Source organism: Mesobacillus sp. MER 48 (genome assembly GCF_023714225.1).
Lineage (GTDB): Bacteria > Bacillota > Bacilli > Bacillales > Cytobacillaceae > Mesobacillus > Mesobacillus oceanisediminis_A.
In genome coordinates this window covers 345,439-576,124 of record NZ_JAMAUR010000002.1, presented here as the reverse complement: position 1 = coordinate 576,124, position 230,686 = coordinate 345,439, and the positions used below count along the sequence as shown (strand labels likewise).

The 230,686-nt window shown below is 44.0% G+C and carries 224 protein-coding genes and 1 other annotated feature (1 of these 225 cut by a window edge); of the genes, 14 read left to right on the top strand and 210 right to left on the bottom strand.

Annotation, left to right across the window (positions count from 1 at the left end; all coding sequences use genetic code 11):
• The 118 genes from M3593_RS09080 to M3593_RS08495 all read right to left on the bottom strand — a co-directional run.
• Positions 1–422: the 5' portion of a TIGR00282 family metallophosphoesterase gene (locus M3593_RS09080; RefSeq protein ID WP_251541942.1), read on the bottom strand. The gene continues 376 nt to the left of window position 1, outside the view; only the first 422 of its 798 coding nucleotides appear in the window; its start codon is at positions 420–422; the stop codon falls past the left edge of the window.
• A gap of 112 nt (positions 423–534) precedes the next feature.
• Complete coding sequence (gene rny, locus M3593_RS09075; RefSeq protein WP_251542348.1) at positions 535–2,097, bottom strand: ribonuclease Y; 1,563 nt, start codon at positions 2,095–2,097, stop codon at positions 535–537.
• A 295-nt stretch (positions 2,098–2,392) separates the two neighbouring features.
• A complete protein-coding gene (gene recA, locus M3593_RS09070; protein ID WP_353056081.1) occupies positions 2,393–3,433 on the bottom strand; it encodes a recombinase RecA in 1,041 nt (346 codons plus the stop codon).
• Between the two features lie 283 nt (positions 3,434–3,716).
• Positions 3,717–4,964, bottom strand: coding sequence for a competence/damage-inducible protein A (locus M3593_RS09065; RefSeq protein WP_251541944.1), 1,248 nt, complete (start codon positions 4,962–4,964; stop codon positions 3,717–3,719).
• 23 nt (positions 4,965–4,987) lie between these two features.
• The gene (gene pgsA / locus M3593_RS09060; protein ID WP_144474939.1) at positions 4,988–5,566 is read right to left on the bottom strand and encodes a CDP-diacylglycerol--glycerol-3-phosphate 3-phosphatidyltransferase; all 579 of its coding nucleotides are present in this window, start codon (positions 5,564–5,566) and stop codon (positions 4,988–4,990) included.
• 223 nt (positions 5,567–5,789) lie between these two features.
• Positions 5,790–6,671 (bottom strand): helix-turn-helix domain-containing protein, encoded by an 882-nt coding sequence (locus M3593_RS09055; RefSeq protein WP_144474938.1) that lies wholly within the window; start codon positions 6,669–6,671, stop codon positions 5,790–5,792.
• A gap of 20 nt (positions 6,672–6,691) precedes the next feature.
• On the bottom strand, positions 6,692–7,483 hold the full coding sequence (locus M3593_RS09050) for a DUF3388 domain-containing protein (protein ID WP_144475010.1): 792 nt from the start codon (positions 7,481–7,483) through the stop codon (positions 6,692–6,694).
• A gap of 194 nt (positions 7,484–7,677) precedes the next feature.
• Positions 7,678–7,935, bottom strand: coding sequence for a DUF3243 domain-containing protein (locus M3593_RS09045; protein WP_251541946.1), 258 nt, complete (start codon positions 7,933–7,935; stop codon positions 7,678–7,680).
• 101 nt (positions 7,936–8,036) lie between these two features.
• The gene (gene ymfI / locus M3593_RS09040; RefSeq protein ID WP_251541948.1) at positions 8,037–8,759 is read right to left on the bottom strand and encodes an elongation factor P 5-aminopentanone reductase; all 723 of its coding nucleotides are present in this window, start codon (positions 8,757–8,759) and stop codon (positions 8,037–8,039) included.
• 71 nt (positions 8,760–8,830) lie between these two features.
• Complete coding sequence (yfmH, locus tag M3593_RS09035; protein WP_251541950.1) at positions 8,831–10,123, bottom strand: EF-P 5-aminopentanol modification-associated protein YfmH; 1,293 nt, start codon at positions 10,121–10,123, stop codon at positions 8,831–8,833.
• A complete protein-coding gene (gene yfmF, locus M3593_RS09030) occupies positions 10,123–11,400 on the bottom strand; it encodes an EF-P 5-aminopentanol modification-associated protein YfmF (RefSeq protein WP_251541952.1) in 1,278 nt (425 codons plus the stop codon). Before yfmF ends, yfmH begins: the two co-directional genes overlap by 1 nt.
• Before the next feature lie 230 nt (positions 11,401–11,630).
• The gene (locus tag M3593_RS09025; RefSeq protein ID WP_144474933.1) at positions 11,631–12,716 is read right to left on the bottom strand and encodes a GGDEF domain-containing protein; all 1,086 of its coding nucleotides are present in this window, start codon (positions 12,714–12,716) and stop codon (positions 11,631–11,633) included.
• Between the two features lie 186 nt (positions 12,717–12,902).
• Positions 12,903–13,856 carry an ABC transporter permease gene (locus tag M3593_RS09020; RefSeq protein WP_144474932.1) on the bottom strand — a complete coding sequence of 318 codons (954 nt, stop codon included), beginning with the start codon at positions 13,854–13,856 and terminating at the stop codon, positions 12,903–12,905.
• A gap of 1 nt (position 13,857) precedes the next feature.
• Positions 13,858–14,937 (bottom strand): ABC transporter permease, encoded by a 1,080-nt coding sequence (locus M3593_RS09015; protein ID WP_144474931.1) that lies wholly within the window; start codon positions 14,935–14,937, stop codon positions 13,858–13,860.
• A complete protein-coding gene (locus M3593_RS09010) occupies positions 14,934–16,457 on the bottom strand; it encodes an ABC transporter ATP-binding protein (protein WP_251541954.1) in 1,524 nt (507 codons plus the stop codon). The genes M3593_RS09015 and M3593_RS09010 overlap by 4 nt, the downstream gene beginning before the upstream one ends.
• Before the next feature lie 192 nt (positions 16,458–16,649).
• Positions 16,650–17,747, bottom strand: coding sequence for a BMP family lipoprotein (locus tag M3593_RS09005; protein ID WP_251541956.1), 1,098 nt, complete (start codon positions 17,745–17,747; stop codon positions 16,650–16,652).
• A gap of 88 nt (positions 17,748–17,835) precedes the next feature.
• The gene (locus M3593_RS09000) at positions 17,836–18,561 is read right to left on the bottom strand and encodes a GntR family transcriptional regulator (protein WP_144474929.1); all 726 of its coding nucleotides are present in this window, start codon (positions 18,559–18,561) and stop codon (positions 17,836–17,838) included.
• A 309-nt stretch (positions 18,562–18,870) separates the two neighbouring features.
• Positions 18,871–21,207 carry a DNA translocase FtsK gene (locus tag M3593_RS08995; protein WP_144474928.1) on the bottom strand — a complete coding sequence of 779 codons (2,337 nt, stop codon included), beginning with the start codon at positions 21,205–21,207 and terminating at the stop codon, positions 18,871–18,873.
• 182 nt (positions 21,208–21,389) lie between these two features.
• Positions 21,390–21,602 (bottom strand): YlzJ-like family protein, encoded by a 213-nt coding sequence (locus M3593_RS08990; protein WP_144474927.1) that lies wholly within the window; start codon positions 21,600–21,602, stop codon positions 21,390–21,392.
• Positions 21,599–22,360, bottom strand: coding sequence for a ClpP family protease (locus M3593_RS08985; protein WP_395883494.1), 762 nt, complete (start codon positions 22,358–22,360; stop codon positions 21,599–21,601). Before M3593_RS08985 ends, M3593_RS08990 begins: the two co-directional genes overlap by 4 nt.
• 458 nt (positions 22,361–22,818) lie before the next feature.
• Positions 22,819–24,489, bottom strand: a complete 1,671-nt coding sequence (locus M3593_RS08980) for a ribonuclease J (RefSeq protein ID WP_283905079.1) — start codon at positions 24,487–24,489, stop codon at positions 22,819–22,821.
• A gap of 195 nt (positions 24,490–24,684) precedes the next feature.
• The gene (dapA, locus tag M3593_RS08975) at positions 24,685–25,551 is read right to left on the bottom strand and encodes a 4-hydroxy-tetrahydrodipicolinate synthase (protein ID WP_251541958.1); all 867 of its coding nucleotides are present in this window, start codon (positions 25,549–25,551) and stop codon (positions 24,685–24,687) included.
• 53 nt (positions 25,552–25,604) lie between these two features.
• The gene (gene dapG / locus M3593_RS08970) at positions 25,605–26,849 is read right to left on the bottom strand and encodes an aspartate kinase (protein WP_144474923.1); all 1,245 of its coding nucleotides are present in this window, start codon (positions 26,847–26,849) and stop codon (positions 25,605–25,607) included.
• Between the two features lie 39 nt (positions 26,850–26,888).
• Entirely contained in the window at positions 26,889–27,938 is a 1,050-nt protein-coding gene (gene asd, locus M3593_RS08965) for an aspartate-semialdehyde dehydrogenase (protein ID WP_144474922.1), read from the bottom strand.
• 377 nt (positions 27,939–28,315) lie between these two features.
• Positions 28,316–28,912 (bottom strand): dipicolinate synthase subunit B, encoded by a 597-nt coding sequence (gene dpaB / locus M3593_RS08960; RefSeq protein ID WP_144474921.1) that lies wholly within the window; start codon positions 28,910–28,912, stop codon positions 28,316–28,318.
• Positions 28,909–29,811, bottom strand: a complete 903-nt coding sequence (dpaA, locus tag M3593_RS08955; protein ID WP_251541966.1) for a dipicolinic acid synthetase subunit A — start codon at positions 29,809–29,811, stop codon at positions 28,909–28,911. The genes dpaB and dpaA overlap by 4 nt, the downstream gene beginning before the upstream one ends.
• A gap of 191 nt (positions 29,812–30,002) precedes the next feature.
• Positions 30,003–30,245, bottom strand: a complete 243-nt coding sequence (locus tag M3593_RS08950) for a YlmC/YmxH family sporulation protein (RefSeq protein ID WP_144474919.1) — start codon at positions 30,243–30,245, stop codon at positions 30,003–30,005.
• A 108-nt stretch (positions 30,246–30,353) separates the two neighbouring features.
• Positions 30,354–31,586 (bottom strand): M16 family metallopeptidase, encoded by a 1,233-nt coding sequence (locus M3593_RS08945; protein WP_144474918.1) that lies wholly within the window; start codon positions 31,584–31,586, stop codon positions 30,354–30,356.
• Between the two features lie 86 nt (positions 31,587–31,672).
• Positions 31,673–32,638: a polysaccharide deacetylase family protein gene (locus M3593_RS08940; protein ID WP_144475007.1), complete on the bottom strand. Its 966-nt coding sequence runs from the start codon at positions 32,636–32,638 to the stop codon at positions 31,673–31,675.
• Positions 32,639–32,806: 168 nt separating this feature from the next.
• Positions 32,807–34,924, bottom strand: coding sequence for a polyribonucleotide nucleotidyltransferase (gene pnp, locus M3593_RS08935; RefSeq protein ID WP_144474917.1), 2,118 nt, complete (start codon positions 34,922–34,924; stop codon positions 32,807–32,809).
• Positions 34,925–35,218: 294 nt separating this feature from the next.
• Positions 35,219–35,488 carry a 30S ribosomal protein S15 gene (rpsO, locus tag M3593_RS08930; RefSeq protein ID WP_144474916.1) on the bottom strand — a complete coding sequence of 90 codons (270 nt, stop codon included), beginning with the start codon at positions 35,486–35,488 and terminating at the stop codon, positions 35,219–35,221.
• A gap of 124 nt (positions 35,489–35,612) precedes the next feature.
• The gene (ribF, locus tag M3593_RS08925) at positions 35,613–36,566 is read right to left on the bottom strand and encodes a bifunctional riboflavin kinase/FAD synthetase (protein WP_483308914.1); all 954 of its coding nucleotides are present in this window, start codon (positions 36,564–36,566) and stop codon (positions 35,613–35,615) included.
• Positions 36,567–36,656: 90 nt separating this feature from the next.
• Entirely contained in the window at positions 36,657–37,574 is a 918-nt protein-coding gene (gene truB / locus M3593_RS08920; protein ID WP_251541967.1) for a tRNA pseudouridine(55) synthase TruB, read from the bottom strand.
• Positions 37,575–37,762: 188 nt separating this feature from the next.
• Positions 37,763–38,143 carry a 30S ribosome-binding factor RbfA gene (gene rbfA / locus M3593_RS08915; RefSeq protein WP_251541969.1) on the bottom strand — a complete coding sequence of 127 codons (381 nt, stop codon included), beginning with the start codon at positions 38,141–38,143 and terminating at the stop codon, positions 37,763–37,765.
• Between the two features lie 18 nt (positions 38,144–38,161).
• Positions 38,162–38,443, bottom strand: a complete 282-nt coding sequence (locus M3593_RS08910) for a DUF503 domain-containing protein (protein ID WP_251541971.1) — start codon at positions 38,441–38,443, stop codon at positions 38,162–38,164.
• On the bottom strand, positions 38,443–40,761 hold the full coding sequence (infB, locus tag M3593_RS08905; protein WP_251541973.1) for a translation initiation factor IF-2: 2,319 nt from the start codon (positions 40,759–40,761) through the stop codon (positions 38,443–38,445). The genes M3593_RS08910 and infB overlap by 1 nt, the downstream gene beginning before the upstream one ends.
• Positions 40,762–40,780: 19 nt before the next feature.
• Complete coding sequence (locus M3593_RS08900) at positions 40,781–41,083, bottom strand: YlxQ family RNA-binding protein (RefSeq protein WP_251541975.1); 303 nt, start codon at positions 41,081–41,083, stop codon at positions 40,781–40,783.
• A complete protein-coding gene (gene rnpM, locus M3593_RS08895) occupies positions 41,083–41,364 on the bottom strand; it encodes an RNase P modulator RnpM (RefSeq protein WP_214704105.1) in 282 nt (93 codons plus the stop codon). The genes M3593_RS08900 and rnpM overlap by 1 nt, the downstream gene beginning before the upstream one ends.
• Before the next feature lie 16 nt (positions 41,365–41,380).
• Positions 41,381–42,490 (bottom strand): transcription termination factor NusA, encoded by a 1,110-nt coding sequence (gene nusA / locus M3593_RS08890; RefSeq protein ID WP_251541977.1) that lies wholly within the window; start codon positions 42,488–42,490, stop codon positions 41,381–41,383.
• Between the two features lie 118 nt (positions 42,491–42,608).
• Positions 42,609–43,079 (bottom strand): ribosome maturation factor RimP, encoded by a 471-nt coding sequence (gene rimP, locus M3593_RS08885; protein ID WP_144474907.1) that lies wholly within the window; start codon positions 43,077–43,079, stop codon positions 42,609–42,611.
• A 269-nt stretch (positions 43,080–43,348) separates the two neighbouring features.
• A complete protein-coding gene (locus tag M3593_RS08880) occupies positions 43,349–47,674 on the bottom strand; it encodes a PolC-type DNA polymerase III (protein ID WP_251541979.1) in 4,326 nt (1,441 codons plus the stop codon).
• A gap of 761 nt (positions 47,675–48,435) precedes the next feature.
• Positions 48,436–50,139, bottom strand: a complete 1,704-nt coding sequence (locus M3593_RS08875) for a proline--tRNA ligase (protein WP_251541981.1) — start codon at positions 50,137–50,139, stop codon at positions 48,436–48,438.
• Between the two features lie 96 nt (positions 50,140–50,235).
• Positions 50,236–51,498 carry an RIP metalloprotease RseP gene (gene rseP / locus M3593_RS08870; RefSeq protein WP_251541990.1) on the bottom strand — a complete coding sequence of 421 codons (1,263 nt, stop codon included), beginning with the start codon at positions 51,496–51,498 and terminating at the stop codon, positions 50,236–50,238.
• A gap of 52 nt (positions 51,499–51,550) precedes the next feature.
• A complete protein-coding gene (dxr, locus tag M3593_RS08865) occupies positions 51,551–52,693 on the bottom strand; it encodes a 1-deoxy-D-xylulose-5-phosphate reductoisomerase (protein ID WP_251541991.1) in 1,143 nt (380 codons plus the stop codon).
• Positions 52,694–52,786: 93 nt separating this feature from the next.
• Positions 52,787–53,575, bottom strand: a complete 789-nt coding sequence (locus tag M3593_RS08860) for a phosphatidate cytidylyltransferase (protein WP_251541992.1) — start codon at positions 53,573–53,575, stop codon at positions 52,787–52,789.
• Positions 53,576–53,594: 19 nt separating this feature from the next.
• On the bottom strand, positions 53,595–54,371 hold the full coding sequence (locus tag M3593_RS08855; RefSeq protein WP_283905074.1) for an undecaprenyl pyrophosphate synthase: 777 nt from the start codon (positions 54,369–54,371) through the stop codon (positions 53,595–53,597).
• 520 nt (positions 54,372–54,891) lie between these two features.
• Positions 54,892–55,449, bottom strand: coding sequence for a ribosome recycling factor (frr, locus tag M3593_RS08850; RefSeq protein ID WP_251541993.1), 558 nt, complete (start codon positions 55,447–55,449; stop codon positions 54,892–54,894).
• Positions 55,449–56,174, bottom strand: coding sequence for a UMP kinase (gene pyrH / locus M3593_RS08845; protein WP_079508458.1), 726 nt, complete (start codon positions 56,172–56,174; stop codon positions 55,449–55,451). The genes frr and pyrH overlap by 1 nt, the downstream gene beginning before the upstream one ends.
• Before the next feature lie 129 nt (positions 56,175–56,303).
• Entirely contained in the window at positions 56,304–57,188 is an 885-nt protein-coding gene (gene tsf / locus M3593_RS08840) for a translation elongation factor Ts (RefSeq protein ID WP_144474899.1), read from the bottom strand.
• A gap of 148 nt (positions 57,189–57,336) precedes the next feature.
• Positions 57,337–58,047 carry a 30S ribosomal protein S2 gene (rpsB, locus tag M3593_RS08835; protein ID WP_144474898.1) on the bottom strand — a complete coding sequence of 237 codons (711 nt, stop codon included), beginning with the start codon at positions 58,045–58,047 and terminating at the stop codon, positions 57,337–57,339.
• A 143-nt stretch (positions 58,048–58,190) separates the two neighbouring features.
• The gene (locus M3593_RS08830) at positions 58,191–58,775 is read right to left on the bottom strand and encodes a hypothetical protein (protein ID WP_144474897.1); all 585 of its coding nucleotides are present in this window, start codon (positions 58,773–58,775) and stop codon (positions 58,191–58,193) included.
• A 9-nt stretch (positions 58,776–58,784) separates the two neighbouring features.
• A complete protein-coding gene (locus M3593_RS08825; RefSeq protein WP_251541994.1) occupies positions 58,785–59,099 on the bottom strand; it encodes a hypothetical protein in 315 nt (104 codons plus the stop codon).
• A 1-nt stretch (position 59,100) separates the two neighbouring features.
• On the bottom strand, positions 59,101–60,489 hold the full coding sequence (locus M3593_RS08820; RefSeq protein ID WP_251541995.1) for a flagellar assembly protein A: 1,389 nt from the start codon (positions 60,487–60,489) through the stop codon (positions 59,101–59,103).
• 13 nt (positions 60,490–60,502) lie between these two features.
• Complete coding sequence (locus M3593_RS08815; protein WP_144474895.1) at positions 60,503–61,264, bottom strand: FliA/WhiG family RNA polymerase sigma factor; 762 nt, start codon at positions 61,262–61,264, stop codon at positions 60,503–60,505.
• A gap of 48 nt (positions 61,265–61,312) precedes the next feature.
• A complete protein-coding gene (locus M3593_RS08810; RefSeq protein WP_144474894.1) occupies positions 61,313–61,810 on the bottom strand; it encodes a chemotaxis protein CheD in 498 nt (165 codons plus the stop codon).
• The gene (locus tag M3593_RS08805) at positions 61,803–62,444 is read right to left on the bottom strand and encodes a chemotaxis protein CheC (protein WP_144474893.1); all 642 of its coding nucleotides are present in this window, start codon (positions 62,442–62,444) and stop codon (positions 61,803–61,805) included. The genes M3593_RS08810 and M3593_RS08805 overlap by 8 nt, the downstream gene beginning before the upstream one ends.
• Before the next feature lie 18 nt (positions 62,445–62,462).
• Positions 62,463–62,918 carry a chemotaxis protein CheW gene (locus tag M3593_RS08800; protein ID WP_144474892.1) on the bottom strand — a complete coding sequence of 152 codons (456 nt, stop codon included), beginning with the start codon at positions 62,916–62,918 and terminating at the stop codon, positions 62,463–62,465.
• A gap of 46 nt (positions 62,919–62,964) precedes the next feature.
• Positions 62,965–65,028 carry a chemotaxis protein CheA gene (locus tag M3593_RS08795; RefSeq protein WP_251541996.1) on the bottom strand — a complete coding sequence of 688 codons (2,064 nt, stop codon included), beginning with the start codon at positions 65,026–65,028 and terminating at the stop codon, positions 62,965–62,967.
• Between the two features lie 19 nt (positions 65,029–65,047).
• Entirely contained in the window at positions 65,048–66,136 is a 1,089-nt protein-coding gene (locus M3593_RS08790) for a protein-glutamate methylesterase/protein-glutamine glutaminase (protein WP_283905066.1), read from the bottom strand.
• Positions 66,137–66,143: 7 nt separating this feature from the next.
• Entirely contained in the window at positions 66,144–67,010 is an 867-nt protein-coding gene (locus tag M3593_RS08785; protein ID WP_251541998.1) for a MinD/ParA family protein, read from the bottom strand.
• Positions 67,003–68,181, bottom strand: coding sequence for a flagellar biosynthesis GTPase FlhF (flhF, locus tag M3593_RS08780; RefSeq protein WP_144474888.1), 1,179 nt, complete (start codon positions 68,179–68,181; stop codon positions 67,003–67,005). The genes M3593_RS08785 and flhF overlap by 8 nt, the downstream gene beginning before the upstream one ends.
• Positions 68,178–70,214 (bottom strand): flagellar biosynthesis protein FlhA, encoded by a 2,037-nt coding sequence (gene flhA, locus M3593_RS08775; protein ID WP_144474887.1) that lies wholly within the window; start codon positions 70,212–70,214, stop codon positions 68,178–68,180. Before flhA ends, flhF begins: the two co-directional genes overlap by 4 nt.
• Positions 70,215–70,249: 35 nt before the next feature.
• Positions 70,250–71,335 (bottom strand): flagellar biosynthesis protein FlhB, encoded by a 1,086-nt coding sequence (gene flhB, locus M3593_RS08770; RefSeq protein WP_144474886.1) that lies wholly within the window; start codon positions 71,333–71,335, stop codon positions 70,250–70,252.
• A 1-nt stretch (position 71,336) separates the two neighbouring features.
• On the bottom strand, positions 71,337–72,113 hold the full coding sequence (gene fliR / locus M3593_RS08765; RefSeq protein WP_144474885.1) for a flagellar biosynthetic protein FliR: 777 nt from the start codon (positions 72,111–72,113) through the stop codon (positions 71,337–71,339).
• Positions 72,114–72,117: 4 nt separating this feature from the next.
• A complete protein-coding gene (gene fliQ, locus M3593_RS08760; protein ID WP_144474884.1) occupies positions 72,118–72,387 on the bottom strand; it encodes a flagellar biosynthesis protein FliQ in 270 nt (89 codons plus the stop codon).
• Positions 72,388–72,401: 14 nt separating this feature from the next.
• Positions 72,402–73,067: a flagellar type III secretion system pore protein FliP gene (fliP, locus tag M3593_RS08755; protein WP_144474883.1), complete on the bottom strand. Its 666-nt coding sequence runs from the start codon at positions 73,065–73,067 to the stop codon at positions 72,402–72,404.
• Positions 73,060–73,737, bottom strand: coding sequence for a flagellar biosynthetic protein FliO (locus M3593_RS08750; RefSeq protein ID WP_395883493.1), 678 nt, complete (start codon positions 73,735–73,737; stop codon positions 73,060–73,062). The genes fliP and M3593_RS08750 overlap by 8 nt, the downstream gene beginning before the upstream one ends.
• A 25-nt stretch (positions 73,738–73,762) precedes the next feature.
• Positions 73,763–74,125, bottom strand: a complete 363-nt coding sequence (locus tag M3593_RS08745) for a response regulator (protein ID WP_023614882.1) — start codon at positions 74,123–74,125, stop codon at positions 73,763–73,765.
• 18 nt (positions 74,126–74,143) lie between these two features.
• Positions 74,144–75,421: a flagellar motor switch phosphatase FliY gene (gene fliY, locus M3593_RS08740; protein ID WP_144475005.1), complete on the bottom strand. Its 1,278-nt coding sequence runs from the start codon at positions 75,419–75,421 to the stop codon at positions 74,144–74,146.
• Positions 75,411–76,409, bottom strand: a complete 999-nt coding sequence (gene fliM / locus M3593_RS08735; RefSeq protein ID WP_251542000.1) for a flagellar motor switch protein FliM — start codon at positions 76,407–76,409, stop codon at positions 75,411–75,413. Before fliM ends, fliY begins: the two co-directional genes overlap by 11 nt.
• Positions 76,410–76,451: 42 nt before the next feature.
• The gene (gene fliL, locus M3593_RS08730) at positions 76,452–76,880 is read right to left on the bottom strand and encodes a flagellar basal body-associated protein FliL (protein WP_144474880.1); all 429 of its coding nucleotides are present in this window, start codon (positions 76,878–76,880) and stop codon (positions 76,452–76,454) included.
• Entirely contained in the window at positions 76,870–77,091 is a 222-nt protein-coding gene (locus M3593_RS08725) for a flagellar FlbD family protein (RefSeq protein WP_144474879.1), read from the bottom strand. Before M3593_RS08725 ends, fliL begins: the two co-directional genes overlap by 11 nt.
• Before the next feature lie 54 nt (positions 77,092–77,145).
• Complete coding sequence (locus M3593_RS08720) at positions 77,146–78,360, bottom strand: flagellar hook protein FlgE (RefSeq protein ID WP_144474878.1); 1,215 nt, start codon at positions 78,358–78,360, stop codon at positions 77,146–77,148.
• An 86-nt stretch (positions 78,361–78,446) separates the two neighbouring features.
• Complete coding sequence (locus M3593_RS08715; protein ID WP_251542002.1) at positions 78,447–78,836, bottom strand: TIGR02530 family flagellar biosynthesis protein; 390 nt, start codon at positions 78,834–78,836, stop codon at positions 78,447–78,449.
• Positions 78,837–78,853: 17 nt separating this feature from the next.
• Positions 78,854–79,483, bottom strand: coding sequence for a flagellar hook assembly protein FlgD (gene flgD, locus M3593_RS08710; RefSeq protein ID WP_251542004.1), 630 nt, complete (start codon positions 79,481–79,483; stop codon positions 78,854–78,856).
• Positions 79,484–79,493: 10 nt separating this feature from the next.
• A complete protein-coding gene (locus M3593_RS08705; RefSeq protein WP_251542006.1) occupies positions 79,494–80,735 on the bottom strand; it encodes a flagellar hook-length control protein FliK in 1,242 nt (413 codons plus the stop codon).
• Between the two features lie 29 nt (positions 80,736–80,764).
• Positions 80,765–81,364 carry a MotE family protein gene (locus tag M3593_RS08700; RefSeq protein ID WP_144474874.1) on the bottom strand — a complete coding sequence of 200 codons (600 nt, stop codon included), beginning with the start codon at positions 81,362–81,364 and terminating at the stop codon, positions 80,765–80,767.
• Positions 81,365–81,368: 4 nt separating this feature from the next.
• Entirely contained in the window at positions 81,369–81,815 is a 447-nt protein-coding gene (fliJ, locus tag M3593_RS08695) for a flagellar export protein FliJ (RefSeq protein ID WP_251542008.1), read from the bottom strand.
• Between the two features lie 7 nt (positions 81,816–81,822).
• Positions 81,823–83,136 (bottom strand): flagellar protein export ATPase FliI, encoded by a 1,314-nt coding sequence (gene fliI / locus M3593_RS08690; protein WP_144474872.1) that lies wholly within the window; start codon positions 83,134–83,136, stop codon positions 81,823–81,825.
• Positions 83,136–83,900, bottom strand: coding sequence for a flagellar assembly protein FliH (gene fliH, locus M3593_RS08685; protein ID WP_251542010.1), 765 nt, complete (start codon positions 83,898–83,900; stop codon positions 83,136–83,138). Before fliH ends, fliI begins: the two co-directional genes overlap by 1 nt.
• Positions 83,893–84,906 carry a flagellar motor switch protein FliG gene (gene fliG, locus M3593_RS08680; protein ID WP_144474870.1) on the bottom strand — a complete coding sequence of 338 codons (1,014 nt, stop codon included), beginning with the start codon at positions 84,904–84,906 and terminating at the stop codon, positions 83,893–83,895. Before fliG ends, fliH begins: the two co-directional genes overlap by 8 nt.
• A 14-nt stretch (positions 84,907–84,920) precedes the next feature.
• Positions 84,921–86,516, bottom strand: coding sequence for a flagellar basal-body MS-ring/collar protein FliF (gene fliF, locus M3593_RS08675; protein WP_144474869.1), 1,596 nt, complete (start codon positions 86,514–86,516; stop codon positions 84,921–84,923).
• Positions 86,517–86,593: 77 nt separating this feature from the next.
• Entirely contained in the window at positions 86,594–86,872 is a 279-nt protein-coding gene (fliE, locus tag M3593_RS08670; protein WP_251542365.1) for a flagellar hook-basal body complex protein FliE, read from the bottom strand.
• A 45-nt stretch (positions 86,873–86,917) separates the two neighbouring features.
• Complete coding sequence (gene flgC / locus M3593_RS08665; RefSeq protein ID WP_251542012.1) at positions 86,918–87,367, bottom strand: flagellar basal body rod protein FlgC; 450 nt, start codon at positions 87,365–87,367, stop codon at positions 86,918–86,920.
• A gap of 2 nt (positions 87,368–87,369) precedes the next feature.
• Complete coding sequence (gene flgB / locus M3593_RS08660) at positions 87,370–87,765, bottom strand: flagellar basal body rod protein FlgB (RefSeq protein WP_144474867.1); 396 nt, start codon at positions 87,763–87,765, stop codon at positions 87,370–87,372.
• A gap of 747 nt (positions 87,766–88,512) precedes the next feature.
• Positions 88,513–89,292 (bottom strand): GTP-sensing pleiotropic transcriptional regulator CodY, encoded by a 780-nt coding sequence (codY, locus tag M3593_RS08655; RefSeq protein WP_144474866.1) that lies wholly within the window; start codon positions 89,290–89,292, stop codon positions 88,513–88,515.
• A gap of 128 nt (positions 89,293–89,420) precedes the next feature.
• Positions 89,421–90,848, bottom strand: a complete 1,428-nt coding sequence (gene hslU, locus M3593_RS08650) for an ATP-dependent protease ATPase subunit HslU (RefSeq protein ID WP_186326640.1) — start codon at positions 90,846–90,848, stop codon at positions 89,421–89,423.
• The gene (gene hslV / locus M3593_RS08645; RefSeq protein WP_251542014.1) at positions 90,848–91,390 is read right to left on the bottom strand and encodes an ATP-dependent protease subunit HslV; all 543 of its coding nucleotides are present in this window, start codon (positions 91,388–91,390) and stop codon (positions 90,848–90,850) included. Before hslV ends, hslU begins: the two co-directional genes overlap by 1 nt.
• A gap of 21 nt (positions 91,391–91,411) precedes the next feature.
• Positions 91,412–92,314 (bottom strand): tyrosine recombinase XerC, encoded by a 903-nt coding sequence (gene xerC / locus M3593_RS08640; protein WP_144474863.1) that lies wholly within the window; start codon positions 92,312–92,314, stop codon positions 91,412–91,414.
• Between the two features lie 60 nt (positions 92,315–92,374).
• Positions 92,375–93,682: an FADH(2)-oxidizing methylenetetrahydrofolate--tRNA-(uracil(54)-C(5))-methyltransferase TrmFO gene (trmFO, locus tag M3593_RS08635; RefSeq protein WP_144474862.1), complete on the bottom strand. Its 1,308-nt coding sequence runs from the start codon at positions 93,680–93,682 to the stop codon at positions 92,375–92,377.
• Positions 93,683–94,222: 540 nt separating this feature from the next.
• Complete coding sequence (gene topA / locus M3593_RS08630) at positions 94,223–96,298, bottom strand: type I DNA topoisomerase (RefSeq protein WP_144474861.1); 2,076 nt, start codon at positions 96,296–96,298, stop codon at positions 94,223–94,225.
• Between the two features lie 303 nt (positions 96,299–96,601).
• On the bottom strand, positions 96,602–97,459 hold the full coding sequence (gene dprA / locus M3593_RS08625; protein ID WP_251542019.1) for a DNA-processing protein DprA: 858 nt from the start codon (positions 97,457–97,459) through the stop codon (positions 96,602–96,604).
• 62 nt (positions 97,460–97,521) lie between these two features.
• Positions 97,522–98,424 (bottom strand): succinate--CoA ligase subunit alpha, encoded by a 903-nt coding sequence (gene sucD, locus M3593_RS08620; protein WP_144474859.1) that lies wholly within the window; start codon positions 98,422–98,424, stop codon positions 97,522–97,524.
• A gap of 22 nt (positions 98,425–98,446) precedes the next feature.
• Positions 98,447–99,607: an ADP-forming succinate--CoA ligase subunit beta gene (sucC, locus tag M3593_RS08615; RefSeq protein WP_144474858.1), complete on the bottom strand. Its 1,161-nt coding sequence runs from the start codon at positions 99,605–99,607 to the stop codon at positions 98,447–98,449.
• 301 nt (positions 99,608–99,908) lie between these two features.
• Positions 99,909–100,193 (bottom strand): EscU/YscU/HrcU family type III secretion system export apparatus switch protein, encoded by a 285-nt coding sequence (locus M3593_RS08610; protein ID WP_251542021.1) that lies wholly within the window; start codon positions 100,191–100,193, stop codon positions 99,909–99,911.
• Complete coding sequence (locus tag M3593_RS08605) at positions 100,190–102,046, bottom strand: hypothetical protein (protein WP_251542023.1); 1,857 nt, start codon at positions 102,044–102,046, stop codon at positions 100,190–100,192. Before M3593_RS08605 ends, M3593_RS08610 begins: the two co-directional genes overlap by 4 nt.
• 22 nt (positions 102,047–102,068) lie before the next feature.
• Positions 102,069–102,839, bottom strand: a complete 771-nt coding sequence (locus M3593_RS08600; RefSeq protein WP_251542025.1) for a ribonuclease HII — start codon at positions 102,837–102,839, stop codon at positions 102,069–102,071.
• Positions 102,840–102,917: 78 nt separating this feature from the next.
• Complete coding sequence (ylqF, locus tag M3593_RS08595) at positions 102,918–103,805, bottom strand: ribosome biogenesis GTPase YlqF (protein WP_251542030.1); 888 nt, start codon at positions 103,803–103,805, stop codon at positions 102,918–102,920.
• Between the two features lie 52 nt (positions 103,806–103,857).
• On the bottom strand, positions 103,858–104,412 hold the full coding sequence (gene lepB, locus M3593_RS08590; protein WP_144474853.1) for a signal peptidase I: 555 nt from the start codon (positions 104,410–104,412) through the stop codon (positions 103,858–103,860).
• Between the two features lie 169 nt (positions 104,413–104,581).
• Positions 104,582–104,926, bottom strand: a complete 345-nt coding sequence (gene rplS / locus M3593_RS08585; RefSeq protein ID WP_041964491.1) for a 50S ribosomal protein L19 — start codon at positions 104,924–104,926, stop codon at positions 104,582–104,584.
• Between the two features lie 130 nt (positions 104,927–105,056).
• Positions 105,057–105,797, bottom strand: a complete 741-nt coding sequence (gene trmD / locus M3593_RS08580; RefSeq protein ID WP_251542374.1) for a tRNA (guanosine(37)-N1)-methyltransferase TrmD — start codon at positions 105,795–105,797, stop codon at positions 105,057–105,059.
• Complete coding sequence (gene rimM, locus M3593_RS08575) at positions 105,797–106,315, bottom strand: ribosome maturation factor RimM (protein WP_144474852.1); 519 nt, start codon at positions 106,313–106,315, stop codon at positions 105,797–105,799. Before rimM ends, trmD begins: the two co-directional genes overlap by 1 nt.
• Positions 106,316–106,322: 7 nt before the next feature.
• On the bottom strand, positions 106,323–106,715 hold the full coding sequence (locus tag M3593_RS08570; RefSeq protein ID WP_144474851.1) for a YlqD family protein: 393 nt from the start codon (positions 106,713–106,715) through the stop codon (positions 106,323–106,325).
• A 354-nt stretch (positions 106,716–107,069) separates the two neighbouring features.
• The gene (locus tag M3593_RS08565; protein WP_023614919.1) at positions 107,070–107,300 is read right to left on the bottom strand and encodes a KH domain-containing protein; all 231 of its coding nucleotides are present in this window, start codon (positions 107,298–107,300) and stop codon (positions 107,070–107,072) included.
• 14 nt (positions 107,301–107,314) lie between these two features.
• The gene (gene rpsP, locus M3593_RS08560) at positions 107,315–107,587 is read right to left on the bottom strand and encodes a 30S ribosomal protein S16 (protein ID WP_144474850.1); all 273 of its coding nucleotides are present in this window, start codon (positions 107,585–107,587) and stop codon (positions 107,315–107,317) included.
• 109 nt (positions 107,588–107,696) lie between these two features.
• The gene (ffh, locus tag M3593_RS08555) at positions 107,697–109,049 is read right to left on the bottom strand and encodes a signal recognition particle protein (protein ID WP_251542031.1); all 1,353 of its coding nucleotides are present in this window, start codon (positions 109,047–109,049) and stop codon (positions 107,697–107,699) included.
• A 13-nt stretch (positions 109,050–109,062) separates the two neighbouring features.
• The gene (locus tag M3593_RS08550) at positions 109,063–109,392 is read right to left on the bottom strand and encodes a putative DNA-binding protein (protein ID WP_251542032.1); all 330 of its coding nucleotides are present in this window, start codon (positions 109,390–109,392) and stop codon (positions 109,063–109,065) included.
• 100 nt (positions 109,393–109,492) lie between these two features.
• Positions 109,493–110,497 (bottom strand): signal recognition particle-docking protein FtsY, encoded by a 1,005-nt coding sequence (gene ftsY / locus M3593_RS08545; RefSeq protein WP_251542035.1) that lies wholly within the window; start codon positions 110,495–110,497, stop codon positions 109,493–109,495.
• A gap of 18 nt (positions 110,498–110,515) precedes the next feature.
• On the bottom strand, positions 110,516–114,082 hold the full coding sequence (smc, locus tag M3593_RS08540; RefSeq protein ID WP_251542038.1) for a chromosome segregation protein SMC: 3,567 nt from the start codon (positions 114,080–114,082) through the stop codon (positions 110,516–110,518).
• A 189-nt stretch (positions 114,083–114,271) separates the two neighbouring features.
• A complete protein-coding gene (rnc, locus tag M3593_RS08535) occupies positions 114,272–115,039 on the bottom strand; it encodes a ribonuclease III (protein ID WP_144474845.1) in 768 nt (255 codons plus the stop codon).
• Positions 115,040–115,448: 409 nt separating this feature from the next.
• Positions 115,449–115,682, bottom strand: coding sequence for an acyl carrier protein (locus tag M3593_RS08530; RefSeq protein WP_044394334.1), 234 nt, complete (start codon positions 115,680–115,682; stop codon positions 115,449–115,451).
• Between the two features lie 105 nt (positions 115,683–115,787).
• Positions 115,788–116,531, bottom strand: a complete 744-nt coding sequence (gene fabG / locus M3593_RS08525; RefSeq protein WP_144474844.1) for a 3-oxoacyl-[acyl-carrier-protein] reductase — start codon at positions 116,529–116,531, stop codon at positions 115,788–115,790.
• Entirely contained in the window at positions 116,528–117,475 is a 948-nt protein-coding gene (gene fabD / locus M3593_RS08520) for an ACP S-malonyltransferase (RefSeq protein WP_144474843.1), read from the bottom strand. The genes fabG and fabD overlap by 4 nt, the downstream gene beginning before the upstream one ends.
• A gap of 39 nt (positions 117,476–117,514) precedes the next feature.
• Entirely contained in the window at positions 117,515–118,513 is a 999-nt protein-coding gene (gene plsX, locus M3593_RS08515; protein ID WP_144474842.1) for a phosphate acyltransferase PlsX, read from the bottom strand.
• A gap of 13 nt (positions 118,514–118,526) precedes the next feature.
• Entirely contained in the window at positions 118,527–119,096 is a 570-nt protein-coding gene (fapR, locus tag M3593_RS08510) for a transcription factor FapR (protein WP_144474841.1), read from the bottom strand.
• A gap of 300 nt (positions 119,097–119,396) precedes the next feature.
• A complete protein-coding gene (gene recG, locus M3593_RS08505) occupies positions 119,397–121,493 on the bottom strand; it encodes an ATP-dependent DNA helicase RecG (protein WP_353056080.1) in 2,097 nt (698 codons plus the stop codon).
• Between the two features lie 282 nt (positions 121,494–121,775).
• Positions 121,776–123,446, bottom strand: coding sequence for a DAK2 domain-containing protein (locus tag M3593_RS08500; RefSeq protein WP_251542040.1), 1,671 nt, complete (start codon positions 123,444–123,446; stop codon positions 121,776–121,778).
• 15 nt (positions 123,447–123,461) lie between these two features.
• Complete coding sequence (locus M3593_RS08495; protein WP_144474838.1) at positions 123,462–123,824, bottom strand: Asp23/Gls24 family envelope stress response protein; 363 nt, start codon at positions 123,822–123,824, stop codon at positions 123,462–123,464.
• A 293-nt stretch (positions 123,825–124,117) separates the two neighbouring features.
• Between M3593_RS08495 and rpmB the strand changes: the two genes are divergently transcribed.
• On the top strand, positions 124,118–124,306 hold the full coding sequence (gene rpmB, locus M3593_RS08490) for a 50S ribosomal protein L28 (protein WP_023614934.1): 189 nt from the start codon (positions 124,118–124,120) through the stop codon (positions 124,304–124,306).
• Between the two features lie 213 nt (positions 124,307–124,519).
• On the opposite strand, the gene spoVM is transcribed toward rpmB, so the two are convergent.
• The 17 genes from spoVM to M3593_RS08405 all read right to left on the bottom strand — a co-directional run bounded on the left by spoVM (position 124,520) and on the right by M3593_RS08405 (position 142,496).
• Positions 124,520–124,600, bottom strand: coding sequence for a stage V sporulation protein SpoVM (spoVM, locus tag M3593_RS08485; RefSeq protein ID WP_144475002.1), 81 nt, complete (start codon positions 124,598–124,600; stop codon positions 124,520–124,522).
• A gap of 137 nt (positions 124,601–124,737) precedes the next feature.
• Positions 124,738–125,385 carry a thiamine diphosphokinase gene (locus M3593_RS08480; RefSeq protein ID WP_251542042.1) on the bottom strand — a complete coding sequence of 216 codons (648 nt, stop codon included), beginning with the start codon at positions 125,383–125,385 and terminating at the stop codon, positions 124,738–124,740.
• A 70-nt stretch (positions 125,386–125,455) separates the two neighbouring features.
• Positions 125,456–126,100, bottom strand: coding sequence for a ribulose-phosphate 3-epimerase (gene rpe / locus M3593_RS08475; protein WP_251542051.1), 645 nt, complete (start codon positions 126,098–126,100; stop codon positions 125,456–125,458).
• 3 nt (positions 126,101–126,103) lie between these two features.
• Complete coding sequence (rsgA, locus tag M3593_RS08470; RefSeq protein WP_251542059.1) at positions 126,104–126,985, bottom strand: ribosome small subunit-dependent GTPase A; 882 nt, start codon at positions 126,983–126,985, stop codon at positions 126,104–126,106.
• 18 nt (positions 126,986–127,003) lie between these two features.
• The gene (pknB, locus tag M3593_RS08465; RefSeq protein ID WP_251542062.1) at positions 127,004–128,956 is read right to left on the bottom strand and encodes a Stk1 family PASTA domain-containing Ser/Thr kinase; all 1,953 of its coding nucleotides are present in this window, start codon (positions 128,954–128,956) and stop codon (positions 127,004–127,006) included.
• A gap of 5 nt (positions 128,957–128,961) precedes the next feature.
• Positions 128,962–129,714: a Stp1/IreP family PP2C-type Ser/Thr phosphatase gene (locus M3593_RS08460; RefSeq protein ID WP_144475001.1), complete on the bottom strand. Its 753-nt coding sequence runs from the start codon at positions 129,712–129,714 to the stop codon at positions 128,962–128,964.
• Positions 129,715–129,718: 4 nt separating this feature from the next.
• Positions 129,719–130,810: a dual-specificity RNA methyltransferase RlmN gene (rlmN, locus tag M3593_RS08455; protein WP_144474833.1), complete on the bottom strand. Its 1,092-nt coding sequence runs from the start codon at positions 130,808–130,810 to the stop codon at positions 129,719–129,721.
• A 1-nt stretch (position 130,811) separates the two neighbouring features.
• The gene (gene rsmB / locus M3593_RS08450) at positions 130,812–132,161 is read right to left on the bottom strand and encodes a 16S rRNA (cytosine(967)-C(5))-methyltransferase RsmB (protein ID WP_251542064.1); all 1,350 of its coding nucleotides are present in this window, start codon (positions 132,159–132,161) and stop codon (positions 130,812–130,814) included.
• A complete protein-coding gene (gene fmt, locus M3593_RS08445) occupies positions 132,154–133,107 on the bottom strand; it encodes a methionyl-tRNA formyltransferase (RefSeq protein ID WP_251542066.1) in 954 nt (317 codons plus the stop codon). Before fmt ends, rsmB begins: the two co-directional genes overlap by 8 nt.
• Positions 133,104–133,589, bottom strand: coding sequence for a peptide deformylase (gene def, locus M3593_RS08440; protein WP_251542068.1), 486 nt, complete (start codon positions 133,587–133,589; stop codon positions 133,104–133,106). Before def ends, fmt begins: the two co-directional genes overlap by 4 nt.
• A 284-nt stretch (positions 133,590–133,873) precedes the next feature.
• Complete coding sequence (gene priA, locus M3593_RS08435) at positions 133,874–136,288, bottom strand: primosomal protein N' (RefSeq protein WP_251542071.1); 2,415 nt, start codon at positions 136,286–136,288, stop codon at positions 133,874–133,876.
• Positions 136,285–137,496 (bottom strand): bifunctional phosphopantothenoylcysteine decarboxylase/phosphopantothenate--cysteine ligase CoaBC, encoded by a 1,212-nt coding sequence (gene coaBC / locus M3593_RS08430; protein WP_251542081.1) that lies wholly within the window; start codon positions 137,494–137,496, stop codon positions 136,285–136,287. The genes priA and coaBC overlap by 4 nt, the downstream gene beginning before the upstream one ends.
• Before the next feature lie 153 nt (positions 137,497–137,649).
• Complete coding sequence (gene rpoZ / locus M3593_RS08425) at positions 137,650–137,874, bottom strand: DNA-directed RNA polymerase subunit omega (RefSeq protein WP_079508381.1); 225 nt, start codon at positions 137,872–137,874, stop codon at positions 137,650–137,652.
• On the bottom strand, positions 137,875–138,489 hold the full coding sequence (gene gmk, locus M3593_RS08420) for a guanylate kinase (RefSeq protein WP_144474827.1): 615 nt from the start codon (positions 138,487–138,489) through the stop codon (positions 137,875–137,877).
• 9 nt (positions 138,490–138,498) lie between these two features.
• The gene (gene remA, locus M3593_RS08415; RefSeq protein ID WP_023614949.1) at positions 138,499–138,762 is read right to left on the bottom strand and encodes an extracellular matrix/biofilm regulator RemA; all 264 of its coding nucleotides are present in this window, start codon (positions 138,760–138,762) and stop codon (positions 138,499–138,501) included.
• A 56-nt stretch (positions 138,763–138,818) separates the two neighbouring features.
• Positions 138,819–139,694 (bottom strand): YicC/YloC family endoribonuclease, encoded by an 876-nt coding sequence (locus tag M3593_RS08410; protein WP_144475000.1) that lies wholly within the window; start codon positions 139,692–139,694, stop codon positions 138,819–138,821.
• Between the two features lie 111 nt (positions 139,695–139,805).
• A complete protein-coding gene (locus M3593_RS08405; protein ID WP_251542083.1) occupies positions 139,806–142,496 on the bottom strand; it encodes a calcium-translocating P-type ATPase, SERCA-type in 2,691 nt (896 codons plus the stop codon).
• Positions 142,497–142,981: 485 nt separating this feature from the next.
• Between M3593_RS08405 and M3593_RS08400 the strand changes: the two genes are divergently transcribed.
• Positions 142,982–144,691 (top strand): Rqc2 family fibronectin-binding protein, encoded by a 1,710-nt coding sequence (locus M3593_RS08400; protein WP_251542086.1) that lies wholly within the window; start codon positions 142,982–142,984, stop codon positions 144,689–144,691.
• 54 nt (positions 144,692–144,745) lie between these two features.
• On the opposite strand, the gene pyrE is transcribed toward M3593_RS08400, so the two are convergent.
• The 48 genes from pyrE to M3593_RS08160 form a co-directional block, all read right to left on the bottom strand.
• Complete coding sequence (gene pyrE / locus M3593_RS08395; protein WP_251542088.1) at positions 144,746–145,381, bottom strand: orotate phosphoribosyltransferase; 636 nt, start codon at positions 145,379–145,381, stop codon at positions 144,746–144,748.
• Positions 145,378–146,094, bottom strand: a complete 717-nt coding sequence (gene pyrF, locus M3593_RS08390) for an orotidine-5'-phosphate decarboxylase (protein WP_144474823.1) — start codon at positions 146,092–146,094, stop codon at positions 145,378–145,380. The genes pyrE and pyrF overlap by 4 nt, the downstream gene beginning before the upstream one ends.
• On the bottom strand, positions 146,066–147,007 hold the full coding sequence (locus M3593_RS08385) for a dihydroorotate dehydrogenase (protein WP_251542091.1): 942 nt from the start codon (positions 147,005–147,007) through the stop codon (positions 146,066–146,068). The genes pyrF and M3593_RS08385 overlap by 29 nt, the downstream gene beginning before the upstream one ends.
• Positions 147,004–147,771: a dihydroorotate dehydrogenase electron transfer subunit gene (locus M3593_RS08380; protein ID WP_251542092.1), complete on the bottom strand. Its 768-nt coding sequence runs from the start codon at positions 147,769–147,771 to the stop codon at positions 147,004–147,006. Before M3593_RS08380 ends, M3593_RS08385 begins: the two co-directional genes overlap by 4 nt.
• Entirely contained in the window at positions 147,768–150,980 is a 3,213-nt protein-coding gene (gene carB / locus M3593_RS08375) for a carbamoyl-phosphate synthase large subunit (protein ID WP_251542101.1), read from the bottom strand. Before carB ends, M3593_RS08380 begins: the two co-directional genes overlap by 4 nt.
• Positions 150,967–152,064 (bottom strand): carbamoyl phosphate synthase small subunit, encoded by a 1,098-nt coding sequence (locus M3593_RS08370; RefSeq protein WP_251542103.1) that lies wholly within the window; start codon positions 152,062–152,064, stop codon positions 150,967–150,969. The genes carB and M3593_RS08370 overlap by 14 nt, the downstream gene beginning before the upstream one ends.
• On the bottom strand, positions 152,061–153,344 hold the full coding sequence (locus M3593_RS08365) for a dihydroorotase (protein ID WP_251542104.1): 1,284 nt from the start codon (positions 153,342–153,344) through the stop codon (positions 152,061–152,063). The genes M3593_RS08370 and M3593_RS08365 overlap by 4 nt, the downstream gene beginning before the upstream one ends.
• Positions 153,307–154,251 (bottom strand): aspartate carbamoyltransferase catalytic subunit, encoded by a 945-nt coding sequence (locus M3593_RS08360; RefSeq protein WP_251542106.1) that lies wholly within the window; start codon positions 154,249–154,251, stop codon positions 153,307–153,309. Before M3593_RS08360 ends, M3593_RS08365 begins: the two co-directional genes overlap by 38 nt.
• 174 nt (positions 154,252–154,425) lie before the next feature.
• Complete coding sequence (locus tag M3593_RS08355; RefSeq protein ID WP_144474816.1) at positions 154,426–155,748, bottom strand: solute carrier family 23 protein; 1,323 nt, start codon at positions 155,746–155,748, stop codon at positions 154,426–154,428.
• Positions 155,749–155,896: 148 nt separating this feature from the next.
• A complete protein-coding gene (gene pyrR / locus M3593_RS08350; RefSeq protein ID WP_144474815.1) occupies positions 155,897–156,439 on the bottom strand; it encodes a bifunctional pyr operon transcriptional regulator/uracil phosphoribosyltransferase PyrR in 543 nt (180 codons plus the stop codon).
• A gap of 211 nt (positions 156,440–156,650) precedes the next feature.
• Positions 156,651–157,562 (bottom strand): RluA family pseudouridine synthase, encoded by a 912-nt coding sequence (locus M3593_RS08345; RefSeq protein ID WP_144474814.1) that lies wholly within the window; start codon positions 157,560–157,562, stop codon positions 156,651–156,653.
• The gene (lspA, locus tag M3593_RS08340) at positions 157,534–158,025 is read right to left on the bottom strand and encodes a signal peptidase II (protein ID WP_144474813.1); all 492 of its coding nucleotides are present in this window, start codon (positions 158,023–158,025) and stop codon (positions 157,534–157,536) included. Before lspA ends, M3593_RS08345 begins: the two co-directional genes overlap by 29 nt.
• A 384-nt stretch (positions 158,026–158,409) precedes the next feature.
• Entirely contained in the window at positions 158,410–158,697 is a 288-nt protein-coding gene (locus tag M3593_RS08335; RefSeq protein WP_251542108.1) for a TraR/DksA C4-type zinc finger protein, read from the bottom strand.
• Positions 158,698–158,855: 158 nt separating this feature from the next.
• On the bottom strand, positions 158,856–161,615 hold the full coding sequence (ileS, locus tag M3593_RS08330; protein ID WP_251542116.1) for an isoleucine--tRNA ligase: 2,760 nt from the start codon (positions 161,613–161,615) through the stop codon (positions 158,856–158,858).
• Positions 161,616–161,694: 79 nt separating this feature from the next.
• Positions 161,695–161,938: a binding site (T-box leader), on the bottom strand.
• A 49-nt stretch (positions 161,939–161,987) separates the two neighbouring features.
• Positions 161,988–162,509, bottom strand: coding sequence for a DivIVA domain-containing protein (locus tag M3593_RS08325; RefSeq protein ID WP_144474810.1), 522 nt, complete (start codon positions 162,507–162,509; stop codon positions 161,988–161,990).
• Between the two features lie 90 nt (positions 162,510–162,599).
• Positions 162,600–163,373, bottom strand: a complete 774-nt coding sequence (locus M3593_RS08320) for a YlmH family RNA-binding protein (protein ID WP_251542118.1) — start codon at positions 163,371–163,373, stop codon at positions 162,600–162,602.
• A 417-nt stretch (positions 163,374–163,790) separates the two neighbouring features.
• Positions 163,791–164,051 carry a YggT family protein gene (locus M3593_RS08315; RefSeq protein WP_144474808.1) on the bottom strand — a complete coding sequence of 87 codons (261 nt, stop codon included), beginning with the start codon at positions 164,049–164,051 and terminating at the stop codon, positions 163,791–163,793.
• A gap of 5 nt (positions 164,052–164,056) precedes the next feature.
• A complete protein-coding gene (locus tag M3593_RS08310; protein WP_144474807.1) occupies positions 164,057–164,497 on the bottom strand; it encodes a cell division protein SepF in 441 nt (146 codons plus the stop codon).
• 1 nt (position 164,498) lies between these two features.
• Complete coding sequence (locus M3593_RS08305; protein WP_144474806.1) at positions 164,499–165,185, bottom strand: YggS family pyridoxal phosphate-dependent enzyme; 687 nt, start codon at positions 165,183–165,185, stop codon at positions 164,499–164,501.
• Positions 165,185–166,015: a peptidoglycan editing factor PgeF gene (gene pgeF, locus M3593_RS08300; RefSeq protein WP_144474805.1), complete on the bottom strand. Its 831-nt coding sequence runs from the start codon at positions 166,013–166,015 to the stop codon at positions 165,185–165,187. Before pgeF ends, M3593_RS08305 begins: the two co-directional genes overlap by 1 nt.
• A 68-nt stretch (positions 166,016–166,083) precedes the next feature.
• Positions 166,084–166,356 carry a YlmC/YmxH family sporulation protein gene (locus tag M3593_RS08295; RefSeq protein WP_144474804.1) on the bottom strand — a complete coding sequence of 91 codons (273 nt, stop codon included), beginning with the start codon at positions 166,354–166,356 and terminating at the stop codon, positions 166,084–166,086.
• A gap of 121 nt (positions 166,357–166,477) precedes the next feature.
• Positions 166,478–167,257 carry an RNA polymerase sporulation sigma factor SigG gene (gene sigG, locus M3593_RS08290; RefSeq protein ID WP_144474803.1) on the bottom strand — a complete coding sequence of 260 codons (780 nt, stop codon included), beginning with the start codon at positions 167,255–167,257 and terminating at the stop codon, positions 166,478–166,480.
• Positions 167,258–167,424: 167 nt separating this feature from the next.
• Positions 167,425–168,144 (bottom strand): RNA polymerase sporulation sigma factor SigE, encoded by a 720-nt coding sequence (sigE, locus tag M3593_RS08285; protein WP_251542120.1) that lies wholly within the window; start codon positions 168,142–168,144, stop codon positions 167,425–167,427.
• 44 nt (positions 168,145–168,188) lie between these two features.
• Positions 168,189–169,127 (bottom strand): sigma-E processing peptidase SpoIIGA, encoded by a 939-nt coding sequence (gene spoIIGA / locus M3593_RS08280; RefSeq protein ID WP_144474801.1) that lies wholly within the window; start codon positions 169,125–169,127, stop codon positions 168,189–168,191.
• A gap of 448 nt (positions 169,128–169,575) precedes the next feature.
• Positions 169,576–170,718, bottom strand: a complete 1,143-nt coding sequence (gene ftsZ / locus M3593_RS08275; protein ID WP_144474800.1) for a cell division protein FtsZ — start codon at positions 170,716–170,718, stop codon at positions 169,576–169,578.
• A gap of 40 nt (positions 170,719–170,758) precedes the next feature.
• Entirely contained in the window at positions 170,759–172,042 is a 1,284-nt protein-coding gene (gene ftsA, locus M3593_RS08270) for a cell division protein FtsA (protein ID WP_144474799.1), read from the bottom strand.
• Positions 172,043–172,179: 137 nt separating this feature from the next.
• Positions 172,180–172,530, bottom strand: coding sequence for a small basic family protein (locus M3593_RS08265; RefSeq protein WP_144474798.1), 351 nt, complete (start codon positions 172,528–172,530; stop codon positions 172,180–172,182).
• Positions 172,530–173,264 carry a DUF881 domain-containing protein gene (locus M3593_RS08260; protein WP_144474797.1) on the bottom strand — a complete coding sequence of 245 codons (735 nt, stop codon included), beginning with the start codon at positions 173,262–173,264 and terminating at the stop codon, positions 172,530–172,532. The genes M3593_RS08265 and M3593_RS08260 overlap by 1 nt, the downstream gene beginning before the upstream one ends.
• 92 nt (positions 173,265–173,356) lie before the next feature.
• Positions 173,357–174,091: a DUF881 domain-containing protein gene (locus tag M3593_RS08255; protein WP_144474999.1), complete on the bottom strand. Its 735-nt coding sequence runs from the start codon at positions 174,089–174,091 to the stop codon at positions 173,357–173,359.
• Positions 174,039–174,830, bottom strand: a complete 792-nt coding sequence (locus M3593_RS08250) for a cell division protein FtsQ/DivIB (RefSeq protein ID WP_144474796.1) — start codon at positions 174,828–174,830, stop codon at positions 174,039–174,041. Before M3593_RS08250 ends, M3593_RS08255 begins: the two co-directional genes overlap by 53 nt.
• Positions 174,831–175,055: 225 nt before the next feature.
• Positions 175,056–175,964 carry a UDP-N-acetylmuramate dehydrogenase gene (gene murB, locus M3593_RS08245; RefSeq protein ID WP_144474795.1) on the bottom strand — a complete coding sequence of 303 codons (909 nt, stop codon included), beginning with the start codon at positions 175,962–175,964 and terminating at the stop codon, positions 175,056–175,058.
• Positions 175,965–176,028: 64 nt separating this feature from the next.
• Positions 176,029–177,123 carry an undecaprenyldiphospho-muramoylpentapeptide beta-N-acetylglucosaminyltransferase gene (gene murG / locus M3593_RS08240; protein WP_144474794.1) on the bottom strand — a complete coding sequence of 365 codons (1,095 nt, stop codon included), beginning with the start codon at positions 177,121–177,123 and terminating at the stop codon, positions 176,029–176,031.
• Between the two features lie 365 nt (positions 177,124–177,488).
• Positions 177,489–178,589 carry a stage V sporulation protein E gene (spoVE, locus tag M3593_RS08235; RefSeq protein ID WP_144474793.1) on the bottom strand — a complete coding sequence of 367 codons (1,101 nt, stop codon included), beginning with the start codon at positions 178,587–178,589 and terminating at the stop codon, positions 177,489–177,491.
• 100 nt (positions 178,590–178,689) lie between these two features.
• The gene (gene murD / locus M3593_RS08230; RefSeq protein ID WP_144474792.1) at positions 178,690–180,042 is read right to left on the bottom strand and encodes a UDP-N-acetylmuramoyl-L-alanine--D-glutamate ligase; all 1,353 of its coding nucleotides are present in this window, start codon (positions 180,040–180,042) and stop codon (positions 178,690–178,692) included.
• Complete coding sequence (gene mraY / locus M3593_RS08225) at positions 180,043–181,017, bottom strand: phospho-N-acetylmuramoyl-pentapeptide-transferase (RefSeq protein WP_144474791.1); 975 nt, start codon at positions 181,015–181,017, stop codon at positions 180,043–180,045. It lies immediately after the preceding gene.
• Positions 181,017–181,466 carry a hypothetical protein gene (locus M3593_RS08220; RefSeq protein WP_144474790.1) on the bottom strand — a complete coding sequence of 150 codons (450 nt, stop codon included), beginning with the start codon at positions 181,464–181,466 and terminating at the stop codon, positions 181,017–181,019. The genes mraY and M3593_RS08220 overlap by 1 nt, the downstream gene beginning before the upstream one ends.
• A gap of 1 nt (position 181,467) precedes the next feature.
• The gene (locus M3593_RS08215; protein ID WP_144474789.1) at positions 181,468–182,928 is read right to left on the bottom strand and encodes a UDP-N-acetylmuramoyl-L-alanyl-D-glutamate--2,6-diaminopimelate ligase; all 1,461 of its coding nucleotides are present in this window, start codon (positions 182,926–182,928) and stop codon (positions 181,468–181,470) included.
• Positions 182,929–183,224: 296 nt separating this feature from the next.
• Positions 183,225–185,138: a stage V sporulation protein D gene (locus M3593_RS08210; RefSeq protein ID WP_144474788.1), complete on the bottom strand. Its 1,914-nt coding sequence runs from the start codon at positions 185,136–185,138 to the stop codon at positions 183,225–183,227.
• A 733-nt stretch (positions 185,139–185,871) separates the two neighbouring features.
• A complete protein-coding gene (locus tag M3593_RS08205) occupies positions 185,872–188,082 on the bottom strand; it encodes a penicillin-binding protein (RefSeq protein WP_251542122.1) in 2,211 nt (736 codons plus the stop codon).
• Positions 188,082–188,453, bottom strand: coding sequence for a cell division protein FtsL (gene ftsL / locus M3593_RS08200; RefSeq protein ID WP_349654844.1), 372 nt, complete (start codon positions 188,451–188,453; stop codon positions 188,082–188,084). The genes M3593_RS08205 and ftsL overlap by 1 nt, the downstream gene beginning before the upstream one ends.
• Positions 188,454–188,484: 31 nt before the next feature.
• A complete protein-coding gene (gene rsmH, locus M3593_RS08195; RefSeq protein ID WP_144474997.1) occupies positions 188,485–189,423 on the bottom strand; it encodes a 16S rRNA (cytosine(1402)-N(4))-methyltransferase RsmH in 939 nt (312 codons plus the stop codon).
• A gap of 57 nt (positions 189,424–189,480) precedes the next feature.
• Positions 189,481–189,912 carry a division/cell wall cluster transcriptional repressor MraZ gene (gene mraZ / locus M3593_RS08190; RefSeq protein ID WP_102262102.1) on the bottom strand — a complete coding sequence of 144 codons (432 nt, stop codon included), beginning with the start codon at positions 189,910–189,912 and terminating at the stop codon, positions 189,481–189,483.
• 338 nt (positions 189,913–190,250) lie between these two features.
• Complete coding sequence (gene bshC, locus M3593_RS08185) at positions 190,251–191,885, bottom strand: bacillithiol biosynthesis cysteine-adding enzyme BshC (RefSeq protein WP_251542125.1); 1,635 nt, start codon at positions 191,883–191,885, stop codon at positions 190,251–190,253.
• A gap of 223 nt (positions 191,886–192,108) precedes the next feature.
• A complete protein-coding gene (locus tag M3593_RS08180; RefSeq protein WP_349654843.1) occupies positions 192,109–192,501 on the bottom strand; it encodes a DUF3397 domain-containing protein in 393 nt (130 codons plus the stop codon).
• On the bottom strand, positions 192,498–193,394 hold the full coding sequence (locus M3593_RS08175) for a 2-dehydropantoate 2-reductase (protein ID WP_251542126.1): 897 nt from the start codon (positions 193,392–193,394) through the stop codon (positions 192,498–192,500). The genes M3593_RS08180 and M3593_RS08175 overlap by 4 nt, the downstream gene beginning before the upstream one ends.
• 204 nt (positions 193,395–193,598) lie before the next feature.
• Entirely contained in the window at positions 193,599–195,140 is a 1,542-nt protein-coding gene (locus M3593_RS08170) for an acyl-CoA carboxylase subunit beta (protein WP_251542127.1), read from the bottom strand.
• A 170-nt stretch (positions 195,141–195,310) separates the two neighbouring features.
• Positions 195,311–195,523 carry an acetyl-CoA carboxylase biotin carboxyl carrier protein subunit gene (locus M3593_RS08165; protein ID WP_144474783.1) on the bottom strand — a complete coding sequence of 71 codons (213 nt, stop codon included), beginning with the start codon at positions 195,521–195,523 and terminating at the stop codon, positions 195,311–195,313.
• 14 nt (positions 195,524–195,537) lie between these two features.
• Entirely contained in the window at positions 195,538–196,881 is a 1,344-nt protein-coding gene (locus M3593_RS08160) for an acetyl-CoA carboxylase biotin carboxylase subunit (RefSeq protein ID WP_251542128.1), read from the bottom strand.
• 232 nt (positions 196,882–197,113) lie between these two features.
• Here M3593_RS08160 and M3593_RS08155 point away from each other — a divergent pair, with 232 nt between their 5' ends.
• Positions 197,114–197,587: an N-acetyltransferase gene (locus M3593_RS08155; protein ID WP_144474781.1), complete on the top strand. Its 474-nt coding sequence runs from the start codon at positions 197,114–197,116 to the stop codon at positions 197,585–197,587.
• A 46-nt stretch (positions 197,588–197,633) separates the two neighbouring features.
• Here the strand turns inward: M3593_RS08155 and M3593_RS08150 are convergent, their stop codons facing one another.
• The 4 genes from M3593_RS08150 to M3593_RS08135 all read right to left on the bottom strand — a co-directional run bounded on the left by M3593_RS08150 (position 197,634) and on the right by M3593_RS08135 (position 199,995).
• Entirely contained in the window at positions 197,634–198,254 is a 621-nt protein-coding gene (locus tag M3593_RS08150) for an RsfA family transcriptional regulator (protein WP_251542129.1), read from the bottom strand.
• Positions 198,255–198,332: 78 nt separating this feature from the next.
• Entirely contained in the window at positions 198,333–199,100 is a 768-nt protein-coding gene (locus M3593_RS08145) for an enoyl-CoA hydratase/isomerase family protein (RefSeq protein WP_251542130.1), read from the bottom strand.
• Between the two features lie 116 nt (positions 199,101–199,216).
• The gene (gene rpmF, locus M3593_RS08140; protein WP_023615018.1) at positions 199,217–199,390 is read right to left on the bottom strand and encodes a 50S ribosomal protein L32; all 174 of its coding nucleotides are present in this window, start codon (positions 199,388–199,390) and stop codon (positions 199,217–199,219) included.
• Between the two features lie 80 nt (positions 199,391–199,470).
• Complete coding sequence (locus M3593_RS08135) at positions 199,471–199,995, bottom strand: YceD family protein (protein WP_251542131.1); 525 nt, start codon at positions 199,993–199,995, stop codon at positions 199,471–199,473.
• 146 nt (positions 199,996–200,141) lie between these two features.
• Here M3593_RS08135 and M3593_RS08130 point away from each other — a divergent pair, with 146 nt between their 5' ends.
• Positions 200,142–201,359, top strand: coding sequence for a nucleotidyltransferase (locus M3593_RS08130; RefSeq protein ID WP_251542132.1), 1,218 nt, complete (start codon positions 200,142–200,144; stop codon positions 201,357–201,359).
• A gap of 17 nt (positions 201,360–201,376) precedes the next feature.
• Here M3593_RS08130 and M3593_RS08125 read toward each other — a convergent pair whose 3' ends face one another.
• Together M3593_RS08125 and M3593_RS08120 are read right to left on the bottom strand one after the other, a co-directional pair.
• The gene (locus tag M3593_RS08125; RefSeq protein WP_251542133.1) at positions 201,377–202,402 is read right to left on the bottom strand and encodes a SepM family pheromone-processing serine protease; all 1,026 of its coding nucleotides are present in this window, start codon (positions 202,400–202,402) and stop codon (positions 201,377–201,379) included.
• Positions 202,399–203,214: a patatin-like phospholipase family protein gene (locus tag M3593_RS08120; protein ID WP_186326639.1), complete on the bottom strand. Its 816-nt coding sequence runs from the start codon at positions 203,212–203,214 to the stop codon at positions 202,399–202,401. The genes M3593_RS08125 and M3593_RS08120 overlap by 4 nt, the downstream gene beginning before the upstream one ends.
• A 264-nt stretch (positions 203,215–203,478) precedes the next feature.
• Between M3593_RS08120 and ylbJ the strand changes: the two genes are divergently transcribed.
• Positions 203,479–204,702 (top strand): sporulation integral membrane protein YlbJ, encoded by a 1,224-nt coding sequence (gene ylbJ, locus M3593_RS08115; RefSeq protein WP_144474774.1) that lies wholly within the window; start codon positions 203,479–203,481, stop codon positions 204,700–204,702.
• 16 nt (positions 204,703–204,718) lie between these two features.
• On the opposite strand, the gene coaD is transcribed toward ylbJ, so the two are convergent.
• Together coaD and rsmD are read right to left on the bottom strand one after the other, a co-directional pair.
• Positions 204,719–205,210 (bottom strand): pantetheine-phosphate adenylyltransferase, encoded by a 492-nt coding sequence (gene coaD, locus M3593_RS08110; RefSeq protein WP_144474773.1) that lies wholly within the window; start codon positions 205,208–205,210, stop codon positions 204,719–204,721.
• A complete protein-coding gene (gene rsmD, locus M3593_RS08105) occupies positions 205,211–205,783 on the bottom strand; it encodes a 16S rRNA (guanine(966)-N(2))-methyltransferase RsmD (protein WP_144474772.1) in 573 nt (190 codons plus the stop codon).
• Positions 205,784–206,169: 386 nt separating this feature from the next.
• On the opposite strand from rsmD, the gene M3593_RS08100 reads away from it, so the two are divergent.
• Positions 206,170–206,559 carry a DUF7147 family protein gene (locus M3593_RS08100; RefSeq protein ID WP_144474771.1) on the top strand — a complete coding sequence of 130 codons (390 nt, stop codon included), beginning with the start codon at positions 206,170–206,172 and terminating at the stop codon, positions 206,557–206,559.
• A gap of 41 nt (positions 206,560–206,600) precedes the next feature.
• Here M3593_RS08100 and M3593_RS08095 read toward each other — a convergent pair whose 3' ends face one another.
• The 4 genes from M3593_RS08095 to M3593_RS08080 form a co-directional block, all read right to left on the bottom strand.
• Positions 206,601–206,876 (bottom strand): YlbG family protein, encoded by a 276-nt coding sequence (locus M3593_RS08095; protein WP_144474770.1) that lies wholly within the window; start codon positions 206,874–206,876, stop codon positions 206,601–206,603.
• 142 nt (positions 206,877–207,018) lie between these two features.
• Positions 207,019–207,486 carry a YlbF/YmcA family competence regulator gene (locus M3593_RS08090; RefSeq protein WP_144474769.1) on the bottom strand — a complete coding sequence of 156 codons (468 nt, stop codon included), beginning with the start codon at positions 207,484–207,486 and terminating at the stop codon, positions 207,019–207,021.
• 95 nt (positions 207,487–207,581) lie between these two features.
• A complete protein-coding gene (locus M3593_RS08085; protein ID WP_214703721.1) occupies positions 207,582–207,821 on the bottom strand; it encodes a YlbE-like family protein in 240 nt (79 codons plus the stop codon).
• A 15-nt stretch (positions 207,822–207,836) separates the two neighbouring features.
• Positions 207,837–208,226 (bottom strand): YlbD family protein, encoded by a 390-nt coding sequence (locus M3593_RS08080; RefSeq protein ID WP_251542135.1) that lies wholly within the window; start codon positions 208,224–208,226, stop codon positions 207,837–207,839.
• Between the two features lie 196 nt (positions 208,227–208,422).
• On the opposite strand from M3593_RS08080, the gene M3593_RS08075 reads away from it, so the two are divergent.
• Together M3593_RS08075 and M3593_RS08070 are read left to right on the top strand one after the other, a co-directional pair.
• On the top strand, positions 208,423–208,914 hold the full coding sequence (locus tag M3593_RS08075; RefSeq protein WP_251542137.1) for a PaaI family thioesterase: 492 nt from the start codon (positions 208,423–208,425) through the stop codon (positions 208,912–208,914).
• Positions 208,915–208,925: 11 nt separating this feature from the next.
• Entirely contained in the window at positions 208,926–209,282 is a 357-nt protein-coding gene (locus M3593_RS08070) for a hypothetical protein (protein WP_251542139.1), read from the top strand.
• Between the two features lie 1,067 nt (positions 209,283–210,349).
• On the opposite strand, the gene M3593_RS08065 is transcribed toward M3593_RS08070, so the two are convergent.
• Together M3593_RS08065 and M3593_RS08060 are read right to left on the bottom strand one after the other, a co-directional pair.
• Positions 210,350–211,363 (bottom strand): CAP domain-containing protein, encoded by a 1,014-nt coding sequence (locus M3593_RS08065; RefSeq protein ID WP_251542141.1) that lies wholly within the window; start codon positions 211,361–211,363, stop codon positions 210,350–210,352.
• Positions 211,364–211,716: 353 nt separating this feature from the next.
• A complete protein-coding gene (locus tag M3593_RS08060) occupies positions 211,717–212,145 on the bottom strand; it encodes a CBS domain-containing protein (protein WP_251542143.1) in 429 nt (142 codons plus the stop codon).
• 243 nt (positions 212,146–212,388) lie between these two features.
• On the opposite strand from M3593_RS08060, the gene M3593_RS08055 reads away from it, so the two are divergent.
• Positions 212,389–212,748, top strand: a complete 360-nt coding sequence (locus M3593_RS08055; protein ID WP_144474762.1) for a YugN family protein — start codon at positions 212,389–212,391, stop codon at positions 212,746–212,748.
• Between the two features lie 22 nt (positions 212,749–212,770).
• Here the strand turns inward: M3593_RS08055 and M3593_RS08050 are convergent, their stop codons facing one another.
• Complete coding sequence (locus M3593_RS08050) at positions 212,771–213,127, bottom strand: Asp23/Gls24 family envelope stress response protein (protein WP_144474761.1); 357 nt, start codon at positions 213,125–213,127, stop codon at positions 212,771–212,773.
• A 271-nt stretch (positions 213,128–213,398) separates the two neighbouring features.
• Between M3593_RS08050 and ytvI the strand changes: the two genes are divergently transcribed.
• Positions 213,399–214,457, top strand: coding sequence for a sporulation integral membrane protein YtvI (ytvI, locus tag M3593_RS08045; RefSeq protein WP_144474760.1), 1,059 nt, complete (start codon positions 213,399–213,401; stop codon positions 214,455–214,457).
• Between the two features lie 42 nt (positions 214,458–214,499).
• On the opposite strand, the gene M3593_RS08040 is transcribed toward ytvI, so the two are convergent.
• From M3593_RS08040 to cyoE, 8 genes are all read right to left on the bottom strand, one after another.
• A complete protein-coding gene (locus M3593_RS08040; RefSeq protein ID WP_144474759.1) occupies positions 214,500–215,678 on the bottom strand; it encodes a GNAT family N-acetyltransferase in 1,179 nt (392 codons plus the stop codon).
• Positions 215,679–216,211: 533 nt separating this feature from the next.
• Positions 216,212–216,676, bottom strand: coding sequence for a DUF420 domain-containing protein (locus M3593_RS08035; protein ID WP_251542145.1), 465 nt, complete (start codon positions 216,674–216,676; stop codon positions 216,212–216,214).
• 146 nt (positions 216,677–216,822) lie between these two features.
• The gene (ctaG, locus tag M3593_RS08030; protein WP_251542147.1) at positions 216,823–217,734 is read right to left on the bottom strand and encodes a cytochrome c oxidase assembly factor CtaG; all 912 of its coding nucleotides are present in this window, start codon (positions 217,732–217,734) and stop codon (positions 216,823–216,825) included.
• Positions 217,735–217,892: 158 nt separating this feature from the next.
• On the bottom strand, positions 217,893–218,228 hold the full coding sequence (gene ctaF / locus M3593_RS08025) for a cytochrome c oxidase subunit IVB (RefSeq protein ID WP_144474756.1): 336 nt from the start codon (positions 218,226–218,228) through the stop codon (positions 217,893–217,895).
• A gap of 4 nt (positions 218,229–218,232) precedes the next feature.
• A complete protein-coding gene (locus M3593_RS08020) occupies positions 218,233–218,862 on the bottom strand; it encodes a cytochrome (ubi)quinol oxidase subunit III (protein ID WP_144474755.1) in 630 nt (209 codons plus the stop codon).
• The gene (ctaD, locus tag M3593_RS08015; protein WP_144474754.1) at positions 218,862–220,733 is read right to left on the bottom strand and encodes a cytochrome c oxidase subunit I; all 1,872 of its coding nucleotides are present in this window, start codon (positions 220,731–220,733) and stop codon (positions 218,862–218,864) included. Before ctaD ends, M3593_RS08020 begins: the two co-directional genes overlap by 1 nt.
• Positions 220,734–220,764: 31 nt before the next feature.
• Positions 220,765–221,838 carry a cytochrome c oxidase subunit II gene (gene coxB, locus M3593_RS08010; RefSeq protein WP_144474753.1) on the bottom strand — a complete coding sequence of 358 codons (1,074 nt, stop codon included), beginning with the start codon at positions 221,836–221,838 and terminating at the stop codon, positions 220,765–220,767.
• Between the two features lie 100 nt (positions 221,839–221,938).
• Positions 221,939–222,865 (bottom strand): heme o synthase, encoded by a 927-nt coding sequence (gene cyoE / locus M3593_RS08005; protein WP_144474752.1) that lies wholly within the window; start codon positions 222,863–222,865, stop codon positions 221,939–221,941.
• A gap of 615 nt (positions 222,866–223,480) precedes the next feature.
• Between cyoE and M3593_RS08000 the strand changes: the two genes are divergently transcribed.
• A complete protein-coding gene (locus M3593_RS08000; protein ID WP_251542148.1) occupies positions 223,481–224,437 on the top strand; it encodes a COX15/CtaA family protein in 957 nt (318 codons plus the stop codon).
• 38 nt (positions 224,438–224,475) lie between these two features.
• On the opposite strand, the gene M3593_RS07995 is transcribed toward M3593_RS08000, so the two are convergent.
• Positions 224,476–225,684, bottom strand: coding sequence for an FtsW/RodA/SpoVE family cell cycle protein (locus tag M3593_RS07995; RefSeq protein WP_144474750.1), 1,209 nt, complete (start codon positions 225,682–225,684; stop codon positions 224,476–224,478).
• A gap of 189 nt (positions 225,685–225,873) precedes the next feature.
• Entirely contained in the window at positions 225,874–226,155 is a 282-nt protein-coding gene (locus M3593_RS07990) for an Fpa/YlaN family protein (protein ID WP_144474749.1), read from the bottom strand.
• 187 nt (positions 226,156–226,342) lie between these two features.
• Here M3593_RS07990 and M3593_RS07985 point away from each other — a divergent pair, with 187 nt between their 5' ends.
• Complete coding sequence (locus M3593_RS07985) at positions 226,343–226,843, top strand: molybdopterin-binding protein (protein WP_251542150.1); 501 nt, start codon at positions 226,343–226,345, stop codon at positions 226,841–226,843.
• Between the two features lie 90 nt (positions 226,844–226,933).
• On the opposite strand, the gene M3593_RS07980 is transcribed toward M3593_RS07985, so the two are convergent.
• Positions 226,934–228,274: a PhoH family protein gene (locus tag M3593_RS07980; RefSeq protein ID WP_144474747.1), complete on the bottom strand. Its 1,341-nt coding sequence runs from the start codon at positions 228,272–228,274 to the stop codon at positions 226,934–226,936.
• Positions 228,275–228,456: 182 nt separating this feature from the next.
• Between M3593_RS07980 and M3593_RS07975 the strand changes: the two genes are divergently transcribed.
• Positions 228,457–229,044, top strand: a complete 588-nt coding sequence (locus M3593_RS07975; protein ID WP_144474746.1) for a YhcN/YlaJ family sporulation lipoprotein — start codon at positions 228,457–228,459, stop codon at positions 229,042–229,044.
• A gap of 26 nt (positions 229,045–229,070) precedes the next feature.
• Here M3593_RS07975 and M3593_RS07970 read toward each other — a convergent pair whose 3' ends face one another.
• On the bottom strand, positions 229,071–229,526 hold the full coding sequence (locus M3593_RS07970) for a pyridoxamine 5'-phosphate oxidase family protein (protein WP_144474745.1): 456 nt from the start codon (positions 229,524–229,526) through the stop codon (positions 229,071–229,073).
• Positions 229,527–229,682: 156 nt separating this feature from the next.
• Here M3593_RS07970 and M3593_RS07965 point away from each other — a divergent pair, with 156 nt between their 5' ends.
• Positions 229,683–229,883 carry a YlaI family protein gene (locus tag M3593_RS07965; RefSeq protein WP_144474744.1) on the top strand — a complete coding sequence of 67 codons (201 nt, stop codon included), beginning with the start codon at positions 229,683–229,685 and terminating at the stop codon, positions 229,881–229,883.
• Positions 229,884–230,686: the final 803 nt, after the last annotated feature.

The window sequence follows — 230,686 nt, the reverse complement described above, 5'->3', positions numbered from 1 at the left end:
CGCTTTCTAGCTTCTTCAATCAGTTCATCGGCTTTTTTAAATGGGCAATCAATTGGCGTCAAGAATGTTCGGCCTTGCAAATTGATTATTGCCAGTTCCTCCTGATTGATTTTTAAATAAACAATCCCTTTGCCAGGAACTTCTTCTGGAAAATTAGCAGGCCGTACCAGATATTTAGCTCCATCGATGAACTCAAAAATATCACGGTTATCCCATGCGTGGTTTCCTAGAGTGACAGCCTGTGCGCCCTGCTCGAGAAACTGCCGGTAAATCTTTTCGGTAATCCCTTTACCGCTCGCTGCATTCTCACCATTTATGATCGTAACAGTCGGACGAAATTTCCCCTTCAGCTTTGGCAGGTATTCCGTAACCATATCCCTGCCTGGAGAACCTACAACATCCCCTACAAATAAAATTCTCATTAATCTTCATTCCTGCCTATAAGTTATTTATATAAAAATTGTATCATATCATCGTGATCAGAGGAAAACAGCAATGTGACCACAATATAAAAAGCGGCGCCGAAGCACCGCTTTATTTTGCGTATTCAACTGCACGTGTTTCACGGATGACTGTAACCTTGATATGTCCTGGATAATCGAGCTCTTCCTCGATTTTCTTACGGATATCACGAGCGAGGCGGTGTGCCTCCAAGTCATCGATTTGATCAGGTCGAACCATGATCCTGATTTCTCTTCCCGCTTGAATAGCGAAGGACTTCTCGACCCCTTCATAGGATTCCGAGATTTCTTCGAGTCTTTCAAGACGGCGGATATAGTTTTCAAGTGCTTCGCTGCGGGCACCTGGCCTTGCAGCTGATAATGCATCAGCAGCAGCAACTAGAACTGCGATGATCGATGTAGGCTCAGTATCACCATGGTGGGAAGCAATGCTGTTGATGACAACAGGATGTTCCTTGTACTTGGTAGCGAGCTCCACGCCAATTTCAACGTGGCTGCCTTCTACTTCATGGTCAATTGCCTTTCCGATGTCATGCAGGAGTCCTGCTCGGCGAGCCAATGTTTCATCTTCACCTAGCTCTGCAGCAAGCAATCCGGACAATTGGGCTACTTCCATTGAATGCTTAAGAACATTCTGTCCGTAGCTTGTACGATACTTCAAGCGGCCAAGAATCTTGATGAGGTCTGGATGCAGCCCGTGTACTCCCACTTCGAAGGTCGTCTGTTCACCAACCTCGCGAATATGTTCATCCACTTCACGGCGTGCCTTCTCAACCATTTCTTCGATTCGGGCCGGATGAATACGTCCATCCTGGACAAGCTTTTCCAGAGCTAATCGGGCTGTTTCACGTCTGATTGGGTCAAATCCGGATAATATTACCGCTTCCGGAGTATCATCAATTATGAGGTCTATTCCCGTCAACGTTTCCAGGGTGCGGATATTCCGTCCCTCACGTCCGATAATGCGTCCCTTCATTTCATCATTCGGAAGATTCACAACCGACACAGTCGTTTCAGCGACATGGTCAGCTGCGCATCTTTGGATGGCAAGTGAAAGTACCTCTTTCGCTTTCTTATCGGATTCTTCTTTCGCCCTGTTTTCGTTTTCCTTAATCATTAGTGCAATGTCGTGAGCAAGTTCTTGCTCAGTACGCTCCAAAATGATGGATTTAGCCTCATCACGCGTTAAGCTCGAGATGCGTTCCAGTTCAGCCTGCTGATTTCGTACCATCTCGTCCACTTTGCTTTCCATCTCTTCAATATGCTGTTGTCTTTTGGTAAGAGCGTCATCTTTTTTCTCTAAAAGATTCTCGCGTTTGTTCAACGACTCATCTTTACGATCAAGATTCTCCTCTTTTTGCAATAAACGATTTTCTTGTTTTTGCAGTTCATTTCTTCGTTCACGAATCTCACGTTCTGCTTCATTACGCAGTTTGTGATTTTCATCCTTAGCCTCCAGCAGGGCTTCCTTCTTCATTGCCTCTGCTCCACGCTTCGCATCTTCAATAATTTGTTCTGCGGCGTTTTTGGCACCTGCAATTTTTGCTTCCGCAACGGATTTACGATAAAAATAGCCAACAACTGCACCGACGAATAGGCCAAGCAAAATGGAGATGATTGAAATAATTAGATCCATCATTTTCACCTCCTCTTGCTATGAACTTGTGTTACGTTTTTTAAAGTGTCGGCATGTACATTGTTACAAGCATCAACATACAGCTCTAATGCTTTTAAACGTTTTTAATACCATGAAAATGTAAAATATACATTTTTAATTGTAAAGCTGCCAAATTTTATTGTCAAGGGTTTGTCCGATAAGGATGCCATCGATTTTAATTAATTATTCAATCAATTCTTATTTTTAGAGAGAATCGATACCAAAAAGGCCTCCTGTCATTCAGGAGACCTTGCTGGTCCTTAGTGTAAATCTATTAATCCAGTTGGAGTTCTTCCTGGTCTTCATCTGTTTCAGTTACAGTGAATTCGCCATCCAGACCGTAGTGGTCACGGATCTTTTTCTGGACTTCAAGACGGATGGACGGATTTTCTTTAAGGAAAAGCTTGGCGTTTTCCCTTCCCTGTCCAAGACGCTCACCATTATAGGAATACCAAGAACCGCTCTTATCAACGATATCAAGGTCTGACCCCATATCGATGATCTCACCCTCTTTGGATATCCCTTCGCCGTACATAATATCCACTTCAGCTGTGCGGAACGGAGGAGCAACCTTGTTCTTGACAACTTTAATCTTAGTTTTGTTACCTACCATATCATTACCCTGCTTCAATGTTTCAGCACGGCGCACTTCAAGACGGACACTTGAATAGAACTTCAAAGCACGGCCGCCTGGTGTAGTCTCTGGATTACCGAACATAACACCGACTTTTTCACGAATCTGGTTAATGAAGATCGCGATAGTCTTAGATTTGTTGATGGCACCAGAAAGTTTACGCAGTGCCTGGGACATCAATCGAGCCTGAAGACCGACGTGGGAATCACCCATCTCACCTTCAATTTCTGCCTTAGGGACAAGAGCTGCAACGGAGTCAATAACAATGATATCAATCGCGCCGCTTCGTACAAGTGCTTCCGCAATTTCCAATGCCTGCTCTCCTGTGTCCGGCTGTGACAGAAGAAGCTCATCAATGTTTACACCGAGTTTTTGTGCATATACAGGATCCAGCGCGTGTTCAGCGTCAATGAACGCTGCCTGGCCGCCATTAGCCTGCACTTCAGCAATTGCATGAAGCGCAACTGTTGTTTTACCTGAACTTTCAGGACCATAGATTTCAATTACACGTCCGCGAGGATAGCCGCCTATTCCCAACGCTACATCCAGTGCGAGGGAACCACTTGGAGAAGTAGAAATCTTAGTGTCTGTCTTCTCACCCAACTTCATAACCGAGCCTTTACCAAATTGCTTTTCAATTTGTTTTAATGCCATATCTAACGCCGCTTGACGATCACTCACTCAATCTTCCTCCTTTTATATAAAAACGAACTGCATACTGCATGTCCGCAAATCTCTTATTCAAATCCTACTATTACTATACCTTTTTCCATGCAGTTTGTCCATTAAAAAATCGAACATTTATTCGTTTTTTTTGAAGCTAGAATAATCATTAAAACTGAATTTTAAATAGCTTTTTTACTAGTTTTGAGTAGGAATATACCCTTTAAAACACGAATTCGGCAAGAAATCTGCCTATTCAGTACGCCTGGAACCACCAACAATGAAAAAACACGGAAGCAAATCACTTCCGTGTTTCTGATAATCTCTGAATTAACAGCTGGCAGCCAAACTTCACTGACCTGCTCCTGATGGCAGCTCGAGACCCGCTCAGGTTCAATTTTTCTACATGGACTGGCTTCCCCTTTACATGTACACCAATGAAAACAGTTCCTGCCGGATGCCCTTCAAGAGAGTCAGGACCTGCCACGCCGGTGAAGCTTAGGCCAATTTCCGAATTGGTGATCGATGCAATATTGACCGCAAGCTCTTCCGCACATTCTTTGCTGACAGCCCCGAAGTTCTCTATTGTAGCAGGGCTGACGTTCACCAGTCCGATTTTAGCCTCATTTGAATAGCATACAATCCCGCCCTTAAAAAGGCTGCTGGCTCCGGAAACAGAGGTCAATTCCTCCTGGAACATCCCGCCTGTAAGGCTTTCCGCTGCTGATATCGTCAAGTTCTTGCTTTTTACTAGTTTGGAAAGTTCCAATATTAGTGAGGTTTCGTCGTAACCATAGAAATACTCGCCGACTCTGTCCATGATTTCCGCTTCCACTTTATCAATTAATTCCTGGGCAGTGCCATTAGCATCATCTCTTGCTGTAAGCCTCAGGGTCACTTCCCCGTCACCTGCCAGCGGGGCAATGGTCGGATTGCTTTGCTGATCGATTAAATCCTCTATTTGTGCTTCCAATGCTGCCTCGCCTATTCCAAAAAAACGCAGGACTCTTGATTCAATCCTTGCCTGGCTGCCATTTATGCCAGTGATAGCTGCCTGGCCATATTTCAGGAACATGGGCTCCATTTCAGAAGGAGGACCCGGCAACAGCATATACTTGTGGTCAGATGTTGACAGGAACATACCCGGAGCCATGCCATTTTCGTTCTTAAGAATAACGGAACCGTCAATCACGAGAGCCTGCTTCCTGTTATTCTCGGTCATTACCCTCTTCGTTTTTTCAAAATAGAGTTCGATCGACCTCATAGCTTCCTCATCAAGCACCAATTTCTTTCCGAGCTGAGCGGCAATGGTATCTTTGGTGAGGTCATCTTTAGTTGGCCCAAGGCCGCCAGTGAAAATGATCAATTCTGCACGTTCCTGGGCAATCCTGATTGCACTTTTCAGCCTATCGGAATTATCCCCGACAACCGTGTGATAGAATACATTGATTCCCAGGTCTGCAAGCTGCCTTGACAGGAACCTGGCGTTTGTATTGACAATTTGCCCGAGAAGCAATTCAGATCCAACTGCTATGATTTCTGCATTCATATGACATCCTCCTGGCAAATCCTTTATTTAGAATTGCTGAATATTTGCTTGTTCTTGGCGAAGTAGTCCCAACCAGACCAGATTGTAAAGAACATCGCCACCCATAAGGCGATATCGGCAAACGGGATTGAGAAAGCTTCAAAGATGATATTATGCAGCAACAAAGCGGAAATCGCGACTGTTTGAGCCCACATTTTGATTTTCCCTGGCATCTTGGCAGCAACAACCTCGCCGCCTCCCGCAAGCAATAAACGAAGCCCTGTCACGGCAAACTCCCTGCTGATGATCACGATGACAATCCACGCTGGGGCATACCCAAGTTCAACAAGCACAATCAGTGCCGAGGAGACCAGAAGTTTATCCGCCAGCGGATCAAGGAATTTCCCCAGATTCGTAACGAGATTATGTTTCCGTGCAAGATACCCATCAACCCAGTCTGTAACAGAAGCGAAAATATAAATCAGCGCTCCTACTAAATGAGTGACCGGCATTGTCGTTCCAAGCAGGGCAATCTCGCCCCAGGAAAATGGAACAACCATCACGATCAAGAATAACGGAATCAATAAAATGCGTGAAACCGTAATTTTATTTGGCAAGTTCATATCCTATTCCTCCAGATGTTAATTACACAGCCATTTGGCTGACTTCTTCATTATATCCAATATGTAAAAAACGACATTAAATATGCCTGAAGCGGCAAGCACCTCAACAAGCTCCGAGAAGCGCTGGAGCTTAGCACTAATAGTATAGCCCGTATAAACAAACGTCCATACGGGCATTTTTGTTGCAGCAGCCTCTAATCGGACTGCATTTTATTACGTTACATTATTTCACAAATTTGATTGTGATCAGCTGGGTCATATCCTCTTCCGGCGAAACGGCGTACTCTAGCTTTTGGTCGTTTACGTAAATTTCCGTTTCGGTAGCCCGTCCGATATTGATGACTGCCTCTGTTTCACTGGTCATATCTTCTGTATGGCTTCCAGTTTTGTCTTTATCCAGCATACCCTGGAAGATCGATTTCCCAGCCCCATTAGAAAGGCCAACCCATGTTTGCCCAAGTGAAACAATCTTGATGGCAAATTTATCGGTATTCTTCAGTTCGTATACCGTCTTGCTGCCATTGCTAGAAGAGACTGTAAGCTCCTGTGCCGGGGTTTCAGGCTCTGCTTCTTCTTCAGCAGGTTTTTCCTCAGCAGGGGTATCAGATTCGCTTGGATCATCATCAGCGGCATCTTCCGCGCTCCCTGCAGGTTCTTCAACGATTGGCTGGTCCTTTTTGGTATTCGCAGTCTGTCCAGCGTCATCGCCAGCGTTTTTGACAATTAAATACCACACGAGAGCTATCGCGCCAATAATGAAGATGCCAATCAATATTTTTGGAAGTACATTCAGAACCTTAGAAGTTTCTGGTGAAAGACTCTTCCTCGATTGGACACGTGACAGCTGTTCTGGCAACTCTTCGTTATATGAAGATGGGATTTCGGATTTATGCTGTTCAAAAAGCTGGTCCGGATCAAGGCCCACTGCTTCGGCATATTGTTTGATGAATGCCCGAACATAGAACTTACCTGGCATCATAGAATAATTGCCTTCTTCAATGCCCAGGAGATAACGCTTTTGAATTTTCGTGATGGACTGCAGTTCGTCCAGGCTGAGACCTTTTGCTTCCCGTGCTTCCTTTAAAATAATTCCTAACTCAGACACGATAACACCTTCCAATACTGTTAAAAATCAAATCCTCCAAAATCGGAATCAGTAAACATGTGATTCTTCTGGACCATATCATATACGATTTCCTCATCGGGGTTATTTCTTAATTCGATAATATAATCAAAATCATCCAATGTATATTCTGTGTTCTGGACAAAAATATCAGGATGTTCCACAACCTTGACTGCAGGAAGGCGCATGATTTCCCTGACAAGCTGCCAGTGCTTTTCATTGGCTCTCCTTGTTGAAACAATACCATCGATGATGAATAGGTTATCAGCATTGTACTCATCCTCAATCAACTGATTGCGAATTGTCTGCTTCAATAATGTAGAGGAAACAAAAAGCCATCTTTTATTGGCACAAACACTTGATGCCACAACAGATTCTGTCTTTCCGACACGAGGCATTCCACGTATGCCAATCAGTTTATGCCCCTCCATCTTAAACAATTCTGCCATAAAGTCGACCAGCAGTCCAAGTTCATCCCTTACAAACCGGAATGTTTTTTTATCGTCCGCATCACGTTGTATGTACCTGCCATGTCTTACCGCCATCCGGTCACGCAGTTTAGGCTCCCTGATTTTAATTACCCTTATTGTATCCATAGTATTTAAAATTGACTCAAGTCTCTCAATTTGATCATCATCTTTCGCAAGGATCAATAGGCCACGTCTTCCTTCATCCACACCATTGATCGTTACAATATTGATGGACAGCATTCCAAGCAAAGAGGAAATATCACCTAGCAGTCCTGGACGGTTAATCATTATTTCATATTCCAAGTACCATTCTTTCTTCTCCATCATTCTCCTCCTCTGCTTTCAGCCAATAATTGCGACACATTTTGACATCGATTATCTAGCTACTATAATATATGATTTTCTAAGAAGATGAAAGGAAAAACAAGCCAGAAATGAAAACTGGCCTAATGCATCTGATATGGACTGTTATAAATAAAAAAAGAGAGGAATGTAAGTCCCCTCTTCATCAAACTCACCTATTTACTTCCGTTGTTTTGAACAAGCTTTACCATCATGGTAGCGATCGCATGCTGCTCGTCCGGGCTTGCTACTGACCAAAGGTCTGAAAGAACTCTTTCCTGTTCGTTCTTAGGGTCGACGTTCTTGGCAAGATAGTCGCCGATCTGGTATGCAAGATCACCCATTACTTCTTTATTCATCCCTTGATCCTGCGCCTGATGAAGACGGTCTCCCAGGAAGTCTTTCCACTGATTCCAATTTTCCAATACAGACATATTGACAACCTCCTTGTCTAAAATAGTACAAGGTTATTTTGCATTGGTTCGCGGAGAATTATTCATCAAGAAACGGGATTAGAAAATTTGTCACAAATTGTTCAGGTCAGCCAGCCGCCGTTGATTGCCACAACCTGTCCGGTAATATAGGAGGATTTCTCAGATAAAAGGAATTCCACGCCATTTGCTACTTCTTCAGGGGTCCCAAGACGGCCGGATGGGACCTCAGCAGCAATCGCTTCAAGTTCCTCGAGGGTAAATCCGTCTACCATTGGAGTCTGGATCGCTCCAGGCGCAACTGCGTTCACCCTAATTTTAGAAGGTGCCAGTTCTTTGCTTAGCGCTTTCGCAAATGCCAACTGCGCTCCCTTTACTGTTGAATACGCCACCTCATATGACGCTCCTGTCTGGCCCCATATAGATGAGACAATCACAATATTCCCATTTTGTTTTTGCCGCAATTTTGGAAGCAGCTTTTTTGTCAGAAGAAGCGGCGTTGTAACATGGATTTGAATCAAGGCTTCTGTTTCTTCTTCTTCCAAATCCTCGAGAAGGCCATATAAAGCATTGCCAGCATTATGTACGATTGCATCAATCGAAAAAATCTGGTTGGCTAATTCAAGATAACCTGTCTTCGAGGCTAAATTGGCCTTGATCGGTATATATTCTCCGCCAAATGAGCCAATCTCGCTTAAAAGCTCTCCAATTCCCTTTTCGTTCTGATTGTAATGTAAGTAAAGCGAATAACCTTCTGATGCCAGCTTGATTGAGATTGCTTTACCGATTGCTCCGCTTGCACCTGTCACCAATGCGAATCTTTTCATGTCTTTTCCCTCTCACCATTTCTAATTAAATATGCGCCGGGAAAGGCCGGCGCACACGCTTCATATGTCAGTTACTTCCCCTTTGGAACTACCTGGCAGACTGTGAATCGGTCCTCTGATATAAGCCGTTCAGCTGCCTGATTGAGATCATCCATTGTGAGACTTTCAAGCACAGGGACTACTTCGAACAAATCCATATCATTGAAAGCGTAACGCGTGAATTGATTTGCGATATATTCTGGTGAATTCACCGCTCTTAAGAAAGCCCCAATTTTTTTCTTTTTTGTCCTTTCGAGGCTTTCAGCAGTGAGTCCCTGACCCGATTTCGCTTCCTTCAGCATCGCTTCAAGCTTACTGGCCAGGACATCCGGCTCATTTGTATCTCCGCCAACCATCGCGAACCCGAAACCTTGCTCCTGTGAATAGTCATAGGAAAACGTGTCGTCAATCAACCCCGAACTATACAATTCAGTGTAGTTATCAGAGCTTTTTCCAAATAGCATATCAAGGAGCACATTAACTGAAAGTTCATTTTTCAGCATTTCGCTTCCTGATTCAGTCGGGTTGGCAGCTTTGATTCCCACAAGGCATTTTGATGTTTGGACGTTCATTTTAAGGACTTGTTTCTTTTCAGCGACTCCAGCCTGTTCTGCATCAAATTTCCGCTGGATTTCAGGCTTGTTCTTATACTCTTTCTTGCTCTGGTTATCTTTTATCTGGCCCATGATTTCATCAGGGTTGACAGGACCAACCACAAACAGCAGCATATTGCTTGGGTGGTAGAAGGTTTCATAGCATTCATACAGCATATCTTTCGTTATATGGGAAATCGATTCGATGGTACCCGCGATATCGATGCTTACTGGGTGGTTTTTATACATATTCTGTATAAGCCCGAAATACAGCCTCCAGTCAGGGTTGTCATCATACATCGTGATTTCCTGCCCGATGATTCCCTTTTCCTTTTCAACCGTCTTCTCTGTGAAATAAGGCTCTTGAACGAAGTCAATCAGTGTTTCAAGGTTTTTCTCCACATTGGAGGTACTGGAAAATAAGTAAGCAGTCCTCGTAAACGATGTGAAAGCATTCGCAGATGCACCCTGCTTGCTGAACTGCTGAAATACATCCCCATCTTCCTTTTCAAATAATTTATGCTCAAGGAAGTGGGCAATGCCATCAGGGACCTTAACGTATTCATCCTTTCCCGGAGGAAGGAAGTGATTATCGATTGAACCGTATTTCGTTGTAAATGTGGCATATGTTTTATTGAAGCCTTTTTTCGGCAGAATGTAGACATCAAGCCCATTATTCAGCTTTTCATAGTACATTTCTTCCTGAAGTTGTTCAAAAGTGATCTTCTCCATTATTTGTCCGCCTCCAATCCAGTTAAGAAGTAAACCGTGTCAAGCTGGACCTTCTTGGCTACATCGACGATTTCTTCTTTTGTGGTTTTACTCATGCCCTGAAGCCAGTCATCGAGGCTAACATTTTGATCTGATACAACATTATGATAAAGGACCTCTACCATGCCTCTTGCAGTATCCATAGTTTCAAGCATTTGGTTTTCAATCACCGCTTTTGTCTGTTCAACTTCCTGATCGGTAAAATCGCCTGCTTGCATGGCTTCCATTTGTTCACGGATTATTTTAACAGCGAGCTCAAAATTTTCGAATTCGATACCAGACATGACCATCATCAAACCCTTGTGGCTTTCAAGACGGCTGGCGACATAATAGGCAAGGCTGTTTTTTTCGCGGACATTCAAAAATAACTTGGAATGTGAGAAGCCGCCAAAGATACCATTGAACACCTGGAGTGCATAATATTCCTGATCACCATAAAGCACATTTGTCCGATAGCCGATATTCAGCTTGCCTTGTTTTACATCTTCCTGATCTTTTACTGTTTTTTCTTCTATGCTGCCAGCATGATGTGTTTCCACCTTCACAGGGACCCTATCCTCGAATTGAAGCAGTTCGTCAGCAGTGGAATGGACTTCGTCTTCGTTCACATCGCCAATAATGTACAAATCCATTTCGTCCTCTGCAAAAGCCTGCTTGTAATACTCATACAAGTTCCCCTCATTAATCTGGGGGATATCGTCTATTTCTCCATTCACATGCAATGCATACGGCTCACCTTTACACATTTCCTGTACAAGCCTGAAATTGGAGTAGCGCATTTTATCATCATAAACTGCCTGAATCCTCTGTTTAAGGGTGCGCTTTTCCTTCTCCACCGTTTCTTTGTCAAAAGCATCATTCTCGGCCAGAGGATTGACAAGGATTTCTGCGATTAATTCCATCCCCTTTTTCAACAAAGGCTCTGGGTCACTCAGGAATTTTTCATTGGCAATTTCAAGCGAGAAGCTAATGACCTGGTACTCCCCTTTTTTGGATACATCAACATAAAGATTGGCCCCATAGAGCTCATCTAAATAGGAGCGCAGCTTTGAAGTTGTCTCGTATGCTTTTGAGCTGCTCTGCAGAACGTATGGAAGCAAAGCACGTTTTGTTACGTTTTCGCTCGTCAGAGGTGTTTTCATCTTCCAGACAATTGTGTTTGTCTTGAACTTTGCTGTTTTTACGATGTGAAGCTTGTAACCCTTCATATCCTTGATTGTTTCTGAAATGACAGCCATTTAAATCCTCCTTTAATGGGAACACGATAAGTAATCTTTTTCTATCCATTCTTCACTGTTTGTAATCCTGCAAAACATCTTTACTCTATGTATACGTTGAGATGCTCATATTTAATATTCCTATAAATACACTCTAACTATACCTTTCCATAGTTGTCTAATTCAAGCAATTGCCAATTCGATTAAATTTGAACACAAAAGCTCCCCTCAAGATGGGGAGCTTTATATTTTCATTCTCTTGCTGCTGCAATTTCCGATACAGCATCAAAACGATATGTATAGCCTGTTTCAAATTTTACCTGATTCCTGCCAGCAGCCTTCGCGCTGTACAAAAGCTGATCGGTATAGCCTAATAGCTTATCAGGCAGTGACACTGTTTGTGAGGAAGCAATTCCGAAGCTCATCGTAATGGTTTTACAATCCCCGGTAAATTCCTCAGCCGCCAGGGTTGAATAAAGATCTTCAAAAAAGGCAACTTGTCTCATTTCATCCATTAAAGGCAAAAGGAACGCAAACTCTTCTCCACCGTATCGAAATGCCTGTGCGTCATGGCGGTCGGCCAGCTCCTGAAAAATCAACCCAATTCGCTTCAATATTTCATCACCGGTCAGGTGGCCAAACTGGTCATTCACCTGCTTAAAATAATCAATATCCCCCATGACAAGCATGAAATCTTCCTTATTGAGAGTAAGCATCCTCAACTGTTCCTGAAAATGCCTATGGTTGTATAAACCCGTGAGATAATCAGTGAACATCAATTCATGGAAAATTTCCTTTTGCTTGAGGTGCTTTCTTTCCCTTATGACAATAAGTGAACCAAATACACCGACAACCCAGATGAACGCGAGATTCAGGATAAACACAAAGGAAGTATAAAATTCAAAATGTCCCTGTGTAACATAAATGATGCTGTATCCAAGAGTTAAAAAGGCAGAGGACAAAATCGCCCCCTTTGTTCTCCAATAGATCGTCGCATGCATGACAAGCAAGTATGAAATCGGAAATAGCGGAGACATGGTTCCCCTGGTTAAAACGAGCAGCCAGATGAGTGCGACATAGTCGAATACAATACCTGCTTTAGTAAGCAATGAAAAATATTCATTTCCAGGAGGCAGCTTGACCAGGGCAATTTGTGCAGAGGCCATATAAATGAATCCCACTGTCAAAAGCAGCGGGAAGGTCTCTTCTGTAAAATCCAGCCTGTCAGCGAGAGGCGGATAATAAAAAACAAGAACACCAATAACAAGAAAAATCCAGCGCAAATAAGAAAATATCTTCTCTGTTTCACGGTCATCCAAATATAATGATAGCTTCATCTTATAGACCTCTTACCGCTATTTTTTTAACCAGCATTTTCCTATATTCTACCATAACGGTTTGAAAAATTCTAAATTTAATGTGTCCTTTTCTTCTATATTTTAAAGGTTATCATTTTACTCAAATGTTACTAAACGAATGAATAGAAAAGAGGCACCTCGATAAAGGCACCTCTTGGTAAAAACTTATCTTTTTCCACTGTCGAATGTTTCACCGACGGCTTTTGGAGCCTGTGAAGACTTAGAAAAGATGACCAATGCGATCAGCGTTACGACATAAGGGAAAATCTTCAGCAGAATTGGCGGGATGACAGCCAATTCTGGAATTACCTGTGATACGTTTGCAATTGTACTGGCAAAACCAAAGAAGAATGTCGCTGCCAATACGCCAAGCGGCTTCCACTGTCCAAAGATCAAGGATGCCAATGCAAGGAATCCTAGACCAGATACAGTACCTGTGAACTCACCAGCGTAAGTCACAATGATCAAAGCTCCGCCAAGACCAGCAAACGCACCGGAAATAAGGACTCCACTATAGCGTATTCTTCGCACATTAATTCCTGCTGCCTCTGCTGCCTGCGGGAATTCACCACAGGATCTTAGACGCAGACCGAATCTTGTTTTGTAAAGGATAAACGAACTAATGAAAAGAATGGCCAATACAAACCAAGTAGTCGGATATGTTTTTGTAAAGAAAAGATCTCCAATTATCGGAATATCAGACAAGAAAGGGACATTCGAAGGTGTGAATCCACTAGTGATTCGGATATTCCCGCTTCCAGTCATATTTCTTGCAAGGAAAATCGTCAAGGCAGTCGCAATCAAATTGATTGCCGTACCACTGATGATTTGATCCGCATTCAAGTTAATGCTCGCAAATGCATGCAAGATTGAAAAAAGGATGCCTGCTGCTACAGCAGCCAATAATCCCAGCCAAAGAACGAGCGTATTGTTTTCGATTACACCGCTCAGATAATGGATGGATAAAGCGCCAGAGAAAGCACCGATGATCATCAAGCCTTCAAGGGCAATATTGACAATTCCGCTTCGCTCACTAAAAAGACCGCCCAGGGCTGTAATCAGAAGAGGAATTGTAAAGACAATCGCGTAAGGAAAAATTTGTTCTATAATATGCCACATCTTAGGAATCTCCCTTCTCGACTACAGGACCACTTTTGTCTTTTCGGTTTGAGCTTCTCTTCTTGAATTTGTTCAGCAAGCGCTCAATCAGTACACTTGTCGCTGCGAAGTAGATAATGATCGCAATGATTGTATTCGCCAGTTCAGGAGGAATTTCAGTCATCGCATTCATAAAGCCTGTACCAGAATAGAGGATTCCAAATAAAACAGCTGCGAAGAATACACCAATTGGATTATTGGCACCAAGCAATGCTACTGCAATTCCATCATAACCCTGGGCTGGCAGGATTCCGATCTGGATACTGGAAGCATTACCAGTGTACAGCGCTACTCCTCCGAGTCCGGCAAGAGCACCTGAAATCAGCATAGATAAAATAATATTGCGATTTACTTTCATGCCTGCATATTCAGCTGCAAATCTATTAAAACCTACAGCCTTTAACTCATAACCTAAGGTCGTTTTATCGATAATGAACGCTATAATGATTACCGCAATGACCGCAAGGAACAATCCAAGGTTGATGTATGAACCCTGGAACATATCTGTCAGCCAAGGCGTACGCAGGGTAGCGGATTCTGCCAGCTTCTTGGATTCAGTTTCGAGGAATTCCCCTTTGAAGTATCCAGGAATCACATAATAGATCGTCCAATAAGCAATCCAGTTCATCATGATTGTCGATACAACCTCATGAACATTGAATTTTGCCTTAAGCAAACCAGGAACGAATGCCCAAAGCGCTCCGCCAAGCATCCCCACCAGAATCATGACCGCAAGAAGGACTGGTCTTGAAAAATCATATGTTAGACCAACAGCTGATGCCAATAAGCCGCCAACTAACATTTGGCCGGAAGCACCAATATTGAACAAACCAGTACGGAATGCAAAAGCAACGGACAGACCGGTAAATACAAGTGGAGTTGCCGTAGCCAAGGTATTCCCGATACGTTCAAGGTTCTTCAGGGCACCTTGAAGAAGATAGGAATAGCCTTCAATCGGGTTGCTTCCGATGAAGAGCATCAGGATTCCCCCGGCCACCAGTCCTAATAAAATCGATATTATAGATACGATGGTATGTCTCATATGCTTCTCTCCTTAGCCACGCCTGCCATCATTAGACCAACTTCATTTTCGTTCGTTTCAGCAGCGATCACTGTTCCGACCAGTTCACCGTTGTTAACGATTGCTATACGGTCAGATAGCTGCAAGATTTCATCCAGCTCAAGAGAAACAAGCAATACTGCATTCCCCTTATCACGGTGTTCTACGATTCTCTTATGGATATATTCAATAGAACCTACGTCCAGCCCGCGAGTAGGCTGTACACAAATCAGCAGTTTCGGATCCAGCTCAAGTTCCCTTCCAATGATCGCTTTTTGCTGATTGCCGCCTGATAGTGTCCTGGCGATAGAGACTGCACCTTCGCCTGATCGCACATCAAAGTTGGTCAATATGTTTTGAGCATACGTTTTCATAGCGTTTTTGTTCAATATCCCATTTTTTGAAAAAGGCTTCTTGTTATAGATTTGCAGAACCATATTTTCCTGTAACGAGTAGTCCAGAACCAGTCCGCGTTTGTGCCTGTCTTCCGGAATATGGCTCATTCCCTTTTCAAGTCGCTCGCGAACAGGCAAGCTGCTGATCTCTGTGCCATCAATCTGGATAGAGCCTGATTCCGCTTTTCTTAATCCTGTGATTGCTTCAATAAGCTCTGTTTGGCCATTGCCTTCGACCCCGGCGATCCCAACAATTTCACCAGTACGGACTTCAAGTGAAAAATCTTTAAGGCCCATTACTTTTCTATTGTTTTTCACAGATAGAGAATCTATTTTAAGTACTACCTCTCCAGGAGCACTTTCTTTCTTATCCACTTTGAATGAAACATGACGGCCAACCATCATTTCTGCAAGGCTTGCCTCACTTGCTTCAGCCACATTGACAGTGCCGATTCCCTTTCCACGGCGTATTACCGTACAGCGGTCAGCTACTGCTTTAATTTCTTTCAGTTTATGAGTGATAATGATGATAGACTTTCCTTCTTTAATAAGATTGCGCATAATCTTCATCAATTCATCAATTTCTGCTGGTGTAAGAACAGCTGTTGGTTCATCCAATATCAAGACGTCTGCTTCTCGGTAAAGCATCTTTAAAATTTCTACCCTTTGCTGCATACCTACTGAAATATCTTCAATTTTCGCGTGTGGATCCACATTCAATCCGTAATGCTTTGATAATTCTTCAATTCTTTTTGCTGCTTTGTCGATATCAAGCACCATGCCTTTAAGCGGCTCGCTGCCCAGTATGATATTTTCTGTTACGGTAAAATTCTCAACCAGTTTAAAGTGCTGGTGCACCATCCCGATTCCTAAACGGTTGGCCACATTGGGATTCGTGATGCGCACTTCTTTTCCATGCACTTTAACGACGCCTTTTTCAGGCTGATACATCCCGAATAAAACGCCCATCAAGGTTGATTTTCCTGCACCATTTTCCCCTAACAGTGCATGGATTTCCCCTTTTTTCAATGTAAGGGTGATATTATCGTTGGCTACGATACCCGGGAACTCTTTCCGGATATTTAACATTTCTACAACATAACTCATAGTAGCACTCACCTTTGTATTAGACTCTATACCTTTTTTAAATAGGGAGTCCCCTATACTGGAACAGAATTTCTGGTAAAACTTCAAAAGACTTTTGAAAGATTGAAAATATTCAAGTCCTTATTTCAAAAATTTACCGTTCAGACTTTAATAGACAAAAGAGACGGAAACAACCGTCTCTTTCACTCTATTTTACTTAAACAAGTCACCTTGTTCAGCAGAGACTTTAACCTCTTCAGACTTGATCTTTTCATATACTTCCTTAACCTTGCTTACAGTTTCATCGCTTAGGTTAGGGTTCTTGTCAGGAAGACCGATACCATCGTTCTTGGCATCGAAAGTCAGAGTTTGTCCGCCAGGGAATTTGCCATCAAGTTCAGCCTGAACCATGTCGTAAGAAACCTGGTCAAGCTTCTTCATTGCAGAAGTCAGGATAACTGACTTGTCGCCTTCGTACTTACCATCTTCGTACTGGTCAACGTCTACACCAACGATCCAAACTTTTTCGCCTGATTTAGCGCGGTCTTTCGCTTCTTTAATAGCACCTACTCCAACACCGCCAGCAGCTGTGAAGATTACATCAACGCCACGGTCATAGTACTGAGCAGCAATTTGTCCGCCAGCAGCAGCATTATCAAATGAACCTTGATAGATAACGTTTTCTTGTTTGATTACTACATTTGTTCCAAGGTTTTCGTTAGCATACTTTAGACCTTGCTGGAAGCCCCAGTTGAACTTCTGTACAGCAGGGATTTCCATACCGCCGATGAAGCCAGCTTCACCTTCTTTTAATTCAAGAGCAGCTGCTACACCAGCAAGGAAGCCTGATTCGTGCTCTGCGAAGAATACAGCGACTGTGTTATCTTTTACAACAGGGTTGTAGTCTCCATTATGTGGATTTCCGTCAAGAATGACGAACTTAGCATCTTTATATTTATCTTGGGCTTGGAAAACAGCAGTTTCGAACTTAAAGCCAGGCGTAACGATGAACTTATATCCTGCGTCGTAAAGGTTACCCATTTCTTTTAAATATTCAGCTTCAGTTGTTCCTGCAGGCTTAAGGTACTTTGTGTCGACTCCGAATTTATCTTCAGCCTTCAGGATACCTTCCCATGTTCCCTGGTTGAATGATTTGTCATCAATTGTACCAGCATCCGTAACCATACCAACTTTTAAATCTGACTTCTTGCTGTCGCCGCCTTTTTCATCGCTATCGCTGCCACAGCCAGCTAACATTGTGCCTGCTGCCAAAAGCAATGACATTACCAAACCAAATTTACGCTTTTTCAAGGTTTGTACCCCCTAGAGAATGTTTGTTGGATTTCGCAGGAATGTTCTGAAAAACCGAACAGATAGCGTTTTCATAACTCAGAAAAAATTAAACTCTCTTTCTCAGGACATGAAAACTGAACTTATCGGCTTTAAAGTAATTTACGGAATAAAGGATTGGTACGTCATTTTCATCGAAATGCATCTGCTTTAAAACAAGCAGGGCAGTTTCGGGTTCACATTCCAGGATCGGTGAAATTTTTTCATGATAGCCTATCGGCTCGATTTGTGCGACCGCATATGTAACCTTCCTGTTCGACATGACTTCAAGGAGATGAAGCAGTGATTCATCTTCATATGAAAAGTCACCAGACAGGATTTTTCCGGGGATTTTGTCCAGACAATAGACAACAGGTTCCCCATTTGCGGTCCTTACTCGTTCAATCAAAGTGATTTCATCATCCACAGAGCATGAAAAACGACGGATATCCTCTTCAGTTGGCCCGGTAGTCGTAGAGTTCAAAAAGATGGTTCCTGGCTTCATCCCGGCCTGTTCAATCATTGCGGTAACACTGTTAAGCTGCTCGATTCCTGAAGAAAACAATGGTTTAGCGTTCACGAAAGTACCTACACCATGCCGGCGGATAATCACATTTTCTTCTTCAAGAATCCGCAAGGCTTCCCTTAGTGTAGCTCTGCTTACGCCAAGCTGTTTGGCAAGATCGAATTCTGATGGGAGTTTTTCTCTTTCTTTATAAACACCCTTCTGAATATCCTGCTTCAGGTGATCGATTACTTGTAAATACAGGTGCCGGTTATCTGATTTGATCGACATGAGGCGTTCCTCCAACCTTTTTGCTCAAAGACATCAGACCTCTGATGTATAGCATTCCTACTAATCGAAAATACTATAACACTTTTTTAAGGATAAATAAATAGAGTTTCAACATTTTGTCGAAAAAAGCTAGAAAGACCAAAATTGTCAATTTTTTCGGGACAAATAACCTATATTTCTGATATAATTGTAGTTTGAAAGCGTTTTTAATAGTATGACACTATTAGGTTTTACAAGTGCTAAATCCCCAGAAACAATAATAAAAGCCGGATGCACGCATCCGACTTTTTGCCCATTCACAGTCAATTCTTATGCTTCTTCTGACTTAGCAACCAGAACATTACGTGGTTTGCTGCCTTCATATGGCCCGACAATTCCGCGAAGTTCCATCTCATCAATTAGTCTGGCAGCACGTGAATATCCAATCCTGAACCTTCTCTGGAGCATAGATACAGATGCTGTCTGCATCTCGACGACAAGGTCCACAGCATCACTGTACAAATCATCCTCGACTTCCGAGGTATTCTCTGGAACATCTTCAGGAATCATTTCTTCCTGGTATTGCGCCTTCTGTTGCCCGATCACATAATTCACAACTTCTTCTACCTCATCATCTGACAAAAATGCTCCCTGTACCCTGACAGGCTTCGATGCGCCAACCGGCAGGAACAGCATGTCTCCTCTTCCCAGCAGCTTCTCGGCGCCGCCCATATCCAGTATCGTCCTTGAGTCTGTCATTGAAGATACGGCAAATGCGATTCTTGAAGGAATGTTCGCTTTGATGACGCCGGTAATGACATCGACAGAAGGCCTTTGGGTAGCGATGATCAAATGGATTCCAGCCGCACGGGCCATCTGTGCCAGCCGTGTGATCGAATCTTCGACATCTGAGGATGCGACCATCATCAAGTCTGCCAGCTCGTCCACAATGACAACAATGAAAGGCAGAAGCGGCTGGTTGGCCTCTTCCTCATTATTGTACCGCTTGATATATTCATTATAGCCTTCTATGTTTCTTGTTCCGGTATGTGAGAAGAGTTCATAACGCCTTTCCATCTCATTGACCACTTTCTTGAGCGCCTGAGATGCCTTTTTCGCATCCGTTACCACTGGCGCCAGCAAATGAGGGACACCATTGTAGACATTCAGTTCGACCATTTTAGGGTCGATCATCATCAGTTTGACCTCATGAGGCTTGGCCCGCATCAGGATACTTGTGATGATTCCGTTTATACAGACACTCTTTCCGCTGCCTGTCGCTCCGGCAACAAGGAGATGGGGCATTTTATTCAATTCTGCCAGCACTGCTTCGCCTGTAATATCACGTCCAAGTCCAATCTGGAGCTTTGACCCTGGTTTATTATGCTGCTTTGATTCAATGACTTCCCGTAAAGAAACCATTGCCACCTCTGAGTTGGGAACTTCGATCCCGATTGCAGACTTACCTGGAATTGGCGCCTCAATCCTGATATCCTTTGCAGCCAAAGCAAGCGCTAAATCATCATTCAAGCTAACAATCCTGCTGACCTTCACTCCGACATCCGGATGGACTTCATATTTTGTAACGGCTGGCCCGAGATGGACCTGGGTAACCCTTGCTTTCACCCCAAAACTATGGAATGTTCGCTCAAGCTTAGCCGCATTTGCATGAATCATTTCATATTCGCCGCTTTGGTCGGTTTTATTCGGGAGTTTCAATAAATCAATTGGCGGCAGCTCATAAGAAGTATTCTCTACCTCTGTAAAAGTAATCGGCTGCTGCAGGTCCTCTCCATCGTCTTCGGATTTAGTTTCCGCTTTAGCTTTCTTTTCAGGCTGCTGTATTTGTGTTTCAGACGGAGTTGCATATGCCCGTTCTGCAAAGCTGGAGATGATTGGTTCTGGAGTCGGTTCCACAGGAATGTCAATTGTTTTTTCCACAGAACCCTCTTCCATGGCTGTCTGCTTACCTTCATTTTTAGCCTTTTTAGCTTCTTTGTTTTGGACTGATTTCTTTTGCTGCTGATTTTCTTTCCATTGCTTCAAGTCCTCAATGAATGAAAGCCATTGATCTCTGATGAACCCGCCCATAGGCGCAATAATCTTACTCGTAACTTCTGTAAAGGTTCTGCCTGTTACAAGAATTCCGCCAATGATAATTAAAAGAAACGCAATCAGCTGGGAGCCTGCTGCATCGAATAAATAGTAAAACAACGCAAACATCACTGCGCCGATCATTCCGCCGCCAAGGTCTGTGGTGCTTGTCTCGCCTTTCGCTTCCATGACAAATAATTCAAAGGTATTCTTGATGACACTGGGGTCTTTAAACTTCCCCCCATTGGATAAGAGCTCAAACAAGGTCACATGACTCAGCAACAAAATCGCACCGATAATCAAGTATGTACCAATCAATTTAGTGTGGAAAATGAAAGGGAGTCGTCTTTTCCACATTATAAAGATGCTGAATACGACAAGTCCAACGAGACTGAGCATGTACCATTCGCCGAAGAAAAAGCGGAAAAACATCACGATTGTTCTTCCGACAGCGCCCAGATCTGCCATCGCAATGATGGCCAATGCGAGCAAGGCTAACCCGGCAAGTTCATATTGAACGGTTGTTTTTACTGCATTCTTCTTTCTCGATTGCCGTCTTTTCTTTTTGGCCATTATATATCACCTGAATCTATATAGCTTCACTTACAGCATAAACAACAAAACGAACCTTCAAACTTCAGTAAGAAGAAAAGCAGCCCTATCCGGCTGCCCAATGCTGAGTGTATCCATATTATATCATATTTGCCAGTTGAAACGGCACTTCGTTTTAATAAGCGCATAAAAACAATACCATTCTAAGAAAGTGAAAGGGTCGACCCGGGTCTGCATATTGGGTCCATATAGTGATTCGGATCCGTACTCATGACCCTGACGATCCGGTATTCATTATTTTCTGTCCATTCAGCCATTAGCGGGATTCCGTTGTAGGAAATCATAACCTGGTTAATCGCTTCTTCCTCGCTATAAGGGAATATCTGTTCATGGGGCATCATTGTATACAGGATCATTGCACGATCACTTCTGTCTTTGGCTTATTTATATCGATCAGTTCATTGAGCTTCTTCATTGCTTGTCCGATGCCGCCGACTTCATGGATCAAGCCCATGTCCACTGCATCATGGCCAACGACATTTGTTCCAATGTCCCTGGTCAGGTTTCCTTTGGCAAACATAAGCTCTTTGAATTTTTCCTCAGGAATGTTCGAATGCTTCGTCACAAAATTAACAACTCTCTCTTGCATTTTATCCAGGTATTCAAAGGTTGCAGGAACCCCGATTACCAGACCAGTCAATCTGATTGGATGAATGGTCATCGTCGCTGTTTCAGCGATAAAAGAATAATCACAGGAAACTGCGATCGGCACACCGATTGAATGGCCTCCTCCTAACACGATCGAGACTGTCGGCTTCGAAAGGGAAGCAAGCATCTCTGAAATGGCTAGACCCGCTTCTACGTCACCGCCAACCGTGTTCAGGATGACAAGAAGGCCTTCGATATTCGGGTTCTGCTCAATAGCAACAAGCTGCGGAATAAGATGTTCATACTTTGTTGTCTTGTTATGAGGCGGCAGCTGCATATGGCCTTCAATTTGGCCTACAATCGTCAGGCAATGGATTTTCGAATCCTGGGACAGCTGCGGTACATTCGTCTGGCCAAGCTGCTGGATCTTTTCAAGAAGGCCTGATGGTTTATTTTCCTGTTCCCCCTCTGGTCCTTGTTGTCCTTCCTGGGTTTCTGCACTGTTTATATTCATTTCCTTATCCATCCTTAAATGCTCCCTTCAGGCATGATAATTTTAGTATGAACATCATCCTCAATTTCATTCCGGAAGCGGTTTTTATGAAGGATGTTTTCAAGCAAATCAATTTACCTAAAGGGCTTTTTCAGTTGAACCTATCGAAAAACAGCAAACAATAAAGAGGGTATCCCAAAAGGTATAAAATTTTGGGACACCCTCTTTATTTAGGTCGGCTTGTAAAATGGGTCCGTTGATTTCCATTCCAGGCACTTCGCTTTCCGCGGGGCTGGCGCTGAGCCCGCAGGAGTCTTCGCGCCTTCCACTTCAATCAACTCAGGTTTCAAAATTTATTTACAAATAAAATTAAAACAAGATCATTCCTCTTTAGGGATTATTTAATTGCCACCAAAAAACATGAGGAAATGAAAAAAGGCGGACTCTCAATTGATGTTATACAACTTATTGAGACACCCTCTTTTCTCTTATTATTTTACTTCCATTAAGATTGGCATGATCATAGGACGGCGTTTTGTTTTTTCAAATAAATATTGATTTAAGGAATCGCGCATTTCCTGCTTTAAGCCAGCCCAGTCGAAGGGTTCTTTTAGAAGGTTTTTTTCAACAATATCCCTTATAAGGGAGGCTGACTCTGCCATCATTTTTTCCGATTCGCGTACATATACAAACCCACGTGAAATAATTTCTGGCCCTGCAGCAATTTTCCTGTCTGCTTTATTCAGTGTCACGACAACAATTAATACACCATCCTGTGAAAGCAGTCTCCGGTCACGGAGTACGATATTCCCTACATCTCCAACACCGATTCCATCTATCAATATGTTTCCTGCCTGCACTTTTTCTGTGGCCTTTAGTTTACCGCCTGAAATCTCAATCACATCTCCACGGTCAGGTATGAAAATATTTTCTTCAGGTATGCCACATGACTGAGCTACTTTTTTATGTGCTTTCAACATTTTATATTCACCGTGTACAGGAATGAAGAATTTCGGATTCATCAAATTGATCATGAATTTTAATTCTTCCTGGCTTCCATGACTTGAAACCTGGACACTTTTCTTGCTCGCCACTACGTTCGCTCCGGCCCGGTAAAGCATATCCATTGTTTTGTAAATGAATACTTCGCTTCCCCTTAGAGGAGAGGCAGCGAACAGGACAGTGTCCCCTTCCTTGATATTCACCTGAGGATGGGCTTGCTTAGCCATTTTCTGCAGGGCTTCTATTGGCTCTCCCTGGCTGCCAGTCGTTAAAATAACTACTTCAGCATCGCCGTACTTCTTCAGGTCATCCACTGCAATGAGCAAGTCACTTTCAACTTGAAGATAGCCGAGCTCCAGAGCGATATCAAAAACCCTTTTCAGGCTTTTTCCCACCACCGCTACCTTGCGGCCATGCGAGGCTGCACTATTGAAAAGATGTTGGACCCTGTTTAAATCCGAAGCAAAACAGGCAGCAATGATGCGGCCATTTGCCTTATAAAAAACGCTCGATAGTTCCTCTATAACGGTTGTTTCAGAAGGCGTATAACCAGGTTTTTCAGCCTCTGTACTGTCCGAAAGAAGGCATAGAACCCCTTGCTCGCCAATGGCGGCCATCCTGCCGATATCCGGCTTATACATCGGTGCTGCAGCCTGGTCGAATTTATAGTCCCCTGTATGTACAATGGCCCCTTCCGATGTATGGATACAAACTCCGACAGAGTCTGGGATACTATGGTTTGTCTTGAAAAATGAAACAGAAACCACGCCAAAGTCCAGTTTGGTATCTGCCGTAATTTCATGGAATTCGACTTTGCCGACAAATTCCTGCTCACTCATTTTTTCCTTTGCCAGCGCAAGAGTAAGCTTTGTTCCATATACCGGGACATTCATTTTCCGCAGGACGTAGGTCAGCGCTCCTATATGGTCTTCATGGCCATGAGTCAGGAAAATTCCTTTTACTCTTTCACTGTTAGCACTCAAATATGAAAAGTCGGGAATGACGATGTCGATCCCCAGCATTTCATCCTCCGGAAACATCAACCCGGCATCCACCACAAAAATATCATTGTCCACTTCGGTGACATACATATTTTTGCCGATTTCCCCTACGCCACCTAGCGCAATGATTTTAATAATTTCGTTTTTCTTTTTAATCAATTCCCTGCCCCTCCTATGAGTTTTCTCCCGAACAAAATCAGTTAAAATCATTATACTTGATGGCAGAAAATCTTTACAACTTTATTCTCCGGCTCTCTATTGGCAGTGGGCATGCATATCCAGGTCATAAAAAGAAAAATACAAAACACTTATACACAATAAAATAAGGCCAGCCTTACCAGGCCGGCCCTTGTACTATTCGAATAATTTCGCTACCGCTGTTCTTTCTTGCTCTGTCAATGGAACCATCGGCAAGCGCACTGAGCCGACGTCGAGCCCTTTCAGCTGCAATGCAGTTTTAACTGGTCCAGGGCTCGGTGCGGCAAACAAACCTTGCATGACTGGAAGGAGACGCTGGTGCATTTTCGCTGCATCCTCGTTTCTTCCACTGAAGAATGCATCAACCATCGCTTGCATCTCATTGCCAATCACATGGGATGCTACAGAGACGATGCCCACCCCGCCAATAGCAAGCACAGGAAGTGTCAACCCGTCGTCACCGCTGTAAAGAAGGAAATCATCAGGTGTGCTGGCAATGATTTTCGTCATCGCGTTAAGGTCGCCGCTTGCTTCCTTGACGGCCACGATATTCGGGATTTTTGCCAGCTTGATCACCGTTTCAGGAAGAATATTGACTACAGACCTGCCCGGGATGTTATACACCATCACTGGCAATGAAGTAGCTTCAGCTGCTGCTTTGAAATGCTGGTAGAGTCCTTCCTGGTTTGGCTTGTTATAATAAGGGGCAACGATCATTATCGCGTCCACACCAATTTCTTCGGCTTTTTTCGTCAATTCGATAGTAGCATAAGTGTTGTTGCTGCCTGTACCTGCTATGACGGGAACTCTTTTGTCAACGACTTTCACGACATGCTGAAATAAAGCGATTTTTTCTTCCTTTGAAAGAGTCGGAGATTCACCTGTCGTTCCCGCGACAACCAGTGAATCTGTACCGTTCGAAATCAAATGGTTGACTAGCTGGGTCGTTTTAGCGAAATCAATGTGACCTTTATGATCAAATGGGGTCACCATTGCTGTAGATACTCTTCCGAATTGAACCATTCCTGTTCACTCCTATTCTCAAAAGCTTCCGTCTGCCAAGGCTGGAAGCCATTTTATATATCGTGTCTTTCGAACTCTATTGTTTCTTCTTCGAGCTGGAAAGCATCATGAAGTGCATTCACTGCCTTCCCCAAATCATCCTGTTTGACCAGGACCCAAATGGTTGTGTGGCTGTCAGCGGATTGGAGAATCCGGATGCCCTTCTCAGACAGTGCTGTAACGATCTTCGAGGTCACACCTGGAACACCTGCCATACCTGCCCCTACGACAGAGACCTTCGCACAATTCTTCTCTATCTGCGGTGTGTGGCCTAATCCTTCGAGGACTTTCACTGCCCGGTCTGTCATTTCATCCAGCACAGTATACACTACTCCATTAGGGGAAATATTGATGAAATCCACGCTGATGTTTTCATTGGCCATAGCCTTGAACACTTCTGATTGTAGATTGTATTGGTCCTTTTTGGCAAAAACTTTGATTTGGCTGACATTCGAAACATGGGCGATGCCTGTAACAGGACGCTCCTTGATGTCAGTTCCTTTATTTTCACGATTCAGGGTTGTAACTAATGTCCCGAGGCCATCAGAATACGTGGACCTGATCCTGATCGGTACTTTTGCCTGCATGGCAATCTCGACAGCACGAGGGTGGATGACCTTCGCGCCCTGATATGCCATATTGCACACCTCTGTATAGGTCACCACAGAAAGAGGCCGTGCGTTATCCGCAATCCTCGGATCAGCTGTCATGATTCCTTCAACATCGGTAAAGATGTCAATCCATTCAGCGTTCAAAGCCGCGCCTAATGCTGCTGCGGACGTATCACTGCCGCCTCTGCCAATCGTTGTTACGTCTCCATTTTTGGCTGCTCCCTGGAATCCTGCTACAACGACTGCATCAACATGGTCCAGTTCCCGCAGCAAACGGTCACACTTCATATCCAGGATCCTTGCGTTCGTATGCTCGCTGTTGGTCCTGAACCCTGCCTGTGCACCAGTAAGGGCAGTCGCATTGATGCCATTTTCTATCAGCATATTTGTAAAAACCACACTCGAAATCGTTTCACCGCAAGAAAGCAGCAGGTCGTGCTCGCGCTTGCTGATCCTGCTCCCATTTCCACCAATCAGGCTGAGGAGAGTGTCTGTAGCGTACGGATCACCCTTCCTGCCCATCGCAGAAACAACCACAACTGCTTTATATCCGTCAGCAACCGCATTTTTAATATGCCCTATTGCGTGACTGCGGCTTTGCTCATCACGAACAGACGTACCGCCAAATTTTTGAACGATTATTTTCATCGTAACACCTCAGAAATTCTGTCATTTAACCTAATGCAATTATTTTACAAGACCGAGTTTTACAAGACTTTCAGCAATCTGGACAGAGTTCCACGCAGCACCTTTCAGCAGGTTATCTGATACTACCCACATATGGAAGCCTTTATCGTTGTCAAGGTCCTTCCTTATTCGGCCAACGAATACATCGTTTTTTCCTACACAGAATGCAGGCATAGGATATAACTGCTGGTCCGGATTATCTTGAAGGACAACTCCTGGAGCATCTGCGAGCAATTCCTTCACTTCAGATGCGGCTACTCCGCCTTCGCCAATTTCGATGTAAACTGATTCAGAATGGCCAGTGCCGACAGGGAGCCGCACACAAGTAGCAGCAACCTGAAGCTCAGGCATATGCATGATTTTCTTGGTTTCATTGATCATTTTCATTTCTTCATACGTGAACCCATTTTCAACGAATGTGTCAATCTGCGGAATGGCATTGAAGGCAATCTGGTAGTGCTTTTCTCCAGATTTAACAGGAAGGATCTTTGGCTCATATTCTTTGCCATCCAGAATCGCCCTAGTTTGTTCCTTCATCTCTTCCACGGCTGCTGCACCTGCACCAGAAACTGCCTGGTAGGTTGAGACGATGATCTTATCAAGGCCGTATTTCTTGCGGAGCGGCTCCAGTGCCACGACCATCTGGATTGTCGAGCAGTTTGGATTAGCGATGATTCCATTATGATTGCGCAAATCTTCTTCATTAACTTCTGGTACTACCAGCGGAATATTTTCTTCCATCCTGAAGGCACTTGTGTTATCAACAACGATTGCTCCGCGCTTGACAGCCTCAGGAGCCAATTGTTTCGATACACTGCCGCCTGCGCTGAAAAGAGCTATATCCACTCCTTCAAAGCTTTCCGGTTTTGCTTCCTGAACTGTTATTTCGTTACCTTTATAATGAACCTTCGTACCAGCAGATCTTGCTGAAGAAAGCAGTAATAGTTCCGAAACTGGAAAATCCCTGTTTTCAAGCGTTTGGATCATTTGCTGCCCAACTGCTCCTGTTGCTCCAACTACTGCTACTCGGTAACCTTTTCTCTCTGACATATCTGTTTCCCCTTCCACTGCCATTATCGTTTTAATATCCGTTAAAAGCCGGTTGTTTGAACATAAGTATAACGGCGGCTTATAAGAAATGCGCAAGCGCCCAGGCCAGCCCAGAAACCCATCCTCACTCCGTACGAAAGCTTTTCGCATGGTACTTTGGGACGTTCTCCTGAGTTAAAACAGGCCAGGCGCAGATTCTGGACATTTTTTACTTGTCTTAAAAACCGCCTTGTATATTATCCTATATTTTATCATATTCAATCATTAAGGAAAGAAAGATTTTGCTTCACTGCCGGAGAAAAGCGTTTCCAGTTAGACTAGTCAGGTCGTTTATCTTGATTTCTGCTGATTTGACGGTATCCTTCCTTGGATTTTCCCTAGTTATCCTTATAACGTTCAACAAGAACTGGCTGCAATTGCTTTCCTTCCATTGCCTCCAAAACCGTTTCGGAGAGCATCTCCATTCTGGCAACCATTGAATTTGGTTTTTTTACCGGATCATCCTGGCCAAAAGGAATCATGAAAATATTTTTGGTTGCCATTAGTCTCATCAGGTTGACGCCATTGAGTCCCAAGGCATCGTTCGTGGAAATGCCGAGCACTACTGGTTTTTGGTTTCTTAAAGTCGCTTTCGCAGCCATCAAAACTGGTGAATCAGTCATGGCATTTGCAAACTTGCTCATCGAGTTTCCGGTGAGAGGCGCAATGACCATGCAATCCAGCGGGATTTTGGGCCCAAGAGGCTCTGCCTTCACAATTGAATCGATCACCTTATTGCCGGTAAGCTCCTCAATCCGCTGTACCCAGTCCTCCCCTTTTCCAAAACGTGTTTCAGTATTTTTTACGGTGAAGGTGACAACAGGCAGAACTTCTGCACCTGCATTCACTAATTTTTCAATTTCGGGAAAAACAGCATCATACGTACAATGAGAACCTGTCAATCCAAATCCGATCTTTTTTCCTTGTAAACTCATACTTCTTTCTCCTTTCGGTTAGAAAAGTCTTCCATAAGCAGCTGAGAAAGAACATTCGCCAGAATTTGCCCAGCAGTCTTTGGGGCTACGATGCCCGGCAAACCTGGCGCAAGCAAAGCCTTGATTCCCCGTTTTTCAGCATAGCGAAAATCCGTTCCACCTGGTTTCGATGCAAGGTCAATGATCAAGGTATGGGCGGGCATCCTCGAAATGACAGAAGCAGTAACAATCTGGTTAGGAATGGTATTGATGCAAATATCGCTATCAGAAACTGCCTTTCCTATGTCTGATAAAAGGAAAGGTTCTAATCCCATTTCAGTAATCCTTGCAATATGCTCGCTTTTCCGGGCACCTACCTTAACCTTTGCTCCAAGCGCATGGAAGGTTCTCGCAACACTCATACCGACCCTGCCAAGTCCCAGAACAGAAACATTGGAACCATGTATCGTAAAATCCGTGTGCTGGATTGCCATCATGATCGTTCCTTCCACTGTCGGAATCGAGTTATAAATGGCGACATCATCACGGGAGAATAGCTGTACGAGTTTGCGGTTGGCCAGGCTGGCGATCCCCGTCAAGTACGAGTTGCTGATACCAGAATAAACCTTACAGTGTTCCGGAGTCCGTTCAAGCATTTCTTTTATGATTACAACTCTTTCATTTGAGAAAATGGTTTCGACCTGACCCTCCAGGCTAGTTCCGGGAACAGGCAGGATCAAAGCATCCTGTACTGAAAAATCAACTTCATCTATCTTTTCTTTTGAGGCACCTGTGAAAGCATGGTCCAACTGCTCGAAGCCTATTAAAGAAAGCTTTGCATCAAGCTCTGTCAGCTTGCGAATAATCTCCAGCTGTCTAGCATCACCGCCGATAACCGCGATTTGCATACCTGTCAGCATGAGAACAATCACCTTCTTTTCCATTAATCCTGGATTAAAATTTCTATTCAACATGAACTACTTCAACATCATATGTATCAAACGCGGAATAGGTGAGTTTTCCATAAAAGAAAAGCACCCACAAGCGGCTGTGAACTCACTAATCTTTTAATAATCAGCAAAAAAAATAAGCCGGCATGAAAGCCCGCTTTTTACTCATCATCTGGTATATCGATGATGATCATATCTGAACCGATTTTCTTGATGTGCTTCCATGGCACCCTTACCTCCCCGGATTGCTTGCGGAGGCCAAACCATTTTAATGATGGAATGATCAATGCTTCGATTTGCCCTGTTCTTTCGTTGATTTCCAAATCTGTTTGACCAAGTACTCCTAACCTCTCTGCCCTTTTCACATCGACAATTTCTTTGCCGCCAAGTTCACTCAGTTTCATGATGGACCTCCCCGTCACTTTGTCCTTATTCTATATTTATCGTTTCGGAACCCTTTTTAGAATATAAAAAACAGCAGCTTCTTAAAGAAACTGCTGTCCTGGAATTCATTATTGTGTTGGGAGCTCGCCGCTAGGGCTGATCAGGGATACTGAATATTGGTCTGTGAATATCTTATTGGCCATGCCGTCAACACGGTCCTTTGTCACCTGATCGATTTGTTCGACGATTTCATCAAGAGAGCGATGCCTTCCAAGCAGAAGCTCATTTTTCCCATTCCTGCTCATCCGGCTGTTTGTGCTCTCAAGGCTTAACATCAAACTGCCTTTCAGTTGTTCTTTGCTGTTATTAAGTTCTTTTTCCGTAATGCCGTCTGCGCGAAGCTTATCGAGCGTCTCCTGAATGGTCTCATACAAAACATTCAGCTGATTTGAACCAGTTCCTCCATAAATTGTGACCATCCCGCTATCCCTGTATGCGGAATGATAGGAAAATACAGAGTAGGCTAGACCGCGCTGTTCCCTGACTTCCTGAAATAATCTGCTGCTCATGCTTCCGCCGAGCACATTATTCAGGACAATCAAGTTGTATACGTCAGAATGGCCGATCTGCAGCCCTTCGAATCCCAGGCAAAGGTGGGCTTGCTCAGTCTCTTTCTTGCGTGATATTTGTTTCGTATGGAATTCCGGCTTAATGTATTCCAACTCTTCCTTGCTCGCTTCGTAGGAGCCAAAGAATTGTTCAGCATTTTTAATGAATGATTCCGGGACATTCCCGGCAATTGAAATGACTACATTCTCAGGCCTATACATGTCATGCATGTATTGCTCTAATTTTTCTCCTGTAAAGGTTTGGAGCGTTTCCTCAGTACCCAGGATCGGATACCCCAGTGGATGATCACCGTAAATAGCCTGGCTTAGCAAATCATGGACGATATCATCAGGCGTATCCTCATACATTTTGATTTCTTCATTGACTACATTCTTCTCTTTATTCAATTCTTCAGAATCAAAAGTAGAATGAAAGAACATATCAGCCAATACTTCAAGGGCGTATTGGGCATGGTTATCCAATACTTTTGCATAATAGCATGTATATTCCTTGGAGGTGAAGGCATTCACCTGACCGCCGATGCTGTCAAATGATTCGGCTATTTCTCTGGCAGACCTGGTTTTGGTGCCTTTAAAAAACATATGTTCAAGGAAATGGGAGATTCCATTATTATCAGGATTTTCATTGCGGGAGCCCGTTCCAATCCAAACTCCTATGGCTACTGACCGGACTGTCGGGATTTGTTCTAGTACAATTCTTACCCCATTTTGGCATGTATATTTCTTTATCATTATATTCCTCCTCTGGAACCTGCTGCTAAAAAACTACTGCATTTACTTAGTATAGTCCATTTAACTTACTTTTTCCAAATACAATGCTATTCTTTCATATTTTTTGCCGGGAGGATGCGATTTTCACTTAACAATTCCGATACAGTTCCTATTTGCAAGCCCTTACTCTTGATTTCCGTGATCAATTGGTCCAGCGATGAAGCAGTCGCCTCGGTGGGGTGCATCAGGATCAATGCTCCGTTATGAACCTTTCCCATCACCCTGCTAATCAGCTTTTCCCGGGTGGGCTTCTGCCAATCGATCGTATCCACGCTCCACATGACTGTGCCTAAGTTATGAGCTGCTGCAATGTCTACTACTTCGTCTTTATAAGAACCGCTTGGTGGTGCAAACCATTTAGTCTTTTCACCAGTCACAGCTTCAATGACCTCATCTGTCTTCCTGATTTCCTCATTAATTTTAGGTGCTGATAGTTGTTTCATATCAGGGTGCGTGAAGGAGTGGTTGCCAATTTCATGGCCTGCATCAGAAATCATTTTCGCCATACCCGGATTATTTTTTACCCATCTTCCCTCCAGAAAGAAACTTGCGGTCACATTATGCTTTTTTAATGTGGCAAGCATACCGGAAAGATACTCATTTCCCCATGCCACATTGATGATAAAGCTGACCATAGGTTTTTCTGGATGTCCTTTGTAGACTGCTTGAGGCGGCAAGTCACTCAAATGGATTTCAGGCGGCACTTGAACAAAAACAAGCTTGTCAGGATTGAATTTGCCTGCCTTTTTCATCCTGGCGTATGATTTTTTCACATCGACTTTTAGTCCGTTATAGCCCGGAATTACCTTCCAGACTGGATCCTTTCTTGCGTCAGAGGGTTCAACCTCATAATCTTTTGCCTTCATTTCAATTTCCGCCATCAAGGAATCTTCCTGTCCTGAAACAGCCATGCTTCCCGTTTTAAGTCCTGCTACATATGTATGGGAAAATGGATTATTAACCATGGTCCAGGCTGAAATCAGCATGATAGAAACCAGCGCAATTTTTCTCATTCTCATTCTATGTGCCTCCTCTTCTGTTAGGGCATCCAAAGCTATGTATGTTCGTCTTTGATTAAAGATGGCCTTATTTTATTTTATGAAGCAGAAGGACAAGGTAGAACGAGTGTGATTTGTTCACATACATAAAAAGGCCGGGGATTTCCCGGCCTTGTTTTTATCTTATGATTGTTTTTCAGCTTTTTCGCGCTGTTCTTTCAATACTGCTTTGCGTGAAAGATTTACTCTTCCTTGTTTGTCAATTTCGGTGACCTTGACAAGGAGTTCATCGCCAAGCTTCAGGACATCTTCGACTTTTCCTACTCGCTCTTCAGCAAGTTCGGAAATATGGACCAAACCATCTTTTCCAGGGAAAATTTCCACGAAAGCACCGAACTTTTCGATACGGCGGACTTTTCCGAGGTACATTTGGCCAACTTCGACTTCACGGACGATATCTTCGATGATTTTCTTTGCTTTTTGATTCATTTCTTCATCAACGGAAGCAATGAAAACTGTACCATCTTGTTCGATATCGATTTTTACGCCGGTTTCTTCGATGATCTTATTGATTTGCTTGCCGCTTGGTCCAATGACATCACGGATCTTATCAGGATTGATAGACATTGTGATGATTTTTGGAGCGTATTTTGATAAGTTGCCGCGCGGCTCGTTGATTGTTGCCATCATTGATTCAAGGATTTGCATGCGGCCTTTTTGAGCCTGCTGCAAAGCCTCTTCAAGAATCTCACGTGACAAGCCTTCAATCTTTATATCCATTTGAAGAGCAGTAACACCCTTGGAAGTACCTGCTACCTTGAAGTCCATATCGCCAAGGTGGTCTTCCATGCCCTGGATATCAGTAAGGATTGAATAGTGCTCACCTGACTTGATTAGACCCATTGCAATACCCGCTACAGGTGCTTTAATTGGTACACCTGCATCCATCATCGCTAATGTACTTGCACAAATACTCGCTTGTGAAGTTGAGCCATTTGACTCCAATACTTCTGAAACAAGACGGATTGTATATGGGAAATCTTTTTCGTTTGGAATGATTGGTTCTAGTGCTCTTTCACCAAGTGCACCGTGCCCGATTTCACGTCGGCCAGGTCCGCGGATCGGTCCTGTTTCACCAACAGAGAATAATGGGAAATTATAATGGTGCATGAATCGTTTTTCTTCTTCGATTCCAAGGCCGTCCAGAATCTGCACATCTCCCATTGCACCAAGAGTACAAATGCTCAATGCCTGAGTTTGGCCCCTTGTGAATAATCCGGAACCGTGGGTTCTAGGAAGCATGCCTACCTCAGAAGAAAGCGGGCGAATTTCATCGACGCCACGTCCATCTGGACGGACTTTTTCCTCTGTGATCAGGCGGCGAACTTCACCTTTTACAATTTTATCAAGGATTTGTTTGACCTGCTTCAGCTTGTCGTCATCCGCTTCCTGCTCTTCATAGCGGGCGACAACAGCATTTTTCACTTCTTTGATCGCGTCTTCACGTGCATGCTTCTCCTGGACCTGGATAGCAGCAACCATGTCTTGCTCACAGATTCCGCGAACTTCAGCTTCAAGCTCTTTATCCAATTCAAAAAGTTTTATTTCTCTTTTTTCTTTACCAACCTGTGCGACGATTTCCTGTTGGAACGCAATCAAGCGCTTGATTTCATCATGTCCGAACATGATTGCTTCAAGCATCACTTCTTCAGGTACCTCTTCAGCACCTGCTTCAACCATGTTGATTGCATCCATTGTACCAGCCACTACGAGGTGCATATCACTTTTCTCGGTTTCTTCAACTGATGGATTAATCACAAATTTACCATCGATCCTTCCCACAGTAACACCAGCGATTGGTCCTCCAAATGGAATATCAGAAACTGAAAGTGCCAAAGATGACCCAAACATAGCAGCCATTTCTGATGAACAGTCTTGGTCAACACTCATGACAATGCTGATTACCTGAACATCATTTCGGAATCCATCCGGAAATAGCGGGCGGATTGGTCGGTCGATTAAACGGCTTGCAAGGATCGCTTTCTCACTAGGGCGGCCTTCTCGCTTAATGAAACCGCCAGGGATTTTCCCGACAGCATATAGTCTCTCTTCATAGTTAACAGTCAAAGGGAAGAAGTCCAGATTCTTCGGTTCTTTTGACGCAGTAGCTGTACTTAATACAGCTGTATCTCCATAACGGACAAGGACTGCACCACTTGCCTGCTTTGCAAGCTGTCCGATTTCGACTGTCAGCTTGCGTCCTGCCCAGTCAAAGGAAAAACTTTGTTTTTCTTGTACCATGCTTTTTAGCCCCTCTCTACCACTAAATACACCCTGGCTGTGCCCGGGTATTTATTTAAACATGTTTGTCATATAACCAATATACCTTAATAAACAATGATAAAACCCATAAACCTCCCTATCCAGCTTTGGATAAAAGCTAGTCCATCAACAGGTACTTTTCAAGGGAGTTACGTTAAAATGTCTTTTATGTTATATTATCTCCAAAAAACGAGCACTTCATATCAATCAAAGGTTATGTAAAGGACAAAAAATTGCCTAATAAAAAAGCGGGATAAATCCCGCTTTTACAGACTATCTACGTAGACCAAGCTTGTTGATTAACTCGCGGTAACGAGCAACATCCTTGTTACGAAGGTAAGTCAAAAGGTTACGACGCTTACCTACCATCTTTAAAAGACCGCGACGTGAGTGATGGTCCTTTTTGTGAACGCGTAAGTGATCGTTCAATGTGTTGATTTCTGCAGTAAGGACAGCGATTTGAACTTCTGGAGATCCAGTGTCACTTTCGTGAACCTTGAATTCATTGATCAGTTCATTTTTACGTGCTTTTGAGATTGCCATCCATGTTCACCTCCAATTTTATAATCCCCTGTTACCGAGCAAGCGTCGGTGACTCGACTTGCCAAGCAAAGGTTCCTTTTTGATACGTTAATAAGAATACATCTTTTTACGACAAAAAGCAAGTCTAACCCTTGTTTTTTTCAAAGTGAAGGATTGCTTCCTGTTTATCTTTTTCGATTTGGGCAACAAGCTGCTTAATCCCCTCGAATTTACGTTCACTTCTCAGTCGGAGGTGCCACTCAATAATGGCCGATTCCCCGTAAATTTCTTTGTTGAAGTTAAAGATATGGACTTCTATCGATGGTTTTGCTTTTTTCTCCAGATGGAAGGTTGGTTTATAGCCGACATTGCAGACCCCTTCATGCCATTTGCCGTCAACCTTGATTTTCACAGCATAAACACCTGTGGGCGGGAGGATGTATTCTTCATCCATCAGCACGTTCGCAGTCGGAAACCCGATTGTGCGTCCTCGCCGTTCTCCGTTGATCACGATTCCTTTTGTTGTATAGTATCTTCCAAGCAAATGTGGCATTTCATCCACTTTTCCATCTCTCAAGAAACCGCGGATCAAGGTAGAGCTTACCTTTTCATCTTCAGGAGTTGACAGTTTGGATACTACAGTGAAATCAAATTTTGACCTGGAATGGAACTGGATTGTTTCCATATTCCCCTTGCCCATCTTACCATAGGAGTAATCAAAGCCAGCCACGACGTGACGCACATTCAGCCCTATGATATATTGATCGACGAATTCCTGGGGCAATAGACCGGAGAATTCGGTCGAGAAGGTGATCACGAATAAATAATCGACTCCCATTGCTTCAATCAATCGGGCCTTTTCTTCCAATGGAGTGATATATTCTATATGTTGAATGCTTTTTCCAAGAACGACTGAAGGGTGGGGATCAAATGTCATGACTGCACTTTTGATTCCTTTTGCTTCGGCCACTTTTTTCGCTTCTCTGATTACCTGTTGGTGGCCCAGGTGAACTCCGTCAAAATAGCCTAATGCGATGGCCATTGCAGGAAAATCTTCTATTTTATACCCATGAGGATGGTTTAGCTTAATCAATTCCACGATTTAACTCACCTTTTCTGACCCAGCTGCTCTTTTAATCAGGACATTTCTTTTGATTGCTGATTATGTATCCTAATGTGGCAATACTTTTTATTGCTCATTTCTCAATACTTTGTCAGGTTTCATCATCCCATGTTTGGTTGGGTGTGCCCTGTAGATAGCGAGCGCTTTTCCGTCTTCTGTTTCTGCTACAATAGGGCCTTCAATCCCTTCAAGTTCCTGTGGAAATTGAAGCAATGCCCCATTTTTCACTTTCTCTGCTACTTTATCACTTATGCGATATTTCGGCAAATAAGAAATACCAGTTTCCAAAGGGTATAGAGCTGTTTCGAGCCTGGATTCCTCCGCCATTTCTTCAAGCTGCGCGAATGTAAAGCAATCTTCCAGGGAAAAGGAGGCCGACTGAATCCTGACAAGCGAAGACATATGTGCCGGATATCCTAATTTTTCACCAATCGTAACCGCTAAGGTCCGAATATATGTACCTTTGCCGCAAGATACCCTGAATTTAAAGCTGACCAGCTCGCCAGCATAAGAATCTCGATCATCGAGCAGTTCTATGCTATAGATCGTCACTCTCCTGGTTGGGCGCTCGACTTCGATTCCTTGCCTTGCATATTCATAAAGTTTCTTTCCATTCACTTTTACCGCCGAATACATTGGTGGAGTTTGCTCAATTTCACCCACGAGCGATTGAAGGACACTTTCTATTTCCTTTTTTGTTAGCGTTTGGTCCACTGGTTTTTCATCAACCTTTTCTCCTGAAGCATCTTCGGTAGTGGTGGTAAATCCAAGGGTTACTTCACCCTCATAGGCTTTTCCTGCATCTGTAATGTATTCTGCTATTTTTGTTGCCTTGCCGACACAGATTGGCAGAACCCCGGTAACATCCGGGTCCAGAGTCCCTGTATGGCCCACCTTCTTCGTCCTTAACAGCTTTCTGAGTTTAAACACACAATCATGTGAAGTCATTCCAGCTGGTTTAAAAAGAGGCAGAATCCCTTCCATATCCCTTCCTCCTTAAGTATTTATGTATTTTGCTCTGTTAACAAAGACTGTTGACTTCGTGCCAGGAGTAAAAACAACATTTCGACTTTAACAGAGCCATGTATTTAAAAATAAAAAATCTCGAAAAAAATGGATAGACGTTTTGTCTATCCATTTTTTTCGGTTAAGTTTCCAGACTAAATAACCTTTTAGTCAGTATCTTTATCTTGCTCTTCTTCTCCAGGCTGTTCATCTCTTTGCAGCTCATGGATTAGTGAATTGATGCGATTTCCGTAAGCCATTGTTTCATCAAACTCAAAGATCAGTTCAGGCGTCTTTCTCAGTCGGATTCGCTGGCCAATTTCTGTCCTGATGAAGCCTTTGGCTTTTGCTAATCCTTTTAGTGTATCTTCTCTCTGTTGTTCATCGCCTAAAACAGAGATATACACCTTCGCCTGCTGTAGGTCTCCGGTAACCTGGACATCCGTCACGGTCACGAAACCGACTCGCGGATCCTTGATTTTACGGCTGATGATGTCGCCCAATTCTTTTTTCATTTGTTCGCCAACACGATTTACTCTATGACCCATTTTCAATCACCTCTTTAATCAAAGCCATTCTATATCGGTGATGGTACGTTCGATCTCAGGAAAAGAATCAATCATTTTCAAGGCATTATGAAGCTCTCTCTCTGTAGCCACCTTTGATGCAGAGACAGCAGCAACCGCTATCGTTGTCCGCTGCCAGACATCGTGGTGGTCCACTTCAGAAACTGAGACATTGAACTTTTGCTTCAGCCTTGTGATAATCCGCTGCAGTACAGCTCTCTTTTCTTTTAGAGAATGAGCATCATAGATGATGCATTCACAGGCTGCTAAGCCTACTACCATTAACGTTCCACTTCTTCCATGATATATGCTTCAATTACATCGCCTTCCTTGACGTCATTGAAGTTTTTAATGGTAATACCGCACTCATAACCCTGCGCTACTTCCTTGGCATCATCTTTGAAACGTTTAAGCGCATCGACTTCCCCTTCAAAAATGACGACTCCGTCACGGATCAGACGAACGCCGCTGTCACGCGTGATCTTGCCATCAGTGACATATGAGCCAGCAATTGTTCCGATTTTTGATACTTTGAAAGTCTGGCGGACTTCAGCCTGGCCAATGACTTTTTCAGCATAAACCGGATCAAGCATGCCCTTCATCGCTGATTCGATCTCTTCGATTACCTTATAGATAATGCGGTGGAGTCGGATATCGACACTTTCAGAATCTGCAGCGCGTTTTGCGTTATTGTCCGGACGGACGTTGAAACCGATGACGATACCATTTGAAGCTGCTGCAAGGGTGATGTCAGACTCATTGATCGCACCAACACCAGTGTGAATGATTCTTACATTTACACCTTCAACCTCCAGTTTTTGCAATGCTGCTGCAAGTGCTTCAACTGAACCTTGAACGTCGGCTTTAATAATTAGATTTAGGTCTTTCATTTCCCCTTGTTTCATATGTTCAAACAATGTATCGAGACTTACGCGCGTTTTTTCGCTGCGCTGTGCCTGCAATGCCTGCTGTGAACGTGTTTCGCCAATTTGGCGTGCAGTTTTTTCATCTTCAAACACAACGAAGCGGTCACCCGCCTGTGGTACATCATTCAACCCTGTAATTTCAACAGGAGTGGACGGGCCAGCTTCTTTAACGCGACGGCCTAAGTCGTTCACCATAGCACGCACACGTCCGAATGTGTTTCCGACAACGATCGGATCCCCGATTTTCAAAGTACCATTCTGGACAAGCAATGTCGCCACAGAGCCGCGCCCTTTGTCGAGCTGAGCTTCAATCACGGTACCGATTGCATTTCTATCTGGATTTGCTTTGTATTCTTCCACTTCACCTACAAGAAGAATCATTTCAAGTAAGCTGTCGATCCCTTCACCAGTCAATGCCGAGATTGGTACAAAGATTGTATCCCCGCCCCATGCTTCCGGTACAAGACCATACTCTGTCAGTTCCTGCATTACACGGTCAGGATTTGCAGCTGGTTTATCCATCTTGTTGACGGCAACGATAATTGGTACTTCGGCCGCTTTAGCATGGTTCAATGCTTCCACTGTCTGTGGCTTGACACCGTCATCGGCAGCAACAACGAGAATCGTGATATCCGTAATTTTCGCACCGCGTGCACGCATTGTTGTGAAGGCTGCGTGACCAGGTGTGTCAAGGAATGTGATTTTCTTGCCATTATCTTCGACCTGGTAGGCACCGATATGCTGAGTGATTCCGCCAGCTTCGCCAGCAGTCACCTTAGTATTTCGGATAGAGTCCAGCAGCGTTGTTTTACCATGGTCAACGTGGCCCATGATGGTAACAACTGAAGGTCTCTCAACCAATGCTGCAGCCTCGTCCTCAGTGAAGTATACTTCAAGGTCTGTTGAATCGATCTTGATTTCCTCTTCTACTTCAACACCATAGTCAGTAGCAATCAATTCGATCGCGTCTTTATCGAGATCCTGGTTGATTGTTGCCATGACACCAAGCATAAAGAGCTTCTTGATGATTTCTGAAGGCTCACGGTTAAGCTTCTTGGCCAGTTCAGCTACTGTGAGGGATTCACTGAAGGTAATCTTTGATGGAAGCTCTTTTACCTTCTTTGGCTGTTGTTGCACCTGCTGTTGGTTCTGTCTGCCTTTATTCTGGTTCTGCTGCTGGTTCCTGTTCTTGTTGTTCTGTTTGTTCTTATTGTTTTTGTTGAACGGCTGGGAATTACCAGGCTTTTTAGCTGCTGCTGATGTTTTCACCTTTTCAGGTGTTGTCGCACGGCGCTCATCATCAGAAAACGCGCTGGCAGTCGTCTTAAGCTGCGGTTTCTGCTGTCCGTTATTGTTTCTTTGCTGGTTTTGGGCCTGATTGCGATTCTGGCCCTGGTTTGGCTTTTGGCCATGATTTGGTTTTTGTTGGCCCTGGTTGCGGTTTTGGCCCTGGTTGTCGCCCTGTGAAGCCTTTGGCTGATTTTGCTGCGGCTTCTTTGCTTCCTGATTACCATCTTTCTTTTGGTAGATCGAATCAAGCTTCTTTACAGTTTCATCTTCCATTGCAGTCATATGGTTGGAAACTTCAATATTCATTTCTTTTAATTTTATAATCACGTCTTTACTCGATAAATTATGCTTCTTTGCATATTCATAAACGCGTGTTTTACTCATATTTTCACCCCCGCTAGAATTAATCGAGCAACGTCAACAGTTTTTTTGCAAAACCCTCGTCCAACAGGGCTACTACAACACGTGCATCCTTTCCAATTGCCTGGCCAAGCTGGAACCTGTCCGGAACCACCTTGCAGGGAACGTTATAGGAATTGCACTTGTCGGTAATCTTTTTTGTAGTATTTGCGGATGCATCCGCTGAAAGCAAAATGAGTTTCGCTTTTCCGCTTCTGATTTCTTTGACGGAAAGCTCTTCCCCTGAAATAATTTTCCGCGCTCGATTGGCTAAACCAAGCAGTGACATCCATTGATTAGAGTTCATCAGGATCGTCTGCTCTCCTTTTCGATGAGGTCATTCAGCTCATCATATATTGCATCGTCCACTTGTGTTTCAAGCTGCTTGGACAATATATTTCGTTTTCTTGCTAATTCCACTGCTTCTTTTTCTTTTGAAAGATATGCACCACGGCCTGATTTCTTCCCTGTCAGGTCAACGGACACTTCTCCTTCTTTGGAGCGAACGATGCGAACTAGTTCTTTTTTCGGTCTCATTTCACCGGTTGCGACACATTTTCGCATAGGAACCTTTTTACGGCTGTTCACGATCATTCACCTCACATTAATCGATGTCTTCATTTTCATAATCATCATCAGCAGATAATAGCGGCTCATTGTCGCGTGGATAGATCCCGGACTCCCTAGCCTCAGTTTCCGCCTTGATGTCAATTTTCCATCCAGTCAGCTTAGCGGCAAGTCGCGCGTTTTGTCCGCGTTTTCCAATCGCCAGCGATAGCTGATAATCAGGAACGATTACCGTTGTTGCTTTTTCCTCTTCATTGACAATGACATCAAGTACTTTAGAAGGGCTCAATGCATTTGCAACAAATACTACTGGATCCTCAGACCATTTGACGATGTCGATTTTTTCGCCCTTAAGCTCATTAACGACAGCCTGGACCCGATTACCGCGAGGACCGACACATGATCCTACTGGGTCAACCTCTGCGTTATCAGAATGGACAGAGATCTTTGAACGATCACCTGCTTCACGTGCGACTGACTTAATTTCAACAGTGCCGTCATAGATTTCAGGTACTTCAATTTCGAAAAGTCTCTTTAACAGTCCCGGATGGGTTCTGGAAACGAAAATTTGTGGACCTTTAGTGGTTTTTTCAACCTTGGTGATAAAAACTTTGATGCGGTCATGAGGCTTGTAATGTTCGTTTGGCATCTGTTCATTCGCTGGCAGAATCGCCTCGATCTTACCCAGGCTCACATAGATGAACTTTGGATCCTGACGCTGGACGATGCCTGTCATGATATCCTCTTCACGATCGATGAATTCTGAATAGATGATACCTCTTTCAGCTTCACGGACACGCTGGGTGACAACTTGTTTGGCAGTCTGTGCGGCAATCCTGCCGAAGTCCTTCGGTGTGACTTCGAGTTCAACTACATCTTCTACTACATAGTTAGGATTGATTTTTTGTGCCTCTTCCAGTGAAATCTCCAGGCGAGGATCGAAGACTTCATCAACGACTTCCTTTCTGGCAAAAACACGCATTGAACCATTTCCCAAATTCAAGTCGATCCGGACGTTTTGGGCTTGATTAAAGTTGCGTCGGTACGCAGAAATAAGTGCTGCCTCAATTGCGTCAATTAAAACGTCCCTGGAAATCCCTTTTTCTTTTTCAAGAATTGTAAGAGCATCCAACAATTCGCTGCTCATGAGATATAAATCCCCCTTTTTTAACTACCCATCTTTTTAAGGCTTTTTTCAGAAACTATGTAACCCGATCATCCAAATTGGCCTTTAAACTAATTAACTGAAGATATTTCTGGACAGATTATGAAAAAGTGACTGCTAGCCTTGCGCCGGCAATCTTATCAAAAGGTATTTGAACTGTTTTCTTTCGGGTTTTAATCTTCATTTCCACAGTTACGGTTTCACCATTATAATCGGTCAAGATCCCCTCAAACGCCTTTTCCCCATCAATTGGTTCATACGTCTTTATAAAGACATTCTTGCCGATTGCTTTTTGATAATCCTTTTCCTTTTTCAAAGGGCGTTCTGCACCTGGTGAGGATACTTCCAAAAAGTAGTTATGCGGGATTGGATCAATGGCATCAAGCTTCTCGCTAAGGCGCTCACTGACGATGCCGCATTCCTCGATATCAATTCCGTTGTCCTTATCAATGTATACGCGCAGGAACCAGTTCTTTCCCTCTTTGACGTATTCAATGTCTACTAATTCCAAGTTATTTTCATTTAAGATGGGAGTTACTAGCTCTTCCACTGTTTCTGTTACCTTGCTCATAAAATCCCTCCTTTGACATAACATGACTTCATACTTTTTTGGTTATTATCCCACGAAAAAGTGCTTAACAAACAAGAAAGAGCGGGTTGCCCCACTCTCCTCTGCCAGAGTTATCCTTAGTATTTCCAATAAAAATATAACATAACCAGATATTTATTGCAAACAAAGGGTGTCTCAACGTTGATTTCATGCAGTTAGCCATGGTTATTGTCTAACAAAAATAGACCCCGGAAACGGAGTCTATTTTATTCATTACTAGTAAGTCAGCTTTAGAATAATGACAATTGGTTCTGGTCGGGCATTCCTTCCAGGCAGCCATGATTATCGAGATATTCCAAGATTGTCTTTGAAATCTTCCCGCGCTGCTGGAGGTCTTCTTTTGACAGGAACTCTCCCTGTTCACGCGCATTGACAATATTGATCGCAGCGTTTGTACCAAGTCCTGGAATCGCATTGAATGGCGGAATCAATTTATCATCTTCAATGATGAATTCTGACGCACTAGATTTGTACAAGTCTACTTTCGCGAATCCAAAGCCTCGTTCGCACATTTCAAGTGCCAGTTCCATGACGGTCATCAAGTTCTTCTCTTTTGTGGAAGCATCAAGCCCCTTGGCGTTGATTTCCTCGATGACTGCACGGATACTTTCAGAACCGCGGACCATAGCGTCTACATCGAAATCATCGGCCCTGACTGTGAAGTATGCTGCATAGTACATAAGCGGATGATGCACTTTGAAATACGCGATCCTGACAGCCATCAAAACGTAGGCAGCTGCGTGAGCTTTAGGGAACATGTACTTGATTTTTTTACAAGAATCAATATACCACTCAGGCACCTTGTTCTTCCGCATTTCCTCTTCCATTTCATCCGTCAGGCCTTTACCTTTACGGACGGATTCCATGATTTTAAACGCGAATGCCGGCTCTAGGCCCTGATAGATCAGGTATACCATGATATCATCACGGCAGCCGATTACCTCACTAAGATTACAGATATTATTATGGATCAATTCCTGGGCATTGCCGAGCCAAACGTCCGTTCCATGGGAAAGGCCGGAGATCTGGACAAGCTCAGAGAATGTCGTTGGCTTCGTATCTTCAAGCATCTGGCGTACAAACCGCGTACCGAATTCCGGTATCCCGAGGGAACCAGTCTTGGACATGATTTGTTCCTCTGTCACTCCCAATGATTCTGTACCGCTGAAAATCTTCATCACTTCAGGATCATCAGTCGGGATTGTCTTAGGATCGATTCCGCTTAAATCCTGAAGCATCCTGATTACCGTCGGGTCATCGTGACCGAGAATATCCAGTTTTAACAAGTTATCGTGAATTGAATGGAAATCAAAGTGGGTTGTTTTCCATTCAGAAGTGCTGCTGTCTGCCGGGAACTGGATTGGCGAAAAATCAAAAATATCCATGTAATCAGGCACAACGATGATGCCGCCTGGGTGCTGTCCGGTTGTTCGTTTGACACCCGTACACCCAGATGCAAGGCGGTCGATTTCCGCCCCCCTCAGATTAAGGTTGTTGTCACCCTGATAGCCTTTTACATAACCATAAGCCGTTTTATCAGCAACGGTACCGATTGTCCCGGCACGATAAACATAATCTTCACCGAACAGGACTTTGGTATAGTTATGGGCACGCGGCTGGTACTCACCTGAGAAGTTCAAGTCGATATCGGGAACCTTGTCTCCTTTAAATCCGAGGAAGGTTTCAAACGGAATGTCATGACCGTCTTTTTTATATTTAATTCCGCAATCAGGACAATCTTTGTCGGGAAGGTCAAAACCTGAACCGACGGACCCATCATTGAAGAACTCTGATTTTTTGCACTTAGGGCATACATAGTGCGGCGGAAGCGGATTGACCTCGGTGATTTCCGTCATCGTTGCAACGAAGGAAGATCCGACCGATCCACGCGAACCTACAAGATAGCCGTCATCCAGTGACTTTTTAACTAGTTTGTGAGAAATCAGATAGATAACAGCAAATCCATTATCTATGATACTCTTCAGTTCTTTTTCAAGGCGCGCCTCTACGATTTCCGGAAGGTCGTCCCCATAGATGCTTCGGGCCATTCCATAGCTCATGCTGCGCATTTCTTCATCGGCGCCTTCAATTTTCGGCGTGTAAAGATCGTCTTTGATTGGTTTGATGACATCGATCATGTCCGCAATCTTATTCGAATTTTCAACGACAACTTCTTTCGCTTTTTCCTCTCCCAGAAACTTAAAGGCGTCAAGCATTTCATTTGTGGTCCTGAAATGCACGTCAGGAAGCTCATGGCGGTTCAGCGGATTGGCACCACCCTGGGAATTGACCAGGATTTTGCGGTATATCTTATCATTTTCATTCAAGTAGTGCACATTTCCTGTAGCCACTACCGGCAAGTCCAGCTTCTCGCCAAGCTTGACGATATTGTTAATGATATCCTCAAGCGCTTTCTGATCCCTGACTAATTCCAGCTCCAGCAAGTGAGCATAAACCGCTTTTGGATGGACTTCAAGATAGTCATAGAACTGCGCTGCCTCTTCGACTTCTTCCGGTCCTTTTTGCATCATGCCTTCAAAAACTTCCCCTTTGTCGCATCCGGAACCAATCAGGATCCCTTCGCGATGCTTATTCAGCAAAGAACGCGGAATTCTTGGCACTCTGTAAAAGTAATCAATATGAGAAATCGAAACCAGCTTGAAGATGTTTTTCAAACCAACTTCATTTTTAGCCAACAAGGTAGCGTGGTATGGACGCGCTCTCTGGAAAGCTTTCCCCTGCCCCATATTGTCATTAAGCTGGTCATGGTATTCCAGTCCTTTTTCAGCGGCATCCTTCAGCATTTTCAACAAAAGGTACCCAGTCGCTTCAGCATCATAAATCGCACGGTGATGCTGTGTCAATTCAATATCGAACTTTTTGGCAAGGGTATTCAATCTGTGGTTCTTCATATCAGGATACAGGAAGCGGCCCAATTCCAGTGTATCTATTACCGGATTTGGAGCTTTTCCTATCCCAATCTTTTTATAGCCGACATTCAGGAAGCCCATATCGAAAGATGCGTTGTGGGCAACAAGTACACTGTCTGCTGTCCACTCATGGAACCTTTTCAGGACTTCACTAACCTCTGGTGCATTCCGGACCATATCATCTGTGATGCCGGTCAGATTGATCGTTGTGGCGGACAGCCTATGGTGTGGATTTGCGAACGATTCGAACCGGTCGATGATTTCACCGCCGCGAATTTTGACAGCCGCAAGTTCAATGATCGTATCATATACAGCTGACAAACCAGTTGTTTCGACGTCAAAAACGACATACGTATCGTCTGCCAGCACTCGATGAGCGTCATTATAGGCAATCGGCACCCCATCATCCACGAGATTGATTTCTACACCATAAAGGATTTTGATATCATTTTTCTTCCCGGCTCCATATGCCTCCGGGTAAGACTGGACGACTGCATGGTCTGTGATCGCAACGGCCTTGTGTCCCCACTTTGCTGCCTGGGCGACCAGTGCGCTAACAGGAGTCACTGCATCCATCTGGCTCATTGGACTGTGAAGGTGAAGCTCGACTCTTTTTTCGCCTTCTGGCGCAGAATCGATTCTTCCTTTAGGTTTGATTTCATTCACGTCATTTCCAATCATGACAAGATCGCGAACAAAAGTATCGTTCTGGATGCTTCCTCTTACCTTTAGCCACATCCCCTTTGATATACGCTGGTAAATAGCTGCATCTTCCTTATCACGAGAAAACATTTTTACCATGATGGAGCTGGTGTAATCGGTAATCTTGAAAGTCAGAAGCGTCCTGCCGCTGCGAAGCTCTTTTGTCTCTGCAAAGAAAACATAACCCTCGACGGCTACACGGCGCTCTTCATCAACGATGTCCTCAAGCTTGCGGAAATCAGCATCATCTTTGATTGTCAGGCCGATGGTTACTGGCCCGTCCTGAGCTGGTCCATCACCCTGAGCTTTTTCTGCTTCCTTCTTCTGCATTTCAATCATCGCCATCAATCCGCGTTCCTGGTCTTCTTTTTCCTTTGCCTTAATGAACTTTTCATATTCATCAGAAGTGCTTTCTTCACTGACGACAGTATCTATCGTCAATGGCGGAAAACCAAAACCCTGGTAGATCTCTGCAATAATGACTCCGTATTTCCTCTTAAGAGCAAGTCCTTCTGCTTCATTCCTGGCTGTTAGAATGATTTTTGTCCCCTGTACTTTTGGTACCTGTTCATTCAGGAGCTTCAACAACGGAGGTGCTATACCATCGATTTCCTTGATGCACATCTTCCAGTAATCAAGGATTTGCTGCTCGCTGATTGCCTGCTCCAGCACTCTCACCGAATACGAGATTTTAGCAATATGTGAAAAAGTCTGCTCCAGTTTTCCTGTGAAGCTGCTAAAAAGCTGACAAGGAATGATTCTTTCAAATTGGAAAAAGAAATGCCATTTTCTTGCCTGCTTTTCAATTAAAACCCTATCAATCTCAGCATTTTGAAATTGGATGACAATAGCATCTTCTGTAAGCTGCAGTTGCTGCAGCAGGAGCTGAAACCTTTCTTTTTTCCCTGACGAAAGATCACTCATGTTTATTTCTCTCCCATCTGAAAAGCTTGAATTCTATCTATCGGGCAAAAAGGCCCGTTGAAAACTGGTTTAGTTTTATTATTGAGTGTTTAATAGCAAAGGTTATTATAACATAAAATGGTTGCGCGGTTACCTGTGTTTGATATTTCCATTTCGATTCATCAATACATTCCTAACAATTAATTTCGAGTGGTTAAAATCAAGACAAAATTAATCTTTTTTCACTTATTCGAGTTGGGAACGGGGCTGTTGATTTCCGTTCCAGGCGCTTCGCTTTCCGCTGGAAGAATATGAAAAAGACCAACTGCCGTCTTTTTCATAAGCAATTCTTCCTTGGGGCTGGCGGTGAGCCTCCTCGCCGCCGTTGGCGTCTGCGGGGTCTCACCTGTCCAGCTGATCCCGCAGGACATTGATTAGCTTCCTCGAACCTGCCCACGCACGAAGAAAATGCGTTAGCATTTTCGAGGAGTCTACGCGCCTTCCACTCTAATCAACAGGGCTTCTAAACTCATTATGGTTTACCTTTTCGAAACCAGGTTCATGAGGATATTAAACCGCTTGATAAAAAGCAATACACAAACTGAAAGAACTATTCTCTTAACATGGTTGATAATTTCTTAAAACAAGTTCTAATTTCATTAATCTCTCAAAGTACAGCTATAATCGGACATATAATCTTCATACAAAGTCCTTGGATAATAAAAATATAATTATTTGCGTGTAATGAAAAAAGCGGACCCTGAAAAGGATCCGACTTCTGATTATAGTTCTTTCAAAATGTTTTTCAGTGTATCTGCCAGGTCATCTTTGTGTACTTCCTGCATTTCACCGTTTTTGCGGATTTTTACTTCGACGATTCCTTCACTGGCTTTCTTGCCGACGGTGACTCTTACTGGCAAACCAATGAGGTCCGAATCAGCGAATTTCACTCCTGGGCGTTCCTGTCGGTCATCCAGCAGGATTTCCATTCCAGATTGCTGCAGGCTGGAATACAGTTCTTCAGCCAGGTCTGCCTGGGCACTGTCCTTCATGTTCACAGCGATCAAATGGACATCGAATGGAGAAATATTCGTTGGCCATACGAGTCCATTTTCGTCATTGAATTGCTCGGCAACTGCTGCCATTGTACGGGATACCCCGATCCCATAGCAACCCATGATCATCGGTTTGGACCTTCCATTTTCATCAAGGATTTCAGCATTCATTGATTCACTATACCTTGTGCCAAGCTTGAATACATGGCCTACCTCGATTCCCTTTGCGAAAACGATCGTTCCCTGCCCATCAGGTGATGGATCTCCTTCTTTAATAAAACGAAGATCAGTAAAGGCTGCAACCTTGAAATCACGGTCAGGGTTTACATTTGTATAATGGTAATCTTCTTCATTGGCACCGCAGACACCGTTGACGATTGCTTCAACAGCATGATCTGCAAGCACCTCTACGCCATCCACTCCGATTGGTCCCAAGGAGCCGACTGAGCAGCCAAGTACTTCTTTAGTTGTATTGGTGTCTGCTAATTCAACATTAGCAGCTCCATAATAATTTTTCAGCTTGATATCATTCACTTCATGGTCGCCACGTACTAAAACAAGTACAAAGCGATCATCTACTTTGAACAGCAGTGACTTGATGCAGTCTTTTTCTTCTACATTCAGGAAGCTTGAAACTTCTTCGATTGTCTTCTTGCCTTCTGTGCGAACCTTTTCCAGCTCCTTAGCCGGCTCGCCGCTCTTTTCGTACACTGCAGTGACTGGAGCCATTTCGATGTTCGCAGCATAATCGGACGTATCAGAATAAGCAATGGTATCCTCTCCAATATCCGAAAGGACCATGAACTCGTGCGTGTCCTTTCCTCCCATTGCTCCCGAATCAGCAATGACCGCACGGAAATTCAAGCCACATCTCCGGAACACATTGGAGTATGCCTGGAAAATGCGTTCATATACCTCATCCAGACTCTCCTGTGTCGCATGGAATGAATACGCATCCTTCATGATGAATTCGCGGCCGCGAAGGAGTCCGAATCTTGGGCGCTTTTCATCGCGGAATTTCGTTTGGATCTGATAAAGTGTCAGCGGCAGGCGCTTATAAGACTTTACTTCGTCACGCACAATGCTGGTGATGACCTCTTCATGAGTTGCACCGAGGGCAAACTCACGATCATTCCTGTCCTTCAGTCTCATTAGCTCTGGTCCATAAGAATACCAGCGGCCGGATTCCTGCCAGAGTTCCGCTTGCTGAAGTGCAGGCATGAATAACTCTGCCGCACCGGCATGATTCATTTCTTCCCTGATGATTGCCTCTACTTTTTGCAGGACCTTTCGCCCTAAAGGCATGTATGTATAGATACCGCTGGCATTTTGGCGGATGAAGCCGGCTCTTAGCAATAGCTGATGGCTTTTTACATCTGCGTCTGCTGGTACTTCTCTTAAAGTAGGAATAAGCGACATACTTTGCTTCATTGATTAACACCTCATTATGATAATTTCATATCTTTTGAAAAAATCTTCCTGCCCGATGAATCCCGGGCAGGAAGTCCATTTCTATCCTTCTGTTTTTTACAGGAAAAACCTTTGAATATCGTTCCATGTGACCACTAGCATCAGAAGCATCAATAACGCGAATCCAATGAAGTGGACCATTCCTTCTTTTTGCTTGTCGATTGGTTTTCCTCTAAGCGCTTCAACTGCAAAAAAGGTCAGCCTGCCGCCATCCAAAGCTGGGAATGGAAGCAAGTTCATGATCCCAAGGTTAATGCTCAGGATCCCAGCCCATTTCATTAAATAGAAAATCCCTGACTTGGCTACAGTATCAGTGGACACATAGATTCCTACCGGGCCCGACAAGGCGTCAATCGAAAATTGGCCAGTCAGGAGTTTCCCCAGCATGGAGAAAATTTCAGTTGTCCAGAAATACGTTTCCTTGACTCCGTATGAGATCGATTTTAATGGTGATTTTTCAACAGGGCTATAAACACCAATCAAACCGATTTTTTCACCTTCTACGTCTTTCACTTCAGGCGTAACCGGCACATCCATGCTCTGTCCTTCACGGTTAATCGAGAAATCAAGCTCATTTCCAGGGTTTTTGCGGATGATTTCCACAACATCCTGCCAGCTTGAAACTTCTGAGCCTTCAATGCTGTTGACTACATCACCTTCCTGAAGACCAGCCTTAAGGGCACTGCCATCAGGAGTTAGCTTGCCCAGTACCGGTTCATTCGATGGAATCCCCTGGAACAAAGCAAGGATAATGAAAATCACCATTGCCAGGATAAAATTCATCATCGGTCCTGCGAAGATTGCCATTGTTCTTTGGCCAAGTGTTTTAGAAGCGAATTGCCTGTCAAATGGCGCAATCTGTGTTTCTACGCCGTTTTCGACAAGTACCGCTGTTTTACTGACCGGAAAGGTTGTCAGAAGGCTGTCGTCCTCCCCTTCCTCGTAACCTTTAATAAAAAGCTCGTGTTCAATATCCGCTTTTTCAACTTCGATGACTCTTGCATCAGGATACTTTTCCTTGTTCGTAAGGATGATTTTTTGAACTTCATCATTCTTATTAAAAAGCAAACCCACTCTGTGCCCTGGCTTGATTTCAATCATTTCAGGGTCTTCGCCAGCCATTCTCACAAAGCCGCCGATGGGGAGGAGACGGATCGTATAAACCGTTTCATTTTTCTTGTGCGAGAAGACTTTAGGACCGAATCCAATCGCAAATTCCCGGCAAAGGATGCCAGCCCGCTTGGCGAATATCAGATGCCCAAGTTCATGGAAGAATACGAGGGCGCCAAAAATAACAATGAAGGCTATAACTGTATTCAAATTATCTAACCACCTTTTTTAAGGATAAGAATCCACTTTGTTAGACTCACCTTTATACTAGCGAATTTACAAAGTTTCTTGTTTCTCTGTCAACCTCTTGGATAGTTTCGAGGTCTGGAGTTTCAATGATGCCATGGTGTTCCATTGCTTTCTCTATTAAGTCTTCAATTTGGAGGAAAGTGATTTTGTCCTCTAAAAAGGCGGCAACCGCGGCTTCATTTGCCGCATTCATCACTGCAGGCATCGTACCTCCTGCCCGCCCGGCATCATAAGCAAATTTCAGGCAGCGGAATCGTTCAAAATCCATATCCTTGAAATGAAGCCTTCCTATTTCGGCCAGGTTCAGCCTCTTTCCTGACACAAGCGGCAGCCTGTCTGGGTATGTAAGAGCATACTGAATCGGCACTTTCATATCTGGCGTCCCAAGCTGGGCGATGATACTGGTATCATGGAATTCAACCATCGAATGGATGATACTCTCCCTGTGGAGCAGAACCGAAATATCGTCATAAGGAAGAGAAAATAGCCAGTGTGCTTCGATTACCTCTAAACCTTTGTTCATCATTGTCGCGGAATCAATCGTTATTTTTGCTCCCATCGACCAGTTAGGGTGGTTCAAAGCATCTGATTTTGTCACACCATGCAGTTCTTCCCTTGCCTTGTCCCTGAAGCTCCCTCCAGATGCTGTAAGGATTAGACGCTCAATATTCTTTTCTTTTTCTCCCTGTAAAGCCTGGAAGATGGCGGAATGTTCACTGTCGACCGGAAGGATGGCCACGTTATGGCGTTTTGCTTCTTCCATGATGATATGGCCTGCGGTGACAAGTGTTTCTTTATTTGCAATCGCGATGGTTTTGCCTGAACGAATTGCTTCGAGTGTCGGCTTTAACCCTACACTGCCAAGTACAGCGTTAACAAGAACATCAGCCTTGCTAAAAATCGCTGTTTCTTCAAGACCAGCCAGTCCATGTACTATTTTGACCGATGGAAATTCTGGCTTTAAACGGTCAGCATCATCCTTCTCCTGTACCGAAACCAGTTCTGGCTGAAATTCATTGATGATTTTGCCGCAAAGCTCTATGTTCCGGCCAGCAGACATTGAAACAAGTTTGAATTCCTCAGGATGTTCCCTGATGACTTCAAGTGTCTGGATCCCAATCGATCCTGTCGCACCCAACAAGCTGATTCTTTTCACAATTCTTTCACTCCTAATATCTTCAACGGGGTTTTAATGTCCACCCCCGGAACGATCATGCGTTTAGGTTCTATCTTAGAATAAAAAAATCAATCACAACAGATGGATTAAGTGGATTAATGGCCAGACAAACAGCAGACTGTCAAACCTGTCTAGCATGCCGCCATGTCCAGGAAGGATGTTGCCTGAGTCCTTTACATTATAATGACGTTTCAAAGCAGACTCTACAAGATCGCCTATTTGTCCAAAAACTGATAAGAAGGCAGTCGCAGCCAATAGGATAATGGCCGATACGTCCATATCACCGAATATGCTGAACAGCAGCGCAACGACAAGCGCGGATGCTACACCGCCAAAAAAGCCCTCGGTCGTCTTGTTCGGGCTGATTTCTGGCCAAAGCTTATGTTTGCCAATTGCCCTTCCGATAAAATACGCTCCTGAATCGGTCGCCCAAATGATGAAAAGCGAATAAAATACATAAATCAGGTTTGCTTCCCGTGTTTCAATGAAGAAATAAAAACCAAGTCCAACATAAAGAGTCGACATAATCGAAAAGGCAACATCTTCAAAAGTGAAGCGATTTTTAGTGATGACAGTATATGTCAAAAACAAAAGTACTCCAAGGAAGAAAAGCTCCAATTTTGTATAATCAATCTCATTTAAAAAGCCGCTGTACTGACTGGGAATCAGGAAAATCCATAATAGGAGCAGAGATAGAATCCCCGGAACTGAGAAAAGATTTAACTGCTTCATTTTCAGCGCTTCATATAAGGCTACGGAAGCTATTAAATATACCATTGCGATGAATGGCCAGCCTCCGAAAATCACGATTGGAAGAAAAATAGCTGCTGCTATGACTGCTGTAATGATTCTTTGCTTCATTTACTTATTCACACCTTTTTTATACTCCTCCAAAACGCCGCTGACGGCCCTGGAATGCTTCTATTGCTTCAATTAAATGTTCTTCGTTAAAGTCGGGCCAAAGTACGTCAGTGAACCAGAACTCCGTATAGGCAAGCTGCCAGAGCATGAAATTGCTCAAACGGATTTCTCCGCTTGTCCTGATCAATAAATCGGGATCATTCATGTCCTTTGTCATCAAATATGAAGAGAAGGCTTCTTCGGTTAAATCATCTTCTGAAATCTTGCCATTTTTTATATCGATCATGATTTTTTTGACACCATCTAAAATTTCTGCCCTGCTACCATAATTAAGGGCAAAATTCAGAACAAGGCCTGTATTATCCTTTGTATCCTCCATCGCTTTCCCGACCGCTTTTCTTGTATGCTCTGGAAGCTTATCCATATAGCCAATCATTTCGACACGGACATTTTCTTCAATCAATTCAGGAAGGAAGGTACCCAGGAACTCTTCTGGCAGCTTCATCAGGAAATCAACTTCCATTTTCGGCCTTTTCCAGTTTTCTGTAGAGAAAGCATATACAGTCAGAGTTTTGACTCCAATTTCATTGGCCAGTTTTGTTATTTTGCGGACAACCTTCATTCCTTCATGGTGGCCAGCTACACGGGGCAACGCACGTTTTTTGGCCCAGCGTCCGTTTCCATCCATGATAATGGCTACATGGGACGGGACTTGATGTTCTTTTATCTGAAGTATACGATCTCGGAAACCGGAAGGACTTGGCTCCTTCTTCCACGGATTCATTTTATTTAACATTGTGACAGCTCCCCCAAAAGATTATCTTTAGCACCATTCATTCAATCCGGCTGACTTTTCCCGGAAATGGTCTGGCACTGAAGCTGGACTGCTCACCAAAAGCCATAGAGTAATCCTTTTCTTCTCTCTTTCTTTTCCATATGCCACTATCATACCAAAAAAGAATAAAGATATCTCTATAAACGGATGGACTATGCGTGATATTATTTTGTTTTTGTCTGCTCCATTTCAATAGCAGCCTTATAAACAGACTATGTTGTTCAAAAGTAAAACAGAATAATACGGCTGATATTATTATATTCTATCATTCAGGCCGTTTACGTAAACTCATTGTTTTATGTACTTTACGAAAATTTGCAGTTTTATCAGAATGAAAGCTGATTCCACTTCCCAAAAGTCTCTCTAGCAAAACCCTGACTTAGTTGGCTGGTGCCAATTCCACTTTTCTTCATTCCCGCTAATATGTATAGAGAAAAAACCCCCTGGAAAACAGAGGGTTTTCGATGATCATTACCTGGAATTAAACTTCCATGATTTCTTTTTCTTTGTCTTTCGCAATCTGATCGATCTTGGCAATATGCTCATCAGTAAGCTTTTGAATATCGTCAGAGTATCCACGAAGGTCATCTTCAGTGATTTCTCCGTTTTTCTCTAGTTTCTTCAAATCTTCATTTCCATCACGGCGGATGTTGCGGACAGCGATTTTTGCTTCTTCAGCTTCCTTTTTCACGAGCTTCGCAAGTTCTTTCCGTCGTTCTTCAGTTAGCTGAGGAATCGCGATTCTGATGATGGATCCATCATTAGCTGGGTTTAGCCCCAAATCAGACTTTAGGATTGCCTTTTCAATTTCGCCAAGGATTGACTTATCATACGGCTGGATGACCAGAAGACGTGCTTCCGGCACAGAGATTCCCGCAAGCTGATTGACCGGAGTTGGTGCACCATAATAATCCACCTGAATCCTGTCTAAAAGAGAGGCATTTGCCCTCCCTGCACGGATGCTGGCAAGTTCGCGTGTAAAAGCTTGGATCGCTTTTGACATTCTTTCTTTTACATTAGCAATAGCTTCTTTTGGCATTAGTTTTTCCCCCTCACGATTGTTCCGATTGTTTCACCCATTACTGCCCGTTTAATATTCCCCTTTTCCATAATTGAGAATACAATTAACGGGATATCATTGTCCATACATAGGGATGACGCAGTTGAATCCATGACAGCAAGACCTTCCTTCAACACATCCAAATAAGAAAGTTCTTCGTATTTAGTCGCATTCTTATCAACGCGCGGATCAGCAGAGTATACACCATCGACGTTATTTTTCGCCATAAGGATTACATCTGCTTCGATTTCTGCAGCCCGGAGTGCAGCAGTAGTATCCGTCGAGAAGTACGGATTCCCTGTTCCGGCAGCAAATATAACAACGCGTTTCTTCTCGAGATGTCTGATTGCCCTTCTTCTGATATACGGTTCTGCAACCTGACGCATTTCGATGGAAGTTTGAACCCTTGTCTCGATTCCCGCTTGTTCCAGACTGTCCTGCAATGACAGGGAATTCATGACGGTAGCAAGCATGCCCATATAGTCTGCCGTCGCTCTGTCCATTCCCATTTCTTCGCCGATCTTGCCTCTCCAGATATTTCCTCCGCCTACTACTACAGCGACTTCCACATCCAGTTCAGCAATCTCCTTTACCTGGTCTGCAACATTTTTGATTACCGACGGATTGATGCCAAATCCTTGTTCTCCGGCTAATGCTTCTCCACTTAACTTTAAAACAACTCTTTTGTATTTAGGGCTGGTCATAGGGTACCTCCATATGTAATTTAAGGCTTTCCGAAAGCAGGCATGCTCACGGAAAAAACCTAATTAAAGCTATGTCCAAAAACAGGGAACACTGGAGTGTTCCCTGCAATTACATAGGCTAGTGAAAGATTATTTCTTGTTTACCTGATTCATTACTTCTTCAGCAAAGTTATCTTCACGCTTTTCGATGCCTTCGCCTACTTCATAACGAGTGAACTCACGAAGTGTTCCGCCTTTTGATTCAACAAACTGGCGTACTTTTTGGTCAGGGTTTTTAACGAATGCCTGGTCAAGAACACAAACATCTTCGAAATATTTGCTTAGGCGGCCTTCAACCATTTTAGCAACGATGTTTTCCGGCTTGCCTTCGTTAAGAGCTTGTTGAGTAAGGATTTGACGCTCATGCTCAACTTCTTCTTGAGATACTTCGTCACGTGATACATATTTAGGGTTCAATGCAGCGATGTGCATAGAAACGTCTTTAGCAGCTGCTTCGTCAGTAGTTCCTTCAAGAACTGAAAGTACGCCAATGCGTCCGCCCATGTGAAGGTAAGCACCGAATGCATCGTTATCAGTTTTAGTTACAACTTTAAAGCGGCGAAGTGACAGTTTCTCACCAATTTTAGCAATTGCATTGTTGATAGTAGTTTCTACTGAATCGCCATTTTCCATAGTTTGAGCATTAGCTTCTTCTACAGATGCTGGCTTATTCTTAAGAAGGTGCTCAGCGATTTCCTTAACAAGAACCTGGAAGCCTTCGTTCTTTGCTACGAAGTCTGTTTCAGAGTTTACTTCTAGGATGACTGCTTCATTTCCTTCTGTAAGGATGTAAGTTGTACCTTCCGCAGCGATACGGTCAGCTTTTTTTGCAGCTTTAGCGATACCTTTTTCACGAAGGAAATCGATAGCCTGGTCCATATCACCATTTGTTTCCTGAAGTGCCTTTTTGCAGTCCATCATACCTGCGCCAGTTTTTTCGCGCAATTCTTTTACCATTTGTGCAGTAATTGCCATAATGAAATTCCTCCTAAAATCTCGGTTATATGTAACTATACTTTATTTTAACTTGATTTTGCCAATATAAACCCTAACGAGGCTTATATGGAATAAAGTCTTAAAAAAAGGTGATAAAGGGCGCTTCCCTATATCACCTTATTTTAAATTAAGCTTCTACAGTTTCTGTAGTTTCTTCGCCTTGCTTAGCTTCGATAATAGCGTCAGCCATTTTAGATGTAAGCAATTTAACAGCGCGGATCGCGTCATCGTTCGCAGGGATAACTACGTCGATTTCGTCTGGATCACAGTTTGTATCAACAATTCCAACGATAGGAATGTTCAATTTGCGTGCTTCAGCAACAGCGATGCGCTCTTTGCGTGGGTCAATGATGAAAAGAGCATCTGGAAGAGTCTTCATATCCTTGATTCCGCCTAAGAACTTTTCTAAGCGCTCTTGCTCTTTTTTCAATTGAACTACTTCTTTCTTTGGAAGTACTTCAAAAGTTCCATCTTCAGACATTCTTTCAATGTTCTTAAGACGAGAGATACGCTTTTGGATTGTTTCGAAGTTTGTTAAAGTACCGCCCAACCAGCGTTGGTTCACATAGTACATACCAGAACGAGCTGCTTCTTCTTTAACAGAATCTTGAGCTTGTTTCTTAGTACCTACGAAAAGAACAGTACCGCCGTTACCAGCTAGCTCTTTCACGTAGTTGTATGCTTCTTCAACCTTCTTAACAGTCTTTTGAAGGTCGATGATGTAGATGCCGTTACGCTCAGTGAAGATGTATTTCTTCATCTTAGGGTTCCAACGGCGAGTCTGGTGACCGAAGTGTACACCAGCTTCAAGCAGTTGCTTCATAGAAATTACTGACATTGTGTTTCCTCCTAATGGTTTTGATTTCCTCCGTCCAAATCACCTTCAGCCAGGAACTGCCTGGCAGCACCATCTGGCCAAATCATTGAACGTGTGTATTAACACCATGAGATAATATAGCATAAATAAAACTGACAATCAAGTTAATCTTTCGTATTTTGCCGAAATTTAAGCAAAAGTTCAATCTCTGTTTTCCCTTTATCAAGATCCCTGGCTATTTCTTCGATCGTCAGCCCCTGATGTCTCATGGCTGTAACCTGATCAAACAAGCTGAGTTCTTTTGTTTCTGGCCCCGGATCCGCAGTTTGGCCGCTATCGATTTCTGTCTCATCCGTATCTCCAGGGGTAATTGTGGTTGTTTCACTGGCTTTATGATATGCCTGTCTTGCAGCGTGATAAGATATACCTTTACCGGGACGGTGTTGTTGGATTTCGTGGTCTCTGGCTTCGGGGTCCTTCTGTGATCCCATATCTGTTACATCAGCAGGCTTTTCCGCTTTGTCCGTATTTAATTTAATATTGCTGTTTGACATCAACTCAAGAAACTTATCATTCTCTTCTTTCAATTCAAATAGATAGGACGAAAAAATCTCTTCCATTTCGCTGATGATTTTTCCCTGTTTTTTTTCTGCTTCAACAAGCCGATTCTGCCGTAAATATAATAGGATAATGGCGAAGATTGCTGCCGCGTTCAGTATGAGGCTTAAGAGTAGTAGAAAAGTGGTCATTATATCCCTCTATCCGCTGTAATCAATCACCTTCCCTTTATAAGGGTGGTGTGGCTGTACATCTTGATCATCCTTGCTTTTTTTATCGTCCCTGCCTTTTTGCTGATGGTGGCCTGGTTGGCCGCCATCCTGATTCAGGCGGGCTTCCTGCTTCTGGTTGTTTTTAATCACCGTTTTGCGTTTTAATTCATCTTCCTTCGTCACACTTTGTGCCGCATGTTCCTGAAGATGCTGTCCCCGCTGTTGAAGTTGCTCTTGAATTTTGCCGGCATCATGTGTCCTCGGAAGAGCAATCTGCATTTCGATTGCTTTGAGGCTCATCATGTCACTTCCTAACTAGTGATGGTTCGAGTTTTACAATCGGATTAATCGAAATCTCACTATTTTCGAGATGGAAATTCACCTTTTTATATATCTGGTTTGTCAGGAAAGCGTACTTCCCGAAAAAAACTTTCGTATTTGGAAATACCTTATCATTTACGGTTAAGCAGGAATTCAATCGATCTTGTTTTTCAAGCTGTAAAAACTCCAGATCGGCCAACAGTTCCTCAAGGGATTTTTCAACTTGCAGCCTGGTATTCCGCTGTTTCGCTATCATTTGCTTCTTCTCGTTCGTTAAGGTACCTGCATGCCTGCCAATTTCAGCAAGCTTCACTTCTATTTCTGTCAGTTTCCGGATATTGATTTTGGCTGTTTCGATGGAAGCAATCGTGTCCTGTTCAGTTTTCTCCAACAATGGGTCCCAGCCCACAGCTAATTCTGTTTTAGTAAAGAGCTCATTCCCCAATTCCTTGACTGAAATATTTCGGCCAGCCGAAATAGTGCCTCCGATGATGGTTCCAGTTTGGCAGTCCACATTTCCAGCAGCTGTCAGTTTGCTGTGCAGAATGGATGTCTTGACAATGATATCCTGGCCAGCTTTTACATTTGCCTGGTTAAGGTAATTGGCGAACACGTTCCCGCCTGCAGTCAGCCGGCCCTTCATGGCTCCGGCCACTCCGCCTTTAATGACAATATTCCCTCCAGCCTGGAGATTGGCTGCTTCAACAAGTCCATCTACGATGATATCCCCGCCGGCTTTCAGTTCATAGCCGCTGGGAACATTGCCTTTTATGACGATATTGCCTACAAAATCCAAATTCCCTGTTCTCAGATCAAGATCTCCTCTTACCTCATACACAGGATTAACGGAAATGGATTTCTGCGTAACACTCATTTGTCCATCGCATACGGCATAGAATTGTCCAGCTTCGAACACAACATTATTCCCTGCTTTAACCTTTAGCGGCCGGCCAGGCTTTGCAGGAATGATTCTTCCGGTCACGTCTTTTCCAGGTGTTCCATTGACAGGAGGGACCACACTTGCGAGCAGCTGACCTTTCGTTACTGAAGGGATATGCATAATCGTGCGGAAATGAAAGACTTTCTGTTCCTCAATGCTTGTTTGTTCTAGTTCATTGCGCAGATAGGAATCTTCACCATCCACATTCTCCATTCCAACCGCTATTGCCACAGGATATTCAACAGAAGCAGGACTTTCGGCAATTTGCGCCAATACATCCATTTTAATACCGAACACGACTTGCTCTTTCTCCAAGTAACTCAATAGATTTCGAACAGATATAACAAAATCCTGATCCTGGATATTGAGTTCCAGTTCTGCAGAAAGCCTATCTTTGGATATCCTCACTAAATAATCCGTCGCCAAATCCATCTCCTGCCTTCTATCAGGCTGACTCCAGCCATTTTCTTAGCTTAAAAATTGCCTTTGAATGAATCTGCGAAATTCTGGAGGTAGATAAATTCATGACTTGACCGATTTCTGTTAATGTTAATTCTTCTTTGTAAAACAAACTTAATACAAGCTGCTCTTTATCATTCAATTTAGAGATTTTATCAGCTACTTCTTCAAGCAGTTCAGACTTTATCAGCTTGTCCTCAGGAATTTCAGCCTTATCGTCCTTGATTATGAATGACTGGTTATCACGCTCATCATTTTCATTTGGATGCTCATCTATTGAGAGGACATTCGCGAAAAAATGTTCATTTATAGTCGTGTATATCTCCGTTTCATCCATATTCAATTCTGTGGCGATTTCCTCGATGGTCGCATTGCGCATGTGGCGCTGTTCGAGCCTCTCAATTGCTGCGTCTATTTTCTTTGCTTTTTCCCGGGTACTTCTTGGGAGCCAGTCTTCCTTTCTTAATCCGTCCAAAATTGCCCCGCGAATCCGAAATGAAGAATATGTATCAAACTTCAGATCCCTGTTTGGATCGAATTTTTCCAGAGCATCATATAATCCAATCATTCCTAAACTTCTTAAATCATCCCTGGAAACACTCTTCGGAAGACTCACAGAGATTCTTTGCACATGGTAGGAAACAAGTGGCATATATTTTTTTATCAGCATATTCCCCGCATCCGGATCTCGGGATTGTACCCATTTATCCCATGTAATCTGTTCTTCCGAAGTGGATCCTCGCACCATTGTCATCCTCCTCACGCGCATTACGCTTTTTTCTAGTTGCTATCCAAACTAAATCTCACTATTCCCTTTATTCACAGTCCTGATCTGCATTAAACCGGTCTTCGGGTCGAATTCTATGGTCCTGCCGCTATTGCCGCCGACATCGTGGGCCATAAGCGGGATACGAAATTCTTTCAATTCCTGTAAAACTGCCTCTACATTCCTTGGTCCGATTCTCATCATGTCACTGCTGCCTGAAAATTGGAACATTTGTGCGCCCCCGGCAATCTTTGCTTTAATGCCTGCCTGTCTTGCACCTGATTGAATCATGAGCTCCAAAAGTTCTTTGATTGCTGTATCAGCGAATTTCGCCTTATTCAGCGGTTCGGTACGGGAGAGTAATGAATCGGGAAGCATAACATGCGCCATGCCAGCCAATTCAGCACCCTGATCATACAGCACTACGCCAACACATGATCCCAGTCCAGTGGTCCGGATCAAATCAGGAACTTTCACAATATTCATATCGGCAATGCCCACTTTAATGATTTCTGCTGTTTTATGCATCCACCTTTACTCCCAGCGCAGAAAAAATGATATGGAATGAATCCGGATCAGGCAACAAAAAGAAATGGCCTTTCACACTTTCTGGCAGCTTTGCATCTTCTTCATCCAGTGCAGTATCAATCACGATTGCGTAATCACTTACCTGTGATAACTCCAACAGCCCAAAACTGATGACTGCCCCCACCATATCAATACTAAGAGCAGGAACAGATGGATACAGGCTCAAATTTGTAAAATCGGACAATGAAGAAAGATATGAACCTGATAGAATATTCCCTAATTCTTGAAGTGCCGACAATGCCAGCTCATTGTCCTGTTCATCGGTGAATGTGAATGTCTGGTTCTTAGTCAGCTGGCGGATATATTTTTCTGCCTGAGGGAGAGGAAGGATAAAAAACATACTCCCTGGAGCCTCCCCCTCAATCCGGAGGAATACGCTCGCTACAACATTGTCCGCGCCTCCTGCCAGTTCCATCACTTCATCGAAAGACACAACTCTGACACTGGGCACCTTCATATCAATCTTTTTATTCATTAAGGTAGATAAGGCTGTTGCAGCATGTCCAGCTCCAATATTACCTACCTCTTTTAAAATATCCAGGTGAACGTCCGAAATGCTTTTTAGAAAAGTCATAGCCAGATTCCTTTCCGCCTATAAAGCTTTTTCTTCATCGGACTCAAGAATTTTATCCAAATCAATTAAAATCAATAACCTTCTGTCGAGATTGGCAACTCCTTTGATGAACCCCTCTGCAGCAAGGCCTACTACCTCCGGCGGGGGTTCAATCATGCTTGACGGTATATCAATGACGTCATTTGCTCCATCCACAATCAAACCTACTTCTTTATCCTCATCCGCAACAATGATGACTCGAGTGCTGTCTGAGTAACTTTGTTCCTCCATGCCGAACCTGACACGCAAATCCAATAGCGGAGTAACCACTCCTCTAAGGTTCATAACCCCTTTCACAAACGGGTTCACATGTGGAACTCTTGTGATATGCATGATTTTTTCAATTGACCTAACCTGACTAACAGGAACCGCATATTCTTTTTGATTCAATTGGAATACGATCACTTTCAAATCTGAAACCAAACTTTCAGCCATCTTTATCACTCCTAAAATATCATTCTTCCTTAGCCAGCCAAGGAATTTATTTAATCAATGCGTTGCAATCCACGATCAATGCTACCTGGCCATCACCAAGAATCGTTGCACCGGAAATCGCAAAAACATTGGTTAAGTAATTTCCTAGCGATTTAAGGACTACCTCTTGCTGGCCAATGAAGGAGTCGACGATCAAACCAGCCATTTTATCTCCTTTTCGAACGATAATGACAGAGTGGAATTGATCCTCATCACCTTCGTAAGGAACCTCGAAGATATCTTTTAGGAATAGCAGCGGGACGACCTTGCCCCTGAAATCAATCACCTTTTGATTATGGGCATTCATGATTTCAGAATCCTTGATTATCGCTGTCTCAATGATGGAAGACAGAGGAATAGCGAATTTCTCTTTCTGGATTTCCACTAACATGACCGAAATGATTGATAATGTAAGCGGAAGCTGTATCGAGAAGATCGTGCCCTGATTCTCCTTGGAATCAATAGAAATCGAGCCTCCCAGTGATTCGATGGTATTCTTAACAACATCCAGGCCTACTCCACGTCCTGAGATATCCGAAATAGTCTCTGCTGTAGAAAAACCTGATGAAAGAATCAATTCAAATGCTTGTTTATCCGTAAAGCCAGCAGCAGATTGTTCCGTAATGATTCCCTTGCTGATGGCTTTTTGCAATACTTTGTCTTTGTTGATTCCAGCACCATCATCTTCAATTTCAATGAACACATGGTTTCCGCTATGGAATGCACGCAGCACCACGGTTCCTTCTTCGTTCTTGCCCTTGGCCCTGCGAGCTTCGGGTGATTCAATGCCATGGTCTACAGAATTTCGCAGTAAGTGCACAAGCGGGTCGCCTATTTCATCAATGACAGTACGATCCAATTCTGTTTCCGCGCCGACGATTTCAAGATTGATTTTTTTATTCAAGTCCCTCGCTAATTGGCGAATCATTCTAGGGAAACGATTGAATACCGTCTCCACCTGCACCATCCGCATATTCAGGATGATGTTTTGCAAGTCTCCGGAAATCCTGGACATACGCTCAACCGTTTCAGTTAGTTCACCATTCTCCAATTCCTTGGATATTTGCTCTAATCGGCCGCGGTCGATGACTAATTCTTCAAATAAATTCATGAGAATATCGAGCCGTTCGATATTTACACGGATAGTTTTGCTATTAGTCTGCTGTTTAATGCTGCTCTTACCGTCTTGGACAGGCGCTGCCTCTGATATTGCATTGGCAGAGGACGATTCAGCTGCTGGGGCCTTTTCTGTATCTGTAACGGCTGTTTTTTCCGGGATTTCAATCGTTAATTCTGGGTTTGCTGTATTGAAATCGATTGGCATTACATCCGTTTTGACCACTTCAGATACCTTCATTATCTTGCCTTTGACATCTTCAGGATTCTCCCTTGTGATGATCGTTACAGAAAACTCATCATCAAACTGCTCTTCCTCTAGCTGTTCAACTGAAGGGTTCGCTTTGATTACCTCTCCGATTTTTTCCAGCACTTCAAATACCATGTACACCCGGGCAGCTTTCAGCAGGCAATCTTCACGCAATCCGATTTGTATTTCATACACACCGAACCCCTGCTCTTTAGACTGCTTTAAAACGGTCAGTTCAAATTCATCATAGTTGGAGGAGGACTTAGGAGATGCTTCAAGCGTTGCAGCAGCAGCCACTTCCAAATCTGCCGAACGGGACAAGGGCTCTCCCTTTTCAATTAACTTCAACTTCTCGACTGTATCGGAAACGTTCTTCTTCCCATCTCCTCCGGCAGCAATTGATTCAACCATTTCCTCGAGATGGTCAACAGCCATAAAGATAACATCGAGTATTTCTGGAGTCGTGAGCAAACGATTATTGCGGATAGCATCAAGAACGTTTTCCATTTGATGCGTCAGGCTAGCGAGATCCTCATATCCCATCGTTGCTGACATCCCTTTTAACGTGTGGGCAGATCTAAAAATTTCATTAATGATCGATAAATCCTGTGGATTTTTCTCCAGCTCGAGCAGCTGCTCATTACAGTTCTGCAAATGCTCTCTACTTTCTTCTAAAAACACTTCAAGATATTGGTTTAATTCCATGTGCACCGCACCTCCGGCCTTAAATATAATTCATGATTGTGTCAGCAATGTGATCGACATTTGCCACTTCATCAACCATGTTCGTTGCAATCGCTGCTTTAGGCATCCCAAATACAATCGATGTATCCTGCGATTCGGCAATCGCTTTTACCATGCCGTTCTTTTTCAATTCAACCAGCCCTTTTGAGCCATCCGCACCCATCCCGGTCATGATGACAGCGATTTTCGAGTAATTCTGGATGGTACTGACCGACTCGAACATTACGTCCACGGAAGGACGATGACCGTTTCGGGGAGGTGATTGACTCAGGCTGATTGCCAGAGCCGGGCCAACACTCTTAACCTCGAGATGAAATCCTCCAGGTGCTATATATGCTGTTCCTTTTTGCAGCAGCTCTCCATCCTCCGCTTCCTTGACGGTAATCTCGCTCAAGGAATCCAGTCGGCTGGCAAGGGACTTGGTAAAGCCAGGCGGCATGTGCTGGACAACAAGCACAGGCACGCAGATATCTTTTGGAAGTGATGTTAAAACTTGCTGCAGAGCCCTTGGCCCGCCTGTTGACGTTCCGATACAGACGATTTTTTTTGATTCTTGACTGAATCTTCTGTTGTACAGGGCCTCAGCTGGCTTTTTCTCTGGTTCTATTGCAATGGATAACTGTTTCCTGACCGTTCTTGGTTCGTGCTGACTGTTTATTTTGGATAGATTTGCCTTGCTCGCAGACAACACTTTCTGAATTAACTCTGTTTTGACTTTATGTAGATCAATTGATATGGATCCTGAAGGCTTTGCCACAAAATCCACAGCACCTGCCTGAATTGCCTGCAGTGTCGTGTCCGCACCTTCTTTAGTCGTGCTGGAAAGCATGACGACTGGAAGCGGGCGTTCCTGCATGATTATTTTCAGGACATCGAGCCCATTCAGTTTTGGCATTTCGACATCAAGCGTAATGACATCAGGGCGCATTTCCCGGAATTTCTTTACTGCATCCTCTCCGTTTCGCGCCGAGCCAATAACCTCTATCTCTGGGTGTTCTGATAGAAAGTCGCTGATCAGCTTTCTCATGAAAGCTGAATCATCTACGATGAGAACTCTTATCTTTTCCACTCGACCACTACCTTTCGAAAAGGAATTGCTTCAATCTTGCTGTAAAACTCCTGTTATCTCTCTTTTCGGCATTGTAGCTCTGTTTATTGATATATTTTTCGATAATCTGCGACATTCCCTTTGACGCTTGTGACCGTTCATTGAACAGCACAAAAGGGATTTGCCGCTTTACCGCTTCCTGGACGGATTTATCATCCGGCAGCATACCGAGCTTGATCGGTGTCCTGCCCAGAAATTTTACGAGTACATCCTCAAGCCTGGCCATCGTTTCCCTGCCTTCCTTGACAGAGCCTGCCCTATTGACTACTAGATAAAAGGGCAGCCCGGCATCGGCAAGATGGATGTATTTCATTGTAGCGTAGGCATCCATCAAGGAGGTCGGCTCCGTCGTGGTAATCACGAAAATTTCGTTTACCGAGAGAAGGATTGAGAGAGTTTCTTCATTTAAACCTGCTCCCATATCAAAAATAAGATAATCATATTTTCTTAGTACATCACTTAAGCTTGAGGTAAAATATTCGACACTTTCGCTGTCCATCCGGATCAGATGGCTCAAGCCTGTCCCGCCTGATATATATTCAATCCCATGCGGGCCTTGAAAAATCACTTCTTCCATCGATGCTTTGCCTGAAAGAAAGTCAGCTATCGACAGCGGAGAATGCTTGCCCATTAAAATCTCGATGTTTCCCATTCCGATATCCAGATCAAAGAGCAATACTCGATTTCCCTGCTTTGCCAGGGAAATCGAGAAGTTCAGAGAAAAGTTCGATTTCCCTACCCCTCCCTTTCCGCTGACAACAGCAAGGGTCTTTGCTTCATTCATCGGAATATTTGTCATGAGCCGCTTTCTTAACTTTTCTGCCTGGTCACTCATAGTGGTTGACTCCAATAATTGTATTGGCCGTAATTTCAGGACTGGCCCCGATTAAATCATCGGGTACATTCTGTCCATTGGTTAAATAGGCAATACCGGTCGAAAACTTCTCTGCCATATTGAGCATTGAACCGTAAACGGATGTCTCATCAAGTTTGGTAAAAATGTATTTGTCGATATTGATAAGCGAAAATTGCTTCCGTATTTCCTCCATATCCTTTTGCTTTGAAGTCAGCGCCAGGACCAGGAAGGTTTCCATTTCCTCACTGAAGTCAATTACATCGTTTAAATCATTTACATATTTTTGATTCCTGAAATTACGTCCTGCTGTATCAATAAAAACCACGTCATATTGTGCGAACTTCGTGGTCGCTGCCTTGAAATCGTCCATGTTGTAGCAAACCTCAATTGGCACATTGAGGATTTTCGCATATGTTTTCAACTGATCGATTGCTGCGATCCTATATGTGTCTGTCGTAATAAAAGCTACATTTTTTTGATGCTTCAAAACACATTCAGCTGCGATTTTTGCCAGCGTAGTTGTTTTACCTACTCCTGTCGGGCCAACTACATTGACGAATTTCTTTGTAAAAGTAACTCCTCCGAAAGAAAGTCTGCTTAACCTTTGCTGAATGGCTTGAGCACTCCAATCGGCTATCTCACCTTCACTTGAGGCTGCTCCGTTCAAATACCATTTTTCCAGAATGACACCAGACAATTCATCAATAATGGACTGGTCCACATCCTGATCCCTTAAGTGCTGGAGTTGTCTGCTTATAGGCTCTGGAAGTGAAATTCCTTCTGTAGTGCCAGATGATTTCAGCAGGTCTTTCAGCTGTGAGATCTCCTTTAATAAATCTTTGTCAGCCATTGAAGATGCCGCCAGTCCCGCTCCCTTTTTATAAGAGTTCGGTTCTGCCTTAGTTTCTTCTGTTTTTATCGATAAAGGGGGATATTTCATGGATTTATCCATGTTTGCCTGTTTAGGGACTAGCTCAGTGTCCGGATCAATAGCTGCAATGACTTCAATGCTGTTTTTCTTGAAGAAACCCATGAATCCTCCTGTCTGGATCACACGGGAATTCAGGATCACGGCATCGCTGCCAAGCTCGGATCTAACCTGTTTCATTGCTTCGGGCATGGATGAAGCTGTATATTTTTTTACTTTCATTCTATATTCACCACTCCGACACTTTGGACTTCGACATTCGCTTCAAGTTCGTTATATGACAATACAGGGATCTGCGCAAAATATCTTTCAGTCAGCTGGCGCACATACATTCTTACTGCTGGCGAGCAGAGGATGATCGGTGTCTGTTCCATGATGCTCAGCTGTTCCACCTGACTTGCAACCGATTCAAGAATCCCCTGAGAAACCGAGGGATCAAGCGATAGATAATTTCCATGTTCGGTTTGTTGGACACCTTCGGCTACCATTTTTTCTACCCTGCCAGATAATGTGATAACCTTAAGTGTTTCTCCATTTCTTGAATACTGGTTGGTAATTTGCCTTGCCAGTGCCTGCCGTACATATTCAGCAAGGATATCCGTATCAGTTGTGACCTTTCCATAATCAGCAAGTGTTTCAAAGATGATTGGCAGGTTCCTGATTGAGACATTCTCCCTAAGCAGCTTGCCAAGCACTTTTTGAATTTCGCCGACTGACAATGGATTTGGCGTAGCTTCCTCGACCAGTATAGGGTAGCTTTCCCGAAGATGGTCGATCAGCTGCTTTGTTTCCTGTCGTCCTAGAAGCTCGTGGGCATTTGCTTTGATTACTTCTGTAATGTGTGTGGATACGACTGAAGGCGGATCAACGACGGTATAACCAAAAATTTCAGCCTGCTCCTTCATTTCTTCCGTAATCCACTTCGCCGGCAATCCAAAGCTAGGTTCAACCGTATCAATTCCTTCAATCGATTCATCCTCGATTCCGGGACTCATGGCGAGATAGTGGTCCAGCAGCAATTCTCCCCTGGCCATTTCGTTTCCTTTGATTTTCAGCCTGTATTCATTTGGCTGAAGCTGGATATTGTCACGGATCCTGACGACTGGGATAACGAGTCCCAGTTCAATGGCAAGCTGTCTTCTGATCATGACAATCCGGTCAAGGAGGTCCCCGCCCTGGTTGGCGTCTGCCAGTGGAATGAGTCCATAACCGAATTCGAACTCTATTGGATCCACATTCAAAAGATTGACAACACTTTCCGGACTCTTCATTTCATCCATCTGGATATCCTCTTCCATTTCCTGAAGCTGTTGTTGATCAGGTTCTGGTACACGGGAGAAAGCATATCCGCCATAAGCTAATAACCCGGCCAGCGGAATGGTCAGCAAATCTGTTATTGGTGTGAACAAACCAAGCATGAAGATCGTACCACCGGCGACATAAAGCATCTTTGGGTAAGCAGTTAGCTGTGAAGTTATGTCGAAACCCAAATTACCATCTGATGCTGCCCTGGTGACGACAATGCCGGTAGCAGTTGAAATCAACAATGCTGGGATCTGGCTGACAATGCCATCTCCCACTGTCAATAGCGAATACCGTTGAGCGGCATCGCCAATCGCCAGTCCCTGCTGCGCCATACCGATGACGATACCAAAAATCAGGTTAATCAGAACAATGATGATACCAGCAATTGCATCCCCTTTAACAAACTTGCTGGCACCGTCCATCGCTCCATAGAAATCTGACTCCCTGCTGACCTTTTCGCGTCGTTCACGGGCCTGTTGTTCAGAGATCATCCCTGCGTTCAAATCAGCATCGATGCTCATCTGTTTACCAGGCATCGCATCGAGTGTAAACCTCGCAGCAACCTCTGATACACGTTCAGATCCTTTTGTGATGACTATGAATTGGATAATGACCAAAATGAAGAAAACAACCATACCTACTACTACATTTCCACCTACAACGAAAGAACCGAATACCTCAACAACTCCCCCAGCCTCTCCATGGGACAGGATGGAACGGGTCGTGGAGACATTGAGGCCCAGACGAAACAAAGTTAAAATTAACAGCAATGAAGGAAAAACAGAAAATTGCAGCGGCTCCGTCATATTCATTGTGTTCAAAAGCACAAGCAGCGCGATTGATATATTGACCATGATCAGTATACTTAACAGCCAGGATGGGAAAGGGATGATTAGCATCGCAACTATTAAAATGACACCGAAGATGACAGATAGGTCTTTTCCGGACATATTTCTTCTCTCCTAAACACTGCATACCTTGAAAATTACAGCACTTTATTTTTTGTTTGATATACATACGCGAGAATCTCGGCCACAGCCTTGAAAAATTCCTCTGGTATGGCATCCCCGATTTCAGCCTGACTATATAAAGCCCTGGCAAGCGGACGATTCTCAACAGTCATGATTTCATTTTCTTTGGCAATCAATTTGATTTTCTGGGCGACAAAATCGACACCTTTGGCAACCACGACGGGTGCATCGGCCTTCTCTTCGTCATACTTTAAAGCAATAGCGTAGTGAGTCGGGTTCGTTATGACTACATCTGCTTTTGGCACTTCTTGCATCATCCGCCGCATTGCCATCTCTCTTTGCTTTTGCTTGATCTTTGATTTGATGAGCGGGTCACCTTCTATGTTCTTATACTCATCCTTCAAGTCTTGCTTAGACATGCGGATACCCTTTTCAAAGTCATATTTTTGGTACAAAAAGTCCAATAATGACAAAAATAGCAATGCTCCGGAAGCAAAAAGCCCCATTTGGAGCGTAAGTCCGGCAATAGTCGCAATTGCAGCACCAACGCTTTTATTGGCAAGCAGCAAAACTTCATCCATCCTCAGCCAAAGGATCGAAAAAGCGATGACTCCAATGAAGGTGATCTTAAGAATTGATTTAAGCAATTCGACAATTGCCCTCATCGAGAAAATCCTTTTAAAGCCGCTGATTGGATTGATTTTTTCTAATTTCATCTGGATTGCCTCAGTGGAAAACATAAAGCCGACCTGCATATAATTAGCGGCTACCCCTGCAATCAAGGCAACGGCCATTACTGGTCCTAAGAAAATGACCAGTTCACCAAGTATCTCAATTACAATTGATTCTATATTATTAGCAGTCAATTCCATGAACATATAATTTTGCAGCGAGTGACGCAGAACTCCTATCAATCTCTCAGTCATCGTCTTTCCAAAAAACATCAAAAACAGGAATACGGCAAGCAGCACTATCGCTGTATTGACATCCTGGCTTTTGGCAACCTGTCCTTTTTTTCGGGCATCCTGTCTTTTCTTAGGAGTCGCTTTTTCTGTTTTTTCACCAGCAAAAAATTGAAGGTCCAATGTCAAAAAATTCATTTTATGCTCCCCCGATCAGTTCCATCAATCCCCGCATCGTCGCGAGTGTTGTCGAAACAAGATCCGATGTAACCGCGATTAGCACACCCATTACTGCTATGAGGACCAAAAAGCTGACACCGATTTTAATAGGCAGGCCAACAACAAAAATGTTCAGCTGCGGCACAGTCCTAGCCACGATCCCAAGAGCAACGTCCACCAGAAACAATGTGCCCACAACCGGAAGAGACATCTGGAAGGCAATGATGAACATCTTATTAAATGAAAGAATGACGAATTCCGCGATGTTTTCATTGCCGAATGGGATCATCATCTGGTCTATCGGTATAAAGTTATAGCTGTAAAAGATCCCGTCCAATAGCAAATGATGGCCATTGACAGTCAGTAAAAACAAAAGTGCGATGGTATATAAATATTGTCCCATCAAAGGACTCTGTGCGCCTGTTTGTGGATCGATGACATTGGCAATTGCAAATCCCATCTGGAAATCGATAAACCCGCCTGCAATTTGGATAGCAGCCATCATTAACGCAGCGATGAACCCTATGAATAAACCCACCAGGGCCTCCTTGATGACTAACAAGAAATATACGCTGTCAATCGCCACCTCAGGAGCACCTATTGCAGAAAACATGATAAGTGCCAGCATAAAGCCAAGACCTATTTTATGTGTTGCCGGGATCGTTCGATATGAAAATAACGGCATCATCAGAAAGAATGATGTCACCCTCACAAAAATCAGCAGGAAAGCTGGAAAAGATGGTATAAAATCTAGCATCTCATCAGCCTACGAACCTTGTAAGATTTGAAAAAATCTCTGTTGCATAGGAAAGCATATAGCTGAGCATCCATGGCCCGAAAAAAATTATTCCGACGAGGACAGCTACAATTTTCGGGACGAAAGCCAGTGTCTGTTCCTGTATTTGTGTGGTTGCCTGAAAAATACTGACAATCAAGCCAACTACAAGCGCCAAAATAAGCAATGGTCCTGATATCATCAAAACTGTATATATTCCACGTTCGGCTATTGAGATTACCGATTCTGCTGTCATTATCAATCACCTGCTTAAAAACTTTGTAATAATGATTTCACGACTAAATACCAGCCATCCACCATGACAAACAGGAGGATCTTGAATGGCAGAGAAATCATTACCGGCGGCAGCATCATCATACCCATTGACATCAGGACACTCGCTACTACCATATCAATCACCAGGAATGGGATGAAAATCATAAACCCAATCTGGAATGCGGTTTTGATTTCACTGATCGCAAAAGCCGGGACGAGCGCTGTCAGCGGAATATCCTGCACCGATTCAGGAGTTTCCGCCTTAGCATATTGAAGGAATAATGCCAGGTCCTTCTGCCTTGTATGCGCGCTCATGAACTCCTTAAAAGGAATCGATGCTCTATCATAGGCCTGCTCCAGATTGATTTCTTCATTAAATAACGGCGTCAGTGCCTGTTCATTCACTTCCTGGAAAGTAGGTGCCATGATGAAGAATGACAGGAACAACGCAAGACCAACCAGTACCTGGTTAGGCGGCATTTGCTGAGTGGCAAGCGCCGTTCTGACAAAGGAAAGAACGATGATGATTCTTGTAAAACTGGTCATTAGAATCAAGATGCCAGGCGCAATCGAAAGAACAGTGAGCAAGAGCATTAATTTTACGGATGTAGATACACTTTCTGGATCACTGCTGTTGAAAAACTCCATGAACTCATTCATCGTTCTTTGATCCTTTCTTTTGTATCTCCTCAAGCATCTTCTTTCGTCCGCTCGCCATGTCATTCAGCTGACTTTTAAGCAATGCGGAAAAGTTGGAACTTTGTGGATCGCTGCCATCTTTCTTCGCTCTTTTAAGCAACTTTGTCACAATATCGCTTGGCTGTATAAGCTGTTCCATTTTATTGTTATACTCCTGGATGACTTGATCGTACTCTTCTGGATCGTCTATTTCTCTCAACAGCTGAATATTTTCTCCTACTCCAACAATCAACAGACGGTTTCCCGCCTTTACGATCTGGACAGACCTGTTTGCTCCAAGGCTTGTACCTCCAAGATTCTCAACAAGCTGTGAGCTTTTATATGACATACTCTTTTTATTGATGAATTTGAGAAGGAAATAGATTAACGCTGCCACGAACACCGTAGCAAAAATCATCCTGACAAAATCCAGGAAACTTACTCCTACCTGTGCTTCTTGTGCCTGTGCTTCACCTGATTGCTTTGCTGTAGTTTTTGCCTGTCCCTCTTCACAAGAATCAGGATTTTTAATGCAATCCTGAACACTTTTATTCAGCTGCTCTGCCTTTGTCAAGCCAATAGGACTGAACAGAGCAGCTAATAAGAATAGAATGGCCGAGGCAGTTCGGATTAGTCTTAACAATTGCCGCACCCTCTAAAATATATAAATAAGTCCATTATGCTAATGTTTTGGAAATCGCTTCAATAACACGATCTGCCTGGAAAGGTTTCACTATGAAATCCTTCGCTCCTGCCTGGATGGCATCAATGACCATTGCCTGCTGGCCCATTGCAGAACACATAATGACCTTGGCATTCGGATTGATTTTTTTGATCTCCTTCAGTGAAGTGATCCCATCCATTTCAGGCATGGTAATATCCATTGTGACGAGGTCTGGCTGAAATTCTTTATATTTCTCAAGCGCCTGGGCTCCATCCGCAGCTTCAGCAACCACCTCAAACCCATTCTTTGTCAAAATATCCTTTATCATCATTCTCATGAAAGCCGCATCATCTACGACTAAAATTTTGTTCGCCATTGGAATTCCTCCTGTAGATTATTTCAATTTTTTAATTCGATCGCTCTGGCTGATAATATCTGTAACCCGGACTCCAAAGTTCTCATCGATGACCACTACTTCCCCTTGTGCAATCAAGCGGTTGTTCACCAGGATATCAACAGGCTCTCCTGCCAGTTTATCCAGTTCAATGATCGATCCGGACCCTAGTTCAAGGATGTCCTTTACCGAACGTTTCGTCCTTCCCAATTCCACAGTTACCTGTAACGGAATATCAAGCAGCATATTAAGGTTCTTTGTTTCAGCCTGCTGCCCTTGGACATTCTCGAAACTGGAGAAGACTGCGGGCTGGACCGTCGGCTGGCTTCCGGTCATCACATTTCCTCCATAATGCTGCGGCCCAGGCTGCATCGGCTGAGGATTATATCCAAATCCTTGCGGCATATTTTGCTGCGCATGAGGCTGATAATAAGCCTGCTCCTGCTGAGGCTGATATTCCGGCTGATGGAAACCCTGATGTTGAACAGTATTTTGGTGCTGCCCTTGTTCATTTGGATTGTTTTGCGCTGCGGGAGCATGGTTGGCCTGCGGTGTTTGAGACACTGTCTCTTCCTCCTGGGCCGATCCTGATCCCCCTGGATTCAATAATTCATCAACAAGGCTTTTCGCGAAGGTTACCGGCAAAAGCTGCATGATGTTTGAATCAATTAAACTGCCAATTTTTAATGAAAAGGATACCTTAACTAAAATATCATCTTCAGGAATCGATTCTGTTCCTTCTCCTTCAACTACATTCAATAAATTGATATTTGGAGGCGAAATATCGACCCTCTTGCTAAATACAGTTGACATCGAGGTTGCCGCCGAACCCATCATCTGGTTCATCGCCTCTTGTACTGCACTAAGCTGGATTTCATCTAGCAGTTCCCTTGGATTCATGCCATCTCCGCCCAGCATTAAGTCAGCGATGATCGCTGCGTCATTTTGCTGGATTACTAGCATATTGCTGCCAATGAATCCTTCAGTATAATGTACCTGAACGGCCACATACGGATCCGGGAATTCGTCTTCCAGTTTAGACTTGTGCACAACTGTAACCGTAGGTGTATTTATTTCAACCTTTTGGCTTAGCAGAGTGGATAATGCTGTAGCCGAGCTGCCGAATGAAATATTCCCTATTTCACCAAGGGCATCTCTCTCCATAAAAGAAAAATAGTCATCTACATCAATCATGTTTTCTGTTTCTTCCGCCTCATCAGAAGTCCCTCTGAGAAGCGCATCAATTTCATCTTGAGATAACATGTCATCACTCACCATCATCGTCTCCCCCCTTAAATGTATCAAACACTTGAATGGCTAACTTCTTGTTCAATTTCCCTGGCTGTCCTACAAATTTAGGGATATCTCCGACTTTTATCAGTAACGGCTGGTCAATCTGCTGATTTAATTCAATTACATCGCCGATTTCAAGCATCAGGAAATCCTGGATCGATATTTCTGACGACCCTATTTCTGCTGTAATTGAAACATCAGCCTTCTGGATCTCACTCTGCAGTACTGCATTTTCAATTGGCAAGCTTTGTTTCTTATCCGATTGCATCCAATATTTCACTGACAATTTAGGAATGATCGGTTCCAGGACAACATGCGGTATACATATATTGATCATTCCGCTCGCTTCCCCGATCGTCGTATTCAAAGAGATGACTACGACAGTTTCATTTGGCGAAACCATCTGCAAGAATTGCGGGTTGATCTCAAATTCCGAAAGCTGCGGATCGATATCCGAAATCGAACTCCAAGCCTCCCTGAAATTCTCAAAAGCTTTCTCAAACATATTTGACATGATTTTTGTCTCAATTTCTGTCAAACTGTCAACTTTGTTGTGGCTTGTCCCCCTGCCGCCTAGCAGACGGTCCATCATGGCATAAGCAATGTTCGGATTTACTTCCATGAGAATCCTGCCTTCAAGCGGTTCTACATCGAATGCATTCAATATCGTCATCTTAGGAATCGACCGGATAAATTCCTCATAAGGAATCTGATCTGCCGATGCTACGCTGATATTGACATATGTCCTTAATTGAGCGGAGAAAAAGGTAGTCAGCAGCCTGGCAAAGTTTTCATGAATCCTGGTCAGGCTTCGGATTTGATCCTTTGAAAAGCGCAACGCTCTCCTGAAATCATATACTTTCACCCTTTTTTCTACTTGTTCCTTTTTTAATTCATCCGCATCCATTTCCCCTGTTGACAGGGCGGACAGTAAAGCATCTATTTCACTCTGTGATAATACCTCTCCCGACATTCTCTTCACCTCCATACGTTTACGATAATAGGATTCATTCTGTTACTGGAGTAGAGAACCTGTTATATAGACCTTCTTGATTTTTCCATCCTGCATCAGGTCATTCAACTTCACTTTGAGAGTTTCTTCAAGGTTCATCTTGCCTTCCTTGCCTTGCAGTTCTTCTGCCTTTTTCTCGGATAGTTCATAGATAATCAGGTTCTTAACCTGGAAATCTCTCTTCTCGAGTTCTTCTTTTGCTTTTGTTCCATCTGTTTCAATTTTGAATGAAATCTTGATGAAGTCATTTGATGCAAGGTTCGTGGTTACCTCCGGTATATCTACCGAAGCCTCCAGCACCTCTTCAATACTTGGTTCCTTCTCACCATCACCAGCTTTAAGCTTCATCACTGCTACCACTGCGACTGTCCCTACAAGCAGGATGGCTACCAGCATGACTGTCATAATCATGACCAGTTTATTATTCTTCATGTTCCAGTTCCTCCAACAACCGGCCTCCCAAAAGGCCGATACTCTGGTAATATTCCTTGATTAAAATCGTTACTTCATTTTCGCTTTCCCTGACAACATACTTCCGGCCATTGGCTAGAGTAATCGTCGTATCCGGAAAAGCCTCAATTGTCTCAATAAATAATGAATTAAGCCTGAACGATTTACCATTTAATTTCGTTACTTTTATCACTATTATCCACAGGGGCTAAAAGAATCACCCCTTCAGCCCTGCTCCTCTCTTAATCTATCGTTTTAAGTTCACGAGCTCCTGGAGGATTTCATCAGATGTAGTAATGATTCTTGTATTTGCCTGGAAACCACGCTGAGCCGTGATCATTTCGGTGAACTCTTCAGAAAGGTCTACATTGGACATTTCAAGTGCACCTGCCGCGATGGATCCCCTGCCTTCTCCAGGAACATTGATATTCGCTGTTCCAGAGTTGACTGATTCCTGGAAAGTATTATTCCCAACCTTGGAAAGACCTGACGGGTTGCTGAATTTAGCAAGCGCAAGTTGTCCAAGTGTGAGGACTAATCCATTTGAGAATACTCCATTGATTTCACCAGTTGAGCCGATGTTGAAGCTTTCCAAAGCACCCTGGGTGTTGCCGTCAGGGTAGGCGTTTGCATCCATGCTGCCGCCGTCGACAGTTAAGCCACCAAGCGGCAATGCAACGGTAAATGGTACAGCTGTACCTGACCCGTTGTTAAGATTTAAAGTAATATTTTGAGCGGTATTTGTCGGTATCTGGATGTTTACTGTCGTGATATTGGGGTTCGGCTGAGTAGGATCAGCGACCGGAATCGATTTATCAACAAAAGAGACCGTCCAATTACCTGTTGCAGCACCATTTGCACCATCTGGCTTTATAGTCATGTCAATAACATGCTCAATTCCATTTCCATCAACGACTTTTAACTGCTGAAGCAGTTCAGATGCCCCTTTAGCATCCTCTGGAAGATTGCCTTTCATCACCAGTTCAGTCGTTTGCTTAGCTGGCAAGAGCGCATTAACGTTAACTGTAATATCTTCTAGGATTCCATTATTCAAAGACTGAACCTTCAATCCATCACCAGTAACTAGCGTACCATTATCATCCAGATAGAAGTTTCCGGCACGTGTATACATTTGTGATTGTCCTTGCTTTACGACGAAATATCCATCACCTGAAATGGCAAGGTCAAGAGCGCGACCTGTTGTTTGCAAGCTTGATTGAGTATCGATCAAATCGATGCTTGCAATTGTAGACCCAAGGCCTACCTGCATCGGGTTCTTTCCGCCTTTATTCTGTGTCGCAGCACTAGCACCAGAGATGGTTTGATTCATTGTATCTTTAAAAGTGACACGGCCTTTTTTGAAGCCGTATGTATTTACATTGGCGATGTTGTTGCCGATGACATCAAGTTTAGTCTGGAAATTTTTCATTCCGCTGATTCCTGAGTACATTGAACGAAGCATAACTTGTAAAACTCCTTTCGATTTAGGGGCTGCTTCAATCGGTCCACAGCCCAGGCCTCCGTGAAGGTCCAGCCATTTAGTATTTTTTAATTATCCATCACAATCGTTCCATTTATATTGGTGAAAATTTGTTCTGCCGCTTCCTGCCTTCCCATCGCAGTGATGACGGTGTTGTTTTTCGCACTGACAATCAGCGCTGCGTCTTTCAGCAGGACAAGCGAATCACTCACGCCCTTGGCCTTCGCCTGACTGACTTTCTCCTCTATCCTGTTCCAGTGCTCCTGGGAAATACTTATTCCCCGCTGCTCCAGCCGTTCAGTTGCATGCTTGCTAATGGTCAGTCCATTCTTCGATTGGATGGCATTTTGCAATTGCAAGGAAAAAGGTGTTTGCGTAAAGTTGTTGGCTTTCACAGGTTTTTGGTTTGTCCTGTTAACAGGCAGTGAATGAATTGGACGAAAATTTGTTTTATCCATTACCTCACTTCCTTAGGTCATTGAATTTTGGTGATTTGTGAAGAAATGATGCTTGTTTTATACTCATCATCCAGCAAATAGGATGTTTTTCCATTTTTAAATGAGACAGACAGGACATTAGCTGATTTCTCTTGTTTATTTTCATCTACATAGGTAACAGATTTGCCAATCAGCATGCTCGCCTGCAGCATATGGTTTTCACTTGAAAGCTCATTGATTTGCGAAATATTCGCGGGTTCCAGAACAGTGCCATCTTCAAGAATAAAAGAAACTGTATCTTCCTTGAACTGGACAGAGGCAACTTTTCCATTTCCTTGTTTAATCGTTTCCTGGCCGTCAGCAGAATCAATCTTGTGCCAAGTAATCTCCTTGCCTACAAACTGGCTGTAGGAAATCATTTTGTTTTGCTGTTCAGCCTGTACAAATCGGTCGATGGATTTTCCCATATTCGTTATTTGCTCAAGTGTCGAAAATGTTGCCATTTGTGCTATAAAATCTTTATCCTGCATCGGATTCAAAGGATCCTGGTTCTGAAGCTGGGTCATCAGGATCTTCAAAAAATCATCTTTCCCAAGAATATCCGAACCTGCTTTCCTTTCCTTTTGAAGATTCGATAGCAGATAAGAAGAATTAATTGAGTTCACCATGGTATTTCTCCTATGCTTCTGTATTTAGCAGTGCTTCCTCGAAAGTAAGGTTAAAATCCCCTTGTTCTTCTTTCTTTTCCTGTTCCCTGGTGTCAGGCTGTCTTTCCTGCTGCTGGGAATCTCTATTCAGGAAACGTTCTTGTTGTGCCTGCTGCTGGGTAACTTCGATTCTGTCGACTGAAAGGTTTTGTGCAGCAAAAGCCTGTTTGAGACCGTTAATATGGGATTCCAATGTTTCTTTTGCACTGCCTGAAGTAGTAATGATTCTGGCCATCATTGTCTGGTCTTTTTGGAATAACTCTACCCGAATGTTGCCCAGGTGCTCTGGAAACAATTTTATGAATAGTTTTTGTGTTCCGCCGCTATTCATGAATTGAGACCTTGAGAGAATCGATTCGAATTGTTTCATTAATTGCTCTGCGGAAACCGGCCTTTCAGGACTATTCATCATCAATGTAAGCTGCTCAGCTCTTGCCATTTGCGGAAGAAATGTGACAGCCCCTGTTTGCCCATCGGCCTTAATCGACGATCCAGTTTCTGCTAAACTATTAACCTCTAAAAAATTTGTTTTTTTCGCATCTAACAGGTTTAACTCTCTCGCTAACTGGGTAAATCGATTTTGGATATATTCTTGGCCACTTCGGTTATCAGGCTTTAAAAGACTAGTCAAACCTTCCTCGAGGTTTTGCATTGACTCCTTCAGTAATGCTGTTTTCTTAGATTCATAGCCATCAGCATACTTTGACATCAGCTCATACAGCTTTAGAACCTTGATGGTTTCAACATCATTGGTATCAAGCCTGGCGGCGAGTTCTTTTTTTGGCAAATTTGCGATTCCAGCCAGGATAGCGGCAAGAGACGCCAGCAATTCATCTTCCGGAACATTGTCTGTCTTTTCCTCATTGTTCCCAGGCCATTTCTGAAGCAGCTGCTGAACTTGGTCCATGCTGATTCCCAGATGGGAAAGAGCCTTGCCTAAAAGATTTTCTGAATCTGCCATAAGTGATTCCATCAGCTTCAGTCCATCTTCCAAATCCAACAGGTCCTCAGTGTTCAAAAAGCCAGCCAAGTCTGCCAGACTCTCCAATGCTTTTGTATCTTGTCCTGGTATTTCAGCAATCTTTGAGCCATTTGCCCCTGAAAGGACCATTGCCATCATGCCAGCAAAACCGCCTTCCAATTCACTCTTGCCGGCTGCAGGCTGTTTTACGGCTGCGACACTATTAAAGAACCCAAGACCTCCAACTTCCATGTTTTCACCCCCTTTCAAAATACAACTCTCTAATTGCTTTCGGTTTCGTTAGTCAAAAATTCCGTATACTTTGCTGCTACATCTGCCGGAAGCTTTTCCATGATTGCAGCAAGTGATTCGGGTTTGATATTTGTCAGGATCTTTACCGCTTCATCTGAGTCCATTTTAGAAACAATAGCTGCGGCATTTTTGGCTGACATCGTTTCATACGTTTTGACAATTTCCCGAAAGGCTCGTTTGTTTTCTTCCTTGATTGCAGTCAATTCCTCTATCTGCGCCTGGAGCTGGGTTTTCTCGAGCTCGATCCTTTTCAGCTGTGTATCTTTGCTTTCGATTTTGGACTGAAGCTGTTCCACTTTAGCTTCACGATCCTTTATCTCTGCTTCCAGACTGACAATATTTTTTTGGAACTCCTCAACTGAAGGCTGCTTATCCTCATTCACGATTTCTGATAGGAATGGGACCCTGCCGCCGATATCCTTTGCTGTTTCAAAAATATTGATTCCGAGAAAGGAAAGGGCAACCAAAGCCACAACAATCGCAAATAAAATCGGTATTGCTACTACGAGCAAAAAACCCTGGAACTTACTCTCACGCTGGTTTTCTTTTTCCTCCATGCTCTCTGCCATTTAATCACCTTATTTCCCGGTTCATGTATTGCTGAATCGAGACTTCGTCCATCATCCTGCTCTCGACATATTTTTCATTCGCAAGAAACTGAAGATGGTCTTTCTCTTTGATTTTTTCGTACTTTTTGACTTCCTTGTTCTTTTCCATCAGTTGCATTTGCTGAAAGTTCATTATATTTCTCGCGTTCATCACAACTTTTTGATAATGCGCAATCGATTTTTCCAGATTGCCGATAAATTGCTGATGGTGGCGTATTTCCTGTACCGGCAAACCTCCTAAAAGCCTGTCTGACTGGAAGCTCTCAAGATCCTCTTTTTTCTTTAAAAGTTCATAAAGTCTTTCAGCTGCATCTTCGAACTTTTTGACTGAATCTTGGTATACGACTTGTGCCTCGTCCATTTCTCTTGATTTGAGAGATAGGATTTTATCAAATTTGTATTGATAACGCATTGAACAATCAACCTTTCCTTACTAGCTGCAATAAAGCCTCCACACTCTCATTGATCGAGACCTTTTCATTCGTACTCTGCTTCAAAAAATTCAGTATTTGAGGATATCTCGTAATGGCTTCATCGATTTCTGCAGACGTGCCTTTCTTATATGCCCCTATATTGATCAAATCCTCAGAGTTTATATAGGTGCTTAATAATTCCCTCAATCTCTCAGCAGCCTTGACATGATCATCGCTGACAATATTGTTCATGATCCTGCTGATACTTTTCAGGACATTCACTGCAGGGTACTGGCCTTTATTGGCTAAGTCCCTGTCCAGTACAAAATGGCCATCCAGGATTCCCCGGACCGTATCCGCAATCGGCTCATTCATATCATCTCCATCGACAAGGACAGTATAGAAGCCAGTGATTGACCCATATTCATTGGTACCTGTTCTTTCGAGAAGCCTTGAAAGGATCGCGAACACCGACGGAGTGTAGCCTTTGGTGGTTGGGGGTTCGCCAACAGCAAGACCAACTTCACGCTGAGCCATCGCGACTCGTGTTACTGAATCCATCATGAGCATGACATTCAGGCCCTTATCGCGAAAATATTCTGCGATCGCGGTTGCCGTATAAGCCCCTTTGATCCGCATCAATGCCGGCTGATCTGATGTTGCAACAACGACAATCGAACGCTTTAAACCTTCAGGCCCTAAGTCGCGTTCAATGAACTCCCTTACTTCCCTTCCACGTTCTCCGATCAGCCCGATGACATTCAGGTCTGCGGTGGTGTTTCTCGCAATCATCCCCAGCAATGTACTTTTCCCAACGCCACTACCCGCGAATATCCCAACACGCTGGCCATTGCCAACTGTCAGCAGACTGTCAATCATCCTGACTCCCACTTCGATAGGTTCTGAGATTGGCGGCCTGCTCAAAGGGTTGGGTGGATCTTGCTCCGTAGGAACCGAGGCAAGTCCTTTCGGAAGACTGGATTGATCCAATGGGACTCCCAGAGAATCAACGACTTTCCCGATCAAGCCCGGTCCAGCTTTTATTTCAAGTGGTTTCATTGTAGTTTCCACTAGACTTCCAGGCGAGATATCATGAAGAGATGTATAAGGCATCAGAATGACATTTTCATCTTTAAAACCAACGACCTCTGCCTGGATTTTCCGTTTCTTCTTTGTGCCTACATGGATAAAACAAACATCTCCAATTGAACTTTCAGGACCTTGAGACTCGATCATCAAGCCGACTACCCGCTTGACCCTGCCATAGCGCTTGAAGCTATCCAACGAGTCGACATGCTGCAATAAATCCTCAGCCTTCACTATAGTTCACTCTCCAAAATCTCGAAAAGTTTATTCTTGATTTCCTCTAACTGGCTGTCCACACTCGCATCAGTCCTGCCATTTTCAGACTCGATCACGCAGGCCGATTCTTCCAGTTCATCATCTGGATAGATATAGAACACAATCTCTTTTGGGAAGATCGCGATCAATTCTTCTTTGTGTGCAAGCAATTCCTGATAATGATTCGGATGGACATGGAGCTGAATATCCTTATAATCCCTTGCGTTTTTCAACGCTCTTTTAACAAGCGGAAGGAATCCTTCTTCAGCGGCCAGTTTTTCTCCAATGATCTTCCCAGCGATTTTTACCCCAAGGTCGAGAATCACTTTTTCCGATGAATCGATATGGTTCTGATAATCCTGTTTTGCCGCTTCCACCGTTTCTTGCGCAAACATTATTGCCTGACGGTATTCTTCGTAGCCTTGATGTCTGCCATCTTGGAATCCCTGTTCAAAACCCGATTGTCTGGATTCTTCCGCCAGAAGATTTTTTTGCCTCTCCCAATCCTGCTTTTCCAATTCAACTTGCTTCCTGATAAGATCGGCTTCCTCCATCGCCTTTGAAAAGATATGATTCGCTTCCATTAACGCGTTATCTAGGATTCTCTTCCTCTCGTCCTCTGTATGGGTGAATACAGGTGAAGCCGTTTCTGCCTCTAAGGAAGTTTCCAGCATCCTGATGGAAATGACTTTCTTCTCTGTTGGCAAAGTACTGGTGAACTGTGATTTGATTAGCCTAGACAATGATATCATCCCCTCCGCCACGGGCAATGACGATTTCACCGGCTTCCTCCAGGCGGCGAATGATGGCGACAATCCTTGATTGGGCCTCTTCCACATCGCGAAGCCTTACAGGGCCCATGAATTCCATTTCATCCTGGAAGGTTTCAACCATGCGTTTAGACATGTTTTTAAAGACAATCTCCTTGACCTCATCACTTGAAACCTTAAGAGCAAGCATAAGATCTTCATTTTCACAATCGCGGATAACACGCTGGATCGCGCGGTTATCAAGTGTGACAATATCTTCAAATACGAACATCCGCTTTTTGATTTCCTCAGCAAGCTCAGGGTCCTGGATTTCCAGGGCATCGAGAATTGTGCGCTCGGTTGCACGGTCTACACCGTTCAACACATCAACAACAGCCTCGATTCCGCCTGTTTGAGTATAATCCTGCGTGACCGTAGCTGACAGCTTTCTTTCAAGGATTTGTTCAACCTCATTAATGATTTCCGGCGATGTACTGTCCATCACTGCAATACGACGGGCAATATCCGCCTGTACTTCCTGCGGCAGTTCAGATAAAATCTGGCCGGCCTGGGCGGAGTCCAAATAAGAAAGGATCAGTGCGATCGTTTGCGGATGTTCATTTTGTATGAAATTGAGAATCTGGCCAGCATCGGCTTTACGCGCAAAATCAAACGGCCTTACTTGCAGTGATGAGGTCAATCTATTGATGATCACCGCTGCCTGATCGTTTCCTAATGCTTTTTCTAAGACCGTTTTCGCATATCCGATTCCACCCTGGGTGATGTAATCCTGCGCCAGGGCAATGTTATGAAACTCTTCAAGAATTTCTTCCTTTGCGATGGAATCCACTTTTTTCACACCTGAGATTTCAAGTGTAAGCTTCTCGATTTCTTCTTCACTTAAATGCTTGTATACCGAAGCAGAAACATCTGGTCCAAGCGAGATCAGGAGGATGGCTGCCTTCTGTTTTCCGGTTAATTCTTTTTGGTCTTTCCTCACTGTTGGTCCTCCTCCTAATCCTCAGAAATCCATGTCCGCAATAGCTTCGCGAAATCCTCTGGCTTTTCTTTCGCCATTTTTTCCAGCTGTTTTTTCTTCATTGTGCCCTCTGTCTCAAATTCCTTGTTCACATCAGGAACACGAATTGGTTCATACTTTTCTTCCATGACATACTCTTCTTCTTCCAATTTGTTCTTTCTTGATCTCATGAATAACAGCAACAGAATCACGATTGCCGCCAGCAGCAACCCGCCAATGAGGTATATCCACCAAGGCAGTTTTTCAACAACCTGATTATCAAATGTAACCTTGCCGTTGAATGGCTGGACAGAAACGACGACTTTGTCCTCGATCAATTCATCAGTCAACTCTGATCCAAGAGCATCTTTGTCAATTGTTGTCCTTATAATCGTACCCAGGATTTTTGTTATATCTTCTCTTCTTTCCTGAGGCAATGAATTAGGGTCATCAGGAGTCGGAGGTTCAACCATTACCTGGATTCCCAAATCCCTCACCTTGTACGGGCTTTCTGTTATCTCTTTTCGGATCCTGCTTACTTCATTATTAATGGTCTCTTCCACTCGCTCATAATCACCGTTCCCGGTCGCTCCTTCAAGGTATTGGGAACCAGTCGTTTCACCAGGATTTCCTCCTTCAGGAATTCCTCCAGCCTGATCTGCATTGCCGGTGAATGTCTCTGTGATCCGCTGGGCACTGATTGCGATGCCTTCCATATTTTCTTTATCAACAGGCTCAACAATGTTTTCTTCCCTGTTTTCCTGGGTAAAGTCAATATCGGCAGTTACTGAAACAACGACTTTATCATGACCCATAAGCGTTCCGAGCATGTTTTGGACTTGTCTCTGGACGTCTCTTTCAATCTGTTGTTTTATTTCATGCTGTGAGGCAAATGTAGCACCACTGGAATTTTTTTCATTTTTTAAATCAAAATACTCAAAAAACTGATTCATGATGACGATATTATCTGTAGGAAGATTCGGAACACTTTTTGCTACCAGATGGTAAAGAGCAGTGATCTGTTCATCTTTGAATTGATAACCCGGACTTGTATTTAGCACGATGGATGCTGAAGCCGGCCCAGCATTATCACTGACGAATATCCCCTTTTCAGGAAGGTTAATCATTACATTAGCATCATTTACTCCGTCGATTCCTTTCATCAAGTTGGCCAATTCCGTCTGCATGGCTTCAAGCTTCAATACATTGAACTCATTATCTGTCATGCCCATACCTGCGTTCTGGCTAAAGAAGGAATAATCGATACTGCCAGATTTCGGAATCCCTTCAGCCGCCAGCTCTACTTTCAAGCTATCGACCGCCTCTTCGGGAACCATGATGGTTTTTCCGCCATCCGTTATTTCAGATGTAATGCCCCTGGCATCCAGACTTTCTTTGATCGTTCCAGTCTCTGCGGGCGATAAATTGCTATAAAGCGGAACTAGGGAAGTCCTTGTTACAAAAAAGGCGGTAAGGACGGCAACGGTCAAAACAAAGAAAATAGAAGCCCCAATACTTATTTTTTGTTTTCTGGTGCGCCCTTGCCAGAAATCCTTCATTGTATGTAGATACTTTTGAACGGTTTCTTTCATTTCAATCCCCCGGTTATTATGTCTCTTCTTTTTATACAGCTAATAACCGATCTAATCTTAGTTTTTAGCCTATAATATTAAACTTGCATTCTCATCATTTCCTGATACGCTTCGATTACTTTATTTCTGACTTCCATGGTTGCCTGCAGTGTTATGCTTGCCTTTTGGCTTGCAATCATCACCTGGTGGAGGTCAACATTTTCTCCACGCGCCAATTTTTCTGTCAGTATATCGGATTGAAGCTGGGTTTGATTTAAATTTTCAATTGATTGCTTAAGTACGGACGAAAAACTTTTCTGCGCTTCGTATGGTGTAGGTGTGGGAGTAGACCCTTTTGTTTCAAACGGCTTGACCATTTGGGTTACTGAATTGATCCCAGCTGTGTTCATTTAGTTATCTCCTTACTTTCCAATTTCAAGTGCTTTCATCATCATGCCTTTAGAGGCGTTGAAAACTGTGACGTTTGCTTCATAGGAGCGAGTAGCGCTTATCAAATCCACCATTTCTCTCAAGGGGTCCACATTGGGATATGCAACATAGCCATCTGCATCTGCATCGGGATGCTCTGGATCATATACCATTTTGAGCGGGTTTTCTCTGTCTTCTATGATTCTTGTTACTTTAACTCCATTTCCAGCTCCCGAGCTGTCTGTTTTTCCCATTGCTTTATTGAGAAATGAAGAAAAGTTTCCTTCCTTTGGCTGCATGACGACCATCTTCCTGCGGTAAGGCTCTCCATTCACCCCTCTTGTGGAATCCACATTCGCCATATTGGAGGAAATGACGTCCATTCTCAAACGCTGCGCAGTTAACGCAGAAGCTGTAGTGTTCATGCTATGAAAGATTGTCATCCTTACTTGCCTCCTCTTATGACAGATTGGAGCGAATTGAATTTACCATTGATTCTTTCAGTCAGCGCATTGTAGTAAATTTGATTCGTTGCCATATCGGCCATTTCTTTATCCAAATCAACGCTATTCCCATTCTCGTTATAATTGACGTTTGGTTTACTGATGATTCCAGGCATGCGGCTTGGCTTGCTGCTGAAATCATAATGTCGTGAGTCCGATTTATGAGCTTGAAAGGATTGTCCCATGACATCCTGGAATACCGCTTTGAAAGACACATCCTTCGCTTTATAGTTCGGCGTATCAACATTGGCAATATTTTGCGAAATAACTTTCTGCTTTGCAGAAGAGTAGTTCAGCGCATGTTCCAGCGTCGATACCGTATTTGAAAACAACTTCATTTTTACACCTCTCATTTACAAAACAGGATGATTTTGCTGAATTTTGTAATTCCTTGGTGAATTTCGTCAATCTATCACTAATTGTAAAGAATCTGAAATAATCTGTCTATGTACTTTCAGTTAATTTTTATCATGCATAATGCTCATTTTACAAAACAGTACAAAAGACCTATGCACTTACTTTTTTTTATATTTTTTAAAATACCACCCATTTTATTGTCAAGTTTTATTAGATAAATAGGGTCAAAGGAATTAAAAAAACCACCTTTAAAGTTACTTAATTAGGATAAAATACTCATAACAATTTATGTATTTTCCATTATTTTCTTTATTTTTTTAATAAAGTTAATCGCTTCTGCATCTACCTGTGTAAAAAAACAGCAATCTTTTTGTAACATTTAACGATTTACTCCAAGCATAAATTTCTATTATATGCAAAAAACTTCGCTGATCATCAGCGAAGTTTTTATGAAGACATACTTGACTGTTGATTTAGGTTCCAGACACTCGCTTTCCGCGAGACTGCGGAGAGCCTCCTAACAGTCTTTAGCGTCTCCTGGGTCTCTCACTTGTCCAAGTTGTTCCTGCAGCACTTTGATAAAGCTTCTACACAGCTGGCCAGGCTTTTTTCGAAGTAGTTTACCCTTTGATTAAATTAAGCAAAATGACAAAAAGGGATTCGGAATGAGACCATCCGAACCCCTTTAGTCAACAAAGTAAAATCCGCTGAGATCAGCGGATTTTCTTTTAGCTATTTTTAAGTTTTTCTAGTTCAAACAAGAACTTATCGTTCAATACTTTAATGTATGTTCCCTTCATTCCTAAAGAACGTGATTCAATGACGCCTGCGCTTTCAAGCTTACGCAATGCGTTTACGATGACAGAACGAGTGATGCCGACTCTGTCTGCGATTTTTGATGCAACAAGCAAGCCTTCCTTTCCATTAAGTTCTTCAAAGATGTGCTCGATTGCTTCAAGTTCACTGTATGATAGTGAGCTGATCGCCATCTGGACGACAGCTTTGCTGCGTGCCTCATCCTCGATTTCTTCAGCCTTTTCACGCAGGATTTCCATCCCTACAACCGTTGCGCCATATTCGCCAAGGATAAGATCATCATCATGGAACTGTTCTTCCAGACGGGCAAGGATTAATGTTCCAAGTCGCTCGCCGCCACCGATGATTGGCACGATTGTTGTTAAGCCGCTCTTGAATAACTCTCTGTTTTCAACCGGGAATGCTGTATACTCACTGTCAACATCCAAATTCGGAGATGTCTCCTGGATGTTGAATAGATTCTTTGTATACTCTTCTGGGAATTGACGGTCTTCAAGCATTTTAACCATGCGCTCATTCTCGATTTGCTGGTTGATGGCGAAGCCTAGCAGCTTACCTCTGCGGCTGACAACAAAGATATTCGCTTCGATTACTTCACTTAGTGTCTCTGACATCTCTTTGAAATTCACCGGTTTACCGGCAGCTTTTTGGAGCAGGGCATTAATTTTTCTAGTTTTTGATAGTAAGTCCATTGTTTCTTCCTCCTATTTGCTTCAAACAAAATAACATTTATTTAAATACTGGCCAGTTTCAATGCTTTAGCACAATAGGCAGCCTTTATTTGTCTACCCTATTGAGTATGCATTAAAACGGTAAAACATTATAATATGAACTGGCTTAAATCCTTATTTCTTGAAATGGCGCCCAGTTTTTCTTCAACATATTGCGGAGTGATCGCTACCTTCTCAAGATTGATGTCTGGTGCTTCGAAGCTTAGATCTTCAAGGAGCTTCTCAAGGATTGTCTGCAGCCTTCTTGCTCCTATATTATCAGTATTCTGGTTCACTTCGTATGCAACTTCTGCTATCTTACGTATAGCATCGTCAGAAAATTCAATTTGTATACCTTCAGTTTCCAATAAAGCTTCATATTGCTTTGTCAGTGCGTTGTCTGGCTCAACCAGAATTCGATAGAAATCTTCTACAGTTAACTTGGTGAGCTCGACACGGATCGGGAAACGACCTTGCAGTTCTGGTATCAGATCAGAAGGCTTCGCCATATGGAAAGCACCGGCAGCGACGAATAAGATGTGATCTGTTTTGACAGGCCCATATTTCGTATTGACCGTCGACCCTTCCACTACAGGCAGGATGTCCCTTTGAACACCCTCTCGTGAGACGTCGGCACTGGAACCGCCAGAATTCTTGCTGGCGATCTTATCAATTTCATCAATGAAAATGATACCCGCCTGCTCAGCACGATATGTAGCTTCCTGAGTAACCTCATCCATATCGATCAGCTTTTGTGCTTCCTCATTGATCAGCAATTTCCTTGCCTCACGAACAGGAAGTTTTCTTTTCTTCCTTTTCTTTGGCATCAAACCGCTTAATGCATCCTGCATGTTCATCCCCATTTGTTCCATTCCTGAGCCCTGGAGCATATCAAACATGGAAGGTGCCTGCTCTTCGACTTCAACGGTTACCAGCTCATCTTCAAGTTCACCTTGTTCGAGTTTTTGCTTGATGTTTTTCCGTTTTTCGAATAATCCCATATCCTCTGACTGGCTTGTTTCTTGCTCGGGCTGCTGCTGGCTGCCGCCAAAGAGCATCTCCAAAGGATTTTTATAATTCACCGATTTTTTCGCTGATGGGACAAGGAGCTCGACCAGACGGCGATTTGCATTCTCTTCTGCTGGTTCCTTGACTTTCTCCATCTTTTCTTCTTTTACAAGTCTGATTGAAGTTTCGACAAGATCCCTGACCATTGACTCGACATCACGGCCCACATAGCCGACTTCGGTAAATTTGGTGGCTTCAACCTTTACGAAAGGAGCCCCAACCAATTTAGCCATCCTTCTGGCTATTTCCGTTTTACCTACGCCTGTTGGTCCAATCATCAGGATGTTCTTGGGAATGATTTCATCCCTGATATTTTCAGCGAGCAATCCACGTCGATACCTGTTCCTAAGAGCAACTGCCACCGCTTTTTTTGCATCTTTTTGTCCGATTATATACTGGTCCAGCTTTTCAACGATCTGCCTTGGAGTTAAATTTGTTGTCTGTTTCACACTCTTCACTCCTTTTATCATTACAGTTCTTCCACAATGATATTGTGGTTTGTGTAGACACAAATATCAGCTGCAATTTCCAATGAAGACTTCGCGATTTCTTTAGCTGTCAGATGATCTCCAGCATATTGCTTTAGCGCACGGCCTGCAGACAAAGCATAATTCCCGCCAGATCCGATGGCAAGAATGCCGTCATCAGGTTCGATGACTTCACCAGTTCCGGAAATTAGAAGCATACTGCTTTCATTCATAACAATCAGCATGGCTTCAAGCTGCCGGAGGACTTTGTCACTCCTCCACTGTTTGGCAAGTTCCACAGCAGCCCTTTGAAGATTGCCGTTGTATTCCTCCAGCTTGCCTTCGAACTTTTCAAACAAGGTGAACGCATCAGCTACCGAACCGGCAAATCCTGCAATTACTTTACCATTAAACAACTTCCGGACTTTCTTTGCTGTGTGTTTCATCACTACAGCATTGCCCATGGTAACCTGACCATCGCCTGACATGGCGCATTGCCCTTTATGTTGAACAGCAAATATCGTTGTGGCATGGAATTCCGACATCTTTTTCGTCCTCCTTTTGGCTTATGCCCTCGGGTGGTGTGACAAATAAATACTGCGTAAGTGCTCCTTTGTAACATGGGTATATACTTGCGTGGAAGACAGGAAGGCATGGCCCAGAAGCTCCTGGACAGTCCTCATATCAGCTCCATTGCTCATCATATGTGTCGCAAAGGAATGGCGCAATTTATGCGGATGGATTTTCCCGGTAAGGGCAGACTTTTCGATCAGTTTATTAAGGATTTCCCTGATACCTCTGTCTGTAAGAGCCCCGCCACGGAAATTTAAGAATAAATGGCCATGGTCATCCTTGCCATTCAGCAAGTCAGGCCTACCATTCTTTATGTAGTCTTCAATCGCATCCTGAGCAAAACTTCCGAATGGCACATATCGATCCTTTTTCCTTTTTCCATGAACCAAAACAGTCGAAAGCGATAAATCCACTTCCTTCACCTGGATTTTACAGCACTCACCTACACGGATTCCAGTCGCATAAAGCAGCTCCAGGAGTGCTTTGTTCCTTTTTCCAAGTGCTGTCTCGGTTTCACATACTTTGAACAACTGTGATAGTTCCTCTTCGTAAAAAAAATCCGGCAGCCGCTTTTCCAGTTTTGGAATGGATACAAGCGAAAATGGATTGTCACCGACCATTTTCTCACGTAGCAAAAACTTATAAAAGCTGCGCATGCAGGAAATTTTCCGTGCGACTGATTTTCTGGAGAGCTGCTGGTCAAACAATTTTGTCAGGTAAATCCTTGTGTCCGCATACTCTACATCATCCAGACTTGTCAGCCCTTGTTCAGACATGAACAAAAAAAATTCCCTAATATCATGTTGATAATGTTCAATTGTATATTGTGAGTAGTTTTTCTCAATTTGTAAATATTCAATAAATAACTTTAAAGAATTGTTCACATTTGCTTCCATCTTATCACCTCACAAGGGCTACTAAATAGTATCATATTTGTATAGCCCTCGCAATAGAAATTACAAATTTTTCACAAATTTCTGAATTGTTTCCAATGCTCTGGAAGCATGCTTTTCATTACGTTCCTGCTTGGCTTTGATTTTCTCCGGAAGATCAGGGAAAAGACCAAAATTGGCGTTCATCGGCTGGAAGTTCTTTGCATTAGTTGTTGTAATATATCTTGCCATGCTCCCCATCGCTGTTTCATGCGGGAATTCAAGCGGCTCTTCCCCTTTGACAAGACGTGCCGCATTGATTCCGGCGATCAAGCCGCTGGCAGCAGATTCAACATAACCCTCAACACCGGTCATTTGTCCTGCAAAGAATAAATCCTCTCTATTCCTGAATTGGTACGTCGCTTTTAACACTTTTGGAGAGTTAATGAATGTGTTGCGGTGCATCACACCATAACGGACGATCTCAGCATTTTCAAGACCCGGGATTAATCTTAGCACTTCTTTTTGCGGGCCCCATTTCAAGTGTGTCTGGAAGCCAACTATATTGTACAATGTCCCAGCAGCATCATCCTGGCGCAGCTGGACGACAGCATATGGCCTTTTCCCTGTTCTTGGATCCTCTAGACCCACAGGCTTCATAGGGCCAAACAGCATCGTCTTTCTTCCTCTTTGCGCCATCACCTCAATCGGCATGCACCCTTCGAAAAAAACTTCTTTTTCAAATTCCTTCAACGGTACCGTTTCAGCGGTAATCAACGCTTCGTAAAATCTGTCGAATTCTTCTTCTGTCATTGGACAGTTAAGGTAGGCAGCTTCACCTTTATCATACCTGGATTTCAGGTAAACTTTATCCATGTCGATGCTTTCCTTCTCAAGGATCGGTGCAGCAGCATCATAAAAGTATAGATACTCTTCTCCCGTAAGCTGCTTCAATTGCTCGGATAAAGCCGGACTTGTCAATGGACCGGTGGCAATGACTGTAGGCCCATCCGGAATTTGAGTGATTTCTTCATTAATGACCGTTACATTCGGATGCTCTTTTACAGAATTCGTTACGTGTGCTGCAAATTCGTGCCGGTCAACCGCCAGAGCACCGCCAGCTGGTACAGCACAAGCATCTGCAGCTCCGATGATGACAGAGTTTAGCATTCTCATTTCTTCCTTTAATACTCCTACCGCATTTGTCAATGTATTCGCACGTAAAGAATTACTGCATACCAGCTCCGCAAATTTGTCGGTATGGTGGGCTGGTGTCTGCTTCACCGGCCTCATTTCATATAGGTTGACCTTGATGCCTCTTTCAGCAAGCTGCCAGGCAGCTTCACTTCCGGCAAGACCGGCACCAATGACATTTACTGTTGCTTCTGTCATATCTATTTCCTCCATTGCTATTAAAAGTCATCAATAAATGTAATATCATGTTTAAACAGTATGTAATGCTTCAAAGTCAGGCTAAGTCGCATGAACAGCATTATCAAAAAGCTTATTATACCATCTGCCTTAACATAAAGCTTCTATTATATACTCCATCTTACTTACTTTTCCCTGACACCTGTATCATTTTGCACCTTTATTTACGAAAAAGAAAGAAAAAAGTTTCATTTTTAGAAAAGCGGAAGCCCCTTGATCAGCCCTGACAAGCACTGGAGGGCCAGTCAATGAAGTCACTCTTTGACTTCATTGACAGGACACCGAAAACGAAATGTGTAGCCACTGACCAGAAACGCAGAAACTGGAGACTCAGACAAAGAAGCGCTTTTTGCTTCTGCCGGCGGAGTTGAAGTTTCGAAGTTTCTAGGAGGCGAAAATAGACAAGTGACTCGAAGGGCTGAGCGCTGGAGCTGGACAATGAAAAGCGGAGGCGCCATGACAACTTCTTTACAAACATAAAGAGTGAGCCCCTGGCTCACTCTAGCTTTGTGGTTCTTCTTTGTAATCACACTCTGTACACTGAACCTGGACACCCTTTTTAAGCTTCTTCTCGACAAGCATATTTTCGCATTTCGGGCATTTCCTTGCAAGTGGTTTGTCCCATGATAGGAAGTCACATTCAGGATAGCGGTCACAGCCGTAGAAAATGCGGCGTTTCTTGCTCTTCCGTTCGATGATATTCCCCTCTTCACATTTCGGGCACTTGACTCCTATATCCTTCACAATTGCCTTTGTGTTCCGGCATTCAGGGAAATTGCTGCAGGCCATGAACTTTCCGTAACGGCCCATCTTAAAGACCATAGGCGAGCCGCATTGTTCACAATCCTCGCCCGCAGGTTCATCCTTGATTTCGATTTCCTGCATTTCTTTCTCCGCTACCTCTAGACTCTTTTCAAAATCGCGATAGAAATCATCAATGACCTTGACCCAATTGATCTTTCCTTCCTCGACATGGTCAAGATTCTCTTCCATTTTGGCTGTGAACTCGAGATCCAATATCTCAGGGAAGAACTCAAGCATCAATTCATGGATAACCTCGCCAAGTTCTGTCGGAACAAACCGCTTATTATCAAGGGATACATATCCTCTTTTCTGGATTGTATCAAGAGTTGGCGCATATGTTGATGGCCGGCCTATTCCCATTTCTTCAAGTGTTCTGACGAGCCTGGCTTCTGTATATCTTGGAGGCGGCTGGGTAAAGTGCTGTTTCGGTTCCATATCTTTCTTGGTAACCTCGTCGCCTTCCTTAAGGTCGGGAAGGAATTTATCTTTTTCCTCAACCTGGTCATCCGTTCCTTCTACATACACCTTCATGAAACCTGGGAATTTAACCTTTGATCCTGTTGCACGGAAAGTTATATCCCCATTCCTTAAATCCACGCTCATTGTATCCATGATTGCAGAAGCCATCTGGCTGGCCACAAAGCGTTCCCAGATCAATTTATAAAGCCTGTACTGGTCCCTTGAAAGAAATTCCTTTATCTTCTCTGGAACTTTCATGGTGCTCGTTGGCCTGATCGCTTCGTGGGCATCTTGAGCGTTTGACTGTTTCTTCTCTTTTCTCGGCTCGGTTTGGACGAATTTTTCACCATATTCCCCAGTGATATACTCTCTTGCTTCTCCCTGGGCAAGCTCGGAGATCCTTGTAGAGTCCGTTCTCATATACGTAATCAAACCGACTGTTCCTTCTTTTCCAAGATCGATACCTTCATAAAGCTGCTGGGCAAGCATCATGGTCTTCTTGGCACGGAAGTTAAGTTTCCTTGCTGCTTCCTGCTGTAAGGAAGATGTGATGAATGGCGGTGCAGGATTTCTCTTCCTTTCCTTCTTCGTCACTGTATCGACTGAGAATTTGTTCCCCTTCAGTTGCTTGAGGATGTTCTTTACATCTTCCTCAGATTTCAATTCGGTTTTTTCCTTGCCAATGCCATAGAAGGAAGCTTCAAAAGCATTTTTGCCTTTTAGGAATTCAGCGCCGATTGTCCAATATTCTTCTGGCTCAAAGGCCGCAATTTCTTTTTCGCGATCGATGATCATCCTTAGAGCGACTGATTGAACGCGGCCAGCGCTCAGCCCTTTCTTTACTTTCTTCCAAAGGAGCGGACTGATATTGTATCCTACCAGCCTGTCTAATGCACGGCGTGCCTGCTGGGCATCTACCAGGTCCATATTAATCGCCCTTGGGTGTTTGAAAGATTCCTTGATGGCATCCTTTGTAATCTCATTGAATACCACCCGGCAATCGGAATGGACATCAACATCAAGGCTTTGTGCTAAATGCCAGGCAATTGCTTCCCCTTCTCTGTCGGGGTCAGCCGCGAGATAGACTTTCTTTGCCTTTTTAGCGGCAGATTTCAATTCTTTCAGTACGGGACCCTTGCCCCTGATTGTAATGTATTTTGGATTATAGTTATTTTCCGTATCGATTCCCATCTGGCTCTTGGGCAAATCTATCAAATGGCCCATAGAAGCTTTCACTTTATATTTTTTTCCAAGATAACGCTCGATCGTCTTAGCCTTGGCCGGCGATTCGACGATTACTAAAAAATCTGACATCCATTTGTCCTCCTTAGAGGTATAAAATTATCATTAATTATTATATACATATCTTAAAATTGTCAAATTTACCCTAAAAGTAAACGGTTTCATCTGATTTGGGGATTTTAAAATACCTGATGCAAAATGTATAACAGATTGAAAATTATTTCAACCTTTTTGTTGCAATTTCTAATATAAATTCTTAATTTTCTTCCAAAATGGGGCAATTTCAAACAAGCTTAACAGTTGAAACATACCCCTAAAAGTCAATTCTTGCTGCTTTTTAAGCATTATATACAATTCTCTTGTTATCATTCCACATTAGTTTCCGAGTTCCTCCAGAATATCCTCCGGACCTTTTATCAGTTTAGCGCCCTGTTGAATCAAATAGTGGACTCCATCGGAATCTGGAGTCAGAATACTTCCAGGAACAGCAAATACATTCCGTCCATCATTCAAAGCAAAATCTGCGGTGATCAATGAACCGCTCTTCTTCCTTGCCTCAATAACCAGTGTACCCTCTGAAAGGCCGCTTATAATCCTGTTTCGCATCGGAAAATGCCATTTTGCCGCGTGAGTTGCCGGAGGATATTCCGATATCACGAGCTGCTTCTCCATCATATATTCTGCCAGCTTGCTATTTTCCCTGGGGTATAGATGTTGAAAACCTCCAGCAATGACACCGATAGTTTTCCCGCCCAGTTTTATCGCTGTCTTATGGGCATGCGCATCAATCCCTTTTGCAAGGCCACTTACAATCAGAATATTCTTTTCTATTAATGAGGGAAACAAGAAATCAATTGACTTAAACCCATAGTCTGTCGCATTCCTTGAGCCAACGACAGCCAGGGCATTATCTATATTCAGCAGGGAAAGATTACCTTTTGCGAATAGGACCCATGGAGGCTGATAGATGTTTTTGAGTCTTTCAGGGTATTCTTCATCAAAAATGGTGATCAGATGGATATTTTGTGAGGAGTAATGATAGAGAAGTCGATCAACGGAAATAAGCTTAAGGTCTTGGTGGAGTTTTTGTGTTTGAGGTTGATTTTTGAAGGCAAAATGGGTTTCTTCATTAGTATTAGTGGATGCATCGTATTTCAAGATTGAGTAGATGGTTTTCCAGCTCGCATGCCTGCTGTGGACAAGCTGGATCAGTTTCCTTTTAAATTCGTCCATTTTCTTCCCCCTGGGATTAATAAACAGTCCCTCTGTTCGGAGGGACTGCCTGATTGATTATATTAGTGTGTTTTGCACTTATCGTATAAACCTTGTTCCTTCAATACGCCGATCAGCGTTTCACCCATTACAGATGGAGTATCAGCAACCTTGATTCCGCATTCGTTCATGACACGGATCTTTTCGTCTGCTGTACCCTTTCCGCCTGAAATGATCGCACCAGCATGGCCCATGCGCTTTCCTGGAGGCGCCGTTCTTCCGCCGATGAAGCCGACAACTGGTTTAGTCATGTTTGCCTTGACCCACTCAGCCGCTTCTTCTTCAGCCGTACCGCCGATTTCACCAATCATGATGACAGCGTATGTTTCAGGATCTTCATTGAATGCTTTTAAAACATCGATGAAGTTTGTGCCGTTTACCGGGTCTCCGCCGATACCTACAGCTGTTGACTGGCCAATTCCAGCCTGTGTCAACTGGTGTACAGCTTCGTATGTCAATGTTCCGGAACGTGATACAACACCGACATGCCCTTTAGTATGGATATAACCTGGCATGATGCCGATCTTGCACTCTTCTGGAGTAATGACACCAGGGCAGTTAGGGCCTACAAGACGAGTCTTCTTGCCTTCCATATAACGTTTTACCTTTACCATATCCAATACTGGAATATGTTCTGTGATACAGATTGCCAGATCAAGCTCTGCATCCACTGCTTCAATGATCGCATCTGCTGCGAATGGAGCAGGTACATAGATAACAGACGCGTTAGCACCCGTGGTTTCAACAGCCTCTTTTACTGTGTTGAATACTGGAACGCCTTCTACTTCTGTACCGCCCTTGCCCGGAGATGTTCCTCCAACAATTTTTGTACCATATTCAAGCATTTGTTTTGTATGGAAAAGGGCTGTAGAACCCGTAATCCCTTGAACAATGACTTTTGTATCTTTATTAATGAATACGCTCACGTCAAATTCTCTCCTTTCGATCCTACTTAACTAATGAAACGATTTTTTCAGCGCCGTCTGCCATTGATTCAGCAGCAATGATATTCAATCCAGATTCGTTCAGAATCTGTTTTCCAAGATCAACATTAGTACCTTCCAGGCGGACTACAAGCGGTACTTCAAGGCCAACCTGCTTGGCTGCTTCCACGACACCTGTAGCGATGACATCACACTTCATGATGCCGCCGAAGATATTAACAAAGATACCCTTAACATTTGGATCTGAAAGGATGATTTTGAATGCTTCCGTAACTTTCTCTGCAGTAGCACCGCCCCCAACATCAAGGAAGTTGGCAGGGTCTCCGCCGTAATGCTTGACGATATCCATTGTTGCCATCGCAAGTCCTGCACCGTTAACCATGCAGCCGATGTTGCCATCCAAAGAAATATAGCTCAAATCATACTTGGATGCTTCGATTTCTTTTGGATCCTCTTCTTCCAGGTCGCGGTACTCAAGGATGTCCTTCTGGCGATATAGAGCATTCGCATCGAAGTTTAATTTAGCATCAAGAGCCATTACCTGTCCGTCACCTGTAACAACAAGCGGGTTGATTTCAGCAATTGAGCAATCTTTTTCGATATATGCAGTATATAAGCCCATCATGAACTTAACAGCCTGATTGACAAGCTCTTTAGGGATGTTGATATTGAAAGCGATTCGGCGAGCCTGGTATGGCATCAAGCCTAGTACAGGATCGATTTCCTCTTTGAAGATTTTTTCAGGAGTCGCTTCTGCAACCTCTTCGATTTCTGTTCCGCCCTCTTCTGAAGCCATCAGGACAACACGTGAAGTCGCGCGGTCAAGTACCAGACCTACGTAGTACTCCTTCTTGATGTCACAGCCTTCTTCAATCAGCAGACGTTTAACTTCCTTGCCTTCTGGACCAGTCTGGTGAGTAACCAGGGTCTTCCCAAGGATTTCAGATGCATATGTACGCACTTCATCAAGGTTTTTCGCAACCTTGACACCGCCAGCTTTACCCCTTCCGCCGGCATGGATCTGAGCTTTCACGACTACTACTGACGAGCCAAGCTCTTTAGCCGCTTCAACAGCTTCATCAACTGTAAAAGCAACTTTCCCATTAGGTACTTTTACCCCATATTTCCTGAGGATTTCTTTTCCTTGATACTCATGGACATTCATTTCCCATCCTCCTATCTATTAGGAAAACTAGATCGTTTCATGGCCAGATAACGGCCTGAAAAGGTTTTCCTAAGTAGAAAATATAATTCATTTAAATTTTTAAAAAATAGACTGCGCTTTCATTTTATATAATGAAATATTGATTGTCTACCTTTATGATTTAAATATTTCCCCTTTTTAAATATTGTAAAAAAGTATCACGGTGATTGTATGCCACTATAAAAAGCCGGGATGATAACCTTTCCCGGCTTTTAGCATCGAAATTTATGGACAGAAAAACTATTTTTGTTGATAGAAAATATTAATTTCGTCTCCCTGCTTGCTGATCAAGATGATAGATATAGGAAAAAACCTCGGCGACTGCCTGGTACAGCTCTTCTGGTATTCTTTCATTCAATTCCAGCTGTGACAATACTTCCACCAGGGACGGGTCTTCCTGGATGGGAATATCATGATCCTTTGCTTTGTCTATGATTTGCTGAGCAACCAGGCCCTTTCCCTTCGCCATCACTTTCGGGGCATCCATGCTTCCCGCGTTATACCCCAAGGCAACAGCTGTCTTTCTTGTATGCTTAGGAGTTTTCATATTTTAATATCCACTCCATAATATTCTTTTTGCCCGTATAATTCTGACAGATTGCGCTGATTACTTTTGCCATTGGATTCTCCTGGGACATGGAAGTGAACAGATGATAATTTATATTCCAGTTCAGATAACTTCGTTTTCAATATCGGCGTCATCTGTTCGGCCATTTTTTTAAGATCAGGTTGATCATTAAAAATCTGTATGCTCATGACTCGATTCTGAACCTGCATATCGATTATGGTATCGTCGAGGTACTGCAGTTTCAGATAGAAGAGGACACGGCAGAAATCAGCGTCTATTTTACCATCTTCAGTCCTTTTCCCACTCCACTGCATCGAGAGTTCGCTTGTCTTCCCTCCCAGAATAATTGGGACCTGGACCACGAGCTGCTGGATGGGGCCTGCTTCCTGCGATAGCAGCTGGAAACCTGTAAGTTTGTTTACCAGCGGCTCTGCAGCATCTTTGACAGTCTGGGGAGGATTTTCATTCAACAACCGAAGGGTCAGTGATTTAAGTGTATCTGCAACTTGCGCTCTCCCTGCCTCGCCATCCTTCATAGCTTCACTAAGTTGATATTCGTAAGATAGGCCCAGAGCAGAAAGGAATCTTTTAATCTTTACATCCGACAGAAGTGAGAGTCCGTGTTCCTGAAGTACAGGTGCCGGCTCCGCTTTGCCAGCCGCTTCCGATAACAGCTGGGCATGCACCCCCACTGTACCGGCTTGCTGCTGTCTTCCTGCAGCCTCCAGCAGTTTTAATCCTGCTTGTTCCCAGTCTGCCTTACCTGCAAGTAAGAGGGATAGCGCACTGCTGGCATTAGAGTGTGATAATAGCTGTTTAAAGGCCAGGAGCCCGGTTTGCGCATTTGTGTTTTTGCCATTTGCCCTGTCAAAAATGAAATGAAGTGAGTCTGCGACATCATTGATAGGGAATGATTTATCATTAATGGAGCTTGCCATGATCTGCCGAGCGGAAAAACTGTCTCCCTTCTCGATAAGCGTGAGGACTGTTTTTAGAAACCTCAATGCTTCTGGCAGATTCTCTTCCGCACCATCCAGATTTTGAAGATTCGATAACAGCTGCTGTAAAACATTGTTTTCACTGCTTTTCGCGGGAATCGCTCCGTACTGTTGAAGAAGGTCCAGAGCGGCTTCACTATGCTTGCCATTGCTGCCGAGCCATGCTGAAGCAAGATGGTTTAAAGCGGCTGCAGAAGATATTGTCTTGTTTGTCGGCAGCAACTCATTCAAAAGCCTTCTAAGGCTTACAATTGTATCTGACTCATCTGCTGCCTCCAGGGACTTTCCAAGCTGTTCCATAATCATAACCAGAGATTGTTCCTTCGTGGCTGTATAAAGGGCCTCAAATGCAGCCTTGGTGACAGGCATCCCCCTTGTCAGCAGCATCTTTATGGCATCCTCCCCGGCAGTCCGGGATTCAACCGTTTTCAACCATTCTGAGGCGAGTTTAAGAAGCTCACCATTGACAGGGAGCTGTTCCTTGATGAAAAAACGGACAAGATCCAGGTTTTCCTTTGTCGGCTGCAATCCGAATTCAGACAGGATCCTGGTCAGGTTTCCTGGCTGGCCCTTCTCATCAGCACTTGAACTGATCAGCTTTAAGTGGACTTTTCCTTCTCCAGGCTGAACCTGAAACCAGTAGCGTTCATTTGCCGATAACGGCACTTCTAATTGGGCGACCATTTTTTGGTTCCCGATTTGGACTTCTGCTACTTGATCAGGGAATAGCTTAATGATTTTTCCATTGATGATTTGTCCTGGACGAAATTCGGTTATTTTTGTCTGCTGTGTTGTCTTTTGGTTAAATAAACTTTTAAGCGCTCCTGTTTCCATGGTTCACCCGCTTTGCCAAGTTCTAATGAATACACTCTCTTACTGGAGCGAAGGTCTTGCGGTGATGGTCTGTAACACCGTGTTCTCTCAGGGCATTCAAATGCTCAGCAGTTCCATAACCCATATTTGCCTGAAAGCCATATTGCGGAAATCTGAGACCCAGATCTTTCATCAGCCTGTCCCGTGTTACTTTTGCAATGACCGAAGCCGCGGCTATGGAAACACTTCTGGCATCCCCTTTGATTAATGCTTCAAATGGATAAGGCGTCTCCAGCTTGACTGCATCAATCAAAAGAAAATCAGGATTGATTTCCAATTGGGCTGCTGCATGGAGCATCGCTTTTTTACTGGCCTCAAGAATATTGATTTCATCTATTTCGGCAGCTTCGATGATTCCGATTCCGACAGCAAGGGCTTGGTCATTAATGATTTTAAAATATTCTTCCCTTTTCGCTTCTGTCAGTTTCTTAGAATCATTGAGACCTGGAAGGTAAAAATCCTCTGGCAGGATGACTGCCCCTGCTACAACCGGGCCAGCAAGCGGTCCGCGGCCTGCTTCGTCAATACCGGCAATGAACCTGAAACCCTGGGACCGATACTTCCTTTCAAAAGAAGTCATCTCAACAAACTGACTGTGGGCCAGCTCTTTTTGCACTTCTTGCTTTTCCCACTTCATGATGAGTTTTTGAACACCTTTGCGGTTGTCTTTTTTTAATTCCTCAATGTACTCCCTGTCCACTTTTTCTTTACTGAATAGCAGCTGATCAATTTCGCCAATTGTCCATTTTTCCATAGCCTATTTCCCCTAGTTATGTTCTTTATTATGTATCGGCAAGAAGAAAGAAAAATAAAGGTCCTGGAATCAGGACCTTCAATTTTCTTCTTGTTTATCCGCATCTTCATCCCTCAACAGGTCTTGAGGCCTTTCAAAGGAGAGAGGACCTAATTTTTCTGTGCGTATTTCCCGAATTACCAGTTCAGCGACTTTATCATAGTCTACATAACCGCCAGGCATTTTGCAGCCCCGGAAATTGCCAATCTCGTCGAAAAGCTCAACGATATCCTCAGGGAGCGAGGAAAGCTTGTACCTTTCCTGCAGCCGCTCAGGGTAATACTTTTCTAAAAACCTTAAAGCATATACGGTTAAATCCTGAAGATTGAGGATGGTATCCTTGATAGCCCCTGTTATAGCGAGCTTGGTCCCTACCTCCTGATCCTCAAACTTTGGCCAGAGGATACCCGGAGTATCAAGGAGTTCAAGTTCCTTTCCTACCTTGATCCACTGCTGGGCTTTCGTCACACCCGGCCTGTTCCCGGTCTGGGCTATATTCTTCCCGGCAAGACGGTTGATCAATGTCGACTTCCCCGCGTTCGGAATCCCGACAATCATCGCCCGAATCGCTCTTGGCTTGACTCCTTTAGACTTTAAGCGGTCAAGTTTATCCTTAAGCAGGACCTTTGATTCCTGGACTATTTGCTTTAAGCCTGTCCCGGCCTGCGAGTTGATTGCAAGTGCAGTAATCCCTTTTTCGCGATAATAGCGCAGCCACTCATCGGTGACAGCTTTGTCGGCCATATCTGCTTTGTTCAATAAAACTATTCTTGGCTTATGCTGGATGATTTCATCAATCATCGGATTTCTGGATGAGTATGGAATCCTGGCATCCACCAGTTCAAATATGACATCGACAAGCTTTAGTTTTTCCGTGACCTCTCTGCGAGCCTTGGCCATATGGCCAGGAAACCATTGGATCGTCAAAGCAGCCACCTCCTATCTGTTTACATCTTTCAATACGGCGGCAGTTCATGGACTAGTCTATTGTGCGGATATCCTCAACCGGCCAGTAAATGACGTTTGTTTTTCCCAGTACCTTTTCGAATGGAACAGTACCTATGTGACGGCTGTCTTTGCTGAAACGGCGGTTATCGCCCATGACGAAAAGATGGCCTTCAGGGACTGTTTCACTGCCAATCTTTTCTTCCAGCGTAAATGGGTCTGTCAGCGGCCCATCAATCACCTGTTTTTTATATTCTTCCAAGTATGGTTCTTCGTATGCTTTGCCATTCACATACAGCGTGTCATTTTTGTATTCTATTTTATCGCCTGGAAGGCCGATGACTCTTTTTATGTAATCTTTGTTCTCTGGGGCATGAAAGACAATGATATCGAATCTTTCAGGCTCGCCTACTTTATAGCTTAGCTTATTTACGATCATCCTGTCCTGGTCATGGAGAGTCGGCATCATCGATAATCCGTCCACTACGATTGGAGCAAATAAAAAGTAGCGGATCACAGCTGCGAGCACGACAGCAATCAGCAGTGCCTTCGTCCATTCCCATAGTTCATTCTTCTTTTTTTCGGCCATTCTTTTCCCACCATTCCAAAATAAATGTAGTTTAGGTACATAACTTTATTTTACATAAGTCAGTCAAGATAAACACGATGGGCGGTGATTTTTTAAAATAAATTTTCAAACTGGCATTTTGTAATGAAAAAGGAGCTTGGCTAGGCAAGCTCCTTTTTGACATTCATTCTTATCGAATTTCTTTGATACGAGCTTTTTTACCACGCAGGTTACGCAGGTAGTAAAGTTTCGCACGGCGTACTTTACCGCGACGGATAACTTCAAGCTTCGCAATTTTTGGTGTGTTAACAGGGAATGTACGCTCAACGCCTACTCCGTAAGAAATTTTACGAACAGTAAAAGTTTCGCTGATTCCACCACCACGACGCTTAATCACTACACCTTCAAACAACTGGATACGTTCACGAGTTCCTTCGACAACCTTAACGTGTACACGTACTGTGTCACCAGGACGGAAAGATGGAAGATCAGTGCGAAGTTGTGCTTTTGTGATTTCTTCGATTAATTGTTGCATCGTTTTCAACTCCTCCCACGAATGCTCTTGCACACTTTCTTTGCAGCGGAACATTGTTATATGCGGCAAATAGCACGATTGCTTTTAGCCACAAGAAGTATCTTAACATAAACATGGACTGACTGCAATATTATTCATTAAGTTTTATCAGTTCATCCAGCCATTTTTTTTGCTGATGTGTCAAGTCTGCTTCTTCAAGAAGATCAGGTCTCCGGCTCAGCGTCCTTCTCAGGCTTTCCTTCATCCTCCACTCTTCAATCAGCTTATGATTGCCGGAAACAAGGACATCCGGAACCTTCATCCCACGGAAGTCGGCCGGTCTGGTATAGTGTGGATGCTCGAGCAGGCCTGTGCTGAAAGAATCCTGGATATGGGACTCTTCACTGCCCAGTACACCCGGAAGCAGGCGCACAACGCTGTCGATCACGACCATTGCCCCGAGCTCGCCGCCTGTGAGGACATAATCGCCGATTGAAATCTCATCAGTGATAACATGCTCACGGATACGTTCGTCATATCCCTCATAATGTCCGCAGATGAAAATTAAATGTTCTTCCTTCGCCAGCTCTTCCGCTTTCTTCTGTGTGTACCTTTCCCCCTGGGGACACATCAGAATCACTCTTGGCGAAGAGCTTTTTGCCTGCTCTTTCAAATCAGATACCGCATCAAATATCGGCTGTGGCTTTAATACCATGCCAGCACCGCCGCCATATGGATAATCATCGACTGTCTGATGTTTGTTATCAGCAAAGTCCCTGAAATTGACAACATTGTACTGTGCAGCTCCTTTTTCAGAAGCCTTTTTCAAGATCGAATGGCCTAATACGCCCTCGAACATTTCCGGAAAAATAGAAAGGACATCGATATTCATCATGAGAGAAGCCCTTCCATCGGCTCGATCACAATCATCTTTTCCTTGACGTCAACTTTTTTCACAATGTCTTCTATATACGGAATCAGGATTTCCTTGCCTTTCTCTCCCTTTACCACCCATACATCATTGGCACCTGGTGTAAGGATTTCAATCACCTTGCCAAGTTCCTCACCATCTACGGTCATCATTGTGCAGCCGATTATATCCTGGAAATAGAACTCGCCTTCCTCCAATTCGCCGCGCTGTGTCTCAGGAACCTTGAGGATACCGCCCCTCATCCTTTCAACCTGATTGACATTATCGAAACCTTCAAATGTCAGCAGATTGAAATTCTTATGGGTTCTGTGGCTTTTTACGACCAATTCCTCGGGATCCTTTGAACCAGGCATGAATAAAAATAGTGTGTTGCCTATTTTATAACGCTCTTCTGGAAAGTCAGTCCTCGAGATCACCCTTACCTCGCCCCGGATTCCATGAGTGTTGACAATCTTTCCGACATTAAAAAATTTCTCCATTATTCGATCACCTCTCGCGTATTTCGGTCACGATGCCATCTTTGACTATTATTGTCTTACCTGAAAGAAACTCATCCCACTGGTCGCCTATATTCACATCAACAATCCCTTGAAGCTCTGTTTCTTTAATTTCACTCCCAAGCGGAAGAATATGTAGTTGTTCTATTTGAAAATCCAGGAGCTTGATTTTTTCTTTATGGACTTTTATTTCTTGTTCAAAATGTTTTTTCAATGTTTCAGGTGAGAACTTCTTAGACTTTTCTAGCTTCTTCAGTTCAAATCTCAGTTGATCGCATTCTTTCTGCAGCTGAAGCTTTCTGGAGTGGTATTTTTGGTGGATTTTTCCCTTGCTTTCTTCCGTAAGTACCTGTTTGACAATGATCGTTTGCAGTACCTTCAAAGCATTCCCTCCTTAAAGCCCACCTGTTAACAGCATTTCTCCAACTACTGGTCACAGATCACCTTAATCCTTGTGGTCACTATTATATCAAGTATTTATTATACCGTAATTTTTACAAATTTAGAAAAGCGTAAGCGCCTTGGTCAGCCGCGACAAGCGTTGGAGGGCCGACCGTTGAAGTCGTTCTTTGACTTCAATGGGCGGACCGAAACGTCTCGAGGGGCTAGGCGCTGGAGCTGGACAATTCTCGAAGTTAATTTTACACATTTTTAATCTACAAAAAAAAGGAGGGTTACCCCTCCCTTTTAGAACAATCATATAGAGTTATCTACCTTCTGCTTGAGCAGCTGATTGTTATTCGACGATTTCCAAGAAAATCTTCTTTTGCTGTGATGATCCTGCTGCATAGACTACTGTTCGAATCGCCTTTGCAACGCGGCCCTGCTTTCCAATTACTTTGCCCATATCACTTTTGTTGACGGAAAGCTTATAGGTTACGCGCTGATCCTCTTCATGTTCATTCACATGAACATCTTCCGGAAAATCAACAAGGGGTTTCACGATCGTCTCAATTAATTCTTTCATGGGCGCGTCCACAATTACTTGCTAAGCTTTGCGTTGTGGAATTTTTCCATGATACCTTGCTTAGAGAACAAGTTACGCACTGTATCAGATGGTTTAGCTCCGTCGTTCAACCACTTAAGAACCAACTCTTCGTTAAGTTCAACCACTGCTGGTTGAGCAACTGGGTTGTAAGTTCCTACAGACTCGATGAAACGGCCGTCACGTGGTGAACGGGAATCAGCTACTACAATACGATAGAAAGGAGATTTTTTAGCTCCCATACGTTTTAAACGAATTTTTACTGCCATTTTAAATAAGCACCTCCGAATAGTTTCACACAAGATAGAATAATACCAAATAGAAAACAGCTTGTAAAGGGTTTTTTCTTTACAGACTGAAAATACCTGATTTTACAAGTTAAAAAGGGTTGAACGGAAGCTTGAATCCGCCTTTTTTCTTGCCTTTTTGCTGCATGTTCGTCATCTGTTTCATCATCTTTTTCATGTCTTCGAATTGCTTGAGCAGGCGGTTGACTTCCTGGATGGAGGTCCCGCTTCCTTTTGCGATCCTTTTGCGCCTGTTAGCGTTGATGATTTCAGGATGAGTTTTTTCATTAGCCGTCATCGATTGGATGATTGCCTCAACATGCGAGATTTGTTTCTCGTCGATTTGAAGATTGTTCATGCCCTTGATTTTATTTGCACCAGGCATCATTTTCAGGATTTCCTCCAGCGGCCCCATCTTCTTTACCTGGCCAAGCTGATCCAGGAAGTCATCGAGGGTAAATGATGCTGTACGCATTTTTTTCTCGAGCTCTTTCGCTTTTTCTTCATCGACGTTAGCCTGGGCCTTCTCGATCAGAGTAAGGACATCACCCATTCCAAGGATTCTGGATGCCATCCTTTCAGGGTGGAATGCTTCCAGTGCATCAAGTTTTTCGCCAAGACCAACAAACTTGATTGGCGTATTGGTCACGGCACGGATTGAAAGTGCTGCACCGCCACGAGTATCGCCGTCAAGCTTCGTCAGGACGACACCAGTCAAGCCAAGCTGCTCATTGAAACTTTGGGCGACATTGACGGCATCCTGCCCTGTCATCGCATCGACAACAAGGAAAATTTCGTCCGGCTTGGACAGCTCCTTGATCTGCTTAAGCTCATCCATCAGGTTTTCATCCACATGAAGACGGCCCGCAGTATCGATGAGGACATAATCATTGTGGTCTTCCTTCGCCTTGGCAATTGCCTGTTTAGCAATTTCAACCGGACTGACCTGGTCTCCCAGTGAGAATACCGGCATACTCAATTGTTTGCCGAGTGTCTCCAGCTGCTTGATGGCAGCCGGGCGGTAGATATCCGCCGCTACAAGCAAAGGCTTGCGGTTATATTTCTTGCGAAGGAGATTTGCCAGCTTTCCGGTTGTAGTCGTTTTACCTGCACCTTGAAGCCCGACCATCATGATGACGGTCGGCGGGCGATTGGAGGCAGCAATCTTGCTTTGTTCCCCGCCCATCAACTCGGTTAGTTCTTCTTTAACAACCTTAATGACCTGCTGGCCTGGTGTCAGGCTTTTTACAACCTCCTGGCCAATGGCCCTTTCAGTGACCTTCTTAACGAAGTCTTTTACAACTTTAAAGTTAACGTCGGCTTCAAGAAGCGCCAGACGGACCTCTCGCATCATTTCTTTTACATCCGCTTCGGAAACCTTGCCTTTTCCGCGGATCTTTTGCATTGTATTTTGCAGTCGGTCGGCCAATCCTTCAAATGCCATATCATGCGCCTCCCTAGTCTAATTTCTCAAGCTCGGCTATCATTTCAGCTAGATCACCGCTGTTCTCACCATTCCCCATAAGCTGTTTCATTTTTGATATCAGCTCATTTCGCTTCTGGAATTTTTCGAACAACAATAACTTCTCTTCGTACTCCTCGAGCATCGCTTCAGTACGTTTGATGTTGTCGTATACTGCCTGCCGGCTAACATCATACTCTTCAGCAATTTCCCCAAGAGAGTAATCATCAAGATAATATAGAGCCATATAACTGCTTTGTTTTGGAGTCAGCAATGCCTGATAAAAATCATACAAATAATTCATTCGGTTCGTTTTCTCAAGCATTTCAATTCCCCCATGTTAAGTGAAATACCTTTACATAAAGAGTTTACACACGTTCATCTTTCCTGTCAAGATAAGTTCTTTACAGCAATTTGCCTGTAAATCAAGATTCTTCCGCTATTTCCTCTTCTTCGACGAGGTCAGCAAACAGACCATATACATATCTTTCAGGATCGAATTCCTGAAGGTCATCCATCTTTTCTCCAAGACCGACAAATTTCACCGGGATATTCAGTTCATTGCGAATAGCCAGGACGATACCACCCTTGGCAGTACCGTCAAGCTTGGTAAGAACGATGCCGCTGACATCTGTCGCTTCCTTGAACGTCTTGGCCTGGATCAGGGCATTCTGCCCGGTAGTGGCATCCAGCACTAGCAATACCTCATGAGGAGCGCCCGGCACTTCCCGTTCGATGACACGCTTCACCTTTTCAAGCTCCTTCATGAGATTGACCTTGTTTTGAAGACGCCCTGCAGTATCACAAATCAGGATATCTGCTTTACGGGATTTCGCAGACTGTACAGCATCATACATGACAGCCGCAGGGTCGGAACCTTCTGCCTGCTTGATGACATCCACCCCGACACGCTCTCCCCAGACCTCAAGCTGCTCGATTGCTCCTGCACGGAATGTATCCCCTGCAGCAAGCAGGACATTCTTTCCTTCATTCTTGAATTTATGGGCCAGCTTGCCGATGGTCGTGGTTTTGCCGACTCCATTGACTCCTACGAACAAGATGACAGTCAATCCATCCTCCTGGATGTTCAGGTCGAACGATTCGTCTTCAGATCCGTTTTCATAAATTTCAACAAGTTTCTCGGAAATGACAGCCTGAACTTCTTTCGTGTCCTGGATGTTGCGTCGCTTCACTTCTTTCTTCAGTTCCTCGACTAATTCCATCACCGTTTCGAATCCAACATCCGCCTGGATGAGGATTTCTTCAAGTTCCTCAAAAAAATCCTCATCGACTTTACGATAACGGGATACCAGGTCATTCACTTTATTGGAAAAATTATCTCTCGTTTTCGTCAAGCCATCTCTGAATTTCTCTGTGACACCCTCAGTCTGTGTCGTAAATTTTTCTTTTAATTTCTTGAAAAAACTCACGGTCCATCGCCTCTCTCATTACATTTTCACAAGTTCTTTTGAGTCCTCCAGCCGGACGGATACAAGCTTCGATACGCCCGATTCCTGCATCGTTACACCATACAGGACATCTGCTTCCTCCATTGTACCTTTTCGGTGGGTGATGACAATAAATTGCGTTTCTTCACGGTATTTTTTCAAGTATTGGGCGAAACGGTATACATTGGCTTCATCCAACGCCGCTTCCACTTCATCAAGAATACAGAATGGGACTGGACGTACCTTCAGGATGGAGAATAATAGTGCGATCGCCGTCAATGCACGTTCACCGCCAGACAGGAGCCCAAGATTCTGAAGCTTTTTCCCGGGTGGCTGTGCAACAATTTCGACCCCGGTGTTTAACAGGTCCTCAGGCTGGGTCAGCCGCAAGTCTGCTCTTCCGCCGCCGAACAACGCCTGGAACACGGGTTCGAAGTGGGAGCGGATGCCGGTGAAAGTCTGCTCAAAACGCTTCTTCATTTCCTGATCCATTTCCTCGATGACAAGGAAAAGAGTGTCCTTTGCTTCCTGGAGGTCATTCTTTTGTTCCAGCAGGAATTCATAACGCTCAGATACTCGCTCATATTCCTCTATTGCCCCGAGATTGACGCTTCCCAGTTCTTCAATCGCCAGCTTGATAAGCTTCACTTTCCGTCTTGCTTCATCAGCCGGGATTGTCAGCGGATACTGCTCTTTAGCCGCCTCATAGGAAAGCAGGTACTCTTCGCGAAGATGGGCCAGTTTATTGTCCAGTTCCACATCCAGCCTGTTCAGTTTCACTTCCTCATCCCTGAGCACTTCATTAATACCTTTTTGCAGCCTTCTTAGTTCCTTAGACTCCAATTCCTGGTCCTCAAGTCTGTTCTGAAGCTCGAGTCTTTCATGTCTTCTGGATGCAATCAGCTTCAGTGTTTCATTTTTATCCTGAAGCTTGCGCTTTGCTGCTTCCTCCAGCTGAGTTTCTCCAGAGGAACTATCCGTCATCTCTGACGAAAGAAGAGACAGATCTTCTTTCAACACTGACAATTTCCCTGATTGTTCATCTGCCTGCAAGCTTGCTGAATCCAGTTTCTCCTTTGCATGCGAAAGCTGCTCTTTCTTAGCAGCCAGGCTGATCTTCAAATCACTGATTTCGGAAACAAGTGTTTCCTTGGAGGTAGAATTCGAGTTTTTAAGCTCTGTCAGCCTTTCAATTTCTTTATCAAATTGAACGAGTGTCTGCTGATACTTTGCCAGCAGATCATCCAGTTCGGCCAACCTTGATTCAAGCTTTTCCTTGTCTGAATCAAGCTGGGTCTTTTCAGAATCATAGACCGACAAGCGTTCATTGATATTTTTCTGTTCCAGCTCGACTTCCCGGAGGTCGCCTTTCAGGGCCTGCTGCTTGAATCGAAGCTCTTCCCCAGTTTTCCTGAGTTTTTCAAGCCTCGCTTCACTTGATTGGGTGTCAGCCTTCAATGCCTTTACCCGCGATTCCAGCGTTCTGGTTTTCTCTTCCATGTCAGCGAGCTTGTTGGTCAAATCCTCCAGTTCACCTTTACGGCTTAAAAGAGACGATGACTTTTGCTTCACTGCACCGCCCGTCATCGAACCGCCCGGGTTGACTACATCGCCTTCAAGGGTCACGATTCTGCTGCGGTATTGCAGCATTTTCGCTATTTCATTGGCACCCTTCAGATCACTGGCAATCACGACATTCCCGAGCAGGTTCTTCACGACTTCTGCATACTTCTGATCATATTGAATCAAATCAGCGGCCGTGCCGATATAGGCGCCATGGCCTGAAAGAAGCGATAGCTGCGAGCCTGCCAGATACTTGCCCTTGATGATGCTGAGAGGCAGGAAGGTTGCCCTGCCAAATGACTTTTGCTTTAGGTACTGGATCGCAGTCCGTGCATTTTCTTCCGTCTGGACGACAATATGCTGCATTGCACCGCCAAGGGCCGTTTCAATTGCTGTTTCATATTGCTTTGGCACATGAATCAGTTCGGCTATGGCCCCCTCTACCCCCTGAAGACGGGTATTCCTGGCTTTCAACACTTCTTTGACCCCCTGGAAGAAGCCTGAATAGTCTTCTTCCATTTCCTCCAGCATTTCTTTTTTCGATTTCGCCTGCTGCAGGAATTGATAGGCTTGATAAAGTGTTTTCTCCTGCTTCTCATAATTGCTTCTTAAAGATTCCAGCTTCCTCTGTTCTTCAAAATAGAGCTTTCCCTGCTCTTCCAATTCCAGCTGTGAGGAAGCAGCCCTCTTTTCGATTTCTGCTTTTTTCTCCTTGATTTCATCACGGATCGATACAAACCGATCATTGTCATGATCCAGTCTGGATCCCTTGGCTGAATGCTGCTGCAGCTGCTGCTCAATATAGATTTTTTCATTTTTGGCGCCGGCCTGTTCATTCAGCACCTCGATATAATCACTCTTAATTGAATCGATCTTGAGCTCGACATCTTCGCTATAGAGCGTCAATTGCTCCTGTTTCTCCTGAAGCTCTTTTTGCAGCGCAGCCGCCTCAGCTGCAAGCTCAGATACAGATTTCTCATATTCAGCCTTCTGTTCTTCCAATCTGGCAATGGAGAATGTCAGTTCCTCAATATTCTTTTCAAGCTGGCCTTTATTTTGTGAAGCATTCTTTTTACGTTCCTTGAGGACTTCCCTCCTGCCTTCCAGCTTTTCAAGCTCCTCGCTTGCATGCAGGAGGACATTCTGAAGGTCGCTGACCGATTCATCCAGTGCAGCTAACTGATCCCTCATTTTTTCAATTTCTGCCTCTTTTTTCTGGAGAATGGCAGACTGCTTGATTTCATCTTCTTTATGCTGTTCCAGCTGCCTTGAGAGCTGTTCCCAGCGGGCATGCAGATCCTCTATTTCATACGCTGTCAGCGCTACTTCAATCTGTTCCAGTTCTTCTTTTTGCTGAAGATAGTCCTTTGCAATCGATGCCTGGATCTTTAACGGCTCAACCTGGCCTTCAAGCTCATGGATAATGTCAGTTACACGGTTTAAGTTCTCCTGCGTTTCGAAAAGCTTGCTTTCTGCTTTTTTCTTCCGCGATTTATATTTTAGGACCCCAGCCGCTTCTTCAAAAATCGTCCTCCGTTCCTCAGGCTTGCTGTTGAGGATTTCTTCAACCCTTCCCTGGCTGATGATGGAGAAGGCTTCTCGGCCAAGTCCGGAATCCATGAATAAATCGACAATATCCTTAAGTCTGCAATTCTGTTTATTGATTAAATATTCACTGTCACCTGAACGGTAAACACGCCTTGTTACACTCACTTCGTTGTAATCAAGCGGCAATGATTGATCTTCGTTATCAAGGGTTAATGTGACTTCTGCAAAATTCAGCGGTTTTCGTGAATCACTTCCGGCAAAAATGATATCTTCCATCTTTGCGCCCCGCAGCGACCGGGCTGATTGTTCCCCAAGGACCCAGCGAATGGAGTCGGTAATATTGCTCTTTCCGCTTCCATTCGGTCCTACGACAGCGGTCACGCCGGGAACGAATTCCACAGATATTCTCTCGGCAAACGATTTAAAGCCGACCACATCTAATCGTTTTAAAAACAATATGGCTCTCCCTTTCCTGTTTAACTTTTTCTAAGGTGTCATTAGACACATGCGACTCGAGCAGCTCCAAAAAGCTTTTCGCAAGTTCATCGAGAAAAGCCAATCCAGGGATGTAACGGCTAAGCGCTGGAACTGGCTTTTTTTCATAGTGGAAATCATTTATGAATCTATAATGAACCTTGTTGTGTCCTATTTTTCGTCCTGTTCCGGGGCAGCCTCTATGTGGGCCTTCAGCTTTTCAAGAGCCATCTGGGCAGCATGCTGCTCCGCTTCCTTCTTGGAGCGGCCAGTACCAGCACCCAATTCTTGGCCATTAAGGTAGACATGGGATTCGAACTCCCTGCTGTGAGCTGGACCAATCTCCTTCATGATCTTGTATTCCAGCGAGCCTGCGGCATCGCGCTGGACGAGTTCCTGAAGCTGGCTCTTAAAATCCATCACATGAGAAAAAGCACCGGCATTGATTTTTGGAAAAACTATTTCTTCCAGAAATGTTGTGACTGTATCAATTCCTTTATCAAGGTACAAAGCGCCGATGAAGGCTTCGAAAACATCAGCCAGGAGCGCAGGCCTTGTCCTGCCGCCTGTCATCTCTTCACCTTTGCCCAGTAAAACGAGGTCGCCAAAGGCCAGCTCATTTGCAAAGGCCACTAGTGATGGTTCACAAACGACAGCCGCCCGAAGCTTTGTCAATTCACCTTCGCTCATCATCGGGTATTTTTTAAACAAAAATTGGGATACAGTCAGCTCCAACACAGCGTCCCCGAGAAATTCCAATCTCTCATTATCCTCATGGGGTTTCCTGCGATGCTCATTCACATAGGATGAATGGGTAAAAGCCTGTTTCAATAGCTTGTCACTTTCAAAATGAATTCCGATCCTATCCTGGAATTCTTTGAATTTCAGGTCCTTTGCGCGGATATTCTTCTTTTCTCTTTCTCTGCCATTATTGCGCATGATTAATTCCACCTTGCTCATAAATTAAAGCTGTTTTCGTAAAGATTGTTGTTAAAATCCTAAAGCCGATTTTAACGTGATAATAGCCATTTTGTATGTCGGTACTAAGTTTGCAAGCTCTTTTCTCAGCATAAGCGTTAATTGTATGAATAATCTAAGGTAATTCAACCCTATTATTTAGGCAATAGCAACAAAGATTGAGAAAAGAGCCTAAATTAAAGCTGATCTTCTATGAATTGCGGATTACACAATTCTATACAGACTACTAACAGTTTACAAAAAATGATGTCCATAAAGCAAAAAAACTTGGTTTGATTCCAGCAGATTCCTTGTTGAAGAAAGCCAAGAGCTTTATTTACAGAAGAAAGCCCCGTTTTTTAAAAACGGAGCTTCTCAGTAAATCGAACAATTACACTTGGCTATTTATGTAGTTCACAGCGTCACCAACTGTACCGATTTTCTCAGCGTCATCATCGGAAATTTCCATGTTGAATTCGTCTTCCAATTCCATAACCAATTCAACAACATCAAGGGAATCAGCACCTAGATCATCTTTAAAAGATGCTTCTAAAGTTACTTGAGATTCATCTACTCCCAAACGGTCAACAATAATTTTTGTTACGCGTTCTAAAACGTCTGCCATGCTCGTTCACCTCCCCTCAAGCCATTATAGATGATTTTATATAATTAATAAATGGCTGCAATCACTTTTTATTTTGTTCCGGCTCTTTTTCAGGTGTGCAGGATTCTACATTACCATGCCGCCATCGACGTGGAGGGTTTGGCCTGTCATATAGGCACCGTCTTCTGAGGCAAGGAAGATAACAGTCCGGGCGATATCCTTTGGCTCTCCGAAACGCGCCAATGGGATTTGCTTCAACATTTCTGACTTGACGTCTTCATTCAGTTTATCTGTCATGTCAGTCGTGATAAAGCCTGGGGCAATGGCATTGACAGTGATTCCTCTTGACGATAATTCCTTCGCAGTTGTTTTCGTCAGTCCGATCACTCCCGATTTTGCCGCAACGTAATTCGCCTGCCCAGGATTACCGCTGACACCGACAATCGATGAAATATTGATGATCCTGCCGCCTCTCTGCTTCATCATTTGCCTTGTGACGGCTTTCGTGCAAAGGAAGACACCTTTAAGGTTAATGTTGATGACATCATCCCACTCGGATTCTTTCATTCTCATCAACAGGTTATCTTTTGTAATACCCGCATTGTTGACAAGTATGTCGAGCTTCCCGAAATGTTCGATTGTTTCTTTTACCATCTCAGTGACTGAGTCGGAACTGGAAACATCTGCCTGGATCGCGAAAGCATCTCGGCCCATCGCTTTGATTCCATCGACCACTTCTAGTGCTTTCGCTTCGCTGCCGGCATAATTGACAGCAACTGAGGCTCCTTCCCGGGCAAGTTCAAAGGCGATTTCCCGGCCAATTCCACGTGATGCGCCAGTTACAAGCGCTACTTTACCTTCAAGTCTCATTCCTTCTCCTCCTTCAATGCAGCCACGGCCGCGGCACAAGTTTCCGCATCATAAATTGCGAATGTCCTAGCAGAGCGGTCCACTTTTTTTACTAGCCCGGACAACACCTTGCCAGGTCCAATTTCTACAAAAGTATCAACTCCGAGCTCAAGCATCTTTGACACGGAATCCTCCCACAGCACAGGAGAGTAAAGCTGCTCTACCAATCTCTTTTTAATTTCAGATGCTTCTGTCATCGGTTCAGCAGTCACATTGCCAATCACCGGGGTTGAGGCATCCTTTAGTGAAATATTATCCAGTACTGCTTCAAATCGTTCGGCTGCAGGCTTCATTAGCGAAGAATGGAATGGCCCGCTCACATCGAGTGGAATGACCCGTTTTGCTCCTGCTTCCTTTGCTTTGACAGATGCTTCTTCCACTCCAGATTTGGAACCTGAAATGACAATTTGCCCCGGGCAATTTAAATTGGCCAGCTGAACAGGATTACCACCCGCCGATACTGTCTCGGTCACATCCATAAGTTTATCGCGATCCATTCCAAGGACGGCTGCCATCGTGCCCTCTCCATTTGGCACCGCTTCTTCCATGAACTCACCACGCTGGCGGACTGCGTAAACAGCATCCTCAAAGGATAACGCCTCCGATGCTACAAGTGCAGAATATTCCCCAAGGCTATGCCCAGCCGTATAGTCCGGCTTGATTCCAAATTGGCTGAAATATTTCAGGATGGCAATGCTTGTTGTCAGGAGTGCAGGCTGAGCATTTGTTGTTAGAGTCAGCTTTTCCTGAGGGCCTTCAAAAATCAATTTGCTCAAAGACTCCCCAAGGACTTCATCCGCTTTATTAAATGTTTCGGAAACTGCTTGCTCGGACTCCGCAAGTGCCTGCCCCATGCCAACAGTCTGTGACCCCTGGCCCGGAAATAAAAACGCGATTTTCCCCATGAAAGATTCCCCTTTATCGTTTATTTTATCCAGTCGCTCCTACTGAATGACGCCTTCTCTTTTTTCAACAGCTGTCCTGATCGTGCCTGAAACATCTTTTTCAACCATTTCTCTGGCCTGCCGGATTGAGTTGAAAACGGCATTCGCATCCGATGATCCATGTGCCTTAATGACCGGGGCTTTCAATCCGAATAATCCGGCGCCACCGTATTCTGTGTAATCCATCTTATTTTTCAACTGAGCGAGGTCCGGCTTCAGGACTGCGGCAGCCATCTTACTTTTGAAGCTTGATGTCAGGGCCGATTTCAGCATTTTAAATACTGACATTGCCGTTCCTTCGATTGTCTTCAGCACCATATTGCCGGTGAATCCGTCCGCCACAACCACATCTGCTACACCATCCAGCAAGTCTCTCGCTTCAACATTGCCGATGAAATTGATATCTGTGTCCTTAAGTAATTCGAAGGTGCTCCTTACTAATTCATTTCCCTTCTTCTCTTCTGTGCCGATATTCAGCAATCCAACTCGCGGGCGTTCAATCCCTCTTGCTTTCTCACTGTATATCGAGCCCATGATCGCATATTGGACAAGATGCTCCGGCTTGGCGTCAGCATTTGCGCCAACATCCAGAAGCAGGAAGCCTTCTCCCCCGATCGTCGGAAGTGTAGGAGCAAGTGCGGGCCGTTCTATGCCATTGATCCGTCCGACCACAAACAATCCTGCAGCCATCAGAGCTCCAGTGTTTCCGGCTGAAATGCAAGCGTCAGCTTTTCCGTCTGCTACCTGCTGCGCCGCCAAAACCATGGACGCAGTCTTTTTACGGCGAACAGCCCTTACAGGTTCATCTGTTCCCAGGATGACCTCTTCAGTATGGAGAATTTCAATCCTATCTTCGGTCGTCAAATGCTCCCTGATTTTTTTCTCGTCACCTACAAGGAGGATATGTATGTCTTTGAAGTTCTCTACTGCCTTCATTGCTCCGAGGACGATTTCTTTTGGTGCATTGTCTCCGCCCATCGCATCTATTGCAAGCCTCATCGCTTTTCATCCCTTACTTCTCATTATTTGATCTGTACATTTCAAATTCGCCTTTGAAGACAAGTTCATTATTTACGTAACTCATCACTTCCACATTCGTCCGCCCATTATCACTATCGATTTTTGTGACCCTCGCTTTAGCGATGACCCGTTCACCTTCTTTTACCGATCTGGTAAACTGGATACTCGATTTTGCAGTCAGCGCCAGCTCATCATTGATCACAGCAACCGCCAATGAATTCGCCTGGGCAAACAAATGGTGTCCTCTGGCAATTTTATTTCGCTTAAACACATGTTCTCTTTTTATATCAAGTATGGAAATTGCACTTTGATCAAGTTCAATATCGATGATTTCTCCAATTACTTCTTCCAGCGGCAATGAACGGACTTCGTCTTCAAAACGTTTTTCAGCAACGTTCTTGATTCTCTCCCTGAGTTCAGGTATAGACAATTCGAGTCTGTCCAGTCTGATCGTCTGGATGCTGACAGCAAATTTTTCGGCCAGCTCTTCATCTGTTATGAATGGGTTATCTTTTATCGTATCAGTCAGCAGTGACTGCCGATCTTTTTTATTGCGTTTCATCTAAAAACACCGCCCGAGCTATTAAGACTAGGTACTAATAGTAGTATATATATTATAAAAAAAGATTGCAAGAAGAAATATTTTTAGTAAAAAGACCCTGTTATACAAGACTGTGGATTTCCGTTCCAGGCGCTTCGCTTTCCGCGGGGATGGCGCTAAGCCCGCGGGTGTCTACGCGTATTCCACTACAATCAACAGGGTTTAAAAATCAACTTCAGCTTTAACAGAGCCATCAAAAAAGGAAGCAGATGACTGCTTCCGCTCTATCATTCTTCTAAAAATTAATAGATTGGGTTTGAATCAATCCAGTTTTTCATTTGCCAGTGCACCTGACTCCGCCAAATATTCTCTCAATGAACGATATTTTTCGCTTTGCCAGAAAGCTCCTGACTGCACCAGCAAGGACGCATCATTCCTCGCTGTTTCCAGTGCACGGTAGTCATGGACCATGTCCGCCACTTTGAATTCTGGCAGTCCGCTTTGTTTTTTTCCGAAGAAATCTCCAGGGCCGCGCAGCTCCAGATCCTTCTCACTAAGAACAAAGCCATCATTCGTTTCAGACATGATTTTCATGCGTTCTTTCCCGACTTCGCTTTTCGGATCGGCGAGCAAAATGCAATATGATTGGTCACTTCCGCGGCCAACCCTTCCTCTAAGCTGATGAAGCTGTGACAGACCAAATCTTTCGGCATCATATATGAGCATCACTGTCGCGTTTGGGACATTCACCCCTACTTCAACGACGGTAGTGGAGACGAGCACTTGCACTTCATTTTCACTGAAGGACTTCATCACCTGGTCTTTTTCGTCGGAATGGAGTCGTCCATGCATCAGGCCAACCTGAAAACGGTCCTTAAAATAGAAACTCAGGGTGCTGTGGACATCGATCGCATTCTGGACATCAAGCTTATCTGACTCCTCGATCAATGGGCATATCACATATGCCTGCCTTCCTTTTGCCAGTTCCTTTTCCATGAAGGCGAGCACCCGCTCAAGCATCTCGTGCTTGGCCCAATACGTTTCGATCGTCTTGCGTCCAGCCGGCATTTCATCGATCACCGAGACATCCATTTCACCGAAGACCGTGATTGCCAATGTCCTCGGGATTGGTGTTGCGGTCATGAACAAGACATCGGGATTTTCACCTTTCTCCCTGAGAACCCGCCTTTGTTCAACCCCAAATCGATGTTGTTCATCTGTGATGACAAGACCGAGGCGTTGGAAGTCCACTTCATCCTGGATCAAGGCGTGCGTGCCAATCAATACATCAATATCACCCTGCTTCAGCTGCTCGAGCATCTCTCTTCGCCGTTTGCCTTTTACCGAGCTTGTCAGCAGAGCCGCTTTAACACCGAATGGCTCAAGCAGCTGTGTCAGGGACTGAGTGTGTTGTTCAGCCAGTATTTCTGTTGGGACCATCAATGCTCCTTGGTAGCCAGCTGTCTTAGCAGCATAAAGGGCAATCGCCGCGACCACCGTTTTACCTGAACCAACATCACCTTGAAGGAGGCGATTCATACGGTATGGAGATTTCATGTCACCGAGGATCTCATTGACTACTCGCTTTTGTGCGCCCGTTAACGGGAAAGGCAGTCCGCCGATAAATTGTTTCAGCTTGTCCAATTCATAGGAGAACGAAATTCCGGGACTCTGTTCCCGTTCCAGTTTCCGTAATGACTGCATTTTAAGCTGGAATAAAAGAAACTCCTCGTAAACAAATCTTCTTCTCGCCTGTTTCATTTCGTCAGAACCTGAAGGCAGGTGCATGATTCTTAAGGCATCCCTGCGGTTCAGCAGCTTATATTTTTGCAAAAGCTCTGCCGGCAATATTTCGTCTATTTCATGCCCGAACTGAGAAAAAGCCTGCTTGATCAGCCTTCTGATCGTTTTTACGGTCATTTTTCCTTTCACTGCGTAAACCGGTTCAAAATCCTGGCTTTGAGCATGCTCTCCCAATGACATTTGACTGGCTGTGATCGTCTGTCTATGCTGATCCCATTTCCCCGTGACTGTAATCGTCTCTCCGACGGTTATTTTTTGTTTTAAATAAGGCTGGTTAAAGAAAGTTGCAATGATTAAGTAACGGCCCACGAGCAGCCTGACGGTAAGCCGATTCTTTTTGCGGCCGTAATAGACAAGTGCAGGCTCACTGTGCACCTTGCCCTCCACCGTGACTCTTTCGTCATGCTTAACTTCTGCCAGATCCTTAAGCCGATAATCTTCGTAACGATATGGGAAGTATTCGAGCAGATCACCGACAGTCCTGATGTGCATATCCGCCAGAGTCTCCGCCATTTCATTGCCGATTCCTTTTATTGCTGTTACTGGTTGCTTTAGTTGTTCATTCACATTATTCAAGCGGTGTGCCGAAACTCTTGGCCTCCAGCTCCCGGCCAATCGGTGCTGCCGCTCCCCCTCCTTACGCTGTTTCTGGAGTATTGATGTTATTTGTTTTACGTGGAATCAGACATGACCATGCAAAATAGTCTGCTTTTCCCCCTGTTGTCCACCCACTGCGTATCCGAATCTACAGCTGTTCTTACGTTTACCTTTTCACATATGAATGCGGAAACAATCCTTTTATATACAAAACGAAATAGAAGGGGATTCCCCTTCTATTTCTTAGTATCATATAACAATTTTATTTGTCCAGCCGGAGATTCTCCGACATCGGATTAATTATTCAATCGCGAAGATGAAGGCGTATAATGGCTGTTCTCCATTATGGACTTCTATCTCAACATCTCCATACTTGCCCTCAACAAACTCAACGATGGAATCAACATCATCATCTGAAGCATCTTCCCCTTTAAGGATGGTCAGGATTTCAGTGTCTTCATCGAGCATCTGGTCCAGCAGGTCCTTTGCTGCTTTAACTTTATCACGATCTTTCAAGACAATTTTCCCATCCGCCAAGCCCATGAAATCTCCGGTTGAGATTTCAAGTCCGTCGATGCTGGTGTCACGAACTGCATAAGTCAGCTGGCCCGTTTTCACATGCTGCATCGCTTCTGACATGGCATCTTTATTTGCGGCAGGATCGGCTGATGGATTGAATGAAAGCAATGCTGTCATTCCCTGAGGCACAGTTTTCGAAGGGATGACTACCACTTCTTCCTCCGCTACCTCGGCAGCCTGTTCTGCAGCCATGATGATATTTTTATTGTTCGGCAGGATGATGACCTTGCGTGCGTTCACCTCTTTGACAGCCTTGATGATGTCCTCGGTGCTCGGATTCATCGTCTGGCCGCCTTCGATCACGGCGTTGGCACCAATGCTGCGGAAAAGTTCAGCAATTCCGGAACCCATCGAGACAGCGACGATTCCATATTCCTGCTTTTCTTTCTTTGGTTCATTAGCCTGTGTGCGCAAAGGTGTTGTCGGTTCACCGACAATATCTGTATGCTGCTGACGCATATTTTCAATTTTCATATTGATGAGGCTTCCGTATTTTTGTCCATATGACAATACATCGCCAGGCTGTTCTGAGTGGATATGTACTTTTACGACCTCTTCGTCGGAAATGACGAGAAGAGAATCTCCATATTTGCTCAAGTCCTGACGGAAATTCTCCTCAGAGAATGTCTCTTTCCCCTCAAGTTTAACCATGAATTCGGTACAATAGCCGAATTCAATATCCTCAGTATTCATGTGGCTCTGGACGCTCTTATGGTGCTCGGCGCTTACAAGCTCAGTCATATTTGGCATCGCCGATGGGGAATCAGGAAGCTTTTCGCCCTTCAATTCTGCAAGAAAACCTTCATAAACGAAGACAAGGCCTTGTCCACCGCTGTCTACTACTCCTACTTCCTTTAGGACCGGCAGCAAATCTGGCGTACGATTCAATGAAGCCTTTGCTTCTTTAAGAACCTCTTCCATAAGTCCGTCAATGCTTTCGTAGTTTGGCGCAACTGCAACAGCATGCCTTGCAGCATCTTTGGCCACTGTTAAAATCGTTCCCTCAACCGGCTTCATAACTGCTTTATAAGCAGTCTCCACACCCGCGTTTAATGCAGAAGCAAATTCAACAGCTGTTACAACCGGCTTTGTTTCAATTGCTTTCGCAAATCCGCGGAATAATTGGGACAGGATGACTCCTGAGTTGCCCCTCGCTCCCATAAGCAAACCTTTGGCAAGCGCGGAACCCACCTTCCCGATATGTTCCTGTACATTGTTCTTTACTTCCTTAGCTCCGGAAGTCATGGATAAATTCATATTTGTTCCCGTATCACCATCAGGAACAGGGAAGACGTTCAACGCGTCGACATACTTGGCATTGGCCGCCAAATGGTTGGCACCCTGAATCACCATCTCCGCAAAACGTTTTCCGTCTAGAACATTAATAGACACAAATCTTTCCTCCTCTTACGGGTTCGTTACACGAACTCCTTGAACGTAAATATTGACCGAGTCAACAGCCAGCCCGACTGTTTTATCAAGGGTGTACTTAACCTTTGATTGGACATTGTGGGCAACCTCGGAAATTTTCGTCCCATAGCTCACAATAATATACATATCGATATGTACTTCGTCATTTTCCTGGCGAACGATGACTCCGCGGGTAAAATTCTCCCTGCGCAGGATATCTGTTAATCCGTCCTTGATCTGATTCTTAGAAGCCATCCCGACAATACCATAACAATCAACTGCTGCACCGCCTGCAATTGTTGCAATGACATCATTTGATATATCAATTTGTCCGTACTTCGTTTTTAGCTCGATGGACATGATTCGTTCCCCCTTTGGAAAAATAGCATTATGCTACAGTTATTTTACTATAAGCCAATCAATTTTTAAAGTTATTCTGCACTTCCCTTTATTATTCAGCAAGAATCTGAACTATATGTCAAGGTTTTTTTCTTTATAGCTTTTGCCGGAAGTATTGCAAATGGGAAATTTCTATGATAAATTATTAAAGTATGTCAGAGAAAAGGTTATCCTGTTTCATTCGCAATTCTGACGATATGCAAATAATTGCAGCAAAAAATAGTAACAGCTCTGTCAGTTAGGAGGGAAATCATATGCCACGTAAATGTGTAGTAACTGGTAAATCAACTCGTTCTGGTAACGCACGCTCCCACGCAATGAACGCTAACAAGCGTACATGGGGTGCTAACCTTCAAAAAGTACGTATTCTTGTAGACGGTAAGCCAAAGCGTGTTTGGGTATCTGCAAGAGCTCTAAGATCAGGTAAAGTTGAACGCGTATAATTAAAAACCGCAGACTTGCTGCCTGGCTCCAGCAGCCGGAAGTGAGCTGCATGGCATCCATAAAGGGTGCCTTTTTTTATTGCCTGAACACTCACCGTCCGTCCTTCTGTTCATTCTGCCCAATTCATGAAAAAATAATAGCACCCCGTAACCAGGGTGCCAAATGCTTGCATATCGGTTTTCAATCTTTGATTACTCCATACTAAATGGTTTTTAATCCTTCTTAAATGCACCTAACATCGCCCGTACGAGGCCACCCAAAAATCTAGGCAGTTTGATTGTATAGAATCTCATACCGTCCCTCCTCACCATCTCTCGCAAACAGTCTTCTTTCTGTATCCCTATAGTATATTCCCGGGTATACAAAATTTGCTCTTTTCAGGGGAAGAAATCATATTGCTGAAAAGAACCCTGAGCTAAATGAAGACATCTCAATCCTTGCTCCTTACTACTAATAATATGCCTTCGGAAAAAGAAAAAGTACCATGACCTCTAATAAGTTCATTACTAATACATAGTGTCGAGCCCATTGGAATATGACAATCAATTAACGGGTATTTAAAATTTTCAAGTGACAGTCCGGATACAGACGGTGTGATTGGAAGGAAGGAAATGTACTTAAAATCATCATTTGGGTTAACTGTATAGCATCCTGGTTTTTTTATATATAAGATATTCTGGGTATCAATGATCTGGATGTGTACAAAATCATCCTTCTCAAGAGGCCTGACCAGCAGCTGGATATTGGCCATCAAATGGTCAAGGCGCCCCCCTGTCGCCCCGAAAATGGTGATTGACTCCGGGTGCTGGTCAAGGGCCCAATTTAGAGCCAGCTCCATATCTGTCTCATCTTTTTCCGGCTTGAATTTCTTCAGGTCAGCAACCGTCTTTTCAATGTTTTCCATTTCTCCTTCGGAAACGGAATCAAAATCGCCAAATGCTGCTGCGGGATTTAATCCTGCTTCTAATAAATAGAATACACCCCTATCGATCCCGATCCAAACCACGTTTTCCTCTTCATAGAGATGGAAATCTGGTATCATGTACCGCGGTCCACCGGCAACCAAATTAATTCTCATTAAAAAATCTCCTTTGTTTCTGGATTCCACTTATTGAAGAAAAGCCAGCCTCTGCAAGGCTGGCTTTTCTTTATGGTCTCAAGCTGGCGATTGCGGCTTCCCTGTCTTCTTTATTGAAGACTGCTGAACCCGCCACCAGAACATTGGCCCCTGCTTCAATTACAAGCTTGGCTGTTTCCTCGTTCACGCCGCCGTCAACCTCTATTTCCAGGTCTGGATTTAGTGAATCAGCAAGTTCTTTAACCAGCCTGATTTTTGGAAGGACCGAAGAGATGAACTTCTGACCGCCAAATCCAGGATTAACAGACATAAGCAGGACCATATCAACATCCTCGATTATGTGCTTCAGGCTATCAACTGGTGTAGCAGGGTTCAAGACGACGCCTGCCTTGACCCCTGTCGATTTAATCAATTGTATGGTCCTATGCAGATGCCTGCATGCTTCCACATGGACAGTGATATAATCGGCCCCTGCCTTGGCAAATGCTTCGATATATTGGTCCGGGTTCTCGATCATCAGGTGAACGTCAAGCGGAAGCTTTGTAACCGGCCTGATTGCCTCGACAATCAGAGACCCGATCGTGATATTCGGCACGAAATGCCCATCCATTACATCCACATGTATATAATCGGCCCCACCGCGCTCGACATCCTTTATTTCTTCGCCAAGTCGGGCAAAGTCTGCCGATAAGATTGAAGGTGCGATCTTAACCATGATTTAATACCTCGGCTTTCTATCTTTGATTTCTAACAAAAAGTCTTTATAGTGCTCATACCTGTATTCAGGCAGAATTCCTGACTCAACTGCTGCCTTGACCCCACATTTAGGCTCCGCCATGTGAAGACAGCCGCGGAACTTGCAATTCTCACTGAACTCAGCAATATCAGGGAAGCATGAATTCAGCTCTTCTGTTTCAATCTCTGTGAATTCCAGAGAACTGAATCCTGGAGTGTCAGCAACTAGCCCATTGTTAATCGTAATCAGCTCTACGTGCCTTGTTGTATGCTTGCCCCTTCCCAAATGGGAGGATATATCATCGGTTTTCAACTCGAGATCCGGCCTGATCGCATTGAGCAGGGATGACTTCCCGACCCCTGACTGACCGGCAAAGACAGAAATCTTACCTTCAATATGCGGCCTCAGCTTTTCCAGACCTTCTGAAGTTTCAGAGGATGTAAAAATAACCTCATAGCCTGCCTTCCGATAATCTTCTGCATATTCCTCGAGACGTGATTTTTCCTCTTCATTGGTCAAATCCATTTTCGTAATGCAGATGAGGGGCTCAATGTGGTTATACTCAACAAGAACCAAAAACCGGTCGAGCAAGGTTGTACTGAATCCAGGTTCAACAGCAGAAAAAACAAGGATGGCCTGGTCCACATTCGCAATCGGCGGACGGACCAGCTCATTTTTCCGGTCCTTGACTTCCAGGATATAACCTTCCGTGTCATTTTCAGCCTGATAAACCACCTCGTCACCAACAAGGGGTGTAACCTTATTCTTGCGGAAAACCCCCCTGCCGCGGCATTGCACTATACCGTCCTCATTGGCAACATAATAAAAACCGCTCAGCGCCTTGATAATTTTGCCCTCAGGCATAGCAACACTCCCTGTCTGTTAGTCTTCTGGATAATCAACGCTGCCACTGTCAAAGATTTCTCCATCCCGCAGAATTCGATACTCACCCTTTTTGCCAGGAGCAATTAGGAAATCAAGGCTAATCATTGTGTCCTCTGTGATTTCAATCGTATCTACTGGAGCTTCATCTGTATGGTTTACATCATTCATATAGATTTTGAGTTCCTGTGGAACGCCTTCTTCTTTAGGCTGGTATGGTACGTTAATTTCAATCGTCTTTTCTTTCGGAACAGGTTCCGGTCCTTTTGAAATGACGACACTTACCTTACTTCCTGGCGGCAGTTGAGTTCCCGCTTCAGGTTTTTGGGATATAACCAATCCGGCCGGTATGGTATCATGAAAACCCTCCGTACTTTCAACAACAAGCCCAGTGGTGTCAGCATAAAGATCGAGATTTCTCTGGTTGTATTCTTTTAAATCACCCAGAGTTACCAATTCAGGACCCATGCTGACCTTGAATTCCAAAGTTGTGTCCTCGGGGACAACAGACTCCCCACCAGGAGGATATTGTTCCAGAATTGTCCCAGGCTCGCTATCATCATGCTCTTCGGTTTTTTTGATATCTTTGAAGCCTTTACCTTCAAGCAGTTTGACGACATCATCGTAGGCCCTGTCGGTATAATCCGATAACTCTATTTCTTCTTTGCCAGTACTGATATAAAGATCAATTTTATTTCCCTCTTTTATCATCTTACCGGCTTTCGGATTTGTTCTGATGACATTTCCTTCTTCGATCTCTTCATCGCTAATCTCTTTTTTGTCCCCAATAATAAAACCTGCAGACATGAGTTCAGCGACTGCTTCTTCTACTTCCATGCCACTTACATCCGGCACTTCCTTATCCTTTGGCCCAAAAAGATCTGGCCCCATTGTCACCATGACAATACCCGCAGTCAGTATGAGCAAAAACAAAACAGTTAAAATCACTGGCCATTTCTTTTTCTTCTTCTTCACAGGTTTATCCTTTGATGGCTGATCCATGGAGTCTAAAGCATCTTTGCGAATAATGGTTTCATCAAGATTATGATAAGGCCGGTCATTCGTTATGATAGGGATTGCTTTGGTTGCTTCATCGTCCTTAGGAATCACAAACTTGCTCTCATTCAGACGCTTGCTGTCAAGTGCTGTCCTTAGATCATCTTCCATTTCATCGACATTGTCATATCGATGGAAAGGATCTTTCGCAGTGGCCTTAAGCACGATATTCTCTACGCTCTGTGGAATTTGCGGATTCCACCTTTTTAATGAAGGTGTTTCTGATTGAAGATGCTTCAATGCGATCGAAACGGCTGATTCACCTGAAAAAGGGAGTCTGCCTGTCAATAATTCGAACATGACGATCCCGATTGAATAAATATCCGATTTTTTATTTGCCATGCCGCCTCTGGCCTGTTCTGGTGACAGGTAATGCACAGATCCAAGCACAGAATTCGTCTGGGTGATGCTCGTTGCACTCAATGCCATCGCAATGCCAAAGTCTGTGATCTTCACTGTACCGCTGCTGTCTACCAAAATATTATGCGGCTTGATATCACGGTGGACAATATGATTGTGATGGGCATGAGAGATAGCAGATGTCAGCTGCTTCATGATGTCTAGGGCTTCTTCAACAGGAACGGGTGCATGCTGCTGTATGTATTGCTTCAGTGTTTGGCCATCGACATATTCCATCACAATATAGTATAGACCATCCTCTTCACCGACATCATATATACTGACGATGTTCTGATGGGCCAGACTCGTTGCAGATTGTGCCTCTCTATGGAACCTGCGGATGAATTCATCATCATTGGCAAAATCAAGACGGAGCATTTTGACCGCAACATCCCTGTCAAGGATCATATCATGGGCAAGATAGACATTCGCCATACCTCCGCCGCCAATCATATCCTTGATTTTATAACGACCGCTGATTCTTTTTCCGATGATCATATTTTTCACCTGCCCTCGTTGAATTCCTTGTATTCGACGATTGCAAGAGTTATATTATCTTCGCCGCCATACTGATTGGCCCTTTTAATAAATTCTGCCGCTTTATCTTCCAGTGACATATTATTGTCTGTCAGGATGCTTTCCATTTCTTCCTGGCTCACTTTATTGGAAAGGCCATCCGAACAAAGCAACAGCACATCTCCCTCTTCATAGATGATGGTCTTAATGTCCATCTCCACTGATTCTTCTGTTCCAAGGGCTCTTAATAGAACATTTTTACGAGGATGATGCTCTGCATCTTCTTTGGAAATTTGTCCGGAACGTACAAGTTCATTGACGAGAGAATGATCCTCTGTCAGCTGTTTGAATCCCGTTTCATTCAGTAAATAACAGCGGCTGTCTCCTATGTTCACCACTGTTGCGAACAGATTCGTGCAAATGGAGGCAACAATTGTTGTGCCCATGCCTTCACATTCCGTATTATTCAATGAATGCTGAAAGATCTCCTGATTCACCTGTACAACAGATTCCTGCAGCCATTGTTCCGCTTCTTCTGCTGTATGTATCAATGCTGACGTTTCCCAGAGAACTTTTAGATGCTGGATTGTCATTTCACTGGCTACATCTCCTGCACGGTGGCCGCCCATGCCATCTGCTACGATGGCAAGGCGCTGTCCGTGAGGGTTCATAAAGATGCCGCCATTGTCTTCATTATGCAGGCGGACCTTTCCCCTGTCTGTCATGAAAACAGCCTTCATCTTGTCACCTCGTCTCTTCTTTTCTTTCTTTTGCCCGAAGTTGTCCGCAAGCTGCTTCAATGTCATGCCCTTGTTCTCTTCTAATCGTTACATTCACTCCGCGGTCGCGAAGAGTGCGTTCAAATTTGAAGATCTGGCTCTTAGGTGTTCTTACGTAATCACGTTCAGGTACATAGTTGACCGGAATCAAATTGATATGGCATTTCAATCCTTTTACCAGCTGGGCAAGCTCTTCTGCGTGCTCAACCTGATCATTCACTCCTCCAAAAAGACCATATTCAAAGCTGATTCTGCGGCCGGTTTTGTTCACATAATATCGGACCGCATCCATTAGATCAGGAAGCTTGTATGCTCGGTTGATCGGCATCAATCTGCTTCGAAGCTCGGTATTCGGAGCATGAAGTGAAATCGCAAAGTTGATTTGCATATTTTCATCCGCAAATTGATAAATCTTAGGAATGATTCCGCTTGTAGACACGGTAATATGGCGCGCTCCAATATTCATGCCTTTGTCATGGTTCATGATTTTCAGGAATGAAAGCATGTTGTCATAGTTATCAAACGGTTCGCCGATCCCCATGATGACAATCGAGCTTACTCTCTCATCTGTCTCATCAAGTGCCTGTTGTACTTTTACGACCTGGGCAACGATTTCTCCTGCTTCCAGATTCCTTTTTAAACCGCCGAGTGTGGAAGCGCAGAATGTACATCCAATACGGCAGCCCACCTGTGTGGTGACACAAACTGAATTTCCATATTCATGCCTCATAAGCACCGTCTCGATCGATACTCCATCATGCAGTTCAAACAGGAATTTGATGGTTCCGTCAGATGATGTCTGCTGGATGATCGTGCTGAGTGTTGTCAGCACAAAATGCTGATCCAGCTTGTCCCTTAAAGGCTTTGACAGATTGGACATATCCTCAAATGATGCTGCTCTCTTTTTGTAGAGCCAGTCATAAATTTGTTCTGCCCTGAATGGCTTTTCTCCTTGTTCCTTCAGCCAGTCTTTCAGTTCGTGCAGCTGAAGTGAATAAATGGATTTCTTGACTGATTCTTGTGTTGCTGGTGTTCTAGTTGATTTTTCCTGTTCCATGTTATTCCACCTTCTTTCTCAAACAAGCAATATAAAACCCATCAGAACCAAAATCCTGTGGAAGAATCTGAACATCGAAGCCATTGATCAATGGCCTGATTGCTTCTGGCATTCTTTCTGCAAGAGTTGGATCTCCCGAGAATTCAGGATGCTCGCGTAAAAATATTTCTATTACTTCCTGGTTTTCTTCCCTGTCTACTGTGCAAGTGCTATAGACAAGCGTTCCGCCATCTTTAAGCAATGGCGCGACAGATTCTAGAAGGCTGAGCTGGATTGATTTCAGCTGACTGAGATCCTGTTCTTTTTTCGTATATTTCATGTCAGGCTTCCGTCTCATTACGCCAAGTCCTGAGCAAGGAGCATCGAGCAAAACTCGGTCAATCGATTCATGCTTGAAATGATGTGCCGCCTCTCGACTGTCCATTTTTTGAGCTTCAATATTTTCAAGCCCAAGACGCTCGGCATTCTGGGCAATCAGCTTGACCTTATGCTCGTGAAGATCCAGTGAAATCACTTTTCCGCTGTTGCCGAGTTTCTCTGCAATATGAGAGGATTTCCCCCCAGGGGCCGCACATGCATCAAGGATTACCTCTTCTTCCTCTATGCCAAGTGCGTGGGCAACTAGCATAGAACTCTCATCCTGAATTGTCAACAAGCCATATTTAAATGCCTTTGAAGATGCGAGATTGCCTCGGAGGCATTTGATGGCTTCAGGCAAGATAGGGCTCGGTTCTACTTCGAAACCTTCTTCTTCCAGCAATTCCAGGCATTCATCACGGGAAATCCGTGTCAAATTGACCCTTCCTGTCTGCAGCGGTGCAGTCAGATTCACTTCACACATTTCCCTCGTCTTTTCAATCCCGAACTGGCCGACCCACCTTCTGACTAACCATAATGGGTGGCTGGTCTCTACTGATATTCTTTCCGCAGGGTCGGTTATCGAATCCAGAGAAGGAAGTCCATTTCGCTGAATGCTGCGGAGGACACCGTTCACCAGGCTGGCAATGCCTTTATGTCCTCGCCGCTTGGAAATTTCGACTGCCTCAAAAATCGCTGCCCTGTCTGGTATTTTATCTAAATACACCATCTGGTAAACGGTCATGCGAAGCAGATTGACCACCCAGGTTTGCAATTTCTTGTTTTTCTCGATAAATGGCTTAAGGTAGAAATCAAGAGTCATCTTACGCTGTAAAGTACCATATACCAATTCAGTCAGCAAGCCGACATCAATCGGACTGATTTCATTTTTTTCGATTGCATTGTTCAGGAGCAAATTGCTGTAAGCCTGGTTCTTTTCAATCGTTTCCAGGAGCTGCACTGCCGTATCCCTGACATTCTTCTTTTTACTCATTTAAGTCTCCTAACCTGACGCCGGTCTCTAAGTTCGACCCTGCCCCAAGCAGGAATTGCTTAGCGTCCATCTTTTTCTTGCCAGCTGGCTGGAGCTCTGTAATCTTAATAGCTGTTCCATCTCCGGTTGCCACTATAAAACCGTCAGCCTCAATCTTGACGATGGTCCCGGCTTGTTCGCTTCCTTTATAATCCATCTTCACGGAATTCCATATCTTCACCACTGCACCTTCCATTGTCGTATAGGCAACCGGCCAGGGATTCATGCCGCGGATATGGTTATAGATTTCGTGTCCTGTTTTTGTCCAGTCGATTTTCTCCTGTTCACGCTTGATATTCCAGGCAAAAGTCGCCTCGTCATCATTTTGCGGGACAGGAGTGATCTCCCCGTTCAATAGCTTTGGAATCGTCTCTGATAAAAGATCTGCTCCAGCAGGGCTCATTTTATCGTGCAATGAACCCACTGTATCTGTTTCCGTGATCGGTACTTCGACTTGTGTCAATATGTCCCCTGCGTCCAGCTTTTCAACCATGTACATAATCGTGATTCCCGTTTTCTTTTTTCCTTGGATGATTGCGTAATGGATTGGTGCACCGCCGCGCAGTTCGGGCAACAAGGAAGCATGGACATTGATACAGCCAAACTTTGGTGCCTCAAGCAGCTGATTTGGCAAAATCTGTCCAAAGGCCGCAGTGACGATTAAATCTGGTTCAAGCTCGAGGATTTTATCCAGTTCTTCCTTTTGGCGGATTTTTTCCGGCTGGTAAACAGGGATGCCAAGTTTCAGCGCTTCCGCTTTTACAGGAGGTGGAGTCAGGACTCGTTTTCTGCCAACAGGGCGATCAGGCTGCGTGACGACACCGACCACCTCGTAACCTTCCTCTACCAGTCTTCGCAAAACCGGTACTGAAAAGTCTGGAGTTCCCATAAATACGATTCTTGTCATTCCTGGTTCAACTCCTCTAAATCAGCTTCTTCCATATATTTGGACACTTTCGTGGTAAATAACACACCGTGCAAATGGTCGATTTCATGGAGGATCGCCCTTGCTAAAAACTCCTCTGCCTCGACTTCAAAGGCCTTTCCTTTCCGGTCTTGGGCCTTCACCTTCACATAATTCGGTCTGGTTACCTCTCCGTATAATCCCGGGAAGCTCAAACACCCTTCCGGCCCGGTCTGCTCGCCACTGGTTTCAAGAACTACCGGGTTGATCATCTCGATCGTTCCATGCTCATCATCGATGTCGACTATCGCAATCTGTTTCTTTATATCTATCTGAGGGGCGGCCAGGCCGACTCCATCAAACTCGATCATTGTATCGTACATATCATCCAGCAGTTTGGCCAGCTTTTTATCAAAAACGGTGACTTTTTCACATTCCTGCTCCAAAATTTCTGCCGGGTAGGTTACTATTTTTCTTACTGCCAAAATAAATCCTCCAATAACTCCATTTGAATATAGTATTAGCTTGTTCAATCAGCTTTTACTGTAAACTTTCATGTTTCCATAAGGCTCTTTTCTCAAAAACTTTGTTGCTATTGCCTACAAAATAGGATTGAATCACCTTAGATTATTCACATAATTAACGACTATTATGAGAAAAGAGCTTGCACACTTAGTACCGACATACAAAACAGCTATTATCACGTTAAAATCGGCTTTAAGATTTTAACAACAACCATTACGAAAACAGCCTTCCATAAAATGAATCATTACATCAGGATGTAAGGGTTCAGGTCGACAGAAATCTGCAGCCCGCCTGATCCCATTTCCTGCTGGTAATGGTCCAGTATGGTTTTTAGCGTAGTGCTAAGCTCTGGTTCCTTTTTGTATTTTATCAAACATTGATAACGATATCTATCATTGATGCGAGGGATCGGTGACGCAACTGGCCCGAGGACCACTGAATCCTTCGACAATCTGGAAGTGATGAATTTGGCGATTTTCTCGGTGACCGATACGACCTTCATCAATTCTTCATGACTGACCGTAACTAGGGACAAATAATAAAACGGCGGATATTGATGCACCTTCCGCATCAGCATCTCCTGTTGGTAAAACCGGTCGTAATCCTGGCTTCCTGCCAGCTCAACACTATAGTGCTCAGGTGTATAAGTCTGGATAACCACCTCACCTGGAAGCTTGTGCCTTCCAGCACGCCCGCTGACCTGGGTCAGAAGCTGGAAAGTTTTTTCTGAAGAACGGAAATCCGGGAGGTTCAGCATCGTGTCTGCCGAAAGCACGCCTACAAGCGTGATATTGGGGAAATCAAGCCCCTTGGCAATCATTTGAGTCCCCAATAATATATCTGCCTGTCCTTCCTGGAAAGCAGTCAGCAGCTTCTCATGGGACCCCTTTCGACCAGTCGTATCGACATCCATCCTGATGACTCTCGCTTCAGGAATGAGCTTGAGCAGCTCTTCCTCCACTTTTTGGGTGCCTGTCCCGAAATAACGGATATGTTCACTATTGCATTCAGGGCAAATAGTCGGCACTCTGTCTTCATATCCGCAGTAATGGCATTTCATCTGTTCATTGTACCGGTGGTAGGTCAGCGTGATATCGCAATGAGGACAATTCATCACGTAGCCGCAATCACGGCACATGACAAAAGACGAATGTCCGCGCTTATTAAGGAATAGGACTGTCTGTTCTTTTCTCTCAAGCCGGTCTTTAATTTTTTCAAAAAGCTTTACTGAAAACATCGAGCGATTGCCAGTTCGGAGCTCTTCCCGCATATCAACGATTTCAACCTCGGGGAGTGCCTGGTTGTTCATCCGTTTCGGAAGTGTCAGCAAAGTGTATCGCCCTTTTTGCGCCCTTGCAAACGATTCGAGTGATGGTGTGGCGCTGCCAAGAACGACCGGACATGCATAGGTTTTAGCACGCTGAATCGCAACATCCCTGGCATGGTAGCGTGGATTTTCTTCCTGCTTGTAGCTTGTTTCATGCTCTTCATCAATGATGATGATGCCAATGTTTTCGAATGGAGCAAAAATCGCCGATCGTGCCCCTACGACTACTTTGACTTCCTTGCGTTGGATTTTCCGCCATTCATCATATTTCTCACCTGCAGAAAGGCCGCTGTGCATGACAGCAACAAGGTCTCCGAACCGCTCCTTGAAACGAGTGACCATTTGGGGAGTCAAAGAGATTTCTGGCACAAGCACGATTGCTTCCTTTCCTTTGCGCAACACTTCCTGGATCGACTGCAAATAGATTTCCGTCTTGCCGCTGCCTGTGACTCCATATAAAAGGAAGACTTCATGATGCTCCTTTTCAATCGAAGATAGAATTGGGCTGATTGCTTTTTCTTGCTCAGCAGTCAATTCCAGGGCAACCTTCCTTTCAAATTCCCTTTCTGCGTAGGGGTCTCTGTATACCTCCATCTCTTCGGCCTTCAGGATTCCCTTCTTGACGAGTGATTGAACCGATGCCTGGGAAATTCCAAGAGTGGTGAGAAGCAGCCTCTGTTCCACAGGCTCAGGATGCTTAAGGAAGAAATCAATCACAGCCTGCTGTCCTGACGCTTGTGATGAAAGCTTGGCTCTTGCTTCTTCCAGCTGTTCCGAACCAATCGCAGGATAAATATGCTTAAGCAGTTTTTTGCGCACCCGGTCCTTCACTTGGTAGACAACCTCAACCCTGCCGGCAGCCGCTTCCTTCTGCAGCTGCTGGACAAGCCCCTGTGCGACGGCATCTTCCCATTTTAGCTCACTATTATTTCGAAAGAGTTCGGCAAGATTTTTTGGCAAGCTGTTTAATTCGGTCCCTTTTGCCAGTACAATCTTTTTCTCGTATTTTGCTTTTAATGCAGCTGGCAGCATTGCCTGGTAAGAGGAAATTTTATAGCTTAATGTATGTTCTGTCAGCCATTCCCCCAGCTTCAGAAGCTCCTCATTCAACACCGGCGTCAAATCCAGCGGTTCAACGATGGAACGCAGCTTTGAAAAACTCGACTGGTCTTTGAGCTCCGTAACAAAACCTTGAATTTTCCGTGGGCCAAAAGGCACGATGACCCTTGTTCCGGGCTTAATGACCTCCAGGAACTTTTCGGGAATTTTATAGTCAAATGTTTTGTCCGTCTGCTTTGCAGGTACATCGACAATAACACTAGCTATATTCATTGGCTTTCATCCTTTTTTAAAAGGAGGACGACTTCTGAGAGGATCCGGCGGGCAACCTCCGTTTTGCCCATGAGAGGCAATTCGTTCTTACTGCCGTCTTTCTTGTACATGGTGACAATATTCGTATCAGCACCGAACCCGGCACCTGCCTGTTTTACGTCGTTTGCCACAATCATGTCAGCATTTTTCCGGGTAAGCTTGCCCATAGCATGCTTTTCGATATCATTGGTTTCCGCTGCAAATCCAACAATGACCTGAGCTGCTTTTCTTTGCCCTAGTTCAAAAAGAATATCCTGCGTCCGTTCAAGCTCGAGTGCCTGGTCGCCTTCTTTTTTCTTCATTTTTTCTTCAAAAGTATATTTAGGCCGGTAATCTGCTACGGCAGCAGTTCCGATCAGGACATCCGTTTCCGCGAAATTTTCAAGTGCGGCGTTGTACATCTCTTCGGCACTTTCAACTTTAATCAGCTCTGCTCCTTTTGGCGGAATAAGGGAAACCGGGCCGGAAACAAGGATGACTTTAGCCCCCATCTTTACCGCTTCACCGGCAATCGCATAACCCATTTTTCCGGTTGAATGATTGGTCAGGAACCGGACTGGATCGATTTTTTCCCTCGTTGGCCCCGCAGTAATCAAAACAGTCTTACCGGAAAGTTCCCCGCTTTCTGTTTTGAAAAACTGACTGGCGCGCTCTACAATCGTCTCCGGTTCCTCCAGGCGGCCTTTCCCTGTGTATCCACATGCCAGATAGCCTTCACCTGGTTCAATGAATTCATAGCCAAAGCTCCTGAGCGTTTCCATATTCTTTGTCACGGCCGGATGCTGGTACATATGCACATTCATGGCCGGAGCTATCCATACCGGAGCAGTCGCCGCCAGCAACGTTGTCGAAATCATATCATCGGCAATTCCGTTTGCCAGCTTGCCGATGATGTTGGCAGTAGCCGGGGCAACGATAATCAGATCTGCCCAATCCGCTAAATGGATATGCGCGATATTTTCAGGATTTTTTTCGTCGAATGTATCGGTATAAACCTCACTTCTGGACAACGCCTGGAACGTGAGCGGAGTGACAAATTTCGCTGCTGATTCACTCAGGATTACTTTTACCTCTGCGCCAGCCTGGGTCAGCTTGCTTGTCAGCGCAGCGCCTTTATATACAGCAATCCCGCCGGTTACGCACAATAGAATCTTTTTACCGTTCAGCATGTCAGAGAACCCCCATTTTATAACAATCTATCATTATGATAGAACTATAACATTTTTTCACTTAATAAGCATGAAATAGGCAAGATTAATCCACTTCAAACTTTTGAAAAACAAAAAAAATAACAACCCAATAAATAGGTTGTTATCGCGGTGTTATTCGTTGATATTGAGCTCTTCGTGGCTTCCGGCTGTTTTGAAGTGAAGCTTTTCAGCGTTGATTTCTTCAAGTGCTTTTCCAACGAATTTGTTGGAAACATACTTGTCGATTTTCGGGTCCATATGAACCTGCATGCTGCGTGCACGCTTGGCTGCAACAGATACCAAAGAATATTTCGAATCAATTTTTGTCATTAAAGAATCAATAGAAGGATAAAGCATTTAATCTACCTCCAGCATTTTTTTATAACGATGTTGAACTCGTTCCCTGCGGCAGTGCTCAGCTACGACAATCGATTTGACACGTGCGGCTGCTCTCTCGACCTGGTCGTTTTCAACAACATAATCATATAATTCCATCATTTCAAGCTCATCTCTTGCAGCTTTCATCCTGCCTTTGATGATATCCTCCGTCTCAGTGCCCCTAGTCACGATCCGGTTCTCCAGTTCTGAAAGGCTGGGCGGCGCAAGGAAAATGAACAGGCCTTCGGGGAATTTCCTCCTTACCTGGCTCGCTCCCTGAACTTCTATTTCAAGGAAAACATCTTTCCCTGCATCAAGAGTTTCACGGACGTACTCAACAGGAGTGCCATAGTAATTGCCTACAAATTCTGCAAACTCAAGCAATTGGTCCTCCCTGATCATCTCTTCAAATTCTTCCCTTGTTTTGAAGAAATAATCTACTCCATTCCGTTCTCCTTCCCGCGGAAGCCGCGTTGTCGCGGACACAGAGTATTCAAAAGCGGTATCCGGCTGGGAAAACAACTCTTTCCGGACCGTTCCTTTACCAACCCCGGAAGGTCCTGAAAGCACAATCAACAATCCTTTTTCCTGCATGAACACGTCCTACCCTTCATCAATAATATCATCTCTGTCATTCAAGCGGTGTGCCACTGTTTCCGGCTGTACCGCAGAGAGAATGACATGGTCGCTGTCCATGACGATGACAGCCCTGGTCCTTCTTCCATATGTAGCATCTATTAAAGATCCACGATCACGTGCATCCTGGATGATCCGTTTAATCGGAGCTGATTCAGGACTTACGATTGAAATGATTCTGTTTGCTGAAACAATATTGCCGAAGCCTATATTGATAAGCTTAATTGCCATGATGGTCCCCCAATCATCAGTTAATTATTTTGGCCCTGCAAGGCCCTTTCTAAACGCTACTCTATATTTTGTACTTGTTCCTTAACCTTTTCAAGGAGGCTTTTCATCTCGACAACTTCCCTGGCAATCTTTGAATCATTCGCTTTGGATCCAATCGTGTTGACCTCTCGGTTCATTTCCTGAAGCAGGAAATCCAGCTTCCTTCCCAGCGGCTCATCCACCTTCAGGATTTCGGTGAATTGGCAAACATGACTTTCCAGCCTGGCAATTTCTTCGCTTATATCTGCTTTATCTGCAAAAAAGGCTGCTTCTGTCATGATCCTGTCATCCCCTGCATTGCCTTCCATGAAATCAGCCATCTTCTTTCTTAGCCTCTCACGGTACTGGTCCACAACATCGGGAGCAAATTGCTTAACACGCAAAATATGATTTGACATCAGACTTATATATTGCAAGACATCCTTGTGAAGGGCTGCACCTTCAAGCCTGCGCATTTCTACAAGCTTAAGGCCGGCCTCTTCGACTGCAGATAGAACAAGCAGATCCAGCTCCTCATTCTCTGCTTCCCTTTCTTCAATATGGATGATGTCCTCCCTGCTGACAATATCACGGATTTCTAAGTCTCCAGCTAAACTGTACCTGTTTTTAATTTCGGATATGTTATCGACAAATTCGTCAAGGGCCTCCCAGTCAATATGTACCCTTCGGCTGACGATCCCTTCGCCTTCCAAAGTGACAAATACTTCGACTCGCCCTCTTTTAATATGTTCGCCAAGTTTCTTCTTAATTTTTTCTTCTGTTTTCAGGAGCTGCCGCGGCATTCGAATATGAAATTCACAAAAACGGTGATTGACCGTTTTCACCTCAACCGTGACACTGCAACGTTCAGATTCTGCCTTGCCCCTGCCAAACCCAGTCATACTGACGACCATTCCAGACACATCCAATCTCTCCAAAAAGTCGAGTTTCCTGTTGACCCATGGAACGGGTAATATATGTAAAAAAAAAGAAAGGCAATAGAGTCTTCTCTATTACCTAACGGATTATATCATATTTCTCTTTGTTTTTCTTGCAAAAAATGTTCCGGCAAGCAAAAATGTTGGAACGGCAGATAAGCCTATAATCAACAGCCAGTCAGTCAGCAGGATCGGGACAGTATGGAAGATTGGCTGCAAGACTGGTGAATAGATGACTCCAAGGACCATAACCAGCGAAGAGATTACTGCCCAAACCAAATATTTGTTTCCAAATGGATTACGGGCAAAGATCGATTTTTCGCTTCTGCAGTCAAACACATGGATCAGCTGCGCCATGACAAGTGTTGTGAAGGCAATCGTCTGGGCGTAGATGAGTTCATCCGGGTTCCTTTTATATACGACGATGAATGCGATCAATGTCATCAGTCCAATCAAGAAACCACGGGAAACGACCTTCCACCCTAACCCGCGCGAAAAGACACCTTCCTTAGGATGACGAGGATTCCTCTTCATCACATCGTCCTCGGGCTGGTCAAGACCTAGAGCCATTGCAGGCAGGCCATCTGTAACCAGATTCACCCAGAGGATTTGAATCGGAACGAGCGGCAGCGGCAATCCCATGATCATTGCGAATAGCATGACCAAAATCTCGCCAACATTCGAGGCAAGAAGATAGCGGATGAACTTCCTGATATTCTCATAGATATTCCGGCCTTCTTTGATAGCTGCTTTGATGGTGGCAAAGTTATCGTCCAGGAGTACCAGAGATGAAGCTTCTTTCGCTACATCGGTACCCGTGATTCCCATCGCCACACCGATATCCGCCGCTTTGATGGCCGGTGCATCATTAACTCCATCCCCAGTCATCGCGACGATATGCCCTCTGTTTTGCAGTGCCTTTACGATTTTTAATTTATGCTCCGGTGATACTCGGGCAAAGACCGAAACATCGTCTACGATATCCTCGAGCTCTGAAACTGACATCTCGGATAACGCTTTGCCTTCTATCACTTTGCTGTCTTTTGATAAAATCCCCAGCTGTTTAGCGATTGCCTTTGCTGTGATGACATGGTCACCAGTAATCATGACGGTTTTGATTCCTGCATCCCGGCATTCTTTTACAGCCGTTTTCACTTCGGGGCGAGGCGGATCGATCATTCCCTGCAGCCCGATGAAGGTCAAGTCTTTTTCAGCTTCGTTTTCATGGAGGATCACCGTCCCCTGAGGAATTGGCTTGAACGCGATTGCAATAGTCCTTAATGCGTTACCTGCCAATTCATCAATCGCTCCCTGGACTTTTGCACTCAATTCCTTCGTTAACCTTTGCTGCCTTTCATCCCAGAGAATGGATTCACTTAGTCCAATCAGGACATCCGGTGCTCCCTTTACAACAGCAAACTTTCTGCCTGTTTTATCTTTAACAATCATGCTCATCATTTTCCGTTTGGAATCGAAGGGAAACTCATTGACAATTTCAAATTGCTCGAGCAGGAGGTTTTTCCTAAACCCTGCTTTCATCGCGGCAACCAGCAGTGCCCCCTCGGTTGGATCACCATCGATGGTATACTCCCCTTCTTTCTCAATCATCTCGGAATGATTGCAAAGCATTCCGAAGGTCAGCAGCTGCTGAAGTGATTTTTCTCTCTGTGGATCAATGCTTTTGTCTTTATGGAAAAACAATCCTGTCGGGGAATAACCAACCCCATCAACTCGCCAGGTTTTGCTGCCGCTCCATAAATGGGTCACCGTCATTTTGTTTTGCGTCATCGTTCCCGTCTTATCCGAGCAAATGACAGATGCACAGCCAAGCGTCTCCACTGCAGGCAATTTCCGCACGATTGCATTCTTTCTGATCATCCTCTGGACACCCAGTGACAATGCAACGGTTACGATGGCCGGAAGACCCTCTGGAATCGCTGCCACGGCCAGGCTGACTCCTGCAAGGAACATGGTATACAGATCATGTCCTTGAAGAACACCAATCCCAACAACGAGTAATGTCAGGAAGAGCGCTGCTGTTATCAGGATTTTCCCTAACTGTTCAAGTCTGCGCTGCAGAGGTGTTTCCTGTGCTTCAGCGGTTTGCAGCAAATCAGCAATTTGCCCCATTGCCGTTTTCATTCCCGTAGCAACGACCACCCCGGTACCGCTTCCTCTTGTGACCATCGTGCCCATGAACGCCATATTTTCCATATCGCCAAGTCCCGGATTCGGAATCCTTAATGGTGTGGTGCTTTTCTGAACCGGAACTGATTCACCAGTAAGTGCTGACTCTTCAATCTCAAGACTCCAGGATTCAATCAGCCGAATATCCGCGCCAATCCTGTCCCCGCTTGAGAATTTCAGGACATCTCCTGGCACGACATCCTTTGAAGGAATCTTCACCCATTCCCTTTCCCTTAATACATGTACCTGAGGTGCAGAAAGTTCCTTTAAGGCATCCAGTGACTTCTCCGCCTTCCTTTCCTGGAAAAATCCCAGGATGCCATTAACCAGTATGATGGCAATGATCGCTATTGCATCAACCATCTCACCAAGAAGGCCTGATATTAACGTTGCCGCTAAAAGGACTAGCACCATAAAATCCTTGAACTGGCTGAAGAATAATAACAGGGCGGATTGCTTTTCGCCTTCCGCCAGAGCATTATACCCATGCTGATCACGTCTGCGTTTTACTTCCTTTTCATCCAATCCTTCTGTAAAATCTGTTCTTAAGGCACTAGCAATTTCTTGTTCATTCATTTCATGGAACTTCATGGGGCCATCACACTTCCTCCTTGTTTGTCCTACTCTAAAGAAAGCTTATTCAGCCCTGTCCAAAAAAATGATAAGATGTTTGTAGATATAAAAGCGGAGGCGCCTTGGTCAGCCCCCACAAGCGTTGGAGGGCCGACAAGTGAAGTCGCTCTTTGACTTCATTGGGCGGACCGAAACGTCTCGAGGGGCTAGGCGCTGGAGCTGGATAAAGAAAAGCGGAAGCGCCTTGGTCAGACCCGACAAGCGTTGGAGGACCGACCAGTGAAGTCGCTCTTTGACTTCATTGGGCGGACCGAAACGTCTCGAGGGGCTAGGAGCCGTAGCTGGACAATAAGAAACATGAAGTTAACTCACTTATTCCAAACGGTATTAGTGACTTCTTTTTCGAAAATCAGCCGTTTTTGGCGCCAATAGCTTTGCACAAGCTAGACAGAATACCCGCTTTTACCCCATCATGCCAGATAATAGAAAAGGATGTAATTCAAATGTCATTTGACGGATTGTTTACAAGAGCGATCACACATGAACTTTCCTCCCTGCTTAAAGGAGGAAGAATCAATAAAATACACCAGCCATATAAAAACGAAATCATTCTTGCGGTAAGGGCGAATGGTGTCAACCATAAGCTGCTGCTCTCGGCTCATCCGAGCTATGCAAGGGTCCAGATCACCAATGAGCAATATGATAATCCAAATGAGCCGCCAATGTTCTGTATGCTGTTGCGCAAGCATCTGGAGGGATTCATCATCGAAGATATCAAGCAGGCAGGACTTGACCGAATGATTATTTTTGAAGTGAAAGGACGGAATGAAATCGGCGATATTTCATACAAACAGCTGATTGTTGAGATCATGGGGCGCCACAGCAATATAATCATCGTGGATAAGAACCGGAACGTCATTCTTGACAGCATCAAGCATATTTCTTTCGCCGTGAATTCACACCGGGCGATCATGCCTGGCCAGGAATATATCATGCCTCCTCAACAGGAAAAACTGAACCCGCTTGAGGCTGGGGAAGAAGATGTCCTCAGGGTGGTTGATTTCAACGCTGGAAAAATCGATAAGCAGTTGGTTGCAAATTTTGCCGGGGTTTCGCCTGTACTGGCAAAAGAGATTACCTTTAAGGCAGGGCTCGTCAACCGGACAACTCTCCCTAAGGCTTTCGCCGCCATGATGGAAGAGATTAAAAATCATCATTACAAGCCGGCTGTAACGTATGGAAGCAATAAGGAAGCCTTTTACCTGCTCCCTTTTGAACATTTACAGGGAGAGACCAAATCTTTCGAAACGCTGAGCCAGCTTCTTGATCGCTTTTATTTTGGAAAAGCTGAGCGCGACAGGGTCAAGCAGCAGGGAAATGACCTGGAACGTCTGCTGGCGAATGAAAAAGAAAAGAACGAGAAGAAAATCAAGAAGCTCGAAGCTACCCTGGAGGATGCAAAAAAGGCAGAGCAGTTCCAGCTCTACGGAGAATTGCTGACCGCGAATATTTTTATGGCCCAAAAGGGAATGCAAGAAATCTCGGTCGTGAATTATTATGATGAAAACGGCGCTTCCATCAACATACCATTGGATCCGAGGAAGACTCCATCTGAAAATGCGCAAAAATATTTCACAAAGTATCAGAAGGCCAAGAACTCCGTCAATATTGTAAAGGAGCAAATTCAACTGGCACAGGAAGAGGTGGCCTATTTCGAGTCCCTGCTGCAGCAGGTTGAAGCAGCTTCACCAAAGGATATTGAAGAAATCAGGGAGGAATTGATTGAAGGCGGATATATCCGGGCGAGACAGAAAAAGGGCAATAAGAATAAGCAGAACCTGAAACCTGTCCTGGAAAAATATCATTCAACTGACGGAACAGAAATCCTCGTCGGGAAAAACAATAAGCAAAATGATTATTTAACGAACAAAGTTGCAGCCCGTGATGAAATCTGGCTGCACACAAAAGATATTCCTGGATCACATGTGGTGATCCGAAGTAAAGAGCCTTCGGAAGATGTCATCCTTGAGGCCGCCCAGATTGCCGCATATTTCAGTAAAGCAAGGAATTCAAGCTCCGTTCCAGTCGATTTCACCCGGGTTCGCCATGTAAAGAAGCCGGCCGGTGCCAAACCAGGATTCGTCATTTACGAACAGCAGCAGACCGTTTATATCACACCAGATGAAGATGTGATCCTGAAATTGAAGCAATGACCCAAAAGAACCTGCCGGCAAGCTCTGCAGGTTCTCTTCTTTTTTTAGCGAGGGTCAAGAGTTTTTAGCTGTTCCCCATTCAGCCGGATCCTGTTTCCATTCTTCCAGGCTGCTAAGGTTCTCCTTCGTTATCAATCCCTTTTCTTCTGCGATTTTTGCCAGTGTACTGAAATCTGTCAATGAGTATGCTTCGATATTAGACGATTTCAGCTGCTGTTCTCCTTTTGCCAGTTCGTATGTAAAAATAGAGACCACTCCAAGCACCTGACAGCCTGCGTTCCGCAAAGCCTGGACGGCTTCGATTACACTGCCGCCAGTTGAGATCAGATCCTCTACAACCACTACTTTCTGTCCTTCCGTCACCTTGCCTTCAATCTGATTGCCTTTTCCATGTCCCTTTGCTTTAGAACGTACATAACACATAGGAAGATCCAGCAGTTCACTTACCCAGGCGGCGTGAGGGATTCCGGCAGTAGCTGTTCCAGCAACCATCTCAGTCTCTGGGAAATGCTGCTCGATGAGATCCTTTAATCCTTTAGCCACTTTTCTGCGGACAGCAGGATAAGAGAGTGTTAATCTGTTGTCACAGTATATGGGGGATTTCAGTCCTGACGACCATGTGAATGGATTGTCTGGCTGTAAGCTTACCGCTTCGATTTCAAGCAAGGATTCTGCAATTTCTTTTCTCATATTCTAACACCCTTCCAGTCACTTTTAATTTTAAGGTAGCTCTCAAGCGGATTGGCAGCACGGGTGATCGGCCTGCCGACAACGATTGCCGAGATTCCTTGTTCTCTGGCGAACTCCGGGGTGGCTGTCCGTTTCTGGTCCTGCTTCCCGCTTTCCACTGGACGGATTCCCGGTGTCACGGTATGAAATTCCCATCCCAATCGGTGATGAATCATGCCGGCTTCATGAGGTGAACAGACAACACCATCCAAACCTGATTTTTTGGCTAATTCTGCGTAATTCAACACGGATTCCTGTAAGGAAACACCGATTTGCTGTTCTGTCTTGACCTGGTCTTCAGATGTGCTGGTCAGCTGTGTAACCGCAATGCAATCAGGACGCTTTAGACCTGATGGTGTGCCTGCATCCAGACCTTCGAGCGCCGCTGTCATCATTTCCGAACCCCCAGCAGCGTGGACATTGACAAGGTCACAGCCTAAACCCGCAAGAACCTTCATTGCACTTTTTATTGTATTCGGGATGTCATGAAGCTTTAAATCGAGGAAAATTTTGTGATTCTGCTTTTTTAACTCCTCAATGATGGACGGTCCTTCAGAATAAAAGAGCTCCATTCCAACCTTGACAAAAAGCTGCTCATTTCTGAATGGTTCAAGGAAATCCAGCACCTGCCCCTTGTTTGGGAAATCAAGGGCGATAATAAGCGAGTCTTTCATTCTTCTTCCAGCTCCTTCCGGTTAATTCTGAGATATGCTCTGCCCCTAGATTTTCCAGGATTTCGGGCAATTCTTCTATGATTTTCGGGCATACAAACGGATCAACGAAATTCTGGGTTCCAACCGCCGCTGCGCTTGCTCCGGCAAGGAAAAATTCGACCACATCCTCTGCTGATTGGATGCCTCCCATGCCGATGATCGGGATCGAAACGCGCTGGCTGACCTCATAGATCATCCTGATGGCTACTGGTTTTACAGAAGGACCGGATAACCCGCCCGTTTTATTCGCAAGTATTGGCTGACCAGTTGAAAGGTCAATTCTCATTCCAAGCAATGTATTGATCATCGTAATCCCGTCAGCGCCGCCATTCTCAACCGCCTTCGCGATACTGACGATGTCAGTAACATTAGGGGAGAGCTTCACATATACAGGCACTTCTGACACTTCTTTTACCTTTTTTGTCAGTGCCTTTGCCATTTCAGGATCCGTACCAAAAGCGATTCCGCCAGTTTTGACATTCGGACATGAGATATTCAATTCAAGCGCTTTAACATTTGGTGCCTTTGACAGCTGTTCAGCGACAGCGACGTAATCATCCTCCGTAGAACCAGCTATGTTTGCAATAATTGGTACATCGAATTCACTGAGCCAGGGCAGTTCCTCATTGAACACCTTTTCCAAGCCGGGGTTTTGCAAGCCGATGGCATTCAGCATCCCGCCTGGTGTTTCCGCGACCCTTGGTGTAGGATTTCCGAAGCGCGGTTCGGGAGTCGTTGCTTTGATCATTATTGCCCCGAGCAGACTCAGGTCGTACAATTGGCTGAACTCCCTGCCAAATCCGAAGCAGCCGGATGCAGGCATGACTGGATTTTTCAGAAGAAGCCCAGGCAGCTCGATTGATAGTGAACTCATATGACAACCTCCCCTGCTTTAAATACTGGTCCGTCGCTGCAAACCTTTTTGTATGAGAATCCTTTGGGATCGTCCTTCGTATGGCAAACACAGGCAAAGCACGCGCCGATGCCGCAGCCCATCCGTTCCTCGAGCGACAGGTAGGTTTTCGCCGCATAGTTTCCATTCTCGATGGCTCTTAGCATAGGTGTCGGACCGCAAGCGTAAATGATATCCGCTTCCTGGCCCTGAAGAATATCTGTTACAAACCCTTCTCGGCCGTGAGATCCATCAACCGTCGCGACATAAACTTCACCAAATTCGCCCAGTTCTTTTTCATAAAAAACAGCATGTGCTGATTGGAATCCGATAATGCTGATCACTGTTACCCCTTTTTGGGCTAGCTGTTTGGCCAACTCGTACATCGGCGGGACCCCCACTCCGCCCCCAACCAGGATTGCGGTTTGCCCAGGCTTTGCCTCCGTTACCGGGAATCCATTTCCCAGCGGGCCGAGGACATCGACTGACATCCCGGGTGTTCTTTCGGCAAGCAGGGAAGTGCCTCTTCCCTGCCTCCTGTATATGATTGTGAAGGTTCCATCATTGATTGAAGCAATGCTGATCGGGCGGCGCAAGAGCGGATCGAATCCTTCACCAGTTTTTACATGAACAAACTGTCCAGGCTGGTCCATTTCGGCAGAAAGGTCACCGCTTAGTACAAGTTCAAAGATATTGTCGGCAATCTGCCTGTTGCTGACAACTTTGCAGATTTCCTGCCTGATCATGAAAGGACACCTTCTTTGGCTTGCTCCATTGGCTTTAAGGCATCCGCTGAGAATGTCATAGATTCAATGACTCTTAAAATTGCTTTTGCTGTATCCAATGAAGTCAGGCAAGGCACGCCATTTTCAACTGATTCACGGCGAATCCTGAAGCCGTCGCGTTCAGGCTGTTTTCCTTTTGTAAGCGTATTGATGACCATCTGCGCTTCCCCTTTACGGATGACATCAATCAGGTTCTGGCCAGGAGAGCCAATCTTGCCGACAGTTTTGACTTTGATTCCGTTATTTTGCAGGTATTTTGCCGTCCCCTCGGTAGCCATCAGCTGATAGCCGATACTCGAGAACCTTTTGGCTAACGCCAGTGCTTCCTCTTTATCTTTATCCGCCACTGTCAGCAGCACAGTCCCGAATTCCTTGAATTTCATTCCGGCAGCGATCATGCCTTTATACAGAGCTTTTTCAAGCGTTGTATCCTTGCCCATTACTTCACCTGTCGATTTCATTTCAGGCCCTAACGTAATGTCCACACGGCGCAGTTTTTCAAAGGAGAACACCGGTACTTTGACAAACACTCCCCCTTGTTCTGGTACAAGTCCTGTCTGGTAGCCCTGGTCTTCAATGCTTTGTCCCAGGATTACTTTTGTGGCGATTTTGGCCATCGGCACATTCGTGATTTTGCTCAGGAATGGAACCGTCCTGCTTGAACGCGGATTGACTTCCAGAACAAAAACCTCTTCTTTCGCGATTACATACTGGATATTCAGCAAGCCTACGATGTTTAGTCCTCTTGCAAGGTCGATTGTATAGGATACTAGCTTTTGTTTTACTTCTTCACTCAGGCTTTGCGGCGGATAGACTCCGATTGAATCACCTGAGTGGACGCCGGCTCTTTCGATGTGCTCCATGATCCCGGGAATCAATACATTTTTGCCATCGGAAATCGCGTCCACTTCAACTTCTTTTCCAGTCAGGTAACGGTCAATCAGTACCGGATAATCTGGATTTACTTTTACTGCATTTTTCATATAGTAAAGCAGCTCTTCTTCTTTGTAGACGATTTCCATTGCTCTGCCGCCAAGTACATAGGATGGGCGGACGAGGACTGGGTAACCAATTTCCGCTGCGATTGCGGCTGCCTCTTCCACTGATTTAGCCGTGCTTCCTTTTGGCAGCGGAATGTTCAGGTCTGAAAGAGCATATTCAAACTTGTCTCTGTCCTCTGCACGGTCGAGGTCCTCAAGGCTTGTGCCAAGTATTTTAACCCCTCTGTCCACCAGCTTCGAAGCTAGATTGATAGCTGTCTGGCCCCCGAATTGGACAACAGCGCCAATCGGTTTCTCCAGGTTCACGATGTTCATGACGTCTTCAATTGTAAGTGGTTCGAAGTACAATTTATCAGAGATGCTGAAATCGGTAGATACCGTTTCCGGGTTATTATTGACGATGATTGCTTCATAGCCTGCCTCTTTTATGGCTTTGACAGAGTGGACGGTAGCATAGTCGAATTCGATTCCCTGACCGATCCTGATTGGACCGGAACCCAGTACGATGACGCTTGGCTTTTCCGTCACGATCGACTCATTCTCTTCTTCGTAGGTACCATAGAAGTATGGAGTTCCAGATTCGAATTCAGCCGCACAAGTGTCGACCATTTTAAAGACAGGAGTCAGCCCATTATCTATGCGCCATTGGTATACTTCTTTTTCTGTCACATTCCACAGTTCGGCGATGACCTTATCAGCAAAGCCTTTTTGTTTCGCAGTCCTGACTGTTTCAAGCTCGAATGGCTTTGCTGCCACTTCCTGCTCAAAAGCTATCAATCTCTCTAATTTATAAAGGAAGAATAAATCAATTTTGCTCCAGCTGTGCAGCGTTTCGATGGTGATACCTCTTCTGATCGCTTCCGCAAGATAAAACAGTCGCTCATCCCCTGCTTTGCGGATCCTTTTTTCGAGCAGTTCATCATCGATTTCATCTTTATTATTCAGTGAAAGATGGGTGACGTCCGCCTCAAGTGAACGGATTGCTTTTAGCAAAGACTCCTCAAAGTTTCTGCCGATTGCCATGACTTCGCCGGTGGCTTTCATTTGCGTACCCAGTGTTCGGTTGGCGGATTCGAACTTATCGAATGGCCAGCGCGGAATTTTTGTTACGACATAATCCAGTGCCGGTTCGAAGCAGGCATATGTTTTGCCTGTGACCGGATTCAGCATTTCATCAAGCGTCAATCCTACTGCAATCTTTGCAGCAAGCTTCGCAATTGGATATCCCGTCGCCTTCGAAGCTAGTGCCGAAGAACGGCTGACACGCGGATTCACTTCGATTACATAGTAATTAAAACTGTCTGGGTCAAGCGCAAGCTGAACATTGCAGCCGCCCTCTATTTTAAGAGCCCTGATGATTTTCAGGCTTGCGTTCCTGAGCAGCTGGTATTCCCGATCACTCAATGTCTGGCTTGGCGCAACAACGATGGAATCGCCAGTGTGGACGCCCACCGGATCGAAGTTTTCCATGTTGCACACAACAATGGCATTATCATTGCTGTCACGCATCACTTCATACTCAATTTCCTTGAACCCGGCTATGCTTTTCTCCAGCAGGCATTGTCCTACCGGGCTGTTTTTAATTCCGCTTGTCACGATTTCAATCAATTCTTTTTCATTGCTGCAGATTCCGCCGCCAGTACCTCCCATTGTGAAAGCGGGACGGACGATCACGGGGTAGCCGATACTTTCTACGAATGCATATGCCTCTTCAAGGCTATGGATGATTTCGCTGTCCGGAACCGGCTGCCCAAGCTCGTTCATCAGATTCCTGAACAGCTCCCTGTCCTCAGCCTGGTTGATTGCTTCAAGTTTAGTTCCTAGGATTTGTACACCGCATTCTTCCAGGACGCCTGCATTGGCCAGTTCGACAGCCAGGTTCAAACCAGTCTGGCCGCCAAGGGTCGGAAGGATCGCATCCGGGCGCTCCTTGCGAATGATCCTTGATACAAATTCAACTGTAAGGGGTTCTATGTATACAACATCGGCGATTTCCGTATCCGTCATGATTGTCGCCGGATTGGAGTTGACAAGGATGACTTTGTAGCCCTCCTCCCTCAATGCGATGCATGCCTGTGTGCCTGCATAATCGAATTCCGCAGCCTGGCCGATGATGATCGGCCCTGAACCTATAACTAAAATTGTGTTTACATCTTTACGCTTTGGCATGTGCGACAACCTCCTTTTTTTCTGCTTCAACTAACTCCATGAATTGATTGAACAATCCGTTTGCATCTTCCGGTCCTGGTGATGCCTCCGGATGATATTGTACAGTGAATGCCGCCACATTTTTGTGGGAAAGCCCTTCGATTGTGCCATCATTAAGGGCAATATGGGTGATCTCCAGTTCTGTTCCTGTTACTGAATCTTCTTTTACCGTATATCCATGGTTTTGGGATGTCAGCGCGACCCTCCCTGTCCGTAAATCTTTCACCGGATGGTTAGAACCTCGATGGCCGAATTTCATTTTCTCGGTATTGGCTCCGCAAGCAAGTGCGAACAGCTGATGGCCAAGGCAGATTCCAAACAGCGGCACCTTGCCGAGCAAACCCTGGATCATTTCGATTGCTTCCGGGACGTCCTTTGGGTCCCCAGGTCCGTTTGAAAGCATGATGCCATCAGGACTAAGGCTGAGAATTTCTTCGGCAGTCGTATTGTATGGAACGACAATCACATCACAGTTCCTTTTATTCAATTCTCTCAGAATCCCGTGCTTCAGCCCGAAATCAACCAGTACAACTCTATGTCCGCGGCCTGGGCTTGGATAAGGTGTTTTTGTTGATACCTGCTTCACCTGGTCATTTGGCAGGTTTTTCATTTTCAATTTTGCAACGACCTCTTCGGCATTCTCTTCAATACCGCAAATCATGCCTTTCAACGTTCCGTGCTGGCGAATGATTTTTGTCAGTTTCCTTGTATCGATCCCGGCAATTCCCGGAATGTTTTTCATTTTAAGGTAATCGTGCAATGAAAGTTCAGCACGCCAGTTAGAAGGGAATTCGGCATTCTCTTTAACGATTAATCCCTGGACTGCAGGATTGATCGACTCAAAATCATCCCTGTTGATTCCGTAATTTCCAATCAAGGGATAGGTCAATGTCACGATTTGGCCGCAGTAGGATGGGTCAGACAGGATTTCCTGATAGCCGGTCATACCAGTATTGAAAACAACCTCTCCTGCCGTCTGAGTTTCACTTCCAAAGCCTTCTCCCACAAAAACCGTTCCATCTTCCAATATCAGCTGCTTCTTCATGCCTTAACAACTCCCTTTTCCCAGACTATTTTTCCATCAGCAATTGTCAGTACTGGCCAGCCTTTGCAGTTCCAGCCGCCGAATGGTGTGTTCTTTCCTTTTGATAAAAATTCATCTGGATTGATCTCTTTTTCCTGATCGAGATCAATCAGAACGATATCTGCAGGTGCACCAGGCTTCAACTCCCCATATGGCAGCCCGAATGCTTTTGCAGGCTTGATGGTCAAAAAGTCAATCAGTTCCTTTAGTGTAAGGACCTTTTTTTCAACAAGATGTGTGTATAAGAGCGGGAATGCTGTCTCCAGGCCGACAATCCCGAATGGCGCAAGTTCAATTCCTTCTGCTTTTTCCCCGCTGGTATGCGGCGCATGGTCTGTAGCGATAAAATCGATCGTGCCATCGAGCAATCCTTCAATCAGTGCTTCCTGGTCGGCTTTGCTCCTTAGCGGAGGGTTCATTTTAAAATTAGCATCATTCCCGGGTATATCCTCTTCACTCAAAATCAAATGGTGTGGAGTTACTTCTGCAGTAACCTTGATGCCATACCGTTTTGCATCGCGCACTGCCCTGACAGATTCCTTCGTGCTTATATGGCAGACATGGTAATGGCATCCGGCTTCTTCAGCAAGAAGGATATCCCTGGCGATATGAACCGACTCGCATACTGATGGGATTCCGTTGATGCCAAGCTCTGCAGCTTTTTTCCCCTCATGAAGCGAGCCTTTGTTGATCAGTGTATTGTCCTCACAATGAGCGACGACAGCCATATCAAGCTTTGCAGCCCTTTTCATCGCTTCCAGCATCATTCCTGCTGATTGGACTCCTACTCCGTCATCAGTCAGTGCGAAGGCACCTGCTTCTTTCAGTTCAGCGAAATTGGTCAGCTCCTGGCCCAATTCTCGGACAGTGATCGAAGCATACGGCAACACCCTAACTGAAGCAGTTTCCTGTATCCTTTCCTGCAGCCATTCCATCTGGGCTTTACTATCCGGTACGGGTCTTGTGTTCGGCATGGCGGCAACGGTGGTAAATCCGCCTTTCGCTGCTGCAAGTGTCCCGGTTGAGATCGTTTCTTTCTTTTCACCGCCTGGCTCGCGAAGGTGTATATGGAGGTCCACCAGCCCTGGTGCCACCAGCTTTCCGCCTGCATCAATGATTTCTTCTGCTTCTATTGCGATTTGAGGTTCAACCTTTAAGATTTTTCCGTTTTCTATTAGAATCTCAACTTTTTCAAACCCGTTTTCAGTAAGCAGTTTGCCATTTTTGATTAGCATTGACATCTTCCAATCCCCCATTTCTTTTTTCAAGTGCCATCTTCAACACTGCCATTCTTATGTAGACACCATTTTCCATCTGCTTGAAGATCCTCGATTTAGAACACTCCACTAATCCGTCTGCAATTTCTACACCGCGATTGACCGGTGCTGGATGGAGAATGATACTCTCCTTTTTCATCTGCTTTTCTCGTTCCAGCGTTAAGCCGAAGCGATTATGGTAGTCATTTTTCCCAAAAAGGAGTTTTCCGTCATGGCGTTCATGCTGGACGCGGAGCAGCATCACAACATCAGCCACACGTACTGCATCATCCACTTCCATATACTCGCAGCCTTGCGGAAGTTCATGTATGTCCACCCAGCTTTCAGGCCCTGAAAAAATAATCCTGGCTCCGAGCCTCACAAGCGCATCAGCATTGGACCGTGCCACCCGGCTGTGAAGGATATCCCCGATGATTGCTACTTTCAACCCTGAGAAGCTTCCGTATTCCTGCTGAATGGTCATCAGGTCAAGCAATGATTGTGTTGGATGATGACCTTTGCCATCGCCGGCATTAATGACCGGGATGGATATGCCCTTTTCCAGCTCTGCAAAATAATTATCAGCACTATGCCTGATCACGACGGCATCCGTTCCGATCGCCTCGAGTGTCCTGACTGTGTCATACAATGTCTCGCCTTTTAAAACGCTGGATGTTTGCACCTCAAATGGAATAACCTCGAGACCCAATTTGCGTTCGGCCATTTCAAAACTTGATTTTGTCCTGGTGCTCGGTTCAAAAAACAAATTACTGATAAAAACCCTTCCTTTTGGCTGCCAGATTTCCCCTCTGGCAAAGCCCGTTGCGCTCTTTAGAATTCCCTCTATTTCATCTATTCTCAGTTTTGATGTTGTCAACAGATCCCATTTCATGCTTGATCCTCCTCTCTATTTGCAAAAAAAGCACCCTGTTGAATTCAACAGGGTGCTTTTACATGAACTTTCCGGCATAAATCCGCATGAATGCGTGTTTAAGTATACGCTGAAATAAGCCGGTTCGCTCATAACACCCTTTTAAGCCTCTCTGGACCTTTTTAAAAGGTGGAACTATGCTACATCGTTCTTTAACTCAGTTTTTTTTTCAGATTCAAGTTCGAACATATCTTCCTGGATCTCCGGACGTCCAGGCAGGACAAGGTTCAGGATGACACCGACCAAAGCCGCTAAAGCCATGCCATGAATTTCGAAGTTTTCATTTACCTTGATGAATGCTCCGCCAATCCCGATTACAAGGATGACTGATGAGACGACAAGGTTACGTGTGTTGCCAAAATCGATTTTGCTATCAACCAGCATTCTTAAACCTGATGATGCAATGATCCCGAACAACAGGATGGATACTCCGCCCATAACTGGTGTTGGAATCGAGCTAATCAGCGCAGTGATTTTACCGATAAAGCCGAATACTGTCGCAATGATTGCCGCTCCAAGCAGGACATAGACACTATATACTCTTGTGATTGCCAGCACACCGATGTTTTCGCCGTAAGTCGTTTTTGGTGGGCCGCCGATCAAGCCGGAAATCATCGTTGCCATACCATCACCCATGATCGAACGGTGAAGGCCTGGTTCTTTTATATAGTCTTTGCCGACAACCTTGCTTAACACAAGCTGATGGCCAATGTGTTCAGATAGAGTTACGATTGCGACCGGTACCATCAGAAGGACAAGTTTCAAGCTGATGCTTATATCATAATCTACAAACGGGAAGATGAAATCTGGCATTTCAAATACTTTTGCTGCTTTTACACCGCTGAAGTCTACAATCCCAATCGAGAGGGAATATAGATATCCGACTACGATTCCCCCTAAGATCGGAACCATGCTCAGCATTCCTTTTCCATAAATCGAGAAGACGATTGTTGCGGCAAGCGTCACAAGTGCAGCAGAGAAGTGGATCAAGCTGTACTCATTCGTTCCAGGGTTATTCATTGCCATGCTAACTGCAGTACCAGCTAATGAAAGTCCAATTACGATGATAACCGGGCCTACAACTACAGGCGGCAACAACTTCATGATCCAGCGATAGCCTGCTTTCTTGATGATTAAAGCGACGATTCCATATACAAGGCCGGCAAGGAAGGTCCCGACCATGGCTGCTCCCGGTCCGCCGCCTGCTTTGGCTGCGATGACGGGTGCGATAAAAGCGAAGGAGGACCCCAGGTAAGCTGGAACCTGGAATTTTGTGATGATCAGGAAGGCGATCGTCCCAAGTCCGCTTGAGATCAAGGCGATTGCCGGGCTTAAGCCCACAAGATAAGGTACAAGGATTGTAGCGCCAAACATGGCGAATAAGTGCTGAAGGCTTAGTGTCACCCATTGAAAAGGTGATGGTACGTCTTTTATATCCAGGATTGGTTTTGTATTCATCTGTAATATCCCCTTTCTTTTATAAAAAGAAAAACCCTCTTTGCCAGTGAGTGGATGCAAAGAGGGTGGGTAAAAAAGCCCGCACAAAGCCATCGGCGTTGCGCTCCCCCTTTCCAGCCTCTCTGGACTGTTATTAAAAGGGCACTATTTATTTTTCAAAAATGCTTACGCGGTCTTCTTCATCCACTTCCTGCAGTTCAACCACAATTTTTTCCGAACTTGAGGTCGGGATGTTTTTTCCTACAAAGTCTGCCCTGATCGGCAGCTCCCTGTGACCTCTGTCAACCAGGACTGCAAGCTGGATGGTCGCCGGACGACCGATGTCAATCAGCGCATCCATTGCGGCACGGACTGTCCTGCCTGTATAGAGTACATCGTCAACTAGGATCACCTTTTTATTTGATACGTCCACCGGAATATCCGAGCCTTTTACTTCAGGCTCCATGTCAATGGTTTTCGTGGTCAAGTCATCGCGGTACAGAGTGATATCAAGTTCACCTACCGGCATTTCCGCCCCTTCAATCTCGCGGATTCTCTCTGCCAGCCGATTGGCTATATAAATTCCTCTCGTGCGGATGCCAACCAGGACACAATGTTCGATCCCTTTGTTTCTTTCAATGATTTCATGGGCGATCCTCGTCAACGCCCGGCGAATTCCCTGGTTGTCCAGGACAACCGCTTTTTCGGACATTTGTTTTCACTCCTTCTCTTTCTATGGTTTGAAAACGGATTTAAGTAAAAAACCCTCCTGCCAGTTCGGGCAAGAGGGTAAACGTGTAGTGTAAATTGCATCGAGGCATAGAATAATGCCTGTTGCAGATCCGTTTCCTTCTCAGCCTCACGGGACTGTCTTTAAAGGACTTATTAAACTATAGTCATCTTAAGATACTTGTTGAACTTTGTCAACGATTTTCTCTTAATTGATTTAAAAGCTCCGTGAAATAGTCAGGAATCGGCGCTTCAAATTCAAGATATTCGCCTGTTCTCGGGTGGTCAAACCCAAGGAGGCCGGCATGCAATGCCTGTCCGCCAAGCTCTAGCGTCTTTTTCGGACCATATTTCGGATCTCCAGCAAGCGGATAACCGATGTATTTCATGTGGACACGAATCTGGTGAGTCCTTCCTGTTTCAAGCTGGCACTCAACCAAGGTGAAGTCCTGGAACCGTTCGAGCACATTAAAGTGTGTGACAGCATTTTTCCCATTATCGACAACTGTCATGCTCTGGCGGTCTTTTGAATCACGTCCGAGCGGCGCGTCGATTGTGCCATGGTCATGCGGGATATTTCCATGGACGAGCGCTTTGTATTTTCGGGTTACCGATTTGGCAACAAGCTGGTTCACTAGGCTTTCATGTGCCATGTCATTTTTAGCGACCATCAGCAGGCCTGATGTATCCTTGTCAATCCGGTGGACGATACCGGGGCGCAATACACCATTGATTCCAGACAAATCTTTGCAATGTGCCATCAGACCATTTACAAGCGTGCCCGTCATATGGCCTGGTGCAGGATGAACCACCATTCCTTTTGGCTTGTTTACTACAAGGACATCATGGTCCTCATAATAAATTTCAAGATCCATCTCTTCAGGAATGACGTCAAGGATTTCTGGTTCAGGAATGACGATTTCCAGTTTGTCATCCAGGCTGCATTTATAGTTTGTTTTTACCTGAGCTCCATTTACAAGTACATTGCCTTCCTTGATCCATTGCTGGACCTGGCTTCTTGACCATTCAGAATCCAATGTGGAAACGACTTTATCTATTCTGTCACCAGCCTGTTCCTCACTGATGATGTGTTCCATTTTCTCCATAAGCTTTCCTTTTCGCCTCTCTCTCTTCCCTGATCATATCAATCATCAACAGACCCACTCCAATGACAAGAGCAGAATCCGCGATATTGAAAATAGGGAAATCGTAACCAAAAATATATGTGTTGACGAAATCAACTACTTCTTTCCGGAATACCCTGTCGATAAAATTACCTATTGCCCCGCCAAGCATGAAACCAAGCGAAACTCCCAGCAGCAGTTTGCCTTTCGCTGCCTTTTGAATATAAATGACAAGGCCAATCACCACTGCGATGGTAATGACATAAAAGAACCACATTTGCCCCTGCAGGATTCCCCATGCAGCCCCACGGTTGCGGTGAGAAGTGATGTACAAGAAATTCTCAATGACCTTTATGCTATCTCCAAGCTCCATGTTTTTAACAATTAACCATTTAGTAATCTGATCAAGCAAAATAACAAACAGCGCAATTATGTAATAAAACACAAAGGTACCCTCCACATCAAAAGCAATTCATATATCACCTTTGCATTTTAGCACATCTGCGGTCAAAACTACAGATTTTATCAGTTTTAGTATTGTTGCTCGCATTCTACACTGGTTTAACATATGCAAATTGAAATATTCAGTTGGAAACTGGAGGTTTTTATCTCGATTTTCCCAGAAATTAAATTACGGTTTGTTTATTGGCGAAAAAATATTTTTATTGGCGATTTTCAATGTTTTATTGGCGGAAAATTTATTTTATTGGCGATAATGCACAGTTTATTGGCGAAAACCGATTTTTATTGGCGACTTGGAAATTTTCACTGATTTTTTCCAATTTCCAGCTTTCAACTCGTGAATTTCATAGGGATTGCCACGAACCCATCACGAGTAAATCGGTTTCCGGCAGTATTGTTCTATTTGCGCCAATTCTCCTGCAGACCTGGCTGTTGGGATGGTCTGCAAAAACTCATATGGCAGGTATTCTCCGGATATTTCACATATTCCATATTCGCCATTTTCGATTTTTTTCAGTGCTGCTTCGATATCGCGAAGTTCATCCTTGATATAATGTAAAATCCTAACATCACTTTGACTATAGTTCAGGTACGTTAACAATTCTATTCTTGTTTCGCGGAGCTCGTTGTAAATGTAATCAAGATTACCTTCCATATATCTGCCCCCGTTCCTGTTTACAGCTATTATTTCCCGTTGCCATTTGCTGACTCAGTTAAAGTTTTAACATGAACTGCAGGAATTCCCGGATCAGGAAGATATTTGACATGATAAAAAAACTCCGGGTTCGAAAACCCGGAGTTTCATATAACGGATTAGTAATTTTCTTTTACAACTGTTGCACAGCGTTCGCAAAGTGTTGGATGTTCTTCCACCTTGCCGACTTCCGGAGTGACAACCCAGCATCTTTCGCAGGTTTCGCCTTCTGCTTTTGTGACGACGATTGCCGCATTCTCGAGTTTGATCGCATTTTCAGGAGCCTGGTCGTAGCTTCCGGCTACCTCAAAGCCTGAAACGATGAACAGCTGGCTTAAGTTTTCAGAGATGGAATCGAGCAGTTCTTTCGTGCTGTCATTGACATATAAGGATACCTTGGCAGTCAGTGACTTTCCGATCACTTTCTCATTTCTTGCTTCTTCAAGAGCCTTCAGGACATCGTCACGAAGCTTCATGAATGCATTCCATTTCTTCTCAAGTGCTTCAGCGTTTGCGACTTCTTTGGCTTCAGGCATATCTGTAAGCTGGACACTATCTTCCTTGGCAGAAGGTATGAAAGCCCAAACCTCATCAGCAGTATGTGAAAGGATTGGAGCAGTAAGCTTAACCAATGCAAGCAAGCTTTCGTGCAATACTGTCTGAATTGCACGGCGCTCTGCGTTATCTGCTGCTTCGATGTAAAGAACATCTTTCGCAAAATCAAGATAGAAAGCACTCAAATCTAAAGTACAGAAGTTATTCACCGCATGGTATACACCCGCGAATTCATAGTTGTCATAGGCATTGCGTACATATTTGATTAACTTGTTGAGCTTCACAAGCATGAACTGGTCGACTTCACGAAGCTGGTCGAATGGAACCGCATCAGTCTCAGGATTGAAGTCTGACAGGTTTCCAAGCAAGAACCTGAATGTGTTACGGATTTTACGATATACCTCGGCAACCTGTTTTAGAATTGCGTCAGATACACGTACATCTGATTGATAGTCAACGGATGCAACCCATAGACGAAGGATATCAGCTCCCAGCTGGTTCATGACCTTGGCAGGAACGACAACGTTCCCGATTGACTTACTCATCTTGCGGCCTTCGCCATCAAGAGCAAAACCATGGCTTAGTACACCTTTGTATGGTGCCTTACCTGTGACAGCTACCCCAGTAGATAGAGATGAGTTGAACCAGCCGCGGTACTGGTCAGACCCTTCAAGGTAAAGGTCTGCTGGACGCTGCAGTTCATCACGCTCGACAAGCACTGCCTGGTGAGAGGATCCTGAATCGAACCAAACATCCATGATATCAGTTTCTTTCGTAAAATGGCCGTTCGGGCTGCCAGGATGGCTGAAGCCTTGAGGCAACAATTCCTTCGCTTCTTTTTCGAACCAGATGTTTGAGCCGTGCTCGCGGAACAGGTTTGAAACATGTTCAATCGTTTCATCTGTGATGATTTCTTGCCCGTTCTCAGCGTAGAATACTGGGATTGGAACACCCCACGCACGCTGGCGGGAAATACACCAGTCACCGCGGTCGCGGACCATGTTGAACAATCTTGTTTCTCCCCATGCCGGAACCCATTTCGTTTCTTCCACTGCCTTGAGCAACTCGCTGCGGAAGTCTTTGATTGAAGCGAACCATTGGGCAGTAGCGCGGAAGATTACCGGCTTCTTTGTTCTCCAGTCATGCGGATAGGAGTGTGTAATGAAGCTTAACTTCAATAACGCACCGACTTCCTCAAGTTTTTCGGTGATTGGCTTATTAGCCTGATCATAGAATAAACCTTCAAATCCTTCTGCCTCAGCAGTCATGACACCCTTATCATCAACAGGACATAAAACATCCAGACCGTATTTCTGGCCGACATGGAAGTCATCCTCACCGTGTCCCGGAGCAGTGTGTACGCAACCTGTACCAGCATCAGTCGTAACATGCTCTCCAAGCATCACCAGGGAATCGCGGCCGTAGATTGGATGTTTTGCAAGAACACCTTCAAGCTCTTTACCAGAAACTTTCTTGACAGCAGAAACCTCTTCCCAGCCGATTTCCTTCGCAACAGCTTCAAGCAGAGCTTCGGCAACTAGATATTTCTTATTGTCAGCCTCCACTACCACATAAGTGAGGTCAGGGTGAACAGAAATCCCAAGGTTGGCAGGAATTGTCCAAGGAGTTGTTGTCCAGATGACGATTTCCACATCCTGATCAAGAACACCTTTCCCGTCTTTTACCGGGAATCCAACATAGATGGAAGCTGAACGCTTATCCTGGTATTCGATTTCTGCTTCTGCCAGCGCAGATTCACTTGATGGTGACCAGTACACTGGCTTTTTGCCTTTGTAGATATAGCCTTTCTTTGCCATTTCACCAAATACCTTGATTTGCTGTGCCTCATATTCTGGCTTCAATGTGATATAAGGATTTTCCCAGTCACCGCGAACACCAAGACGCTTGAACTGTTCACGCTGGTTGTCAATCTGCTGGTAAGCATATTCTTCACAAAGCTTTCTGAACTCAGCGACTGTCATTTCCTTGCGCTTAACGCCTTTGTTCGTCAACGCCTGTTCAATCGGCAGGCCATGTGTGTCCCAACCAGGAACATAAGGTGTGCAGAAACCGCTCATTGACTTATAACGGACGATAAAATCTTTCAGGATTTTATTCAATGCGTGGCCCATATGGATGTCTCCATTGGCATATGGAGGTCCGTCATGCAAGATGAACAGCGGACGCCCTTCAGTGTGTTTTTGAACCTTTTCATAGATATTCATTTCTTCCCATTTTGCCTGGATTTCCGGTTCCCTGTTTGGAAGGTTTCCGCGCATTGGAAACTCAGTCTTCGGCATGAGCAAAGTGTCTTTGTACTCCATTTTATTGATCCTCCTATTTTTACCGTTGCATACATGTTCGAAATCAATCATGAAAAATAAAAAAACCTCCTCATCCCTGAAAAGGGACGAGAAGGTTTATTTCCCGCGGTACCACCCTAAATAGACAAGGATCATCGTGATCCTGTCCTCTTAGCATTCTTAACGCGAATGTCACGCCTGTGCTTACTGATCCTGATTGGATGTTCAGCTCGGAACTATCGGGTGATCTTCTGGCAATCCGCTTGCAATGGGCTTCCACCTTCCCCATTTCGCTGAAAAAGCAAGCAACTGGAACGCCATACTGTCCCTGTCATCGTTTCTGTCATGTATTGCACTTTGTTATGAAATTATATGCGAAACAGCGTGCCTGCGTCAAGCCAGTGAATCTTCTTCTTCTCTTGCAGTCGCCTTTAATTCTGTTGAATCAAGCTCATATTCAAGCAGGTGATCCCAATCATCGGTATTCAGCATATCAAGCTGTGCTTCAATCAGCATCTTGAATCTTGTCCTGAATACTTTGGACTGTTTCTTCAATTCTTCAATCTCCAGGGCAATTTTTCGTGCTTTGGACAAGGATTCATTGATGATTCGATCAGCGTTCTTTTCCGCTTCCTTAACGATCAGCTTTGCCTCTTTTTGCGCGTTGCGGCGGACTTCTTCCCCAGCTTCCTGGGCAATAACGATTGATTTATTCAAGGTTTCTTCTATATTTGTAAAATGGCCAAGCCTGGAATTCATTTCATTCAGCTTTTCTTCCATTTCTTTTTTTTCACGGATTATTAGTTCGTAGTCCTTGATGACTTGATCAAGGAACTCATTCACTTCATCTTCATCATACCCGCGAAATCCCTTATTGAATTCTTTGTTGTGTATATCTAACGGCGTTAAAGGCATTACGCCACCTCCCATTTCGTTATAATCCTTTATGTACTTAAAGCAATGATTCGACAAAAAGACTAAAAATCCTTCTTCTTTACTATATAATTATTTTTTTCTTCCGGCAATAACTCGATATTTATCTTTTTTCGTTTTTCCTTCAATTGTGATGATTTTCGCACGCCCATATCCGCGGGCAGAGATGACATCCCCTTCACCACATTCAAATGCTGTATTTTCGATAGCTGTCCAATTGACTTTCACATGTCCATGCTGGATCAAAAGCTGGGATTTTTGCCTGGAAAGATTGAACAGTGCAGACATGACTGTATCCAGCCTTAAAGACGAGACCGTGGTACTCATCTCATTCCATTCATCATCAATTGCTGCAGCATTTTCAAGGGGAAGCTCGTCCAGGCTGATTGTAGCCCTTCCGACAGATTCTAGCTGCAATCTGATATAATCGGCGATTTCAGCAGCAGCAAAAAATTGGACCGTATCCCCATCAATAAGGATGTCGCCGAACTTTCCGCGCTTCAGCCCAAGTGACATCAGGCTTCCGAGTACCTGTCGATGTTCGATGTTCACGAACTTACTGGCATAATCAATGCCGAAAAGCTTAACTTGAAAATCCTCTTGTTTTGCTTCCAAATACTCTGGAAACAGAAACGCCCGTTTTCTCTCTGTACCTGCAGCCCCACCAAACAATTCCCATTTCACTTCTGAATGCTTTCCGATGACAGTTCCTAAGATTTGCTGCTCCCGCGGGTCCAGGAAATCAGTCAGCTTTGGAGCATAATTTTGCTCAACATATTCTTTCCAGTTAATCATCTGATCGATAAATTCCCGTTCCTCAGGACGGAAATGCTGGTAAATACTCATACTTTACTCCTTTGGTACCTTAATAGAAGGCTCTGTTAAACAAGGTTGTTGATTTTCGTTCCAGGCGCTTCGCTTTCCGCGGGGGAAGAATTTAAAAAGCTCAAGTGCCAGCTTTTTCAAAGACCAAATTCTTCTTGGCTGGCGCTGAGCCTCCTCGTCGCTTTGCTCCTGCGGGGTGCAAATGATTCCTCACGTGAATCATTTCACCTAGGTCTCACCTGACCAGCTGCGCCCGCAGGACACTGAATAGCTTCCTCGAATCAGCCCACGCACGATGGAAATGCGTTAGCATTTTCGGAGGAGTCTACGCGCCTTCCACTACAATCAACAGGTTTTTAAAAACAAAATTCAGCTTAAACAGAGCATAATAGAAAATAAACAGGGCCTGAATCAGACCCTGCAAGAATAGTCATATTTTTAAAACCAATGAGCCAACTGATACAAGCCTGATACCGCGAATTTCAATACTAGAAACGCCACGATTGGCGAAATGTCAATCATGCCAATTGAAGGCACGATCCTGCGGAACGGCTCCAAAAACGGCTCGCAAATTCGAGCCAAAAATTGTCCGATTGCTGTTTCCCTTGCATTAGGAAACCATGACATGAAAATATAAATTATCAATGCCCATTGATAAATTCCAACTAATTGGGCTATTAATCCAATCACTATATCCATTAACCCTACCACCTCGACTCTTGGTAATCCCGCTCCTGCATCAGTTCAGAAATATTCCCTGTCACTTCCACATTATCCGGGGTACATAAAAAGATATTCATGCCGATCCGCTGGATATCACCACTGATGGCATAAACGGTTCCGCTTAAGAAATCCACAATCCTTCTCGCCTGGTCTTGTTCAATACGCTGCAGGTTCACGACAACAGCCCGGCGATTTTTCAAGTGGTCAGCAATTTCCTGCGCTTCGGCATACATCCTTGGTTCCATCAGGATAACCTTGGATGCTTTTTGCACGCTTTGAAGGCTTACCACATTCTGCTTTTGCTGGACAGGATGTTTGCTCGGCTTGTATGGTTCAGTTTCTTCTTCGAGCATTTCCTCATCATTATAGTCATATTCATCTTCCAGGAAAAAAAATGTCTTTATTTTTGATTTTAAACTCATATTATTGCACCTCCGATTCATTGCCTACCAGGGCTGTACCGATTCGCACCATAGTGGAACCCTCTTCAACCGCTATTTTAAAATCATTTGACATTCCCATTGACAATTCATGGCATGGAGCATATTCCAGTCTAAGCTGTTGGATCTCTGCCTGAAGATTTTTCAGTGTTCTGAAGCAACTCCGGATCACCAGTTCATCTTCAGTAAATGGAGCCATCGTCATCAATCCGCTTACTTCTATATTGGGGTACTGATTCAATTCTTGAACAAATCCAGTGACATCTTCAGGATTCAATCCGTGTTTGCTCTCTTCCCCAGAGGCATTCACCTGAATCAGGCATTTTACCTTTGAGCTGGCTCGTTTGTTAATTTCCTTTGCAAGCGACAGCCTGTCCAGTGAATGGATATATGTAACGTGGTCTATGATACTTTTGACCTTTCTTGTTTGTAAAGTACCAATAAAATGCCACACAGGCTTGTCCTGCAAATGGCTGATTTTATGGAGCAGACCCTCATCCCTGTTTTCACCGAGATGGAGCACACCAGCATCGATCGCTTGCTGTGCCCTTTCGGGGGAAACATATTTGGTCACGGCGATGATTTTCACCTCGTCCGGACTCCGGCCCGCAGCTTGGCAGGCATTTGCTATTTGACTCTGGATAACCTCCAGATTTTCTGCGACATTCATTATGGACGGCTATCCTCCTTCCAGCCGATATATGCCATCATACGGCCTGCATTCCCCTTATCCCTTCTATGGGAATAAAAGTGCTCACTATGGCAGCTTGTGCAATAATCGGTTACTTCTATATTCTCGTCTTTCACTCCGGCCTTCACCAAAATATGGCGGTTCAATTCTTTTAAATCGAGAGAATATTGGCCGTCACTAACTTGATTATATGGTAATATATCGACACCATCTAGTATATTTTTCACTAAATTGATGACTCTCTCATCAACAATATAACATTTTTTGCATATTGATGGGCCAATTATGGCAGAAATATTTTCGGTTTTCGCCCCATTTTGCCTAAATTTGCTGACCATTTCGCCTGCAATGCCATGGACGGTGCCTTTCCATCCCGCATGCGCGACGCCAATCAACCTGGATTCTGGCTCAATAAAATACAGCGGTACACAATCTGCATAGCAAAGTGTCAGCAAAATGCCCTGCTCTGAAGTCAAAAAACCATCCGTTGCCGAAAAAGAAGATTCATAATCACTTGAGCCTTTTCCATGATGGGCTTTGTCGATTTTTGCAATCTGGATGTCATGGGTCTGTTCCGCTCCAACCCAGCTGGAAAGCGGAAAATCGATCTTTTCAGCCAGAAGAAGACGATTTTCGCAAACAGATGACTGCTCATCTCCGACATGGAAGCCGAAGTTCAAACCCGAAAAGGTCTGCAGCTGGCTCACTCCGCCATTTTTTGTCGTGAACCCAGCCTCAAGTCCGGGATAGCGCTCCATCCACTCTTTTATTGAAAAATATTCCTGGCTTTTTAAGATGAATGGCTCCATAAATTTGTACCTCACACGTTTTTGTCTAGTTTATCACATACTACCCGCAATATAACAGTATTACGATGCTACTGGTCCTGATTCTCCTGCAGCAGATATTCTCCACTGTCCTTATAGCGGACCAAAATGACATCTTCACCTATTTTCAGGATGTTCCTCCATGGTATGACGACCTCTTCTTCCTTCCCGAAGAATCCTAGTACCTTGCCGGAACTCCCAATGACGACAGCCTCGATTTTACCGGTATTTAAATTGATTTCAAAATCCTCAATGCTCCCAAGTCTTTTTCCATCCGACACATTCACGACGTCTTTCACCTGGAACTCGGTAACCTTTACCATTCAGATCCCTCCGGATTTCACTGTGGCGTTTTCCGCCCCTTATAGCATTATATGAATCAGGAAAAGATGTATGATTGCGCAAAAGCATTCAAAAATTGAAAAAGCTGCCCGTTAAGGCAGCTTAGCTTTGGATATTTTTATTCATTTGTTTGATGGCTGCTTTTTCAAGCCGTGAGACCTGGGCCTGGGAAATGCCGATTTCATCAGCTACTTCCATTTGAGTCTTGCCCTGGAAGAACCTTTTCCTTAAGATCAGCTTTTCCCTTTCATTCAGGCGTCTCATCCCCTCTTTCAGGGCGATTTCCTCAATCCAGTTCGTATCCTTGTTCCGTTCATCGCTTAGCTGATCCATCACATAGATTGGATCTCCGCCGTCATTATAAATCGGTTCGAACAAAGATACTGGATCCTGTATGGCATCGAGGGCGAAGACAATCTCTTCATGCGGTACTTCAAGCACCTTCGCAATTTCTTCTGCAGTCGGCTCCCTTGAAGCCTCACTCATAAGCTTTTCGCGTACCTGCAATGCTTTGTATGCGATATCCCTGAGTGAACGAGAGACTCTGATTGGATTATTATCTCTTAAATACCGTCTGATTTCACCGATAATCATCGGGACGGCATAGGTTGAAAATTTAACATTCTGTCCCAGATCAAAATTATCAATGGACTTCATAAGGCCTATACACCCGACCTGAAACAGATCGTCGACAAACTCGCCCCGGTTGTTAAAACGCTGGATTACACTCAAAACAAGCCTTAGGTTCCCATTCACCAGTTTTTCTCTTGCTGTGATGTCACCGCTTTGCATCTCTCTAAATAGTTTTCTCATTTCCTCGTTTTTCAGAACGGGAAGCTTTGATGTATCAACACCGCAAATTTCAACTTTGTTTCGTGTCAATCTTTTCCCTCCTCACAGGAGCTGCTGTCAAAATTCAGTATCTCCGCAGGAAGGAAAAATATGCACTGATTACCGGGAGGCTGGAACGCCTTCTGGAAGAATCAGCCGGCCAAACCCCCTTGTTATTGATATTTTAAGGTTAAAATTTATTTGTGAAAATTTTTCTGCTATACCATTTTATTGAATTCTTTTCTTAAACGTTTGATGATTCGCTTTTCCAGGCGGGAAATGTACGACTGGGAAATCCCCAGCATATCCGCTACATCCTTTTGCGTCTTTTCCTCCCCGCTGCCAAGGCCAAAACGCAATTCCATGATCTGTTTTTCGCGGTCAGAAAGCTGCTGCAGCGCTTTTACCAGTAATTTTTTATCCACATTCGATTCGAGATCCTTCGTGATAATATCGTCATCCGTACCGAGGACATCGGATAGAAGAAGTTCATTTCCATCCCAATCGATATTCAGCGGTTCGTCAAATGATACTTCCGAACGAAGCTTATTATTCCTCCGCAAATACATCAGGATTTCATTTTCAATACACCTGGATGCATAGGTAGCCAGCTTGATTTTTTTCTCCGGGTTGAAAGTATTGACCGCCTTGATCAATCCGATTGTTCCGATGCTGATCAAGTCTTCAATGTTGATCCCTGTGTTTTCGAATTTGCGGGCGATGTAAACGACCAGCCTAAGGTTCCTTTCGATCAGAATCGACCTCGCAGCTTTATCCCCGTTAGGAAGTTTGTTCAAAAGCACTTCTTCCTCTTCTTTCGTTAAAGGAGGGGGCAACGCTTCGCTACCGCCGATATAATATATTTCATCTGTTTTCAAGCCTAGTTTCATTAATAATTTATACCAGTAATAGGATAACCGAAGCCGCAAATTTTTCATTGATTGTCCTCCTTCTAAATTATGTATTTCTGAGTATAGTAATATTAGCTTACCTTCACCGTCTGCTCTGACTTTGCCATCCCTGCAAGCATTTTAGGATGGATGATACACTGAAAACTTCCATCTGCCGATAATTCCTGTGCTGTGAAAGAAATCAGGCTCTTTTCTGCTCTGTATATGCCATCTTCCGTAGTAATCATGATTTGATCCGGATTAAAGGCAATAATTAACTGATGCTCTTGTCCGACGACTTTACATGGAATAATTCTCATTCTGTTTTCAAGCTGCTGTGAAAATTGTCCGTCACCAGACAATACACAATCAGGATTTTCGGCAATCTTTTTGATTTCTGTCGGTATACGATCCAAACAGTGGGTGATAGATAAAATCATGACCGGCTGTTTAGAAATGGGATCATATAACTGGTTCCCGCTGTCAATCAATCCTCTAATGTTAAAATCCATCTCCATGAATTTCACTTCCACATCAGCAAGGGAATCATATTGGATCTTCGTCATTTCGAATTGTTCAATATTCCTTCTGGAAAAATGCCAGGCCAGCGGAAAACCCAATAACACAAACAGCCAGCTGACAGGGTCGCCGAACCCTTTTATATGATTCATGGCGACATCTGAGGCCAAATCCATATCAAATTGGATGAAATAGTGGACACCTGTCAAGGTACCTCCAAGCAGGAAAGTCGTGACATAAAAAGTCATAAGTGCTTTTAAGAAAAACCGCATTCTTTTATAGCCAAAAGCTGCCAGTACCATCAAAATTGAAAAGAGTAATTTCCCAGCCGGATGTCCGGCTGCCGCATGAAATGGCGTTATCGATAATATAATGAGCACTGAACCAATAGCTCCTCCTGCCGCCAAACGCCAAAGCTTAACCTGCCTCTTCAGGATAATCGCAGCCAAATATAGAAGAAACGTATCAAATAGCAGATTCAATGCCCAGATCACATCCAGATAGACCTTCACCTCTCATCCTCCTGTACAAAATAGCAGACGCCTTATGCCCTTTCAGTCAGATATTCTCTAGTTTGTAAGGTCAATGGCGCAATGTCTGGCTAAATCCCCATAAACAGCAAATATCTGATGGCAATACGATTGGCACCGAACAAGATCATGGTAAGTGATACAAGTTTGCCTCTTGCTCTATCATTCCGTTACGAAAAAGTATATCGTCATTGGCATATGAAGTGTGTCACATTCTGGCAACAAAACAACAGAGATTTTCACTTATCCCTTCGGATTTTGTCAGTTTTCTGATTTTTATTCTGCAGGTTGAAAGAAGCCAGATTTAATAGTCTGTATGACTACTTCTTCACATTCTTTTTTTGGATGTTAAATCACCCTAGTAGATTTCCAGCAAACATAAAAAAGGCATAGCCGTTATGGCTATACCTTTTAGTCTTATAATGTATAATTATCGTCTTCTGTTACGGTTACGCAGGAATGTTGGAATATCAAGAGCATCATCCCCTTGTGAAGATGGATTGCTTCGTGGCGCTTCCTGCTGGATTTCTTCGCGTTTTGGCTGTTCACGCTTGATTGCGCCTATTCCAGGCTTTTGCTGTCCTCCAAAACCAGGTCTTGTCGGTTTTGGCTGGACAACTTCCTCATTGAAGCCTGTAGCGATGACAGTAACGATGATTTCATCTTTTAAGTTTTCATTGATTACGGAACCGAAGATCATGTTGACGTCCTGATCTGAAGCAGAAGCTACAATATCTGCAGCCTCCTGAACTTCATACAGGCTAAGGTTTGTGCCGCCTGTAATGTTCATCAGGACACCTTGCGCTCCATCAAGGGATGTTTCAAGCAATGGTGATGAAATTGCTTTCTTAGCAGCTTCAGTTGCACGGTTTTCACCTGAAGCAACACCAATGCCCATCAATGCAGAACCTTTGTTGGACATGATTGTCTTCACATCAGCAAAATCGAGGTTGATCAACCCTGGTGTAGCAATCAAGTCGGAAATACCCTGAACACCCTGGCGAAGAACATTATCCGCTTCACGGAATGCTTCAAGCATAGGTGTACTTTTGTCGACAATCTCAAGCAAGCGGTCGTTTGGAATGACGATCAGTGTGTCTACCGCTTCCTTCATTGCACCTATTCCACCGCCAGCTTGTCCAGCGCGCTTGCGGCCTTCAAAAGTGAATGGGCGTGTAACAACCCCTACTGTTAAAGCTCCAAGATCCTTAGCGATCTGTGCAATTACCGGTGCAGCACCTGTTCCTGTTCCTCCACCCATGCCGGCAGTAACGAATACCATGTCAGCGCCTTTAAGCACTTCTTCAATTTGTTCTTTGCTTTCCTCGGCAGCTTTTTTACCTACCTCTGGATTGGCACCAGCACCAAGTCCGCGTGTTAGTTTTGCGCCGATCTGCATCCTGATTTCAGCTTTGGAAAGGTTCAGTGCCTGTGCATCCGTATTAACCGCAATGAATTCCACACCTTGAACGCCGTGTTCGATCATTCGGTTAACCGCATTATTTCCGCCGCCGCCAACACCGATAACTTTTATAGTAGCAAGTGAATCTAAATTCGTATCAAATTCCAACATGACAAATCCTCCTAATTCGTCGATTTCCTGTTAGCTCTGATTATTCAAAAAAGTAGCCAAGAAATTTTTTCATTCTTGTGGTGACTTTTTCTTCAGGCTGTTTCTCAGGCTTCGATTTTGGATGCGGCTGTTTTTGAACTCTCTTTTCTTTCGGTTCTAATTCGCTAAAAGCTGCTTCCATTTTCTTCCCTTTTAATTTTGCGTTTCTATAAGCAAATTGTATCAAACCAACGGCAGTCGTATATTGAGGTTCCCTGACGCCAATATAGTCCGGAATGGCTATCCTTACCCTGCTTTGGAAGATATCCTGCGCTAGCTCCAGGACTCCCTGCATATTGGCTGTTCCCCCTGTAAGGACAAACCCGCCAGGCAGGTCCCTGATGTTCATATGTTTCAACTCATCCTGGACAAGGGAGAAGATTTCTTCCATTCTCGCTTCAATGATATCGGCTACTTCCAGCTGGTTGAACTGCTGCTGCTGGTCACTGCCGATAATTGATACTTCAAATACCTCGTCCTCTGAAGCATGGTCGTAAAAAGCATGTCCGTGCTTTAATTTCAATTGATCCGCTTCTTCGGTCGTTGTGCGCAATCCGATGGACAAGTCCTTGGTAATATGGTCTCCTCCAACCGGTATAACAGATGTACCCCTTAAGTGCCCGTTTTCAAAAACAGCGACTGTTGATGAACCGCCGCCGATGTCAATCATCGCGACACCCATATTCTTTTCATCCTTTGAAAGTGCGAATGCACCTGCAGCAAGCGGCTGAAGGCCAATATCTACAATTTCAAGTCCAGCACGCTCAACACAACGAAGAGTATTATGTAAGATTGTCTTTGATCCAGTAATGATCGTACCTTCCATTTCAAGCCTGACACCGATCATGCCTCTTGGATCATTGATCTCATCAAGACCGTCAACGATAAATTGCTTTGGAATCACGTCTATTATCTCTCGCTCAGGCGGGATCGATACCACCTGTGCAGCATCAATGACTCTCGCTACATCCTCATTTGTAATTTCGCGATTGTCGCTGGAAACCGCAACCACGCCATGGCATGGCAAAAGTGAAACATGATTGCCGGTGACACCTACAATCACCTGGTTAATCTTCAAACCTATCATTCTTTCAGCCTGTTCAATTGCCCTTTTAATAGAATGAACGGTTTCATCTATATCAACAATGGAGCCCTTCCTTAAACCTTCGGACTTCACATTGCCAACACCAATTATATTCAACGTGTCATTAACCATTTCCCCAATGATAACCTTAACACTGGATGTACCGATGTCAAGACTGACATATATATCATTGCTGTTCATTCTGTGGCACCTCCTTCAACAATTCCTAATGTTTGAACAACAATTTCCACTCTGTTATCTAATTGCGTTTCTTTTTTAATTACATTACTTTATTCGTCACAATTAAATATTTCCCTTTTAAAATATCATTTTTTTTTCTACTTTTCACTTGTCGTTGACCATTTTGTCAATATTATTCTTCTGATGACCGCTATATTCTGGAACAGCCTTACCCCAAAGGCAAAAACTGCTGCTAAATACAAGTCTACACCAAGATGAACACCTAGAAAAGCTAAACTTGCTGCCAATATTATATTAAAAAAGAAACCTGAAACAAAAACTTTTTCATCGTAGATATTTTGAAGCTGGGCACGAATCCCGCCAAACAATGTATCGAGGGCTGCAAGGATCGCGATGGATAAATAATTTGAATACTCTTCAGGGATACGGATATCGGTCAACAAGCCTATGATGGCACCGATTATCAAGCCCATTATTGGAAGCCACATTATCCGTTGCCTCCCCCTTTTTCTGTTTTAGCAGATTCCATGTATCTGATCCTGATCGTATCCTGATAAGCAGGAATGATCAGGTCTCCCACGGGCCTGTTTACCTTAACTTCCAGATTATCAATGAAGAAGTCCTCGGCAACCGTAGAAACCTTCATCCGGTTGTATAATTTTTCAGCTGTATCCCCATTCTCTGTAATGACCTTCACCTCAATGGGAAACCGGTTCAGGGAATGGTTGTTTATTTTCGTCACCCTGTTAATATCCCGGATGACGGTTGTATTGATGACCCTCTCACCATCAACTGAAACATGTTTTGCTCCATACATATTCAATTCATTCAAGAGCCTCTTTAGCAGGTCAGGAGACACCGAAGGAGGATTGTCTCCTTCGACTATCAGATTGAACGCAGGCTCAATCGACAGGGAGAGACCAGGACCCTTAACCTCTTCCAGGCCGGCTTCATCTTTCAATTCAGCGAGTGTTTCACGGAGCACTTCTTCTTTGCTTTGCTGCCGTTCAGTTTCATACTTGGTGATTTTTTCTTCGTTCGACCTGATCTCGAGAAGCAGCCTTGATTGCAATTCCTTCTCTTTCATTAAATCTTCCCGAAGCTGCCATGTGTCACGTGTATCCCGGACTTCTGGTTCCCTGACGGTTTGAAACTGAATGGCGACCATTAATCCAATAATAGCAGCGATCAAGCTGAAGCTGAGATTTTTAGGTCGGCCCATTGTTTTTCACCTTGCTTTCTATAAGGCCTTTTCATTTTAACTTGCCGAAATCATCTCTTCATGCAATATATCGGAAAGAGAGATGACCTGCTTTAATTTCCAAGGATTGGCTCCATCGCTATTTCCGACTTTTTTTCCAATGAAAAAACAATCTGGTCATTCACTAGCTGGTCTTTTACCCCACCGGTAATATTTAACGCGGAGGAAAGGACATCGGGGTCACCTATCGCAGTGATTTCAAAAGGGGCAGGATGCTGGTAGCCATCCACAGTGATAACCGGGCCAGTACACAAAATATAAGAATTATGCGCTATTCTCTGCCCATTCACAGCGACCGCTGCTGCTCCTGAAATGTAGAGTTCGTTAATCACCTTGAAAACATGATGTTCATGGACAAGATAATTATTGATATTCTCTTCATCTGGATCGTACTCACCATCAGCAAGAGTTACTTTCACACCTTTACCACTGACCTTTACCTTTCCGAGAAACATCCGATATTTTTCAGCGTCTTCAGCCATGTTGAAAAATACTTGCGCTTCCTTGGACAGGCTTGTTTCAATTTCCCTTACCTTCTCCTGCTTGGAATTCAACTCTTTTTGCAGTTCCCGGTTTTTTTCTTCTTGTTCGATCAACTGATTCCTCAGGCTGATATGCTGCTCCCACTGCCTGTCCGTCAATCTCTTGCCTTTGTCGCTGTCATTCTGGGTGACACGGAATGAAAAAGCGACCATGAAGCCGAGAACCAGGAAAACGATTGAAAGAACTACTCGGTTACTGTTCATTTTCTTGTTCAATTTCAACTTCCTCAGCTTCCTCTGCTTCATATGCTTTAAAATAAGAGCCAACCTCAAGATCGATTACACCCTTTTTTTCAGGGTCAAGCTGGCTGACTATGGACGGATAATGAGCCATTTTTTCTGAGAAAGTCCTGAGTGTCGCATTCACTTCAAAGCCATCGTTCATATAGAGCTTAATTAAATATTTGTCTGTCTTCACCGGCTTCGAGTGAATTTCAGAGATTGAATTGATGACCACCTCAGGCAATTCTTCCAGGGATGCCAGCATTTCGTCCAACACTTTTCCTTCTTTAAAACCGATCAGGATTGGTGCGTTGACAGGGATTTCTTCAATTTGCTTCTTCCCGAGTATATGCCCGTTTTCAAGGACCGGGTAGAAACTCTTTCCTTTTGATATGTATGCAAGCCTGTCGTACTCCTCGACCTTGATTCCCACTGTATTCGGTAGTTTGACATTGACAGTCGCATTTTCGATTTCCTCGATTTTTTCAAGCTTCTTTTCAATCTCGCCCCTGTTGACCTTCCAGATATTAAATTCAAGTGACAGCCCGCTTTTTTCGACGATTTGTTCAGAGGTATACGAATGGTTTCCCGAAACGGTAATCTCCTTCACCTTACTAAGTGGCGACTGGAAATAAATAATACCTGCAATCAAAATGAAAAATAAAGCAAGCAGCATGATCAGCCTGCGATTGGCCTTCTTCCTCCTTTGATGTTTCAGCTTAGGAATCCGGTCTTCAATTGAGACGATTTTACCCTTATCCATTTTCAATCCCCTCTTTAATCGGCTGAACCCATTCCTTAAAAGATAACATCTATCAATACGGTCTTGCAGGTTAAAGCCATCATTTATCGTACATCATCAGGAAGGTGTCTTGTCCATCATTATGGGTAGAAAGACCAACGGCACGATGTATTACCATGCCGTCTCTGCATCCTAATCTAATGTCATATTATAGCATAAAATTTGACAGCCTGAATCAATTTCCTGCTATTTCCGTCCGATAATTTCTACCTCTGTCTCCATTTTCACACCATGTAAATCCAGGACTGTATCCTTAACATGCTGAATCAGGCCGAGTACATCCTCAGCTTTGGCGCTGCCTTTATTCACAATGAAGTTTGCATGGAGCTCGGAGATTTGTGCACCGCCGATTTGATGGCCCTTCAAGCCCGATTTTTCAATTAAATTACCAGCATGGTCAGGAAGGGGATTCCTGAAAACACTGCCGCAGCTTGGATAATTGTATGGCTGGGTCTCTTTGCGATAATCCTTATTTTTCTGAAGTTCTGCTACGATTTCCTCCTTGTTTCCTGCCTTCAGCTGGAATACTGCAGCTACGACGATTCCAGGACGCTCCTTTTGGAGGACGGAAGTCCGGTAAGAAAACTTCATTTCTTCATTCGAAAGCCACTCCAGGGAGCCATCCTCGAATAGAACATATGCTTTCTCAAGGATTTTGGAGATGTCTGAACCGTGGGCGCCTGCGTTCATATATACAGCGCCTCCGATCGAGCCAGGGATGCCGCCGGCGAATTCGAGTCCGGAAAGCCCTTTACGGCTGATGGTGATCGCAAAGTTAACAAGTGAAAGGCCACCCCCAGCGGTGACTCTTGTTCCTTCAATCTCCAGGTCATCCAGCCCAGAGCCAAGTTTGATAACTGCGCCTTCAATCCCTTTGTCCGATACAAGGAGATTTGACCCCCTGCCGATCACCGTCAATTTGACTCCAGATTCCTTGATGGCTTCCACTGCCTTTTTCAGATTTTCTATTGACGAAGGCTCAATTAGTAAGTCTGCGGGACCGCCAATTTTCATTGATGTATGGTTCGCGAGCGGCTCGTTTTCCTTTACCGATCCGATATTCATTTCTCTAAGTTTGATAGCCAGATCCTTCATAAATTACCTTCCTTTCACGATACAGCCTTTATTCAACCAGTTTATGCAGCTCCAGCCCTATAGGCTACTTTGCCGCCAGTTCCTCCATCAAACGATAGAGCCTTTGGGCAGCATCTGGTATGCCGAGTTTCTTTGCTGCTTTCTTCATATCAGCCAGTTTCTGTTCATGCCCGAGAATCTGGTCAATACTCTCTACCAGCTTTGGCCCGGTCAGGTCTTTTTCAAGCAGCAGGCGTGCTGCTCCGTTCTCACTCAAAGCCCGTGCATTCTTTTCCTGGTGGTTGTCTGTTACATATGGGCTGGGAATCAGTATGCTTGGTATTCCGAGTGATGTCAGTTCAGCAAGTGTAGTCGCTCCAGCCCTTGCTACCGTCAAATCCACACCGGACAGCACTTCAGGCATATTGTGTATGAATGGCTTGATAATCACGTTTTCTGGATTTCCAACCAGTTCCACTTCTTTCTGGACTTCTTCGAAATGAACATCACCAGTTACATATAATACTTGATATGGTTTACTGCTTAATTCTGTCAGACTTTTGACGACCGCCTCATTAATCGGCCTGGCACCTCTGCTCCCGCCAAAGATCAGCACAGTCGGCACCTTAAGTTTAAGGCCCGCAGACAGTCTCCCCTTGATTCCATCCTGTCCCAAAACTTCAGACGCGCGGGGATTGCCTGTCAATTCGACTTTTTGTTCCGGGAAAAACTGCCTTGCCTCCTCGAAGCAGATGGCAACCTTATCAACGTACCTGCTCAGGAATTTATTGGTCAAACCTGGTACGCTATTTTGTTCATGGACAATTGTTGGTATGCCCATTTTGGCCGCTGCATAGACAACCGGGCCACACACATAGCCACCTGTCCCGATGACGACATCAGGGTTGAATTCCTTAAGCATTTTTTTACTATCTCTTACGCCCTTCAGGAATCGCAGCACCGTTTTTACATTTTCAAAAGAAAGTTTCCGTTTAAAGCCTGTGATATGTATTGACTTAAAAGGGATATTCTCCCTCGGCACGAGCTTGCTTTCGAGGCCCTTTTCTGTTCCTATGTATAGAAACTCAACCTTCTCATCCTTTTTTTGAATCTCCCTGATTAGTGCAAGCGCAGGATAAATATGTCCTCCTGTACCACCGCCGCTAACTGCAATCTTCATTTTCCACACCTCAGCAACTTATCTCTTTTTTTAATTGCTGTCAATCACGCATTTTACCACCGCTTCCAGCAGCAGTTCCGAGCGAAATGACAGAAATAATCGTCAAAAGTGCCCATAAAAAAGGCACTCCCCGGTTTTACCCTATTCTACTATATTCTAAACTGCAGAACTGATTTTAAAGATATTGTTATTTAAATGTAATATAGCATGAACAAAGGCATATTCCTAACATATTCATCGTTCATGTCCGAATTTCCAGGATTCTTTTTCGGTCTTGATACACTAACCGTAAAATCAGGTATTCCTATAGGAAGATAATAACAAACAAAAGACCCTGGAATCAGGGTCTTTATCGTGTGTATAGCTCAATACCTTGAGTGGCGGCTGATATTCAACAGCACTCCAACTGCCATCAGCATCAATGTCAGGGAAGATCCTCCGTAGCTGAGGAAAGGAAGTGTTATTCCCGTTACAGGCATAAGGCCCGTAACAACCCCGATATTGATCATGACCTGGATGGCAATCATCGCGATGATCCCGGTCGCAAGAAATGTACCGAATAAATCGGGTGCTCCGAGCGCAATCCTGATGCCCCGCCAGAGGAGTAAAGAGAATAAGAGTAGAATCAATGATCCTCCAATGAATCCGAGTTCTTCAGCCAGAATCGCAAAGATAAAATCTGTCTGTGGTTCCGGGAGATAAAAGAACTTTTGCCGGCTTTGTCCCAGCCCCAGTCCGAACAATCCTCCAGGCCCAATAGCATAGAGTGATTGAATCATTTGAAAACCGCTTCCAAGGGGGTCCTGCCATGGGTCAAGAAAGGATGTGATCCGTTTGATCCTGTAAGGCGCAGAGGCAATCAGGCCGACAAAACCCGCAACACCCAGGAGACCAAGTCCCACGAAATGACTGATTCTTGCTCCGGCAATAAAAATGATGACAACTGAAGTACCGACCATAACTGTTCCAGTACCCAGATCCGGCTGCAGCATAATCAGGCCAAATGCCAAAAAGACAAGTCCCAGTGATGGCACAAGACCTTTTTTAAAAGAGGTGATTGCCTTCTGGTTCTCCGACAAAAACTTTGCAAGAAAAGCAATCATCGCAAGCTTCATGAATTCGGAAGGCTGGACCGAAAAGGCGCCGACACCAATCCAGCTCCTCGACCCATTCCGTACATTCCCGACCCCAGGGATCAATACAAGGATCAACAGGACAAAACAGACAATCAGGATCACCTTAGACCATGTCCGCCACGTCCAGTAGTCAATATTCATGATAAAAAACATCGCGATGATTCCCACTCCCGCAAACAGCATTTGCCGTTTCGCAAAAAAGAAAGAGTCATTGAACTTATAGTCTGCCCAGACAGCACTTGCGCTGTATACCATGATCAGTCCCACAGTCAAAAGCGCAAAGGTCACAATCATCAGGAATATGTCTGGAGTCGATTTTTTCGTTGGCAAAGCAATACACCTCGGCTGTATGATTTAGGGCTCATATGCCGCTTCCCATCCAGCCTGCATGAGGCCAGGCAACCTGAGTCATGTTGTTCAAGACAAGCCCTTACTTAAGCTTATGCACGGCCTCGATAAACATGTCTCCCCTGACTTCAAAAGTTTTATATTGATCCCAGCTGGCACATGCCGGTGAGAGCAGGATAACATCTCCGGGTACTGAATGTTCGAACGCCACGGGAACGGCCTTTTCCACATTATCGACGCGAAGAATTGTTTTTATTCCTGCCTCCTGCCCAGCCTGTCCCACTTTTTCAGCAGTTTCCCCAAAAGTAATCAATACTTTGACGTTTTTTAAAGAGGGGATAAGTTGATCAAAGGAATTCCCTCTGTCCAGACCGCCTGCAAGCAATACGATTGGATCATCAAAAGCCACCAGGGCATTTTCAGTTGCCAGTATATTCGTTGCTTTTGAGTCATTATAAAATTTCCGGCCGGCGATATTGCCGACATATTGAAGCCTGTGCTTTACGCCTGCAAAAGATGTTAGCACTTTGATAATCGCTTCTTGGTCTCCTCCTGAGAGCAGCGTCGCAGCCACAGCCGATAAGATGTTCTCCAGATTATGCTTGCCCGGCAATACAATATCCTTTGTATCGATAATCTGCTCACCATTGAAGCAAACCCAGCCATCCTTCACATAAGCCCCGCTGTCCAGTACTTTTTTCGTTGAAAAAGGAACGATTTTTGCTTTTGAAGTACGGGCAATAGCCATCACTTCTTCCTGGTCAGCATTTACGATGAAGTAATCCTCTTCCGTCTGGTTTTTCGTAATCAACGCTTTCGCTGCAATATAATCTTTCCTTGTACCATGATAATCAAGATGCGCATCGTACAAATTGGTAATCACGGCAATCTTCGGCTTGAATGTGTCGATACCCATTAATTGAAAAGAGGAAAGCTCAATGACAATCGTATTTTCCTCTGTTGCTTCCTGGGCAACACCCGATGCAACTGTACCGATATTCCCGGCAATCAGCGGTTGTTTTTTACCGGCTTCGAGCATTTCAAAAATCAAGGTTGTTGTCGTGGTTTTCCCGTTTGTTCCAGTAATCCCCACAAGTGGTGCCTCTGATATCTGGTAGGCCAGCTCAACCTCGGTAATGATCGGTATCCCGTTTTCTTCTGCCTTTTGGATCATTGGATTGAAATACGGAATCCCTGGGTTCTTGACGACCAGTTCGAATCCTTCATCCATCAATTCAATCGGGTGGCTTCCGCAGACCACTTTGATTCCCTGTTCAAGCAGCCCCTGTGCTTCAGGATTTTCCGATAATGGCTTGCTGTCATTAACTGTAACGAAAGCGCCTAATTTATGTAGCAGAGCAGCTGCGCTGACTCCGCTCTTGGCAAGGCCAAGTACAAGAATTTTTTTATGTTGATAGGTTTTAATATGTTTCATCTAAATCCACACCTCAATATAAATTCCAAGGATTGCGAAAAGCAGGCCGACAGTCCAGAATGTCACAACAACTCGCCATTCCGACCAGCCAATCAATTCATAGTGGTGGTGAAGCGGACTCATCCGGAAAATCCTTTTTCCTGTTGTCTTGAATGAAATAACCTGAAGGATCACTGACAATGTTTCGATGACGAAGATTCCGCCAATGATGATCAGGATAATCTCAAGCTTCGCCAGGATTGCCACAGTTGCAATGGCACCACCCAGTGCAAGTGAACCAGTGTCACCCATGAACACTTTCGCAGGGTGTGCATTGAATACTAGAAAACCTAGAACAGCTCCTACAACTGCGACAGAAAAAATCGACAGCTCATATTGCGATTGATTCCAGGCCAGGACAGCAAAGGCACCAAATGCAATTGCTGCTGTACCGGAAACCAGCCCGTCAAGCCCGTCCGTCAGGTTAACTGCATTTGAAAAACCGACCATCCAAAAAATAATGAACAGCGCATATCCCCAACCGAGATCAAAAGAAAGATCGGTTAACGGGATACTGACTACTGTTGAAAATTCACTTTGGTTAAAAATAAAGAAAAAGATAACGGAAATAATAATTTGCCCAAGCAATTTTTGCTTGGACGTCAAACCAAGATTCCGCTTCATGACTACCTTGATAAAATCATCCATGAAACCTAGGAGCCCGAACCCTAAAGTGACAAATAGCAAAAGATAGGTTTCCACACTAGGCTGCGAGAATTTTCCTGTCATAACAAGTGTCGTGATTGTGATTGAAATTAGAATCATGACACCGCCCATTGTAGGAGTCCCTGTTTTTTTCTGGTGTGATTTAGGTCCTTCCTCTCTGATGCTCTGGCCGAATTTAAGCCTTCTCAGGAAAGGAATAAATACTGGCGAAAGCAAGACTGTTATTAGAAAACCCATCAATATTGTGAAAAAGATAACTTGCTCCAGCATTATTCCTCACCTGCCTTGCTTATATTGCCGCCAAATCCATTGATTTTTTCGGCCATCACAGCTATATCATATGTTTCATCCGCTTCATTAAGAAGTCCTTTGTCAGGGAAAATGAATTTCGTTCTTTCCCTGGTTTCTTCGTGTTGTGTCAAATAGTTATAGTATGAATTCATGATTTCCTCTAAGCCTTTCAAATTATCTTGTGCATAAAAAATCGGGAAGTGATTGGGAGCATATGAAGGAACCTGCACTCCCTCAGGCCATAGCGCTGCCACGGCACCGTTCGAAATCGCTTCCTGTAAAGTTCCGGATTCTTCGGATATCGGAACAAACAGCCCCTTTGGCTGTTTGGCTCCTGCCTGGCTGCTTACAGTGTGAAAGCGGATCTTTTCTTCTTTTATTCCACTCACCTTCGAAAACAGTCTCGAAACATCCTGGTATGTCAGCATATTACCTCTCCTCTATCGCCTCGCGCGCTACAATCCTGTCATCAAAGTCAAACGTTCTGTCTCCGATTTGCTGATACGTTTCATGTCCCTTTCCGGCAATCAGGATCACATCGCCAGCATCGGCATTTTTGATGGCATGCTGGATCGCTTCTTTTCTGTCGATGATCGAAGTATAAACTTCACCCAAGACTCCTTCTTCCATATCCTTGATGATTTCTGCTGGATCCTCACTGCGCGGGTTATCAGAGGTAAAGATGGCATCCGTAGAATACTGGCATGCAATCTTCGCCATGAGCGGACGTTTTGTGCGGTCGCGATCCCCGCCGCAGCCAACCACACAAAAAATTCTCTTTTGCCCAAATTGCTGCACGGTCTTAAGGACGTTCTCAAGACTGTCCGGTGTGTGGGCATAGTCTACAATGACAGAGAAATCCTGTCCTGCATCAACCACTTCAAACCTTCCTGAAACCCCTTTAACACTTTCAACAGAATCAATGATAGCCTCCAGAGAAATTCCGGATACAAGGGCAGCTCCAATGCTCGCTAGAACATTGTAGATGCTGAACTTGCCGATCAGCTGAATATTTACCTTCCTTTCACCAAACGGGCTGACTAAATCAAATGATGTTCCGCTGGCAGTCATGGAGATATTGGTTGCCTGCAAGTCGGCATGATTGTCAATCCCATAGGTCAATAAATGAGCAGTTGTCAGCATCGCGAATTCCTCGCTAGCAGGATCATCTGCATTCAATACAGCAAATTTCGGGTTCTCATGGTTAAAGGCATTTCCAAGCTGCGAAAACAACAAGCCTTTTGCCTTCTTGTATTCTTCCATGGTTTTATGGTAATCGAGATGGTCCTGGGTCAAATTCGTAAAAACTGCAACATTATAGTCTGTACCATGAACACGTCCATATACGAGTGCATGTGAGGAGACCTCCATCACAGCCGTCTCGACCTGTTCATCGACCATTTTCCTGAACGTCTTCTGGAGTGTCAGACTCTCCGGAGTGGTATTCTTCACTTCAAAGGTTTGTTCACCGATCTTTGTGTACATCGTCCCGATCAAACCGGTTTTTTGTCCTGAATCTTTGAAAATCTTTTCAATAATATGGCTCGTCGTCGTTTTTCCGTTCGTCCCTGTAATCCCTACCATATGTAGCTTCTGGCTCGGCTGCCCGTAAAAAACATCGGCCAGGACCGCCATCGCCCGCATGGTGTCCTTCACAACAATCACCGGTACATTTACAGGAAGCTCGCGCTCAGCAAGAACAGCTGCCGCGCCATTTTTTACGGCCGCCTCTGCAAAATCATGGCCATCAACTGTATAGCCTTTAATGCATATGAATAAACTTCCCGGATTCACTCGGCGGTTATCATTTTCAATTGAAGTAATCTCGGGATTTTCTCCCTTGTAATCCACGAATGGGTGCAAATAACCGATCAATTCGTGTAGTTTCATAAATATCAAATCCTCTCAAACAACATGGCGACTCTTATTTTACATGATTAGGCTGAAATTAGCCATTGTTGAGGTGAAAAGTACAAGCCCTTTTTATCGATGGCTTTTTACAATCTTTAAGCATTTCCCATTCAGCAACATCTCTGAAAGCGTCTCGGAATCGAAAAGCAACACTATGAGCCAAAAGAGAGTTATAGATAAGAGTTTAATTGGGGTCAGCATGCAAAAGCAGCGGCGGATATTGATCCTGCCGCCGCCTCCTGCTATCGACTGTTTCCTAAAACACCGTATCCGGGTCAATCATTCATATATACCCTTATCGTGGATCCTTCCTTGATTTTCACACCCGGTGAAGGAAGCTGTTTGACCACTTTCTCCCCATCTCCTGCGATATCCAGTTTTAAATTGATCAATTGCTGTCTTAGTTCTGCCTTGGATAGGCCAATCAGGTCAGGAACCTCGACCATTGGAGTATCCAGCCATGTGAGCTCTTTCTCGATTTGATCCTTTCTCGGCGGGACCTCCATCGCCCTCAAGCTATCTTCCATGATATCCCCGACAATCGGAGCGGCTACAACTCCGCCGAACTGGACGGTGCCCTTTGGGTTGTCAACAGCAACATAGATTACAATTTGCGGATCGTCCGCAGGTGCAAAGCCTATGAAGGAAACGATATGGTTATTTTCTAGATAACGTCCATCTTTTGCTTTTTGTGCGGTACCTGTCTTGCCGCCAACCCTGTACGAATCCACAAATGCATTTTTACCAGAGCCCTTCGCAACGACACTTTCAAGCGCATGCCTGATTTCTTTCGAGGTTTCTTCTGAAATGACTCTTCTTTTCTCCTGAGGTGTCTTTCTCATCACAATTTCCCCAGTTATCGGATCACTCAATTCTTTGGCAATATACGGTGTATATAGTATACCGCCATTAACCGCGGCTGAAACCGCAGCAACCTGCTGAATCGGTGTAACTGATACACCCTGACCGAATGCCGTAGTTGCCTGTTCGATCGGTCCCACTCTATCCAGGTTAAAAAGAATTCCCTTTCCCTCTCCCTGAAGGTCAATTCCTGTTTTTTCGCCAAATCCAAAATCCTTTACATATTTGAACAGTTTTTCTTTTCCAAGTCTATCCCCCAGCTCGACAAATCCAGGGTTGCATGAATTCTCGACAACTTCAAGGAAGGATTGGCTTCCATGGCCGCCCTTTTTCCAGCAGCGGATCCTCGCTCCCGCCACCTCAACGGAACCTGAATCATGAAAGTGATCCTTTTCCAGATCGACCTTTCCTTCCTGAAGCGCAGCTGCGAGCGTCACAATCTTGAATGTCGATCCGGGTTCATAGGTGCTCCAAATCGGCAAGTTCCTGTTATAGACCTCAGGCGCTACATTACGGAAATTAGCAGGATCAAAATCCGGTCTGCTGGACATTGCCAGGATTTCCCCGTTTTTAGGGTTCATCGCGATCGCAATAATCCCATCCGGATTGTATTTCGCCTGAGCAATATCCAATTCCCTCTCAACAATTGTCTGGACCCGGCTGTCGATCGTCAGCTTCAGATCAAGCCCGTCCACCGGCGGCTCATAATCATCTGCCATATTATGCATCCGCTGCTGTTTCGCGTCAGCATAAAATTGCACAGATCCCTTTTTCCCTTTTAACTCCTTATCATAGTAGAGCTCGAGTCCCATCAACCCCTGGTTATCGACCCCAGCAAAACCGAGGACATGGGACAGATAGCTTCCATATGGATAATGACGTTTCGAATCTTCCCCAATATAAACACCTTTAATATCCAGCGCCCTGATTTCTTTCGCTTTTTCGTGTGAGATTTTCCTTCCCTCTGGTATTCTCTCAATCATCGCTTTTTTAGTGATATGCTGGAAGGCCTTTTCCTTCGGCATATCCAATGCCTTGGCCAATAATTCAGCAGCCGCCTCAGGATCCTTCACCTGGCGAGGAACCACATAGACAGTCGGGGCACTGATATTCGTTGCCAGCGCTACACCATTCCTGTCCGTAATCTCTCCACGTTGAGGTTCGAACGGGACATTCCTGCTCCACGAGTCCTTCGCCTTTCCTGTCAAAAGATCCCCAAGCATGAACTGTACATAGCCAAGCCGGACATCTATGATAAAAAACACCAAAATCCCGATCACAAGAACGAGAGCCAGCCTTTTTCTGACCGTCACATTTGATACACGCATATATTGAACGAACCTCCTCCTAAAATTGTTCCGCTGAAAACCATGACACTCGTTCAAATATATGCTTGTACGATTTTGAATATAACAAGAAGTCGAGACAAGCTTGGCATGGATACGTCATCTGGAGGTGATTTGGGAGGATTTTGAGGTTGATGGCGGTGGGGTTGGCTGAACTTGAAGTTACTTCGGACAACTTTCGTGCTTACTCGCGAAAAGCTGTCCGAACTTGCGGCTGCTTCGGACAACTTTCGTGCTTACCGTTGAAAAGCTGACAGAACTGGAGGCTACTTCAGACAGTTTTTGTGCTTTCAGGCGAAAAGCTGTCCGAACTTGTGGCTGCTTCGGACAACTTTTGTGCTTACCCGTGAAAAGCTGTCCGAACCTGTGGCTGCTTCGGACAACTTTTGTACTTACAAGTGAAAAGCTGTCCGAACTTGTAGCTGCTTCGGACAACTTTTGTGCTTACCAGTGAAAAGCTGTCCAAACCTGTGGCTGCTTCGGACAACTTTTGTGCTTACTCGCGAAAAGCTGTCCGAACTTGTGGCTGCTTCGGACAACTTTTGTGCTTACCGACGAAAAGCTGTCCGAACCTGAGGCTGCTTCGGACAACTTTCTCGTTTACCGTTGAAAAGCTGTCCGAACCTGAGGCTGCTTCGGACAATTTCCGTGATTGCCCGGTTTGGTTTTATCTGATCGCTTCAAACAGTCCTCAAAAAAAAAACAGAGGAAGGGCTCAGCCGCCAACTTCCTCTGTTTCCTCACTATCTTCTTTTTTTAAGGAGTTCTCGAATTGCTGCAGCGGTGTTTCGAGCTGAACAATAAGATTTTCTCCTTCATTGATCGGCAAGCCTGGTTTCAGGCTCTGTTTTGTCACATATCCGCTACCGGCTTTATTTAGCTTAACCCCAGTTAGTTGGGTGAGCTTCATGACATCCCTTAGCGACCAGTCTGTAAGATCCGGATATGTCATGGTGCCTGAAGCTTTTATAATGATTTTTTCTCCTTCTAGAGAGACTATATCAGCGTTTGGCAATTGTTCTTCCACCTGATTCCCATCACCAATGACTACGGTCTCAAACCCTTTGGACTCAAGCAGCTTCTTTGCTTCACCAGTTTCCATCCCGGTTACATCCGGTACAGAACTTGAATCAGCCTTTTCCATGGAAGCAGGCTTTATATTCAGATACTGAAGACTGCTTTGCATCACTGATTTGAAAATCATCGATGTTGGAATCGAACCTTTGAAATAGTGGTCAATTTCAGGCTGTTGGACCGCAACGTACACAATCAGCTTGGGATCATCTTTTGGAGCCATGCCGAGGAATGAGAATAGATAGTCGCTAGGCCCATTAAGATATTTACCATTTTCGGTAAGGTTGGCAGTGCCTGTTTTCCCGGCAATCTTATAACCATCAATTGCATATGATTTACCCGTACCATGCTCCGAGGTAATAACTGTTTCAAGTACATCGCGAACCTCTTTGGCTGTTTCAGCTGATATCGGCTTGCCAACTGCCTCGGGTTCAGTTTGTTTCACTATTTTACCAGTGTTCGGGTCAACTATTTTATCAATTACTTTAGGCTTCATCATGGTGCCGTCATTTGCAACGGCGGATGCGGCCTGGATTAATTGAATAGGTGTAAACGTCGATCCCTGGCCATAAGAGACCGTTACTTTTTCAACTGGCCATTTATACTGAATTTTACCCACAGCTTCGTTTGGGAGGTCAATGCCAGTCGGCTGATCAAAACCAAATTCAGTCAAGTATTCCCGGAATTTATCCGTACCGATTTTTTCATTAACAAGCTTTGCAACCGCAACATTTGAGGATCGCTGTATACCTTCCAGATAAGTAATCGTTCCCCATCCCTGCCGCTTATTATGATCTCCAATAGGAACCGAGTTCTCAGTAACTTTATAGGAACCAGATTTATAGTATTCTCCTGGATTCCACTTATTTTCCTCAATTGCCGCTGCTAATGTAAAAATCTTCATCGTCGATCCCGGTTCGATCGGTGTTTCAACAATCTCGTTATGCCAGCTTTTATCTAACCCATCCCTTGTAGTAGGGTGGAATGTAGGACGCTGGGCCATTGCAAGTATTTCGCCGGTTTTAGGGTCAGCAACGACAGCCAGAATTTTTTTAGGCTTATATTCCTTATCAACTCGATCGACGGCATCCTCAACAAAAGTCTGGATTTTTTTATCAATCGTCAGGTAAATATCATCGCCATCTTTTGCAGGAGTTACTTTTTCTTCTGCACCTGGAAGAAGGAAACCCCATAAATCACTTTTAAAGGAAATCGACCCATTTTCACCAGTCAATTCATCATTTAATGTTTTTTCTACACCTAGCTTGCCAGTAGTAAATGTTTTGTGATCCTCTGTTTCTTCATTCTCAACAAAGCCCACTAAATGTGATGAAAATATACCATTTGGATAGAATCGCTTTGAATCTCGTAAAAAAGTAATTCCCGGCAGCTTTTCCTCTTCTATTTCCCGCTTGGTCTGGTGGGTAATATCACGGCCGGCCTTTCCGAATTCAACCTGCCATGCCCCATCTTTTGTAAGTCTCTTGTATATATCCGACTCGCTCATATCGATATACTTCGCCAGTACAGCGGCTGTTTTTGCCGGGTCTTTAACATGTTTCGGCTTCTTTTTATTCGTTGTCACCGATTCATCAAGGATGGCGACGAGCGTATAGGAAGTGGTGTCTTCCGCAACTACTTCGCCTTTGCGGTCAAAAATCGTGCCTCTGACAGCCTCGATGACTTTCTCATTGGAATATTTCTGCTGCGCTCTTGCTGCCAGTGCTTGTCCATGAACTTCACCTGTGACCTGGATGGAGACAAACCTGAAAATCAAGATAAAAAAGAGCAGGCTGAATATTACGAATAATACCGCTGCTCCTGCATTCATATTTGGCTGTTTCTTGATCATCAGTTTTCCACACCTTTAACATTGTTTTCATTCAATGTTAGGCCGAGCTTTTCTGTCACCTTTTTGATTCTTTCATAGGTACTTAATTCGCTAATCTGGACTTCAAGGTCACTATTAACCTTTTGCTGCTCCTGAATATCGCCTTCAATAATCTGGATTTCTTTGTTGACTTCATAAATGGCTGCCTGTTTTGATACCATGAATGTTGCGCCGAAGCATACGATTGCTCCGAAGACAAACATCAGGATTTTTTCACCGGGCGTTAAAATCGAATTTCTTTTCGCAGGTGCTTTTACCGGTGCTTTTGCTGGTGCCTGAACTGTACGATGCTGCTGTTCCTGCTGCAATTTTGTAGCCAGATTGCTCATCATTTTCCCTCCTGAAAATTTTATATTTTTATTTTTAGTTTTTTACTTTTTCAGCTATCCGCAGTTTTGCCGATCTTGCCCGGTTATTGAACTCGAGCTCTTCCTCGGACGGAAGGATTGGTTTTCTAGTAATCAGCTTCAATTTAGGCTGAAACTCATCCGGAATGATTGGCAGACCTGGTGGAAGCGGCGGTGTTTCGCTCGCTTTTTTCAAGGTTACCTTACAAATCCTGTCTTCGAGTGAGTGGAAGGTGATGACACTGATCCTTCCTCCTACGGATAAAAGTTCGATTGCCTGCTCCAGTGACTTTTCAAAAACACCAAGTTCATCATTTACCGCGATCCTGACTGCCTGGAAAACCCTTTTGGCGGGATGGCCGCCTTTTCTCCTTGCAGGTGCAGGAATTGCATCTTTAATCAACTCGACCAGTTCACTAGTGGTCTCAATCGGCTTGTTTTCCCTTGCGGCCTCGATTTTGCGGGCAATTTGTTTTGAGAATTTCTCTTCTCCGTACTGGAAAAAGATTTTGACCAATTTTTCATATGGCCATTCATTAATGACATCGTAAGCGGACAATGCTGCATCCTGGTCCATCCGCATATCGAGCGGAGCATCGTGGTGGTAGCTGAAGCCGCGTTCCGGAGTATCTAGCTGCGGTGAGGAAACTCCCAAATCATATAGAATCCCATCAACTTCTTTTACACCCAATTTTTCAAGCTCGTCCTGCAGATAAAGAAAATTACTTTTAATGATTGTCAGCCTGTCGCCGTAAGCTGCAAGCTTTTCTTTCGCATTTGCAATCGCGACATCGTCCTGGTCAAATGCATATAGCTTTCCTTTTTCCGAAAGCCTGGACAAAATCAATTCACTGTGGCCTGCGCCACCGAGAGTGCAATCCACGTATGTACCGTCAGGCTTGATATTGAGCCCGTCTACTGTTTCTTCCAGTAAAACTGTTGTATGTTTGAACATCATGATCCACCTTTCCAATCGAGGAGCAGGTAATATTATATCAGAATAATGTTACCCTTAAATATCAAATCCAATCATATTTTCCGCAATTTCAGCAAAAGATTCCTCAGATTCTGCGAAATATTCTTCCCAGATGGCTTTGCTCCAAATTTCAATTCGATTGGAAACACCTAAAATCACACATTCTTTCTCAAGCTTGGCGTATTGCATCAGCGGGGAAGGAATATTGACTCTCCCCTGTTTGTCAATTTCACTCTCGGTAGCACCCGAAAAGAAAAAACGGGTAAATGCACGTGCATCTTTTTTAGTCAGCGGAAGTCCTTTAAGTTTTTCTTCGATCACTGACCATTCAGAAACGGGGTAACCAAATAAACACTGGTCAAGTCCACGGGTAAGAATGAACATTTCTCCAAGATTTTCACGGACCTTGGCAGGGATGATCAATCGTCCTTTGCTATCCACATTATGATGGTATTCACCCATGAACATGCCACTACCCCCACTTTCTAAATACAATGTACCACATTCCCCCACTTTTCACCACCTTATTTTAAATATTCTCTCCACCAACCCAAATTCCTTTGTTATTTCTTACTTTTTTATATTTTTAATTGCCAGTTGATAGACAATCGAAGACTGCCAATGAACAACAGGAACCATTAATTGCACTGAAATCAATAGTAATAGTAATTGCACTGTCACCCTCGACAATTGAACCTTCACCCTAAATAATTGCACCAACACCTGTAAAAATTGCACTTTCACCCGTATTTTGAAACTACCCCCGAACGAAAAAAAGCCCCATCCGAAAAGGATGGAGCTCAATTTTATAGTTTTATGATTTTATGGGTTCCATCGAACCTATACTGCAGCTTTAATAATTCCGGAACTAGTTCCAAACCATACTTATTCAGGTAATAGAAAGGATTCCATACTCTTTCTTGTGGCGCCCCGCCTGGTCTTAGTGCATTCTCCACTCTAGAGAACTTTCGAAGGATATGGTCATTTTTTTGGCAGATTGCCTCTACAATTTTATCCTCCATGAACTTAATTTGATTCAGCAGGATTGATTCGTTCTTTTGCAGCATTGGCAATAATACCGGATCGATTCCGTTTGATTTTTCACGGATGAGATGATATTGATCTGACAGCATCCCTTTAACCTTACCGAATAACTCTTCTACTTCCCGATCCTTCAGTGAGTCGATGAATTTTAGTTCATGTCCGCTTGTGCCTGAAATCAACACTTCTTTTAGATCCAATTTCAATTCGTTCAGGTCAGATTCAATCGATCTTTCCAATAAGGTGATATTCAGTCTTGGGACAAGCGGAGGCATCCGGACACCGAAATGCTCGAAGACAAGTTTCAGCTCTGCCCAGTAGGCAATTTCTCCAGGACCTCCAATGAAGGCAAGCGTCGGGAAAAGCCATTCTTGCATTAACGGACGGGTCACGACATTATTGCTGAGTTTTTCCGGAAACTCATTCGCAATCTCCATCAGTTCATCATATGTGAAGCTGACTTCGCCATTTTTACCTGCAAACCCTCCACTTTGTGGGTCAAATTGAAGCAAGATACGTTCATTTACCTGTTCATCATAAAAGAACAGGTTCGCCGTATTTTCATTGATATCAATCATATTAGAAAAGCCTGCCGCTTTGGTCTTTTCTTGCTGGCCAAGGACTGCGGAAGTGGTTTCACGATGATTTTTAATTTGATTGATAAAATATTCTTTTTCAAGCTTGCGCAGCTCTTTATTCCCTGAATCAACAATCAGCAGGCCTGAATCCTTGAAAAGCTCCATAATGATCGTGGCAAAAAAGTCCACGAAGGATTCCGCTTTCTTCAAGGATTCCAGGGCAAAGGATAATACTTCTTTCGTGTGTTTTGTTTCGCCGTAGGTTTCAATGATTTCCTCAACCCAGGAATAACACAGGTCCCGGTTGATACACACTTCGGAAATCATTTTTTTCTCGAGATTCTTTTCCGGGTAGACCCATTTCTCCTGCCTGTTGTCCTTCATGACATAAACATGATTGACTTCCTGGTAGTCATGGTCTTCACCCGCAATCCAAAATACCGGTACCACCGGGACGCCAAGCTCCTGCTCTTTCTGTTCAGCCAGCTTGATAATTGAAATCACTTTATGGATCGTATAAAGCGGCCCGGTCAGGATACCCGCCTGCTGGCCGCCGATAACCGCAACGCTGTTTTCCTTCCTGAGTTTCCCGATATTCTCAGCAATTCGATCAGACTCCGCATATCTGGACATGAATGTCTGAATATGGTCGGCAAGTTCTTGTCTCATGAAACTTCTATTTTTCAATTCATCAAGGCGATGAATATATGAATTTTCGTCTGTAAAATTATAATGAAAGAACCTCTGAAGTTCAGGGCTCCCAGCAAGGTAATCTGTCGCAAACCGGTTCGCAGCCGGAAGTGAGAGATTCAACATCTCCATTAACTCGTACTTCCTTTCTCGTTAACAATTTTCACTGTAATGAGTATAGCATTGTTTGAATTGAAAAGAAAAAAACTTTGCCTTTCGAAATTTCTAAAATCAAGGTTTTTTTGAATAGAAGCTGCCCTACCCTTGGTTAATTTCGGTGCAGCAGGCTTTTGCTACGTTCGGTTTGCAGAAATCAAAAAATGCTGGACCTTCGAAGAGACGGTCCAACATCGGGTCAAGCAAACAGGAACATCAGTCGCTTATACAATCCAAATAGCACAAGGATGATATAAGCCGAACTGAAAAGCAGAAAATTAAACCGCCAAAAACCCTTAAATACCTTTGGCAGGACGATTTCTTCTTTATATTGCCAATGGATCCAGACGAATATAGCCGCCAAGCCAAATAAAATGATCAGTATGAGCCAAAAAAAGGATTTTCCCCAAATGGTTAGGATCAAAAAATGGACAGACATTACTAGCAAAAAAGTACTGAAGTCAATGGCCAGATTGACAGAACGACGATGGTTTCCCGTGATTTGTTTGGTGATGATGAACACAGCGAGATAGCCAATTATAGGCACTGTGATCAATGCGGCAACAAGTGCGGAGAAGAATCCAGGCATCATGCTCCCTCCCTTTCTTGCTCCTTCCCCTTGATGCAATGATAATAGTTATGTATTAATGGAGCTTTGATATTTTTGCTTATTGATAATTCGAGCAAGTAACCTAGGATGGCATCAATCTCAGTCTGTCCGCCATTTTCAATATCCTTATACATGGACGAATGGTTATCTGCTGTTTTTGCGCATACTGTCATCAGGTTCTGGAGGTATTCTTCCCGATGTTCCAGACCAAGGACAAGGGCACACTCCTCAAACATTTGCTTGAAGATCTCAAAGTAAAAGGGATTATCGATCAGCTCGCCATTCCTGACTTTCAGGATTGCAGTCAATGGATTGATGACAGCATTGACCACCAGCTTCTTGATGAGCATCTCTTTATAATCAGATTCTAAGTGTACTGGAAAGTCATCAGGAGCATTCATCGACAATTCTCTGAGAAGATGGGCTTCTCCGCGGTATACTGCAGTTCTGGTGACTCCGATGCCATTATGCTGAACTGTAAATTCATTAGCCCTTACTGCTCCATGTTCGACCGCTCCCATATAAATATCAGGCGCAGTAATCTCCGAGAGCAGCTTTATATGGCCGTAGCCGTTTTGCAGAAAGAGAATGCTGCTTCGGGCATTCGCCTTGAGCTCATCCATTAGTCCAGAGAGCTGATATTGCTTCACTGCCACAACCGTAAACTCTTCTTTTCCTTGCCAATCCTGGATGGCCGCAGCCGAAACCTTGAGCGGAGGCTGCGCTATGCCGCCTTTTAAAAGATGCACTCCATTTTTGTTGATTTGGTCTGCTTGCTCTTTTGTCCTCGTATAGATGGAAACTTCGTTTTTGATTCCGAGGTAATAGGAGAATAATAAACCTAATGAACCGCCGCCAATTATCGCTATCTTCATAAAAACCCCTCATTGAAGGAGTCAGCACACCCTCAACTTGTGCATCTCCTGAAAATCTATCACATGTGTAATCAATAGTAAGATCTTTAGTCATATTTTAGCAGAAACAAATGCCACTTAGGAAGAAAGGATTAAGGATTTTTCATATAATTTCTAGACGTCCAAAAATGAAACGGAGACCCTCAAGGATCTCCGTTTCATTTTTTATACAGGATAGACAGGGTGTTTCCTGACACTGAATTCCATGTCCTTTGTTTCATATAATTTGAAGCGATCGATCAGGGCATTCCTCAAATCGTTCGCTGCGACGATATCATCTACGATCAGTTCGGAAGCCAGTTTATAAATGTCAATGCTCTCTTTATATTCCTGATGCTTTTCCTGGACAAAAGCGATTTTTTCTTTCGGGTCTTCGATTTGATTGATTTTATTTGAATACACCGCATTTACAGCTGCTTCAGGACCCATGACCGCAATTTGCGCAGTAGGAAGCGCTATGCAGCAATCCGGTTCGAATGCTGGTCCTGCCATTGCATATAAGCCTGCACCGTATGCCTTTCGGACAATAACAGAGATTTTTGGTACGGTGGCTGAACTCATCGCCGCAATCAGCTTTGCACCATGGCGGATGATTCCTGCTCTTTCGACCTTAGTGCCAATCATGAAGCCTGGAACATCTGCAAGGAACAGCAGTGGAATATGGAACGCATCGCAGAGTGTGATGAATTTCGCCGCCTTATCAGCAGAATCAACGAATAAAACTCCGCCTTTTACCTTCGGCTGGTTCGCGATGATTCCTACCGCACGTCCGTCAATGCGGGCAAGGCCGGTTATGATTTCAGGGGCGAACAGCTTTTTGATTTCAAAGAAACTTCCCTCATCAATCAAGGCATCGATTCCTTCATACATGTCAAAAGGTGCATTTTGATTCAATGGAACAATCTCTTCCAGGCTTCTTCCTGCCTTTGGGGCAACTCCTTCAATCAATGCTGTTTTGGACTGGAAATTTGCAGGGAAATAACTCACATACCGCTTCGCTGCTTCAATGGCTTCTTGCTCACTGTAGACAAGCATATCGCCTACACCGCTCACAGAGCAGTGCATCCGGGCGCCGCCCATTTCCTCCAATGTGACCTTTTCGCCAATGACTTTTTCCGCCATCCTTGGGGATCCAAGATACATCGATGCATTCTGGTCCACCATGATCACGATATCGCAGAACGCTGGTATATATGCCCCTCCTGCTGCGGAAGGTCCGAATAGAAGGCAGATTTGCGGGATCACACCGGACAATTTTACCTGATTATAAAAAATCTTTCCTGCTCCCCTTCTGTTCGGGAACATATCAAGCTGGTCAGTGATACGGGCTCCTGCCGAGTCGACAAGATACAATAAAGGAACCTTCAGCTTTTCAGCTGTTTCTTGGATTCTGATGATCTTCTCAACCGTCCTGGCACCCCATGAACCTGCTTTTACTGTCGAATCATTCGCCATGACACAAACAGTTTGTCCGCCGATTTTGCCAATAGCTGTCACGACGCCATCCGCAGGCAGGTCCCCAGCCTGGAAATTGGCGAACTTGCCATCTTCCTCGTAGACTCCCTCGTCAAATAAAAGATTCAATCGATCCCTTACGAACATTTTATTTTGCTCAGCCAGCTTGTCATGATATTTCTGGTGGCCGCCAGCTTCAATTTGCTGGACATTCTCCTGTAAAGTATCCGTTAATGTCTTTGCAGTTGTCATAGTTCCCCTCCTAAAAAACCTATTTGAAACTGTCAAAGGGTACATTTCAGCCTTGATCAGGCCATTATAAAGGCACTTTCCTCTTCCTAAGGATCAAGTTTGGCGTAAATTGCACCCTTATGCAGCCTTTTCACTCGATATAAGAGTCTTTCGGCATCTTAACTGCGCTATTATTCTAGTACGAGCAGGACATCGCCTTCGTTAACAAAGTCTCCGATATTCACTTTCACTTCAGCTACCGTGCCAGCACCCTGGCTTTCTACAGGGATTTCCATCTTCATCGATTCGAGCATCAACACTTCCTGGCCTTCCGTAATTGAATCCCCAGCTGCCACCATCACATTCAATACCGTTCCTGCCATACTTGCTGTAATTTCTTTCATATCCATATCCTCCTCTATTTTGATGCCAATTTTCTTTCTGTTAAATATGCAGTTGTATAGTTTCCGGATTTAAAGCCTTCTTCACTTAAGATTTCCACAAACAATGGAGCATTCGATTTGATTCCATCCAGCTTCATGTTTGCAAAAAATTCCTCAGCAATCTTGATTGCTTCTTCCCGGGTACCTCCCGCAGCGATGCACTTCGCAACCATTGGGTCATAAAAAGGTGTTACTGTCGAACCTGCTTCATAACCTGCATCGACTCGAACTCCTTCTCGATCCTCCCATGAAAACTCGGTGATTTTACCTGGTGAAGGCAAGAACCTGACTGGGTCTTCCGCATAGAGACGGAATTCAATCGCCGATCCCTTCTTCTCGATTTCATCCTGGAGCAAAGGAAGTCTTTCACCCCGCGCTGCATGGATTTGCCACTTCACAAGGTCGAGACCGGTAATGGCTTCCGTGACCGGATGTTCAACCTGCAATCTTGTATTCATTTCAAGAAAGTAAAAATTCTCATTTTCATCCACAATGAATTCTACGGTCCCGGCATTCACATAATCCACTGCCCTGGCAGCTGTCACTGCCGTTTCATACATTTTTTGCCGCGCTTCTTCCCTTAAGAATGGTGACGGTGCCTCTTCAATCACTTTTTGGTGGCGGCGCTGGATCGAGCAATCACGTTCAAACATATGTACATGATTGCCATGGCTGTCGCCGAAAATCTGGACCTCGACATGCCGGGCATTTTTGATGTATTTTTCAATGAATACTTCGTCTGATCCGAAATATGCCTTTGCTCTGCCCTTCGTGGATTCAAAATTCTTAGCGAGCGCTTGCTCATTTTCACAGAGCACCATGCCAATTCCGCCACCGCCGCCGCTAGCCTTCAGCATGAGCGGGTAGCCGATTTCTTCTGCAAGCCTGACAGCGTCATCCAGTGTTTTCAAACCCTGTTCACTGCCCGGCACTACAGGAACACCCGCAGCCTCCATCGTCGATCTTGCGACGATTTTATCGCCCATCTTTTCAATCGTATCCGGAGCAGGACCGATGAAGGTCAACCCGGCTTCCTTCACTTTTCGGGCAAAATCCGCGTTTTCCGATAAAAAGCCATAACCAGGATGGATGCCATCCACTTTTTCTTCTTTTGCGATTCTCAAAATTTCATCTGAATTGAGATAGGATTTCTGAACAGGCGGCTCACCAATCCTGAAAGCGCTGTCAGCTTCTTTTACAAAAGGCAGTTCCTGATCCGCATCAGAATAAACAGCCACAGATTCAATCCCAAGCTCACGGCAAGTGCGGATAATGCGAAGCGCTATTTCTCCTCTGTTTGCAATCAATATTTTTTGCACGCTCTTTCCCCTTTCCCGTAAAAAATACGCTCACTATATAAAATTCTACAATATTCTGTATCTTTCCTGCAAAAATTGGAACCGCTTTCTAAAATTCAAATGCAGAATTTTTCATGTTTTTATAATATAATAAAAATAGGTATAAAAAAATAAATAATTTCAGCTGCCTTTTTCAGAATAGGAAAAGCGCATGATCAGTCATTGATTGGCGGCTTGATAGAGGGAGTGTATTATGGTGAAAAAAGTGGAAAAACTTAAAATCAATTATAAGACATTGGAAGAATTCAAGAAATTCAAGGAGTATGGCCATCAGGAGCTTTCAATGTTAGAGGATTTGGAAGCGAATATTGTGGAAAATGATAGCGATTCACCGTTCTACGGTATTTATTTCGGTGACAAGCTTGTCGCACGCATGAGCCTTTATCAGGTAAAAAAACAGTTTGACCGCTACTTCGAACCTTCCCAGGATTATCTGGAGCTTTGGAAGCTTGAAGTACTTCCGGATTACCAGGGTAAGGGCTATGGAAAAGCACTAGTTGAATTCGCGAAGAGCTTTGGCCTGCCAATCAAGACGAATCCTCGTGTTAAATCACAGGATTTCTGGGAAAAGATGGGCTTTACTCCTGTTCATTATGATGTGGAAAGAGACCGTGGCGAAAACCCTCTTGTGTGGTATCCTGCCGGTGTAACAGAACAAGTTCAGTAATATCATAATAATAGCGCCTGCCAGATCTGGCAGGCGCTTCTTATTGTTATTTTTCAACCTTTTCCAGGTTTCCCTTTCCCTCTACCTGAAAGTTCATTTTCTGCTGTTTTTCTTCGTCTTTGGGGCCTACTCTTTTTTTGGCCCGCTCCATGATATCAATCAGGGCACGATAGTCTTCTTCCATCGACCGCAGCTTTGTCTCTAATTTTTCATTTTCAGCAGACAAGTAATAGATTTGTTTTTCAAGGCCGCGAATTTTTTCCTTCTGATCATCCTGACTGTTAAGAGCTCCCGCTTTTTCATAGAGGTCATCAAGATACTGTTTTACTGCTTCAATGCTTAAATTCGATTGCTTTTCCTGTTTTTCCTGGACCGGGCTTAGCATTTCGCTTGCCGCAGCCTGAGCCTCTTCAGTAACTTCTTGTGCTTTCACCTGTTTTTTTGCTTCTTTTCGCTGTTTTTTTGCTAGTTCGATTCCGGATTTATACTGTTTCCTCACATATGAATTCCAGCGGAAACCGCAGGCCGCAGCTGTTCTTGACAGCTGTTTCCCGACTTCCTCAAAAGCTTTTAATTGCGTGCCGCCCTCGCGGATATTGCGCAATACAACTTCAGCAAGCAATAAGTCTTCGTCCTGTGACCAGGCATCCTGACGGGTTAGTGGCATCAGAAAATCCCTCCTATTGTTTTTTATTCATTCTTATGCATCTAATAGGAAAGATAGACTGATATCATCCAATACCGATCAATTATTTTTATTTTTTTTGTTAATGAATTCGTCCACTTTTTTATGATGTACTTCTTCTCCCCATAGTACAGCACATTTTGCGGCTTCTGCCCCCATCCTTTCTCTCATTGATAATTGCTCCCATTTTTTATTGATTAAAGATTTATAGGCTTCTAAAACCGCTGTCTCTTTTTTCAAGCTTCCTTCCATGAATGAGAGACAGGCATCAATAGGATCCTTTGTATAAATATGATTCAGGAAACCAAGGCTCATCAACTCCTCAGCATTATGGATCCTGGCATCAAGCAGCATTTTCAATGCAGCATGGGGAAGCCTTTCGAGGAGGATTGTTCCCCCTCCCCAGCCGGTTGTGATCGCCAGGTTCGCCTGGACGAAACCTGCTTTGATCCCTTGCTTTCCAATCCTGAAATCACAGGCAGATGCTATTTCACAACCGCCTCCGACTGCAGAACCATTGAGAATCGCAATGCTTGGTTTTGGCAAGGTCAGCAGCTTATACAAAATCCCAGCCATGCGCGAAAGCATCCCATATGCCTGTTCTTCTGTCTTCAATTGATGGAAGGCAGATAAATCTCCTCCCGAACAGAAAGCCTGCTCGCCAGCCCCCGTAATGGCAAATGCTTTAACATCCTGATCTGCAGCCATTTCAATTGCAGATTCCAGCCCTGCCATTACCTCAAAATCAATTGCATTTCTCCTGCCAGGCCTGTTGATTGTAAAAAGCAGCACTCCGTCTTTTTCTTTTGAAATTATGTATGAATCCATCCTGCTCCTCCTAAAATACTAGTCCTTCAAATTGTATCAATTTTCTGTATTAAGGAGCAAATATACAAAAAAAGCACAGCGATGCATATGCATCCTGTGCTTTTTTTGAAAGAAAATTAGTCGTTAACAACTTCTTTTCCTTTGTATGTTCCGCAAGCTTTGCACACACGGTGAGCAAGTTTCATTTCACCGCAGTTAGGGCATGCTACCATACCCGGAACTTGTAATTTAAAATGAGTACGGCGTTTTCTTTTCGCAGTTTTAGATGTTCTTCTAAATGGTACAGCCATTCTTCCCACCTCCTTAAAAGGAATAAGAAAGTTTATGAAGGCCAGTCCTTTTCTGGACCTCCACGCTCTTTTTTAATCAATTAGTCAGAGGAATCCTTAGAGTCCTCAAAGAATTTTGCAAGTCCGGCAAGCCGGGGATCAAGTTTTTCGGATTTCTCCTGTTCCTCGATTACTTCCCAATCCTTACCTGACTGGGGTGCGCCTTCTTGACCAGCGCTATCATCACAGAATACTTGCATCGGCACTTCCACCAGCAAGATCTCCCTGATGATGGGTTCAAGATCAATGACATCGCCTGTTACTTGATGAACTTCCTCATCAGCCTCATAGTCGTGGCTGTTTAACATGAAAGTTTCAGTAGTTTCCACATCAATTGGATATTTTACATCAACCAGTGTCCGTGAACAAGGAAGGATCAGATGACCATCAATCCGGACATGGAATGTCACTCTCGTGGCACTGATATCCGCCCTTCCTGTTAGATGGATGGGAGATACCTCGCGGATTGTCGGATCTGTTTCCTTAATTGAGTCCATTCGGACAAACTCGTCAATCAGAAAGTCCTTGTTTCGATGTTTTTGTATCTGACTTATTGTCCATTTCATAGAATCACCCCAAGGCAACAAAGGTAATTATAGACCTTCGCATAATCATTTGTCAATATTTTTTCTTTACACTATAATTTACATAAATACATTAATCTAAACTTCCAAACAATGCAATATCCATCTTAACACGAAGGGGTACAAGAATGAAAGCTGTTGGTGTCGTCGTTGAATATAATCCTTTCCATAATGGCCATCTATTTCATTTGCAGCAGGCGAAAGAAGAGTCTGGTGCTGATGTTGCCATCGCCGCTATGAGCGGAAATTTTCTGCAGCGGGGGGAACCTGCGCTTGTTTCGAAATGGGCAAGAACAAAGATGGCACTGGATGCCGGTATAGACATTGTATTTGAACTTCCCTACCGATTCGCGACGCAGCATGCCGAAGTCTTTGCAGATGGTTCTGTCTCAATCCTGTCTGCAGCCGGCTGTGAGATTCTGTGTTTCGGCAGTGAATCAGGTGATCTCAATGCGTTCATGCGGACGATCAGCTTTCTCGAGGCCAATAATGATTTTTTTCAGAAAAAAATAAAGTTTTTTGCAGGAGAAGGAAACAGCTATCCTAAGTCAATAGCACTTGCATTCCAATCCCTCGCTCCTTCAGAAAGCTTCATTGATATTTCCAGGCCAAATAACATTTTGGGGATGCATTACATCCAGGCGATCCTCAGACAGGAAAGCCCAATGAAGGCACAAACAATCACCAGAAAAAACGCCGGCTACCATGATGAGCATTTTGCTTCAGCGACTATTGCCAGTGCGACCAGCATCCGCAAAGCGCTGTTCGGCGCTTCAGGCGAAATCGAAACGATCAGGCAATACGTCCCAGATTCAACTTACAACCACTTGATCAGCTACAGGGAAGAGTATGGAGGATTCCATTCCTGGGAAGATTACTGGCCATTCTTAAAGTACAGGCTCCTGCAAAGCAGCCCTGAGGAATTGAGCGAGTTCTATGAAGTAGAAGAAGGCCTGGAAAATAGATTGCTTGCCGCTGCAGCTGCCTCAAACAGCTTTAAGCAATTCATGGAATCCATTAAAACCAAACGTTATACATGGACAAGGCTGCAAAGAGTCTGCCTCCATATTTTAACCAATACAAGAAAAGATCAAATGAAATCCGCCAAAAATACGGTGAATTATCTAAGGTTACTAGGTGCAACCGAAAAAGGACGTTCTTACTTGAACTTAAGGAAGAAAGATTTTGGCCTGCCTCTTGTTTCGAAGCTTTCGGCATTCACTGATCCTGATCTTAAGCTAGATACCAGAGCAGCAAGGATTTATGCGCTTGGCCAAAACGGCAGCGGTCAGGAAAAATTGCTGGCAGAAGAATTCGCACAGCCGCCCATCATGTTAAAAGGGTAAGAAAAAATCACGCTGGATCAGCGTGATTTTTCTTTTAGATTTTCCAGATACGACACCGCTTCATCAAAAGTATCAACAGGAACAATCTTCATTTTTGTTTTGATATCTTTTGCAGCTATAAGCGCTTCTTCGTAATTCGAACCTTTTGCACCTTTTTCAAATGGTGCGAAAAAGATTTCGGCACCGGCCTTATCCGCCGCTACTACTTTTTGCTGGATTCCCCCGATTCTTCCAACCGTGCCATCAGGGCTCATTGTCCCGGTTCCAGCTATTTCGTACCCTTTTGTCAAATCTTCCTCTGTCAATTGATTGTAAATTTCCAATGAGAACATAAAACCTGCCGATGGTCCGCCGATCTCTTCTGATTCCACCGTGACATCCGGTTCCACGTCAATTTCTTTGTCATCAACAAGCTGGATTCCTACTACAGGGCGATTGCTTCCATCATCAAGTGCCTTCAATGGAATATTGGCCTGTTTTGACTTGCCATTTCGCTTATACTCTAGCTTTACGGTATCCCCTGGCTTCTTTGAACTAATATATTCAATGAATTCTTGGGATGATGAAAAAGGATTGCCATCTACCTTGAAAACGAGGTCGCCTGGCTTTAGTTTTCCATCAGCCGGCATTCCTTCCATAGTCCTTAGTACGTAAACACCTTTATACGTATAGTCCACTGGTTTTCCGGCTTTTTTATAGGCCACCTCGATTGCTGACGTTTTAGAATTATCCATCATGTGAAGCTGGCGGATATTGTATTCTTCATCCGTTTCATCTTCTGCCCTGATATCTTCGACTGGATAAATTTCCTGGTACTTGCTGAACTTTGCGATGATGTATGCATATATATTGGCTCTGCCCATCCTGACGGTTGTAAGCATGAAATTGCCTTCCTCGTCATAACCGCCTTCCACCTCGACAATCGGTTCAAGCTCCTTTGCCATTCCAGGCTTCGTTACATAGTATGGCAGGTAAAAAAGTGCACTAGCCATTATTAAAACAGCTGCCAATATAGAAATGCCTATGGATGTCTTTCTGCTCATTCTGTTTGCGGCTCCTTCCATTGTCCAATGCATTGTTTGATTTTATCGATATGCTTTCTCGCTTCTTCTTCGCCAATCTCAATGATTTCTTCTATATTAGTAAATGCTTTTGAATTGAACATTTCAACTGGCGGCCGGAGCATCACATCTGAAGCAACCTCCCGATTCGCAACCAGCTCCATCTGCATGATATCGATACTTTGCATGATGACATCAAATATAGAGGTGACATCCTCGTTGATTTTCACACTTGATACATCAACGGCGATAACGATATCGGCACCCATTTCCTTGGCGACAGAAACGGGGATCCGATCAACGACCCCGCCATCGACGAATAATCGGCCCCCGAGTTTTTCCGGCACAAAAATCCCCGGAATCGCGATGCTTGCCCTTACAGCTTCAGCCACAGGACCTTCTTTGAAGACTACCTTCTCGCCCGACATGAGATCTGTTGCAACAATTCCAATTGGGATATCCAGTTCCTCAATCATTTTCCCATGAGTGAAGATCCTGATGAGCTCTTTCACTCTTTTCCCGGCGATAAACCCCATTTTTGGAACCGTAAAATCAAGATAATATTTCCGTTTGAATACACGTGATAGTTTATAGAGCCGTTCAACATCCAGTCCTGCACCGTAGAAAGATGCAACAAGCGCCCCCATGCTGCTTCCGGCTATTAAATCAATGGGGATGTCTTCGTCCCTAAGGACTTTTATGACACCCAGATGGGCAAATCCTCTTGCTCCACCAGAACCCAAGGCTAAACCGATCTTTGGTCTTGCCAAAGCTTTTTCCTCCCTCAAACCCATGTTTTTGTCGATACATCCTAAACTTGGTCTAATTTGAAGTTCAGCGAGTATATTGATTTATATGAGGACAAGGCTGACAACTTATCATGTTTTCACGTAAAAATTTATTGATTAAAACCGGCCCGTCACAAAGGCTTTTCATAAATGTGACAGCATGCAAGGTATATAGAATGGGATGGAAAATTACCCCACCGGTGAGTTTCACTTTATTTTACCATTGTTTAAAAAAGTTTCACAGCAAGACCGCAGGAAGGAGAATCTTAAGTGCTAAAATCCAGATTGAAAACACTGTTCCTTGCAGCCTCCGTCACCTTTCTGGCTGTTTCACTCATTACCTTTCCCCAGGAATCCTTTGATGCTTCGATCCGGGGATTGAATATGTGGTGGGAGATTGTCTTCCCCTCGCTCCTTCCTTTTTTCATCGTATCTGAAATGCTGATCGGATTCGGAGTCGTCCGTTTTATCGGCGTACTTCTCGAACCCCTAATGAGGCCTCTGTTCAAGGTACCGGGTGTTGGCGGATTTGTCTGGGCGATGGGAATGGCTTCTGGCTTTCCAGCAGGAGCTAAGCTGACGGCAAGGATGCGCCAGGAAGGTCAGCTGACAAAAATTGAAGCAGAAAGGCTGGTTTCTTTTACAAACTCCTCGAATCCTCTTTTCATTTTCGGAGCTGTATCAGTGGGATTCTTTTACAATGTCCAGCTTGGGGTCATACTCGCGCTGGCTCATTATCTTGGCAATATCAGCGTAGGTTTGATCATGAGGTTCTACGGGAGAAGCGAAGAAAGCACTACAAAGGATAAAGAACGGAATTTATCCATAAGAGATGCTTTTGCTGCACTGCACAGAACGAGGATCAAGGACAACCGCCCGATTGGAAAACTGCTCGGTGATGCCGTAATGTCTTCCATCCAGACCCTGTTGATGATCGGTGGCTTCATCATCTTGTTTTCAGTCATAAACAAACTGTTATTTCATCTTCACATTACTGGATTCCTTGCCAAATTCCTTGAAATCATGCTCGGAATGCTGGGAATGACAGATATGCTTAGCCTTCCATTTATTTCTGGCATATTTGAGATTACACTCGGGAGCCAGATGACTAGCCAGGTACAGGATGCAACCTTGATGCATCAGGCTGTCATTACAAGCTTCATACTCGCATTCAGCGGTTTTAGCGTTCAGGCCCAGGTGGCAAGCATTCTCGCCCAGACAGATATCCGCTTCCAGCCATTCTTTTTCGCGAGGATCATTCATGGGTTCTTTGCAGCTTTTTATGCTTTCATCCTTTGGAAACCAGTATATGAACGCTTTTTCCAGGATGGCCAGCCATCAAACGCTTTGCCAGTAATGGAATATCTGACTTCGGAGGGAAGCCGCCTGGCAGAAGCATACAGCCTCCTTGCCACAGCAGGGCCGCTGATCACGATTGGCAGTTTGCTCATTTACATCTGGATCTTCGGCAGGCGGATACTGCAAGAAAAATAACGGGCATTTCTGCCCGTTATTTTTTGTCTTCATTGAATTTTTTCAGTAAGGCTTCCTCGACTTCACTCGGAACCAATTCGGAAATTTTCCCGCCATACTTGGCAACTTCTTTAACGATGCTTGAACTTAAGAATGAGTACTGGTTATTTGTCATGATGAAAAAAGTCTCAATTTTGTCATCCAAGACCCTGTTCATTGAAGTGATTTGCATCTCATACTCAAAATCCGAAACGGCGCGCAACCCCCTGATAATGGCATTGGCATTTACGCTCTCTGCATAATCAACCAGCAGGCCCTGAAATGAATCCACTTTTACATTCGGGATGCTCTTTGTGACCTGGTCTATCAAGTCGATTCTTTCTTCTACTGAAAACAGCGGTTTCTTTGAAGAATTATTCAATACGACTACATAAAGTTCATCGAATACCTTCGCAGCCCTTGTGATGATATCCAAGTGCCCGTATGTAATTGGGTCGAAACTGCCTGGACAAACAGCAACTCTTGCCACCTATTTTTCCCCCTCATCTACTGCCTCAACATTATAAAGAGTTATTCCGATAATACCATATTTTTCATTTCTGGTTTGCACCAGTTTTCCTATTTTTTCTGGCAGCCTGATATCAGAGGCATGTTCACAGACAATCAAACCTTCCTGATGGATAAGCCCCTCTTTATCCATCATTTCCAATAGCTTGACCAGCTGCTGTTTTTTGTAAGGAGGGTCCAGGAAAATAAAATCGAAGACCAGCTCTCTTTTTTGAATGGCCTTCAAGGCCCTGACAGCCTCATTCCTGTAAACTTCTGCTTTCTCTTCCAGGTCGCAGGATTTCAGGTTCTCATTTATAACATGAATCGCCTTTCCTTCACGATCAACAAAAATGACTTTGTCCAGTCCTCTGCTAAGTGCCTCAATCCCCAGGCCTCCACTTCCGGCAAATAAATCAAGTCCAAGGCCTCCTGTAAAATAAGGGCCAATCATATTGAACAAAGCTTCCTTAACTTTATCAGTAGTAGGCCTGGTAGACGTCCCGGGCACCGCTTTTAAAACCCGGCCCTTTAAATCACCTGATACAACTCTCATTTTTTTACTCCTTAAATATGTAAGCTTATTACATTATGTTCGTATAAATTACTCCCTTATCCTACCACACATTCAAAAAATTAACCAAACCAGTGTATATCCATTCCTAATATGGAAATAATAAAGATTAACAACATCAATTTGAGGATGTTGTTGCCAACCGCGGAGAAGACTTACGTTTCCCCATAAGTTTTCCTCCGGTTTCTCCTCTCCCTTTGCCTTCAGCACTATTGCGGTGCATGGAAGGAAGCCTTGAGCCTGAATGGTTCAAGGCTTTGTTTTTGTTTTAATTAAATATCAAAAACGAAGAAAGAGAGGAATGCTTCAAATATAAGGCTGCAAATGGTAAAGTATGATGGAGTGATAAGCCGGAAGGGGAAATAAAAGTGATTCAGCGTTTTATCGAGCTTGGAGAAGGATATTCAGATCTATACGAATTGATTGAAACGGCCAGGGCAAACCGCCATCGGTTGATGCACTTAATGGCAATCCATACAAAAGTGAATGAAAAAGAAGTAAGTTCCCTCCTGGTGGTCCTTAAGCCAACCAACCCCGGGAACTTCCAGGCTTTATATATCTGCAGGGAGGGAATATCGAACCCTCATATTTTAAAGAACAAGCGCTTTGACATGTTCAAGGAGCTGGCTGATGAACTGGACAAGACGATCATAGAGTTTGATGCCAAACCGTCCACGATGTTTGCCGAAAAGGAATTGTATTTTCAGTATTTGATCGGCATCTTGAGGCTGAACCATTATATTCCGCCACTTCAATAGCTCAAAAAAGACGAGGGTTCTCCTCGCCTTTTTTTGTATTGCTATATTCCCATCTTATAGTCATATTCCTTTGCCTTGTCAGGGGAAGAATTTTCAAACTCCATTTTTAAGAATGGTTTGTAAGAAGGTTCCACCTTTTTAACGAATGAATATGATTTAATCTTTTCCATAAGGCCCTCTGCCTCGTCGAGATTGCAATAAATAACGGCATATTTCAACTTTTTTGAGACAAAATGAACATTGCCAAATCTTCTGAGCATCTTGGCCTGTTTCAGTGAATACAGCCATACGATGATTCCCTGTCTCTGTCCTATCATATTCTTTTCCCCTTCGGTAAACGTTTGCTTTGTACTAGTCTAGCATACAAAAACCAGTTTTTTCAATCATCAATCATGTTTTGCCATTACCGTAGTTGAATCAAAGCAAATAAAAAGCATGGGGGGGCCCATGCTTTTCATGTTATGCAGAGCATCCACAGCTTCCACCGCTGCCGCATCCGCCACCGCAGGAGCTTTCGAAGAACGGGTTTCCGGTTGGTACTTTTACACTCTCGGAAACGGATCTGCCGATGATTACGCTCACCTCATCAAGAAGGCTTTGCAAATCATTTTCCGCTTTCTTGAATTCGAAAATGGTCTCGTCCATATCAAGCTCTCTTTTGACAAGGCGAATCTTGCCCATGATTTCTTTGTAGTCAGGATGGTATTTTCCGAAACGCTGAACCTCTTCATAGCGTTCCTTCATGTCCACAAATTCACGGACCTTTCTTTGTGTATCTGCATTGTTTTTTACCTTATATAAACATTCCCGATAATATTCGGCAATATCAGATTGCAAAATCATGCTGACTAATTGTTCAGCTTCTTCCAACAATAAGACTCTTTCTGATGTAACAGCAAGCAATGCTGGCTCACCTCCGAACCTCATTTTACCATGAAACTGCCAGAAAAGCTAAGGATTCTGGTCCGAAGGCTTTTACATTCTGAAAAAACTAAGCTTCCCTCATCGAGAAGGAAGCTTTATCATGACTGTGAATTCATGCTCGAGAACATATGCATCATCATTGACGCCATCTGTACATTGTTGGAGAACTTCTGGACCTTATGAGGAATGGTTTTTTCAAAATGATGCAGCGCAGCAATTTGTGCTGAATGCAAATCCCTCGGATCCCTGCTCAGCTTCCTGTACCAGTGGGGCTGGGCTCGGACGAACTCAATCAATTCCTTATTCGATCTTAATTGATCCATAACATCTTTTCGCATGCTTACGCCTCCATTCTAATCCTTCCTGAATGAAAAGGGATTTGACGGCCCTGAATTGCTTGATCCCTGGGACCCGCCTGATTTTCCCTGGAACTGGGAAAGCACACCCTGAATTGCCCCGAGTGCCTGGCTGATATTGTTAATCTGCCCTTGAACCTGAGCGGGGTCCATATTTTTCACTGCCCCCATGATGGTACCGAGCCAATCCGTTTTCTTTTCCTTCTCTTCGTTTTTATTGTCCGATTTAGTATTCCATCTCGGATCGTCTTCACCAAGCAAGTACCAATCCTCGAACATTTCCTGCCAGGTCGTTTCTCCCTTCCGAACTTGCTGTGCCAGTTCCGGGCGTTCTTTAACAAATGCCTTGAACTTTTCAACAGAAGGATGGAGTTTCTTTTTGGCCATGCCTTTCACCTCACAGTGTAACAAATGCCTATAATAGCATATGAAATCCGTCATGAATGGTGAAGGATATCACCGAATAGTTCCAAATTGAAATCAAACTTGTTAAAATAGAGAACATAAAATAAGGCTTTGCTAAAATAATGTTTCAGAATAAGAATGAAAGAAACAGAGCCATTTAGAAAGAGGTTTAAATATAGTGGAAAAAGATTTGCACCAACTTTTGGACGAATGCATCTCGCTATCAGGCGAACAGGAATTAGAAGCACTTAAAACTGTGCTGGCCGGAGTCAAAAATAAATTAAGCGGCAAAAACAGCACATATATCGATGGACTCCTGCACATGGACAGAAGGCTTGATGACCAAACTTGTGAAATTGTTATTCCGATTACAAGGGTGCTCGACAATACACTTGGAATCGTTCATGGCGGATTTACCGCCACTGTACTGGATACAGCAATGGGCACATTGGCGAACAGGTTGCTGCCGGAAGGCTACGCAGCAGTGACATCACAGCTTAACATCCATTTCCTTGCTCCTGGAATCGGCGACAAACTCCATTGCAAGGCCACCCTTATCCATAAAGGCAGGAGCACCATCGTCCTCGAAGCCGATGTCTTCCGTTCCGACGGAAAAAGAATCGCCCATTCTTCCGGAAGCTTTTTCGTTATCGAAAAACAGCATCAATAAGGGGATCTTACATGGTTACAGCAATTGCGATTCCAATAATCCTTGCCTATTTTTATTGGCTGACAAAAAAAGAGATGCAGCGAAATGAACAGGAATGGATTGGTCTGGAGGAAATTCCAGAAGAAGCAATCGTCAGTGGAAAAATCATTGAAGTCCATGAACACAAAGAACGTTTTTACTATCATCGCTTCAACCATGTGACTGTTTTGAAAATCAACACCGGATTAAAAGAATTGACGGTGAAAAAGGTAACGCCTCTAAGAAAAGGAGCAGTCCCTCCCACCTTCAGTGAAGGGGAACTGGTGCATCTGTATGGAAACTGGAAGCATGGCTACTTTTCCATCAATAGAGTGGTCAGGAAAGACTAAAGAGCATATCAGTGTGGCTTTTAAACTGTAGACAACCGAGTTTTCTGCAGTTTTTTTTATTTTGTTTAGAGTTGTAAATTTCAGCTGCTGATTTCCGTTCCAGTAGTTTCGCTTTCCGCCATGCTGGCGGAAGTAGCTTCGGGTCTGTCTACTATTGTGTCTGTTTGCACAATAGTGGACACAAGTAGTCTCTAGTTTAGACAGCTTTTCTTCGGTTAGCACGAAAGCTGTCTGAAGGGTTGCCTCGGGTTCGGACAGCTTTTCTACCGTAACCACAAAAGTTGTCCGAAGATGACTCTAGTTCGGACAGCTTTTCTACCGTAACCACAAAAGTTGTCCGAAGTAACCTCCAGTTCAGACTGCTTTTCACCTGGAAGCACAAAAGGTGTCCGAAGGTGACTCCAGTTCAGACTGCTTTTCAACAATAACCACAAAAGCTGTCCAAAGGTGACTCTGGTTCGGACAGCTTTTCACCTGGAAGCACAAAAGTTGTCCGAAGGTGACTCTAGTTCGGACAGCTTTTCACCTGGAAGCACAAAAGTTGTCCGAAGGTGACTCTAGTTCGGACAGCTTTTCTACCGTAACCACGAAAGTTGTCCGAAGTAACCTCCAGTTCGGACAGCTTTTCGCCTGTAAGCACCAAAGTTGTCCGAGTGTGACTCTGGTTCGGACAGCTTTTCTACCGTAACCACGAAAGTTGTCTGAAGTAACCTCAAGTTCGGACAGCTTCTCACCTGTAAGCACAAAAGTTGTCCGAAGGTGACTCTAGTTCGGACAGATTTTCACCTGGAAGCACAAAAGTTGTCTGAAGGTGACTCTAGTTCGGACAGATTTTCAACGATAACCACAAAAGTTGTCCGAACTCGCCTCCAGTTCAGACTGCTTTTCAACGATAACCACAAAAGCTGTCCAAAGGTGCCTCTGGTTCGGACAGTTTTCTCAGAAAGATCACTCTGAGAATGACAAAAGGGGTTCGAAATGGAACCATTCCGAACCCCTTGTGGAGGGAGCAAGCACTCTAGTATGCTCCATATTATGAATATCGTAGGAATTAATTAAAATTGCTATTACTGTTGATTCCACATTTTCAAAAAGTTCTGGGTATAATGCTTTTGATATACCCCTACCCCAAGATGTGAGAAGTCTTCATTCAATAGTGCCTCACGGTGGGATTCACTATTCAGCCAGCCTTCTACAACCGCTGGAGCATCTGTATAGTTCGCTGCGATGTTTTCCCCGGCCACTTCATATAATATTTCAGCTGCTTTTAGTCTTTCTGAAAGATCACCGTACTTTTCCGACTCATGAGAAAAATAGTCTTCGATTGCCATATCTTTGCTGTGGGCATAAGCGACCTCAGCCGTTTTTTCGTCCCACTCAAGTAATTGGAGCTCATGTCTCGATCTGATGGCATTGGTTATGTCGAGAATCTGTTTCTCCAGTCCTGCTTCAATCCTGACCCAGTCACCATCGGATAACACTGGAGGTTCGATCAGCGTCCCTCTGTAGACCATTTCATATGGCCGTTGTTTAATAATGGTTTCCTTGTCCATATATCGGATGCTGGATACGGAACTTGTGAATTTATCGATATAAAGCTGTACGAAGTAGTCACCCATCTTAATGACTGGCCTTGTGTTCATATCTTGTTCGGAAAGCTCAAACTTGTAAGAGCTGCCATTGTATTCGAATGTTACTTCTGGTTCTATTACATTCATCGAAAAAATCTCTTCGATCGGCTGCCCAATTTTAAATGGCAGTACATCCACCTTTGGACCAATCGCATAGGCTGTCACAACCTTGTCATTCAGGACACCAGCCTGTATATATTGGTCAGGGTCGTTGTTGAAGATCCACCAATGAAAACCATAAGCTGATAGGTCAACCCTGGAAGGATTGCCTAGAATTTTTTTAAGTCCTTCAATGTCTTTTCCTAATAGAGAGGCTACACCCTGCTGGGGCTGTTCAATGCCTTCGCTGATATTTTGTTCTGTGATATCCTTTTTAAGAGATTCATCCACTTTAGGAGTCGATTTTTGTTCGATTACCAGATCATCATTTTCTTCCTTGTTGTATCCCATGTATAAACCTATAAATAGAAATATTGCAGCAAAAATCAATATCCTTACAATTGTTCGCAGATGGATCCCCCCTTATTCTAGCCTGCTGTTTCCCTGAAGCAAGCCTTTATCTCTCTATTACTATATGAGCGGTTTTAGATTTTATTATACCATTTATCTTGACCTTTTTAATAGAACTGTTCCTTCAGCCCTATAAAAAATTATGGACCTATCAACAAATTGGACACTTTCCTCTTTACACTGTCAAATATGCACTATCAGATTGGCTGGAATGAAATTCATTATCCATGCCATAACGTTTTGCTATAGGCAGAGAAAGACAAAAAGGCACCCTGAGAGAGTGCCTTTTCTCATTATTGCATGTGATTTTGTGATTCTGAGATTTCGGTTAAAGCATAATGGGCCTGCTCGTCTGTCATTTCATCGACAGCAAAGTCACCAAGTGCCACAATTCCTACCAATTTGTCTCCTTCGACTACAGGCAGCCTTCTGATCTGGTGTTCCGCCATCAGGCTTGTAGCTTCTTTCGTGGACATATCAGGGGTTGCTGTTACTAGATGGTCACTCATGACACTTTCAACCTTTGAGGAAGGGGGATGTTTTTCAGCAATTCCTCTAATGACAATATCACGATCGGTAATCATTCCTACCAGTTTATCATTGTCAACAATAGGAATGGCTCCAACATTCAGCTCCTTCATCTTTACTGCTACTTCGAACACATTATCCAGCAAGGTACATGTCTCTACATTACTCGTCATAATTTCCCGGATTTTACGCACGTTTTTTTTCCTCCTTATTGATTAAGCTTAACCTGCTCGATATTATGGTTGCCGGGATTTTGCTAATTATGCCAAAAACACGAAATTGTTATTCTTGCCGGATGCTATAAAGAATAAAACAAGAAACACTCAAAAACGCTTTTATATTCATTGCAACTTAATCATATTTTTACTATTATTAAATTTGAGATATACTCTATTATAAAGCTTGAATTATGCAGTGTGTTTTTAGGAGGGAAAAGGATGAAATTCGAAAATACAGGTATCGAAAATCTGAAGGCGGACTTGAACCGTCTTGATGAAGTTATGCTTGATCACGGTCTTGTACGTGAAGGACAATGGGATTATGAGCGAGTAACTTATGACAAAAAGCTCGTCGTCAAGGAAGGTACATATTATCTGCGTGTCCAGGGCCATGTCCACGAGGGTGATGTTGGAGCACACAAAGCAATCATTCAATTAATGACTCCTTTGCTGGGCAAACATTATTATCCGCATGGTGTCGAATACGGTGAAGGCGAACACTTCCCGAAATCATTGGTCAGCCAGTGTGAAAAGCTTCTGAATGAAGTGAAAGCTGAAGTCGAGAAATTCGCTATTTAGTTCTAAAGGGAAAAAGACGCTTTCATTGCGTCTTTTTTGCTTTTACGCCAGTGACAATCACATCAATTTTTTTTGGCAAAATAGAAGTATACAGGATAATTTCCTCTGCTATGCGTCTCTGAAGCTCCAATGCACTATGATAGATTGAGTGCTCCCCTAGCATAGCGATGACAAATACCTTTATATTCACATTTCCCTGATCCAGTTCACACTTTACCCCATTATCACTAAATGCAGTTCTTCGAAAAACGGGGATTCTCGTTTGAAGCTCAGATTGATGAAAAAAAACGTCTTCATTGACGTTTGCATGGATGATTGCACAAATGGCACGGCATAACTCTCTATATTGCGCAGGAAAGATGCTCCCGGAACTCTTCATTGCCTCACCCCTATATGGTTAGGTTATCGAACATGATGTTCAGGCACATGGACAGGGAATGATGACAAACCATCATTTTTCAGCAATAGCTGCCTAAGGGAATTTAATGTTATATAAAATCCCAACGGCAATAGGTGATTTTTGTTGTTTCTTATATTAGATGCGTACTATAATTTAATTGTTAAGGATTTTTAGTGGTTTTTAATGATTTGAACAAAACTGAATATTTGTAGAGGTATATACTCAGCACGAGTATAGAAAGGAGTTCCAATTGTCCGGTATTTTCACGAAAAGAACGATTATTATTGCACTCATCACCATCTTGGTGGCAGCGATTCTTTATATTATCCTTCCGGTATCGATCCCGTTGATCGCAGCATTGATCACTGCCCTATTTCTCGAGCCGGCAGTTGTATACTTCCAGAAAAGGCTGAAGAGCGGAAGGCGCCTGGCTGTTCTCGTCATTTTCCTAATGTTTGTACTGCTTATCGTGGTTGCGGGGTATTTTCTCACGACAACCGCAGTGACAGAGGCAATTGACCTTATTGATAATACTCCTGTCTATATAAATGAAATCACCAATGCCTGGTATAAGGCTGAAAACAGATTTGTAGAAGCTGCAAATGACCTTCCGAGTGAGGTAGTCACTGAAATCAGCAACCGAGCCGAGGATTTCTTAAATAAACTCAAGAATGACATGATCGCTTTCATCAATATAGATAATTTAAAGGCATTGTTGACCTATATTCCGAATTTCCTGATCAGTTTTCTTGTGTATTTGATTGCCTTATTCCTTTTCTTGCTTGAACTTCCATCTCTAAGGAGAAGCGTATATAGTCACTTAACTGAAAGAACAGCGGATAAAGTCCATTTTATGACATCCCGTCTTTCATATGTTGTGTTCGGATTCTTAAAAGCTCAATTTTTAGTCAGTGTAATTATTTTCATTGTTTCCCTGATTGGCTTACTTTTCATCACTCCAAAGTACGCGATTGTAATGTCAGCGATCATCTGGGTTATAGATTTTATCCCGTTGATTGGTTCAATCGTCATACTTGCGCCATGGTCTATTTTCCATCTTGCGACCGGAAATATGGCGTTGGGTACCCAGCTTGCTGTTCTGGCAGTCATCTTATTGATCATCAGGCGTACAGTCGAGCCAAAGGTAATGGGCAGCCAAATCGGACTTTCTCCGCTATCTACACTTATTGCCATGTATCTTGGCCTGAAGCTTTTTGGATTCATGGGCTTTATCATCGGACCGCTTCTGCTGATCGCTTTCAATTCAGCGAAAGAAGCAGGGATCATTAAATTGAAATTTAAAATATAAACAATAAAACCCGGGAAGTCGATTTCCCGGGTTTTATTGTATTTAAAAGAAATCATAAAAGAATGGCTTGAATAACGGAATGATTTTCTCAAGATGTTTAACTTCTTCCAAGTCCCCTTTTATAAGTTCCAGGTCATATAGTTCTTTAGGGCGCTTGTAGCCAAACAATACCGCTGTTAAAGAATTGATGTTCAAATGAAGACCCTTTTTGGGGGCAGTAACACATGAACCGCCTTCTTTCACCGGGTAAAATTTGATCCCTTCCCGGCTTATCAAATAGGTACCAGTATTCCATGGAGCGGCACTATCTTCAAGATGAATGAAAACTTTTCTGTCCGTGTCGCTCGACAAGAACGGATAGCTGGACAGAGCTTTTTCAGCATTGACGACCCTACCCATAAAATAGGGAGAAATTTCTGTTTTAAGCTTAGGCTCTTTTAAAAAATACGGGAACAGGTCATGGACGGATAACAACACTTCCACTTGGTCCACCATCGAATCATGCTGGCATATGAAGTTCCAAAGACCTTTTCTTGCTTCATTAGTTAAGGAAACGTATTCCTCTACTTTCATGACATTATCCTTAACCTCGTATAAGAGGTATCCTGCTGCCACATTTTCTGAATCGTAATAGACAGCGGCGAATTGGGAACCGTATACACTTGAGTTCCACCAATCAGAATCCCTTGCTAACATTCCGCTGTGCATGCCTGCATATTGCCTGTACACCGTTTCGATATCATTATTGTGAGCCTTCTCTGTATGCCGCTTGATTTTTCCAGGCTGAATATCTACTGGTTTTAAATTGATTTTTTCCACTGTCACTTTCCTGTTATCAGAAATGATTTCCCAGCCAAACCGTCTGTAAAAATCTATTTGGAACGGATGAAGGAAAGAAACTATACTTCCATCTTGATTCATATCTTCCAGCGCTTTTTTCATCAAGGCATTCACATGCCCTTTGCGCCGGTACTCAGGATATGTTGCCACACCAGCGATTCCGCCCATTTTCCACTCTGTTTCTCCCAGCAATACTTTCAGGGAAAGAATATGCAGCTTGGATGCCAGCTCATTTCCTTCCAAAATCCCTAATAAACGATGTTTTTTCAACCTCTCCAGCCTTTTAGGAATATCACTTTCCGGTACTTTATATTGAAAGGCGTACTCTGACAATTTCAGTGATTGCAGGTAATGTTCTGATGTTAAAACTTTTATTTCCATTTAACTAGACCCCCTTTGTACCACTGTATTAGTTCGTCTTCAGGAGGGGAAATACCTGCAAAAGAAAAAAACATTGCTATACACAATGCAATGTTTCATCTTACGGAAGGGTCCTGAGGAACCAGTTAGTCCAAAGCAACCATTTCTAATTGGTATCATTGGATTGGATTATTTTCCGAAAGCATATTCATCACCTCAAGCGTTATATGTATCTATTTTAAAAGAGAGACACTAAGTTGAGGAATCCTGTTGATTGGAGTGGAAGGCGCGTATACTCCTGCTGGATCAGACGGACAGGTGAATCCCCCTCAGACGCCAACGCGGCGAGGAGTCTCAGCGCCGGCCCCAAGGAAGAATTGCTTATGAAAAAGACGGCAGTTGGTCTTTTTCATATTCTTCCAGCGGAAAGCGAAGCGCCTGGAACGGAAATCAACAGCCCCATTCTAGCACAAATAATTAAACTGTAGACAAGCTCCATTTTCACCGAGTTTGTCTACAGTCTGAAACATTGCTATACGCAATGTTTTATTGCCTTATGTTCCAAGAATCGCTTTGATGACTGAAGTAGTTTCCCCGCCCTTATAAAATACATAAAGAAGAAGGTAAACAGCGACACCTGTGATTCCGGTAAAAAACCAGGTAACACTTGTTACTGGTCCAAGTTTCCGATGACGCTCAAGCTTGTTCTTGTATCCAGTGTAAAGTGAGATGATTCCAAGCACTGCACCTATTGTTGCAAGTGTGATATGGAAAATCAAAAACAATGTGTAATAGATTTTGATATCATCCGGTCCGCCAAAAGATGTGTTGCCAATAAAGATAGTCCTTGTAGCGTAAATCACAAAAAAGATGATCGCAAATATGCCGGCTAGAGTCATCGTCTTCCGATGTTGATCAATCTTCCTTTGTTTTATTTGGGCCCAGCCAATTGCCACTGTAATGGCACTGAGTACAATAAAGGTCGTGCTGATCGTAGGCAGAATCGGTAAATTCGACATTTCATTTCCCTCTCAATCATTATTTCTCCATAAGGTTAATTGTAGGTGACATGTCCTTATTTTTCAATCTTTGAGTAGCAGATTCATATTAAAAAACACAAAAAAATAAAAAGCTCCCTTTAAAAAGGAAGCTTTTACATTTCATTTCATTTTAATGGCTGTGGAGCACTGGCAAGATTGATGGCATCCTGTTCAGCCTGGCGTTCTTCTTCATTCCGGAACCACTGGAAGAATGCATATCCCAGGAAAATTCCATACACGATTTCCTGAATGACCTTCATAATTACTCCGCCAAGCTGCTGGTCATGCAAAAGCGAAATAGAACTGAAGGTTTCAGGACCGCTAAGATTCAAGCTGGAAAGGGTCGAAGGCGGAACACATAATTTCAACGCTTCTCCCCATGCATTTGGGTCTGCAAAGGTTGCATACATTGGTGTATCCGCAAATATGATCAGCGCGCAGGCAGGGGTAATCAATACTCCGTCAGCAAAGATATATCCCATCTTTTTTACGCCTGATAATGTTTGATATTCTTCCAATTTATTGACTAACGGCCACCACATGAACATGGCCAGTACAAAAAGCACTGATGTATAGCCTGCATGCAGCCACATATCCGTTTTGACAAAATCAAAAATCAGCGGAATATGGTAAATGGAGAATATTCCATTGAACATGATCAAGGCAATTAGCGGCTTGGTGAAAAAGCGAAACAACGGATCGACTGCCGGCAGGGAAAGGAAGGATCGCCATAGCCAATTAGGCAGTCCGAAAATCAATAGAGGCGGAACGACAAGATAAAGAACAGCCATTTGGATCATGTGCATATAAAAAGTAATATGGGCCATCAAATCGACAGGTGAACCTTTAACGATATACAGTACGATTATGGCTGATGTTAAATAAACAGCCTGTTGTCGTGTAGCCCGAGTCCCTTCTTTAAAACGACCATAGTATTTGTACACAATTAGATAATAAGCAACTAATAGAGCTGCCATCACTAGAAAAAATACCGGGCTCCAGAGGGCTCTGAACCCAAATATATCTAGAGTAAGCATCTTTTTTCACCCCGTCCAGTTATAGAACTTTACTCTCATTATACTTCCATTGGTATGCAACATCAACGAAACGACACTTCCATTAAATGCTAATCCAGCGAATATCATAGAAAAAATCGGCTGTGACAGCCGATTTTCCCTTTAAGTCATATTTATGCTTACCACCAGATGATTGTACTGAACGCAAGGATGGTAACTGCGCCTACAAGCACTCCTGAGTATAGGAATAATGAAGGTGCTTCATGTCCTTTGTGACTCATGTGCATGAAATAATAGAGCTGGAAAATCACTTGCACTACCGCAAGCAAAAGGATGAACGGAACTGTGAACCAGCCAGAAAATCCTTCATATCCAACTGCAACAAATGCAACAATCGTCAAGAAAATCATCAATGCAAAGGAAACGATTTGGTATCTCATCTCTTCGGCGCTCTTCTTGCGACGATATTCGACGTCTACTCTTGGGTTCCCTGAACTTGGTTGTTGATTAGCCATCAGTTTATCCCACCATTCCCATTAGATATACAACCGTGAAGATGAATACCCATACAACGTCAATGAAGTGCCAGTAAAGGCTGGCTACGTAGAACTTAGGAGCGTTGTACAGATTCAACCCACGTTTGGAGTTACGGATCATCAGTGTAGTGATCCAAAGTAAACCAAATGCCACGTGTCCACCGTGGAAGCCAACAAGCGTGTAGAAGGCTGAGCCAAACGCACTGCTTGTAAACGTATGGTGGAACTCATGTACATAGTGATTAAACTCATAAATTTCAAGCGCAAGGAAGGCTGCACCTAAAGCTACAGTCAATCCAAGCCATAGCTGCATCTTCTTAAAGTTGAAATTCTTCATGTGATACATTGCGTATACACTTGTCAAAGAACTTGTTAAAAGCAGCATTGTCGCTGCAAAAGCAAGCGGTATTTCAAAAATATCTTTTGCCAGTGCATGGTCAGCGCTGGGAACCTTATCTTTCAATGCAAGGTAAGTCGCAAATAAAGTTGCGAACAAAACTGTTTCTCCGCCAAGGAAGAACCAGAAGCCCAAAAATTTGTTCTTTGCTTCGAGGGTTGCTTTTTCAGGCTCGGCAGGCCATGTTTCATATGTGAATTTTTCTTCAGCTTGCATTATGCCTTTACCCCCTTATCATTCTCATCATCCATTAGGTCTTCTTTATGAATATGGAAGCCATGATCATCTTTAATAGAGCGGACGAACATTGCTCCTAATGTTACTGCCATTCCCAATATCAGTACCAGCAAGCCCCAGCTCGTCTCAGCACGGTACATTGCACCAAATGCTGCGATGAAGAGACCAAGCGCGATAACGAAAGGAATGAATGAGTTGTTCGGCATGTGGATATCGCCCAGTGGTTCTGCAGGCGTCATACCCTTCTTGCCTTCCATTTTTTCAAGCCAGTAAGCATCCAAACCACGAACAAGCGGAAGCTGTTTGAAGTTGTAGAATGGCGGCGGTGAAGCGATAGCCCACTCTAGTGTACGGCCATCTCCCCAAGGGTCATTTCCAACCTTTTCGTTTTTAACAGTTGTGATTACTACATTGATCAATAGAACGATAACAGCAACTGCCATGAACGCAGCTCCAATTGAACTGATCAAGTTTCCTGTTTCAAGTCCCTGTCCAGGAAGGAATGTGAAGATACGACGCGGCATACCCATCAATCCCAGGAAGTGCTGGATGAAGAATGTTAAATGGAAACCAATCAGGAATAACCAGAAAGTGATCTTTCCAAGAGTTTCGTTTAGCATTGTACCGAACATTTTCGGCCAGTACAGGTGTGCACCTGCAAATAACGCGAATACTACCCCACCTACGATTACGTAGTGGAAGTGAGCTACTACAAAATAGCTGTCGTGGTACTGATAGTCAGCTGCAGCTGATGCAAGCATGACACCAGTTACACCACCGGCTACGAATGAAGGGATGAATGCTACAGCCCAAAGCATTGGCGTAGTGAACTTGATGCTTCCGCCCCACATCGTGAACAGCCAGTTAAAAATCTTGATTCCAGTAGGCACGGCAATGGCCATAGTCGCTACTGCGAAGATTGCGTTGGCAATTGGTCCAAGACCTGTTGTGAACATATGGTGAGCCCAAACCATGAATCCTAGGAAACCGATCAAAACAGTCGCGAATACCATGGATGAGTAACCGAAAAGACGTTTTCTAGAGAAGATTGCGAATATCTCTGAGAAAATACCGAAAGCCGGCAAAATCAAGATATAAACTTCAGGGTGACCAAAGATCCAGAAAAGGTGTTCCCAGATGATAGTGTTACCACCATTGGCTACATCAAAGAAGTTAGAACCAAACATGCGGTCAAAAATCAGTAAGAACAAGCCTACAGTCAATGGAGGGAATGCGAACAAAATCAGTGCAGATGTCACGAATGTAGCCCAAGTGAACATCGGCATCCTCATATATGTCATTCCCGGTGCACGCATATTTACGATCGTTACGAGGAAGTTGATCCCCCCGATTAGTGTACCCGCACCTGAAATCTGCAAACCAAGTGCGTAGAAATCAATACCATGTGTTTCAGACGCCATTGATAAAGAAGCGTAAGAAGTCCAACCAGCATCAGGAGCTCCACCCAGGAACCATGAAAGGTTCAGGAATACTCCACCAAAGAAGAATAGCCAGAATCCTAAAGAGTTCAAGAATGGGAACGCAACGTCACGCGCACCAATCTGGAGTGGCATTACAGCATTCATGAATGCAAATACAAGCGGCATCGCTGCAAGGAAGATCATCGTCGTTCCGTGCATCGTCAGGATTTCGTTATAGAACCCTGCGCTAACAAAATCATTATTTGGCACAGCGAGCTGGATACGGATAAATAGCGCTTCAAGCCCTCCAAGAAGGAAGAAGAATCCGCCAGCGATTAGATAAAGGATGGCAATTTTCTTATGGTCAACTGTTGTCAGGTAGTCCCACAATGTTGCGCCGAATCCTTTTTTCTGAGCATAGGTACTCACAGTTTTACCTCCCTTTCAAACATATCCCCTTTTATTTCTGGACTTTCAAGCCCATCAGATACTCTGCCAATGCGTCTAGCTCTTCTGGAGAGAGTTCAGGATACTTTCCAGTCATCTTATTACCTGGCTTATAAGCCTCTGGGTCCTCAAGCCACTTCTTCACATTTTCAGAAGAATGATCAAGAACACCAGCAACACGGGAACGTTCACCGAAGTTAGTCAGGTTAGGACCAACGCGTGCTGCTTCTGGAGCCGTATTTGCAGGAGTTACCGCATGGCATCCAATACAGCTGTTATTGAAGATTTCCTGTCCTTGCTGTGCAGTTGCTGTTTCAGCTTTAACAGGTTCTTTAACTGTTTTCATACTTGATACCCATTGATCGAATTCAGCGCGAGGCATTGCCTTTACTTTGAAGTCCATCAATGCGTGTGAAGGGCCGCATAGCTCAGCACATTTTCCATAGAAAAGGCCGCCAGCTTCATCAGCACCTTTACTGTCGAACTCAAGCCAGAACTTATTGACGTTGTCGGTATTCGTATCCATCTTTCCTCCCGCAGAAGGAATCCAGAATGAGTGCTTAACATCAGAAGCTTTCAGATTAAAGTAAACCTTTTCATCTGTCGGCACTACCAATTCCTGGCTAGTGATGATTTCTTCATTTGGATATTCGAATTCCCACCAATAAAGGTTTGCACGGACATTAACTACTAGAGCATCCGTTTTTCCATCGGCATTTTTCTTTTCCATTGGTGACACATCAGCTAACTTGAACGTTGCAGCCACTGTTGGAACAGCTAGAATTAGAAGCAATAAGATCGGAATAACAGTCCAAAGGATTTCCAGTTTGTGGCTTCCTTCAACCTGCTTTGGAATTTCGTTGTCGTTTTTCCTGCGGAACTTCATGACAACATAAATAAAAATGATTGTGACGATTGCAATTACTCCAACCATAATCGCCGTGCTCAACAACATGAGTTCATACTGGGATTGAGCGACTTCACCTGCTGGTCTTAACGCAGACAAGTATGGCTCTCCACAGCCTGACAAGACTAATGCCATCAATGCGAACAATGATAGCAGACGCCATTTAGCAAGCATCTTCATAGCTTAATTAAACCCCTCTTTCGTAAAAAATCTTATTAATTTGGTTTTAAAATATATGGAAAAATCCTCTCTCATCAAAGAGTGAATCTCCTAACGAAGGTTAGATAAGTGTGACAATTACCATAGCGACAAACATGACCGTTAAGTATTGTAAGGAATATACAAACATCAGTTTTGCCCACTTTATATCATCTTTAAGCTTTTCTAGATAGATTCCCAATACAATCCACCCAATATTCAGGATGGTTGCCAGAACCATGAAAGAGATTCCAAGCTCCTGAAGAAAGAATGGCAGCGGCAATAAAGCCGTGATCCAAAGGTAAATTGATTTCTTTGTCGCCTTGAATCCTTTTACGACAGGAAGCATCGGGACTCCAGCTGCGCGGTATTCTTCTGCCCTTCTCATGGCAAGAGCATAGAAATGCGGCGGCTGCCATACAAAAACGATGGCAAAAAGCATCCAGGCCATGATATCAAGATTTGCGTCAACTGCAGCCCAGCCAATTAATGGCGGTACTGCTCCTGAAATACTTCCGACAATCGTGTTGGAAACATATTTTCTTTTTGACCACAAAGTATATAGAACAACATAACTAAAAACTCCAAACAGCCCGATTACAGCAGCTGTAATGGTAGTAGTAAGCAAAAATCCGGTGCCGATCCCAATCAACAGGAAGCTCATCAATGCCACTTTGCCCGGTTGGACTCTTCCTGTGACAGTTGGACGGTCTTTTGTTCGTTCCATCAAGTGGTCGATATCCCGGTCAATGTAATTATTCAGGCTGCATGAGCCGGCAACGATCAGCGATGAACCGATCAATGTCGCAAGAATCAAATCAATACTGTCCAGGAATCGCGCACCGCTAAAATGAAGCGCAAGCCATAAACCAGTAAAAGTCGTCATTGCATTGGAATTAACAATTCCTACTTTAATCAGTGCCAGAAAGTCTTTCATCATAGTCTTCTCCGCAACTGCAGGCTGTCCGTTCTCCAATACAGCTTCTGATAAAGCTTTTGAATTAGACATCCATATCCTCCTCCATCCCCTTTTCTTCCAAATTCTAGATACGAATTTTTACAAAAAAAAGAAGAGTATTTTCAACTTTATATTCCAGATAGTTTTCACTATTCTCAACGTGTTAAGGCTGTTAAATGTTTGTGTAGAAAAATAAAGCCTTCGTTGTATATTAAATCACACTTCACAACTTTTTTGTGAATTTTTTTTGAACAAAATTTGACTAATTTGTGTCTTACCGCCATTATCCATAAAGTTCATTTTTATTGCAAGGAATTTTGACTAGAATCGAATGTTTATTAAAAGGGTCGTCGGAGAGCTATTATTACATATTCTTGGATAATATTTTCATGAAAGTAAAAAAGCTGGTATGTAGTATGTCATTTTCCCAGGGATGGTACTGCCAAGAGAATTTTACCGATAAAAGGCTTCAATGTCCATCCCGGAGGTTAGTATTGAAAAAAAACCTTATTTTGTGTAGTATCTTAAGTATTGTTTTCTATCCTTTTTCGCCAAACTTCGTTATTATAGGAATAGAATTTTTTATTTTCTACAAGTTTCTTACATTATACATGTCAAGTTTATTATTTGACAACTTATCGAACTTTGAATGAGCAGGTGATGATTATGAATCGTTCCCTAAAGTGGCTTGCTGTTTTGACCACGATTGGGATGCTTTTTGTTTTATTAGGGGGAGCACTGGTTACTAAAACTGATTCCGGAATGGGCTGTGGGAAATCCTGGCCACTATGCAATGGAGAGTTTGTTCCCACCAGCATAACACCGGAATTGGTAATAGAACTGGCCCACCGATTGGTTTCCGGTAGTGTCGGCATCATGGTTCTGGTTTTATCCATTTGGACTTGGAAAACAATCGGACACATCCGTGAAACGAAGTTCCTGGCAGTTTTATCATTTTTCTTTTTGGTTCTTCAGGCTTTGATTGGCGCTGCCGCTGTCGTTTGGGGCCAATCTGATTTTGTTCTCGCGCTTCACTTTGGCATTTCACTCATTTCTTTTGCAGCTGTTCTATTATTGACCATGCTTATTTTTGAGGTAGATAAGAAATTCGAGGCTGATAAATTAGTGATCGATAAAAGAATGAGGTTCCATATCATCGGACTGGCGGTATATAGCTATATTGTCGTCTATACGGGAGCTCTGGTAAGACATATGAACGCAAGCCTGGTCTGTAGGGACTGGCCATTATGCACGAATGACGGTTCTTTCCTGCCTACAAACCTGTATGAATGGGTTCAGATGGGCCACAGGGCAGCAGCGGGATTCATTTTTATCTGGATTGCCTACGTAACATATATCACCGTAAAACATTACAAACATGAGAGAGTATTATACTGGGGCTGGATCATCTCCATGATACTGGTTTCACTTCAGGTGACCGCGGGTGCGCTGATTATTTATACCAGACTGAATTTGTATATCGCTCTGGCGCACGCATTCTTCATATCAGTACTGTTTGGTGTGTTCAGCTACTTCATCCTTCTAGTTTCAAGAAGCAAGAAAAATGCCGCAAGAGTAGAGAAACCTACAGCCGCAGACCTTTCTCCGGCCACTGTAAAATAAGAAGCTGCAGCAATCGCTGCAGCTTCTTTTGTTTTATATTACTGCCGGAACTTGAATGCATTCTGGTTGACCATGGCCGGAGAAGGCTTTGGCTGGGATGTCTTGTCCTTTTTATACTTTTCTTCGTAATTAACAAACATTGAAACATTGACGAGAATCCCCGTAGCTATAGCCAGCTGAAGCAATGAAGAGCCACCATAGCTTACAAATGGAAGCGGTACTCCTGTCAATGGAATGACTCCTGAGGCGCCGCCCAGATTGACAAACGACTGGATCCCAATCATGCTCGAAATTCCAATAGCCAGCAAACTTCCAAATGGATCTTTACACTTCAGCGCTATATGGATTCCTTTTAAGACAATGAATCCTAAACTCAGCAGTACAAATCCCACACCAAAGATTCCTAATTCTTCGGAGATCACGGCAATGATGAAGTCGGTATGCGGCTCTGGAAGATATCCAAGCTTTTGTACACTTTCACCTAGCCCAAGCCCTTTCAGCCCTCCTGAGCCAATTGCATAATATGAATTGGCCAAATGATACCCCGTATTTTGTTCATCAGTGAACGGATTGCTGTAGGCAGTAAACCTGCCCATCCTCGTTTCAGAAAAAATCTCACCTTGAAGGAAGATAACAAATGGGGTCAAAAATGCCAGTCCGAACAAAATCAGCTTCGTGATATTTCTCAGGTTCATACCTGAGGAAATGATGATTGTCGCTGCGATCGCGAAAATAATCGCTGCAGTACCGAAGTCTGGCTGGATGGCAACCAGCATACAAACCAGGATTAAATAAACAAGCGGCGGTACTACTCCCTTATTGAATTGGTTTATGTAGGCCTGTTTTTTGGCATATACCGCAGAAAGATAAATAATAACGCTCAATTTGGCGAATTCTGATGGCTGAAGGCTCCTTGCACCAAGTTCAAACCAACTTAACGCATTGTTCGTCACTTTCCCGAATAAAAACAATGCACCAAGCCCCCCGAGGATAAACGTGACCATGGGAAGCAGTAATTTAGTGCTTTTCATCGCTTTATAGGGGAATAATGCTGCAATGATGAACAAGACAGAAGCTACTAACAAATTAAACTTTTGCTTTTGAAAGAAAAAATCACTTGGATAGTCATACCTTTGAATGGCAGTGACCATGCTGGCACTGTAAACCATGACAAGTCCGAACAAACATAAGAGCACTACAGCAATGATCAATGAATAGTCATAGGATTTCAGTATTTTTTTAAACATTGTCTCTTCCCCATCTTCTAAGTTGTTTAATCTATTCTACTATAAGTTGCAATATCCTGCCTTTGTTTAGGAAAAGTTATAAAGAAATGTAATAAAGTCATATCGCTGTTATGTTCAAGTGAAATAACTTGATGTGGGTTACACAAAAAAACCCAAACATCCATCCTAGGATTGTTTGAGTTTTTAGGGTTATTTTTTTAACGAAGCTTCATGCAAAATGGAAAGTTCCCTTTCCAATTGGTCAAGAATTACTTTCCCATCTGATTCTTCGATTAAGCCGAGCCTCACTGCAAAGTCTATCTCTCTTGATAATCCAAACATTTGCGTATCTAAAACCTCTTCATAAAGAGGGCATTGAGGCATTGTCAGGTTATCCATTTGCACTTTGATCAGCCTTAAAATTTTATCAGCGTCAGCCTTTAACAAGGCATGGGCTTTTTCCTGATGGTTAATAATCATATCAGACGCCAACTTGATCCCCCCGTTTCCGAGCGATTACCCAATCCTTCTATAAATTTTACCCTTATGCGGACAAAAATGCAAGAATATTAAGGATGCAGAATTAATTGGTTATTGCAATTGGGATAGCTTGAATGACATTACTTGCAAATATCGCTATACTTATTAAATAACATATAAAACAAAGGCGGGAGAAATTATGGAAACTATCATCCCAATTAAAGGAAAAGTTAAATATAAAATCACCTTGGACTCTGGCGTATGGATTTTTGATGACAGAAAAGTGGATTTGAATACATATTTCATTGATGAGAAGGAAAGCGAAGATCATCTTGAAGAATATACAAAGTCGGTATCCAAGCATTGGGACCGCGAAATCATGGAAGGTGCTGTTTATCCGCCGACACTCAAGACTGAAGTGAAATTCGAGAAAGAAAAAGTCCTTACAGGTACATTCGGAATTCCTTTTAAACCATTTCTTGATAATGCTGAACCCGAGCAAGATGCAAAAAAAATTGTCATTGAATACGGTGAAAACAACCAAGCAGTAATTCCTCTTGAACAGGCAGCAGAAATCATACTCGGTTTTTCAAAGGACGGAAAGCCATTAAGGGAAGACGGACCATTGCATGTATACTACAAGGATGGCTCCAATAAGGAACAGCCAATCAAAAATCTAACCGGATTTACTGTCGAATGATATGTAAGATACACGAACGGGCATCCAGCAGGGTGCCCGTTATATTTTTGCTGTAATGCTGACTTTCGCTGCAGGATTTTACAAATGCCTTTACTTTAAGATGTCTGCAGCCAGCTGGGCAAGTGGTGATCTTTCTCCTTTCACGAGCTGTACATGCCCGGAAATCTGCTGATCCTTGAATTTCTCTACAACATAAGTCAATCCGTTATTATAAGCATCCAGATACGGATGGTCGATTTGATCGGGGTCGCCCATCAGGACGATTTTGCTCCTTTCCCCTACCCTTGTGAGGATTGTTTTCACCTCATGTTTGGTCAAGTTCTGGGCTTCATCAATGATGATGAATTGATCCGGGATACTTCTTCCCCTAATATACGTCAATGCTTCGACCTCGATTGAGCCCATTCCCGCCAGGATGGCATCAAGCTCTCCCGGTTTTTTCGTATTGAACAGAAACTCGAGGTTATCATAGATTGGCTGCATCCACGGCCTGAGCTTTTCCTGTTTTTCGCCCGGCAAAAAGCCGAGATCCTTTCCGACAGGTACAATTGGCCGTGCGACAAGCAGCTTCTTAAATATATTCAAATCTTCCGTCTGGAGTAAACCGGTTGCTAAAGCAAGCAATGTTTTACCCGTTCCCGCACGGCCGATCAGTGTGATTAAAGGCATGTCTTGCCGTAAAAGCAATTCCATGGCCATGATTTGCTGAACATTTCTCGGCCGGATTCCCCAGGTATGTTTCCCCTCATGCTCGAATACAAGTTTTTTTACTTTTTTCTTCTTTGTATCGACCATTGCGATGGCCGATGCCGAACTGCCAAGAATGTCCTTCATGATTACAAATTGATTGGGATAAAAAAAGTTTTGTCCCTTTAATTCAGAGAAATCCAGTTCCCCTTTTTCATAAAAACGGTTAAGCACCTCAATTTCAAGATATATTTCAGCATAGCCGGAATAAAGATGATTCATTTCCACAACCCTATCGCTTAGGAAGTCCTCAGCGATCAGTCCTATCGCATCTGCTTTTACGCGGACCAATGCGTCTTTACTGACCAGGATTACCGGGCGCCCGTCTTCCTTTGTTTCTTCTTCAAGACTGAGGTTTTTTGCCACTGCCAGGATGCGGTTGTCATTAGTTTTTTCAACGAAGATTTCCTGAAGCTGATGGAATGAACGATGGTTTAACTCAATCCTGAGTGTCCCCCCGCCTTCCAGATTGATTTTCTCATGCAGTTTCCCTGTTTCCCTCATTCCGTCTATAAGCCTTGAAACCTGGCGTGCATTACGCCCAATTTCATCCATATACCTTTTCTTTGAATCCACTTCCTCCAGAACTACAGCAGGTATGACAACTTCATTGTCTTGAAAGGAAAAGATTGCGTGCGGATCCTGTAATAAGACGTTTGTATCCAGTACATATATTTTACTCAAATTGATGCCTCCCGCCTTCTTGATCTCGGCTCTGGCCAACTTGGCAGCCTTGGCCGGGACTTTGGTAAAATATATGACTTTCTGAATAAAGATAGAAGATATTTTGCACAATAACCTTTGAGCATTTCTTTTTTTATATAACGATTGATGGTTTTTATAGAATAAATATCCGGAGGGATTTAATGATGATAAGATTGGTTGCTGCTATCTCGTTTATTTTTCTATTGACTGCATGTACTGGACAAAACAGCGCAAATGATAATGACAAAAACCATAAGGTCAAGGTGCAGAATAGTACGATTCAAGGGGTCGACCGCCAATCCGGACAGAAAATTTCCCGTCATCTGGTGAATTTGACAACACATATTCCGAATGTTGATGATGCTGCAGCGGTAGTGATTGGCCGTTATGCTATTGTCGGAATCGACGTAAACGATAACATGGAGCGATCCGAAGTAGATACAGTTAAATATACAGTCGCCGAGGCTCTAAAAAAAGATCCGCATGGTGCCAACGCCGTAGTCGTGGCAGATCCGGATATTACTGCAAGGTTAAAGGAAATCGGAAAGGATATCCAAAATGGACAGCCTATCGTGGGAATCCTGAATGAGCTGGCGGATATAACAGGAAGGGTCATGCCCGAGGTTCCGGCAGACATGATCGAACCGCAAACGGAGAGTCCGACGGAGGATCCAAAAAAGAATCTAAATCAGGGTGAGAAAAGACAGCTGGAGAAAGATCAGGAGCAACAGTCGAACTATCATAAATAGGGCGCAAAAAAAGCTTAGTCAATTGACTAAGCTTTTCTCATGGCATCCATTACTTGCTTATCGAGACGCGCTGCGGCGTCCTTATCATATGTCTTGTCATATTGAGGTTCTGCAACAATTTTCGAACCATAAAACATGACGTCCCGGACTTCGCTGATTCTGATTTCAACTAACGCCAGCTTTAACGGTACCCCTTCAAGCTTTTCCTGCTTGACACTTGCCGTTCCGCTGATTGAATATGTAGATTCATTAGCAATCAGATTGATGACTGCCTTGTCATTGCTTTTAATGTTCTCGATGATTCGAGAGCGGTTATCTACCGCGAAATAAATGATCTCTTCGTCTTTAGCAAGCACCCATGATATTGCGCTGACATTTGGTCCGCCGGTCTCATGATCCACTGTCGCCAAGGTGACAAAACGCTCTTTTTGAAGTTCATCAACCAATGGTTTAATTAGCTTTGGTTCCACTTGATTTGCCATATTCACCCTCCTTAAACTATCATAATAGTACTACGAACCGTTATTTTGGGGCAAATCAAACGATTCCCCTTTTTCCGGCTTTAAACAATGATATACTATAATATAATCCAAACTCAAATTGTCTATGTAAGCTAATTATTGATAAGAGGTGCAAGTATGAGAGTCAAATGTGTATTATGCGACAAAATCGAAAATATAAACAGTGATACCCTTCAGGCGAAAAGGCTCCGAAACCGCCCGATCCATACATATATGTGTGAAGCATGCAATGAGCGGATTGCCGAAAAAACGAACAACCGGATTGCGACCGGGAATTTCAAATTATATCGCAGCCGTGTTGAGAAAGATGACTGGTGATTAGTGATTGATATTTAAATGGTGCCTTCAAAGATTAAGTTTTGGTCTGGTACTGACAGCTTTTTTAGCTTGTGACTTAACCTGTCTTAATTCAGACGGTATTTTGACAGGTTTTAGGCCTCATTGCTCGAACCTGTCAAAATTAAAAGCTTTTTTTGACAACTTTCAGGCTTCCTGGCTCGTACCTGTCAAAATCAAGAGGGTTTTTTGACAGCTTTTATGCTTCATGGCTCAAACCGGTCAAAATCAAGAGGGTTTCTTGACAACTTTTCCGCCTCACCCCTCAAACCTGTCAAAATCACGAAGGTTTTTTGACAGCTTTCCCGCCTCGTCCCTTGAACCTGTCAAAATCACGAGGGTTTCTTGACAACTTTTCCGCCTCACCCCTCGAACCTGTCAAAATCACGAGGGTTTTTTGACAACTTTTCCGCCTCGTCCCTTGAACCTGTCAAAATCACGAGGGTTTTTTGACAGCTTTTCCGCCTCGGCCCTCGAACCTGTCAAAATCACGAGGGTTTCTTGACAACTTTTCCGCCTCACCCCTCAAACCTGTCAAAATCAAGAGGGTTTCTTGACAACTTTTCCGCCTCCCCCCTCGAACCTGTCAAAATCAAGAGGGTTTTTTGACACCTTTCCCGCCTCGTCCCTTGAACCTGTCAAAATCACGAGGGTTTTTTGACAGCTTTTCCGCCTCACCCCTCGAACCTGTCAAAATCAAGAGGGTTTTTTGACAGCTTTCCCGCCTCACCCCTCAAACCTGTCAAAATCAAGAGGGTTTTTTGACAACTTTTCCGCCTCATACC

What these genes read in the sequence shown, in the direction of transcription:
- M3593_RS08745 (WP_023614882.1), bottom strand. Translation starts at nt 74,125, where the DNA reads ATGGCGAACAAAATTTTAGTCGTAGATGATGCGGCTTTCATGAGAATG.
- M3593_RS08825 (WP_251541994.1), bottom strand. Translation starts at nt 59,099, where the DNA reads ATGATGAGCCTCAAAGCAATCGAAATGCAGATTGCTCTTCCGAGGACA.
- rpsO (WP_144474916.1), bottom strand. Translation starts at nt 35,488, where the DNA reads ATGGCAATCTCAAAAGCACGTAAAAATGAACTGATCAATGAATTCAAG.
- M3593_RS08855 (WP_283905074.1), bottom strand. Translation starts at nt 54,371, where the DNA reads ATGTTAAATAAAATGAATCCGTGGAAGAAGGAGCCAAGTCCTTCCGGT.
- M3593_RS09045 (WP_251541946.1), bottom strand. Translation starts at nt 7,935, where the DNA reads ATGTCTGTATTGGAAAATTGGAATCAGTGGAAAGACTTCCTGGGAGAC.
- M3593_RS08320 (WP_251542118.1), bottom strand. Translation starts at nt 163,373, where the DNA reads ATGAGTATTTACCAGCATTTCCGTCCTGAGGAACGGGAATTTATCGAT.
- codY (WP_144474866.1), bottom strand. Translation starts at nt 89,292, where the DNA reads ATGGACTTACTATCAAAAACTAGAAAAATTAATGCCCTGCTCCAAAAA.
- M3593_RS08945 (WP_144474918.1), bottom strand. Translation starts at nt 31,586, where the DNA reads ATGATAAAGAAATATACATGCCAAAATGGGGTAAGAATTGTACTAGAA.
- M3593_RS08360 (WP_251542106.1), bottom strand. Translation starts at nt 154,251, where the DNA reads ATGAAATGGGATCTGTTGACAACATCAAAACTGAGAATAGATGAAATA.
- M3593_RS08175 (WP_251542126.1), bottom strand. Translation starts at nt 193,394, where the DNA reads ATGAAGATAGCGATAATTGGCGGCGGTTCATTAGGTTTATTATTCTCC.
- fliY (WP_144475005.1), bottom strand. Translation starts at nt 75,421, where the DNA reads ATGGTGAGTGATGACATGTTATCTCAAGATGAAATTGATGCGCTTCTC.
- M3593_RS08305 (WP_144474806.1), bottom strand. Translation starts at nt 165,185, where the DNA reads ATGAATGTCGCAGAAAATCTGGAGGTTATCCAGAGTCAAATAGCAAAT.
- pyrH (WP_079508458.1), bottom strand. Translation starts at nt 56,174, where the DNA reads ATGACCAGCCCTAAATACAAAAGAGTTGTTTTAAAGTTAAGTGGAGAA.
- murD (WP_144474792.1), bottom strand. Translation starts at nt 180,042, where the DNA reads ATGAAACATATTAAAACCTATCAACATAAAAAAATTCTTGTACTTGGC.
- M3593_RS08205 (WP_251542122.1), bottom strand. Translation starts at nt 188,082, where the DNA reads ATGATCAAGAAACAGCCAAATATGAATGCAGGAGCAGCGGTATTATTC.
- M3593_RS08610 (WP_251542021.1), bottom strand. Translation starts at nt 100,193, where the DNA reads ATGAAAACTCCTAAGCATACAAGAAAGACAGCTGTTGCCTTGGGGTAT.
- fliE (WP_251542365.1), bottom strand. Translation starts at nt 86,872, where the DNA reads ATGGTCAAGCCGTTTGAAACAAAAGGGTCTACTCCCACACCTACACCA.
- ftsL (WP_349654844.1), bottom strand. Translation starts at nt 188,453, where the DNA reads ATGATGAGCAATCTGGCTACAAAATTGCAGCAGGAACAGCAGCATCGT.
- bshC (WP_251542125.1), bottom strand. Translation starts at nt 191,885, where the DNA reads ATGGAGATGTTGAATCTCTCACTTCCGGCTGCGAACCGGTTTGCGACA.
- fliF (WP_144474869.1), bottom strand. Translation starts at nt 86,516, where the DNA reads ATGAAAGAAACCGTTCAAAAGTATCTACATACAATGAAGGATTTCTGG.
- ymfI (WP_251541948.1), bottom strand. Translation starts at nt 8,759, where the DNA reads ATGAAAAGATTCGCATTGGTGACAGGTGCAAGCGGAGCAATCGGTAAA.
- M3593_RS08900 (WP_251541975.1), bottom strand. Translation starts at nt 41,083, where the DNA reads ATGAACTCTAATCAATGGATGTCACTGCTTGGTTTAGCCAATCGAGCG.
- M3593_RS08070 (WP_251542139.1), top strand. Translation starts at nt 208,926, where the DNA reads ATGGTTACAGCAATTGCGATTCCAATAATCCTTGCCTATTTTTATTGG.
- M3593_RS08310 (WP_144474807.1), bottom strand. Translation starts at nt 164,497, where the DNA reads ATGAGTTTAAAATCAAAAATAAAGACATTTTTTTTCCTGGAAGATGAA.
- yfmH (WP_251541950.1), bottom strand. Translation starts at nt 10,123, where the DNA reads ATGGAGAAGATCACTTTTGAACAACTTCAGGAAGAAATGTACTATGAA.
- M3593_RS08705 (WP_251542006.1), bottom strand. Translation starts at nt 80,735, where the DNA reads ATGGAAGTTGGAGGTCTTGGGTTCTTTAATAGTGTCGCAGCCGTAAAA.
- M3593_RS08480 (WP_251542042.1), bottom strand. Translation starts at nt 125,385, where the DNA reads ATGAGAATTAATTTGGTTGCCGGTGGACCGCGGTACATGATACCAGAT.
- fliJ (WP_251542008.1), bottom strand. Translation starts at nt 81,815, where the DNA reads ATGCGTTATCAATACAAATTTGATAAAATCCTATCTCTCAAATCAAGA.
- ctaG (WP_251542147.1), bottom strand. Translation starts at nt 217,734, where the DNA reads ATGCTTACTCTAGATATATTTGGGTTCAGAGCCCTCTGGAGCCCGGTA.
- fabG (WP_144474844.1), bottom strand. Translation starts at nt 116,531, where the DNA reads ATGAGACTTGAAGGTAAAGTAGCGCTTGTAACTGGCGCATCACGTGGA.
- M3593_RS08210 (WP_144474788.1), bottom strand. Translation starts at nt 185,138, where the DNA reads ATGCGTGTATCAAATGTGACGGTCAGAAAAAGGCTGGCTCTCGTTCTT.
- rsmH (WP_144474997.1), bottom strand. Translation starts at nt 189,423, where the DNA reads ATGTTCAAACATACAACAGTTTTACTGGAAGAAACAGTAGACGGGCTC.
- truB (WP_251541967.1), bottom strand. Translation starts at nt 37,574, where the DNA reads ATGGAAGGGATTCTGCCTCTTTTTAAACCAGCTGGAATGACTTCACAT.
- M3593_RS08985 (WP_395883494.1), bottom strand. Translation starts at nt 22,360, where the DNA reads ATGGATAAGGAAATGAATATAAACAGTGCAGAAACCCAGGAAGGACAA.
- carB (WP_251542101.1), bottom strand. Translation starts at nt 150,980, where the DNA reads ATGCCAAAGCGTAAAGATGTAAACACAATTTTAGTTATAGGTTCAGGG.
- fliQ (WP_144474884.1), bottom strand. Translation starts at nt 72,387, where the DNA reads ATGACAGCAGAATCGGTAATCTCAATAGCCGAACGTGGAATATATACA.
- cyoE (WP_144474752.1), bottom strand. Translation starts at nt 222,865, where the DNA reads ATGTCTAATTCAAAAGCTTTATCAGAAGCTGTATTGGAGAACGGACAG.
- M3593_RS08150 (WP_251542129.1), bottom strand. Translation starts at nt 198,254, where the DNA reads ATGCCACTAACCCGTCAGGATGCCTGGTCACAGGACGAAGACTTATTG.
- fmt (WP_251542066.1), bottom strand. Translation starts at nt 133,107, where the DNA reads ATGACAAGAATCGTATTTATGGGAACTCCAGACTTTTCAGTACCGGTT.
- rbfA (WP_251541969.1), bottom strand. Translation starts at nt 38,143, where the DNA reads ATGGGTCATAGAGTAAATCGTGTTGGCGAACAAATGAAAAAAGAATTG.
- M3593_RS08810 (WP_144474894.1), bottom strand. Translation starts at nt 61,810, where the DNA reads ATGCATAAAACAGCAGAAATCATTAAAGTGGGCATTGCCGATATGAAT.
- fapR (WP_144474841.1), bottom strand. Translation starts at nt 119,096, where the DNA reads ATGAAACGCAATAAAAAAGATCGGCAGTCACTGCTGACTGATACGATA.
- rpsP (WP_144474850.1), bottom strand. Translation starts at nt 107,587, where the DNA reads ATGGCAGTAAAAATTCGTTTAAAACGTATGGGAGCTAAAAAATCTCCT.
- M3593_RS08460 (WP_144475001.1), bottom strand. Translation starts at nt 129,714, where the DNA reads ATGAAGGCTGTTTTCATGACAGACAGGGGAAAGGTCCGCCTGCATAAT.
- M3593_RS08600 (WP_251542025.1), bottom strand. Translation starts at nt 102,839, where the DNA reads ATGGAAAAATGGACAATTGGCGAAATTGATCAGCTGCTATTCAGTAAA.
- fabD (WP_144474843.1), bottom strand. Translation starts at nt 117,475, where the DNA reads ATGGGGAAAATCGCGTTTTTATTTCCGGGCCAGGGGTCACAGACTGTT.
- M3593_RS08565 (WP_023614919.1), bottom strand. Translation starts at nt 107,300, where the DNA reads ATGAAAGAATTAATTGAGACGATCGTGAAACCCCTTGTTGATTTTCCG.
- M3593_RS08880 (WP_251541979.1), bottom strand. Translation starts at nt 47,674, where the DNA reads ATGAGTGATCTTTCGTCAGGGAAAAAAGAAAGGTTTCAGCTCCTGCTG.
- priA (WP_251542071.1), bottom strand. Translation starts at nt 136,288, where the DNA reads ATGAATATAGCTAGTGTTATTGTCGATGTACCTGCAAAGCAGACGGAC.
- M3593_RS08820 (WP_251541995.1), bottom strand. Translation starts at nt 60,489, where the DNA reads ATGGATTTGGCGACGGATTATTTAGTGAGGATATCCAAAGATAGGCTT.
- M3593_RS08325 (WP_144474810.1), bottom strand. Translation starts at nt 162,509, where the DNA reads ATGCCTTTAACGCCGTTAGATATACACAACAAAGAATTCAATAAGGGA.
- trmFO (WP_144474862.1), bottom strand. Translation starts at nt 93,682, where the DNA reads ATGACAGAAGCAACAGTAAATGTCATTGGTGCCGGTCTTGCCGGAAGT.
- xerC (WP_144474863.1), bottom strand. Translation starts at nt 92,314, where the DNA reads ATGGAAGCAAATGTGAACAATTCTTTAAAGTTATTTATTGAATATTTA.
- rimM (WP_144474852.1), bottom strand. Translation starts at nt 106,315, where the DNA reads ATGGAGAAATTTTTTAATGTCGGAAAGATTGTCAACACTCATGGAATC.
- M3593_RS08035 (WP_251542145.1), bottom strand. Translation starts at nt 216,676, where the DNA reads ATGTCGAATTTACCGATTCTGCCTACGATCAGCACGACCTTTATTGTA.
- M3593_RS08715 (WP_251542002.1), bottom strand. Translation starts at nt 78,836, where the DNA reads ATGGATAAAACAAATTTTCGTCCAATTCATTCACTGCCTGTTAACAGG.
- M3593_RS09020 (WP_144474932.1), bottom strand. Translation starts at nt 13,856, where the DNA reads ATGTGGCATATTATAGAACAAATTTTTCCTTACGCGATTGTCTTTACA.
- pknB (WP_251542062.1), bottom strand. Translation starts at nt 128,956, where the DNA reads ATGATCATCGGAAAAAGAATCAGCGGTCGTTATAAAATCAAGGATATG.
- M3593_RS08345 (WP_144474814.1), bottom strand. Translation starts at nt 157,562, where the DNA reads ATGGAGAAAATGGAACACATCATCAGTGAGGAACAGGCTGGTGACAGA.
- sigE (WP_251542120.1), bottom strand. Translation starts at nt 168,144, where the DNA reads ATGAAAAATTTGCGGCTTCGGTTATCCTATTACTGGTATAAATTATTA.
- remA (WP_023614949.1), bottom strand. Translation starts at nt 138,762, where the DNA reads ATGGCAATTAAGCTTATCAATATAGGCTTCGGCAATATTGTTTCAGCA.
- trmD (WP_251542374.1), bottom strand. Translation starts at nt 105,797, where the DNA reads ATGAATATCGATGTCCTTTCTATTTTTCCGGAAATGTTCGAGGGCGTA.
- M3593_RS08315 (WP_144474808.1), bottom strand. Translation starts at nt 164,051, where the DNA reads ATGGATATAGTGATTGGATTAATAGCCCAATTAGTTGGAATTTATCAA.
- pgsA (WP_144474939.1), bottom strand. Translation starts at nt 5,566, where the DNA reads ATGAACTTGCCAAATAAAATTACGGTTTCACGCATTTTATTGATTCCG.
- sucC (WP_144474858.1), bottom strand. Translation starts at nt 99,607, where the DNA reads ATGAATGTCCATGAGTATCAAGGAAAAGAAATCCTCAGGAAATATGGG.
- rpmB (WP_023614934.1), top strand. Translation starts at nt 124,118, where the DNA reads ATGCCACGTAAATGTGTAGTAACTGGTAAATCAACTCGTTCTGGTAAC.
- fliP (WP_144474883.1), bottom strand. Translation starts at nt 73,067, where the DNA reads ATGAATGAGTTCATGGAGTTTTTCAACAGCAGTGATCCAGAAAGTGTA.
- M3593_RS08940 (WP_144475007.1), bottom strand. Translation starts at nt 32,638, where the DNA reads ATGAGAAAAATTGCGCTGGTTTCTATCATGCTGATTTCAGCCTGGACC.
- M3593_RS08250 (WP_144474796.1), bottom strand. Translation starts at nt 174,830, where the DNA reads ATGGATAAGGGTAAAATCGTCTCAATTGAAGACCGGATTCCTAAGCTG.
- M3593_RS08335 (WP_251542108.1), bottom strand. Translation starts at nt 158,697, where the DNA reads ATGGAAGGTAATCTTGATTACATTTACAACGAGCTCCGCGAAACAAGA.
- coaBC (WP_251542081.1), bottom strand. Translation starts at nt 137,496, where the DNA reads ATGCTGAACGGTAAAAAGATTCTATTGTGCGTAACCGGCGGGATTGCT.
- pyrE (WP_251542088.1), bottom strand. Translation starts at nt 145,381, where the DNA reads ATGAGAAAAGAAATTGCAGAATCCTTGCTTGAAATCGAAGCGGTAAGC.
- fliM (WP_251542000.1), bottom strand. Translation starts at nt 76,409, where the DNA reads ATGTCGGGAGAGGTATTATCACAGAGTGAAATAGATGCTTTACTGTCC.
- mraZ (WP_102262102.1), bottom strand. Translation starts at nt 189,912, where the DNA reads ATGTTCATGGGTGAATACCATCATAATGTGGATAGCAAAGGACGATTG.
- dapG (WP_144474923.1), bottom strand. Translation starts at nt 26,849, where the DNA reads ATGAAAATAATCGTTCAAAAATTTGGCGGTACGTCTGTTCGTGATGAG.
- plsX (WP_144474842.1), bottom strand. Translation starts at nt 118,513, where the DNA reads ATGAGGCTTGCAATAGATGCGATGGGCGGAGACAATGCACCAAAAGAA.
- dprA (WP_251542019.1), bottom strand. Translation starts at nt 97,459, where the DNA reads ATGGACGAATTTAAAAGGAAACTGATCCAGCTTGTCCACAGCAGGCAT.
- flhF (WP_144474888.1), bottom strand. Translation starts at nt 68,181, where the DNA reads ATGAAAGTAAAAAAATATACAGCTTCATCCATGCCCGAAGCAATGAAA.
- rlmN (WP_144474833.1), bottom strand. Translation starts at nt 130,810, where the DNA reads ATGGAACAGGAAAAATCAACTAGAACACCAGCAACACAAGAATCAGTC.
- M3593_RS08410 (WP_144475000.1), bottom strand. Translation starts at nt 139,694, where the DNA reads ATGGTCGTCAGTATGACTGGGTTTGGCAGGGGCAAGGCAGAATCTGAA.
- murB (WP_144474795.1), bottom strand. Translation starts at nt 175,964, where the DNA reads ATGAAGGATCTGGCTATCAAACTTAGAGAAATGAATATCGGATCGGTA.
- M3593_RS08785 (WP_251541998.1), bottom strand. Translation starts at nt 67,010, where the DNA reads ATGAGTGACCAGGCAGAAAAGTTAAGAAAGCGGCTCATGACAAATATT.
- M3593_RS08000 (WP_251542148.1), top strand. Translation starts at nt 223,481, where the DNA reads ATGAATCGTTCCCTAAAGTGGCTTGCTGTTTTGACCACGATTGGGATG.
- ileS (WP_251542116.1), bottom strand. Translation starts at nt 161,615, where the DNA reads ATGGAGTACAAAGACACTTTGCTCATGCCGAAGACTGAGTTTCCAATG.
- dpaA (WP_251541966.1), bottom strand. Translation starts at nt 29,811, where the DNA reads ATGCTGACAGGTATGCAAATCGCGGTTATCGGCGGTGATGCTAGACAG.
- M3593_RS08265 (WP_144474798.1), bottom strand. Translation starts at nt 172,530, where the DNA reads ATGTGGCTTCCAATAATGGGCTTGATAATCGGTGCCATCATAGGCTTG.
- flgD (WP_251542004.1), bottom strand. Translation starts at nt 79,483, where the DNA reads ATGGTGAACTCAATTAATTCTTCTTATCTGCTATCGAATCTTCAAAAG.
- M3593_RS08995 (WP_144474928.1), bottom strand. Translation starts at nt 21,207, where the DNA reads ATGGCCAAAAAGAAAAGACGGCAATCGAGAAAGAAGAATGCAGTAAAA.
- M3593_RS08080 (WP_251542135.1), bottom strand. Translation starts at nt 208,226, where the DNA reads ATGGCCAAAAAGAAACTCCATCCTTCTGTTGAAAAGTTCAAGGCATTT.
- rpe (WP_251542051.1), bottom strand. Translation starts at nt 126,100, where the DNA reads ATGGTTAAGATCGCACCTTCAATCTTATCGGCAGACTTTGCCCGACTT.
- flgB (WP_144474867.1), bottom strand. Translation starts at nt 87,765, where the DNA reads ATGAAGTTGTTTTCAAATACGGTATCGACGCTGGAACATGCGCTGAAC.
- M3593_RS08830 (WP_144474897.1), bottom strand. Translation starts at nt 58,775, where the DNA reads ATGACCACTTTTCTACTACTCTTAAGCCTCATACTGAACGCGGCAGCA.
- coxB (WP_144474753.1), bottom strand. Translation starts at nt 221,838, where the DNA reads ATGAAGATGCTTGCTAAATGGCGTCTGCTATCATTGTTCGCATTGATG.
- M3593_RS08220 (WP_144474790.1), bottom strand. Translation starts at nt 181,466, where the DNA reads ATGCTGACATACCAGGATGTTTCGAGACTGTTTTCGAAGGTGAGTGGA.
- M3593_RS08120 (WP_186326639.1), bottom strand. Translation starts at nt 203,214, where the DNA reads ATGGGTTTGAGGGAGGAAAAAGCTTTGGCAAGACCAAAGATCGGTTTA.
- rsmB (WP_251542064.1), bottom strand. Translation starts at nt 132,161, where the DNA reads ATGAGTAAAAAGAAGAATGTCAGGGATACGGCAGTGCAGCTCCTGGAA.
- M3593_RS08720 (WP_144474878.1), bottom strand. Translation starts at nt 78,360, where the DNA reads ATGCTTCGTTCAATGTACTCAGGAATCAGCGGAATGAAAAATTTCCAG.
- rpsB (WP_144474898.1), bottom strand. Translation starts at nt 58,047, where the DNA reads ATGTCAGTAATTTCTATGAAGCAACTGCTTGAAGCTGGTGTACACTTC.
- M3593_RS08260 (WP_144474797.1), bottom strand. Translation starts at nt 173,264, where the DNA reads ATGGGCCGACCTAAAAATCTCAGCTTCAGCTTGATCGCTGCTATTATT.
- M3593_RS08550 (WP_251542032.1), bottom strand. Translation starts at nt 109,392, where the DNA reads ATGCTTGAGAAAACGAACCGAATGAATTATTTGTATGATTTTTATCAG.
- M3593_RS07965 (WP_144474744.1), top strand. Translation starts at nt 229,683, where the DNA reads ATGAGAGTCAAATGTGTATTATGCGACAAAATCGAAAATATAAACAGT.
- ctaF (WP_144474756.1), bottom strand. Translation starts at nt 218,228, where the DNA reads ATGGCTAATCAACAACCAAGTTCAGGGAACCCAAGAGTAGACGTCGAA.
- M3593_RS09065 (WP_251541944.1), bottom strand. Translation starts at nt 4,964, where the DNA reads ATGAATGCAGAAATCATAGCAGTTGGATCTGAATTGCTTCTCGGGCAA.
- M3593_RS08155 (WP_144474781.1), top strand. Translation starts at nt 197,114, where the DNA reads ATGGTGAAAAAAGTGGAAAAACTTAAAATCAATTATAAGACATTGGAA.
- rpmF (WP_023615018.1), bottom strand. Translation starts at nt 199,390, where the DNA reads ATGGCTGTACCATTTAGAAGAACATCTAAAACTGCGAAAAGAAAACGC.
- M3593_RS09000 (WP_144474929.1), bottom strand. Translation starts at nt 18,561, where the DNA reads ATGTCGATCAAATCAGATAACCGGCACCTGTATTTACAAGTAATCGAT.
- nusA (WP_251541977.1), bottom strand. Translation starts at nt 42,490, where the DNA reads ATGAGCAGCGAATTGTTGGATGCTCTTACAATTCTTGAAAAAGAAAAA.
- hslV (WP_251542014.1), bottom strand. Translation starts at nt 91,390, where the DNA reads ATGTCGGAATTCCATGCCACAACGATATTTGCTGTTCAACATAAAGGG.
- M3593_RS08085 (WP_214703721.1), bottom strand. Translation starts at nt 207,821, where the DNA reads ATGCGAAAAGATGTTATGGATCAATTAAGATCGAATAAGGAATTGATT.
- M3593_RS08145 (WP_251542130.1), bottom strand. Translation starts at nt 199,100, where the DNA reads ATGGATTCATACATAATTTCAAAAGAAAAAGACGGAGTGCTGCTTTTT.
- M3593_RS08385 (WP_251542091.1), bottom strand. Translation starts at nt 147,007, where the DNA reads ATGAGTTCACTATCAATCGAGCTGCCTGGGCTTCTTCTGAAAAATCCA.
- M3593_RS08040 (WP_144474759.1), bottom strand. Translation starts at nt 215,678, where the DNA reads ATGGAAATAAAAGTTTTAACATCAGAACATTACCTGCAATCACTGAAA.
- M3593_RS08370 (WP_251542103.1), bottom strand. Translation starts at nt 152,064, where the DNA reads ATGAAGAAGCAGCTGATATTGGAAGATGGAACGGTTTTTGTGGGAGAA.
- M3593_RS07970 (WP_144474745.1), bottom strand. Translation starts at nt 229,526, where the DNA reads ATGGCAAATCAAGTGGAACCAAAGCTAATTAAACCATTGGTTGATGAA.
- flhA (WP_144474887.1), bottom strand. Translation starts at nt 70,214, where the DNA reads ATGTCCGGAAAAGACCTATCTGTCATCTTCGGTGTCATTTTAATAGTT.
- M3593_RS08215 (WP_144474789.1), bottom strand. Translation starts at nt 182,928, where the DNA reads ATGAAACTACACGAATTGATCGGTTATTTGCACCCATTCGTGGATTAC.
- M3593_RS08055 (WP_144474762.1), top strand. Translation starts at nt 212,389, where the DNA reads ATGAAATTCGAAAATACAGGTATCGAAAATCTGAAGGCGGACTTGAAC.
- frr (WP_251541993.1), bottom strand. Translation starts at nt 55,449, where the DNA reads ATGCCAAAAGAAGCTATTGCTAATGTAAAAGAAAGAATGTCAAAAGCG.
- M3593_RS08815 (WP_144474895.1), bottom strand. Translation starts at nt 61,264, where the DNA reads ATGGTGCGAGGATCCACTTCGGAAGAACAGATTACATGGGATAAATGG.
- fliR (WP_144474885.1), bottom strand. Translation starts at nt 72,113, where the DNA reads ATGCTAGATTTTATACCATCTTTTCCAGCTTTCCTGCTGATTTTTGTG.
- flgC (WP_251542012.1), bottom strand. Translation starts at nt 87,367, where the DNA reads ATGACAATCTTTCATAGCATGAACACTACAGCTTCTGCGTTAACTGCG.
- M3593_RS08805 (WP_144474893.1), bottom strand. Translation starts at nt 62,444, where the DNA reads ATGACTTTTCTAAAAAGCATTTCGGACGTTCACCTGGATATTTTAAAA.
- pyrR (WP_144474815.1), bottom strand. Translation starts at nt 156,439, where the DNA reads ATGTCCGAAAAAGCGGTTGTCCTGGACAACCAGGGAATTCGCCGGGCG.
- M3593_RS08065 (WP_251542141.1), bottom strand. Translation starts at nt 211,363, where the DNA reads ATGGGATACAACAAGGAAGAAAATGATGATCTGGTAATCGAACAAAAA.
- gmk (WP_144474827.1), bottom strand. Translation starts at nt 138,489, where the DNA reads ATGCAGGAAAAAGGATTGTTGATTGTGCTTTCAGGACCTTCCGGGGTT.
- M3593_RS08050 (WP_144474761.1), bottom strand. Translation starts at nt 213,127, where the DNA reads ATGAAGAGTTCCGGGAGCATCTTTCCTGCGCAATATAGAGAGTTATGC.
- M3593_RS08295 (WP_144474804.1), bottom strand. Translation starts at nt 166,356, where the DNA reads ATGGTAAAGGTTACCGAGTTCCAGGTGAAAGACGTCGTGAATGTGTCG.
- rpoZ (WP_079508381.1), bottom strand. Translation starts at nt 137,874, where the DNA reads ATGCTTTATCCTTCTATTGATTCTTTAATGACAAAAATTGATTCGAAA.
- lepB (WP_144474853.1), bottom strand. Translation starts at nt 104,412, where the DNA reads ATGGCCGAAAAAAAGAAGAATGAACTATGGGAATGGACGAAGGCACTG.
- rplS (WP_041964491.1), bottom strand. Translation starts at nt 104,926, where the DNA reads ATGCAACAATTAATCGAAGAAATCACAAAAGCACAACTTCGCACTGAT.
- M3593_RS08800 (WP_144474892.1), bottom strand. Translation starts at nt 62,918, where the DNA reads ATGGCTGAAAGTTTGGTTTCAGATTTGAAAGTGATCGTATTCCAATTG.
- ffh (WP_251542031.1), bottom strand. Translation starts at nt 109,049, where the DNA reads ATGGCATTTGAAGGATTGGCCGACCGACTGCAAAATACAATGCAAAAG.
- fliL (WP_144474880.1), bottom strand. Translation starts at nt 76,880, where the DNA reads ATGAAGAATAATAAACTGGTCATGATTATGACAGTCATGCTGGTAGCC.
- M3593_RS08170 (WP_251542127.1), bottom strand. Translation starts at nt 195,140, where the DNA reads ATGACAACTGCAAAGACATTAACGGATACTTTACAGGAGAATGTCCAG.
- yfmF (WP_251541952.1), bottom strand. Translation starts at nt 11,400, where the DNA reads ATGGCTGTCATTTCAGAAACAATCAAGGATATGAAGGGTTACAAGCTT.
- M3593_RS08135 (WP_251542131.1), bottom strand. Translation starts at nt 199,995, where the DNA reads ATGAAATGGACAATAAGTCAGATACAAAAACATCGAAACAAGGACTTT.
- rimP (WP_144474907.1), bottom strand. Translation starts at nt 43,079, where the DNA reads ATGAGCAAGGTAACAGAAACAGTGGAAGAGCTAGTAACTCCCATCTTA.
- rnc (WP_144474845.1), bottom strand. Translation starts at nt 115,039, where the DNA reads ATGCGCAATAATGGCAGAGAAAGAGAAAAGAAGAATATCCGCGCAAAG.
- M3593_RS07995 (WP_144474750.1), bottom strand. Translation starts at nt 225,684, where the DNA reads ATGTTTAAAAAAATACTGAAATCCTATGACTATTCATTGATCATTGCT.
- M3593_RS08165 (WP_144474783.1), bottom strand. Translation starts at nt 195,523, where the DNA reads ATGAAAGAAATTACAGCAAGTATGGCAGGAACGGTATTGAATGTGATG.
- murG (WP_144474794.1), bottom strand. Translation starts at nt 177,123, where the DNA reads ATGAAGATTGCAGTTAGCGGCGGTGGTACAGGAGGACATATTTATCCT.
- rny (WP_251542348.1), bottom strand. Translation starts at nt 2,097, where the DNA reads ATGGATCTAATTATTTCAATCATCTCCATTTTGCTTGGCCTATTCGTC.
- M3593_RS08990 (WP_144474927.1), bottom strand. Translation starts at nt 21,602, where the DNA reads ATGATCCTGTATACAATGATGCCCCATGAACAGATATTCCCTTATAGC.
- M3593_RS09010 (WP_251541954.1), bottom strand. Translation starts at nt 16,457, where the DNA reads ATGAGTTATGTTGTAGAAATGTTAAATATCCGGAAAGAGTTCCCGGGT.
- M3593_RS08365 (WP_251542104.1), bottom strand. Translation starts at nt 153,344, where the DNA reads ATGTCAATGCTAATCAAAAATGGCAAACTGCTTACTGAAAACGGGTTT.
- hslU (WP_186326640.1), bottom strand. Translation starts at nt 90,848, where the DNA reads ATGATAAAAGGAGTGAAGAGTGTGAAACAGACAACAAATTTAACTCCA.
- M3593_RS08400 (WP_251542086.1), top strand. Translation starts at nt 142,982, where the DNA reads ATGTCATTTGACGGATTGTTTACAAGAGCGATCACACATGAACTTTCC.
- M3593_RS08090 (WP_144474769.1), bottom strand. Translation starts at nt 207,486, where the DNA reads ATGAGGTTCGGAGGTGAGCCAGCATTGCTTGCTGTTACATCAGAAAGA.
- M3593_RS08700 (WP_144474874.1), bottom strand. Translation starts at nt 81,364, where the DNA reads ATGGCAGAGAGCATGGAGGAAAAAGAAAACCAGCGTGAGAGTAAGTTC.
- M3593_RS08355 (WP_144474816.1), bottom strand. Translation starts at nt 155,748, where the DNA reads ATGAATACAAAACCAATCCTGGATATAAAAGACGTACCATCACCTTTT.
- infB (WP_251541973.1), bottom strand. Translation starts at nt 40,761, where the DNA reads ATGAGTAAAACACGCGTTTATGAATATGCAAAGAAGCATAATTTATCG.
- pnp (WP_144474917.1), bottom strand. Translation starts at nt 34,924, where the DNA reads ATGGTACAAGAAAAACAAAGTTTTTCCTTTGACTGGGCAGGACGCAAG.
- M3593_RS08495 (WP_144474838.1), bottom strand. Translation starts at nt 123,824, where the DNA reads ATGTCCATCGAGCTAAAAACGAAGTACGGACAAATTGATATATCAAAT.
- flhB (WP_144474886.1), bottom strand. Translation starts at nt 71,335, where the DNA reads ATGAATTTTTTGACATTGGACCTTCAATTTTTTGCTGGTGAAAAAACA.
- M3593_RS08860 (WP_251541992.1), bottom strand. Translation starts at nt 53,575, where the DNA reads ATGAAGCAAAGAATCATTACAGCAGTCATAGCAGCAGCTATTTTTCTT.
- M3593_RS08125 (WP_251542133.1), bottom strand. Translation starts at nt 202,402, where the DNA reads ATGAGCAGAAAGACATCCATAGGCATTTCTATATTGGCAGCTGTTTTA.
- pyrF (WP_144474823.1), bottom strand. Translation starts at nt 146,094, where the DNA reads ATGAAAGACTCGCTTATTATCGCCCTTGATTTCCCAAACAAGGGGCAG.
- rsmD (WP_144474772.1), bottom strand. Translation starts at nt 205,783, where the DNA reads ATGAGAGTTGTATCAGGTGATTTAAAGGGCCGGGTTTTAAAAGCGGTG.
- M3593_RS08910 (WP_251541971.1), bottom strand. Translation starts at nt 38,443, where the DNA reads ATGGTAGTAGGCTTAGCAGCCTGTGAATGCATCATCTATGATGCTCAT.
- M3593_RS07985 (WP_251542150.1), top strand. Translation starts at nt 226,343, where the DNA reads ATGGAAACTATCATCCCAATTAAAGGAAAAGTTAAATATAAAATCACC.
- M3593_RS08095 (WP_144474770.1), bottom strand. Translation starts at nt 206,876, where the DNA reads ATGATAGGACAGAGACAGGGAATCATCGTATGGCTGTATTCACTGAAA.
- dpaB (WP_144474921.1), bottom strand. Translation starts at nt 28,912, where the DNA reads ATGAGTTTACAAGGAAAAAAGATCGGATTTGGATTGACAGGTTCTCAT.
- ftsA (WP_144474799.1), bottom strand. Translation starts at nt 172,042, where the DNA reads ATGAACAGCAATGATATATATGTCAGTCTTGACATCGGTACATCCAGT.
- M3593_RS08605 (WP_251542023.1), bottom strand. Translation starts at nt 102,046, where the DNA reads ATGGAAACAGGAGCGCTTAAAAGTTTATTTAACCAAAAGACAACACAG.
- M3593_RS08530 (WP_044394334.1), bottom strand. Translation starts at nt 115,682, where the DNA reads ATGGCAGACGTTTTAGAACGCGTAACAAAAATTATTGTTGACCGTTTG.
- mraY (WP_144474791.1), bottom strand. Translation starts at nt 181,017, where the DNA reads ATGCTGGAGCAAGTTATCTTTTTCACAATATTGATGGGTTTTCTAATA.
- topA (WP_144474861.1), bottom strand. Translation starts at nt 96,298, where the DNA reads ATGTCAGATTTTTTAGTAATCGTCGAATCGCCGGCCAAGGCTAAGACG.
- M3593_RS08380 (WP_251542092.1), bottom strand. Translation starts at nt 147,771, where the DNA reads ATGATCAGGCAGGAAATCTGCAAAGTTGTCAGCAACAGGCAGATTGCC.
- M3593_RS08180 (WP_349654843.1), bottom strand. Translation starts at nt 192,501, where the DNA reads ATGATGCCTGGATTCTTCTCCGCACTTGTTGCCGCATTGATCACAGTG.
- M3593_RS09050 (WP_144475010.1), bottom strand. Translation starts at nt 7,483, where the DNA reads ATGGAGAAGAAAGAATGGTACTTGGAATATGAAATAATGATTAACCGT.
- M3593_RS08795 (WP_251541996.1), bottom strand. Translation starts at nt 65,028, where the DNA reads ATGGAATTAAACCAATATCTTGAAGTGTTTTTAGAAGAAAGTAGAGAG.
- M3593_RS08405 (WP_251542083.1), bottom strand. Translation starts at nt 142,496, where the DNA reads ATGAAGTTCCATGAAATGAATGAACAAGAAATTGCTAGTGCCTTAAGA.
- tsf (WP_144474899.1), bottom strand. Translation starts at nt 57,188, where the DNA reads ATGGCAATTACTGCACAAATGGTAAAAGAATTGCGCGAAAAAACTGGC.
- M3593_RS08130 (WP_251542132.1), top strand. Translation starts at nt 200,142, where the DNA reads ATGAAAGCTGTTGGTGTCGTCGTTGAATATAATCCTTTCCATAATGGC.
- M3593_RS09015 (WP_144474931.1), bottom strand. Translation starts at nt 14,937, where the DNA reads ATGAGACATACCATCGTATCTATAATATCGATTTTATTAGGACTGGTG.
- M3593_RS07975 (WP_144474746.1), top strand. Translation starts at nt 228,457, where the DNA reads ATGATGATAAGATTGGTTGCTGCTATCTCGTTTATTTTTCTATTGACT.
- rsgA (WP_251542059.1), bottom strand. Translation starts at nt 126,985, where the DNA reads ATGCCTGAGGGCAAAATTATCAAGGCGCTGAGCGGTTTTTATTATGTT.
- ftsZ (WP_144474800.1), bottom strand. Translation starts at nt 170,718, where the DNA reads ATGTTGGAATTTGATACGAATTTAGATTCACTTGCTACTATAAAAGTT.
- M3593_RS08255 (WP_144474999.1), bottom strand. Translation starts at nt 174,091, where the DNA reads ATGAAGCAGAGGAAGCTGAGGAAGTTGAAATTGAACAAGAAAATGAAC.
- M3593_RS08020 (WP_144474755.1), bottom strand. Translation starts at nt 218,862, where the DNA reads ATGCAAGCTGAAGAAAAATTCACATATGAAACATGGCCTGCCGAGCCT.
- asd (WP_144474922.1), bottom strand. Translation starts at nt 27,938, where the DNA reads ATGTCAGAGAGAAAAGGTTACCGAGTAGCAGTAGTTGGAGCAACAGGA.
- M3593_RS09025 (WP_144474933.1), bottom strand. Translation starts at nt 12,716, where the DNA reads ATGAAGCTATCATTATATTTGGATGACCGTGAAACAGAGAAGATATTT.
- spoVM (WP_144475002.1), bottom strand. Translation starts at nt 124,600, where the DNA reads ATGAGATTCTATACAATCAAACTGCCTAGATTTTTGGGTGGCCTCGTA.
- M3593_RS08950 (WP_144474919.1), bottom strand. Translation starts at nt 30,245, where the DNA reads ATGAAACTGAGTGAACTTGGCGGCAAAGAAATTGTCGATGTGAAAAGG.
- pgeF (WP_144474805.1), bottom strand. Translation starts at nt 166,015, where the DNA reads ATGGAGCCATTCATCTTAAAAAGCCAGGAATATTTTTCAATAAAAGAG.
- dapA (WP_251541958.1), bottom strand. Translation starts at nt 25,551, where the DNA reads ATGGTTCAATTCGGAAGAGTATCTACAGCAATGGTGACCCCATTTGAT.
- M3593_RS08875 (WP_251541981.1), bottom strand. Translation starts at nt 50,139, where the DNA reads ATGAAGCAAAGTATGTCGCTTATTCCTACTTTAAGAGAAGTACCAGCA.